Source organism: Tunturiibacter empetritectus (assembly GCF_014201375.1).
GTDB classification, from domain to species: domain Bacteria; phylum Acidobacteriota; class Terriglobia; order Terriglobales; family Acidobacteriaceae; genus Edaphobacter; species Edaphobacter lichenicola_D.
Genome location: NZ_JACHDZ010000003.1, coordinates 399777 through 630462, shown reverse-complemented (window position 1 = coordinate 630462; position 230686 = coordinate 399777). Strand labels below are relative to the sequence as shown.

Here is a 230686-nt window from a genome sequence, read left to right as displayed (position 1 = left end):
TGGCTATTGCAAGAGCACTGCCGGAGCAGTGCATCCATTCCAACGGCTGAAAGCTCGCACAAGACCAGATGGCGGGCCGGGGAGATCAGGCAGCCGTACTGCTTCCATCGCCAACGGCGAGTGGCACGAGCCAGGACCTACCGATCTTTTGTTCCCGAAATGGCCGCGCGATCTGTTCAACGCAATACTTGGCGAAGAAAAGCTTCGCACTGACCGCGACGGTAGGCCGCGAACGGCTTATAGCCTCCGCCACACCTACATTTGCCTGCGTCTGCTCGAAGGAGCCGATATCTATCAGATCGCAAAGAACTGTCGGACAAGCGTCGAGATGATCGAGAAGTACTACGCAGCCCACTTGAAGACACGTCTGGATGCTTCCGCCATCAACATCATGAGACCCCGTTCGAAAAAGGAGCCGATTTCGAAGAAAGGTCCAGGCCGAGTGAAAGCCATCCCCTTAGCTGATGAAGCGTAGATCTTTGCTCCGTGCTTTATGATGGTTCTGTTGTACTCATCATGCGGGCGTGGTGAAATCGGCAGACACAGCGGACTTATGTAATTGAGTGCCCGTCGGGAAACCGGCGGAGTAGAACTGCTCAAAGTCGGGGAAACCTTATCCGGCAATCCCGAGCCAAGCCCGGAGTCACTTCTGGGAAGGTGTAGAGACTAGACGGGCAGCACCTAAACCTCATATGGGGAATGGTGAAGGGATAGTCCAGACCACGAACTCGCTTATCGGGGCGGCGAAAGCCGAAGTGGTATGAAAATCCGCAGACCCTTATCAGGTCGTGGGGGTTCAAGTCCCCCCGCCCGCACCAAACCTTTCACTCGAGAGGGCCAGGATGGAAGCATCCTGGCATGTTTTTGGGCCGGAACCGGCCCGCCTCGGCCCGGTACCGGGCGCACGCTCAAGACCCTCGGTACGGTGTAGTCAGCGCTGTGTATGCCATTCTCTGATTCGTATATCCTAGCTCGGTTATCGTCACATTCTACTTCTCCTCTTGTCAGACCCTGCTTCGGTATGGGAGAAGGGACTTCCTATCTTCAACGGATCTGCAAGAACGGTGGTAGTCGTCGCTCGCTGACAGAGCGATGGACATACAGCCTCCCGACGCTCGCCGAGACAGCACTACATAAAGGCGATATGGTCGCCGCAAAGTCCCTACTGACTGGGGTCATTCGCGCCCATAACTGCCTTGTAAGAATATTCTGCACGTCGGTTTAGTGGCGAAATCGACGCTCTCTGTACAATCCAGAAATGGCGAAAAGTGGTTCGGTAGCTTCACTGAATCTCCAGATCCGCCCACACCTAAACATCATTGTCGGAGACAACGAGTCGGGTAAATCTACACTGCTCGAAGCAATAAACCTCGTTGGCAGCGCGCCCTCTAGTTGCGGCGTGAGGAGACAGAAAAGCTGAAAACATGAGTGATGAACTTCTTTTCAACAAATTCCAAATATACGGCATTGTTCAGGGACAAACGGAGGCGGTTAAAAAACGCGTTCAGTCTCTACCTTCAAACACGCTATTGAATGCTAGCGAGCACGATCTTGTGCAGGCACTTATAGAAGAATTTCGGCTCAATGTCCCCATCACCCGGGACGAGGATATCTATATTGCACATTCAGGTGAAACTCAGATTGACGTGAGCCGCGATCCCATGCGTATGATTCACGATCGGTCGCGAGCTTTTTACGTACCAGGCAACAAAACGGTCATAGCCGTACCGTTCGACGGCGATGCGGAGTTCTTCCGAATTCAGCCCCAAACCTACTCACTAAGCCCCCCGCGGGGCGAGATTGGGAAGAGCGAAATATTGCTCTCCTACTTGCGAACGGATCAAAACGCGGAGGCGATCAAACGGGAGTATCAAGCAACTGTTACCTCGATCAAGGGTTATCTCCGCTCCTTGTCAGAATCAACTGCCCAGTTCAACAGCCAGCTTGAAAATTTGGTGACGGCGCAATTGAAATCGAGGAAAGACAGGCTCCTCGCTGATGCAGGCATGACAGCAGCCATAGGCTTGCCGATGAAAAAGCGTGAAGGGGAGCCATCGACCTATTCTGTTCCAGTTGCCAGACGCGTGCCGAAGATCGAGCAGATCAAAGTGTCGGGCCCTTTCAAACCGGAGCCCGTTCTCTCCACGGAGGATTATCAGGAAATCCTGCGCATCGTGAAACACATGGTGCATGTGATGGAACTCAGTCCGCACGCATTTTTCTCCATGGGAGAGGAGGATCTGCGCTCCCATTTCCTTGTGCAACTCAACGGTGCTTTCCAAGGTCAGGCGACCGGCGAGACATTCAATTTTCAGGGAAAGACCGATATTCTTATTCGCGTCGACGGGAAGAACGTTTTTATTGGCGAGTGCAAGTTTTGGAAAGGCGAGAAAGCTTTCCTCGCAACAATAGACCAACTTCTTTCCTACTTGAGCTGGAGAGACACGAAGACCGCAGTCATCGTGTTCAACAGGAATGCAGATTTCACTGCTGTCCTTGCAAAGATTGCCGAGACCGGTCCCAAGCATCCCAACTTCAAGCGTGACCTTGGTAAAGCAGATGAAAGTACATTCTGTTATGTATTCGTACAACCTAACGATCAAAATCGCGAAGTTACGCTCACTATAATGGCATTCGATATTCCGACCGAGCCTGCGGGATAATTTAATCGTTTAGTGCAGTGCCAGACATTCCATAGGCTCAATGCACCCTAGGCGCCATCTTTTCCGTCGACAACTTCTCATCGGTGTTGGGCGTTGGAATTGATGTTTCCTCTGGTCGTTTAAATGGACTATAGTTTCACACTCCCCTGTTTCGCTTTCGCGGTACCGCCTTGGAAGGTCTGGTTAATGCTCAATCAACAACAACACCCCGGCGCTCGCGCGCCGCAAGCGCTCCTGCCACGGTGGGCAAACGACCAGGACGGATGGCTTCGCGCCATTGCGGGCGATGTTCTTAAAGAACAGGGTCCCGGCGTCCGATCTCGAAATCGACCGTTATATGAAGCTGCTGCAATCGGAGAAGAAACTCTCAAGAGAGCCTTTTGAGGCCGTTCCGAAAATTGAGGAAAAGCAACTGGATAGCAGTCTGGTAGAGACGGTCCGGTTAGACGGCCTGAAGGTTGGGGACGGTGTCAACGCGCTCAAGACCGGCTCGGAGATCCTCTTCGCGTCGGGTGTAACGGTCATCTTCGGAGAGAACGGCTCCGGCAAATCGGGTTTTGTCCGCGTCCTCAAACGCGCCGCCGGCACCGAAGTCTACGGTTCTTTCCCTCAACAGGAAGCTGTTGTCGTTGCCTTTCGCCGGCATACACTGCTGCCGCTCGACGACTGCCTGTATGCGCTGCAGGCCACGATCTCGGAGTTGACCCGATCGTCGCTGCACCGCTGCCTTCGGCGGCACGATATTTCCAGACTTTCCGATGTGGAAGGAGACCGCCCAGGCGCAAGAAGTTCAAATCCTATCCGATCGGCTACTTCCATATCGATGTCGCGGAGGTGCGCACGGAGCAAGGCAAGCTCTATCTTCTGGTCGCCATCGACCGCACTTCCAAGTTCGTTTTCGTGGAGGTGCATGAGAAGGCCACTCAGCGGGTTGCGGCCAACTTCTTGAATACGCTTCTCCAAGCTGTGCCTTACAAGATCCATACCGTGCTCACTGATAACGGAGTGCATTTCACTACGCCCGGCAATCGGTGTTCCGCCGCTGCGGAGATCAAGCTGGCGCTCCAACGGGGAGAACTCTTCCGCGCCCACGCCTTTGAGTTCGCCTGCGCCAAAGCCGACATCGACCACCGCCTCACCAAGCCCAAGCACCCCTGGACCAATGGCCAAGTCGAGCGCATGAACAGAACCCTTAAGGAAGCCACCGTCAAACGCTTCCACTACCAGACCAACGAACACTTCCGGCAGCATCTCACCGACTTCGTCCATGCCTACAACTTCGCCAGAAGACTCAAGACCCTCAAAGGACTCACACCCTACGAATACATCTGCGCCATCTGGACAAAAGAACCGCAACGCTTCAAACTCGATCCAACCCATCTAACCCTGCGACTAAACACCTAGTCAAGGGTAAGCTCGCTTCTGACTTTCATCCGGGAACGAGCAAGATAGAGATCAAATTTAAAGTATTGACTCAAATTCAGATTGCGGTTAGTTTCAGACTGGCACAACGAAGCGACCTAACATTGCATCTGCGATTTAGGCAATCCTGTGAATTAAAGATGGATAAAGTCCATCGGCCAAGGTAGCGAACCTTTCCCGTTTGTGTGTGCAACTTACTCTTCGGAGCTGCTATGCGCCTTGGTGTCCAGAATTTCACAGCCCACTTGGGTCGTTTTCCTATCTTTCAAAATAATTTTCGACCTCTCGCGCAAATCGTTCGCGACTCTAAAACCTCGCCTCGATTGATCTATGAATATCCGGTGTGTCGGAAAGGCGACATTGGGATGGTGAGGATAACTGTCTGTGCCGCACGTCTCCTCGTGGTAGTCCTGCTTCTTGGATCTTCTTTTGGTCACGCTCAGGCTGCACCAGGAGTTTATGCCGATGAGCATAATCCTTCCGGGACTCCTGTTCCACAGAATCTTGACGCCGTGTGGGATGTCGACCATCTCACCGGCACTCTGTCCGTGAAAATTCCATTTCCGACAGGGCCCGCAGGCGGTCGTGGACCACGTATTCCATTCACTCTTCTCTATAATTCCTCGTCGACCGTCACATTGCAGCAGACGGACGTCCACACTACCAATGGAACGATTATCGACTTCGGATGGATTCCTGGTAGCTACAACGCTCCCGCCGGCCCAACTGGTCCATGGTCTACTACAGGCCCCTTCCTGACCTCTAACGCAACTACTATTCCGGATTACACGCCAGTATATGGGAATGGCACCACCGGACCGACCGTACGAGGATGTCAGATATTTGGCCCTTATCTCTACTCCGACGAGAATGGCGCCACGCATGACATGGACATAGCGTATGTCAGTGGAATCGGAGCGAATCCTAATTCGCAATGCACGGAGTACCAGAATTCACCAACGAACGGCTATATAGGAGACGGCTTAAGCATCCGTACTTCTATACCCGGTCTCGGGCCTAACATAGGAATCACTACCAAAGATGGCTATGGACCGCCACTCATTTATCCAAACGGGACCCAATATTGGGGAGAGGCCAAGTTTTGGCAACACGGCCAACTTGAAGACGCTAATGGAAATACTGCTTCACTAACACAGGATAGTGCGGGACGGCCGGCGTTTACGACAACCTTTCCTATCGCACAAGTTGGACCGATTCCTGCAGGAACTTATACATTAACAACGCGCGATGCGAATGGAGCTAATGAAACATATACGATTACCGTAACTACAATTCCGATTGGAGGTTATACTTCTCCCCACCCAACGGACTCGGAGCTCTCAAATCTCGATCCAAGTGGAACGATGGGCAATGTCACCGGCCATGTTCAGCCAATGTCTCCATCAACCACTACTGCCGTAACATCGATATCGCTTCCAGACGGGACGTCGTTATATCGCTTTACGTATCATCCTACCTGGGGGACCATCCAGCAGATCACGTTTCCAACGGGCGGTTACGTTAAATTCAACTGGGGCATCCGGGGCGACTGCGGAGGATACGGAAGCTTCAATTACATCTCCTGTGTTGTGGTTAAAGATTCCTACATATCCTCTGGATCAGGTGAGAACCACTGGAATTATAGCTTCCCCTCATATGTGTTCGGGTCAAACCAACTAACGTCGAAGATCTCGGACCCAGATGGTTATACTAATTATGTAGGCAAGGGATTTACTAACAGCATAATCTTTCCTCAAGGCGCCCCTTCATTTCGGGAGATTTCACGTAATCGATATGATAGTAGTAATCATCTTCTTGAGTCGGTCTATGGAGACACCCCTCCCCTTCCCAGCCAGATCGTCACGACCGTTTACGATGGAAGTACACCGCTGCAACGTCAGGTGCAGATGAGATATGACACCTATTCCAATGTTATTGAGAAGGATGAATCCGACTATTACGCGTGCTCGGGTTCTCCATGCACAGTTGCCTCCTCGCCTCCGAATGGATGGCTCCGGAAGACGTTGACGAATTATCTTTGGAACAACCCTAATTCTACCCAACGATCATATCCATACCTGCAGGCCTTTATCGTTGATAAGCCGTCGCAGATTACTGTGACTGACGGGGCCGGAAATCCATTTTCAATGGTCCAATACAACTATGATGAATTTCCTTTGAGTGGTAGCGCGGGGATTCTGAATCATGACGATGCGAATTACCCAGCAACGATGATCGGACCTCGCGGCAACCTCACATCCGAGAAGCACTGTATTCTCTTCTCTGGTGGTATCTGCAGTTCGTGGCAAGCGCCTAGCATTTACAAATATGACATAGCTGGGATGCGAGTAAGCGCCGCCGATCCAAAGGGCAACACTACAAATTATGAATATTCGAACGCTAATGTCGTAGGATCGCCATCGACTCCTATAGATGCGTATGCCACAAAAGTTACACGGCCGACAACAGGTGGTACATCGCATGTCGACAGTTACACATATAATTACTTTACGGGTAGCGTGGCCTCTCATACGGATGAGAACAGCCAGGTAACCCAGTTCCAATATGACGATCCACTGAACCGGATAAGGAAAGTAATCCCGCCCTCAACAGTCGACGGAACTACGAATCAGTCGGGAAATGGCACTAGCAGCATAAACTATACCGACTCGTCTGCTGGCTGGTCAGTTCAAAAGCAGGTTCTGCAGGATACGAACGGGACCGCTATTACCAACACTGATTCCTATGATGGCCTCGGTCGGCTAAGCACCACGATCTTGACCGATCCAGGTGGAAACATCACTGTAACCAGGGACTACGACCCAATGGGAAGGCTGCTGCATGTTTCGAATCCCTTTCGGACGATCACCGAGTTAACATATGGAATAACCACCTACGGCTATGATCCATTGAGCCGAAAGATATTGCAGACCCAACCGGACAACAGCACTCAATCGTGGCTCTACAATGCCAACTCGGTCATTTTCACGGATGAGTCAGGTAATCAGTGGAAACGTACAAATGATGGCTTGGGTCGGCTAAAACAGGTTTTGGAGCCTTCAGCCACCAGTCCGACCCCAACTCTTGAGACTGACTACAGTTATGACTCTCTGAACAACCTTGTTGGGGTGTATCAGAAAGGCGCCGGCAACGAGTTGCCGCGTGTTCGCAGTTTTACCTATGACTCTCTTTCTCGATTGATATGTGCATCCAATCCCGAAAGCAGTTCTGTGCCCTGTCCGACCGCCGCAACGTCCTCCCTTCCCCAAGGAGTTGTAAGCTACAGTTACGACGCCGACGGCAACGTGATCACGAAGACCGACGCTCGTGGTCTCTCAGTGATTTACGCATATGATGCACTAAACCGCCTCCTTTCGAAGACACCATCACCGCAAAACGGGGCAACATATCTCTACAACTACGACGAAAAAACCGTCGCGTGGAACACTTTCGCCCTGACGAACACGATTGGCCGCCTAAGCTCGTCCTCAGCCATCTATGGGGGAGTCTATTCGCGCTATAGCTATTATTATGATGCGATGGGCCGTCAGGCTGGACGGCACTTTCAGCTTCCCAACGCAACAGGAACGTCAGTAAATACATCAACGGGCAGCAATGGCGCAAACTATGACCTTGCAGGCAATGTCACGTTTATCGATAACGGAGGTGGAATCTATATCACCGTGACCCGCGACGCTGCGGGGCACGCTATGGCGGCAAGTTCCAACAAAGCCACAACCGGTCTCTTGGGAACCGTGTACTCGCATCAAATTTTCGCCAACGCAACGTACAGTCCTTTTGGCACATTGGCCTCTCGCACATTGGGAAATGGCTTGACCGAGAATAGAACCTACGACAAGCGTGGAAGGGTGCTTACAAAAAGCCAATTCAACGCAGACTCTTCGATCGGCTACAACGTCGCTTTGACCTACTACCCGAATGGGAATGTCAACAGTGCGAACGACAGTATCAACGGGAACTGGACTTATACGTACTACCCCCTCAATCAACTCAAGGGCGCCACTTCTGCAGCGGGCCTCATCCTTGGTTGGACCTATGATTCGTTCGGCAACCGAAAGACCCAGACAGCATCAGGCACCGGGTCGGCTCCCCAGTCAAGCTTCACTTACTCGGGCAACAACAACAGGGCCGACGCAAGTGGGGGTTTTAGCTACGACGCGGCCGGGAATGTCACCATAGATAACCTGGGCCAACACTATTACTATTACCCAGACGACAGTATCGGGCGTGTCGATACTCTCGGCGGAACGTCAAGATACAGGTACGACTCAGAAGGTCACCTTGCCTTTGAGAATGGCCCGAATGGAGCACAAGTTTTCCTGTATGACCAAAACGGTCAGATTTTGAGCAATAACAATCTAACTTCAGGTTACGTGGTTCAGAGCGCCACGATCGATGGGGAAAAGATCGGATCATGGCAACCAAATCAATTCTTCTGGGCCGGAACGGACTGGTTAGGGACCAAGCGCTACGAGAGCGCTGGACAGGGAGACATCGGTTCGCAGGCTGTACCAATCAGTCCCACCTCATACACGTCGTTGCCGTTCGGCGACGCTCTTAGCTCCCTTGGTAATGACCCGACACATTTTACCGGCAAAGAACGGGACGCCGAATCAGGCCTCGACTACTTCGGCGCTAGATACTATGGAAGCAGCATGGGGCGGTGGATGTCACCCGACTGGAGTGAAGATCCCGACCCTGTTCCGTACGCGAATCTAGAGAACCCACAGAGTCTCAACCTGTATGGCTACGTAGAAAACAATCCGCTGTCACGCACCGATCCTGACGGTCATTATCGGCTTAATCCGGATTGCGCATGCAATCAGCCTGTAGACTTTCAGTTTTTATGGCATGATTTCATACAACGCTCACTAAGGTTTAATGCCGCGGTGTCCTCGTATTGGAATCAATACTTTGGAAAATCGAAGCCTGTCGCCCCACCAATAGCCACTCCTGCGAACACCGCAAATCCAAATCCCGACGACAAGGACAAGAAGACCCCCACCGGAGAAAAGCCAAAAACGCTTCAAACTGGCTCAAATACTGTCAGAAAAGCAACTGCAGATGCTCTCAACAAGACATTCGACGAGGACCTAACGCCACGAGAGTGGGGCCGCGCACTCGAATCCTTAAAGAGCGACGAGGGACTACCAAATGATTTCCATGGAAAGATCATGTCGAATGGTGATGTCAGCGGTGTAGTCAACGGAATCGAAAAAACGATAGGTAACATAGGAGACCATATCCCATGACTCTGCGTAGTCGCTCAGAGTTAGATTCACGATTCACTCCGTTAGACGCTCTAACTGACGCGTGCGAGAGGACGTGTGCGGTACTGATCATTTATTCGGGTGACATTCATCCATCGGCCGTGACCCAGCAGCTTAGCCAGCTCCCGACTAGAGTAGTCGTGAAGGGAGAAGTGTCATTGCCTAACAGTTTGGGCCGAACGCGCCTCGGAAAGTTGAATGCATGGTTTTTGTCCTCCGAGGAATATGTCTCATCAAGAGATGCCCGACACCACCTTGATTGGCTTCTAGATCGTTTGCGACGAAAGGCCGAAGCGCTGCGCGATCTTCAGGAAAAACCGTGCGTCAAGATGTATGTCAGTTGTCCTTGGTGGTCTCAACATGGTGGAGGTGGTCCATCTCTTTGGCCCGAACAAATGCGCGGGCTGGCTGAACTCAACTTGGAGTGTTCTTTTAGTTTCGCAGATTACAGCAACGAAACCGGTGAATCCGACAAGGGATCAGAAGATAAAGCAAAATGAACGATTATGCCCTGCAAGTTGGCGCCGTTATGTGAGACTGCTCGAATGTCGTGGCGAGTGGGCCAAGCCTCAATTTTCAGACCTGGGGTTTGTAACTAGGATTCGGAGGCCCACATGCCTATGACGGAGTCCGCCGCTTGTGCAACTAACGCACGTTTTTCGCAATACCGTTCTACCGGCAAAGAAAGAGACGCTGAATCAGGGCTGGATTACTTCGGGGCTAGATATAACAGCAGTTCGATGGGGCGTTTCATGTCGCCGGACTGGAGTGATATTCCAGACTCCATTCCTTATGCCGACATGGACAATCCTCAGAGCTTCAATCTCTACAGCTATGTGAGGAACAACCCGCTTTCGAGTGTTGATCCAGACGGGCATGACTGCGTGGTCCAATCACGAATCGACGACAACCACGAAAGTGTCTCGGTCTCCTCTGGAACCTGCGCAGGAGTGAAAACCGGAAGTGGCCAGTCAGCCACTTATGTTCCGGGGACGGTGACCGGCATCGCTGCGAACGGCAGCGGTAGCATCGACATCGGCTACAACTCTTATGACGGGCAGAGTAGTGGCGTGACGAATGCCCGTGGAGCACCGGCGTTCGATCATCCCGGAATCGACGGCCCAGCAAACGCCGCTATCTTCGGTCAGATCGGCAACAACGGCATGGGGGCCATCAAAGTCTTCACCATCGGCTCCGTAGTCGGAGGGGTGACTGCGGGCGTCGGTCTCTCAGTTATGGGTACGGGAGCTGGCCTGACCACACTGGCCGGTGAGGAAGGGCTCGACCTAGCTGGCGATAGAGCAATCGGGCGGATGCTTGGAGACAGTCAGCGGCAACTGATTAGAGACTTCTTCAAGAGCGGAAAGCTCCCGGAGGGTCTGTCTCAGCGCTCGTTGAAGCTCTATGCCGAACTTGCCAAGCGGGCGATAGCTGCTGGCAAGGATGGCTTGGGCGTTCAGGCTCAACGCTTAGCGCAGATCAACAGCGTACTTCACTAGGAGCCGAGATATGCCTTCCCAAATGACTAGGCCCTGTATGCTCGTCGTGCTCGGCAATGAACTGACGCTTGCAAAGGAACTGTGTTGGCCGCTCCAGGAAGTCACGGTCGAAAACACGACGTACCAGGATGCTGGCTTCGGCAACTGGACGGCTTTTTACGACTGGCTGCGCTCTTCGGACTCGACACTCTTAGGGGTGCGGTACTGGTTGCGAGACGACCTTAGCTTCCTAGGGGAAAGCGTTCAGAGTAGGGACTATGCAGAAGTAGAACCGGGTAGACAGATCGAAGTCTACTTCTCTGAAGGGCGGCAGGTAGATCAAAAACTCTCTTGCGACCAGGAGTTCCTATACGACGCTGTGTTCCGATCCTTAGACGGAACCTATGCAATCGGGTTCGGGATGGAAGGACTGACCGACGCTGATATCGAGCATCTGACTCGATCAGGCATCAGGTGGGCGACTGCTCAGGGGATCACGCGAGACGAAGAATAACCCGAGCCGCTTGTCATAGGCCGTCTCTTCGGAGGCGGCCTTGCTGCGTCTGGGGCTTCCATCTGGACTCCGTTCCGCCTCAGAGAAAAAGCACGCTGCTTCGCATCGGCTGTAGGCATGACACGTCACCCCAGAATGGGAGCTGCACAGTACCCTGAGGTTATAGCTGGGGAACTTGCTGAAAATATTCGGGCAATGGAAAAACGTCGAGAAACGCGGTACTCTTGAGGCGAACGCAGGTTGCTGATGGGGAACCATATGAGTTCCAATCCCTTAGCCAGCTTTTGGCCCCGCTGCCCGAAACTGAGCAACGTACACCGTACGTGTGGCCTACTTCCCGCTTCGATCTTTGGCGGTGGTCTATGAAACCGCCACTCCGTACAAAATCAGTTGGCACGAAAGTCAGCGAGGCAGAGTTCGCCATGCTGGAACAGCGGGCTCGCGGGGCGGGAAAGACATTGTCCGAGTGGGTTCGGGACGCGCTGCTCATCGCGCCGGCCGACGGCGGCATGGAGTCTGGTGAGGTCATTCTGGCTGAATTGCTGGCGCTTCGGTCGCTGTTCTTAAACCTGAGCTTCCGCACGGCTAAGGGTGAGCCGATGGTTGAGTCGGAGCTGCGCGGTCTGATCGAACGGGCGGATGCGACGAAGGTAGAGAGAGCACGTGAACGCCTGCAGGCGGTCCGTCCGGTCCTGCGGAAAACCCAACTGGAGGAGGCTGCGGGGGATGGCGGAATGGGGGCGTAAAGAGTACTCGAAAGCATGGCCGAACCGGACGCCGGTGTGGACGTGGGCGGCGATCCTGCTGACGGGCGTGTTCCTTGCCGGCGCGCTGACGATGCAGTACAGGGAGCGATGGACAGCGGCGCAAAAACTTTACCTGACGGATTATCTGAGGAGCGGAACTTTAGGCCGGGGATCGCCGACCGCGACGGGGAAGTACACCTTGCTGGAGGCCGTCGTGGGCAAGGGCCAACGGCTGCTGATCGACGACGAGATCGAGCCAGTGACCGGTCCGGACGGGAGGCACGGGTACCAGCTGACGGATGAGGGCGTGAGCGACGGCATTACGCAGTTGCAATATGTGACCGGGACGTACAACCACCGAGGGCTGCACGCGCTGCTGGGCAGGTTCGTGTTCAAAGATCAAAGGACCCGGGACTTGATAAAGGCGCCGGCTGAATGGACGGCAGGATTCTTCGTCCTAGCACTGTTGGTGGCGGTTCCGAAGGACCGCGCGCGGCGGATGGTTTGGAAGCATGGTCGGCGGTTGCGCGGCCCGGAGCTGGTGAGGACGGCGGAGTTCAATGCGAAGCTGGGTCGTCCCGATGGCATTGCGTTCGTCAATGAAGAGCAAACGTGGTGGGACAGACTCGTGCATAAAAACCTCAGCAGCTGGGTCCGTATTCCGCGTGACCGCGAGGCGATGCACTTCCTCATCGTGGGCGACAGCGGCACCGGCAAGAGTGCGACGATCCGCCAGCTTCTTTCGCAGATCGCCGACCGTGGCGAAGCCGCCATCGTGTACGACCCTGCGATGGAATATCTGCCGCAGTTTTACAACGAAGGGCGCGGCGACGTGGTACTGAATCCGCTCGATGCCCGGTGTCCGTTCTGGACCCCAGGCGATGAGGTCCCGCACGAAGCAGAGGCCCTGACCTTAGCCGTTAGCTTGTTCCCGGATCAGGGGCGGGAGAACCGGTTCTTCGTCGAAGCGCCGCGCAAGATCTTCGCGCACTTGATCAATCTCCGGCCGACGCCGCAAGAGCTCACATACTGGATGAGCAACGCAGATGAGATCGACAAACGGATCGAAGGAACAGAGATGGCGGCCATGATCGACCGCGGGGCGGCGAACCAACGAAGCGGAGTTCTGGGGTCGCTTAATATGGTCGCCGATGCGTTCAAGCTGCTCCCTACAGAGAGTGAAACTGACCGACGATGGAGCACCGTTGAGTGGGCGCAGCAGCGCAAAGGCTGGGTGTTTATCACATCGAAGCCGACGATGCGCGAGCGGATGCGGCCACTGGTGAGCCTGTGGCTCGACCTGCTGGTGCTGCGGATGATGAACGACGACACAGTGCGGCGCAAAACCTGGTTCGTGCTCGACGAGCTGGCCAGCTTACAGCATCTCCCACAACTCAAGACGGCGGTGACGGAGAACCGCAAATCGAATAACCCGATGGTACTCGGCTTCCAGGGCAAAGCTCAGGTCGAGGCACTTTACGGCCATGTTGCCGAGGCGATGTTGAGCCAGCCAGCGACGAAGATCTTCCTGAAGACGAGCGAGCCGCACGCGTCCGAATGGATCTCAAAGGCCATCGGGGAGATCGAGGTAGAACGCTTCCGCGAGTCGCGTGTAAAGGGCGCCTTCCCACGCGGGCGCGAGAGCGAACAGCGTGACATAACGCGTGAGCCCCTGGTTATGGCATCCGAGGTTGGTGGACTCGATCCACTGCACGGCTACTTGAAGCACGGCAATCTGGTCGTGCAGATGCACTTCCCTTACGTCGAGCTGCGGAGTCACGCCGAAAAGTTCATCGAGCGAAAGTTGAAGACGGGAGTTCAGATGAGATCGGCAGCAGAGCAGACGCCAATCGAAGCAGAAGAGCCGGTCATGCAGCCAGCCCCGCAGCGGAAGTTGCCGCAGAGAGTCCAAAAGAGCCAGGAACAACAGCCAGCGAAAGTGAACGAGCAGCATCCGTATTTCGAGTGATGCAATCATGGTGACGCTCTCCAAGCCGATCAGCTCCGGACAGGCGCAGGCCTATCACGAAGCGGAGTTTGCCAACGCCAAAGAGAACTACTACACCGAAGGAGAACGGGTGCGTGGCGAGTGGCAGGGCCGGCTTGCGGAGCGGTGGGGATTGGCTGGTGAGGTGCAGGAGCAACAGTTCACCCGATTGTCTGAAGGCCAGCACCCATCGACCGGAGAGCAGCTTGTACGTCATCAAACCGCGCGTGAGTATGAGAATGAGCGCGGCGAGATGGTGCGCACAATGGAGCATCGTGCCGGATGGGATGCGACATTCAGCGCACCGAAGTCTGTATCGCTCACCGCCTTGGTGGGCGGCGATAGTCGTGTGCGCGAGGCACACCACGAGAGCGTCAGGACGGCGCTCGACGAGATGGAGAAATACGTCCAGGCCCGCATTGGTGGCATCGCTCCGGCTCAGACGACTGGTGCATGGGCTGTGGCGAAGTTTGAGCATGACAGCAGCCGACCCGTTGATGGATATGCCGCACCGCAACTTCATACGCATGCAGTGGTCTTCAACCTGACTGAGACCGCAGATGGAAACACTCGGGCCTTGCAGCCTCAGGAGCTGTACAAGACGCAGCAGTACGCAACGGCAGTCTACCGCTCGGAGCTGGCCGCGCATTTACAGGGGCTGGGCTACCAGATCGAACGCGGCGAACACGGACAGCCGGAGATTAAAGGATATTCGCACGATTACCTGGAAGCGTCGAGTCCGCGGCGGCAGCAGATCGTCGATCACATGGCAGCCCGTGGAACGTCGGGAGCCGGCGCTGCGCAAATCGCGGCCCACCAGACCCGTGATGCCAAGCAGCCGCTCTCCCATGAAGAGGTTCGCGCGCGTCATCAGCAGATGGCCATCGAGTACGGCCAGCAGCCGCAGCGTGTGCTTAGAGAAGCGGCCAAACGAGATGTTGTAGAGCTAGGCCCCGGGTCTTCGCAACGTGCGGCCCATGAGGGCTTCAGCTACGCACGAGAGCGCGGCATGGAGCGCGAGGCTGTTGTAGATGAGCGTTCTCTTATGAGGGACGCGTTGAAACACACGATGGGTGAAGCTCGTCTGCTGGAGATTCGAGTAGAGTTTGAACGCCGTGCCGCGGACGAGAGTCTGGTCGAGGTAGAGCGAAGAATAGGAGCCGCTAGCCGTGCGTACACGACGCACGAGATGCAGGGCTACGAGCGCGAGCTGATCGAGCGGATGAAGCTGGGCAAGGATACGCGCGAGGTGTTGGCTGACGGGAACGTTCGAGAACAGATTTTGGCAGAAAATGGACATCTCAGCGTGAGCCAGCGGCACGCGGTCGAGGCAGTTCTGACGACGCGTGATCAGATGATGGCCTTGGAGGGTGTAGCCGGGGCTGGGAAGACAACCTCCTTAGGCGTTGTCCGAGAAGCTGCTGAGCGTGCAGGCTATGAGATCGAGGGACTCGTTCCGACATCGCGAGCTGCGCAGAAGTTGGCCGAAGTTGGTATCGAGACGCAGACGTTGCAACGTCACCTTGCACGCGGGGAGCGGGACGACGACGGTCGAAAACGGCTCTATGTGGTCGATGAATCGAGCATGGCGAGCACGCAACAGATGCACACGTTTGTGGAGCGATTAAAGGAGAATGATCGCGTGCTTTTCGTCGGTGACACGCGGCAGCATGAGGCTGTCGAAGCTGGCCGACCTTATGCGCAGTTGCGGGAAGCTGGCCTGCGCACGGCATATCTCGATGAGATCATCCGGCAGAAGGATCCCGCGCTAAAAGAAGCCGTTCAGCAACTTGCACGTGGCGAGGTGCGCGCAGCCATTGGCAATCTCGACGAACAGGGCCGCGTGGTGGAGATCAAAGAGCGTGAAGAACGTATCAGTGAAATTGCGCGGGAGTATGTACGCTCCCCGGAGCGCACATTGGTGGTCTCTCCCGACAATGAATCTCGCCGCGAGATTAATCAGCGCATCCATCGCGCTATGCAGGCACAGAACAAAGTCAGCGCGGAAGAGCATCGCGTGCATGTGCTATATGCACGCCAAGACATCACGGGGGCGGATCGGCAGCATGCACAGAATTATGAAAAAGGTGACGTCATCCGGTACTCCAAAGGAAGCAAGCCTCTTGGAATACAGGCTGGAGAATATGCACGCGTAACGGCCACCGATCGAAAGACAAACATAGTGACGGTGAAGCGTCGTGGCGGCGAAGAACTAAGTTATGATCCACGACGTCTGCAAGGAGTGACTGTCTATCGCGACAATGAACGCAGCTTTGCCCGCGGGGACAGAGTGCAGGTGACCGCTCCGTTTTACGACCAAACGCTCGCTAACCGCGAGTTTGGCACGGTGGAACAAATCGACAAGGACGGCAATCTGAAATTGAACATGGATTCAGGACGTGAGGTCGCTTTCAACGCTAGGCAGCATCCGCATCTCGACTACGGTTATGCGGTGACGAGCCACAGCAGCCAAGGGCAGACCGCAGACCGTGTTTTGATTCATGTGGACTCTTCACAAGCACACGGGGAACTGCTGAACAGCCGCATGGCTTACGTGTCCGTCTCGCGTGCGCAGTTCGACGTCAAGATTTATACAAACGATGCAAAGACGCTAGGGCAGGAGCTAAGCCGGAATGTGACGAAAGCCACGGCACTCCAGGAAGCTCCGGAGATTCAAGAGGTAGGACAGCGTATCGGACGGTCGTCTGTAAACCTAGAAATATCGCAGGGTCTCCACATGAGCTGAAATTAGCGTGCCTGAGTTCGGACAAGCTGGTCTTTGCGGTCAACGAAGGTGGTTGAGAGATAAGGCCCTCTCCTTCAATCGGATCGATGCAACTGATGAAATTGGACACGCATTCACCTGCTGATAGCAAAGATCCAGGGCGGTGAATCCATGCAACCATGCAACGGCATGTAGACGTCCTGTTTGCACCGCAGATCTGATACATGTATGGGGCACCAACTGCGAAATCCAGTGTGAACACTTTTGACAATGGTGCGCTGCATTATGGCGTTTTGAGCTTTATTTCAAAGTCTGTCGCGAAAAAGACTTTTCTCGATGAGCCATTTCGGTAACTTCACTGGCAACGAGGGTTGAAGTAGTGAATATGAACCAAGGGACTTTGCCGACTTCCGAGTTCCATCTTTCAGAGCCTCAAACGCGTAGATCGAAAACTCGAAGCCGCAATAGCAATTTTTGCGTTGGTGCTAATTAATCGCGTAGGTCATCCCCGAGAAATCTGCTCATATTGCCGATAACTTCCATACTCATACTTTGGACTTAAACAATAGACTGCCAGACTCTCCTAATTGCGCAGTCACGCCTGATTATAAGCGAATGATCGCGGCAGGGTGATCTTGCGTAAGCTGACAGCCACGAACACAAAAGGTCATTTCGTTTTGGCTTTGTCAGACCCTTTCGGCTGCTGAGTTCCAGTTGGGGTTTGGCTAGCGTTTCCGCTATTTGTTGTGGATGTTGTCGTGTTAGTACTTTGATTGAATGGAAATGTAATGGTGAAACCAAAGCCGGACTTCCACACTTGCTGTGTAGGGGGAGAAGTCAGATTGCCCTGGGGCATGCCTATCACAAATCCCTTCTGGTACTCCGTTCGCAAGCCAAGGTCGTAAACTGGCGACACAAAGAATGCCCGGCGCTTAAAGGAAAATGCAGGACCGGTGATAATGTCAGTAGTTGCTCCTCCGGTTGCAGCAGTTAGCATTGCTCCAACGCTCCAATGCATTTCGAACGTCATTTGCTTCGGAGACCAAAGTGACGCATCTACTTGAAGAGCATAGCCGGGTCTGACTAGCGCGTTTGTCGAGTACCCCAAAGTCTGAACTATGACGGGGTTACCGGTTGAATCCAGAATCGGAATGCCCTGTGAGTTTTTCTCGACTCCGGGAACGAAAGCGGGGGTCCGATCCGAAATGAAAGACAAGCCTAGACCATTGGTAATGGTAATAGCCGGTTCACAAATTATTTTGTCAAGGGTTATTGGCGTCAACTTCTGCGTAAGATCCCAATTATCGATTACAGTCAACTGCATTTGAGTAGAAGTGCCTTGCCCAAAATAGCCACCGCACGGCGGCGCGTAGTATGTGATGAAGTAACTGTCATTTGCGCCGGCGACCTTCTCAAACTGAATCTGCCATTCTTGCACAAAGGTTCGATTTGCTTCGTAATTTGTAACCTCCTTCGACCCAACAGGAATTATAGGCGGATTTAACGTCCCGCCACCCAAGCTGGAGTTCGCGCCCTTGTTCGCGACAGTGGCGGCATCTGCGCTTTTAGCTGGATCGGAAACTGTCCCAGCGTTTGTTCCAGTGCCTAGGGCTGTTTTCGACGGCACCCCCCCCACTTTGGTTTCTGCCCCAATCATGGGGTTAGGGATGCCTGTCGTCGTCCCGTTGCCCTTGGCGGCTTCGGTTGCGCCGATGGTTCCTTGATCTAAATATTTGTCCAACGTAGCGGTCAACGTTCCCGCCAACGAGTTAGCCGCCTGAAACACTGCCGAATTGGTGGTATCCGTGCTATCAGAAGATGCCCATGGAGAGAATTGCGTATACAGGGAAGCGAATTGCTGAAGCAAACCCCTCAGTTGCGTGACCTCCGCTATGGGAAATTGAGGAATGTCTTGTCTTGGGAAGATCGACAGATCGGCCGCGGCCCTCGCCTCGTTAGCGCTGTTGGCAATGGGCTGCAACGAATCTAATGTGCTTTTTATTCTCGTAGTCGCACCATTTAGCATAATTTCTTCGGAAGCCAATTTCCCTTCGAATGCGCTGACTTCCGGTTGTATTTTGTTAAATAGACAATTATTGAAGTCGTTGAAGTGGCTCTGTATCAGCTGACCAGCGGTCGCAGCCGTTGCGGGGGCGGGCTTCGGAGCTTTTTGATTTGTGTTCGGTGAATTCTGAGTTGCAACTGGTGAAGATGGAAATAACTGCGAGGGGAGTGGAGGGACTGCAAGCATAGTGACAACTCCGCCTAGAGACGCTCCATAGCGAAGACGATTTATATAGCCCACGTAAACAGTAGACTTCGTATATATCTCGGCTCCTGAGCTATTTGCGTTCAGCATGACCCACGTACCCTTCGGCGCCTCCGGTCCCATAATGGTGGGAGCCGGAGTAACAGGGTTCGTCGTAATAAAATTATTACTGGGCGATGGAACAGCGCCGCATCCCAAAGGTTGAATGATGGTTGAAAGAACCTGCAAATCAGACGGCGTCGGACCACTCCCATGGGAATTCGCAGCGCCAGCCACCGCATTGCTTGCGGGACTATCTCCTGCCTGAATTGAAGTGGTTTTGTTTGAGTTTGGTGAAAGAAGCGGCGGAGAGATCAGATTTCGGTTTTGCAAGGTCGTCGTCGTGCTTTTCGGAGGATTATTACTAGATCCGTACATGGATAATTGAACGGCCATCGAAATTCCTGCCGAAACGAGAGCTTGCCTCGAAACATCGTCGAATACAAACGCGGTGTGGTGTCTCTTGATTGTTGCGATTATTTGAGCGTCAGTGTCACCAAGTTGCTTTTGGCGTATCACATCAGCATTGTCCATTGTCGCCTGTGCATACGACAGGAATGGAGAAGATATCAATAGACAGAGGCACAGGGCTCTTTCAAAAATACAAGTCACGCGCATAAAGCTTCCTTTTCTCTATCGGAGAAAGCTAAACCTTGCCGAATCGTGATCAAAATTGCCCGAGTTAACTGGCCTAACTGCGCGCCCCGTTCTGTCTTGAGATTCGAAATTTATAACAAGAAGATAGTTGTGTCAATAAAATATCTCACTATTATCAAGAAGTGGGCTATTATTCCTTGACGAATTAGGGCCCGCTATTCCTCGCACTAAACTCCTGAGAAACGAGGATCACTTTAGTGAATCATCGTCCTAAATTCTGCCTATTCCTAATATCTGTGGTTGTTGGTGTCGCGCCTGGAACCCTATCGGATTGCCAGAGTCAGCAACCGAATAAGGGAACAAACCAGAAAGCTCCCGACCCCTATCCTTCACCTAACCCACTTGTGCCTAAAGCCGCAGCGCCGGTTCCAGCACCCGCCGGTGCCTCCAAATCTGATATATCCCGCTTTAGAACTTGGCGCTTGTGGAATAAGCCTTTATCTTCCACCGTCAATCAGGATCATGAAGATGCAGGTGTGATGATGATCCCGGCCTCTCAAAATATCTATTCTGGGATATACGCAAAACATCTTGTTTATGCAGAGAAAACAATCAGCCTTCGCCTTCCCGCAAGTGCGACCTCGCAGCAGGTCCTCTATGCCGCCACGACCCGGCCGCCGAATGGGAGTTGTCTCGAAGTAGGAACCGCGTATATCACTCAACCTAGCGCCGATCCAAATGCGGTGAAAACTACCCCAGCTCTATACGTTTACGACTTCTGTGCTCCAGGAGGCGGTAACTTTGTTAGAGGACCTATTCCTGGTCCTAGTGCGACTGACGGCATCCTTATTGATCAGTCGTTCGTTGGAAAGTACGCGCAAGCAAAGGTCCAGAACTTACCCGCGTACGAAATAGAAATTTTTACAAAAGACTACCCAATCACGGCCAATTCCACTTGGTATGCAACAATTTTCAATCATCAAACGGGCAAATGGGAGACGCTGTTCTCCGATCGAGGCATGGCGGACGATAACCGTGGCTGGAGCATCTTCGAGACATATTATCAAAGTGGACAGTGCTCGGAGGGCTTGCCAATTCTAGGCGCGGATCAAATTTCTCTGCTAAATGCACTGAGTGGCCGCTGGGAACTTCTCAACTCGTCCATGCCACTGTTGACTCTTAGCGTTGATCAGGGTGGAACGCAAAATAATAATTGCTTTGTTGCAGACCCAACAGGACCGGCGAGCTACAAACTGCTTCCTGACTCTCCTGATTACTACATGTGGAGCGTAAACACGTTATCTGCCCCATAGGAGTGACTTTCTGAGGAGATCTCGGAGTCTAGCTGTCGCAAAGCTAGATCAATTCCTCTTCTGCATTTGACGATGGTGACCGGATGAAATTCACTCGATGTACTAGATCACTACAGAAAGTCACGCTATTGGCGATTATTCTCTTGTCCGGTTGCGAAAGTACACAACGATTAAGCAAGACTGGGAGTCCGGAACCCGACAAGACAGAGGACATAAAACCTAAGACGCCTAGTAAGATTTTGCCAACATCTTCCAAGCCAAAACCTACCGAGAAACGAAGTACTCCTTCGATTGACTACAAGGTTACCAAGGGCCCGAACAGATCTCCGGCAAGTAGCGCCAGCGCAGATCTAGTAGCCGAATCGGCAAAGACGGAGATACTCGAGGGTCGCGTGGGCGACATACTTCCAGCGGGCTCAGCCACGCAGTCCAATAGATTTCAACCTGTATATAATGCGACCTTCACCCCGACGGTTCCCACTGAACCCGACCATCTGTTTGACGGACAGAACACGTTACTTCGATTCTTCATTGGACCTCTCAATTCCTCAAACGTCCTTACTGCTACATCGAGACCTGTCGATTCCAGAATTCTGAACGCGGCCGAAGATGTGCCGCTGACCATAACTATGACCTGTAGATTATGTGTGGGGCGGGGAAATACCAGTAGCATCCAGGTCAAACGAATCGTCTATCATGCCGCTACCGGAACTTCAACAGAGGCTCGATTTCATATCATTCCCAAACGTGACCTAGCAAAGCAGGAAGTTGGATCAAATGAGATCTTGATCGAGATACGTAACTCGAAGACGGCAGTTCGGTATGGAAGTCTAGCCATCGTCGCTAATATGAATATTGAACAGGGATCAGAGCGGGCACCATCTCATAATGTTGAGCCTGGTGGCTTCTCGCCATATGTTTCGGACAAGCGAACATTCAGGCCCGATCTGATAATCACTATCCGGCCACAAGCTCAACAGCTCTTTGACGTTGGCTTTGAGGCAATCAACCCCGAACTGGTCCGCCAGCTTCAAGGTCTGGAGTTTTCTAAGAAACTCGAGTCCGGCATAAGACAGCTCCGCTTTTTCCCGACTGGAGATTTCACCGGTCGAGAGTTAACTTCATTTGAGGGAGCGGCAGCCGCAACGCTAAAAGGAATAACAGACCAAGAAAATGTGGATCTTAAAAACGCGCTTACCGCGTCTCCTAATGGTTCAGTCGATCTCGATACGGTCGATTTTATAACGCTTAGCGAGTCCGACGAAGAGAAGATATTAGACAGTTTCTATTTGTTAGGACACTACATCTACTCGCGATTGTTTTACGGAGATCCGGATCTCAAACGGCTTATACATAAGGTTGAGGCGTTTACTGCTTCGGATGGCCACACTCTGCGAATTTTAATTAGAACATCCGGTGTAGCCTTTCCTTGGCAATTACTCAACGACCCTGCCTCAACCGATTCCCGTGGCCAGAACTTGCCCGGAGCGTTCTGGGGTTTCAAGTATGAGATAGCGGTCGACTCTTTGGCTAGACTATCCGTAGGAACAGTTGTTAAAAATTCGCCGCTGTCTCCCGATAGCGTCTCGCTTTTCGGTACATATCAAGGTGAAGACTACCCAGTACAGTTTTCGGCTCAGCAACAGTCGGCGTACTTTACCAATAAGGTGCATCCTAGAAATGCTCTTACGGCTTCTTCAGTTAGCTCCTTTCTAAAGACCTTGAAGGAGAGCGGAGATTCATTGGATTTTATATTGGTCTATACCCACGGATCGAACGGGTACGTCAACGAAGTCGTAAATGGAAATAATGTTCTGCTCACTCTCAACCCGCCGGGGCAGAGGCTCATCTTTTCTCAAAGTGGAATTGATTTCTTGAGGGCTACAGACCTCATGAACCTAGCGATTCACGCTGACGAACAAAAAGGTCCCTTCTTTCAAAGAAACCCCCTTGTCTTACTCAATGCATGTGAAACTGGAATTTTCTCAAGTAATGAGCTCACTCTGCCAGAGTCACTGCTTCTTTTGGGGGCGCGGGGCGTCATTGCGACAGAGGCACCCGTTCCGAACAAATTTGCCCTTCGGTTTGGAGATGATCTAATCGATCAGATGGCACAAGGCAAGGACATGGCTTCGGCGATCCGTGATGTGCGGGAGGCCTACTTTTCAAAGGGCAACCCCTTAGGATTGATTTATTCTTATTACAGTTATGATGGTATAGCGTCGTCAATCGTAGATCCGTAGCTCCTGTTTTTTTATCGACTCACTAGTGTTTCTGGGATCTTTCCTGCCAACGCTTGCACCTCGACGCGCGCGTAATTAGACTGATGAACGATGTTATCCTCAGACGCAGAAGGTAGCTCACACGGGCGCTATCGTCCCGTTGCGGAAGCTACTTTGCGTAATAGGCCGGAATGATCAAATTGAAGCTATCACCGACATTGGCTGAGGCTGTATGAATACAGAATTCTTCCGCGACAGCGAGGACTACGCCACGGATGCAGCTCAAAACAGACGGAACTGCAACAGTAAAAGAATACTTGGTCAGATCGCATAATAAAACTCCTCACGGTTTTACCGAACGAGAGGCTGGTAACTAGCCGCCGCTCTAGAATCAGCTAGCAAATTATTATATAAAGCATTCAAAGATTGCTTATATAGAATGTTAATGCCATAAGTCATAGCAGCTGCGCGGGCCTTAGCAACCTTCGAATTGTGGTCGGGATGCATTTCTTGTTGCACAACGCGTGCAAGCACTTCTCGTCTGAGCCATGCTGGCGGATGTGTGTCCCGGACGAGCACTAGGCATTCAGGAGATTCGGCTAACGCTTGATTGGTACAGCTACGTAAAGCCCGTTTTTCTTTTTCGCTTAGTTCATGTGGCAGTTCGCCCGTTTCTTGAATTATCCTAGCGTCGTCAAGCAGCTCTAGACAATCAAGGAAAAAGAGCGGGCCCATCGAAGCAAACCTATAATACTCGCTAAATTTTTTATCCAGATCCTGACTTTCAGCTCCCGCCATCGCATGAAGGAGAAGCTTATAGCCCAGCGCATCGGCATCCATCTCTTGACGCCACGTACGCAGAAGAACTACGTGCTCAGAATCTCCCGTAGCACCCAGTGGAATGAACTCAGAAGACGAGACATGGCCGAGAATCACGTGTGCATATTCGTGGGCATAGACGAAACGCTCCATGCCGGCGGCAAAAGAAATTACTAACATAAAATCATCTGGAGAGATCTGAGGTTCTCGTACCGGCTTACCTAGCACAAAAGAACTTAGCGTCTCAGTGAACGTTTTCTTTGCCTCTGGGTTATGTGCCATGGAGAGCAGGGCCTGAGTAACTAGCTCAGAATCCGACCGGTCGCCTGTTATTTGGCTAAGATGAGATATAGTCGCTGCAAGTTCCGTCATATGATAAATGAATGGCGAGAGCTCATAGTTTATGGCTACCACTTCCTCGCGCGTATCGGAGAAAACATAAGTGTATGCATTAATATCATTACTCGGTAGCGATCCAAATCTCATTGGATGGGAAAGCGGAAGGTGTAGCGCGCGGCGCGCAAGTTCTATGTCCGATGCATATTGGTAAAGCATGATAAATAACAGTGGATTTTCGTAACACGTTGGAAGAGGAATGTCTTTGGAGGATGTTAAATCGGTTATACCGCCCTCTAGGTAAGACTTAGATACTCCATAATGCGTTCGTGCATCATCTAGTCGTTTTTGGACATTTCTCCAATTTTCCTGCTGAAGCTTCTTATCGAGCAGGAATTGGAATGCAAGGCCACTGTCTGAGCGGTACGCCTCCGCCTGAACTCTTTCAAAGGCTCGGTAGATTGGATCGGTTGCACAAAGATCTGGCAGAACAGAGCTTTGTTGACCATAGGCACAGAAGGGGTTCTCGGGGGGATGGCACAGTCCAATCGCGAGCAACAGAACTTCGAGATGCTTCATGCAAGTGTCCTTGGCTTGATTCTCACACACCTTACTCAGTTTGCTTTCAGGTCGACAGCGCAATTCTTATCCTAATAATCTTCTAGTTAGGGAATTGACTTCACCAGTTCGCCAAGATCTGGTACGCCTAGGCCGGTGACTGGATCCCAGCCCACGCCAGCGCTATAAAATCCATTAGAACCCTTAGTTATGTCTCTAACTCCCAAGCCCGTTTGCAACTTATACAAAGTGAATGGCAGAAAACCCAAAGGCGGTTTACCGTGTGCCCGACGCCATTCGCCAATGAGTGCAGAGAACCCGGCCCACATTGGAGCACTCCAACTGGTTCCCCCGACAGGCCACTCCTTACCTTTGAACCAGACGAATGCGCCTGGATTTGGATCCGCTACGGCGCTAACGTCGGGAACTAGTCGTTTGCCTGGAAAAGTCGCACCCGCGGAAGTTTGCCAAACCGGACGGGGGAATGATGCACTAACGCCTCCTCCGCTATCTATCCACCCCGTCTCACTAAGAACTCTGCCTGTCGAACGATCTAGAGAGAGTGTTGTGCCGCCAACGGCTGCAGTAGAAGGATCAGAGGATTGGTATTCAACCTGCGGCGGATCGGGACTCCTTGCATGTCCAGATGCATCAGGGTTTGACCCAGCATCTCCTGACGATACAAATACAGTGATACCCCGCCCTTGGAATCTAAGGAACTTGATATGTTCGGCCTTAATTTCGTCAGGACTGACCAAGTCCTCTCGTAGACCCAGACTGATCGACACTTGATTAAGTCCATCCATTTTTTGAGCATCGGAGTAAATCGTGTCCAAGGCCCTATCGAGGGCGTCATAATCCAGCGATCCTGACGCATAGACCCTAATTTCGGCTCCAGGTGCGATGCCGCTCGCCCACTCAACATCTAGCGTTTCCTCTCCGTCGGGCGCGGAAAGAGGTGCCGTCGAACCCTGAACATTGATGACTTTTACCCGATCCAGGGTAATAGGCAAGCCACCTTTTTGCCAAAACGTCTGCAAATCGGTCACTTTCGGGAAGGTGTCAATCAGAATTGCGATTCTTTCTCCACGTCCTGATACTCCTAAATTGCCAGCTCCATACGCATTGAGGATCTCATTGACCTTGAAGGTGGGTTGAGTTGCAAACGCTGGCCGGGGCACGGGAGCCTTGTCGTCGCCCCCCATCGCGCCCGATTGTTTTCGCGTAACAATGTGTTTCACCGCCTGAATAACGGGCTGAAGACCGCCAATCGCAATAACGCTATCGCCGACCTCTATCGGAAGTTTAGGCGGAGTAATAGCGGAGGGTTCGGTTCTTCCCTGATAGGTAACGACGACCATTTTCACACCCAAAGTTTTTTCAATGTCCGCAACACTCGCTTTTGCGTAAATATTAGTGAAGTCGGCACTGACCTGGGTTATCTGGAAGCCACGAGGTTTGAGCCAATTAAGCAGTTGGTTATACTGCGCTTTGCTACCAGAATACTTTTCTGTCATCTCCTGAGATGAAATGATTTCACCTCTCGCCACGCGCGCTTCGAGTTCCTCCAAATTTGTTGTTTTAAGGGTGAAGTGTATTTCCAATTTGCGTGACTTCGCATCATTGCTCAGGGCAGCTATGCCCGATTGAGAAGAGGGGAGTCTTACTATGCTATTGTCGAATTGCTTAAAGCCCGCATCTGATTGTCCCGCAAGAGCGACCGGAGAAATGCAGGCCCCGATAAGAATTGCCTTTATCGCGTCGAGATTGAGACGCTTGCTTTTTTTAAACATGATTCCCCTTCTCCTTGGCTCTCTAGAATGCGACTGACAAGAGACTCATTGAAGTTTGACATCGGCTGTCGGAGGGTTTTGGACTGGTGACTCGCAACTGAGGAATTCGATCAATCAAACAAGCCGAAGCTGCATTCGGGCTGATATTAGCTGCTGCTATGCTGGCCGAACACAACGTCTATCACAGAAATACAAACATTGCAAGACCTTATGTGGAGCACTGACAAATATGAAAGGAGCCACATGACCGCATTGCTGCTTTCTGCGCACGCAGAGAGACCGTCATAGGAACTTCTTGGTCTGATTAATTTGCGTAAGATCTGCCTGCTGAACCGCGAACAGATGGGCCAGCCGATGGCTCCTGAGTACAGGCGGCCTGATACGATTGACAGTGTTTGAAATCTTCCAATCATCCCCACACTGTGAGTGCTTCGGTTGCGTATTCTTCAAGGTGTGCCCATAGAGTTGTCGTAAAGGCGTGGCATGAAGCAAAGAATTGCGTACGAAGAGTGACAACATTTATAAGGCGAGGTGTCCTGTGCAAGTGGGTAACCGCAGAAACCACATAGAGATCTTTGATCGCGTCTTCCAGGACTTTGGACATTTCATGATCAAAGGTTGCCCTCTAAAGCAAGACTGTCTGCGATTCGAAGAAAACGCGATTTTGCGGGCGCTTCGGAATTGCTTCGATTGCGCCTGATTCGGAGGACTTGGTGAATCTGCGGATCACGCGAAGCCAGTAGATCTTTCTAGCAGCGTGAAGCAAAATCGCCGATGTAGTCGGCGACAATGCGCTCTTGGTGAATGGATGAATGCGTGACACTTGTGCAGTTCTCATAAGCTCGAAGGTGTAGGTACAGAGCATTGCCGTGGTGAATAATTTCGTTGGGAAGTATCGATTTCGAAAGATCTACTGAGACGTCCTCAACAACCCAGTCGTTCGGAAACGTGAGATTTAGTCCCAATTTACTTGCTGTTTGGCTAAGTAGTCCTGCGCCTGTCCCAAACCGACTAATGCTCGATCCGGAAACTGACAAAAAGGGTGTGTCGGTTGAGAATTGCTGTAGAAAGCGAAACAAACGGGCTGTAGTCAAATCGTGGACAGATGGATGCCGCAGTGAAGCTGCAAGATTGACACCCCACTGCGCGAGAGCCAGATAGGAGCTCATCTGTCCTTGCAAGAATGCCCCTGAATTGGGAGTGGCCAATGTAACGATCCCATTCACTTTTCGCTTCGTTTTTGATTCGAAACAGAACGCCTTCAACGGCTTGGTGTCGTCTCCGTAATCAAAAGACTTAAGCTTAGGAACTTCTGCAGCAAAGGCTTTTGGGTCAGTGAGAATTAAATTAGCAACTCGCGATACGAGGCCACCCATACTGTGACCCACCAGAAGTAGTGGCCTGTCTTTCTTGGTGTTTCCGAACACGGTGTTAGCTAGTTCTGCGCCACTTCGAACAACCGAATGTCTCCACTCATATTGGAATCGATAGGTGGTCGCACGCGGCATCACGTGTCCTATAAGGTTCTCGAGCCTGATCATACTTTCGCCATCGCTCTTAAACCCGTGTGAGATATAGACGAGCGGGTCTTCATTTGTCACTGGCAAACGGGGCGGCCCGAATATGTTGAGGTTTACCTTCATTTCACGTCCTCTGGATCAACCAATCCAACCAAAGTTTGTACATTGTGCCCGAAAAATTGGGCCATGTAGGCGTGGTCGAATCTCAACGTTAGGCTCGGACCTATGCGCACGATGCCAGGGATTGACAATATTTTCCAATATCGACCGATTTCTTTCGATGTCTGTTCATTCATTGGCGACTTCAATGGTGTTTGCTTATAATTGGGTTCGTTTTCCACTATTTGTGCAACGGATGCCAGGTCGAATGCTTGCGTTTGACTAAATGATGAGATCTGGTTGACGGGCCTCCACGAAACGACTGCAACGCCGTTCCTGAAATCCTCATGCCGACAGCCAGTTATCCCCGTTAGGTCCCAAGGACCAGATGCGTGTCCACGGCACGGTGCTCCTGAATCCTCCATGCGATAGGTTCCCTTCCATGTCAGTGAGCAACCGGAGGCGAATCTTCTGAGAATCTCGTTGGCGATAGACGAGTCCTCCTATAAATTTCATCTCAGGTTGGTAGCGCGCATGAAACCTCGTAAGAATCGCGGAACCTTCACGAATTGCTGTTGGAAGGCGATGATAGAGTTCGAGTAGATATTTCGCTGCAGACGACAGCGACCGGGCAGTTACGATGATATCAAGCACGGCTAAGTCGAACCGTAACCAATTGTTCCTTCCGATATTTTCCGTAGCGGAAGATTCTCCGATCTTTTCCATCCTTTGTTCGTCAGGAAAGACAAGCTGTTGATCTTGCTTCGCTTCGTTTTCGTACTGGAAGACAAATCTCGAGAGCCTGAGAGAGTCGAGGATGTTTTGCCAGGAATTTCGATGACGGATCCCGTCGGCCTGAGCGCGGAACTCCACCCGGACAGCAGGATTCTCCAGAAGCGCGAATATATTGCCATCCAACCCCTGAAGGCTAATCTTCGGCCTCCGCTCATGATCAAATCCTTCGTGCCACGCGATCAGAGACTCTGCTGAAATCCGCGCATAGTTATTCATAGATGATGTGATCCGATCAAGAGCTTGGACTTCCCAGCGGTGATATCCGGCAAATGCGACGCTGGACGAGATCGATTGCGCAATGAGATGCCAATCATCCACTCGGTCTAAAACGCAATCAATATCCGAGTAGGGGTCGACGAAGTCGATCAGATGGAGCGACTGTTCCCCTAGTGATTGTCCCTCTGGTGACTGTTGCTCAATACTGAGCGGGCGATCATCGAGAACGAAATTTCGAATTAAACCGCCCCAAATTCCAATACGAATGCCAGCATCATCCGCGCACGCTAACAGGGAACTCACGCCAGAAAGCTTTGTCCATTCCTGAATGAAGGTAGTCTCAGTGAGCGCAAATCCGTCTAGTAGTCTCGGCATAGGTAGTGAAATAGTCTCATAGAATCAGATCGCGGCTTCAACGTGCGATTGGGCTGGCGAACAAGTCCAGTCGTTCGCAACATCCAAATGCTTTGATTCAAACTCCATAAAAGCGCTTCTCGCCAGTTGCTTTCGATTGTCAGCAACTTGAAACTATCTTACCGACCGACAGTTAACTAGCCTTCACAGTTTCCACAAAACGTTAGGACTCTATCTTGACTGCCCAAAACGCAGAACCGTGTAGTCGCCAGGATCAGCTGGTCGGGCAGTTAAGATAGAGCCGTTTGAAGGGAGCCGCTTGCGTTTGCGGCGGATGCGGTCAGGCTATGGGAATTGAATCGATTTTCGCCTGCAACAGGCTGAAGGATAGCGAGTTAGCAAAAAGAGGCGAAAGTCGATTCAGGACGCTTCGGCAGCCCATGATGTCCGGAGTATCGCACGCGTAGCGTCCGCTGGGCAGGCAGTTGAGTGGATGATCTAGCGTTTGTCGCAGAGAAGGAGGATTCTCTGTGACCCATCTACGTCAGATCATGCTGGAAGAGTTGGAGCGTCGCAACTACGCCCCAGGAACCATTCACGCTTATATCCGCACCGTCGAGCACTTCGCTCAGCACTTCCGTTGTTCGCCCGACAAGCTTGGCCCGGATCACATTCGGCAGTATCAGGCAGCGATGTTTCGCACCTGGAAGCTGGCCCCCAACACCGTTACGCAACGGCTGGCAGCGTTGCGCTTTCTTTACATCCAGGTGTTGAAGCGAGGCTGGAGTGCAGCCGAGACGCCCTATCCGAAGAAGGTGCTGCGGCTGCCGCAGATCCTCAGTCAGCAGGAAGTCGCAAGGCTGATCCGCGCCACCTGGGCGCGGAGATCGGCTTCTTCAGCGTGCTTCATACCTGGGACCAGAGGCTGCAACATCATCCTCATGTCCACTGTGTCATCGCCGCTGGAGGTCTGGCCCCGGATCACTCCGGTTGGATCTCCTCACGACGATCTTTCTTCTTTCCAGTCAAGGTGCTCGGACGCGTCTTCCGCGGCAAGTTCATCGCCGGTCTCAAGACCGCGTTCCTTGATCGCAAGCTTGAGTTCCACGGACCTCTCGCATCGCTCGCTGAGCCACGCTGCTTCGCCGCCTGGCTTAGAGTCCTGTTCCGTCATGACTGGGTCGTCTACTCCAAGCGTCCCTTCGGTGGACCCGAGCACACCCTGCGCTACCTCGGCGCATACACACATCGCGTCGGCATCGCCAACAGCAGGCTGATCACTCTCCGATGGTCAGGTCAGCTTCCGCTGGCGTGACTCCGCGCACGGCAACAGGAAGCGAGTCATCAGCCTGCCGGTCGACGAGTTCCTCCGCCGCTTCCTGCTCCATCTGCTCCCACCGGGCTTCGTCCGCATCCGCAACTTCGGCTTCCTCGCCAATCGGCAACGAGCCAGGCTGCTGCCACTCTGCTTCAACCTCCTTGAGAGTTCACCAGACCTGCCAGCGCACGCTGCTCAACAAGCCACCCGGTCAACCGTTCTTCCGAAGTGTCCACACTGCGGCGGAACGATGTACGTGACCGAACGGCTCTCCTCGGCTCAACTGCTGGTTCGTCCTCCACCGCTCCCAGACAGGAAAGCCGCATGAACCTCCAACCTCAGCCTCGAACGGACTTGGTGCCTCACCATCCCTGCCTGTCCTACGCCCCTACCGATCCTCAAGGCCGCTCTTCAAGGGCAACAGACCAGTCTGGTCACGGGCCGACGCTCATCCGTCGCCATCAACTCCCAGGTCAAGAGCTCTCAGAACACCAAAACGTCCGGCCTCATCGCTGCCACAAACAGCTCAAGCCTATCCAACTCCCATAGACCAGCGGCCCCGGACAAAGCGGCTTCCTTCAAGTCGCTGTATCTGGACCGCACCATCCAGAACTGTGCCACGTCAAACAATCTCAACCGTGCGGTCCAGATACAGCACTGAGACTTCTCGGGCGACTCGTCAACTCCGGCAAGTGTTGGGGCAATTCAAGGTGCGGTGTAAGCCGCACAAAATGCACAAACATCGAGCGCCGTCGACATTCCTATGTCCAATCAGGGGAAAAAAGGTGCATTTTGAATACCCAACGTGATTGCGGTCGCGGGCCAAAAAGCGTGGATATAGCATTCACGCTTGTCGCGCCTTCTATACCGAAGCCGCTGATACTCCACCCACCGCTGCAGCCGGAACTCCTAGAACCGATCCGATGTACGCGATTGCTGATCAGGAAGCCCGCGATACGGGGCCTGAGTCGCCGTAGTCTGACGGAGAACTGCTCGATTCTCAAAGCGTATATTCGAGAACTTCGCCAATCGAAATCCGCTACCCACAAATTTACTTGGAGTGAACTTTACACATAGACTTACACATTTAATTGCTCCGTTACCATAAACCACACATAATAATGGTGAAATCGGCAGACACAGCGGACTTAAAATCCGCAGACCCTTATCAGGTCGTGGGGGTTCAAGTCCCCCTCCGGGCACCAGAAACAAAGCACTTGCGCTTCATTTTTGGCAGCATTTGGGCAGGAAAATTATTCATATAGATTCTTCATATCGTCGCACTCGTCCGACGACAGGGATTCTTTGAAATAGTTTGGCGCGTGCCTTTGAACGGCTGAGAGTCGGGTGCTCTCTATCAACAAGTTAAGAGTCAGGGTAATTCCAAAAAATGTAGAGCACGAGCGATTTATCGCACTCGCGAGCTTCGCGGATTATCAGTTGCGAAAAAGAGGAGTGGCTATGGAAAACTTTTTAGAAGCGGCCATAGCAGATCCCATCGCGTTCCCCTAAAGTCAGTCGTACCAAGTATCGATTCGATTATTTCGAAGTAGTTTATTGGCTTACAGGGTGTTGCGAATTTGGGTTTCCCCACTATCGATGCGAACCTGTCTCGTCAAATCTTCCGTACCTAGAAGGAAGATCGTATGGTCCGCAGTTCTTCGAAAGATTCCACCACGTGTGGCAGTACGTCTGGAACAAATCCCACCCTAACAGCGTTGAACGTAGCGTAAATAGAACCCAGGCGTGATTACGATCCGTTCCATCTCGGATTAGAGATCTTTCGTGCATATAGCGAAGAGTGCTTGTAGTGCAGGCCAGATTCGGCCGGTCAACAACATTCCTTCAGTAATGGACGTGATGGAACACATGCCTATCTAAAAACGACCGCGTAGATCGCAGTTCGGTTTGCGAAAGGTCGGCCTGAATTCAGTTTGTCGATCCGCGGTCATGCATCGCGGCATCGCTTTTGATTATCTTGCGAGGCACAGGAGACGAATCATGAAGACACTATGTGGGTTGCTAGTACTATTTCTCGCCATCACAGTGATGGGAGCGGGGCAGGCGATCTCGGTTAACGGTGGATCAATCCAAGGGACAATTACAGATAGCACCGGAGCGATCGTGCCTAATGCTACAGTCGTGGTCGTCGGGAGTGATACCAACTCGTCGAAGAGGTTGACCACAGACTCGGGCGGCTTTTATAGCATTGGACCTCTGAATCCCGGTCCCTATACGGTGACTGTATCGGCGTCTGGGTTTGAAAAGCTTAATGTCAAAACGGTCGTTCGCACCGGTACCGCAACTACGGGAAGTTTCAAACTGACCATAGGCGCCTCCACGGAGACTGTTGAAGTAAACGCCGGAGCGCTGCAGGTGAACACCGAGCAAGCGGGTGTAAGCGATGTTATTACACGTGCGCAGATCGATACTCTTCCTGTCAATGGTCGCAACTTCCTTGATCTGGCTCAGATTGAACCGGGCGTCATTCTGCAGAGTGGCGAATCCTTTGACCCCACAAAGGCGGGTTACTCGGCTATCTCAACCAGCGGTGTTTCTGGTCGCACGACCCGCATTCTGCTTGATGGTCAGGACATTACTGACGAGAATGTGGGAACCACCATTTTCAATGTCTCCCAAGGTGCCATTGGCGATTTTCAGTTGAATCGCTCGACACAGGATGTCTCGGGTGACGTGACTTCTACCGGCCAGGTGCTGGTATCGACCAACTCCGGAACCAACTCGATTCACGGGCAAGCCTTCTACAACTTCCAGGATCACCGCGCGCTGTTTGCGAACACTGCCGGAGGGATTGATACTCCTTTCCAGCGTAATCAGTACGGAGGAAGCGTCGGCGGACCGATCATTAAGGACAAGCTGTTCTTCTTCGGAAATGCGGAGCGCATCAAGCAGGAGTCTCCCGTTTCGATCACCATGGCCCCAATCTTCCTGGCGATTCAGCAGGCGCACCCTACCATTCCTTCTCCTTATCGTGAGACGTATTCGACAGTTCGCCTGGACTACAACGGACCCTTGAGTGTGCACTACTTTGTTCGTGCGAACTATGATGTCAACAAGTCCAGCTCAAACTTTGGCGCGGGCTATGAGATCTACAACAACCGCGACAATACGCCCGGTTTTGCGGGTGGCGCGGACTTCACGACGGGACACTTCACTCACTCTTTCCGCGGCAGCTATGAGAAGTTTCACAATCTTCTGGTCGACGGCACTGCGGGAAACACCAGCGTATATAACGGATTTCAAGGGGCGAACGGACAGAACCTAAACTTCCGTCTTGCGTCGTTAGGACTATACTCCGGTCCGAACGTTGATGCTCCTCAGAATACCTACCAGTCGGATAAACAAATACGCTACGACGGATCCTGGACCAAGGGCTCCCATCTGATCCGGTACGGATATAGCCTGAATCGTATTCTTGGTGGAGGATTTGCCAGTTTCTTTCAGGATTCTCCTCGTGTGAGTCTGTTGGCTGGCAATCTGGTCGCAAATTGCGGGAACGGAACTCCCGGCACCTGCCCCTCCGACCCCGTGAATGGGTACTTCCCTTCCCAGGTCCGATTCGGAAACGGAGAGGGCTTTTCAACAGAGAACCCCGGTTTCAACCTTCCGGGTGGCGGACTCACCGATTGGCGCCAGGGAGCCTACATCTCGGATAACTGGAAGATCCGTCCCAGCTTCACGCTCACAGCGGGTCTTCGCTGGAGCGTCGATACCGGCCGGGCCAACCAGGACTTGGCAACCCCTCCGTGCTCGGACGTCGCCCCAGGGCTGCTGTCACCGTGCTCAGGAAGCGCCCCTCTGTTCGATCAGTTTCAGCCTGGGCTTGGTAAGAAGGTTCACCAGCCGTATGCAAACTTCGGTCCTCAGCTTGGCTTCACTTTCAGCCCCGGCGATCACAAGACAGTGCTTCGTGCAGCATTCGGCATCTTCTACGAAAGTGACGTTTTCAACAATACTCTCAACGCCCGTGGCCCGCTTCTCAAAATGGGTCTCTTCAACGACGCAAACCACACGATTTGCGGGGGAACCAACTCGCTAACGCTTCCGGATGGAACAGTAGTTACGAGCGATGGCGGCGTTTCCATCGCTACGCTTTGCACAGAACCAATCAGTCAGGCAGGTCAGCACTTCCTCAACCTTTCGAATCTCTTCCAGAAGGTAACCGCATCCGTTGGGCCCGCCAGCAATGGTCAATTTGTCGGAAATACGTTGACGGCTACTGCCATCTATGGGGCTCCTTACCGAACGCCGTACTCCGAACAGTGGAACGGCGGCATTCAGCGGGAGATCTTTAAGGGTGGCATCCTCTCAGTCGATTACGTTCATAACTCAACCCTTAAGATCGTTCAACAGATTGACGTGAATCATCTTGGAGCTGCTCGCTATCTCAACACCGCCGCGGCCCGAAATGCCATAGCAACAACCACCAGCGGCTTCGGATGCGCTGGTGGATCCACGAGCGCGGCAATAACGTGTTCCATAGCGGCTGGAGCTTCGATCCTGGACTTCGCGGCGAATGGGGTCGATTCGGGGAGAACCTTTAACAACACCAATCCAGCATCCTACCGTGGACTCACTCCCGATACGGGGGCGGCGTTTCCCGGTGCCAATCCTTTGCTGGGAGAGGGGCTTTTCCTGCTACCGGTCGGGCGATCTGGCTATGATGCGCTGCAGGCGGTCTTCCGCGAGCAGAAGGCCCATCCGGCTCCTGGAATTATGTCCTCCAATCTGCAGATCTCCTACTCGTTTTCCCGTATCGTCTCGACGGCAAACCCCGCCATCAACAACGGCAACACAGGCGTAGGGGACCAGTTCTTCGCTTCGCCTTCGTACGACTGGGACAATCCTACCCAATATATTGGCCGGAATGGATTGGATCACACGCATGCGATCTCGTTCGGCGGATCGGCAACACTGAAGTATGGACCACAGGTCGGTATCATCGGTCACTTTTACTCTGCGGCGGCCACCGATCTAAATCTTGATAATGGAGGAACCGGCGGCGGTTCAACGGCTGGTATCTTCCAGTCCGACGTAACCGGTGACGGCACGATCGGTGATCTTGTACCCGGAACGAATCCCGGATACTTCATGCATCAGTACAAGGGCACGAACCTGAATAATTTGATTAACCAATACAACGCGACGCAGGCCGGTCAGTTGACACCAGCCGGCAAGGCTCTCGTCGCAGCCGGGCTATTCAGTCAGCAGCAGTTGGTTGCTCTCCAAGCGACACAGCAGCCTATCGTCCCAGTGCCGGAGGCTCATGGGCCCGAGAACGCGTTCTACCGTGCCCTCGATGTCAACTTCTCCTATCCTATCCGTCTCTCTCGCATACGGGAGGGTCTGTCCCTGGTCCCCGGCATCGCGTTCTACAACGTTGCTAATTTCTCGAACTTCAAAGACTATCAAAACGGTACTTTGGCAAATACCACCACTGGCAGTTCGAGCGGCCTGCTGAATGGTCCCAATAGTTTTAGCGATCACGATCAGAATCGCGTGCAGCGTGGTTCAGGCACATCAGACATCGGTGGGCCTCGGAGCACGGAGTTCCAGTTGAAGCTCAACTTCTGACGTTTGCGGCTGTACGCAGATGAGAGCGCCTATGGAACGGTGACGTCGAAGGCTCCGGTCTCAATGGTCGCGCTGTGTTTCATTTGGATGAAGATTCGATAACGGCCAGGGGAGGGAAACCCGTAGGGAAACTGGACGGTGCTGGAGATTGGCGCGCTGTCTGAACCCATGTCCATGTTCATCACTGTGTGGTTGTCGCTTGCGCTCCACTCGTTGCTTCCGTTGGCGAGCATGAGCGCAGCCATCGCAGCGGAACCCTCTGGATGAGTGTGCGCAAAGACGGCGCCGTCGGTCTTGACGAAGGCTGCGTGACCCGCCATGCCCATGTAAGGCTCAACGTCAGTTGCAGGCTTTCCGTTGGCGTCAAGCAGATGAAAGCGGAAGGCGTATGCGGTGTTTGCGCTGATGGTTGAGGGGCGATCCCACACTATCATGTATCCATCAGGTAGTTTGTAGGAGTTGCCGAGTTGACCCTGGCTGAGCGGCTGCGGAGATCCCTTTGCGTCGTCGGGGCCGAGCGGTCCGCCCGGCATATCGGCTGGAACGGTGATGGTGGAGACGAGTGTTTCGGGGAAGCCGTTCGCGTGAACGATGTCGCCGTAGAGCTTGTAGGTGCCGGCGGGCATGGCAGGCAGCGCGATACGAAAGTCTCCTGCGGAGGCGAGTACGGGATGCAGGTGGAAGACAGCATCCATCTCCGGCTCTCGAATCGCGTAGAGATGCATCAGGTGTCCGTGGTCGGGAAGAAAGTCTTTGTTGGATCGGAAGCTACGCTCCTTGCCTCCATCGTAAGACTGCAAGTTGAGATCGAGGGTATTGCCTGAGAGTGCCGGTGTCAGCGCCATGGGGTGATAGACATCCAGCGCGTAACTGGCCGCCTCGACGTTCCACCAGGCCGCGCCGCCCCATATCAAGAGAGCCATGACCACGAGGCTGCCTGCAGTTGCAAGAATGGCTCGACGTCTGCGATTTGGAGATGGAATGGCGCCGGGTTCCAGGCGAGCATCCCGGACAGCCGCGGCGACGATACCGGCCATGCTGACAATCAGGAAGAGGCCAAGGATTCCGAGAGTGATTCCGAGGCCATGTTGCATCTTCAACGTCGAGAGGGCGACGGCGGGTACTGGAACCGAGACGATTTGATCTCCGGCGTCTCCTACAACCTCGAAGCGGACTTGCCAGGAGCCGGAGGCCATCATCCAGATGCTGCCGGTAAAGAATGCCGGATCGGCGGTGGAGTTGGTCATAGGGTCGGACGTGGGAGGATGCTTCGACGCTTCGCCGGTGATTGGAAGAGGAGTAATGCGAATGCTTTTGACTGTCGCACCGCTCGAACGTGCTTCGACGGAAGCTACTCCGGGAATCACGATTGGGGTGCGGATCGTGACAAAGAGTTTGTAAGGGCCTGCATCGACCTGTTCATAGACATCCTTACTCCCTACGTGAGCGTGGGCGCGAAGGGGAGCGGCGAAGGCACAGAGCAAGAGGAGCAGATGGACGCGAATCGGATTGGACAAACGCTTCACCGTTGCACGCTCCGCATCCAGCGTCCGAAGCTGAGGCCGATCCAGGTTCCGATGGAACCATAGATTGCGGCGCGTAGCAGTCCACCAAACAGAACGGAGCCGTGATCGGGATGCAGGAAGAGACGCAGGCGATCGAGGCCGTCGGGACGGGAGTTGTAGTCGAAGTAGATAGTGCCGAAGAAGCGATTCTCGGATGCCTTGGAGAGCAGGAAGGTGGCAAACGGCCACTCCACGATGACCAGCACGGAGACGAACAAAAAGCCGGAGACGAGAGCGACCATCCAGGGCTTCCAACTGCGGGTTCGCTGCCAGAGCAGATCGAGTGCAAGCGCGGGAGCGAAGATGAGGACGGGGAACTTCGCCGGGACCATGTGGGTGACGGGATAGAAGACGGGGCCAAGCTTCGGCTGCGCGGGGAAGAGAGGAAGAATGAGAATCTCTGCGATCGCGAAGATCATGTAGACCATCGCGGCGGAGGTGGCGGCCCACTTGTAACGAGACGCCTGCGAGAGCATGGCGAAGACGACCGGAAGGCCGATGGCCATTGCGATGTAAGCAGAGGCCGAGTGTAGCTGGACGTCCCAGGTGTACTCGATCAGAAAGAACATCTGACCGGCTATGAAGAGACCGCCAACGTAGAGGAGGAGGCGCTGCAGGGTCTTGAAGGTTTGTTCGTTGGCCTGCTGTCCTTCGACTGCGCAGCGATTCATTGCGGCGAGGATGAGAAAAAGTATGCCGACTCCGACGCCGCGAATGCCGAAAATCAACAGCGTGTGGGGTGGACTTACGATTTTGACGTCCAGACCATAGGCGGCGTGCCACCAGTTGTCGAAGGGGGCCGAGGTGATCATCGCAATGCCGCCCCAGGCTGCGATGAAGGCCCCGAGCGGGGCGCGGAAGCCGAGGACATTGACCGATGCCGCTCTCTCTCTTGAAGAGCGTCCGAAAGTGTTGATCAGCATGAGGTAGCCGCAGATGATCGCAGCTAGAACTCCGCAGGCGTAGATGGCCATGTGCGCTGGAGTCCAGAAACTGTCGCGACCGATGGAGCGATGCCAGGAGACGTCCCAGGCTCCGCCGATCGAGGAGGAGGTGACAGCGAGCGCGCCGCACCAGATGTACCAGGGAACGCTCGCGGTCTTCGTGGATACCTGCGTTCTGGAGTGACTATCAGCGTACGGAGTTGGGAAGGTGGAGGAAGCCATGGGACCTCGCAGTCGATGCTGCCGATGGCCCTATCTTATATGTTGTCGCGTATCGAGTTGTCTTACTTCTGCAACGGGAGATAGATCTTACTGTGTTCGAGAATGAAGGCGACAGCGGAGTGAACTACGCTTTTGTTTCGCGAGGAGCGCGTGAGACGGTTCTTTTTTTCGTCCGTGGTGTCGGCGTGCGAGGTGCTGGAGCGTTCCGTTTCGCACCTTTGCTCTGGATAGCCTTGGCCACGGCGGTTAGGGCTTCCTGGGAAAACTCGAGATCGTCAACGACCCGGGCGATGACGACAGCGCCGACCAGACTGGCGTAGAGTGCGATGGCTCGTTCGCGGCGAAGACTTGTAGATCGGCCCTGAACAATTTCGGAGAGGTAGTTGATGAAGGGCTTTAGTTCTTCGGTGACGGTATGTCGCGTGACGGATCCCTGACGTGCAATCTCGGAGCCGAGGGCGGCTATGGGACAGCCGCGGCCAGCGTTGTCACGGTGTTTGGTGACGAGGTACTCGTTGACGAGGGTTTCCAGGGGATCGCTGGAGTGGTCCATGGTGCGGATCCAGTTGTCACGCATCCGGACGACGGCGCGTCCGCAGGCCTGGGCGACGAGATCATCTTTTGATTTGAAGTGGCCATAGAACCCGCCATGGGTGAGACCGGCGCTCTTCATTAGATCGGCGACACCGATGCCATCGATGCCGCGCTCTCGAAAGAGCCTGGTTGCAACATCAAGGATTCGTTCGCGGTTCTCTGCTGCTTTTGTACGGCTTACTCTCATCGAAGATCGACCTTGGGTTGATTGAAGTTTCGAGTCTTATTTTATGACGATCGTCATCTTTGTCGCGTTTGGCCACTCCGACTGTGAATCGATTGCCGAAATTTGCTGACCAGCACCGAAGTTTTGCGATAGAGTAGACATATCTTTTCGAAAAACTGATTTGTTTAGCTCCGTGCTTCAGGCGATGCGGCTCCCGCGATGTCTTTGGCGAAGCTTCCATTCCTTTCCGTTCCACCAGGATGTTCGTTCTCTTGCAGCTGCATTAGGATTTGAATTCATTGGAAGAAAGAGGTGGCATGATGGGGATCTCCCGGCGCGATTTTCTGATGCGAGTAGGGCAGGTGGGTGGCTATAGCGCCGCGTTTGCGACGATGCAGTCTCTCGGGCTGATGCCGATGAGAGGTGCGGAGGCTGAGCCAATTCACGCGGCGGCCGGGTCGGGCAAGGGCGTAAAGGTGGTGGTGCTGGGTGGTGGGATCGGCGGTCTGGTATCAGCCTATGAGCTGCAGAAGCTGGGATACGAAGTGACTCTGCTGGAGGCGCGCGAACGACCGGGTGGGCGTAACTGGACGGGCCGGGCCGGCGCTGAGGTTTGCTTCTGCGATGGATCGAAGCAGGCGATTAAGTGGGAAGAGGGGAACTATCAAAACCTTGGCCCTGCGAGGTTGCCGAGCACACATTGGACGATGCTGGGATATTGTCGGGAGCTCGGCGTTCCGATGGAGGTGGAGATCAATACGTCGCGCTCCACCCTACTTCAGAACGACCGGGCGAACGAGGGGAAGCCAGTGCCGCAGAGAAAGGCGATCAACGATACGCGGGGGCATGTGTCGGAGCTGCTGTCGAAGTGTGTTGCACATGGCGCGCTGGACTCGGAGTTGAGCAAGGAAGACCGCGAACGGATGACGGCGTTTCTGAAGGTCTATGGACCGCTCGACGATAACGGTGCATATGTCGGGTCGGAGCGAGCTGGATATAAGACGACGCCTGGCGCCGGAGCCCAGGTGGGGGTGCCGGAGGTGCCGCTGGATATGCGGGTGCTGCTGGATGAGGACTTCTGGTTTGACCTGTTTGTCGAAGAGGACTGGGACTGGCAGGCGACGATGATGCAGCCGGTGGGCGGGATGGACCGGATCCCATATGCGTTTGCGAAGGCGCTGGGGCCCGTGGTGCAGTACAACTCGCCGGTGACGGAGATCCGGAAGACCTCGAATGGTGTTCGCGTGTCGTATACGCAGGGCGGCGCGACGAGGCAGGTGGAGGCTTCCTACTGCATTATTGCGATGCCGTTCTCAATCTTGAAGAAGACTCCGAATGACCTGTCGCCTGCGTTCAAGAAGGTTGTGGACGAGAGCACGATGGGCGGCGCCTACAAGATTGCGTGGGAGAGCAGAAGGTTCTGGGAGCAGGACTACAACATCTACGGCGGCCTGTCGTATCTGATGCAGGGACCTAGCCCTATATGGTATCCGTCGTCGCGGTTGATGCATCAGACGGGTGTGGTGGTCTCGGGTTATACGGATGAGCTGAATACACCGTTCTACGACATGACTCTGGACGAGAAGTTTGCGGCGTCGCGGGCTTCGATCGAGAAGGTTCATCCGGGCCATGGAAAAGAGTTGATGAATCCTGTGTTTTGCGGATGGAGTCGAGTGCCGTGGAATGAGGGCTCGTGGATCAGTAAATATGGTGGCGGCAAGAGTGGATATGACGTGATCATCCAGGCGGATGGGCCGATTTACTTTGCCGGCGATACGGCGAGCCATATTGTGGGATGGCAGGAGGGTGCCGCGCTGAGTGCTCGTCGTGCGGTCGGAATGATCTCCGATAAGGTGAAGTCGGCGAGACTTGCCGGGGCCGTTGGCGCGGTGCTTAGCTAATTTTTTCGGAAGCATAGGGAGTGACTGATGAAGATCAAGCTTGGTGTGATGGCAGCAGCGTTGATGGCTGTTGCGTGTGGAGTGCAGGCACAGGTTGTAGTGAAGCATCTGCAGCCGAATGAGAAGTCGCCTATCGCGAATGGTGTGTGGGCTGGAGACACGCTTTATCTGAGCGGGCAGCTGGCTTCGCCTGTGACGCCTGCCGATGAGGCGAAGGGGACTGCTGCGGTTTATGGCGATACGAAGACGCAGGCGATGAGCGCGTTAAATAAGATTCAGGCGCTGCTGAAAGAGCAAGGGTTGGATATGAAGGACGTCGTGAAGATGACGGTGTTCCTGGCGGGCGATCCGGAGAAGGGTGGCAAGCTGGATTTCCCGGGGCTTCAGGCGGCGTATACGCAGTTCTTCGGCACAAAGGATCAGCCGAATAAGCCGGCGAGGAGTGCTTTTCAAGTGGCGGCGCTGGCTGCTCCGTGGGCACTGATTGAGATAGAAGTGATCGCCGTGAGAGGGAAGTAGAAGCTGGGCCGTAAAGTATGCAATAAGCGACGATGACACACGTCGAACCGCGAGAGGCAGAGCTTTCTATCAGGAAGGCTCTACCTCCAGTTGTTCTGGAACGATTTTTCCAAGGCGATCAGCGTGGCGGGCTAGCAGTGGGCCGATTCAGTCCTTGCGGGATGGTTGGCGCGTTCTTTCGGCGATCTACCTTAGATGTTGCCAGGCGTCGTAGGTGAAGATGCCGATGATACCTGCGGTCATAACCGCTGCCGCAACGCCAAAGACGCGGACAAATGGCGCGATTTTAGTTACCTTGCGAACGATCTCGGTCTGAATGTGTTGTTCGTGAGTTGCGTTGTCACTGAGGAAGAGCTGGTCCTCTTCATAGCGGGTGAGTTGTCCCTTGTAGGCGAGTAGCGCGAGGAAACAGGCCGAAAATACCGCCCAGACGATTAGGAGAACAGGTAAAGCGCTCATAGCGGTTCCTCCGCCCTGTGACAGGGCCGACGTTCTTGTTTTCGGGCGGTCCATGTTCCGAGTCGTGCGACGTTTTTGCGTCCTTCGGAGCAGGCCGTCCGCCGCAATCATACGCTTGGAAGGGTGCGGTTCGACAGGGTTTTTCGGGGGGGAGACTAACTTATAACGGGGCTGGAACGCTAGTGCTGAAAGGCCCAGCGGATGCCCAGAAATGCTATGGTTGCGACCGTGGTGAGGACGGCACACAACATGATAAAGATGAACCACGCTGCACGATTTGCGGTCTTCGCCGAGGGCTGGGTGATGCCCATAGTGTTAATGAAGGCGTTCGAGATGAAAAGGAGAAGCTTCATGTTTAATTAGAGGGAGGTACTGGTGGATAGTAGCAGGATTTCTTAGGCAAACAGCTGAATCGGAACGGGCTGCGGCGCATCCTATGGAATGAGGGCTTGCCGGAGCGGTGGCAGGCGCATACACTTAAAGATGTCTGAATCAGACAAGGAGATTTTCTGATGGCTACTGCATCCGTTACCCCCGAAGTTGTTGTTGGAGCACCACCTGCTTCGACTACGCCTGTGACCCTGACCCCTGCCGCGATCAATAAGGTTCGGGAGATTATGGCGACTCAGACTCCGGTTCCTGCTGGTCTCCGGATCGGCGTGGTTGGTGGCGGATGTTCGGGTTTCCAGTACTCCATGTCATTCGAAAACCAGAGCGGAATGATGGATAAGGTCTATAAGTTCGAGGATCTAAAGGTGTTTGTGGACGCGACCTCGGCTATGTACCTGCAGAATTGCACGGTGGACTACGTGGAGACGCTTGAGGCGGCCGGGTTCAAGTTCGAGAATGCCGCGGTGAAGAGCACCTGCGGTTGCGGATCGAGCTTCAGCGTTTAGTTTTTTTGGATTTGGTTTAGAAAAAAAGCTCCGGCGGTTGCCGGGGCTTTTTTGTGTCTTTTTGGGGCGTTTTTGAGGGTGGCATCAGGAAAAGTGGTGTTTTGGACGTGGTGTTTTAGTGGTGACGATGTGGTGTTTTGTGTGGTGAAGGTGGTGTTTTAGCAGTCGTTATTTGAGAGCAGAACAATACGCCACGGTTTTCAGGTTTATTTTTCAGGAGGCCTTTCAGGGGCCCCCTAGTGGCTTGAGGGGTTGGAGACTGTGGAGAAGGCGCTGGTGGTGCGCTCCGGTTCGTGACGGGCTGGTTATTCGTTGGTCAGGATGGCGGGTAACTCGTCGAGAGTCCTGCGAAAGGCTTTGGCGTCGCCGAGGACGCGGCCAACGACGAGGGACCCTTCGATCTGGACGATGGCCTGCTCGGCTCTCCTGCGGGCCTCGGCGGTGGGCAGGCCGCTCTCTTTTGCGATCTCGGTGAAGGCTTTGATCCAGGCCTGGAGTGCGTCTTTGAGAGCGTTGGTAAGCTCGGGGCTGCCGCCGGCGAGGGAGAGCACTTCGAAGGCGCAGGGCAGGGTGCCGTCGGCGTAACAGTCTCGCAGCTGCTCGATGGCGGCGCGAAGTTTTTTTCGCGGATCTCCAGGCTCTTTGAGAGGCTCGAAGACGTGCAGCCGCAGCCACGCGTGCGTTCCTTCGGCTACCGCCAATGCGATCTGCTCCTTTCCTCCGGGGAAGCGGTGGTAGAGGCTGGCCTTCTCAAGTCCGGTTGCCTCCGAGAGGCGTGCGAGGCTGGTTCCTTCGAAGCCGTAGGTGCGAAATACCTCGGCAGACCGGCTGAGCAGGTCCTCATCGCTGACGGTCGAGTGTGCCATGTTGGATCTCCCTTCGCTTCCGACTTACGGTGCTCCAGTTTCTTTAGAGTATCCCGACCGTTCGTTCGCTTCTTTTTTTGCTGGTAGACGGTTCTAGTAAATTTCTTTGTAACTTTACCGATCGTTCGGTATCAAAAAACAAGTGAGCCAGAAGTTGAGGCTTGCAGCTTATTTCAACCCATGAGGAGAATTTCTATGTCGCGTCTTTCCGCTATCGATCAGAATGTTGCAACGGGTAAAGCCAAGGATCTACTTACCGCCGTCCACGGTGCGCTTGGGATCGTTCCCAATATGACCAAGGTAATGGCCAACTCGCCGGCTGTGCTCGAAGGGTATCTTGGGCTGAGCGGTGCGCTTGGCAAAGGTTTGCTTGACGCCAAGACGCGGGAGCAGCTTGCGCTGGTGTCGGCGCAAGAGAATGAGTGCGACTACTGCCTGTCGGCTCATTCGGCTATCGGCAAGATGGTTGGCCTGACGCCGGAGCAGATTGGGGAAGCTCGCAACGGGCATGGCCGCGATGCCCATGCTACTGCTGCTCTTACGTTTGCGCGTCGCGTTCTTGAGACTCGCGGAGAGATTAGCGATCAGGATCTGGTTGCGGTTCGCGCGGCCGGCTTCAACGATGGCCAGGTGGCGGAGATTATTGCGCACGTTGCCCTGAACGTGTTGACGAACTACTTCAACAAGGCGGCGCAGGTTGAGATCGACTTTCCGAAGGTCTCGTTTGCGAACGCAGGCTGACGATTTATTGCGTTGCGTGGCCCGCGTATCTGGGAGAACCTCTCGAGTGCGCGGGCTGCATGTTTCGGCTGGGCTCTGCGAAAGTTTAGTGGCTTTCGGGAGCCTTTGCGCGGCGCGCCAGGTTGCGCAGGACCGGGAGACCGAGTTCTCCGGCTCCCAGTACGAGAATATTGCGAGACTTAACGGCCGACATTTTCACCCTCCGGCTCAGCGACTCTGCCGAACCGCTGAACACTGAACGCTATAGGAAGCCCAACAAGGATCATGTGAGCGGCCAGCCCGTGAGCCAATTCGTGGTACTGATAAGGTCCCCTCGCATGCATGGCCGAAAGCGGAAGAACAATCATTCTCATAACAACATCTATCGCTACGCCAAAGAACAAGCCGCAGATCAGCCAGTGTTCGAGCAGAAAATGCAACCTGCGACTCACTGCGAAGTAGATAGCCGCCGCGGAAAACACAATCAGGTAATGCAGCAGCGCTCCCAGGATGTAGATCGGCGCGCCGCCGCGGGAAGCATTTTGCATCCCCAACAAGCCTGCAGCGATCACGAGAGGAGACTTAGCTCCGAACACAATCAGGGTTTCCGTTAGATCCAATGTCCCGGCGATTAGACCGGCTGTTGCGATCGCGAGACCAGCGCTACGTATCTCCGAGGTCTTGCGCGAATAAGCAGTCGCCATGCAATAACTCCTTCAAGGAATCCAGGAACAGCCTCGGAAGGCTGTCAAATCTTGAGTGACGGAAGAGACCGTTTTGCCACAGCCCAACGTCGCTTCTCCTCGGCGAGAAACTTGCGCGTGGCGAATCCCTCGATCATAGTGGAAGGCCTGCTGAGGTCGCAAAAGAAGCCAACGGACGTGGCCTGGCGAATACCGGGGCCTCCGAAAAGCCAAACAAGAGCGAGGGGATGTTTAGGTTTTCCCCCGCGCGGCGCATACAGGCTCAATGAACGCATCATCGCCATCGCGCTCAGCCACATCGGATTAGTACCGATATGTCGGTTTGTGGGTAGTCGTTGGCGAGTGCCTTTAGAACTGCGACTGTTTGCCTTAGTGGGCTGCTTCGGATTTTCCGCTGGGTTTGAAGCTCTTGGTGAGCAGGACGAGCGGGGCGGCGATGAGGGTGATGATGCCGATGATGTGGAAGCAGTCCATGAAGGCAAGGAGCTGGGTCTGGGCGTGGAGCTGGTCGTAGACGCGTCCGTAGGCTGCGGTGACCGCGTCTGCTGGGGAGAAGCCGTGGGCTTGCAGGTACGCGGCGGTCTGGTGGATGTTCTCCTGCAAGGTGCTTGAGGAGGCTGCGATGGTTGAGCCGACTCGGTCCTGGTGGAAGTTCTGGCGGCGCTCGGACATGGTGGTGATGAAGGCGATGCCGAAGCTGCCGCCCCAGTTGCGGAAGAAGTTGGTGAGCGATGAGGCTTTGTTGTTTTGCGCCGGGCTCAACTGCGAGTAGGCGATGACTGAGAGCGGCACGAAGAAGAAGCCGTAGCCGAGGCCTTGGAGAGCGCGGGCGAGGGCGTAGTGGCGGTAGTCGGTGTCGAGGTTGAAGTGGCTGTAGTGGAGGAAGGACATGCCGACGATCATGACGGCTCCGAAGAGCAGGATGCGGGGCTTGACGATGCCTCGTTGAACCAGCTGCGCGCCTACGGGGGCGAGGAAGGTGATGACTAAGGCTCCCGGCCCAAGTACCAGACCGGCGTCGATGGCGCGGTAGCCGTAGAGGGACTGGAGGAGCTGCGGGATCATGGTGGTGGAGGCGAAGAGGCCGAAGCCGAAGACGAAGTAGAAGAAGTTGGCGAGGGCGAAGTTGCGGACCTTGAGGAGGCGGAAGTCGATGATGGGATCGGGGACGTGAAGCTCCCAAAAGACTGCGGCGGTGAGGCAGGAGATGCCGATGACGAACATCGTGATGATAAAGCGGGAGCCGAACCAGTCGTCGATCTGGCCGCGGTCGAGGAGGACTTCGAGGGCAGCGGAGCCGAGGCCGACGAGGGCGATGCCGATGCCGTCGACGCGAAGTTTTCCTGGCTTTCCGTTAACCGCTGGGCCGCGGACGGTCTTGCGCTCTTCGGCGTAGGCGGGTGGGTCGTGGACGAAGCGGTTGGTGAGGAAGAGGGAGAGCAGGCCGACGGGGATGTTGATGAAGAAGACCCAGCGCCAGTTGTAGTTGTCGGTGATCCAGCCGCCTAGGACGGGGCCGATGGCCGGGGCAGTGACGATGGCGACGGTGTAGAGGGCGAAGGCGGAGGCGCGTTTGGCGGGGGGGAAGGCGTCTACGAGGATGGCCTGTTCGACCGGGGCGAGGCCGCCGCCGCCGATACCTTGCAGGACGCGCGAGAGGAGCATGATCCCGAGGGTGGGAGCGATGCCGCAGAAGAACGATGTGATGGTGAAGAGGGCGACGCAGGCCATGTAGTAGGTCTTGCGGCCGAAGACGCGGGAGAGCCACGCGGACATCGGCAGGACGACGGCGTTGGCGACGAGGTAGGTGGTGAGGATCCAGGTGACCTCGTCGTAGGAGCGGCCGAGACCGCCGGCGATGTAGGGGAGCGAGACGTTGGCGATGGAGGTGTCGAGGAGCTCCATGAAGGTGGCCAGGGTGACGGTGAGGGCGACGACCCAGGGGTTGATGACGGGGCGGGGGCGCTGGGGCCGGGCTACGGACTTGGCAGGCTGTGGGGGAGCGGCCTGGACTGGCTCGATGAGGGTGGCGGTGGCCATGGACTTCTGGATCTCCTCTCGGTTTTCGCGAAGAGTCTCGAAAAAGAGACTGAACGGTTTCTTTAAGCATCTGATTCATGAGAGGCGCCGTACGATGCGTTTTCTTGCTGCTGTAGGATTTCGGAGCAGGTAGGGCGGCGAGGGGAGAGATATGGGAAAAGGTGAGTTGACGCGGCAGAGGATTATCGAGGAGGCGGCTCCGATCTTCAATCAGAGGGGGTTTGCCGGGTGCTCGATGCAGGATGTGCTGGACGCAACGGGGTTGGAGAAGGGTGGGGTGTACCGGCACTTCGAGAGCAAGGAGGAGCTGGCGGCGGAGGCGTTTCGGTATGCGTGGGCGCGGGTGGCGAAGGCGCGGCGGGAGGGACAGGATGCGATTCCGGGGGCTGTGGAGAAGCTGAAGTATTCGGTGAGGCGGTTTGCGGAGACTCCGGGGGTCTTTCCGGGCGGGTGCCCGCTGATGAACACGGCGATCGATGCGGATGATGGGAATCCGCTGCTGCGGAGCCTGGTGTGTGTGGCGATGAAGGAGTGGAAGGCTCGGCTGGTAAGCATTGTGGAGGATGGGATCGCGGAGGGGGAGATTCGGGGTGAGGTTCGGGCGCGGCGGATCGCGAATACGATTATTGCGACGCTGGAAGGAGCGCTGATGATCAGCCGTCTGGAGGGGAATCGCAGTGCGGTGGAGGATGCGCGGGAGTCGCTCGAGGTGATGCTGGCTGGGATTGCGGCTGCTGGGTAATTGGGCGCTTCGGCGGCAAGAAAATCCAAGATGTTTGGAGGGGGAGGGAGACGGTGTCCTTCTGACACGCGTTTTGGTGGCGGGAGCGTCTAAGATGGACGAGTAACTTTGAGCGGAGACGGGTGCCGTAGGGTCTATGACTGAGTTTGTGATCAAACTGGCGGATGAGCGTGGACGGGTGATGGAGCAGAGTCACGCGGCGGCTACGGCGGAGGAGTTGAAGGCGCGGTTTACGCAGGCGGGGTACTTTGTCTATTCCGTCAAAGCCAAGAGCGTGCTGGGGGCGAGCAAGAAGAAGGTGAAGCTGGAGACTTTCCTGGTCTTCAATCAACAGTTTCTGACCTTGATCAAGGCGGGGCTGCCGATTCTGGGCTCGCTGGAGCTGCTGGGCAAGCGGCAGAAGATTCCGCACTTTCGCGCGCAGCTGGAGGACGTGGCGGCGCGGGTGAAGACGGGAGAGTCGATCTCGCAGGCGTTTGAGGCGCAGGGTGGCTTTCCGATTGTGTATACGACGACTCTGCTGGCGGGAGAGCGGTCGGGCAATCTGGAGGAGGTGCTGCAGCGGTTTCTGGACTTTCAGCGGGTGTCGCTGACGTTTCGGAAGAAGCTGAAGGCGAGTCTGATCTATCCGGCGCTGTTGGTGGTGATGGTGATTGCGCTGTTTATCTTTCTGATCACGTTTGTGGTGCCTCGGTTTGCGCAGCTCTACGACCAGCTGGGGACGAAGCTGCCGGCGTTGACTACGTTTCTGCTCGACCTGGGGCGGGAGGCGCAGGCTTACGGGATTTATGTGGCGCTGGTGGTGGGTGTGGTCGGATTTTTGCTGTATCGCTGGTCGAAGACGGATGCGGGCGCTAGCCTGATCGACAAGATTCGGATCAAGCTGCCGGTGTTTGGCAGTGTGTGGCTAAAGTATCAGGTGGGGTTGTTTTCGAGGACGCTGTCTACGCTGCTGACGGGCGGTTTGCCGCTGGTGCCGTCGCTTGAGACGGCGGCGAAGTCGATCGATTCGAGGCAGATTGCGAGTGCGGTTTACAAATCCGTCGAGACGGTTCGCGAGGGCAAGGGCTTGTCGGTGAGTCTGCAGGCGACGAAGGTGTTTCCGGAGCTGGCGATCGAGATGATCGAGGTGGGCGAGTCGACCGGCGCGCTGCCGCAGATGTTGAACTCGGTGGCGGAGTTTTTTGAAGAGGATGTGCAGACGAATCTGACTGCGGCGATGAGTCTGATCGAGCCGTTGATCCTGATCATGATGGGGCTGGTGGTGACGACGATTCTGATTGCGCTGTATCTGCCGATCTTCAGTTTGAGCGCGGGTGGAACGGGCGGTCAGTAGGGAACGGCGGAATCTTTCTTTGCGTACCTTTTGCGGGCCTGAGCGGAGTGCGGCTCGGCCTTGCGGCAGGGAGGGATTATGGATGCGAAGGCTCCGGCACGGGTGATCGAGATGCGAGGGGGCGCTGGCCGCGGCGTTTCTTCTGGGTATAGTGCGTATGGGTATCCTCGCTGGCTGAAGGTGGGCTTCTGGATCTGCGTTGTGATTGCGGTCGCGGTGGTGTTGCGTCGAGTGGCGGTGCTGGCTCATCCGACGCAGGGCGGGACGTCGCCCACGGCGGCCCTGGATGCGGTGTTCGCGTCGCATGCTGCTTTGACGCTGGCGCATATTCTTCCGGCGATGGTGTTTGTTCTGCTGACCCCGTTTGTGCTGTTGCAACGATCCAGCGCCATGTGGGCGGAGCGGCTGTTCTTTCTGCTGGGAGCCTGGGTGGGGTTTACCGCGTATGCCATGAGCGCTCATCCCGTTGGTGGGTGGGTGGAGCGATCTGCGGTGCTTCTCTTCAATAGTCTCTTTTTGGTTTCACTGGGGCGAGCCTTTGTGGCGGCGCGGCGGGGCGAGGCGCTTGTGAAGATGCGCTGGATGCTGCGATCAGTTGCGATTCTTCTTGGCATCGCAACGACGCGGCCGGTGATGGGTGTGTTCTTTGCGACGAGCCGGTTGACCCATCTTGAGCCGGGGCAGTTCTTCGGCATTGCGTTCTGGATCGGCTTTTCGATCAATACGATTGCTATGGAGCTATGGCTGCGGTCGAGGGGCGATCGGCTTCCTGTTGCGGCCTAGGAACTGATTCGGTTTATCTTCGGGATTCTGTCGGTTCCAGGTGGATTCGGGGGGAGAGGTTACAATTCGTCAAGCTCTGACGGGGTGAAGGAGTTGACTGTGATCTCTCGGCGTTGGGTGTTGCGAGGCGTGGTGGCGGTGGCTCCGCTGATGGTGCTGGCTGGGTGTACCAGCTCCTACTACAAGGCGATGAAGACGTTTGGCAAGGAGAAGCGGGACATTCTGGTGTCGCGCGTGAAGGACTCGAAGAAAGACCAGCAGCAGGCGAAGGAACAGATCAAGACGACGATGGAGTCGTTTCAGGCGCTGACTGGGTTTCAGGGTGGGTCGCTTGAGAGGAACTATAAAAAATTAAACGGAGAGTACGAAAAGGCTGCGGATAGTGCGCAGAAGCTGCATAATCGCATCGACTCGATCGACCAGGTCTCAGGGGATCTCTTCAAGGAGTGGCAGAAGGAGATCGACGGGATGGAGAACAAGAAGCTGAAGGCGCAGTCGGCGGTGATGTTGCGGCAGTCGCGGTTGAGTGAGGCGGGGTATATCAAGTCGATGCGGCAGACTGAAGCGCGGATGACGCCGGTGATTACTGCGTTTCGGGATCAGGTTACTTTCCTGAAGCACAATTTGAATGCTCGTGCGATTGGGTCGTTGAAGGGGACTTCGGCGCAGATGTCGACGGATGTGGATGTGCTGATGGTGAGCCTGGATGCGTCCATTGCGCAGGCGGATGCGTTGATCGCTTCTTTGAATACGGATCAGCCTTAGAAGATATGTCCTGCCGGACGGGCTCCCTGCGCGGGAGGCGGGCGTTCGCACGCCTTCTTAAAGCTTCGCGTGGTCCTCCCGTTGGTCGGCACAATGATTCCTCGCGACCAACGGGAGCGCCAACCGAAGGGGTACACGCGTCACGAAGTGACCGCCTCCCGCGCAGGGAGCCCGTCCGGCAGGACATTATCCGTTAGAGACTCTGCTTGAGCACGCGCTTGGCGGCGAGCGAGAGCATGAGCCGGGAGAAGCCGCTGAAGATCATGCTGATACCGACCAGCGTTCCGATGACCCAGACCGTGCTCGCAGGCCACGACCGCCAGATCATGATCGCAAGAATGAGCGTGATGATGCCGTCGAACAGAAGCCAGCTTGCGCCGTGGCGGGGGCGAAGCTGGAAGGACTGGATGATCTCCACGATTCCTTCGAAGACCAGGTAGACGGCAAGGATCAGCGTTAAGACGATGAGGGCGTCGAGCGGGTGGAGCAGGAGATAGACGCCGGTGAAGAGGTAGATGGCGCCGACGAGCAGCTCCCAGAGCACGCCGCCGGTGGTGTGGGTCTTGTAGGCGAAGACGAAGTGTGTGATTCCACTGACGATCATGGCCCAGGCAAAGATGAGTGTGACCGCGAGGCCTGAGAACGGCGGGACGAGAATAGCGAAGAGGCCGGCCAGGATCAGCAGGATGCTGAGGGCTATGGACCAGTTGATGGCTTTGGGGGCGAGCGCGGCTAAGGTGGGTGGGTAGGTGCTCATTGTTGGGTCCTCCAAAAGACGTAGGTCTGTGAGCCTAAACGGGGTTGCGCGGAGGATACCATAAGAGGTGATTCTGCTGAATAATAGAAGATTGGACGGAAGTTTCGTCTCCTGCGGATTTCGGGTTTCCCTCAAAGGGGATTCGCGCAGAAAAGATCGTTTGAACACACCGTGAATGACGCGAAGGTGTGAGTGACGGTTTGGTTGGAACAGGAGTCTTACGAATATGGCAATGGCACCGTTGGCAATACCGATTAATGAGGCAGGGATGGGCGAGGTGGAGCGCGCGCAGTCGCTGGCGCGGCGCTATCGTGCTGATTTCGTGGACCTGAAGAACTTCAAGATCTCGCATGAGCTGTTCAAGAGCGTGCCGGTGGACATGATGTTCCGGTACAACTTCGTGCCGTTGGAACAGATGGAGGGCAAGCTAGCGATTGCGGTCTCGGATCCTTCGAAGCTGATGGTGCTGGACGAGATCTCCGGTCTGCTGGGTCAGCGCCTGGTGACGCGGGTGGCTACACTGAGCCAGATTACCGAACTGCTGAAGAAGACAGAGCAGAGCCAGCGCGTGCTGGATGAGGCCAGTGAGGGTCTTGCGTTCGATGTGCTGCACGGCGATGAGAACCAGGACTCGAATATCTCGATTGAACGGCTGACGAGCGAAGACGATATCTCGCCGATTATCCGGCTGGTGGACACGACGATCTTTACTGCGCTCGAACGGCGCGCTTCGGACATTCACCTCGAGACGTTCGATGATTCATTGCTGGTGAAGTACCGCATTGACGGCGTGCTGCAGCAGGCGATGGCTCCGATTGCACGAGAGCATCACCAGACGATTCTGTCGCGTATCAAGGTCATGAGCGAGCTGGATATTGCAGAGCGGCGCGTGCCGCAGGACGGACGTTTCCGCGTCCGGTACAAGGGCAGGCTGATCGACTTCCGTGTGTCGATTATGCCGACGGTGCATGGAGAGAATGCTGTGCTCCGTGTGCTCGACAAAGAGTCGATGTCGGAGAAGTTTAAGTCGCTGTCGCTGGATGTCGTGGGATTCGCGGCGAAGGATCTTGAGAGATTTCGGCGGTATATCAAAGAGCCGTACGGCATGGTGCTGGTGACGGGGCCGACGGGCTCGGGTAAGACGACGACTCTTTACGCGGCGTTGAACGAGATTAAATCGGAAGAAGATAAGATCATCACGATTGAAGATCCGGTCGAGTATCAGATTCGCGGCATCACACAGATTCCGGTGAATGAAAAGAAGGGTCTGACGTTTGCGCGAGGGCTGCGGTCGATTCTGCGGCATGATCCGGACAAGATCCTGGTCGGAGAGATTCGCGATGCGGAGACGGCGCAGATTGCCATCAACTCTGCGCTGACGGGGCACCTTGTGTTTACAACGGTGCACGCGAATAACGTGGTCGACGTGCTGGGGCGGTTTTTGAATATGGGCGTCGAGCCTTACAACTTTGTTTCGGCGCTGAACTGCATTCTGGCGCAGCGGCTGGTGCGACAGGTTTGTGAATTTTGCGTGAGAGATGTGCACTATAGCGACGCAGAGTTGTTGGCGAGCGGTCTGGATCTGCACGAGTGGCGCGGGTTCAACTTTCGCGAGGGGCCCGGATGCATTGAGTGCGGCGGGACGGGGTATCGTGGACGGTCGGCGATCCACGAACTGCTGGAGCTGGACGACGAGATTCGTGAGATGCTGCTGGCGAAGAAGCCGGGAAGCGAGATTCGTAAGAAGGCCAAGCAGAAGGGTATGGCTTTTCTGCGGGATTCGGCGTTGGAGAGAGTAAGGGATGGGATTACAACGCTGAAGGAGATCAACAAGGTTACGTTTATCGAGGCGGGGCGGTAGGCGGGCCGCGGAAACACGATTTGACACCGCGCACCATGATGGTGACGTAGTGACAATCGATAGAGCAAGGTAGTCTAGGACGGAATGGAAATTTTACCGAAGACATTGGGCACGCGGCCGCGGCTGGCGGTTGAGGTTCGCGCAGAGGGCGTAGTGGCGGCGCGGGCCGAGGATGCGACAGCTCTGCTGACCTCTGTGGCACGGGTGGACCTGGCGAACGGTGCGGTTGCGCCTGGGTTGAAGGCCGGCAATCTCGTTGACAAGAGCTCGGTGACGGCGGCGGTGAAGAGGACGCTCGATGCGGTCTCGGGCCGTGGATCGTCTGATCGGGCGGAGCGGGGCGCAGGGCGGCTGCGGGATGTGACGCTGGTGGTGCCGGATTCGGCGGTGCGTGTGTTGTTTCTGGACTTCGATCAGCTGCCCACTAAGGTGGCGGAGGCTTTGCCTCTGGTTCGGTTTCGTTTGAAGAAGCTGCTGCCCTTCGACGCGGATGATGCGATGGTGAGCTACCAGGTGATGTCGAGTGAGAAGGGAACGATCAAGCTGCTTGCAGTTGCGATTCCGAAGGCTGTGCTCGAAGAGTATGAGGCGATGGTGCTGGCTGCGGGATATCTGCCGGGAGCAGTGCTGCCGAGTACGCTGGCTGCGCTGGCGGGCCTGGACGAGACGCCGTCGCCGGTGCTGGTGGTTAACGCCGGGCTGGGTTCGGTGACGACGGCGATTGTGCAGGCGGGAGTTCTGCTGCTGCATCGTTCTGTGGATATGGGGGCGAGTGCGGGTGCTCCGGTTGAACTTGTTGAGAGTGCGATGCCGTTGGTGGACCGGGAGAGTTCGGTGCAGGAGTGGGCACGACAGGAGCCCCTGGGGCCGGAGGGATGGGATCGGTTTGATGCGCCCTCTGAGATGCCGCCTTCGATGTTGAATTCCGCTTTGGTGCGGGAGATTGAGGCGCAGGCAGCGGCGCGTGAGGTGGCGCAGGCGGTGAGTGTGGCGGCGGCTTACTTTGAAGACTCGTTGCATACGGCTCCGGATCAGTTGCTGATGGCGGGAACGCTGGATGTGGGGACGCTGATGACAGCCACTGAAGAGAACGGGCTGGAGGGCCTGCGCGTGCGCGAGATGATGGATGCAGGAATGATGGAGGCGGGAGCGGTGACGGCGAGTGTGCCGCGAGGCTGGCTGGCCGGCGTCCGGGGAGCGCTGAAGAACTGATGCGAATCTCTGTCAATCTTGCGAATCGACCGTTTATTGAACTGAGGCCGCTGTTTGCGAAGCTCCGGCTGGCGATGGTGGTGCTGGCGCTGCTGGCGGTGGGGTTGGGGTTTGCACTGCACTCCTTGAATGCCAAGGCCCGCGTGGCGCAGGCGCAGATGGACGCGCTGAAGGCTAAGACGCAGAGGTATCAGCATGAGCGCCAGGCGAACGAAGCGAGGATGCACCAGCCGCAGAATATGGCGGTGTTGGAGCGGTCGCGTTTTCTGAACCAGATGTTTGCCGAGAAGAGCTTCAGCTGGACGGCCGTGATGATGGACCTCGAGAAGGTGCTGCCGGTTGGGGTGCAGGTGACCAGCATCGATCCGGCGATTACGAAGGAAGGCGATGTAAATATCCGGCTGCGGGTGAGCGGGGATCGCGACAAGGCCGTGCAGCTGGTGAGGAATCTGGAGACATCGCAGCGGTTCCTGTCGCCGAGGCTGGCGTCGGAGCAGACGCAGACGCAGGAGGGAAACCGGAATGCTGCGCAGGTAACGGCTCCCGGTGCGGTGCAGTTCGATGTGTTGAGTGGCTATAACCCGCTGCCGGAGAGATCTGGGAAGGACGTCTCTGCGAAAGATAAGAGTGCCTCGGACAGTGATTCGGGTGTGATGAAGAAGAAGAGGGCGACTGCTCCGAAGAGTGCGCTCCCAAGGGCTGGAGTGGTGAAAGCTCCGGCGCAGAAGGTAGCGGCGCGATGACGACAGTAGCTGAGAAGAAACGAACCGCTGTTGCGGCAAAGCAATGGGCAGAGAAGGCGAGCCGGCTGGGCACGCTGAAGAACTTCCACATTGCGGGCGTGGTTGCGCTGGGGGTGGTGAATCTTTATCTGTTGGCGCATATGGCCTTTGCCTGGCGCGCGGCGAACAATCAAAACGCGGCCGCGCTCGCAGATCAGACGGTACAGATGAAGACGGCGGAGATTGCCAGACAGCCGTTGGAAGGTCTGGACGAAAAGCTTGCGCAGGCTACGAAGGATTCCGACAAGTTTTATAAGCAACGACTTCCATTTGCAGTATCCGGCGTAGTGGGAGAGCTGGGTTCTCTGGCTAAGAAGCAGGGAGTCAAGCTAACCCGCGTACAGTACGCCTATGCGCCGGTGATGGATGGCACTGCTGGGGCGCTCACGGAGGCAAGGCTGGACGCGAGTTTGAGCGGAGAGTATCGGCCGCTGGTGGTCTTTATCAACTCGCTGGAGCGGGACAAGATGTTTTTCCTGATCAGCGGCCTCACGTTGACGGGACAGCAGAGCGGGACGGTTGGACTGCGGCTGCGGCTTACGACGTATCTGCGATCGCCCGTGGGGACCGAAGGCTCTGAGAAGAACGTGGCTGGCGGCGCAGACGAGAAGGCGGCGGGCATAGCCTCCGCAGGCCCCGATGCAGGAGGCCGGCGATGATGCGGCTGACGGCGGATCAACAGAAGAAGGGTGCTGCGATTGGTGCGTTCGTGCTGGTTGCGGCTGGGGTCTTGTACTACCAGTTGCGCGATGACAGCCCTGCGCCGGTTGCGCCGCCTGTGGTCGTGACGGCTCCGGCGAGGTCTGCTCCTGCTGCGGGAGCGGTCGTCGCGCTGCCGTCGGGAAACATCGCTGGCGCGGCGGCGAAGAAGCTTGGGACCACCTCGGCGCAGCTTGATCCGACGCTGCGAATGGATGCGATGCTGGTGACTGAGTCGCTGGTGTACTCGGGCAGCGGACGGAATATATTTTCGGCAAACTCGGCGCCGGTAGAGATTCCGAAGCCGATAGCGCCGGTGCGAGCGGTAAAGGCTCCGCCTCCGGGCCCCCCGCCGCCACCTCCAGGGCCTCCACCACCGCCGCCAATCGACCTGAAGTTCTTCGGCACGGCGACCGCGGCCAACGGAACGCGCAGGGCGTTTCTGCTGCACGGGGAGGATGTGTTCCTTGCCTCCGATGGCGACATCGTGCAGCGGAGGTATAAGGTAATCACCATCTCGGCCAACTCGGTAGAGGTTGAGGATATGGCGAATAACAACAAGCAGACGCTGCCACTGCTCGCCCGGTGAAGCTGCTGTCGCTTGAGGTAGAGGCGATGAAGAGACTTTGCTCCCGGCTTTTTCTCGAGGTTCGTATCCCGCGCGATCCTGCGCAGAATCCTCCGTGCGCCGACGACCGGCAGGCGGAGCAGGGTTTCATGCTGGTAGGGCTGATCGTCGCGATCTTCATCATTCTGCTGGTGCTGAGTATTGCCGCGCCGAAGATGGCGCAGGAGCTGCGGCGTGAGAAGGAGGTGGAGGCGGTGCATCGCGGAAACCAGTACGTGCGCGCGATCCAGCTCTACTACCGCAAGAACAACTCCTATCCCGGCACGATGGACGCGTTGGCCAAGGGAACTCCGGTGAAGTATCTGCGGCAGGAGTATATGGACCCCTTCACGGGCAAGTCGGACTGGCGGTTGATCCACGTCGGTGAGGCGAAGACGACGGTGAAGGGATTCTTCGGCCAGCCGCTGACGGGTCTTGCGCCTGGGTTGGGCTCTGCCGCGGGACAGGCTTCGGCTGGAGGTATTGGTGCAGGGGCTGCTGGTTCAAACTCCGCGTTTGGCTCGTCGACTAGCAGTGCGTTCGGTTCGTCGGGGTCGGGCGGGTCGAGCGCCTTCGGTGGCTCCTCCGGAACTACGTTGGGAGGCTCAAGCTCCGCCGGAACGAATCTGGGGAGCACGGCGGGAGCTGGAGCCTCAGGCCCAGGTACGTCGACGCCGACGGGTTCAACAGGATCGACGGACAACTCCGGAACAGCTTCGACTGGGACGGGCGCTAACAGCACCCTGGGATCGGCCGCCGGGATCGCCAGCCAGTCGTCCGGCGGATTCTCCGGAGGCGGTGCGCCGTTTGTCGGCGTGGGGATTCCGAAGGAAGGCACCTCGATCAAGGTGTTGAACGAGCAGACGTCGTACAACACGTGGGAGTTCATCTACGATCCTCGGATTGAGCAGATGAAGGCGGCTGCGGGCCTGCTTGGCGGAGGGAACCAGGGTCTTGGGTCTGCCGGTTCCCTGAACTCGGGAGTTGGAGGCGCAGGGACTGGATCGTCGCCAACCTCGGGGTTCGGATCTTCGCCAAGCTCTGGATTTGGATCTTCACCCAGCTCCGGATTTGGCTCGTCGCCGAGTTCGGGCTTCGGATCATCTCCAACGTCCGGCACACAAGGAAGTGGCACGACGACACCGACTACGCCACAGCAGCCTCAGTAATCTTGTTCGATTCGATGGCGCATCGGAATCATCCTGACGACTAAGGTTTCTTTGTCACGATTGCCTTTTGATCGATGGTGCGCAGCCGACCAATACGTCCATGCGGACCAACCACGAAGGGAAGCGAGAGAGCGTTCCAGTTCTTGTCGGCATCGGCAGGGTCAGTGGACGAAGGTGTAAGCGGACGCCAGTTTTTGCCGTCGTCAGTGGAGATGTCGGTGCCGTTGGGGCCTACAGTGATCCAGAGTTTCTGGGTAGGGTCGTAGGCTACCGAGGAGCGGTAGCCATGGGGTGGAGTGGCTGCGGAAACCCAGTGTAAGCCCGAATCGATGCTGAACGCTGCGGAGCCGGTTGCACTTGACGGTTTTTTATAATCGCCGCCGACACTTACGCAGGTACCCTTTTCAAGGTACAAAAGAGTCCATTGGTCATTAGGGGGAGTGTTGGCGGTCTGGTCGTCTCCTGGCGCGATTGCAATCGAGAATGCGCCCGCGGACTCGCCTGCTGAGAGTGGGATGTTCCCGCCCACGTATTTCCATGAAACCCTGGGGTCGTGTTTTACGAATTCGGACAGGACGCGACTGCGCGCGCCAGACGCGCCACCGGTTACAAATATCTCCCCCCAACCGTTACTCGTGAGGACTAAAGACGAATTACTGGCAGCAAAGAGGCTCTCTCCGTCTTTAGCAGAGGGAAGACCGGCTTCTCCTCCACCACGCCTTGACCAGTGATCTCCGTCGTCTTTCGTTTCAAATTCAGCAAACTTGCCGTTCACAGGATCTCCGATGATCACGCCAATGTGTTCAGGAGGATCATCTTTTCGATTGTGAGGGCCAAGTTTGAGCTGGATTGCATCCCAGAAGCCGTCTTTGTCGGGGTTCGTGAAGACCAGTTTCCATGTCTGACATCCATCGGTGGTTTTGTAGAGGCGGGATTGGTCGCCGGGGCCGCTGGACATGACGATGGCGGTGTTTTCGTCGAAGGCCTGAACGCCGCGGAAGTCGAGCTTCTCCGCGCCGGGCGGTATCGCGCAGGTCTGCCACAGATAGCCGCCGTCTTCGGTGCGCAGCACAGTGCCGTCGGTTCCGCTGGCCCACGCGACTCCTCCACCAACGTTGTGAATGCCGCGCAGGCTGGCGGTGGTGTGAGACTCTTCGATATCCCATTGTGCGTAGGCGAAGCTTGCGGCTTGTGTCGTTGCCAGAGTGAGGGCCAGGAGAAGGTGAGAGGATCGCATCTGCTGATTAGTGTATGACGTAGCCTGAACGAAGCGCGAAGGCGATGTGAGGAGATCGGTTCGTGCTGCGCGCGAAGGCTCACACATCGCGATGAGACTGCGATGTGTGGGGCACCCGCACACACATGCGCCGAAGTGCGGGCTCCGGCTAGAAGGTAGCAAAAAAGTACAGCCAAATTTGCTGCCCGTTGGGACGAGTCGCGGAGGTGTTACACCTTCTGCTGCCAGAGGCCGAGCGCTGCGCCAGTGGGGTCGCTGATGACGCTGAACCAGCCCAGATTCGGCACCTCTTGAACGTCCACGTGGACCTTCGCGCCGAGCCCCGCGGCCTGTTTTGTGGCTGCGTGGATGTCATCGACCGCGACGTAGGGCAGCCAGGACGAGGGCGCTCCGGGGACAGGCTGTGTCATCATGCCGCCGCCCGGACCGGTGCTTTCGGGTTTGAAGGTGGAGTAGGTCATGCCTTCCCCGAATTGAGTATCGGTTATCTCCCAACCAAACATACTCGTGTAGAAGGTTTTGGCTTTTGCGAGGTCGGTGCTGCCTAGCTCCAGGTGACAGAACGGGTGTGCCATTGAGTTGTCCTCTTTTTCAGGATGGGTGATTCGCGGCCCGCGTGCACGCAAGAGATTTTACCCGGAGATGGTTGACAGGCTTGTGACAACGCCCTTCCAGGTCCTGCCGGACGGGCCCACTGCGCGTGGGGCGGGCGTTCGCACGCCTTTTTAAAGCTTCGCGTGGTCCTCCCGTTGGTCAGCACAATCTTCTCTCGCGACCAACGGGAGCGCCAACCGAAGGGGTATACAAGTCACGAAGTGACCGCCCCACGCATAGTGGGATTGTGGCATCTTTGCTACCGAGGCGTGAGGGTCAGGGTGTGGGTGGCGGCGACATCGACTGCGGCGTGGCTGAAGGGCAGCGGGAAGGTGGTGCCGTGGTACCAGGCGGGCCACTGATCCATGAACCAGGCGCTCAGCGGGTTCGAGGACTCGCCGAGGACGAGGTTGAGCGTGCTGTGGTCGAAGTCGGAGAGGTCGGCGGTGAAGCGCTCCGAGGGGCCGAAGCTGCGGCCTACCTGCTTGACGGTGACGTCGTCGCCGCTCTGGGGTTGGAGGCCGGGGCTGGTGGGCAGGCCGATGACGCGCTGAAGGATCGGAGATTGACTGTAGACGGGGTGTTCGATGTCGATGGGACGGAACTGACCGTAACGCCACTTGGAGAGGTCGGCGGGAGCGTGGTTGTCGGCGAGGGCCTTTGAGACGGCGGCAGTGAGCAGGTCGTCCCAGGTGGGATACGCCGGGGGCAGCCATCGGCTGGGAGTGTGCATGATGAGCCACTCCTCCGCGTAGGCCTTGTTGCCCCAGGTATAGAGAGCGGCTCCCGTGCGAGGGCTGCCGGGCTGAAGATCAGACTTCGTCTGGGGCTGCGCACTGAGCTGCGGGTCTAGCAGCAGAGGCCACAGTGCGGCGCGAGTCGCAACGACGATTGCCGGGGCGGCGGCGTCCGCATCGACGTTGCCGTTCCAGTCGCGCAGGAGATCCGCGGCCTGATGAAGACGCTTCGCGGCGGTCTTTTCTGTCGTGAACTCGGACTTGGTGACGTGATCGATGGCGTAGGCGAGACGCTGCGCGATCGCGTGATCGACATCGGAGTACACGTCGGTCTGGAGCGCTAGCATGTCGGCCGCCGTGAGATGGTCTTTGGTCTCCGCGGCGCGCGCCGTAAGCACCTTCCAGATGCGCTCGTTGCGATAAGGAGCGGCCCAGTTCAGCGTGATCGGATAAGGGTAGTCGTCGCTGGTGACACGGGCGTTGGCGGTGGCGAGGATACCGTTGGGTGGGTCCACCACGCGCGGAAGCATCTCGTATGGAATCGTGCCGGCCCAATCCTGCGTAGTGTCGAGCGCGTCGCTGGGAACCGGGCTGATGGGGCTTGGCGTCGCGATGTTGCCGCGAATCGGAATCTTTCCAACGGCATGGTAGCCGATGTGACCCTGGTCGTCCGCATAGACGAGATTCTGCGCGGGGCCGCCAAAGCTGGAGAACGCAGCGACAAGACTGGCTCCGTCGGTTGCGCTGTCGATGGCTTGAAACGACGGCGTGATGTTTGAAGGATCGTAGATCGTCCAGCGAAGGGAGAGGCTGCGCTTCTCGCTGGGAAAGATGCCCGAGATGATCGGTGTATTCACGCCACCGTGCTGAGTGGCGGGCACATCAAGAACAAGATCCTTCGCGCCTTTGACGTGGATGATCTCCTGCTGATGGACGACCGCATGCCAGCTGCTGTCGAGCGCCTGATACTCCATCGTGTCGCCACTGCCGCGCGTGTGCTCGATGTAGATGTCCTGCACCTCTGCGCCGAGATTCGTAAATCCCCACGCAACATGGGCGTTGTGGCCGACGATGATAAACGGCACGCCGGGCAGCGAGACGCCGGAGACGTGAAGATCTCCATTCGGTGCAGGCGCTTCGAGATCCGCCTGATACCAGATCCCCGGAATATTGTGCGTCAGGTGCATGTCATTCGATAGCAGCGGCTTGCCGGTAGCGGTATGCGCGCCCGACACAACCCAGTCGCCCGACCCCGCAAAACAGCCTTCGCAGACGGGGTTCTTGAGAGTCTCTTGCAGTGCGAGCAGATCCTCGGGAGTAGCCGTCGCACTCGCCGTCGGCGCCGGCCTGCGAAGCTTCGTCTGCGATTCATCAAGCGGAATATCCGGAATATCCTGCTGCGGCGCGGTCAGATCAACCACAGGCTGAGCCGGTGGATGGTCGCGCCACGAGCCCACAGGATAGAGGTCCCCAACCAGATGCGAAGGAAGCCGCGCAGTCAGCGCCTCGCGATTCAACTCCTGCGGAAAGCTGTTCGTCAGATCCTGAAACATCACCAGCCCAATCAGAAGGCTGTCGCGCGGAGTCCACGGCGCAGGCGTGTAGCGTAGCAGTCGAAACTCCAGTGGCAGATGAGCGCTCTGGTCTGCAATCGACGCATTCACGCCGGCAGAGTACCGCTCCAGCAGATGCAGTTGATCCGCCGGAAGAGTAGCCAGCGCGCGGTCGGCAGCAGCGCGAATCTGCAGGGTGCGTTGCGCGCGATCATGCGGAATCAGCGGCGCTCCAAGTATCTCGGCAAGATTGCCCGCGGCATGTCGGCGCAGCGCATCCATCTGCCACAACCGGTCCTGCGCTGTCACATACGCCTGCGCCATCACCAGATCGTCCAGCGAACTCGCCCGAAGATGGGGAACGCCGTGGCCATCGCGCTGAACTGACACCGTAGCGGACAACCCAGCGATAGAGATCGCACCATCCAGCTGCGGCAGAGCATCGCGCATCGCCTGGTGAGTCCAATGCCGCGCATAGAAGAAACCAACCACGCCGGAGAGCAGCACCAGCAAAGTAAAGATAACCACGAGTCGATAGAAGATCCGTCTGCGTCGAACCTGCAAGGCGGTTCGGGCTTCTTCCGAGGAGGCTGCGGCGGCGATCGATTCGTACGGGTTCATAGCTTTGATCGAAGTGTAAATGGAAGCGTGGCCCGGCGCTCAACTCGACAGACAACCGCGCATGTCATTTAATCTGGTTTACGTAGCATCAGTGATGCGACATTGGATGTGGTCCGGTTCGCAACGCAGTGCCGGACCGAAACGAGGGTGTCATGGAAGCTGGATCGAGTCTGCATGCAGTCGAGACGGTCATTCTGCTGCTGCTGGTGTTGGTCGCAGGTTTTGCAGCGATGGCGCGGCGACTAAGTGTGCCCTATCCCATCGTGCTCGTGCTGGCGGGGCTCATCATCAGCTTCCTGCCGCGCATGCCCCGCGTTCCGCTCGATCCCGACGTCGTCTTCGTCGTCTTTCTGCCGCCGCTGTTGTACTCCTCCGCCTGGTCGATGTCCTGGCGTGAGTTTCGCCGCAACGGAGTTGTGATCGGCCTGCTGGCGTTCGGTCTGGTCGGCTTCACCGTCTGGGGAGTCGCATTCTTCTCCGACCACTTCATCACCGCGCTCGACTGGAAGGCCGGCTTTCTGCTCGGCGCTGTAGTCGCAACCACAGATGCAATCGCCGCGACTTCGATCGCAAAGTCCATCGGCCTCCCCAGACGCATCGTCGATATCCTCGAGGGAGAGAGTCTGCTCAACGATGCAACCGGTCTGCTCGCTCTCGAAATAGGCATCGGAATCATCCAGGGAGGGCAGACGCCAACTCTCGGCGGCGGTCTCTTCAGGCTGCTGTATCTGGTCATCGGTGGACTTCTGATCGGCCTCCTGATCGGCATCATCGTGGGCTGGCTGGAGAAGTTCATCGACGACGGCCCCGTCGAGCTGGTCGTGAGTCTCGTCGTTCCATACGCAGCGTATCTCGCAGGAGAGCACGCGAAGGCATCAGGTGTTCTGGCAGTAGTGGCCTGCGGAATCTACATGAGCCGCAAGAGCACAGAGTTCTTCTCGCCAGCCGTGCGGTTGCAGGTCGTTGGAGCGTGGGATGCGTTGACGTTCATGCTGAATGGGCTGGTCTTTGTGCTCATCGGCCTGCAACTGCCCTACGTGCTGGCCGGAATTCACGGCAGGTTCAGCAAAGGAACTCTGATCTTCTACGGAGTCGTCTTCAGCGTTGTGCTGATTTTGTTGCGAATCGTCTGGGTCATTCCGGTCTTCAAGATCGCAGCCTATGTCGATCGGCGATGGATGAAACACAAGGAAGAAGAGCTGCAGCCGCGCGAGGTCTTTGTCGTGGGTTGGACGGGGATGCGCGGCGTACTTGCGCTCGCAGCCGCGATCTCAGTTCCCGAGATACTCGGAGATGGCAGGTCCGAGACGAGAAACCTGATCGTGTTCCTGGCCTTCTGCGTGATCCTCGTCACGCTGGTGCTGCAGGGCCTCACGCTACCCGCGCTGATTCGTGTCCTTGGCCTCGCAGGCAACTCGGGAATGGATCCAGAAGAGAAGGAGGCGAGGCGCATCGTTCTACGAGCGGCCGTTCACCATCTCGAGGAAGGGCGCAAGCGCGATGGCCATGATGCGGAGCATTTATACGACGATCTCATTCATCGCTATAGACACAAGCTCGCAGCTGTTGGCGGAGGCGAAGAGGGTGACCTCGAGGCGGTTGACAGGGAGACGATGACGCGACTGCGAAGCATCTTGGAAGATGCCCTCCAAGCCGAGCGACGCACGCTCATCTCTCTGCGGGATAAGGGACGCATTGGAGATGATGTGCTCCGAACGATGGAGCGAGAGCTTGACCTTGCAGAGACGCGATACCAGGGAACGCCGATCGCTTAGTTCAGTTCGCTTGATCAAGTCGTCTGCGACCTGCCAGAAATCCGCGCAAATCACGGGGAGACTGACCACATGACAAATGCAGAAGACAAAAACATCGACGTAGTGCGAACGTATTTGAACGCACTCCAAAGTGGTGAGGCAGGAGACGCTCTCCGTAAATTCTTTGCGGACGATGTTCGGCAGATTGAGATGCCCAATCAACTCAATAAACACGGGCAGGAAAGCAACCTCGAAGATATTCTGCAGCGTAGCCAGCAGGGTCTAAAAGTCCTTCAACGGCAGCAGTATGAGATCGTTTCAGAGATAGTTCAAGGGGACCGCGTAGCTGTCGAAGCTCGCTGGACTGGAGTTCTCGCGATTGGGTTTGGAACGCTGGCAGCTGGCACTGAAATGAAGGCTTCCTTTGCAATCTTCTTTCATCTTCGCGATGGCCGAATTGCTTTGCAGCGTAACTATGATTGCTTCGATCCGTGGTAGCTGATCTGATCACGCGTACTCAAGGTTCGATGGGGCAGTCCAGCAGACGCGTATAACCGGAGTGGGTGCGGGGCAGGGTAAAGAGGATGACCAGGACGATCAGGATAAGGATCGGCAGAATAACGATGCTGCCTTCAGGCCCCGTTGTGCCCCCACTCAGCAGAGGTTTGCCGACAGGATGAGTAGCAAGAAGATGGTGTTGCACCATGATGCCGCTGTCGGCTACCCCATAGAGGAACGATTGCCCCCAGTCCCAGGTAGTGTGGAAGCCGATGGCCCACCAAAGAGAGCCCGTACGCCACAGAACCAGACAGAACATCATAGAGGCAATGCCGGCAGTAACCAGCCCGATGGGAGACTCGCCGGGGTTGCTGCTGTGGACCAGACCGAAGAGCGTCGAAAAGATGACAGCCGAAGTCCAGAAGGCAAGCACGTTGCCGTGAGGGGTTTTGAAGGCCCATCGAAAGAGCCCGGCCAGTCCGCGAGTGAGCGTGTACTGCAGGTAGCCGCGAGTAAAGTACTCCTCCAGCAGACCGACAGCGAAGAACATCGCCAGCCACTGCGCGCCGTAGCGGAGTATGTCGCTGCCAAAGAGGAGGCGATTGTCGAAGACAAGAAAACCAGCCTTCCAGAGGATGAGGATGAACGGCGTCAGGCAGATAATGCCCCACGCGAGTCCCGCGATAAAGTGCGGCAGCTTCCTGGTGCCTCCAAGGCCGTAGACACCAACCGGGCGACGCTCCACCTTCGACATAATCCAGGTGACGATTCCAACTCCCAACAACGGTACGGCCTCGTTCAGAAACATGAAGAAAAAGGGGATGGTATGGTCCGGTGAGGTGTGGTGGGTCGGTGGATGAATCTTGTGAGTGATAAAGTTTGCGAGAAAGAGAAACGCCGCGAAGAGAGCCACGAAGAGAAGGATGCTCCAGCCGGCGCGAAGCCCTTCGGTGCCGAAGAAGACATTGCGCAGAGGGGATGGGCGCTCGATCGGTGATTGCGGGGTTGGAGACAGCGGAGTGTCGGGCGATGAATACTGAGTGTCGGTCTGCAAGGGAATCCTCGTGGGGCTGGATTTGAGGTACGAGAAGATCTCGCGAAAAGTTCCGCCAAGCGAGATGGAGTTCCGCGAAGCGAGATAGATCGCTAAGTGATTCAGGTACGCTATGCTTGACTCTTCACACCTTCAAGAAAGGTGTTGAGCGCGGGAGAGAGCCGATTTGGACTGCAAGATCTTTTATCACGATAAGTGCTTCGATGGCGCCTGTTCGGCTTCGCTGTTCACGCGGTTTCACCGGGAGTGTGTGAAGACGGCGACCTCGTACTCCTATCACGGGCTCGTGCATCGGGCCGGCGCACTGTTCGACGAAGGCGACTTCGGCAGCGGCGAGAATGCGATCGTGGACTTCAAATACTCTGCTTCGCCCAGGGTGACGTGGTGGTTCGATCATCATCAGAGCGCGTTTTTGACTCCCGAAGACCAGAAGAACTTTGAAGCAGGACAGGCCGACGGATCGCAACGTATGCGAAAGTTCTTCAACCCGAACTACATCTCTTGCACCAGCCTCATCGCAGATATAGCCCAGGTCAACTTCGGCTTCGACACAGCCCCCATGCTGGAGCTGATCCAGTGGGCCGACATCGTCGACGGTGCGCGCTACGAGAGCGCCAAGGCCGCGGTAGAGATGGCCGCGCCCGCCATGAAGCTGACGATGGTCATCGAAAGCTCCTCGGACCCTACCCTGGTGCAGAGACTGATTCCGCTCCTGACCGAGATGAGTCTTCAGCAGGTATTGGACAAGGGATTCGTGCAGGAGCAGCTTGGCCCGTTGATGGACCGGCACTGGGCCGCGCTCGAGCTGATCAAACAGCGATCAACGGCGAACCACGGCGTGATCACCTTCGACATCACCGACCAGCCGACGGAGGGCTACAACAAGTTCATCCCGTACTACCTGCATCCCGACGCAACCTACAACGTGGGACTAAGCAAGTCGAGCTTTCGCACTAAGGTATCGGTAGGAACAAACCCGTGGACGAAGCTGATGCCGTCCGAGCTGGTCAATCTCGCTGCCATTTGCGAGCGTTACGGCGGCGGCGGGCACGCTCGTGTAGGCGCGATCAGCTTTCCCCCTGACCGCGAGGACGAAGCGCGAAAGGCAGTCGGTGAGATCCTGGCTGAACTGCGAGCGGCCGCAACCGGCCCAGAAAAAAATAGTTGAAAAAGTTGGCGTATTTTTCGTGCGCCGAGAAGTGACGGTCAACACACCACGTTCATCACGCATTCAACCACGTTCTCACCATAAAAACACCCCTCCAAAAACACCAGCAAAAACAACAAAACCCTGGAGCGAATCACGTTCGCACCAGGGAATATTTTTTTAAAATCTTCTAAGGTTTAAGTTTCGTGAAAAGGTTGAGCTTCGTCAGATCGTTGAAGATGACGAACGCGAAGAACGCCAACAGACAAACGAACGCAACCTGATAGACGCGCTCCTTGATCTGCTGATTCACATCTCGCCGCATGATGGTCTCGATCAACAAAAACAAGATCATCCCGCCGTCCAGGATCGGAATCGGCAGCAGGTTGAAGATCCCCAGATTCAACGAGATATAGCTCATCAAACCAATCAACGGCATCCATCCGGGCATCTGCGCCGCCTGATGAATCTGCTGCCCAATCCCAATCGGACTCTGCAGACTCTTCACCGAAACCTGCCGTGTAAAGAGCCGCTTCAGCACTTCGACTATCAGCAAAGAGCCTTTCTTGTTGAACTCCCACGAAGCGACCATCGCCTTACCCAGCGGCAGCCGCTCTACCTTTACAGGTGGCTGGACCGCCACAAAACCAAGCCGGTAATCCTTCTGCTTAGGCCCACCAGGAGTCTCAGCGAGCTCTGGAGTGACCTGAACTGGCAGAATCTGTGTTGCACCATCAGCCGCAGTGCGTTGAATCAATAGGTCTGCGGGCTTGCCCGCCTGATCCTGAAGGTAGGACAGCAGAGCGGGGACTGAGTGCATCTGGAGTCCGTCGATGCTGAGAATCTTGTCGTGTGGCTTGAGGCCGGCGCGAACTGCAGGCATGTTGGGCTCAAGCGAGTCGACCTGAACCGGCGTCGTCTGCATCTTCGGAATGATGCCCAGGTTGTCGAGTGAGAAGTCGTCGGGAGCGCCCTTGTTTTCAACGAAGAGTTTGGTGTCGACACGCTGGCCGTTGTGGACGAAGGAGAAGGGAACGGTCTGGTTGAGGTTTAGGAGAGAGCGGGTGCCGACTTGGTCCCATGTTGGATTTTCGATGGTGTCGTAGTGGACGATGGTGTCGCCGCTACGGATTCCGACACGGGCTGCGGGGGTGTTTGGGGTGATGTAGTCGGTGTAGGCGGGGCCGTCAATGAACTCCTGCACCTCGTTGTGGAGCATGGAGACGCCGGTCATAAGGCCGAGGGCGAGGATGAAGTTGGCGATGGGGCCTGCGAGCGCGACGAGGATGCGCTGCCAGCGGGGATGGGCGTTGAAGTCACCAGGATCGGTGGGCGCGACGCTGCCGGGAGTGAGTTCATTTCCGGCAAAACCCATCTCGCCGGCCATCTTGACGTAGCCGCCGAGCGGGACTGCGGCGATCTGGTACTCGGTGTCGCCGCGGCGGAAGCCGAAGAGGCGCTTGCCGAAGCCGATGGAGAAGACCTCCACGCGGATGCCGCAGAGCTTGGCGACTGCGAAGTGGCCGAACTCGTGGACCAGAACCATGATGCCGAGGACGATGAGGAGCTGGACGATTGTTGCCATGAAGTTCGGAAGGACCTCGTTACCTGGTTAGCTGCAGACTACCGTTGAGCGCCGGTGAGTTGGCGGGCAATCACTTCGCGGGCCGAGGCGCGCGCGGCAAGATCTGCATCAAGCACATCGAGGATAGACGCCGGAGATTGACCTGAAGTTAGCTGCAGCACAGTCTCTATTGTACGTGGAATGCCGAGGAAGGAGATACGTCCTTCGAGGAATGCGGCTACGGCGATCTCGTCGGCGGCGTTGAGGGCGATGCAGGCATTTCCGCCCGCTTCGGCTGCTTCGTAGGCGAGGCGGAGACAGGGGAAGCGGGTGAGGTCGGGCTGCGAGAAGTCGAGCTGCGAGAGGGTGGTGAGGTCGAAGGTGAGGGACTCTTTTTCAGTTACGGCGACGCGCTCCGGGTAGGCGAGGGCGTAGAGGATGGGGAGGCGCATGTCGGTGACCGAGATCTGGGCGAGGATGCTGCCGTCGACGAACTCGACCAGGGAGTGGACCGTGGATTGAGGGTGGATGGTGGTGCGGACGCGGGCTGCGGGGAGGTTGAAGAGGCGGCAGGCTTCGATGACCTCGAAGCCTTTGTTCATCATGGTGGCCGAGTCGATGGTGATGCGCTGACCCATGACCCAGGTGGGATGCTTGAGAGCTTGCTGTGGGGTGATGTTCTCGAACTCGGTTAGAGGGGTGTTGCGGAAGGGGCCGCCCGATGCGGTGAGCCAGATCTGTTTCACTTCGGCTGCGGTACCGCCGCGCAGGCACTGGTGGACTGCGTTGTGCTCGGAGTCGATAGGGAGGAGGGCTACGTTGTGCTGCTTCGCGGCGGCGAGGATGAGCTCGCCTGCGGCTACGAGGCACTCTTTGTTGGCGAGGCCGATGGTCTTGCCGGCACAGACCGCGGCGTAGGTGGCTTCGAGGCCGGCTACGCCTACGATTGCGGAGACTACGAAGTTGACCTCGGGCAGCGTTGCGACGTGGATGGTGCCTGCGGTGCCGTGGACGACTTCGATGCTGGTGATGCCTGCGGCCTTGAGGCGGGTGAGCAGAGTGGCTGCGAGGGCTTCGGTGGCGAGGGAGATGACCTTCGGGCGCCAGCGGAGGCACTGGGCGAAGGCGGAGTCGATGTTGGTGCCAGCGGCGAGGGAGATGACCTGGTAGCGGTCGGGGAAGGACTCGCAGATGGAGAGGGTGCTGTGGCCGATGGAGCCGGTTGAGCCGAGTATTGCGAGCTTTTTCACGAGGCGTGGGCCTCGGGGGGTGTGGATTGGTTCGGATACTCAAGGAGGCTGGCGGTGTGCAGCACGGCTGGCCCGAAGTGGGGTACCCCCCCCCTCCTATTACCGGCGCGTAAGTCTTTTCTTTGCATGGAGATGTGGGTCGTGTTGTCGCGTAAATATGTCATATACAAAGAGTTACTTGCAGATACGTGCAAACAAAGGAGTTACGTCGCATCTCTTGTGAATGTCCAGGTTAGTTCGGAACTACTTCAAAGACTATTTTCAGAACTACTTCAAGTATAGCCGTTTGAGGGTAACTAATACGCCATGCGAATTCTCTTGATTGGTGCGGGTTTTAAGGGCATTGGGGGTTGACAGGATTTGGGCATGGGAGGAGGGGTCGTGGGTCAGTTTGGCGCGTAAGACTGAAGTTTTACGAAAACTGGACTTTCAAGGAAATAGCTCCAGCGGCTGAGTTTCTATTTCGGCTTCGGCGATGTCATTGTTGGGAAAAGTTCTTGCACCGGAATGCCATTCCGATCTGCCCAACGCATGCTTTCGTTGAGGTCGCCCATGCTTGGGATGGTCAAGCCATGATCCGGGAAGAAAAGACCTGTAGTGTTTGGAGTCCACAGAAGATCGACCAGAGGCAGCATGAGTTTGCGAGCACCTTGTTTATCTTTCTCTTTGAGTGCCGGTGAAGCCCAGTCGAAGCTCGACCAGCAGACGTGATTGCTCCAAGCCTGGTCAATCACTTCAGGATTCTTGAACGAAGGGCGGGAGTACTGCCGCTGGGCCTGATGAAAAGCAAAAAAGAAGTTCTCAACCCTCAGCACTCGAGAAGCATCCGTACGGTCCTCGAGCAGTTCAATCCCGCCTTTCGGTTGCGCTTTCTCATACGCAGACTTGGCACGGTCAAGGAGCAAATAGTCCGGGAGCGGTTCAAATTTGCTTTCTAGCAAGACAAAGCTGACAGCCGGTGTGTCTCCGCGCGAACCACTTAGCCTACCCAAAAGTGAACGCCAGCCAAAAGCCATATTCGCTAAGATACAGCGGCTAGCGGAAAACGGGGTTATAGGTAACTCTGGTTGCCCGGATTTTCAAACTGGCCCACTATCGGAGGGCAGAATCGTTTTGGGGGCTAGAAGCGGCCGAGGCCGAAGTAGTCCTTGAGGAGGAGGATGTACCAGAGGACTGGGGCGGCGAGGAGGAGGGCGTCGATGCGGTCGAGGATTCCGCCGTGGCCGGGGAGCATGGTTCCGGAGTCTTTGACGCCTGCTCCGCGCTTGATGGCGGACTCGAGGAGGTCGCCTAGCTGAGCGGCGATGTTGAGGATTGCGGCTAGCAGGAGCGATTGCCAGAGCGGCTCGGAGATGTGGAGCAGGGTGTTGCCGTGGGCGGTGAGGGCGTCGGCGATGGCGATGACGATGCCTCCGGCGATCATGCTGCCGATGATGGAGGCGATGGAGCCGGCCCTGGTCTTTCCAGGGCTGAGACGGGGCGCGAGCTTGCGTTTGCCGAAGGCTCGGCCGATGTACAGGGCTGCAATGTCGCCGGCCCAGACGCAGACCATGAGGAAGAGCACGAGGGCGGGGCCGTCCTCCTGCTTCCAGAGCAGAGGCACGAGGGTGAGGGGATAGGCGATGTAGATGAGGCCGAAGAGTCCCTGGGCTGTGTCGGGCAGGACCTGGATAAGGGGGGCGCGGAAGCCGTTCCAGGCGAAGAGGACCAGGGTGAGCGCGCTGAGTACGGGGAGCTGGGCTTCTACTGGAAAGTTAGGCAGGGTGACGACGAAGGCGAGGGCGGTTCCGAGGATCATCCACCAGATGGGGATGCGGAGTTTGGCGCCGTGGGCTTCGGCACCGACTGAGGCCAGCTTGAGGTACTCGTAGGCTGCGAGTTCTGCGACGATGGCGCTGAAGAGGGTGATCATCCACAGCTGTCCGAAGAAGATGAGGGCGAAGACGGCGAGGATGAGAACTAAGGCTGTAAGAATGCGTTTCATGAAGTCCTGAACAGGATATATCGGGCTAGATATCGGCTGGGGAAGATTATTTTATTTTATATCTTGACTTATCAAGATATATCTTAGTACTATCCATGGCATGAGAAAACTACACGAGCACTTACACGAGCACTACAGAGGTTGCCATGGCAGAGAAGAAGGCCGTGGTGAGAGACACAGGGACGATCAACGAGGTGGATTTGGCGACTTTGGCGGAGGGCGGCATGGTTTTCGCGGAGGACGGGGAGGCCCGATGCGGTTCTTCGGCGCGGGCGATCTTCGCTACGTGATCCTGCAGCAGATTGCGGAGAAGCCGAGCCATGGCTACGAGATCATCAAGTCGATCCAGGAGCGGCTGGGCGGAATGTATGCGCCGAGTCCGGGCGTGGTGTATCCGATGCTGACGATGCTCGAGGAGATGGGGCACGCGACCGTGGTCTCCGAGGGCGCGCGGAAGCTTTATACGATCACGGAAGAAGGGGCAAAGTCACTCGCCGAGAACAAGGCGATGGTAGATGCGATCTTCGCGAGGATGGACCATGCTCGCAGTGAGCAGGGGAGTGGTCGTTCTCCTCAGATCGAACGCGCTGTCGAGAACTTCCGGATGTCGTTGCGGATGAAGAAGGGGCCGCTGACGACGGAACAGATTCACGCGATTACGGACATCATCGACGCGGCTGCCAAGCAGATTGAGAGGGCGTGACTATCACGGCGCGAGACGCGGGTGTCCTGTCGGACGGCCCTCCTGCGCGGAGGTCGGTCACTTCGTGACGTGTATACCCCTTCGGTTTGGCGCTCCCGTTGGTCGCGAGGGATGATTGTGCCGACCAACGGGAGGACCACGCGAAGCTTTAAAAAGGCGTGCGAACGCCCGCGCTCCGCGCAGGAGGCCCGTCCGGCAGGACTATTGTTAGCTTGCTAGCGGCGGGTGAGGACGGCGTCGGGCTTTGCTTCTGATTTGCTCTCGGCTTTGGCGTCCGATTTGGGGATGAGGTGGTCCTTGATCTCGGCGGCTACTTCTTCGGCGGGCTCGAGGTTGTTGAGGTCTTCGTCGGTGAAGCTTTCGCCGAGGCCACCGAATCGGCGCTCGCGATGCTGGTAGGCGTTGATGGCCTCGAGCAGGTGAAGGCCGTTGAAGTCGGGCCAGAGGCGGTCGGTGACGAAGATCTCGGAGTAGGCGATCTGCCAGAGGAGGAAGTTGGAGATGCGCTGCTCGCCGGAGGTGCGGATGACGAGGTCGGGGTCGGGCATGTGCGCGGTGTAGAGGGCGCGGGCGATGGTGGGCTCGTCGAGGGACTCGAGTGCGCCGGCTCCGAGGAGATCCTCGACGGAACAGCCGCGGGTGTGGGCTTCGGTGGTGAGGTCGGTGAGGATGGTGCGGACGGCGTCGACGATCTCGGAGCGGGCGCCATAGTTGAGGGCCAGGGTGAGGGTAGTGCCGGTGTTCTTGGCCGTGGACTCCGAGGCCCACTGCATGGTGTCCTGGACCTCCTGCGGCAGGTCGTGGGTGCGGCCGATGTAGGCCATGCGAACGTTGTTGTCGTTCATGCGTTTGACGTTTCCGACGAGGTAGCTTTTGAGAAGCTTCATGAGGAAGCTGACTTCGGACTTGGGGCGGCGGAGATTGTTTTCGAGCGAGAAGGCGTAGAGGGTGAGCCAGGGCAGGTTGATGCGCGAGGCGGTCTCTACGACGAACTGAACGGACTCGGCGCCCTTCTGGTGGCCGAGGAAGCGCTTGAGGGCACGTTTTCCGGCCCAGCGGCCGTTGCCGTCCATGATGATGGCGACGTGCTGGGGAATTTTTGCTGGATCCAGCTGCCGGTAGACGCTCTGCTCTTCGGCAGAGAGCTCATGGCTGCGATTGGGGACGCGGCTGGAGTTCGGTAGGGGTGATGATGCGCGCAAAGCGACCTCGCAGATATTGACGCTAGCACACCGCTGGGGGGCGCGCAATGAACGCCCTATACATCTTTCGCGCGAGGGAGGCGGGGAGTTGAGGGGAGAAGGAGAGGAAGGCGTCACGTGAAATGCTGACGCCTCCCTGGAGGTCGTGGAGCGGTGTTGCGGGCCGGTGTTGCAGGGACGCTATTTACGCGGTACGACGGCGTCCTGCGGCCAGTTCGCGAACATGATTCAGGAAGATGGACCGCTGTAGTTCGTCGAGTTGCGAGGTGTAGGTGGCGATCTCGGCGAGGAAGGGATCGGTCATCAGGACCGCGGTCTCGTCGCGATGGCGGGTGTTGGAGTCGCGCAGCAGGGCGGAGATGTCGACCTGGAGTGCGCGAGCGAGGCGATCGAGGGAGGACAGGGTCGGCATGGCCTTGCCATTCTCGATCTTGGAGATGTAGGTGCGTGGTACTCCCATGCGAGCTGCAAGCTGACGCTGCGAGAGATTGCGCACGTGGCGCAGGTCTCGAACGGCGCTGGCTACCTGCAGGCCGCCTTCCTGGGTTGATGGTGGGGGAACCAGCGCCAGTGGTGCGGGAGCTGGTTCGGGCTCTTCGACCTCGAGGCATTTGTGGCAGCGGCGGCACAGCGCATTGGCTGTCCGAAACTGCACCAAACTGCAGTGGTCGCAACGTAGTACCTCACGTTGTTCGACAGGTGCCATCATGGTTGCCATAAGTTGTGTTGTTGCGAAGGGACCCAGAGCAAGGACCCAGCACATGTCCGATAACGGAACATATGATGTGCCTAGATTGACACTGGGACTCGGGTGAGTCAACAAAAAAACCGCTAAAGACTCCACAAATGTCGGAAAAAGCCGGAAAGGAACCAAAGTGGTAACTTGCTGGCTCAGCGGGGAGGAGATAGGCGGGGATCGGGTTAGATTTGGAGAGGAGGAGTTATTGCATGAGCGATGGTTTTGGGCGAGGGCAGGCGCTGGCGTTGTTGGAGGAGTGGACCAAGGGAGAGAGTCTGCGGAAGCATGGGCTGGCGGTTTCGGTTTGCACGGAGGCCTATGGCGTGATGGAGGCTTCGCGGTTGGGACTTTTGGGGGAAGAGGCTGCGGAGTTTGTCGGGAGATATGCGAGTGCTGGGCTGCTGCACGATATGGACTATGAGCGGCATCCTTCGCTGGAGGAGCATCCGTTTGTCGGAGTGAGGCATCTGCGGGAGTTGGGATGGCCGGAGGAGGTGGTGCATGCGATTTTGGCGCACGCGGACTACTCGGGAACGCCACGGGAGTCGCATCTGGATAAGGCGTTGTTTGCCTGCGATGAGCTTGCGGGTTTTTTGACGGCGTGTGCGCTGGTGAAACCTTCGAAGTCGATTCACGAGGTGGAGGTGGCGGGAGTAAAGAAGAAGATGAAGGATAAGGCGTTCGCGCGGGCAGTGAAGCGGGAGGATATTACGGATGGGGCGGAGTTGTTGGGGTTGAGTGTGGACGAGCATGTGGGGAACTGTCTGCGGGCGATGCAGGCGCGGGCGGGGGAGTTGGGGCTGGAAGGGAACGAGTCTCTTAGCTCTTAAAACTCATCAGGCAGGTCGAAATGTTTGGCGAGATAGATGATGAGTGCCGCAAGAATCGCCCCTCCAACCCAACCAACAATGCGAGATCTTGATGTGGGAGCTACTTCGGAAAGGTTGTTTTCGCCTGGCTTTGAAGAGTTATAGAGAATCACGATTTCGTGCCCTCTATCCAGCGGTTCGCTGCGTTCGTATTCGTCGACGAAAAGCTTTCCGTCGACGGTGTAACTGAAACTGACCACGAAAAAACTATTGTCCTGATAGTCATCAGACAAATCGCGGAGACGGGCAGGATGGTAAGTGCTGGATAATACTGTCGCAGTTACTTCCTTCCAGTTGTCCGAAGAGGATCTTTCAGAAGCGGTGAGGTGTTCTGTCATTTAGACACCGAGTTCGCTGCTTGGAATTTTTGCGATTCTGTTCGCAGAGAAGGACTGATTTGTTGCATCGACTGAGCCGGGTAGGTTGACGGGGCGGGTGGCGTCTTCGAGGACTACCGTTTCGAAGCCGAGGACGTGGCCGTCGAGGGCCGAGTAGCGGACGCAGAAGTCGTAGGCGAGGCCGCAGAGGAAGAGGCGGGTGAGGTTGCGCTCGCGGAGGTACCCAGCGAGGCCGGTGGGTGTGGTGTGGTCGTTCTCGAGGAAGGCGGAGTAGCTGTCGATGTGGCGGCGGAAGCCTTTGCGGAGGATGAGTTCGGCGTGGGGGATGGAGAGGGCGGGATGGAAGGCTGCGCCTTCGGTGTGTTGGAGGACGTGTTCGGGCCAGAGGGTCTGGGGACCGTAGGGGGCCTGAATGGTCTCGTAGGGCTGGGCGTTCGCATGAGTTGCGGCGTGGGTGGTGGCGAAGGAAATGTGTTGGGTGGGGTGCCAGTCCTGGGTGAGGATGACGTGGTCGAACTTTTTTGCGAGGGCGTTGATGAGGGGGACTACGGCGTCGCTGTCTGGGATGGGCAATGCGCCGCCGGGCATGAAGTCGTTTTGGACGTCGATGACGAGGAGTGCGTCGGTGGGTTGGAGTTGCATAGTGACTTGATGGTAGAGCACAAGTGAAGAGTACGGTCGTCCTTCGGACGATGCCCACATCTCGAAATCGAGATATGGGGCACCCGGACCTGATTATGGCTTGAGGTTTGTGGTGTCCTGGATGGTGCCGATCTTTATGTCGGAGCTTTTGCAATTTTTGTCCTGACAGAAGCCGGTGATCCAGACTTCGCCGTCGCCGAGCATGACGCCCTGGGAGTTGACGAAGAGAGCGTCGTATTTTTGTTTCAGGATGACCGAGGAGATGTCGGAGGTGATGACGCGGTCGTAGTCCTTGATGAAGGCCTTTGGGGATTTGATGGTGATGGGACGCTTGCCGGGGTTGACCTTGATGGGGTAGTGAACGAGGGCGGCGACGGCGGCGGGGTTGTGCTGGGCGACGGCTTGCTGGAGGTTGAAGAGGAGCTGCTGAACTTTCGCGTGGCTTCCGACGGAGAGGTCGATGGATTTGTCGAGGTCGACGGTGGGAGTTTGAGCGATGCCGTGGACAGGCAGGAGAAGCGCGCCGGAGATCAGGATCAACTGTGCGAGTTTGGTTCGGAGGTTCATTCCGTGTCTCCGTGGGATGTCTGAACTATCTCTGGTTTCAGTTCGAAGATAGGGTACACGGGTTCGGACGAGACGGTGAACGTAATGTGCAGCTAAGATGCTAGGCTGGCACGCTTTTGTGATTGGCCGGTTATCGGAGGATGGAAGTTGGAGAGTTCGTTGGGGTCGAAGCTGGATGTGAAGGCGGCGCGGTTCGGTGCGAATCGTGCGGCGTTGCAGGTGTTGATGGCGGCGTTGCGGGTCTCGGAGGATGAGATTCGGCTGGGTGGCGGGGCGAAGGCTGCGGAGGCGCAGAGGGCCAAGGGGCGGCTGACAGTGCGGGAGCGCCTGGCGCTGCTGCTGGATGAGGGAAGTGAGTTTCTGGAGTTGGGGCTATGGGCGGCGTATGGGATGTATGGCGAGTATGGCGGCGCGCCGGCGGCGGGGGTGGTGACCGGGCTGGGGCGGGTGAGTGGGCGGCTGTGCATGATCGTCGCAAATGACGCGACGGTGAAGGCGGGGGCGTTTTTTCCGATGACGGCGAAGAAGGTGCTGCGGGCGCAGACGATTGCGCTGGAGAATCGGATTCCGACTCTGTATCTGGTGGATTCGGCGGGGGTGTTTCTGCCGCTGCAGGAGGATGTGTTTCCGGATACGGATGATTTCGGCAGAGTGTTTCGCAATAACGCGGTGATGAGCTCGCTGGGGGTGCCGCAGATTACGGCGATTATGGGGATGTGCGTGGCGGGCGGGGCTTATCTGCCGGTGATGACGGATACGGTGTTGATGACGGAGGGATCGGGGTTGTTTCTGGCGGGGCCGTCGCTGGTGCAGGCGGCGATCGGGCAGAAGACCGACGCTGAGGAGCTGGGCGGGGCGGCGATGCACGCGGAGATCTCGGGCACTGTGGATTTCAAAGAGCCGAATGATCATATGTGCCTGGCACGGTTACGTTCTCTGGTGGGGAAGATTGGCTCGCCGGCGAAGGCCCCGTTTAGTGTCGTGGGGTACGACGCAGCGAAGGATGCGCCGAAGTTTGCCGCGGAGGATCTGTATGGGTTGATCGATCCTGATCCGGCGAAGGCTGCGAGCAATGTGTATGACATGCGCGAGGTGATTGCGCGGATCGTGGATCGCTCGGAGTTCGATGAGTACAAGGAGGATTTTGGGCGGACGGTGTTGTGTGGATATGCTCGAATTGGCGGACGGGCTGTGGGGATTGTGGCGAATCAGAAGGTGCACCAGTCGCAGACGGTTGCTGTGGGGCCGCAGGCGGGAGAGAAGCGGACGGAGTTCGGCGGGGTGATCTATACGGAGAGTGCGCAGAAGGCGGCGCGATTCATTATGGATTGCAATCAGAGTCTGGTGCCGTTGATCTTTCTGCATGATGTGAATGGGTTCATGGTGGGGAAGGATGCGGAGTGGAGTGGGATTATTCGTGCCGGGGCGAAGATGGTTTCGGCGGTGAGCACTTCGGTTGTGCCCAAAATAACGGTGATTGTGGGTGGGAGTTTTGGGGCGGGGCATTATGCGATGTGCGGAAAGGCTTATGATCCGCGGTTTTTGTTTGCGTGGCCTACGGCTCGGTATGCGGTGATGAGTGGGGCTTCGGCGGCGAATACTCTGGCGGAGGTGAGGGCGAAGCAGATGGAGCGTGGGGGGAAGGTGCTGTCGGATGCGGAGAAGAAGGCGCTGTATGACGAGATTAAGTCGTCGTATGATGCGCAGGCCGATCCGAGGTACGGGGCGGCGAGGCTTTGGATTGATTCGATTATTGATCCGGTGAAGACGCGGGAGGTGCTGATGACGGCATTGGAGGCGGCTAGTTTGAATCCGGATGTGGCTAGGTTTAATCCGGGGGTTTTGCAGACGTGAGGAAGTTTCAAATTGTCATAGCGCTTATCGTGATTCTTCTCTTCGTCTATCCGTTCGAGTCGCTGCAGGCTCCACTTTGGGAGGTCTCTGTCGTAGATACATCAAACAATTCGATTAGCGGCGCGAAAGTTCGTGAAAGCTATCGGGATTACTCTGCCGAATCTAAAGGTAGTGAGGCTGATTTGATCACTGATCTCACAGGCAAGGTGACCTTTCCCGCTAGGAAAATTCGAGCTAGTGTCTTGAAGCGGTTTGTAATAGTTCTTTCTTCCGCCACGGCTGGTGCACATGCAAGCTTCGGTCCTCACGCTTTTGTTTTTGTTTTCGGAGGAATGGAAGGCTCTTCTATTAAGAATGGTGTGGTGGAGGATTGGACTGGATCGCCACGAATGAATAAATCTGTCATTGTCGTTCAGTGACAGAGAAAGAGGACGACAAGGGAGTGAGTAACTTGGTGAAGATTATTGAGTGTCCGCGGGATGCTTGGCAGGGCTTGCCGAAGAATATGCCAGCGGAGGTAAAGGCGGATTATCTGCGGGTGTTGATTGCGGCGGGGTTCAAGCATATCGATGCGGTGAGCTTTGTTTCGCGGTCGGCGGTGCCGCAGATGGCGGATTCGGAGCTGGTGCTGGAGTATCTTGATCCGCCAGATGATGTCGAGATTATTGGCATTGTGGTGAATGGGAAGGGTGCCGAGCGGGCGGTGAAGACGGGGAGCGTGCAGACGCTGGGGTTTCCTTATTCGGTGTCGCCGACGTTTTTGCAGCGGAATCAGAGTCAGACGCCGGAGGAGGCGCTGGAGGAGTTGGAGAAGGTGGGCACGTTGGCGTACAAGGCGGGAATGGATGTGGTGGCGTACATCTCGATGGCGTTTGGGAATCCTTATGGCGAGGCGTGGGATATTGACGAAGTGGTGGCGGCGTGCGATCTGCTGGCGGATAACGGGGTGACGCAGATCTCGCTGGCGGATACGGTGGGGCTGGCGACGCCGAAACAGGTCAGCGATCTGGTGGCGGATGTTCTGGCAGTGCATGAGGGGATTGAGATTGGGGTGCATCTGCATGCAAGGCCGGACCAGGCGGCAGAGAAGATTCGTGCGGCGTATGAGGCTGGGTGCAGGCGGTTCGATGCGGCGATTGGCGGGCTGGGTGGTTGTCCGTTTGCCCAGGATGCGCTGGTGGGAAATGTCGCGACGGAGGTGCTGCTGGCGGAGTTGAAGGCGTTGGGAGCGGAGTTGGAGCCACTGCGGCCGCTGGATGGGTTACTGGCGGCTAGCGCGGAGATATTGCGGAAGTATGGGGAGAGGGTGCAGTGAACGTAGCGAGTCAGCGAATCAGCTAGTTAGCAGGGCTGGTCGAGTAGAGAGTTAGGGGGTTTTTTGTGAGTTATGTAACTATTTTGGTTACGGACGTGGACGGGGTTCGGATGATTACTTTGAATCGTCCTGAGCGGCGCAATGCGATGACACCGGAGATGCAGCAGGAGTTGATTCAGGCGATGGAAGAGACTGCCGCGAGCGACTGCAGCGTGGTGGTGCTCGCGGGCGCGGGGGAGGCGTTTTGTGCCGGGTTGGATTTGAGCGCGCTGCAGAGGATGAACGATAAGTCCGCTGCGGAACATACTGCGGACGCGGAGCGGATTGCGCGGCTGTTTCGAACCTTGTATGAGCTGCCGAAGCCTACGATTGCGGCGGTACATGGAGCTGCGATTGCCGGGGGGACGGGTCTGGCGACGATGTGCGACTTTACGCTTGCGGTGCCGGGGGCGAAGTTCGGATATACGGAGGTGAAGATCGGATTTGTGCCGGCGGTGGTGTCGGCTTTTCTGGTGTTGCAGATTGGAGAGAAGCCGGCGCGGGATCTGCTGCTGACGGGGCGGATCTTTACCAGCGAAGAGGCGGAGCGGTTGGGGTTGGTGAATGAGGTGGTTGACGCGGAGAAGCTGACGGCGCGGACGCTGGAGCTGGTGGGGATGTTGAGGGCAAATAGTCCGGAGGCGATGTCGGCAACGAAGCGGCTGCTGAGGGCGCAGAATAAGGCGTGGCTGGATGCGGCGGTTGCGGAGGCGTTGGCGGCGAATGCAGAGGCCAGAGGAACGCATGATTTTCGCGAGGGGGTGGCGGCATTTCTGGAGAAGAGGAAGCCGGTTTGGGGCAGGGGCTGATGGTTGCGGGGATTTGTAGCTGTTGCGACCGGATCAGATCGATCTGAATTGTGGTTCAGATTAGGTAGACTGTCTGGATGATTGAAGTTGTCGCAGAGAAGCGTGTGGGGGAGGCCCGGGTACGGGTGCGGTATGCCGAGACCGACCAGATGGGCGTGGTGTATCACTCGAACTACCTGATCTGGTTTGAGGTGGGGCGGGTGGAGTTGATCCGGTGCATGGGGCTGGACTACAAGCGAATGGAGGTGGAGGAGGGCTGCGGGATTGCGGTGGTGGACGTGCATGTGCGATATCGCGCGCCGGCCCGGTATGACGATGAGTTGGTGGTGGAGACGAGGTTGGTGGCGGCTCGTGGCGCGGTGATCAAGTTCGGGTATAAGGTGCTGCGGATTGGGGATGGCGCGTTGCTGTGTGAGGGCGAGACGGTGCATGTGGTGGTGGGCAAGGACATGAAGAAGAGGGGCCTGCCGCCAAAGTATGCGGAACGTTTTGCGGCGTATCTCGGGTCTCGGGCATCCCATGGGTAGATGGTTTGCAGTCAGATCGCTGATGAGGTGAGTTTGGATGAGTACTGACAAGAAGGTTGCGCTGATTACGGGTGGTAATAAGGGGATTGGCCTGGAGACCGCACGGCAGCTTGGGAAGCTTGGGATTACCGTGTTGATCGGCGTTCGCGATGAGGCTAAGGGCGAAGCTGCGGTGGCGGAGTTGAAGAAGGATGGCGTTGAAGCGCGGGCGGTCAAGCTCGATATGGAGAATTCAGCAGACTATGCTGAGGTTGCGAAGTTGCTTGAGAAGGACTATGGACATCTCGATATTCTGGTCAATAATGCGGGAATCTTTCTCGACGGCCGTAAAGGCAATGAGACCACGAAGACATCGAAGGAGATTCTACAGAAGACGTTCAACACGAATTTTTTCGCGGTGGTAGGGCTGACTCAGGCGTTGCTGCCTCTTTTGAAGAAGAGCCTGGGTGGGCGGATTGTGAATCTTTCGAGCATTCTGGGTTCGAATACGCTGCATGCTACGCCGGGGTCGTTTATCTACGATGCGAAGACGTTTGCTTATGATGCTTCGAAGTCGGCGCTCAACTCGTTCACGATTCATCTTGCGCATGAGTTGAAGGATACGAAGATCAAGGTGAACTCGGCGCACCCGGGGTGGGTGAAGACGGATATGGGTGGCGAGGGGGCGCAGCTTGATATCGTGACTGGGGCGAAGACCTCGGTGGAGCTGGCTACGTTGCAGGACAGTGGGCCGAATGGGGAGTTTCTTCACCTTGGTAAGGCGCTGCCCTGGTAAAGACTTTTGTCCTGCCGGACGGGCCTCCTGCGCGGAGGGCGGTCACTTCGTGACTTGTGTACCCCTTCGGTTGGCGCTCCCGTGGGTCGCGAGGGAAGTTGATTCCGACCAACGGGAGGACCGATGCATATCATCCTGCCAAGACAAGGTATACACGTCACGAAGTGACCGCTGCCCGCGCAGGGCGCCCGTCTGGCAGGACATGAGTTTTCAAAGAGCAAGGGTTCGCGGTTTTACGTTCTCGCGGATGAAGGTGATGGTGGTTTCAAGCGGCGTTCCCGGTCCGAAGATGGCCGAGACGCCGTTTTCTTTTAGTTTCGGCTGGTCCTCGTCGGGGATGGTGCCTCCGAGGACGAGGAGGATGTCTTCGGCCTTCTGCTCGCGGAGCAGGGCGGTGATGCGGGGGACGATGACGTTGTGGGCGCCGGAGAGGATGGAGAGGCCGATGCAGTCGACGTCCTCCTGAATGGCGGCGGAGACGATCATCTCGGGGGTCTGGCGGAGGCCGGTGTAGATGACCTCCATGCCGGCGTCGCGGAGGGCTCGGGCGATGATTTTAGCGCCGCGGTCGTGGCCGTCGAGGCCAGGCTTTGCGACGAGAACGCGGATTGGAGGCGTGTTGGGCATTGAGTTAGGCACCGAGGAGCGAGTATATCTGGCGGGTGGCCGGGTAGGTACCCCCCTCCCCCCTCGGGGTATTTTGCAGGGAAGTACTTTGGTTTCTGTTAGTTGCAGAAGGTATGTGTCTGCAAAGTATTCATTCGCAATGGGTTGTGCCTAAAATATCTGAAATCAGCAATTTACCTTCTCTTTCGTGTCAACAAAGAATAGTAGCTCAACCTCCTACTTTTAATTATAGAGAGTTGGGCTGGGTGAATACGCCACGCGAATCGCCTGTGTTGACGCGGGTTTTCGCAGGCATGGGGCTTGACAAGATTTTTGGCAGGTTTGCTCTTAGCGAAGCTGGCTACCGATTCCCCGGCGGGATCGAATTCATTGACCGGGATGGCGTCTGTGGCTGGGCGTTGTAGTGGTGTTTGGGTGGTGATTGATGGTGGCAACGTGGTGTTTTGGTGGCGTGAGTTTGCGGCGAGGGAGTTTTGTACGGTCTCAACCTAACAGGAAGAATCGGCTGGTCCTACGTCTCTTTTTTACTTGTGTGCGTTGGGTGCTTCGAACAGGACGAGGTTGTCACGATAGTCGATGTGCATGACGAGCTGTTCGAGGGTGGGGTAGCCGAGGAAGCCGTGAACTCCGTCGAATCGTGACAGGTTGAGCGAGTCCATCCCGGTGACGGGTAGCCGAAGGCCAGCGAAGTCTGCGGTGAAGCTGCCAGCTTCTTTCAGTTGGCTGACTCCGGAGAGCCCCTGCACGAAGGTTATGGAGTCCTTTGTCCGGGTCACTTGCTTCGCGAAGTCCGTGTCGATCAAGTTGGTGAAGGAACCAGTATCGACAATAAAGAGTGTCGGCTTGCCGCTGTTGATAACGACTGGCATGATGAGCTGGTGGCCGCGGCGGTAGATGCTGGTCCAGTTCCGCATGGATGGCGCTTTGAAGCGGTCGAAGCTGCTGAGGTCATTTGCCGGGTCACCACTGAGCGCGTCCAGTGGCGCTGTAGGAGCGGAGGAGGGTTGCGGCAACGGCTCAAGGCGAATCTCATGCTTTACGTAATCGACTGTGACGAGGTAGCGCGAGAAGATGTCAGTGCCGACGAGACCGTCGATCGTATCGAGGGCCTGGCCGATGTGACCTCCACCCATGACGCTGAAGTTTTCCAGAGCACCGACGTTGCAGTTTTTGAACTCAATGCCTCCGATACGAACGGATGCGGCGGTGAATTGTTCGATGGCGTTGGACCCCTGATCGCCGAAGCCCCAGACGCGGGAGGAGCTCAGCTTTTGCAGACCCATTCCGGAGAATTTGCTGTGCGTGAGGAGAAACCCGCTGGCGCCTGTGTCGATCTGGAGGGTGCGCTTGTGTCCGTTGAAGGCGATTTCGAGGCCGTAGTGGTCGATACCGATGGCGCCGTAGACGGGTGTCATCGGAATTCGCAGAGGGCCGGTTGCAGCAGATAGTTCGCAACGATTTTTGAGGCCGGAGTCTTGCTCTTCGATTCGCCTGGCCAGGGCAGTCTTGCGCTTGTCGTCTAACGCTTTGGCTTCGTGGACAAAATTTGCAAGTTCGGTCGCGGACTGCTCGTTATTCAGGGAGTTGATCCAGGCGAAGCGGATGTTCTCGTTATTGGGGCTGAGTTGGTGGGCAAGTGCGAGGTGTTTTTGGGCGGTGGCGTGATAGCCGGCGAGCGCTTCATAGTCGGCCAGCCCCTCGTAGGCGGCGGGGAGACAGGGGTCGAGCTTGAGCGCTTTGAGCATGAGCGCATAGGACTCGAGCCAGTCTCCTTCAGAGTGGCGGAGTTCGCCGGCGGTGACAATCGCGACAGGATCTGCCGGCTCTGCGAGGGTCCATGCATCGGTTTTTTTTCTGGCTTCGTCGAGTTTGCCCTGACCGATCAGGCTGTCAATCTCAAGCTGCCGGCTGCGGCTGTTTTTGGGGTCGGCCTTGTATTCGGCGGCGGCGAGGTCGCCCGACTTTTTATAGTCTTGACGGTAAAACGCCAACTCGGTTGCGGTTGGGGCAGCATGATCGATTGCGCACGAAGCATTTTTCGCAGAGGGAGCCGGTTGTGCAAAGCTGGTTGAGGCGAGGATGGCTAAGACAAAGAGGGATAACCAAGAGGAAGGCAGGAGCGCAGCGGCCGAGTTGTTCATGTTGAGTTGAATATATTCAAGAAGAGAGATTTCTTCTATTGCTAAGTCCAGATGGGTTCGGGAGGTGGTGTATCGTTTGTGGGATTTCCTTGTGGATCTTCTGGAGATTCGGTCTCTGCGGGGGAATCAGAAGGCGTCTTCGGTGCCGATGGGCATGCCGGGTGGGGCTTCGATGGGCTTGGCGGGGATGAACTTGGCGGGGTCGCGGTTGAAGTCGTTGATGCGGTCGATGAGTGCGGCGCGGTGGATGGCTTCGGCGGTGTCGGTGAGTGGGGCGGCGATGGTCCACTGCTTGAGGAGATCGTTGATGTGAGAGCGGGCGATGGCGCGTGCTTGCGTGGAGGCTTGCGGGTTGACGGCGAGGGAGAGCATGGCTTCGAGGGCGCGGAACTCTACGGCTCGCTCTACTTCGGAAGACATGGTGTGGCCGCCTTCTGGGCGCTCGGCGGTGGTTTTGGAGATGGCTTCGAGGACGCCGCGGAGGGAGGGGGCGTCGGCGAGGCGCATGTGGTACTGGACGAGGCGTGAGGCGCGGGCGGGGTCGAGGAGGACGTTGAGGGTGAGGTCGGCGGCGGACTCGGCGGTGGCGATGGGGTCAAAGGTGAGGCCGGTTTCGGAGGGGAAGGACTCGCGGGTGCGTGGGAGGCCGGGGGGGCGTGGGGGGAGGATCTTCAGGAGTGATTCGGGGAGGGTGAGGGTGTCGGGGGAGAGGGTTTTGAGGACGGCGGTGAGGGCTTTCTTCTGTTCGGCGGAGGGGACGATCTCGGGCGCGGGTTGGTTGTCGCCGCGGAGGTTGTAGCGGTAGTCGAGGCCGCCGATCTCTTTGATTGCGGCTTCGGTTTGGTAACGGTGGAGGAGATAGAGGGGGACGAGGGTGTCTTCGAGTTGGGCCATGGGAGTGCCTGTGGTGATGGCGTTTTCGTTGAAGCGGGCGAGGGCGGCTGTGCGGATACTGAGGATGCGGTCTAGTTCATCGGCGGGGTCGGTACCGTTGTCCCATAGGTGGGCGTGTGGGTGTGTGCCGCCGAGGGGACGGGCGTCTTCGTCGGTGATGTAGATGAGGCCGGTTTTTTCGCTGGCTTCGAGGATGGCGTTGAGGGCGGCGGGGTCTTCTTCTGGGTGCTTGGCTTCGCTGCGCTTGCCGCTGGCGTTGCTCTGTTTGCCGCTGGCGTTGCTCTGTTTGCCGCTGGCGCTATCGAATTCGCGGTAGCCGTAGTCGATGGCGACCTTGTCCCAGATGCCGATGTTGACGCCGTAGCTTTCGGTGAGTGTGGGGATGCCTTCTTTGTTGAGCGTGATGTAGGGGTGGGGATAGTCCATGACGGAGACGGATTCATCAGGGGTGTGGGGGAAGGAGCTTGCGGCGAAGTTGTGGGCTAGGCCGAGGGTGTGGCCGGTCTCGTGCGCGGCTAGCTGGCGGGTGCGGGCTAGGGCCATCGCTAGCATGGGATCGTTTGCCGGCGGGAGGGGTTTGCCGTTGACGTAGGGGCTCAAAAGGGCTTCGGCGATGAGGTAGTCCTGGCGACTGCGGAGGGAGCCGAGGGTTACGTTGCCTTTGAGGATCTCGCCGGTGCGCGGGTCGACGACTGCGGAGCCGTAGCTCCAGCCGCGGGTGTAGCGGTGGACCCACTGGATGATGTTGTAGCGTATGTCCATGGGGTCGGCGTCGGCGGGGAGGAGGTCGACGCGGAAGGTGCCGGTGGCCCAGCCTGCGGCCTGGAAGGCTTGATCCCACCAGCGCGCTCCTTCGAGGAGGGCGGTGCGGATGGGCTCGGGGGCGCCGCGGTCGACGTAGTACTGGATGGGGGTTACGGCTTCGCAGGCGTGGTTGCAGGAGGGATCTTTTTTGAGGAGGCGGTGGCGGATGATGAAGTGCTGGTCGAGCGGGGCGCCTAGCGGGGCGGCGTAGTCGCGATAGGTGGTGGGGAAGTAGCCGGCGCGGGGGTCGAAGCGGCGGGGGGTGAAGCCGGGGCCGGGGAGCTCGATGAAGGATTGGTGCTCGCGGAGGGTGAGGGCGTGGGGGTCGGGGGTTACGTTGGTGACGAACTCTGCTTTGGCTGGGTCTTCGGTGGTGAAAGTGAGGATGGACTCTACTTCGGTATTTTTGGGGAAGGCTTTGGTGGCGTCGAGGGCGATGGTGGAGCGAGTGGGGTCGAGTTTGTAGGTGCCTTGCTTGGTGGTGGTGAGGATTTCGGCTACGCCGTGGGCGTCGCGGAGGTAGAAGTCTGTCGCGTCGATGAGGACTGCGCCGCTGGGGTCTTCTGCTTCGACCTTGAAACCGAAGAGGACGGACTCGGGGAAGGACTGATGGACGGCTAGCTGCTCGGATGGGTCGGCGGAGGTGGAGCGGAAGTGCTGGTTGGGTTCGACGAGGAGGACCTTGGGGCCGGTGCGCTCGAAGTGGAGGATTTCGCCGGAGGAGATCTGGCCGCGGTCGAGGCCGAGGTCGTTGGAGCCGGTGCCGTAGGGGAGGGAGTGGGTGTAGAGGAGGTCGGGGCTGCGGCTGGAGGCGTCGAGGTGGGGGATCTCGAGATAGAGCTTGCCGGTCTTCGCGTCCCAGTCGAGCGGAAGGTAGCCGTCGAGGTGCTTCATGCCGGTGGTTTTGGCGGCGATGGCTTGCGCGGAGATTGTAACCGGAAGAGTGGCATAAATTGTGGAGATGGCGAGGAGGGCCAGGGTCATGCGTTTGGGCATGGTTTTGTTTTACACCAGAGGGAGCAAACAACGGCAACGGCAAAGACAAATGCGGGGGTCTTGACGGATACCGCAGCATGAATCGGTTCTCTGCGACTGAGAGATGTGGCCGCAATCCACTGCGCTGCTCACGATAAAACCGTGAGCAGCTTCGGTCGAAATGACGATTACTTTTTGACGGAGAAAGCTTCTTATTGTTCGGGGGCTCCACTGCGCGATCGAAAATGATGATTACTTTTCTTGAGGACGGAACTATAAACTCACCGCGAGATTTTTTGTTCTGTGGTCAGGATCTGCGGGCGGTTTGCCAGGCCTTGGCGTACTGCCAGCTGGTGTAGGTGGAGTGGTAGAGGTGGAGGAGGAGGCCCTCGCGGCCGTCGAGGAAGCCGAGGCGGAGGAGGTAGTTTCGGAAGAAGGTGAGGATGGGGAGGATGAGGACGTTGTGGAGGAGGGCGAGACGGGAGTCGCTGGTGTGGCCCTTGTCGATGACGAGCTGTGCGCCGAGGGTGCTGTAGCGGTTGAGGCTTTCGATGTAGCTCTCGAGGGTGGGGTAGGCGTGGTGGACGATGTCGTGTTTGAGGGTCTCGGTGACGCCGTCGAGTGCGATGGTCTCGTGGACGGGGCGGTCGGTGAAGCGGGCGGGAGGAGCGAAGTTGGCGGAGTGGCGGCGGAAGAGGCGGAGGTGGGGGTCGGGATAGAAGCCGCCGTGACGGATCCAGCGGCCCAGGAAGAGATTGCGGCGGCGGAGGAGGTAGGCGTCGGCGGAGGGAGAGGCGGCGAGGAGAGCGCTGATCTCGGCTTGGAGCTCGGGGGTGAGGGCTTCGTCGGCGTCGAGGGAGAGGATCCAGGTGCCGGTACATTGCTCGATGGCGAAGTTCTTCTGGGCGGCGAAGCCCTGCCAGGGTTCGAGGAAGAGCTTGGCCTTGAATTCGGCGGCGATCTCTAGGGTGCGGTCGGTGGAGCCGGAGTCAACGACGATGATCTCGTCGGCGAATTGGACGCTGGCGAGGGTACGGGCCAGGTTGGCCTCTTCGTTGAGCGTGATGATCGCTACGGACAGCTTCGGCGTCATGATGGCTATCCCATCCTCCCAAGTACGGGAGCGTTCCTCGTCAGTTGTGTGTATTCCCAGTGGCCGGGATGGCCGCTTAGGAGGGTTCAGTTTATTACGGTATTGCGAGTTGGCAAGCAGGTTCTTTACGGCGTAGTGGTAAACGCTTCAGGGGAGAGTGATGGCGGGGTCTTTGAGGTGCTCGCGGAGGAGGCGCTGGGTGAGGGCCTTGAGGTCTTCTCCGGTTTTGGTGAGGGTGAAGACGCCGGTGGCTTCGGCCCAGTCGAGCTTGTAGCTGGTGGCTTGCGCGGAGATCCAGACCTGGCGGATGGGGGTGTTGGGCGTGATGACGAACTTGCTGGAGCCGTTCTCGAAGATGATGTTCATGACGCCGTTGTTGTCTTCGAACTCGAAGCCTGCGTCGTCGTCCTCGGCGGAGATGAGGGATTGCTTGAGGGACTCGAGGGCACGGTCGGATTCGCGGCGGAAGGTGGCTTCGTCGATCATGAGGTTAGTTTACCCGGTGTACTCTGCTTTACCCCGTGTACTCTTCGTGGGCTGTTTCGGCGATGGCCTGGGCGGGGACGGTGCGGTGGGCGAGAAGATGGCCCGCGGCTACTGCGGCGATGCACAGGATGACGGAGAGGAGAACGTTGGCGAGGGCTCTGCCCCATGCGCCGGAGCGCATCAGGTCGTAGGTCTGGAGACTGAAGGAAGAGAAGGTGGTGAAGCCTCCGCAGATGCCGACCATGACGAAGAGACGGAGGTTCTCGGAGGCGGGATAGCGGCCGCTTTGCAGGGTGAGGGTGCCGAAGTAACCGATGACGAAAGACCCGAGCACATTGATGAGGATGGTGCCGAAGGGGAACCCGATGCTGTAGGTGAGGGTGAGGCGCGTGATGGTGTAACGCAGTAAGCCGCCCAGTGCACTGCCGATTGTGACCCAGAGATAAGACATCGTCTGCCTCGTTGTTCCTCAGATTAAGAAGATCGAATTGGCAGAGGTCATCAGCCGGGTGCTTACGGCGGTTTTGGGAGACCTCATTCCCATGCGTCTATCGTAGCAGCGTTTTATCGGTCTGAGCTTTGCTTGAAGAGAGGCTTCTGAATTTCGACAGTCTTTTGAGATACCTATTGCCATGCCATAGGGGAAGTGCGAATATGTATGGGTTGGCAATAGGAGTGGTCCGGGGAGACTCAGCGAGACTAGGATGGATGCGGGGCAGCGCACACTGGCTCTGGTCTCAGGTTGCTTCTCTGTTGTAGAGGAGGGTTTATGAGAAGACTGCGGGCGTTCTGGATGCGGGTTCTTGGGGCTTTGAGCAATTCAAGCGGAGGCACGGAGCTGGCTGACGAACTGGAGAGCCATCTTCAGATGCATATCGAGGACAATGTCCGCTCCGGAATGTCGGAGGAGGAGGCACGGCGACAGGCTTTGATTCGGCTTGGTGGATTGGAGCAGACGAGGCAGGCCTATCGTGAGAGGCAGGGGCTTCCTGGCATCGAGACTCTGTGGCAGGATATTCGGTTTGGTCTGCGTGTGCTGGGGAAGAGTCGTGGATTTACTGTTGTGGCGGTGCTGACGCTGGCGCTCGGAATCGGAGCGAACACGGCTCTGTTTTCTGTGATCAATGCGGTGCTGCTGAACCCACTTCCTTATCCTCACTCCGAGGAGCTGCTTACGGTCCATGCGGCTAAGCAGAACTTCAATGAAGGCTCCATCTCCTACCTGAACTTTCGTGACTGGCAGCGCGATAACAAGACTTTGAGTGCACTGGCTGTTTCGCGCGGCACAGGGTACATCCTGACGGGTACGGGGGCTTCGGAGGAGGTGCGGGGCGAGCTTGTCTCTTCGGAGTTTTTTCCTCTTCTGGGAGTGAAGCCGGTAATGGGGCGGTTGTTCGCTCAGCATGAAGATGAGATTGGGCAAAGTCCTGTGGCTATGATCAGCGCGGGGTTCTGGCAGCGGAAGCTTGGAGGGCGGCCTGATGTGATTGGGAAGGCGCTCACACTCGATGGACGCGACTATGTCGTTGTCGGGGTGATGCCTGCGAGCTTCAACCTTGCGATTAATAACTTTCGTGCCAGCGATATCTATGTGCCGATCGGTCAGTTTCAAAATCCTGCGTTGAGTGATCGGGCGGCGGGGCTTGGGATACACGGTATCGCGAGGCTGAAGCCGGGGGTGACGCTGGAGCAGGCGCAGGCGGATATGGAGAGAGTCTCGCGAGGCCTTGAGGCGACTTTCCCGGCGGAGGATCAGGGGATTCGCGCCAGGCTGGTGCCGTTCAAGGAGTCGCTGGTGCGCGAAGTGCGCCCGCTGCTCGTGGTCTTGATGGGGGCTGTCGTGTTTGTGCTGCTGATTGCCTGTGTCAATGTTGCGAATCTGTTGCTGGCGAGGTCGAATGTCCGCGCGCAGGAGTTTGCGGTGCGGTCGGCGCTGGGAGCAAGTCGCGGGCGCCTGTTGCGGCAGCTGCTGACGGAGAGTTTGATCCTTTCCGTGCTGGGCGGAGGGTTGGGCCTTGTGCTGGCTGCTGTTGGAACGCAGGCGCTGGTGAAGATGCTGCCGCAAGGGCTGCCGCGTGCCGCGGAGATTCATTTGAGCTGGCTGGTGCTGTGCTTTACGGCGTTGATCTCGCTGGCTTCGGGGACGCTGTTTGGTTTCGCGCCTGCGATGAAGATGTTTAAACAGAATGTGCAGAGCGCGCTGAAGTCCGGTGGCCGCGGGACTGGTGTCGCAAGTCACCGGATGCAGGATTCGCTGGTCATCCTTCAGATGGCTTCGGCTCTGGTGTTGTTGATCGGCGCGGGTTTGATGATTCGCAGCATGGTGAAGCTGTCGAACGTGGATCCGGGTTTTCGTTCGAAGGGTGTGATGACGTTTGGTCTCGAGGCTGCGCCGGAGATGAAGGGTGCGAGTCCCGACGCGATGCGAGCCTATCTGCGCGAGGCGCAACGGAGGACCGCTCTTACGCCGGATGTTGAAGCGGTATCGTTTTCGTGGGCTGCGCTGCCTATGATATCGGATGATGAGCAGTTCTTTTGGCTGGAGGGAGAACCGAAGCCGGCAAGTCAGAACACGATGCGTTCGGCGATACGGTATCTGGTCGGTGCAGACTATCTGCGGGTGATGGGGATTCCTTTGCTGCGGGGCCGATTCCTTTTGGACACCGATGATGAGAAGTCGCAGCGGGTGATTGTGATTGATGATGTGTTTGCGCGGAAGTTCTTCGGGGATGCCGATCCGATCGGTAAACGCATTCATCTTGATCAGTTTGATGATCCGGCGCTGGTGGTGGGGGTTGTGGGGCATGTGAATCAATGGGGACTTGATAGCGACCTGGTCAATCCGCTGCGTGCTGAGACCTATCAATCGATGATGCAGTTGCCGGAGGTTCAGTTGAGTATGGTTGTGCTGGGGATGGATACGGTGGTGCGTTCGAAGTCCGGCGCTACTCCGAGCTTCAAGAGCATCGAAAGATCGGTGACCCAGATGAATCAGGAGCAGGTGGTTTATAACCCGGAGACGATGGACGATGTTATCTCCGACACGCTTGCCACACGGCGGTTCGCGATGATTCTGCTGGCAGTATTTGCGGGCACGGCGCTGGTGCTGGCGAGCATTGGGATGTATGGCGTGATCTCTTATCTTGTGGGGCAGCGGTCGCGTGAGATCGGGATACGCATGGCGCTGGGGGCGGATCGCAGGGATGTGCTTCGGTGGGTGCTGGGGCACGGCAGCAGGCTTGCGCTGATCGGCGCCGGGTGTGGGCTGATCGTTGCGCTGGGGCTGACTCGAACGATCGCGGGCTCGTCGTTGTTGTATGGGGTGCGGCCTTACGACCCGTCGACCTTTCTCGCCGTGATGGTGTTGATGATGGGAGTGGCTTTGGCAGCTTGTTATATTCCGGCGCGACGAGCGACACGGATTGACCCTATGACGGCGTTGCGTACGGATTAAGCGACGGCAGGACGGGAGGGGGACAGTCTCTCCGCGAAGAGTCTAAGCGAAGAGAGGAGGAGAAGCTGGTAGCTCCTCCTCCTCTCTTTGTGTGCTCAAACTCGTCGACTCGATGGACAGATGAGAAGAGAGTCGTCTTTAGAAGGGGATGTCGTCGTCGGTGATGCCCACGTCGGCGTAGTCGGGCTGGCTGGAGGGTGTGCGCTGATCGTAGCTGGCGGTGTTGGACTTGGAGTAGCCGCCGGTGGAGGCGCCTTCGCCCGCGGGTTTACCGCCGAGGAGAGTGAGTTCGTTGCAGAGGATCTCGGTCTTATACTTCTTCTCGCCGCTGGTTTTATCGTCCCAGGAGCGGGTCTGGATCTTGCCTTCGATGAGAATCTGCGAGCCCTTTTTGACGTAGTCGCGGACAACCTCGGCGGTGCGCTGAAAACAGACGATATTGTGCCACTCGGTCTTGTCGGCCCAGTTGCCCTGGGCGTCTTTTTGCCGGTCGGCGGTGGCGAGAGAGAAGCTTGCGACGGTCATGCCGCCGGCGGTGGCGCGGATCTCGGGGTCTTTGCCGACGTTGCCGAGGAGGAAGACTTTGTTGACGCCTTTTGCCATGTGAAGAACTCCGGTGTTTTACAAAATTGAGGTGGCTGCCCAGGGTGGTGTTGTCGGAGCTTCAGGTACGTTCCCTCGTGGAACGCCGCCCGAGGGCACTTTGATCCATAAACTGCATCCGCTTCGTATCGAAGCTGCGGATCTCTGGTGCAACGATCCAACCGCATCTACGTGGGCGGAAGACCATATCTTACACCATGCGAGCGAGGGCTTTCGATGGTCCGAGATGCTCTGTTGCGGAGGCTGTTTTGCGCCGGGAAGAACGATGAGATTGGGGCGTTTTCTTTGCTGGAACTGGGCTGGAGGGAGATCGTGTCTGTTGAATGGGGGGAGAGCGGGATGGACTATGATTGCTATTTCAACTGAGAAGACTGAGTTAATTTCCGGGGGTTTTGTGGCTCAACATTATGCGAACGCTTCCAGAGATGGCTTTTTCGTGCGGTGTCTGTCGGGCTATCGGCGTGGCCTGACGCGGAGTGCGGTTTCGTCGGTTTCGATGGGCTATGCGGTTTGTCTTACCGTGTCTCTGCTTTTGCTGGCTGGGTGCCGCTCCCGGCAGGACGTAGCCAGTCCGACTATTGAATTTACGAAGATTCCTCCGGCTGCACAGGGCGGCCGCGAGCGGGTGGATACGATCTCGGGACGTGTCAGTGGCGCGCGGCCTGGCCAACGAATCGTTATCTATGCGATGAGCGGGCCGTGGTGGGTTCAGCCGTGGCCGGATCAGCCCTTTCTTCCCATCGGGGCGGACTCGACCTGGAGTACGTCGACTCATCTCGGGTTCAAGTATGCCGCGATGCTGGTAGATACGGGATATCAACCACCGCCGACGCTGGATGTGCCACCGTCGGCCGGCGGCTCGGTGGCTGCGGTGGCGATTGTGGATGGCGTGGGCAAGCCTCAGATTGCACCTACGGTGCCGATCAAATTCAGTGGCTATGACTGGGGAGTACGGACGATTGCCTCGGATCGCGGAGGGTTGAATCTTCCCTACGAAGGCGATAACGCGTGGGTCGATCCGGAGGGGGCGCTTCATCTTCGCATCAGGAAGAAGGGGAATAAGTGGTCCTGCGCGGAGGTGGAGATGACGCGAAGCCTGGGATATGGAACGTACCTCTTTACGGTGCGAGACACGTCTCATCTGGAACCGGCCTCGGTACTGAGTTTGAATACCTTCGACGATTTTGGAGGAGAGCAGAACTACCGCGAGGTGGATGTCGAGATGAGTCAGTGGGGCGATGGCTCCAGTAAGGACAATGCGCAGTTTGGCATTCAGCCTTTTTATGTTCCGGGCAATGTGGCTCCGTTCGTGGAGCCTGCGGGAAAGGTGACTCACTCGTTCCACTGGGAGCCGGGGCGCGTGAAGTTTGTGACAGTGCGCGGAGACTCGATTCACAAAGGCGCTCCGGTTGTCGCGGAGCATGTCTTTACCTCGGGGGTGCCGTCGCCTGGCCACGAGAAGATGCAGTTGTTGTTCTACGTGGTTGCGAGCGACAAGTATCCGATGCTGAAGGACAGCGAAGTTGTTCTGGAGAAGTTCGAGTATCTTCCATGATGGCGCTATGAGAGTTTATCGGCTTGTCGGAAAATTGGTGGCCGTGTTTGTTGCGATGTGCTTCGCCCGGACGGTTTATGCTGTCGATCCGAACCGGGCTATCTCGCAGTACATGCGGGAGAGCTGGGGGCTTGAGAGAGGGTTCACCGGGGGGGCGGTGACCTCGATAGCCCAGGGGCCCAATGGCTATCTGTGGATCGGGACGGAGAAGGGCCTAGTTCGCTTCGACGGGCTGAGCTTTCAGGTCTTCGAGCAGCAGACGCCAACGGCGCTTCCGATCGGCCCTGTTCAGGAGCTGATCGCGGACTCGCAATCGAATCTGTGGATTCTTCTGGCGAATACTACGATCCTGCGATATCGCGATGGGAGGTTCGACCCTGGCCACAGTCAGGCAGAGGTTGGAATTACATCGATTGGGCGGCGCCGGGATGGCTCGGCGCTTCTCTCGTCGCTGGCTCTGGGTCCGCTTGGATACCACGCCGGCAAGTTCGAGGTGCTTACCGCACCGCCGACGCCGGGGAGATCCGATCCTGCTCAGGCGGCGGTGATGAACGATGAGCTCTCAAGCCGGTTGAGCTGGGCGACGGGCGTGGCGACTCACCGATTTGCCAAACCGAATACTTCGGTGACGGCGATCGCGGAGACCAGCGACGGCATCATCTGGCTGGGTACGCCCGATAAGGGTCTCTTCTATCTGAAAGACGGGCAGATTCACGACGTAGCCCCAGGGGTGGAGGGAAGGATCAATTGCCTGCTTCCGACGGAGAACGGTGAGCTGTGGATTGGAACCGACAAGGGTGTTCTGCGCTGGACCGGATCCAGAATCACTCGCGAAGGCGTGCCCTCGGAGCTTTCGAAGGTGTCGGCGCTCTCGGCGATTCGTGACAGGGATGGAAACACCTGGATCGGCACGTCTCATGGACTGTTTCGGTCCAACGCCGGCGGCGTCTCTTTCGATGACGACGGTACGGTGGCGTCCGATCTGGCGGTGAACTCTGTTTTTGAGGATAGAGAGGGGGATATATGGCTGGGAACGCCGCGAGGTGTTGAACGGCTTCGCGACAGCACTTTTGTGAGCTATGCGGTTGACCGGGACTTGCGATCGACGAGCGGCGGTCCGGTCTATGTCGATGCGGAAGGACGCACGTGGTTCGCCCCTTTCGACGGCGGATTGCACTGGCTGAAAGGCGGCAAGATCGAGAGCGTGACCGCCGGAGGCATGGATAGAGATGTGGTGTACTCCATTACGGGAGGCCACGATGAGTTATGGGCGGGCAGACAACGAGGCGGACTCACACGGCTGCGTGTTGCCAAGGGCGGCTTCGAGACGAAGACCTACACGCATGCGGACGGGCTGCTTCAGGACAGTGTGTATGCGGTTCATCAGAATCGCGACGGATCGGTATGGGCTGGGACTCTCAGCGGCGGGGTGAGTGAACTGAAGGACGGTAAGTTTACCTCCTACACGATGGCGAATGGGATGCCGTCGAATACTGTGACAGCGATGGTGGAGGGCGCCGACGGAAGCATGTGGTTTGCAACGCCGGTTGGTTTGACTCAGCTGCTACGCGGCCAGTTGCGAACCTATACAGAGACCGATGGGCTGCCTTCGCCCGATATCGATTGCCTGCTTGAGGATTCAAGCCACGTGCTGTGGGTCGGGACGACGTCGGGGCTCGCGTATTTCAACGCCGGTACGATCCATATTCCTCGTAATGTGCCGGAGTCGCTGCACGAGCAGATCTTCGGAGTTGCGGAGGACACCAATGGCTGGCTTTGGGTTGCGACGTCTAATCATGTTTTAAGAGTGAGGCGCGACAGGCTGCTGAGCGGCGCGATCGCGGAGGATGTAAGAGAGTATGGGACGAGTGATGGCCTGAGTGGAGTCGAGGGGGTCAAGAGGCAGCAATCGGTTGTCGAAGATCCGCTGGGACGGATCTGGTTTTCCATGAACCACGGACTTTCGGTCGTCGATCCGATTCGAGCTATACGGGGTGCCGCGCCGGTTCTGGCGAAGATCGATTCGGTTTCTGTCGATGGAGATTTTATTGATATAAAGACGGCTGTTCGGGTTCCATCTGTTAGCCGGCGGATAACGTTCGGCTTTTCCGGTGTGAATCTTTCCCTGCCGGAGCGAATTCGATACAAGTATCGCCTTGATGGATTCGATCGAGGCTGGAGCGAGCCGGTTGGAGTGCGGGAGGCCATCTACACAAACCTCGACCCAGGGTCTTACACGTTCCGCGTCATCGCCGAGAACTGCGATGGAGTCTGGAATATGGATGGGCCATCGTTGAATCTGACGGTGGTTCCGGCTTTCTACCAGACGAACTGGTTTCTGTTGCTGTGTGCGGCGGCGGTTGGGGCCCTGGCGTGGGGTGTCTATCAGTGGCATGTCGGCCAGGTCACGTCGCGGATGGATGTGCAGTTTATCGAGCGGCTGTCGGAGCGAACGCGAATCGCTCGCGAGTTGCACGACACGCTGCTGCAGAGTTTTCAGGGATTGATTCTTCATTTTCAGACGGCCCGGGATCTGATTCCACGAGATCCTTCCAAGGCGGAGAAGAGTCTTGACACCGCTCTGCAGAGCGCGGACCAGGCGATGGTGGAGGGGCGGAACGCAATCTATGACATACGATCTTCAACGCTGGTCGACGATGATCTCGCTCACATGATCACCGCGCTGGGAGAAGAGCTTGGGGCCAAGATCGAAGAGGGGGCGAGGCCTGGGTTCTCTGTCGTCGAGGAAGGGACAGCGAAGCCGCTGGATCCGATCTTCCGGGACGATGTTTACCATATCGTACGAGAGGCGCTGCGAAACTCCTTCAAGCATGGGGAGGCGCAGAAGATCGAAGCGGAGATTACGTATGGGAAGAGGCTGCTGCGCGTGCGGATTCGCGACGATGGGAAGGGGATCGACCGGAAGGTTCTGGAGGTGGGAGAACGCGCGGGACATTGGGGGTTGCCTGGTATGCGAGAGCGCGCCAAACGGATTGGCGCACATCTGGCGGTGTGGAGTGAAGCAGGAGCAGGAACCGAGGTAGAGCTGAACGTCTCCGGCTCGCTCATCTATGAATCAACTTCTCCTCAGCTTCTGTCTCGACTCTTTCGCAGGATTGGAGGCAGAGATAAGGGGCTGTGAGGTTCGTGGCGTGGGTTATTTGCTGATGAGAAAGACAAAGCGCAGGAGGAAGAGGGCGGCGAGGAGATAGAGCATCCAGTCCTGACGGCGGGCGCGGCCTGTGAGGAGCTGGAGGAGTGCGTAGCTGGTGAGGCCGAAGCTGAGGCCGTCGGCGATGGACCAGGTGAGTGGGATGGTCGCGACGGTAAGGAAGGCGGGTATACCGATCTGCGGGTCGTCCCACTCGATCTCGCCCAGGCCGGTCAGCATTAGGCCTCCTACGAGGATGAGCGCGGGTGCGGTGGCGAAGGTAGGGATGGCTCCGACGAGGGGAGCGAGAAAGAGCGCGAGGAAGAAGAGGATGCCGGTGACGATGGCGGTGACGCCGGTGCGGCCTCCTGCGGCGACTCCGGCGGAGGACTCGATGTAGCTGGTGACGGTGCTGGTGCCGGCGAGGGAGCCGACGATGGTGGAGCTGGCATCGGCGAGGAAGATGCGGTTGAGGCGGGGGATGGTGTGGTCGGGGGCGATGAGTCCGGCGCGCTGGGTGACGGCGACGAGGGTGCCGATGTTATCGAAGAGATCGACGAAGAGGAAGACGAAGATGATCTCGAAGGCTCCGATGTGGAGCGCGCCGAGGATGTCGAGGTGGAAGGCTGTGACTTTGATGGCGGAGAGGTCGTAGTGCGCGGGCTCCCAGTGGACTTGATGGCAGAGGATGCCGAGGAAGGTGGTGGTGAGGACGCCGACGAGCATGGAGGCTCGCACGCGGAGGACTTGCAGGATCGCGATGAGCAGGAGACCAAAGATTGCCAGGGCCGTGCCGGGTGCGCGCAGGTTTCCGAGGGTGACCGTGGTGGCGGCGCTAGGCACGATGATGCCGGCATTGCGAAATCCGATGAAGGCGATGTAGAGGCCGATGCCTCCGCCGACGGCTGCGTGCAGTTGATGGGGGATGGCGGCGACGAGGCGCTGGCGGATGCCGCTAAAGGTGAGGGCGAGGAAGATGATGCCGGAGAGGAAGACGGCGCCAAGTGCCGTTTGCCAGGGGACTCCCATGCCGAGGACGACGGTGTAGGTGAAGTAGGCGTTGAGGCCCATGCCGGGCGCGAGGGCAAGAGGGTAGTTGGCGATGCTTCCCATGAGGATGCTGCCGAAGGCTGCGCAGAGGCAGGTGGCGGTGGTGACGGCGGCGAGCGGCATGCCGGTTTTGCTGAGGAGGGATGGGTTCACGAAGATGATGTAAGCCATCGTGATGAAGGTCGTGAGGCCGGCAAGGATCTCTGTTCGCCAGTTGGTCGCGTGTGCTGAGAAGCCGAAGTAGTGCTCCAGGCGAGTGCGGAGGTGCATCAGGTCAGGGCTCCTGTGAGGCGCGGGAAACTAGAATGGGTGGAGTAGTACCAGCATAGCGTGAGAGGGCTTGGATGACTGCAGAGGACGTGAAGAAATTACTTGGGTTGCAACCGCATCCGCGCGAGGGTGGATGGTATGTGAGGACCTACGAGGCTGCGGAGAAGGTGGAGGCCAGTGCGTTTGGCGATGAGAGATACGCGGGGGCGCGGCGGACTGGAACCGCGATCTACTATCTGCTGGAGTCGGAGACGTTCAGCGAGATGCACCGGCTGAAGTCGGATGAGGTGTTTCATTTTTATGCCGGGGATGCGGTGGAGATGCTGCAGTTGGTCGAGAAGGGAAAGGGCCAGACGGTGGTGATTGGGAACGATCTGCTGCGTGGCCAGAGGCCGCAGGTGGTGGTGGAGCGGGGCGTGTGGCAAGGCTCGCGGCTGGTTGAAGGAGGACGCTGGGCGCTGCTCGGATGTACGGTGAGCCCGGGATTTGAGTTTGAGGACTATGACGCCGGTGAACGGGAGGAGCTATGTGAAGCGTGGCCCGAGTTTGTTGAGGAGATTACGGCTTTGACCAGGGTCGCTCCTTGAGGTGGGATGTTCTTCGAAGATCTGAAGATACTTTCTGCGGCGGATGAGACGCTGCTCGATCTGATGTTGTACTGTGATTCGTATTGTTTAGTAAGGACTGGATGAAAGATCTGCTTAGCGGCGTGCTTGACCATATTGCGGCCAATACCAGGCGCAAGGTTCTCGCTATCTACAGCCTTTTGCTGCTGATGAATGTTGCCGCATGGATGTGGGCGTTTCTTGCGTTTCGACACTATCCAGTGTTGCTGGGTACTGCGTTTCTGGCTTACAGCTTCGGCCTTCGTCATGCGGTGGACGCCGATCATATTGCAGCGATCGACAATGTAACGCGCAAGTTGATGCAGGAGGGCAAGCGTCCGGTCGCGGTGGGTTTCATGTTCTCAATGGGGCACTCGACGATTGTGGTGCTGGGGTCTATTGCGATCTCGGCTACAGCACTGTCGCTGCAACATCGACTGGATGCCGTGAGACATATCGGCGGAGTGGTTGGGACGCTCGTCTCGACGCTATTTCTGTTTGGGATTGCAATCGTGAACATGGCGGTTCTGCGGTCGGTGTATCTTGCTTTCCGGCGGGTTCGTCGAGGGGAGCGCTACGTTGAGGAAGACTTCGATCTGCTGCTGGGCAGCCGCGGATTTCTATCTCGCCTCTTTCGACCGATGTTCGCGTTGATCCGGCATAGCTGGCACATGTATCCGCTCGGCATTCTATTTGGCCTCGGATTCGATACCGCGACGGAGATTGGACTGCTTGGCCTCTCGGCCTCCGAGGCCGCAAGGGGATTGTCGCTTTGGTCGGTTCTGGTTTTTCCTGCGTTGTTTGCGGCAGGCATGTCTCTGATCGATACGACGGACAATGTTTTGATGCTGGGCGCGTACGGATGGGCCTTCGTGAAGCCAATTCGCAAGATCTACTACAACATGACGATTACCCTGATCTCGGTCATCGTCGCAGTGATGGTGGGGGGGATCGAAGCGCTGGGGTTGATGGCCGACCAGTTTCACTTTCACGGGACGTTCTGGTCCTGGGTTGGAACGCTCAATGAAAACTTCGGCACGCTGGGCTACGTCATCATTGGACTCTTTGCCTTGAGCTGGATCGTCTCGATCTGGTTTTACAAGTGGCGCAGGTTCGACGAGCTGGAGGTGAGCACGTGATTGTGCTTCGTGATGGCCTGAGGTGTAACTTGTGATGCTTTGAGTGACGCGATGGGACAAAGCACTTGAGGGACAGCATGACGTCTGCGTCCCTCAGTGATGTTCGATGCAATCTGTCTCTGAAATGCTGGGTGTCTATGGGTAGAGCACGACAGGGCTTAGTGTATCCGCGTTGCTGCTGTTGACCGTTGCGCCTTGTCCGTTGATGACGTGGGTGATCTGCCCGCTGCCATTGAGCCAGATTGTGCCGACGTCGTGAATCGCGACTCCGCTTGCGTTGGGAACGGTCATCGCATTGTCTTCGATGATGTTGATTCCCTGATTGAAGAAGGAGTAGATGCCGAGGCCGTAGGCCTGATGCGTGGTCGCTGAGTTGGAGACGACGTACGACGGATAGCCATTGGCGGTTCCGTCGGTCCATGCGCTCTGGCTCGGCGGATCGTAGGGCAGTTCACTCTGGTAGAAGATGGTCTCGCCGCCGTTGCCGTTCCACAGCACCTGCTCCTTCTGGTAGTGCTCCACGAAGAGGCCGGTTGCGGTTACGTTATCGCCGTTGACGATCATGCCGTGATCTGCGGTGTTTACGATCCAGCCGACTCCAGCGCCGTGGTCTGCGCGCCATGCCCAGATGTCGTCGACCAGGACGTCGTTGCTGTTGATTTCGAGGCTCGTGGTGGCGCTTCCAGCGGCGACTCCGCCGATGCGGAAGAAGATATCGCTCAAGGAGGATGGATTCGAGGAGTGATCCCGGAAAAGGTTAATCCCGAACCGGTTGTCCAGACTTCTCAGCCTCGAGCTGCCGAGTCGGACGAGCACGTCGGAGTTGATCGGGCCGGCATCCACGATAAGGCCTGCGATCCGCACTCCGTCTACATCTGTGACGGTAAGCGCAGGTCGGCCGATCTGCGGGACGAGCGTCGCGAAGCCGAGGCCGAGAACGATGGTGTTGGGATAGAGGACGCGGATGGAGTCTTTGAGCTCATAGACGCCCGGAGTGAGGATGAGGCTCTTGCCAAAGAGCAGTGCGAGATTAATCGCCTCCACATTGGTGGAGGGGGTCGCGATGAAGAAGTTGTTGATGGACTTTGATTGACCAGGCGTGCTTCCGCTCGACCAACTGACGCCAGACGAGTTTTTCTGTAGTGCAGGAATAAAAACTTTGTAGTTGCCATTGCTGTCGCTGTAGAGGAATGGTCTCTCGCGGCTGACCGGCGTACTCGGGAGGGTCGTGTAGGTAGGATTCGGATAGCTCTGCGCCGGCGCTCCTGCGACGCCGGAGAAGACCTGGTTCCAGACCCCGTTCGACCAGCTGCCGATGTTGCTGTTGCGGACGTAGAACTGCTGCTGGGACCCGTTGACGATAGAGCCGGTTTCAGAGTCGGCGATGAAACCTCCGCTCGCATACGAGGGGCCTGAGCAGTAGTCCATGAGCGTGGTGTTGCCGGTGATGTGGACGCGGCGCATCGGGGCCGCCTGCGACACGGCCCAGAACTCACCGGAGTAGCAACCGAAGTTAGGCGTGTTGACGTTGATGGCGAGGTTCGACAGCGACCGCCAGAAGTTGTCGAGCGCGATGCAATTGTTCGAGCCGAAGCACTGGTTGTAGACATCAATGGAGCCGTTGATGACGACATCGTCCGGCGAAGCACCCAATCCGGCGACCTCGGTGTAAAAGCCTACCGTGAAGTTGAGGGGAGTAGCGGCGCTACCGTAGACGCCGGGCTTGAACAACAGGGCATAGCGCTGCGTGCCGAACTGATTGCTTATTTGCTGGTTGGAGATGGAGTCGACCGTTGCCTGGATCTGGCTCGTCGACATGCTGGGGTCGAAGATGTAAACGTTGGGGCCGAGATCTGATGTGTTTTGAGCGACAGCTGAACTGGCAAGTGCACCTGCGGCTAAGAGAAGTGTTCCGACGAGGCGCGCGAAGGCTGGCTTCGCAGGGATAGGTTTGCTTGCTCTGTATCTCACGTTGGCAACTCCGGTACGCATGGGGTGGATTGCGCCGGCAAAGATAGTCTGCGTTTTACTTGCTTGTCAATCGAGGAGTGTCGACAGTTTTCGCCCTACAAAAACGTTTGAAGCCGGCATCCTTTACAAAGAATTCTTGAGTTAGAGATTGACTTTCAGAGGATTTGCGTCGCGATCAATTGATTTTTCAGAGATATTTCACACGAGCTTCATCGCGTCCGGGTCCCACTTCACAACTTCACCACGCTCCATGCTGAGATTGCTCAGTAGGGCAGCGCCGGCGGCGCGGAAGCCAAACACCGCATCTTCCACAACCGGTTTCCGCGTGCGAACCGCCGAGAAGAAGTTACTGAAGTGGTCATAGCTGTCGCTGTATCCGGCGGGAGCTACATATTTCTCAAACCCCGCGGTTGGACCGCCAGATGGATGCGTGACCGGATATTTCTGCTGGTAGTCTTCAAGGATGCGTTTTTGCATCGCATCGGTAAAGGTTCCGATGGTGTAGCCCGGCTCTTTCTTGAGTGGCACACGGTTTACGCTGACAGTACTGCCGGCGATCTCCATGGTTCCCTCCGATCCGGTAAAGATCAGCCCTTCACTCTCCTCGCCGCCGTCGACGAAGTTCACACGGAGGCTGAGGTTGAATCCTTCGCGGTAGTCAAAGAGGCCAAGCATGACGTCGGGCACGTCGCGTCCGTCCTTCCAGAAGCGCAGGCCACCGGTTGCCATCGCTCGCGTGGGGCCGTGCGATCCAGTGATGAAGTGAGTGCCGCTGAAGAGGTGCACGAAGAGATCGCCGGCTACGCCACTGCTGTATGCCTTCCATTTGCGCCACTGGAAGAAGTGCTCGGCGTTGAAGGGAATTTTGGGAGCGGTCCCCTGAAAGCGTGGCCAGTCGCAGGTTTCGGTCGATGCGTCGAGAGGTACGGTGTAGTTCCATGCGCCCATGGAGGAGTTGCGGTCCCAGCGCGCAGTGACCATGTTGAGCTGGCCGATGGCGCCCGAAGCTAACAGCTCCTTCGCCTTCGAATAGATGATCGAGCTTACGCGCTGGCTTCCGATCTGGAGGATGCGGTTTGAGGTGCGAGCGGTCTCGATCATCTCGGGTCCATCGGAGTACAGATGGATCATCGGCTTTTCGCAGTAGACATCCTTGCCTGCGTTCATGGCGTCGATGGCTGCCTGCTTGTGCCAATGGTCCGGCGTGGCAATGAGGACGGCGTCGATATCCTTGCGGGCGAGGATCTCCTTGTAGTCACGCGTCGTAAAGAGGTCGTTGCCCCAAAGCTCCTTGCTGTGCTCGAGCCTGCCGTCGTAGCAGTCTGCTACGGCCAATAGCTTCACGCCGGGAACCTGCACTGCGGTCTTTGTGTCGAATTGGCCCTGAATGCCTGCCCCGATCAGCGCGAACTGGATGTGATCGTTGGGCGCGACTGGGACGGCAGGGCTGGTCTGAGCTGTTGTGAGCGCATACATCCTTGATCCCAGCAACGTCTCCGCGGTTGCTGTTCCCGCGGCTTTCAGGAAATTTCTACGATTCAACACGTGCCCCTGTCCTCGTATCATGAAGTTGACCACTACCTGCAACGATATTCTCCGCAAAAGATTTTGTCTCGCAAGTGGGAAGAAGAGCAGGGAAGCCAGATCGCTCCAACTGGTCGGACGCAGTCTGGCTGCAGCAGTATCAGAGGTCCACATCTGTTTTTGCTTTGCTATTACGACTCGGACGTTGATACTGGCCTGTATGTCTGCGACGGCGGCAATCTTGGGGAAAGTCGTGCTTCCGGTGCCGCTCAAAGAAATTGCCGCGCGTCACTGGGATGCGATCGTTGTGGGGGCGGGCCACAACGGATTGGCGTGCGCGACTTACCTGGCGCGGGCAGGTCAGCGCGTACTGGTGCTTGAGAGTCGTGAGCGAGTTGGGGGAGCCTGCACGGTTGAAGAGCCATTTCCCGGTATCCGAATGTCTCCCTGTGCCTATCTTGCCGGGCTGCTGCATCCGCTCGTGATCGAAGAACTCGGCTTGCCCAGCCGCGGCTTTACGTGGACACCCGCTGTCAACGGGCTGTTTGTACCCTTTCTGGATGGCAGCAGTATTCAGCTTTGGGATGATGACACGCGATGTGAAGAAGAAGTTCGTCGCTTCTCGCCGCGCGACGTTGAAGGCTGGCGTGCGATGAATGACGTGGTTCGTCGATTGCGAGATGCGCTTCGACCTGCAAGTGACAATTCCTACGACGGCCGGCGCGATCTGTGGATTGGTGATGCGCCAACACAGGAGCAACTCGAAGATCTGCTCAAAGATGACGTCGAGGCGCACCATCTTCTTTTCAGCTGGTCGATGGCGGAGTTTGTCGAGCGCTATCTTGTCGACGAGCGATTGCAGTCTGCTTATCTGGGGCAAGGTGTGATTGGCACCAACGCGAGTCCTTTCGACGCCGGTACAGCCTCGATTCGCTTCCATCACTCTTCCGGCCGGCTCGGCGGGATGCCGGGTATGTGGGGTTATGTGAAGGGCGGCATGGGCATGGTGTCGTTTTACTTCTGCGATGCTGCCGGCGAGGCTGGAGCAGTTGTGGCCACGGGCGTCAACGTTGCGCAGATTCTTCCCGGCGAGGGCGTGTTGCTAGAGGGTGGAGAGCGCATCACTTCGCGGGTGGTCGTATCCAACGCAGACCCGATCCGCACCTTGCGCATGCTGGATGCCGGTGCGGACCCAGCCTGGGCTGCTAAGGTGCGCGCGGTGCCAATCGAAGGATGCACCGTGAAACTGAACGTATTGCTTCGCGAGCTGCCAGACTTTACCGCTCGGTCCGGAGTCGACGAGCCGCATCACTACGGCCAGATCAATGCTCCGTTGACGAAGGCCGAGTGGAAAGCCGGCTATGCGGCAGCTCGTGCGGGGTCCCTTCCGGAGCAGCTCTGGTGCGAGCTTTACTTTCAGAGTGTGCACGATGCAACCGTAGCTCCGGCGGGCCTGCACACCATGAGCGTCTTCGCGCAGTACGTTCCCTACAAGTTTGCGTCAGGCAGTTGGGAGGAGCGTCGCAGCGAGGCAAAGGCCCTGGCGTTGTGCTCGATCGGCCGCTTCTGCAGCAATCTGCAAGAGGCCGTTGTCGATGTGCAGGTGTTGGGACCGCCTGACATCGAGCAGAAGGTCGGCCTCACCGGCGGACATATCTTCCAGGGCGAGTGCCTTCCTGCCTATATGTGGAGCAAGCGCCTCGCCGCTAGAACTCCGATGAAGGGCGTTTATCTGTGCGGCGCGTGTACCCACCCCGGCGGCAGCGTGATCGGCATCAACGGGCGCAATGCTGCGATGGCGGTGCTTCGCGATCTGGATGACGCCCGATGACGGAGCCCGGCCAGTTGGGAGAGAAGCAACTCCTGAAGCGCGAACTGGGCTTCTTCGATCTGACCCTCTTCTACATTGCGGGCGGACTGAGTTTGCGCTGGGTAGCCACCGCGGCTGCGGCCGGTCCGAGCACGATCCTGGTTTGGATCTTCGCGTGTCTCTTCTTCTTCGTGCCTCTCGCTGCGAGTGTGCTCGAACTCTCGGCGCGCTACCCGGACGAGGGCGGACTCTACGTCTGGACGCAGCGTGCCTTTGGCGACTTTTCGGGCTTTCTCGCTGCCTGGACCTACTGGATGAGTAATCTTCCATACTTCCCCGCGGTCCTCTACTTCGGAGCTGGTAGCTTGCTCTTCGCCTTTCCCCACGGACAGAAGCTAGCCACCACCGGCAGCTACTACCTCTTATTTGCGCTGCTTTGGCTCGCGGTAATTACCGTGCTCAACGTTCTTGGGTTGAAGTTCGGGAAGTGGCTCAACAGCATAGGAGCGTTTGGCAGCTGGATTCCAATCCTCATCCTGCTCATGGTCGCAGGCGTCAGTGTCTTCCGCTTCGGGTCCGCGACGAAGTTCACGGCGGTGAGTATGACTCCTCACGCCGATCTTAAGAATGCGATCTTCTGGTCGACGATCTTCTTCGCCTTCGGTGGTTGCGAGACGGGCTCCTTTATGAGCGAGGAGATCAAGAACGCCCGGCGCACCATTCCACGCGCCCTTATCGTCTCGGGAGTAATTCTCGCCGGCAGTTATATAGCTGGAACAATCGCAATGCTTATCGCGTTGCCGAGCGCGGAAATCAGTGGCGTCGGCGGCTTCGCAAGCGCCATTCAGGTAATGTGTGCACGTCTCGGACTTTCGTGGGTGGTCGTAGTGATCGCGCTTTTCCTTGCGCTCAACAGCATCGGAGGAGCCGCTTCCTTTCTCTCCTCCACCTCCAGGCTGCCCTTTGTGGCGGGCATCGACCGCTACCTGCCGAAGACCTTCGGACGCGTCCATGCAAGGTGGGGAACGCCATGGATCGCGATCATCTTCTATGGCGTGGCGGGAATGCTCTGTGCGTTGCTGAGCCAGGCCGGCAGCACGGTGCAGAGCGCCTATGATCTGCTCGTAAGCATGTCGATCGTCACCTACTTCATCCCATTTGTCTTTCTCTTTCTGGCGATGATCCGGTTGCAGCGCGAACCTTTTCCTCGCGGAGGAATACGGTTTCCGGGCGGAAGGGCAGTTGCAGTTCTACTCGCCTCTGTCGGGCTGATTACGACGTTGCTGACGATTGTTCTGGCGCTCGTTCCGCCTGACGACGAACCGCACAAAGGGTTGGCGATCGCCAAGGTACTCGGTTCAACGCTCCTGCTCGTCGGTGGCGGTGCGGCAGTTTTTCTGAGTGCGAAATGGCGACGGAAGACCTGATGTCCGGAACAGATTGAATGGCGGTGGATGCAGTCCTTAGCGAAATCTTCGGTGCGGTAGCGCCAAAGGTTAGTAATGAGAAGTCGGCTTCCCGGCAGTGATCGAATCGTCGATGAGTGCATTAGCGATTTACCACTCGTTGGGCTCAGATCTAGAATCCTCCCATCTTCGCCACCCGACACGAGTCGACGCTTTCGCTGTGATCTGAGGTTCCAGAGGCAGGTTGAACTGCTAGGTCCTGGGCGAATTCTGGATAAATTCTTCGTTTGAAGGTTGGACTTGCCATACAATTGGCTGCAGAATTCCGCCAAAAATCCACCGTCTGCTGGGTTCAATGACCAAACTTTTGAAGTTCCTTTCCCTGCCTATACTGTTGGTTGTTTTTTCCCTAAGCCTGACTGGATGCTCTGGCGGTTCCAGCGGCAGCACAACTAGTAACAGCGGCGGAAGTGGCACCCAGGCGCCCGCACCCGCCGTTACGGGTGTATCTCCGACAAATGTTCCTGCGGGCTCGGGGCCGTTCACGCTGACGGTGACGGGAAGCAATTTTCAACCGCAGTCGGCGATCAGCTGGAACGGAACAGCACTCACAACCACCTATGTGAATGCGACGACACTCACCACGACAGTGCCCGCAAACCTGGCGGCGTTAGCATCGGCTGCGAACGTCACGGTTACAAATCCGGACGGTCAGACCTCGGGCGGCGGCTCTTCGACGCAGCAGGTCTCGGTGACGAACCCGAAACCGACGCTAATAAGCATAACCCCGAACTCTTTGTATGCAGGCTCTGCCGACACTACGTTTACTCTGACCGGCACAAATTTTAATTCTTCGTCGGTGGTGATATCGGGAACGACATCGCTGGCGACCACGCTGGTCAGCGGAACACAGCTTACGGCTGTGGCCCCGGCCGCGCTTCTGGCATCCATGGGCACTCTGACCTTGTCGGTGTCGAACCCCGCGCCGGGTGGCGGCAGCTCGCAGACCGTCGCAGTATCTCTTTCTGAGCACCCGGCTGAGCTCGACTCGCTCGCCCCCTCCACCGTGCTGGTAAGCAATGCACCCCAGACGGTCACATTGACCGGCAATTACTTCACGCCCACCACAGTCGTCTCTGCCAGCAGCATCCCGCTCACTACGCATTTCATCTCGACTACTTCGATCCAATTCACGGTTACGAGCGCGATCACCTTTTCAACGGGGTCGACGCCGATCACGGTCGCCGATTCGGCGTCGGGGGTCAAGGGCGCAAATACGCTGACGCTGCCGATTGTGAATCCTGCACCTGTGCTCAACAGCCTCTCAGCGACAGCTGTGACGGCAGGAGCGCCAGACTTCCTGCTTGTGCTTAGTGGAAGCAACTTCCTTCAATCGTCAACGATTCTGATCAACGGAACCGCGGTGCAGCCGTTCACCACGGGCCAGCTGAGCGCTGTGGCTACGGTCACGGTACCGGCGAGTGTGCTTTCGACCGTCGGCACGGTCACGATCGCGGTCTCGAATCCAGCCCCCGGTGGAGGCACGTCCCAGACGCAAACGTTGAATGTGATCAGCGCGAGTAATCGTGTGCGTACGGTGAACGTCGCTGCGGCGGATCTGGCCTGGGATAGCGTCCACAATCTCCTTGTCGCGTCGACTCTTTCCAGCTCGGCGAACAATCCGAACAGCATCGTGACGATCGATCCGCTCCAGGGAACCGTGATCGCATCCCAGACGCTTCCGAGTCAGCCGGCCGGCATCGCTGTCACCTCCGACGGCAGCTACATCTACGCTACACTGCCGTCGACGGGCCAGATCGAACGCCTCATCCTTCCATCGCTTACACCGGACATTACATTTGCTTTGGGCAAGGGCGCCAACGGCGTTATGAATACGACGGCGGCTGTGACTGCTGCTCCAGGACAGCCGCATACGGTCGCCGTTTCGCTCCATACAGGCGACACGAATCCCGAGAGCGCTGTCGGAGGTGTTGCGGTCTACGACGATGGTATCTCGCGAGCCACAACCGTTGGTCCGCCGGCGTACCCCAATGTCTATGACTCGCTGGTCTGGGGCAAAGACAGCACAACTCTTTACGGGACAGACTCGGCTTATTCGGGTGGACCGGAGGATGTGTTTTCAGTCACGGCCAGTGGCATCACCCTGGCGCAAGCGTACGGGGGCGCGCTTGGTGATTTCGTGAGGCATCTCGCCTACGATCCTTCGACCGGGAACCTGATCGACGGATATGGGCATGTGTTGAATGCTGCAACCGGCCAGGCTCTGGGCCAGATGCAGGTCCAGAACACCCTCTCATACGAGCAAAATCCCTTTGCGCTGGATACTACGCAGCGCCTCGGCTTCTATCTGAACGCCTACGGCTTTTACCCCAACAATCCCGCTCCGGGTGGAGAGTACATTCAGGCCTTCGGTCTCGATCGATTCAATTACATCAACTCGATGCTGGTCGAAGGTCTCGAGGGCGCTTCGACCATTGTTCGCTGGGGAGCGAGCGGACTTGCGGCAAATGGCGCCTCGCAGGTCTACCTGATCGATGGCTCGTTTGTTACGCCTACGGGTGTTACGTCCGCAGTTGGCGGCTTTGTCGCGCCCTCGCCTACGCTCGCGTTGGTAACGCCGGTCAGCGTTGCGGTGGGGAGTGCGGACACGCAAGTGACGCTGACGGGCCGCGACTTTACGCAATCCTCTCAAGTGACGTGGAACAATCAGAACCTGTTGATTGACTCCATCTCCGACACCCAGATGGTCGTCACTATTCCCGCGGCAGCGCTAAGCCAGCCGGTGGCAAGCTTACTCGCGGTTAGCAATGGTCCGGGAACAGGCAGTTCCAATTCGATAGGCTTCACGGTGGTTCCGAATCTGGGAGCCAAGGCGCAGATGCAGGTGCTCAACGTCTCAGGCAGCGATCTTGCCTGGGACTCCGCACGCAACCTGCTTTACGTTTCGGTTCCCGCTGGCGATCCCGTGTCGCCCAATACGATTGCCGTCATCGACCCGGCCGCTGCTGCTATCCGGCAGACGATTCCCGTTGCCGACCAACCGAGCACCATCGCGCTCTCTGACGATGGAAGCTATCTCTATGCTGGTTTCTTAGGCCAGGCGATCGTTCAGCAGTATTCCTTGCCGTCTTTCTCATTGAGTCTCACGATTCCGATGGGTGCTGGAGCTACAGGCACGCTGGGCGCGCAGAATAGTTGCACGTTTCCTGTAGCGATTAAGGTGGCTCCCGGAAATCCTCAAACGATTGCGGTATCGGAAGGCATAGGGAACGTTGAGCCCAACAGCTGTCTTCTCGCAATTTATGACAACGCTACCGCTCGTCCGAACACGCTCTCGTACTACACAAGCGGCGTCGAGTTCAGCAGTCTTGCATGGGGCGCCGATGCGAATACGCTTTACGGTCAAGTGCAAAATGGGATCTCGCCGCAAGAAATCTACGGCGTTACCGTCTCCCCGTCCGGCGTATCGCCTGCGAACGGCCTCAATTCGGGCGGCTTCGGGCTGCAGGTTCATTACGATCCGGGAACCAAGCTGCTTTACAGCGACTCGGGTGTGATTACAAATCCGGTCGGGCCGGTGCAGGTCGGTAAGTTCGATTCGGGCCAGGGTGTCCTGGTCGCCACGGACTCAGCACTAAATCGAGCCTTCGTCCTCACGTCCTCAAGCACGGTCGGGATCAACAACTCAGGGCAGGGAGCCAACTCGTACACGCTGAACATCTATGACCTCAACACGCAGGCGCTGCTGAAGACGATCGCAATTCCGGACGTGCTCGGCGCTCCGTGGCGCATGGTTCGCTGGGGAACGAACGGGCTCGCCTTCGTGACTACGAACTGGCCGAGTGAAGGCACCACAGTAGGTACCCTGTATATCCTTCAGGGAAGCGACATCTCTGGCGCGCCGTAGCCGGAGTGCTGTCGACGATAAACTAAAGTTGTCGGCTTCCACTAGCTTCGTGTAGAACGCTCAGGCTCGTTCACTTGGCAATGGTGTTCGAAGCAAGCCCTGGCACTTAACCCTCGCCTGTTGCCAACAGGCCAATACACACTTCCAGGTTCTAGCAACTGAATGTGTGCGTTGGCGATTTATCACTCACCGAGAAGCCGAGCTCGCAGTTCCCGAGTCGCCGGTCATTTCGGAATAGGTGACGAGAAGCGTTTTTCAGGACTAATCCAGCTTCAACGCTAGCTAAACCGCGCGTAGATCGTGGAGAAAGATTCTCTCTAAGTGCCTCGCCTTTATAAATGAGAATAGGACCGCTCTTTCCACCTAACACTTCCACCGGTTATCTTTCGTGTAAGAGCGTACCACTGTACAGCAAGCAGTATGCCAACATCGAGGGGATGGAGGCACGCTCCGCGCCAGCTCTGGCGAAATCGGTACGCCGCCATAAAACGCGGCAGCCACGCTCCAGTGATTGCGATTAACACATAGACAGTCTCTGCAACCGAAGATTCCCGCACCAGCAATAGCCATGCTGCCAGCATGAACGGGACTATCTGACCAAGAAATAGAAGCAGGCTGATCGGCAAAATTCTTACTGGCGACGCTAGTCCCTCCGTTGCATTTTTGGCAAGCCCTTGCCACACCTGCAGAGCGTTGCGATACATCCTGCACGTCGCGAGATCAGTTAGATCCGCCAAATCTGTTCGATATCCATACTGTCGGAACAACCTCGGAAGAAGGAGTCCGTCATGCATCGTTGTCTTAATCTCTGCGTGTCCGCCACATGCGAAGTAGTCTTCTCGACGAACGAGAATAAACTGCCCGCAGCCTGCTGCGAACGCCGGATCGGTAGTATTCCTCATTCGTTCGACGGGAAGAAATCCAAGTAGGACAAAGTGAATCAGGGGCAACAGGAGCCGTTCAAGCCACGTCTCCGTCGCCTGCTGTGGGAAACCAGTGACTAGCCCCCGTCGGCCTCGCTGCAAGAAGACTGTCATACGGGCCAGGCACTCCGGCTTTAGTCGTACGTCGGCGTCTACAAAACAGAGCAATTCGTGCCTGGCAGCAAGTGCCAGGGTCCAACACGTGTGCTGCTTGCCGTTCCAACCGCTTGGCAATGCTTGAGTGCGCTCCAGTCTCACCCTTGCATCCTTCTTCGCGATCGCCTCGACGATATCGGCCGTTCGATCGGACGAGCAATCGTCCATCACGATCACTTCGAAGCTCACGCCGGTGCTTGCGAGAACACTTTCCACCACGGCAGCAATTCCATCTTCTTCATCCCTCGCTGGAATTAGAACCGAAAGAGCGGGCAGGTATGAGGGCTCGGCTTGCGGTGGAGGGAGATATCGCCGCCAGTTTACGCAAAACAATACTGCGGGCGCCAAAGAGCAGAGCATCGCCGCTATTGTGAGAGCCTCAAGCATCATCGGTGTGGTCCTCGCAGGAAACCAGATCCGCACTACGTTTCGGCATCACGGTGTGCTCCGGGTCAAAGGGCCGGCCGGTCAAGGACGCCTTTAGTCTTTGCCAACCTCCATAGAAACCGCCCATACCTAGTTTTCCATGCGACAAGGTATGGAAGTTTCGAGCATCGCGCTCTATGGCCATTGTGCGTAAGGTGTTCATCGCTGCCTCCAGCGATTCAACCAACTGCTGTTGCAATATCTCTGCGTCCTGCCCTGAATTCACCTTCATTGGCTCTCCGAAGTGCAGTAAGCATTCCGGCAACCGCTCGTCCCAGAACGGATACTCAATCGCGAGCGGAACTACGGTGCATCGACCGGCGCTTGCAGCTACTCGCGATGCCAAGGCAGACAGACCCGGTTTGAACTCCAGCGGCCTCGCCCTGCCATCTACAAAGCGACCCTGCGGTGTAACCCATACCACACCGCCCGCCGTCAAAATTGCTTTGCTGGTTTTCAAAAACTGCGCCGCTCCGCGTGCTGAGTTCATCTGGACGCCAAAAATGCCCACTCGTTTTAGAATCGCATATCGCTCTAGTGCAGCTGCATCCATCGGAGCGTAGTGCTGGCGCGCGTCCATTAGTCTCTCCGCGAGATAGACGGACACCATCGGATCCCACCACGAACTGTGATTTGCATAGACGATCACCGGTCCTGCAATTGTTTTGGCCAGCGTCGAAAGCCTCTCAGCTCCACTTACCCTTACGGCGTGAAAATGCCGTCGAAAGTAGCTGCGCACGATTCTCCGAAAGAATCGAAGCGTCATCAACGAAATGGGTGGCGCATCCATATAGTTGCTTGCCTCATTACGACTCAACCCCGAGCATCATGATCGAGCGAATCCGCAGCGATCCATCCCGACATCATCACCATAGGCATTCCAGGTCCTGGGTGCGCAGCTCCGCCTGCCAGATACATTCCGGCCAGTTCCTTACTGCGATTGGCCGGTTTGAATGCGCCCTGAAAGACTCCATGACTTGAGATCCCGTAGATAGCTCCTTTCAACACCCGGTAACGCTCATGAATATCCTGTGGCGTCAGCGCCGCTTCGAAGACAATACGCTTCTCGATGTCCTCGAGCCCCGCGGTTCGTTTTAGCTTATTCAAGATCACCTGCCGATACGCAGGAAGCATTTTGGACCAATCATGATGTTCGCGCAGATACGGTGTGTGTACGAGCACATATAGCGCTTCGCCGCCTTCGGGAGCGCTTGTCGGATCGGTCGCGGCCGTTGCGGCCAGATAACACGTGGGGTCGGGAGCAGGCTCACCCAACTCATAGATTGAATGAAACTCCTCATGAGGGTCGCGCGAAAACACAAAGTCATGATGCGCCAGATGTTCGTACCGCTGATTCAGCCCAAGGTAGAGCACTACGCCGGAGCATGCTGGCTCGTAGTGTCGCTTAAGTTCAAACTCCTTCGCAGTCGCTCCGCCGACGAGCTCGCGGTGGGTTCGCACCGCGTCTTCATTTGAGACGACAGCATTGAAATGATGGACTTTGCCCATTGCCGTAACGAGTCCAGTCACCTTGCCACCGGCTCGTCCACCGTGCCGTGGGACATCCGTAATAATTTGCGACACATCGGTCTCCGTGTGAAATACGACACCAAGCTCGCCAGCCAATTTCACAAGAGCCTCTGGCACGGCGCGCGTTCCGCCGAGCGGATACCAGATTCCTTCCTCCATCTGCATGTGTCCGATTGCACAGAGAATCGCGGGCGAAGCATCGGGTGAGCTTCCCACATACTGCACAAAATGGTCAAGCATCTGCGCGACATTCGGATCTGGGATGAACTCTCGGATCGTACCTGCAACTGTCTTACCCAGCCTCATTCGCATCACGTCTCTAAGAACTTTGATGTCGAAAGCTCCACCCAAATCCATCGTGTCTTTCATCGACCCGATCGATCTCCAGAAGAAGAATCGGTCACTGATCGAATGCAGCTGCTTTGATGTCTCAAGAAACTTCAGGTAGCCCGCGCCCATCCTTGGCCAAATTTCCTCGAGTTCTTGCGCCATTGCGGACGCGTCATCGTGCAGATCCATCTTTGTTCCATCTTCGAAGAAGCAGCGCCACTGTGGATCAAGTCTAACCATGGGCACATAGTCTTCTAAGCGCCGTCCAGCTTCATCGAAGATTCTTCTCAGGACCGAAGGTTGAATCAGAATTGTTGGCCCCATGTCGAAGCGGAATCCTGCGGTTCGCAACTGCGCTGCTTTGCCCCCCAGCCACGCGTTCTTTTCGAACACCTCCACTTGGTATCCACGAGCAGCCAGGGTACAAGCAGCCGCCAACCCGGCAAGTCCGCTTCCAATCACTCCAACTTTCGTTTCACCGTCCCGCATGCTATTCCTTTCGCTACCTTACCTGAGCGCCACTGCTGCCCGTACCGCCTTAGCGAAGCCGTGACATCGCTGACTTATCGTTTGCGCGTGCGACGCCTGGATTATGCCATTGAACAACTCCCTATGCTGTTCACCCATTACTTCATAGGTACGAAGACTCTTACCGCGCTGAACGGTAATCACTTTTGCAACGGTCATCTCAAGCAGCCCCTCAGAACCGCGGGTAGTACCGAATCCGCTTTCTCTTCGGCCGCCGAACGGGACACGCGGATCCGCAGTTCCGATGATGACGTCGTTGATCAGCACAGTGCCCACGTTGAGCGCCGCCGCCAAACGCCTCGCTTCTTCTTCACGCCCAAACACCGACGCCGTCAGCGCGAAAGGGCAGGCCTCCTGCGCCGCTAATAATTCTGTCTCGCTCGATACGTCGATTATCGACAGTACAGGAGCGAACAGATCGGCCTGAGCAAGGCGCATCTCGGATTTCACCTCAGTTACTAGAATCGGTCGCTGGTCTGAAGTGAGCGAGCCATGTTCGCGAGCGCCCAAAAGTTCTGCCTCATATAGCATTTCGCGCAGATTCTCTCGCGTGATCTCGTCAAGATGCGTGGGCCTGCATTCATCGAATTCCTTGGACAACATGCTGACCAGCATTTTCTTTCGATCCTCGGATGCATTTACCAGCAATACTCTTCGCGGAGCCATGCAGGTAGCCGAGCCGTTCAGACGGATACCAAACGTCACCGCCTTTACCACTCGATTCAAATCAGCAGAAGGCAGCACAACGACGGCATCGCATCCCGAAGCTTCCACCACACATGGGATTATCTTTTCCGCGCATACTCGTAGGATCTTTCGTGCATTCAGAGCAGAACCCGTGAAGATCACTTTGTCCACGGGAGACCGTAGAACCTCCTCTGCTACCGCGATCGAATCATCCGTCACCTCCAACAAACCGCGTGGGAGGCCCGCAACATAGAGCGCTTCTGCAAAGAGTCGCGCTATGGGGGCTCCGCCGCTCCCGGGCTTCAACACCACCGCATTGCCCGCAGCTAATGCCTGCAAGGTTTGTACTCCGGGCAAGAAAAGCGGATAGTTCGCTGGTCCCAGAATGAGAACAACTCCGTAAGGGACGCGCTGAATCTCACTGCTGATCCCTGTCAGCAAGAAAGGTAGCCCTCGTCGGCTCAATCGTCGCACCCTTAGAATCTTTTCTGCCTGTTGCTCCAGAAAGCGGCACGCAGCCAGCAGTGGAAGTACCTCTGCGACTCTGGTATCGGCGGGCGTCCGCCACAGATGGGATGGTATTGCGTTGGAGAACGCGTCGGCCATCCCCGACATCGCAAACCTGGCACGCTGTAGTACGGTCAGACGCTGTTGTATCGGCAGCGCGGCCCATGTGCGCTGAGTCTCGCGAAGCGAAGAAAGTCTGACGACATCAACTTTCACAACTTCGTCCATACGCAGGGGATTACAGTGAGGCGTCTCTTCCCTAATCGCAGAGATCGGCATCGCTATGATGCCACGCCGACCAACTTATCGTCAGATATTGCGGATACAGAGCTCGCCCACTGAGGCTCGATCTTCAGGTCTTCTAGCAGGAGTCGCGATGTAATTCGAGCCGACTCGAAGATCACAGGCAATCCGCTGCCTGGGTGTGTTCCTCCACCAACGAGGTACATCTGTCCCACATCTTCAAATCGATTATGAGGACGCAGATGAAGCATCTGCTTCAGCGAGTGGGCCATGCTGAAGGTGGCCCCCTTGTAAAGATTGAACTCGCCGCTCCAGCCTGATGGAGTCATAATCTTCTCCGTTACTATCCGTCTCTCGACATCTTTGATGCCAATCTTTGCCAGTTGTTCAAAGGCTAGCTTTCGAAACCGCGGGGTCTCCTTTTCCCAATCCACTGAGTTGCTCCCTTTTGAACCAGTCTCATGTGTAACAGGTAAGAGTACATAGAGGGTGCTCTTCCCCTTTGGGGCCAGCGTAAGGTCGGTAACACTCGCATTTTGAACGTAGAACGACGGGTTTGCTGAGAGCCTGTGTAGCGTTTCAATATCCTTCAGATTTTGCCTGTAGTCCTCCGCCAGGTAGATTGTGTGGTGTGACACATCGTCGTAGCACCCGTCGATTCCCAGATACATCATGAACGTCGAACAGGAGTAGTCCTTCTTTGCCAGAGTTTCGTTCGTCCACTTCCTTCTCAAATGATTCGGAACCATTTGACGCATCGCACCTGCGAAGTCTGCATTCACCACCACCGCATCAGCGGGGAGGGTATAGTGCGCTGTCTCTACGCCGATTGCCTTTCCGTTTTCCACTAGCACTCGCTCTACCGGCTCGTTGAGCAGAATCTTTACTCCCATCTCTCGAGCGATCCTTGCCATTGCCTGGGTGATCGCACCACATCCTCCTGTCGGGTGAAATACTCCGTGCTCGTATTCGAGAAATGAAAGAATAGAAAACAGGCTGGGGCACTGGAATGGGCTCATTCCCAGGTATTTCGACTGAAAGCTGAAGCCGAGCCGAATTCTCTCGTCTTTGAAGTGCCGCTGTAAATCTTGATCCAAAGACCTCCACGGAGCCAGCAAAGGCAGTAGCCTCATCATTTCCGGTTTTGCCAAATCCTTCCAGCTCTCGAAGGGAGATTGTAGAAACGGTATGAAGCTAGCTAGCTTTTTCCGATTCTGCGCCATAAAGTTTTCGAGACGAGCCGCATCTGCAGGTGAGATCATTGCAATTGCCTGCCTCATGCGGTCAGCATTCGGCGTCGCCAGTAACTCACCCCCTGCACCGAACACCAACCTGTACTGAGGATCCAGCCGAGTCATCGGCACTTCGGCATCCAGATCGTATCCTGAAGTTTTAAATATTTCTCTTAGAACCTTTGGATACAAAAAGAATGTTGGACCAACGTCGAACTTGAAACCATCTCGTTCGATCGTTGAGGTTCTACCGCCTACCTGGTTACGCTTTTCGAGAACGCTGACTTGGACTCCCGACCTCGCCAGCAGCATTGCAACTGCTAGTCCTCCAGGTCCTGCCCCGACAATTACGACTTTTGAAGATCTAGCTTCTTTTGAGTACGTGCGCATAGAGTTTGAGCCCACTGTGCTGTTCTCAATAGAAGATGCGCGATCCTAGTCGTCGATGGCACAACGCTCTCGGGAGCTTGCGTGGCGTGAATATTTGCGGTCATAACATCCGTGCTATACAAAACTGAGACGAATCTGCTCGAACCCACGGCTCCAGCGGGGAACGAATAGAAAACTAGTGGCGATCTATCCTGCGGAGACGCAATGGCTCCAGGTCTTCATGGACGGTCGCATCCCTTTCTTCCCAAACCCTAACCAGGCCAGCTTCAGTGTCAGCGACATCATGTCCAAAGGACTGGTGACGCCGAACGACTGTAGTGCTCAGGTGCGTGAGCCTAGGCGCGTTGGGTTGGGCGGTTCTCGGCCAGGTGTACAGTCTTGCGGTGGAACTTCCGCAGTATCAACAGAACGTCACTGACAAGGTTGGAGCCCTTCATCTCAATTCCGCTGGTAGGTTGAGCAGCACGGTTGGAATGTTGACCAGTATTAGCAAGCAGATCGCAAGCGGGGGGGCGGTATCACCGGTACCGATTCTTCCCGTGGCTCCAAAGCAAAGGACAGCTAATCGATCAAACACTCCAATTTCCTCCTCAACGCCAACCGGCCCTCTCACTGTCCGAATCGAAGAGCCGGACGAGTCAGTAATGAGCATGGCAAGCCGAACTGTTGTTCCCCTCATCCACCCTCTGACAACAATCTTCATAGTTGTAATCTTCCTCATTTTTATGCTTTTGGGACGGGAAGATTTAAGAGACAGAGCATTACGACTGGCTGGAAAAGGACGTATGCATGTCACGACGACGGCCATTGAGGATGCAAGTCGCCGCGTCAGTCGTTATCTGCTGATGCAACTTGTAGTGAATCTCCTTTACGGGGTTGCGGTGAGCGGCGCTCTATGGGTGATCGGTGTACCAAAGCCTTTGCTTTGGGGAGTATTGACCTGTGTTCTACGTTTCGTACCTTACATCGGAATTCTAATTGCGGCCGCGGGCCCACTACTCGTTTCGATCGCAGTCTCTGCGCACTGGAGTGAACTAATTTGGACTGTGATCTTATATCTAGTGCTTGAACTGATAGCAGGAAACTTCATAGAGCCTCTGCTATACGGCGCATCTACCGGGATGTCAGCTCTCGCGATATTGATCGCCGCAATTTTTTGGACACTTCTCTGGGGCTTACCTGGGCTATTGCTTTCGACTCCTCTTACCGTTTGTCTTGTTGTTATGGGGCGGCAGGTTCCTCAGCTGCAATTTCTCGATGTGCTGTTCGGTGAGGAGCGAATCCCTCCCCCTTCGGAGCGCTTTTATCAGCGAATACTCTCATCAAATACACACGAAGCAAAGGCACTGCTGGACCATGTTTTGACGACAACGCCAAGAGCTGAAGTTTACGACACAGTCATTATCCCGGCGCTCACTATGATCGAGGAAGCTCGATATGCTGAAGAAATCACAGCGACACGTGCAGAGGAGATGCTTCAGGAAATTGAAGAGCTCGTGGAAAATGTCTATAACCTCTCTCAAACCATCGCCTCCCCATCCCGCGTAACCGAAAAAACCGTGGTGTGTATACCGGCAAGAGATTTAGCGGATGAGGTAGCGTGTCAACTCGCGTTGCAAGTCCTGGAAGATATAGCTTCAGCAACGGTGATGTCAGCCGACTACAACACATCTGACGTTCAACAAACACTGGCTGAACTTGAATCTGATGTTGTCTGCGTCATTGGTGTACCTCCCCGTGCAGTACGGCACCTGAGGATGCGATGCCACCAAATCCGCTTACGCTTCCCCCAAGCTGTGGTTGTAGCTTGCGTGTTAAGCAGCGACGATGTTCTGTCTAATCTTAGAAGCCGCATCCCGACTGAAGACGCGCAACACGTTGTGTCTTCATTGCAATTGCTGAATGAATACCTCTCTTCCTTGTTGTACCCTTCCGAAGCTCAAATTGAAACGGAAGGCCCAGTTGACGCCGTACTGGGTGAGACTGTTCAAGAAATGGAGCGAATAGATTTATTTGACGGACCAGAGGAGGGAGTTTTTAGCCGTCTTGCATCAGATTTGGCCAGAGCGTTCGAAGCCCCAATTGCACTCATAACAGTCATGGACGGCCAACGAAGATTTTGGGAGGCGCAGTGTGGATTGCCCGCGGCCTCACTGACTTCCCCGGAATCGGATCGTGACCTGTCAATCTGCAGTCAGGCATCTTTTTCGGAATCAAGCTTGGTGATTCCTGACGTTGCGGAAGATGAGCGCTTTTCTCATGATTGCTTCCTCAAGGACAACGGCATTCGCTTCTATGCTGGCGCCCCACTGAAAGCCCACGACGACACGATTATCGGTTCTATATGCGTGCTCGACACTCGGCCAAGGCAATTGTCGGAACATCAAAAGAAAACATTAGTGTTCATAGCGAATGCAGTGATGACAGCCATCGAGCTTCATGCGGACTCAATCCCGGACGAATCCGAAGTGGACGAAGCCTAATGCTTTTATTCACCCATGGGTACGCTAAAATAGTGATCTCAATGGCGCTAACAAAAGCTAATTCCAACCAGCTAAGTTTACCTAGCCTTCGTTCAGCGCCGACGAACTTTGGGCGCCAAGAGCTCATTTTGGTCCTTTACTATTCGGATCGACATTTTGAAAGCAAATCGTTGACGCGCTCCAGGTGAGGTGATTCGGCGACATTTCTAGAGCCGAGTATCCTCTCAATCTGCCATACTTGCTGTTGGGTGCCCATGACAGCGAGTCATCGCAATAACGTGAAGATCCTCGGGAGCGGCGATCGAACACTGATGTTCGCACACGGTTACGGCTGCGATCAGAACATGTGGAGGCACGTCGTGCCTTCTTTCACGGATGACTTCAAGGTGGTCCTCTTCGACTATGTCGGCTCGGGACTATCCGACGCAGCCGCCTTCGATAAGACTCGCTATAGTACCCTGCGGGGGTACGCTCAAGACGTCATAGAGATCATCGAAGAACTCAATTTGCACAATGTTCACTTCGTCGGCCATTCTGTCAGCTCGATGATCGGTGCGCTCGCCGCGATTGAACAACCTGAATATTTCGCAAGTCTCACTATGATCGGTCCGTCGCCTTGCTATATAAATTCTGGCGACTACAAAGGTGGCATGGAACGCGGTGACGTCGAAGATTTGCTCGAGTCGCTTGAGAGCAACCATGTCGCTTGGTCCGCCACAATGGCGCCAGTAATTATGGGCAACCCCGAGACGCCAGAACTTGCCGATGAACTACAAGCAAGCTTTTGTAGGATGAACCCTTTCCTTGCGAACCACTTCGCACGGGTGACCTTCTTGTCCGACAATAGGTCCGATCTCGTGAAAGTCAGAACGAACACTTTGATCGTGCAGTGTAGAAAAGATGCGATCGCTGGCACAAGCGTGGGAGAATATGTTCACAAGTGCCTTCCGACGAGCGAATTCGTAATGATCGACGCGACGGGACACTGTCCACACATGAGCGCTCCGAAAGAAGTGGTCAAAGCTCTGCAGAACTTTCTGCACGAGAAACCCTTCCCATTATTGGCCTAGATAGCTCCTTTGCGGTAAATGCATTAGAGTCGCTCCCCAGCGGTTTCGTTGTAATCGCGGAAAATGGGACCTTTCTCCACGCTAATGAGAAGTTCCTCGCAATGGTTGGCCGGGATCGCGGTGAACTAACGGGACTGAACCTCGACGATCTGCTCACCCGTGGGAGCGTTATCTTCTACGAGACGCAATTCCTGCCGAGCCTTCGATTGCGTGGCTCCCTCGATGAGATTGTTTTGACCATCCGGCGGCCTGACGGCAGTCAAGTCCCCGTTTTCGTAAACGCCGCCGTTCATACGGATGAGAGCAGCAAGCTTACACGCTTTCACCTAAGTGTCTTCGGCGCGGGGCAGCGAAGGCTGTACGAGTCTGAACTTCTGAGGGCGAGGCGCGAATTCGAGGAGGTTGCCGAAATCGTGCGCCGATCCGCGGACGGCATCATTCGATTGAGTACACGCGGCCAGGTCGAGAGCTGGAATAACGGCGCGGAGCAGATCTTCGGATATACGGCGGTGGAGGGTAAGGGGCGAATGCTGCAATCGCTTTTTATACCTGATGCAATGGGAGACACAGAAGAGAGACTCCGACGTGGCGAGGAAGTCCACCGCGAAACCCTCGCCCTCCATCGATCGGGCCGCTCTATTGACGTCTCGGTGAGCCTGACGCCGCACATGGAAGCTCCCGGGACGCTCGTCGGCTTTTCAGCCATTATCCGCGATACAACCGACCGCAAGCGGGCGGAAAAAGCTTTACTGCAAAGCGAAAAGCTCGCTTCTGCTGGACGGCTGGCCAGCTCCATCGCACACGAGATCAACAACCCGCTTGAGTCCGTAACGAACCTGCTCTACATTCTGAGTTCTCGCGTCGATGATCCGGAGACACTACAGTACGTTATGACTGCGCAGGAGGAACTCGCACGCGTCTCCCACATCGCAACACACACTCTGCGGTTTCATAAGCAAAGTTCCAATCGAACGGAAGTCGACCTTCAGGCACTCGCTGATTCGGTGCTGTCTCTCTATCGTGGAAGACTGCAAAACTCAGGCATTGTCGCGACAACCGATTGCCAAACGAGCCCTCCCCTCCTATGTTTTGAAGGGGAGCTGAGACAAGTGCTAGTGAATCTTGTGGCCAATGCGTACGACGCCATGCGCCATGGGGGAAAGCTAGTGATCCGCGCCCACAGGAGCCGAAACCGCAAGATTGGGTCGGAAGGAGTTCGGCTGCTTGTCGCAGACAATGGGACCGGGATGGATTCGGATGTGCAGGCACAGCTTTTTGAACCGTTCTTTTCGACAAAAGGCATCGGAGGTACGGGTCTTGGCCTCTGGATCACCAAAGACCTGATAGCAAAAAGTGGTGGAACTATCGCGGTGCGAAGCACGACTCGTCCGGGAAGATCGGGAACAGTAATCAGCCTATTCTTCTCCGATTGAGGAAATTTATAGCGATAAGGTTGCGTTCTTCGCTCCTTCCGCTCTTGGCTGATGGCTAGGATGATATGGCGTCAATCTGTTGTTGCAAATCTGGCTGGCCAAATGACCAAATACGCCATGCGGATGCCAACTTTCTAGAATCCGCTATCCGATTTTGGCCGGCGATACGCATCTTAGGTATAAAGATGGAAAACCCGTTCGAAACGCAGCCCAGTATCTTCGTGGTCGACGACGAAGAAGAAATCGCGAAGATGTTCGCTGTCGTGTTGCAGATGAATTTGTTCAACGCCGTTCCATACTTTGACCCGCTAGCAGCGTTGGAGGCTGCAAAGATTAGTCCGCCTGACTACCTATTGACCGACGTAATGATGCCGGGACTAAACGGAGTCGAACTGGCGATGGCGGTTAGGGCTATCGCACCTGAGTGCAAGATGTTGATTTTTTCTGGGCAGGACTCTTCGGGAACGATGACAAAAATTGCCAACGAACAAGGGTACGATTTCACGCTCGTCCTCAAACCGATTCACCCAACCAAGATGGTTGAATTGATACGCGGGTTATAGAGGCAGAAAAGATAGATTGCACTCCGATTTCCGCCTACCTAAAGCGGCGGCTTCGAGCGTTTCTTACGGCGCGGCGGCTGGCCAAAGCGGTTCTTCGGCTAGACTTCGAAACTGGCTGGTGTTTATGTGCATGCCCGTGCCCTCAAAGCTCCGTCAGTCGACCAAGCGCAGGCTGACGTTGCTCACGCTGGCGAGTAGACACGTCACCCACATATAGAAGTTTGGTTTACAACCAAGACCCGCGGAAAGGCGTCTCACCACTTCGTGCTTGTCCCTGAGTCGATACGCGAGTTTTTTCGCTGCAAGATACTGCGCCCCCTGCTGCGCCAACTACGTGGAGGTGTATCACCCCGCCGTCTAGCGTGGAGTTTGGCACTGGGAATAGTCATCGGGATCAACCCTTCGGTGGGACTCACCACGATTATGGTGATTATGATCGCTTGGGCGTTCGGCTTGAATCAGATCGCATCGCAGGTCGGTGCGCATGCAATGACACCCATCCACTTACTCTTGTTTATCCCGTTCATTCAGTTAGGAGTACATCTTTTTCACACTAGCCGTCTTCCGCTGAGCCGACAGCAGATCGAGCATCTGAGCCATCACCCTTGGAGACTAATTCGTGATATCTGGCAATGGGAGTGGCATGCACTTGTCGTTTGGGGCCTGGTGGGTGCAATCGCGATGCCCTTGATTGCAATTTATCTCCGGCGGGCTCTGGTGCTGCTGATGCGTCGCCACCGAACTCTGTTCCGTTCGCGTTCCGCCCAGGGCTGATCAATCCAGAATCTCTTGCTGAATTTTTGCTGCTGTTTTGGCTGACAGTGGCTTCGTGGCTTTACCACGATCTAGGGTTGGAACAGCTGCCTTTCTAGCGGCTTTCACAGTCGCAGCATGCATCGCGGATGCCACCGTCTGATCAACCAGACCTCCGCTGACGCCACTCTTCATAGCATTGTTGACTGCTTTATCAAGTGTCTCTATAGCTCTCTTTTCGGATTTTTTCTTAGCCATTGCACTCCCTTGGTAAACAGCTCGTGCCGCAATTACATATTGTACGAGGGTTATCGTCTGCACCCGTCGATGGTTGCCAGCGTCCGGCAAGTTTGAAGCGAAAGCACGCTACCGACTTTCGCAGCATCCTTACCTGGCTAATTCGCGCCCTTCTCATTATCTGTCTTATAACCCCATTCACTTTGCTCTGTCCCTTGATCGTTTCATGTGTTGCGACCTCAGACTGTTTGGGCCATATGCGCCGGATATGGAAGATCCAAGGGAACCGCGTGCTACACTTCCGCCCATGCCTCTAATAGTCATTCTCATCATCTTGTTAGTTCTCTTTGGCGGGGGCGGCCACTACATGGGCCCTGGTGATCCACTGACGACGGGTTCTGTGGCAGACTCCACAAAGTGGCCGCCCGGAGATGCTGCAGCAGGACCTAGGCACAGAGAGATGGCTTAATCTGAAAGCGGCGAGATTCCTAGAACCGAAGGCAATCCGAATGCCCATCTAATGGAGGCGGCTTATGGATATTCTGGCTCTTGCCTCTTTGGCTACTCGCATATGATGGGTGGCTATGCGGGCGGGCAGGCGCAGTATGCTCGTGTTCCTTTCGCTAATGTAGGTCCTTTGAAGATCGAAAGTGACCTCCCGGATGAGAAAGTGCTCTTCCTTTCCGATATTTTCCCGACCGGTTACATGGCGGCTGAGAATGCACAGATTCTGCCAGGAGATACGGTTGCGGTATGGGGTTGCGGACCTGTCGGGCAGTTCGCTGTGGCAAGCGCATTTTTGCTTGGCGCTGCGCGAGTGATCGCGATTGATCGTCTTCCGGAACGTCTTGAGATGGCGCGAAGCCTCGGTGCAATTACGGTTGATTATTCTGAGGAGGATGTCAGCGTACTTACCGCACTCAAGGATCTAACCGGAGGGATAGGGCCGGACGCCTGCATTGATGCGGTAGGCCTCTAAGCTCATTCTGCACAGTTGCAAGGAACTTACGACAAAATCAAAGTCGCTTTGATGATGGAGACGGATCGGCCTAGCGTCCTCCGACAGGCGATTCAGGCTGTGCGTAAGGGCGGCACGCTGTCAGTACCTGGGGTTTACGGCGGCGTCCTGGATAAAGTACCGTTTGGGGCGGCCTTTGGTAAAGGCATCACCATGAAGATGGGCCAGACGAACATGCATAACTACATGAAGCCTCTGCTTGAGCGGATCGAGAAGGGACAAATCGATCCAAGTTACATCATCTCTCATCGCATCACGCTTGAGCAGGCCCCCGAGATGTACGAGGTCTGGAGAGACAAGAAAGAAAATGTGACAAAGATCGTGATCGATCCTTGGGCAGAAGCCGCATCTTGAAGGGCCTTGTGGCTAATGCTACTAAACTCACCGCAATCTCTGGAGATCCCGAAATATGAGTTCCGCTAATCCAATTTCCCGCCGTGATCTTGTTGCCAATCTAGGAACGGGCATCGCATCCGCCGCGGTCACAGCTGCTGTACCGAGTGCGCAAGCTCAGACAACGGGTGTTAGCACCGCTGCACCTTTTGTTGACCCGACCTCCAAATATCCGAAACCACCATATCCGGGGCAATCACAACCATGGCCTGGACTCGCAAGTAAGATGAATCCAAGACCGGATCACGGGGAGACGAGCTACAAGGGATCGGGCCGTCTGAAGGGACGCAAAGCTCTTATTACCGGCGGAGACTCAGGCATGGGGAGGGCCGCCGCGATCGCTTATGCGCGAGAGGGCGCTGATGTTGTCATCAGCTATTACCCTTCGGAGGAGCCTGATGCACGCGAAGTTGTTGAACTGATCAGAGCTGAAGGACGTAAGGCCATCCAGATCCCAGGCGACCTTCGCGAGGAGAGTTACTGTAAGGAACTTGTAAGTAAAACGATCGAAGCGTTTGGTGGCTTAGATATCATCGTCTCCAACGCTGGACGTCAACAACAGTGCGAAGACATCCTTCAACTCACCACGGAAGCCTTCGACGCCACCATGAAGACCAACATCTACGCTCCGTTCTGGATCATCAAGGCGGCACTACCCCACATGCAGCCGGGTTCTTGCATCATCGCAACCACGTCTGAGCAGGCCTATGATCCTGCGGGCAACTTGTATGACTATGCTCAGACCAAAGCTGCGACTATGAACTACGTTAAATCGCTGGCGAAGCAATTTGGCCCTAAAGGAATTCGGGTGAACGGAGTCGCGCCGGGCCCGATTTGGACACCGCTTCAGGTTTCAGGCGGAGCAACCCAAGATCATCTAATTCATTTCGGCGAAACTTACCCACTACGCCGAGCAGGACAGCCAGCCGAACTCGCAAGCATTTATGTGCAACTCGCAGCAAACGACGCTAGCTACACGACTGGCAACATTTATGGAGCAGGTGGGGGCGCAGGCCAGCCGTAACGTGGTTCAGATAATTCCACTTCAGATTACTAACTAGTTTGAGCGTCTACAAGATTTGATCCAAGTCCGCCGCACACGATAGCGGTCGAATCGCGAGGTCACAAATACTCTTTGAAGATATCCATTGAGCTGGGCGGTTCGTAAGCAGTCATGATGCTCTCTGGATCGGTAACACAATCCGAAAGACCGTCCCGCTTTTGTTTTGCCTATTGCTTGTGCGGTACCGAATGGCGCCGCCGTGCCCTTGAACTATTTCTCTGACGATCCAAAGGCCTAGACCGTTTCCTTCAGACTTGTTGCTCTTGAACGAGTCGAATAGTGTGTTCTGCATCGATCTCGGAATTCCCGAACCATTGTCAGCAACCGTGATGATCGCGTTCAAGCTGCGGATGGCAACACGAACGTGAAGATTTCCTGAGTGTGGAACAGCGTCCAAAGAATTCAAGAGAAGATTGGTTAGAACCTGAAAGATTTCACCCTTGTTCACACAAGCCCGTGCAACATCGGATGAGCGAGTCTGAACATTAATCCTCTTTTTTGCAATCTGTTCCCGATGAAGTTTAAGGGCGGACGTGGCCAAATCAACCAGATCGACCTCTTTCGATTCCGCGTCCACACGAATGAACGTAAGACTTCTGGTGGTGATCTCCGCTAAACTGCGGAGCTGAAGGTCCGCCTCATCAAGGTATTCGGTGCGTTGTGGTTCGGATTGGCCCGACGATCTGGCCAAGAAGATAAGGTTAGTTAAAGCAGCGAGGCGATTGTTGACCTCATGCATGGTCGCACCGACCAACCTACCCGCCAGTGCAAGCTGGTGATAGCGTCGAAGATTCTCTTCACAGGCTTTGAGCTTTTGACCTTCGTCCTCAAAGGAGCCGCTAGAAACGAAGGGCGAGTCCATGACTATCTGAGGACATTAGGGAACGAAAGGTTGGCCTAAACCAGCTACCACTTAACTCGATACTTCACCTGTTTGTTGCACAATGAATTCGGAAGTCAACTTCGTAGCTTTACAAGAAGATCAGCCGGATGGACGGGCTTGGACAGGAGGTCGAAGTCGTAGCCCTGCTCCCGCGCTTTTTTCAGCAGATCTACAGTCGCGGCTTGTCCCGAGAAGAGCAGCACTTTACACTTTGGCTGCGTTCGACGGAAGTGGATAGCCAATTCAACTCCGGTCATGCCTGGCATCACAACATCGCTGATGAGAAGATCTGGCGTCAGGTCGACAGAAGCAGCAATGGCCTTGTCCGGGTGATCAAATGCGCTCGCCCTAAAACCAGCTTGATTTAAAATGACGGCAAGGGTGTGGGCGATCACCACTTCGTCGTCTACTACGAAAACCACACGATTCGTATCCGGCACTTGGTCTCCTGACTCCCCATGTAGGATACCTCAGTGATTATTGACCTGCTGCTTGTCAGGAAATGATGGGAGGTTTTTACTTTCTATGCAAATGGCGGGGTGGATGGAGACATCCCATAACGATAGGGATGACGTCTCCGTTACAGAACCTATGGAAACTCGACCAGTTGTCGCTCTGAGGGGAACGATATGGATAGAAAACCAATTGAGGTGCAAGTGAGAACCACAAACGATTGGTTCGGGCAGTTCGCAGCTTCCGCCTCCGGCTGGCTGGGCTCGAAGTGGGCGTTCGCTGGAGCCGGCTCTGTCATTGTGCTTTGGGCCGCTATGGGTCCCCTATTTCGCTTTCCGATACTTGGCAATTGGTCATCAATACCGGCACGTCGATTGTCACGTTCCTTATAGTTTTTCTCATCCAGAACACGCAAAATCGCGACTCACGCGCTATTAATTTAAAGCTCAACGAGCTTATCCGCGCAATTGATAAGGCTCGTGACCAGATGATAGACATCGAGAATCTAAGCGACCTAGAGCTAGATGAACTTCAATCCAAGTACGAGAAAATCGAAGCAGAATGCGAATCGCGTCCGCGGAAAGCGAACTCTGGGAAAGTCGGGGATGTCAACGACTAGGACAGTAAAAGCGACGAGATGCATTCTCAGGACTCAATAATTTCGGTTAGCGTTAGTTGGCCCAAAGACTCTAAGTCACGTTCCGCATGGGACTGGCGCATATATAGACCCACTTCCTGATAGCGACTCGCTGTCTCTTCATTCATCGATAACGGATAGGGACCATACGCCCGGGCAAATCGTTGAAGTGTCGCCGTACCCATCCCATCAATTAAATGGCGGACCTTCAAGGCGCGAATCTGTGCAGCCTTCGAATCTGAAGGGGCTGCATCAATCTCATCGGCGGCCTGCTTTAATAGTGCATACATTCCCCAAACAGCGGCTTGCATTGCGCCAAGATGCGCCAGGGTATGAGGGTCGTCACGTTTGCTAACGAGGGCAAAGTCTAATAGACCGGCAACGCCTCCAGCCCAGCACGCCGCTGGCCCACAGGCACCGTGCCAGAAACCCGGTCTCTCAAGGTACCAGGCTGGGCCGCCGATCAGGGAGTCAGGTGACACCCGCAATTCATGGAGTGTTATCGCCCCCGTCTGAGTGTTCCGAAAAGCTTCCGTCTTCCAGACTTCCAGATCGTAGCTGATCTGGCTTGAATTTTTTCTCAGGTCTACTTCGACGAGGCGTGGGTGTGGTAGCCCGACTGTGAGGAGGGCTCGATCTACTATTCCAAGCCCGCTGCAAAACGGCTTTTCGCCACTGATCTGGAAACCATCTGTAGTTCGCTCCAGCCGAACTGCGTGGCCCGGGATCTCAGAACCCCAAACCGCGTATAACATGTTAGGTTCAGCACGGCGTCCCGCCTCCGCGAGGATTGCCGCCGCATCCCAATGAGCTTCTGCAAGCTTCGCCAAGCTGAGATCCTCTCGCGCTGTCTCGGCCAGTAGCTGATGGCGCTCGGATGTACGCCCCCCTCCCGGGAGTGGCAGCTTCTGCTTAACAACGTCTGTCAGTCGGGACTTCAGCTCGTCCGTTGTCATCCCGTAACTCCATTGTGTGCGGCAAGAGCATCTGCGAAGCCGAGTGGTGCACGCCCTATCCTTCTTCCACTGGTTAAGACACATAAGCTAGCATCTGATATGCGTTGGTGTATTCCTATTTTCAGGCGCCGCCACAGATCAAGGTCTTCTGCGCTTGGAAGATCTTGCCAGCCCCCGGCCTGAAGATACACATCCGCTCTCACTCCAAAGTTGGCTCCATGCACGTGGGGATGAGTTCCGTCCGAGTGGATTAAATAAGAAAGACGGAATCTGTCCGGGACGGAGGAGTCGTGATCGATGAAGGAGTCCACATCGATAATGCCCGCAACCGCGGCAACTCCTGTCTTCGCATACTCCATTTGATCCTCGAGCCAGGTGACAGGTACTTCACAGTCAGCATCGGTATTCGCCAGCCAGCAGAGTTTTCTTGGTCCCTCATAGCGCTCTAAAGCGAGCTGCACACCTAGCGCCCGTGCGGTTCCCACGCAGCCCGCTTCAATCTCGATGACTATTCCGCTTTCTTGGACGATTTCCTGTGCGACGCGGAAGGACTCATCAGTTGACTGATCGGTAACGACTATCAGGTCGCTTGTCACGTGCGAGGGCAGCATCAGACGGGCCTTTTGTACGGACCGAAGGCATCTGGGAAGAAGATCTTGTTCATCCCGAGCCGGAATGACGATCGCGATATGCCAAGGAGCTTTCACAAACGCACCAGCCGATCAAGCCTCATACTTTGGTTGCGTTCCGAGTGGTCGACCAAGAGCTTCGGATGAGCAAGCAGAATCTCGTGGACCTCATCGCCTGAGATGCAATGATCCTGAGAATGGCCTAGCCAATGCGCAGCCAAAACGGTAGCGCCTTGAGCAATCGAATCGACTAATGTGGAGGAGATCTGCTGCCAAGCTTGAGGGGTGAAGTAATAGCCTATTTCGCTCAAAACGAGGAGATCGAGATTCTTCGCTGGCACTTCGTCTGGCAGCGCTGCGCAACGTACTTCAACATTATGCAAATGAGCACATCGCCTCTGAGCCTGCATGATTGCAGTCGGCGAAAAGTCGATGGCATCAACAGTGCCGCAATATGCTGCTAGACGTTCTGTGAGCACGCCGATGGAACAACCCGGTTCAAATGCCCAGCGATAAGTTCGATGAGCGATCGCATTGATGATTGCGTCGTAACGTCCCAGTTCGTAAGCACTGTGCGAAAAGTCCCAGGGGTCAGCATTCTCTCGATATTTCTCCTCAAAGAAAGCGGGAGACGATTCGACTTTGGTTTCTATACTCACCGGATGTAGACCTCGTAGTCTCGTTGAGTAGGCATCAGCAGTTCGGGTGAAAGGATAGGCTGGCCGTCAGCGTGATCGAATTGAGATGCATGAGCCTCCAAGGCGTAACGTTTTGTTTGGAGTTCAGCATCGGTAAGTGAGACCTTTTCGACAGACAGTCCTTCAAGCATGTCGGGTACACCCCGATGCCACGTCCAAAAGAGGTAAGAGGTGAGGATGACACCCCTGATTTGGGCCACTCTAGCTGCTGCTCGTCCTGCCGCCTCATGGTCGGGATGAAAGTCGCGTTTCCACGGTGCGACAAGGTGCATTCCGCCTTTTACCATCGGCAAGAGTGAATCAACGAGCCGATCTTCGCAGGCGGATACATCCCGATCCGGCAGGCGCAGGCGGCGAATCATAGATTCCGGTACGCCAAGCCGATAAAGTGCTTCAACCTGTTCCTGCACTCGAATCCCACTCATATTTCGTGTGTCGGCATAAGCGTTTTCTCCATCCGTAATAGCAACCACGACTACCGGAACACCTCGCCCGCAAAGTCTTGCGATAAGACCACCCGATCCGAGAGTTTCGTCATCAGGATGCGGAGCCAGAACGAGCGTCGGGGTGAGTGGGGGCTCCCAATTTGGTAGGTGACGTAATTTTGGGAGCCATTCCGTTTCTGGAGTGAGAGGGACAACTGTCGGCATTTCTATGGACCACTTATGGGATAGATGAGAGACACACGGCGGTACTGAATATGTGATGCCATTCTCTATATGGTCAGTTCGTGTGATTCGAGATTTCTAGATAGATAAGCTATGCAAGCTCTCTAAACGTTCATAATGTCAAACATTCCACGTCTCTCATATTTTGCATCCCATGTTTAGCTGCCATACCAGCGCCCATCTTGCGCGACCGACGACCGTTGAGGACAGACTCCGGTATAGCAGTAAGTTCAACTCATTACATAAAGGGTCAAAACATGTCTAAGACAAAAAAGTCTGCCAAGAACGTGGCGGCAGATCATGAAACAGGTGCCGGTGGAGAATTCCATCAAATTGCGGGCACCACGCATCCTCAACTAACAAACCAGAGAGGTCTCGTTGTCGGAGACGACGAGAATTCGCTGAAGGCCGGAGTGCGGGGGCCTGTTCTCCTTGAAGATCATTTGCTGGTGGAAAAGACCCAGCACTTTGACCATGAGCGTATTCCGGAGCGCATCGTTCATGCTCGAGGATTTGGTGCGAAAGGCTATTTTGAGCTGACTCACTCGCTGGAGGGGATTACGAAGGCGCGAGTGCTCACCAAGGTTGGAATTAAGACTCCGGTGTTCACTCGGTTTTCGACTGTTGCGGGCAACATGGGCTCTTCCGACACGGCTCGCGATGTTCGAGGCTTCGCGGTTAAAATGTACACCGATCAAGGCAATTGGGACATCGTCGGCAATAACATACCCGTCTTTTTCATTCAGGACTCCATCAAATTTACCGATCTTATCCATGCCGCAAAGCAGGAGCCAGATCGTGGATTCCCTCAGGCCCAGACCGCACACGATACTTTTTGGGATTTTGTTTCGCTCGTTCCAGAATCCACTCATATGCTGATGTGGATCATGTCAGATCGGGCTATCCCTCGCTCCTTTAGGATGATGGAGGGCTTTGGGGTCCATACCTTTCGGCTGGTCAATGAAGCAGGGGGCTCTACCTATGTGAAGTTTCACTGGCGTCCAACGCTTGGAATGGCATCGATTGTATGGGACGAAGCCCTGAAAATCTCAGGCGCGGATCCTGACTTCCATCGTCGAGATCTGTGGAACGCGATCAACGAAGGGAACTTTCCAGAGTGGGAGCTTGGGGTTCAACTGTTTGACGAGGAGTTTGCGAACAAGTTCGAGTTCGATGTGCTCGACGCAACTAAACTTATTCCGGAAGAAACCATCCCGCTAAAAATTATCGGACGATTGGTGCTGGACCAGAATGTCGATAACTATTTCGCCGAGACCGAGCAGGTTGCTTTCGCTACAACCGACGTCGTTCCGGGAATTGACTTTACGAACGATCCGCTATTGCAAGGGCGTAATCTCTCCTACATAGATACCCAGCTAAGCCGCCTCGGTGGCCCAAACTACGAGCAAATTCCCGTAAACGCTCCACGCTGCCCGATGGCCAACATGCAGCGAGACGGACACATGACCATGATCCCGCAAAAGGGCCGCGTTTCGTATTCGCCTAGCTCTCTTGAAGCGGACTCCCCGCGGCAGGATCCCAAGAACGGATTTACCTCGTTCCGTGGATCTGAAAACGGCGACAAGCTGCGGATTCGAGCCGAATCTTCTGGAGACCACTTCTCTCAGGCGTTGATGTTCTTCAACTCTCAGACGGAACCGGAACAGAACCACATCATCTCGGCGTTCATCTTCGAGTTGAGCAAAGTGGAAACCAAGGCAGTACGAACAAGAATGCTCGGACAACTTGTAAATGTCAGCCCGGAGATCGCCCAGAGGGTGGCCAATGGGCTCGGAATGCTTGACGCAATCAAAGCCGTCCCGGCAAAAGTTCCAGTCAGAACGGACCTTCCAACGTCTGATGCACTGAGCATCCTCAAGAAGGCGATACCGGGAGTAAAGACCAAGGTTATCGGATGTCTGGTAGAGGACGGGTCCGATGCAAAAACGATATTGGCTCTAAAAAAGGCCGTGACGGCTGCCGGGGCTTACCTGAAGATCGTCGCTCCGAAGATCGGAGGCGCCAACGCCTCCGACGGCACCACCATTGAGGCCGACTTTCAATTAGCCGGTGGCTCTTCTGTACTCTTTGATGCAGTGTACGTGCTGCTTTCAAAGGAGGGCGCGACGAAGCTTTCCAGAGAGGGGGCTGCGGTTGCCTGGGTCCATGATGCTTTCGTTCACCTAAAGGTCATGGGCGCTTCTGCCGCGGCTAAGCCACTCCTTGACGCGGCAGGTGTTATTAAGGATGACGGTATCGTCATCGGAGATGACCACAAAGCGTATTTGAATAGAGCGAGCCAAGGAAGGATTTGGAGCCGAGAACCCGGCGTTTGCTCGGTCTTCTAAAGCACACGCATCAGAGTGAGTTAGTCCGCAGTCGTAATGGACTCATTCGTGACTGCCGCCCTCTACCTAATGCTCGTTTAGTTGTGAGAGGGACTCGCGATATCATCGGGTCTATGTTCGGTGGAACGTTGGCCCACCTCGACGATCCAGACCTCAGTGAGCAAGGAAAAGGGGCCGGTCTCTATGAGACCGGCCCCTTTTCTACTCGTAGTAGCTAGACGCGTGTTCCTACTTTTTCCTCGACTTCGGTCGCATCTTCAATGCGATCATCTGATACGTGATGTCCTTCGGATATATTTCCGAAAGTTCCGCGACCACCTTTAGTATCTTCGTTGCCCGCTTCGTTGGCAGACGCAACGTCCTGGGCCCCAGTTTCTTTGAGCGCAGCTTTAGCGGCGTCGATCTGTTCCGAAGTGTCACAGTGAACCGAAAGAAGTGATCCTCCGTCCTTAACTGCGCCTTCGTAGCGTTTTGCTTCATATTCCGGGATGCCAAGACCAACAAGAGCTCCGACGATGCCACCAACTGCTCCGCCGACCCCAAGGCCCGCAAGCGCACCCATGATCGGACCCGCTGCGATGAGCGGACCAACACCGGGGATAGCTAGGGCGCCTATCCCTGCTAGCAAGCCAAGGGTCCCACCAATGACGCCCCCCGTTGTCACACCAGTCGCAGTGCCTTCGGGAGCTTTTGTGCTCTTTTCGTGAGCAAAGGCGCGCGTGCTGTCATCATCTGGGAGAAGAACAGAGATCGATTCGTTGGTGAATCCCTTGGACAGGAGGTGATCTACAGCAGCCTCTGCGGTAGCGGGGGTTTTGTAAATACCAAAAACTGCAACGTGTTTACTTGACATGTGTAACTCCTTTGAAACTTTTGAAGCGTTGATGATGAGTGGACTTGGGTGCGAAGCCTACTGTTTAACAGTGAGCTGATTCGTGAGCTTATCTGCTGAGATCAGCGCAGATACGTCGGAAGCAACCTGCTGCTTCTCCTCCTCCGATTTGACTGGCCCTTTCAGGGTGACCTGGCCGTCGAGCGTGATGATCTTCACGTTGTGGGCATACATTGAGAGCGTTTTGTCCGCGATGATCGCTTTCCGGATCTTCGCCGTGGTCATGCGATCGGCGGTCGAATTTGATTGGTTGTCAGCGTTCTGGCTCTGGTTTTTATTCTGTTGTGAGTTATCGGGCGCGGTTTGCTGAGCGCTCGCAAGTGAGACCGGTGCAAAAGCACAAAGGAGCGCCATTGCCGCGGTAGCGGGGGAAATTCTACTCAAGTGTTTCATGAGACCTTTCGGCGGACAGAGCGCCTGAGCTGCCGGGTTTACACATCTTGCATCCCGAAGTGCAGTCAGTGGTGTGACGGGAGTAGATGGAAGAGAGTTGTCTTTGATCGGGGTTATTACAAAGAGAACACACAGCGACAAAAAATCCTGCCTTGAGCCAATCTCACACCACTTGATGCACCGCAGCGGAGGTACGATCTTCAGCTTAAATTCAGTGAGACTCTCTCATAGGATGAGACACGATTGGCATCAAATGAAGATGCGGAACGCAGTTTTCTACGGTCCCATACGGAATGGTCTATGGGCCGAGATGCCCGGTATGCTGCAACTTGGATGCGAAAGTGAGTCACTCCTCCCGCAGCAAGATCAGAGGATCGACTCCGAGTGCGCGTTGGGTAGGGATCCATGTAGCTACCAGTCCCAGCAGCAGCATCGTCAGAACGACACTGACCAGGACAAGCGGATCGCGGGAAGGAGTGCCACCCGCCGTCGCTCCCGTGCTGGATGACGAAAAGTCCCTCTGTCTGAGGCACATTCAGCGGGCGCAGAATCAGCGAATTCAATACTCCAAAGACAAGGGCGTTGGCTCCAATGGCGAGTGCCAGCGTGACAAACGCGGCGATGGTGAAGCCGGGAGACTTGCGCAGTTGGCGTAAAGCGAATCGCAGATCCCGCAGCAGGGCGGCCATGTTGTGCTCCGGGTTACGGCGGATATGTATGGAATGACGGGCAATTAGAGAGCCAAAGTGTTCTTTCACTCAACTTGATGGAACGAATTAGCGTTCGTGAATGAACAGCGGGGGCGGCGAAAGCGGGCTCTCGTCCTTCAGACAACGGCAACATGCCCATACACTCATTGAGGCAACAGCCACGCTCGATGAGCGCATTGGAGATTTATCGCTCGTCGAGATTCACACTTACAACTCCAGCATCGATCGATAAGAACCTCCAAGTCCACATTCGCACTGCCAGAACTTGTCTTTCGACACCAAAGGGCGCGCGGAGGTGACCCCGCGCTCCAAGCAGGTTGCATTCGCTCCTGCTTATCAGTCATCTCATATTGTGTATATCGTTGATTTGTCTCGGCGACGTTTCATTAGGCAAGCGGCAACAACTATTTGTACAAAGTGGGAGGATCGCTATGTCCAGTAAAGGCAGAGCAAAGGATCGCATCGTTACGCCAGCCAGCCCGGATATAGCACGGTTCCTAAGTGAATCCATTTTGCGACAGCCGTCCAGCGTCGAGTTGGGATGGAAGAACTTTGCAGTAGAGCGACGCACCATTGTGCCCAGTGAATTTCCGGAACTTGCCATGGGCAGGCACTTCCTCATCCTTTGGGAAGGTCATGTTGCCGAAGGTGAAACTGCCTCTCGAGGTGGCCGCTTTTCTGCATACAAGAAGTATCCAGATACCATAACGACCTGCCAGCCAGGTCTCAGACCAGCCATCCGCAATCGCTCCAGTCATGAAGTGATAGTTGCTGCTTTAGAACCAGAGTTTATGACCGGCATGGAAGAAGAACTTGATGCACGGCCCAGTGAACCTTCGCAAGACCACCACGGAACGGGCGATCCCGATCTCAGAAATCTCCTCCGCCTCCTTCATAACGAATCCAATGCTGGAGGCCGGTACGGAACCCTCTACACGGATTCGTTGACGATTGCCCTTGCCACCCGTCTGATGTTTGCGTCACGTGTAAAGAACTTTGCTCTCAAAACAGCAGCATATCTGCTGCCTAATCGTGTACTCCGACGCATCATCGATCGCATGCGTGTCGACCTCGGCACTGACTTAGACCTGTCAACGCTGGCTGCGGAAAGCGGCTACAGTCGTGCCCATTTTTTGCGTACATTCAAAGCAACTACTGGACAAACACCTCACCGCTATCTCAGCGAGCTTCGATTGCAAAAAGCCCGAGACCTTCTTGTCGCTCAATCCCTTCCATTGATCGACATAGCTGCGGCTTGTGGATTTTCCAGCCATGCTCACCTCAGCACTGCTTTTCACGCGAGGTTCGGTCTGCCGCCAAGTGAATACCGGCGCGGACAAGGCAAAACTCAAAAGTAACAGTGTGTAATTCAGTGATCTTCTGCTGTAAGCATGATTCTTTGCTGAAAGAAACTACTCCATTCATCAGCCATACTCGCCTTAGTAGATCGCGCCTGCGATCACGAAGGTGAGAATATGAGCCATACGAGCACAGCTTCACACAACTCGGAACTTAAAGATCAGTACGACTTCATCGTCTGCGGCGCCGGATCGTCCGGCTCAGTGGTTGCTGGAAGGCTAGCCGCAAATCCAGAGATCAGTGTCCTCCTTCTTGAGGCGGGCGGAAGCGACGAGACCGATCAGGTGCTGGACACCGATCGCTGGCCAATGAATCTAGGTGGTGAGCTCGATTGGAGCTTCGTCACTGAACCAAATCCTAACCTGAACGGGCGTTCGATTGTTTACTCAATGGGGAAGGTCGTAGGCGGCGGATCCAGCATAAATGTTGGCACTTGGTCCAGAGGACACCAGGCGGACTGGGACATGTACGCTACCGAGGCTGGTGATCGAAACTGGGGTTATGACTCTATCCTCAAACTCTATCGGAGTCGAGTGGAAGATTGGACCGGTACTCCTGACCCAGCATTTTACGGTGTAGGCGGAGCGATGCATGTGCAGCCCGTGAATGATCCGGACTCCTTTTCTCTCGCAGTGCTCGATGCTGCAGATTCCTCCGGCCTGAAGCGATTTCAAAACTCCGGTGGTCAGATGATGAAGGAGGATGGAGGGTGCGCTGTCGTGGACAACATTGTCAACGACGGGAAACGGCAGTCCGCCTACCGTTCCTATGTCTATCCTCGGCTGCAACAGTCCAACCTAACCGTGCTGACGGGTGCCCTGGCAACTCGCATTGTCCTGGACGGCAGTCGCGCGACCGGGATCGAGTTTGAGTACAAAGGACAGCTTCGCCAAGCCAAAGCCAGTTTGGAGATTGTGCTCTCTCAGGGCGCCATTCAAACACCGAAGCTGCTCATGCAGTCTGGTATCGGCGATAAGGCCGAGCTTGGTAAGTTTGGGATCACCGTAAAGCAACACCTACCCGGCGTTGGGCGCAAACTGCATGATCACGTCGCGCTTGGCCTTGTATGGGAAGCAACCGACGCACCTCTGCCACAGCAAGCGAGAAGTGCTGCCGTGGCCTTCTGGAAAACAGACCCGTCCTTGGACGCGCCGAATTTCTATACCTATGGAATCGGCATCCCGTTCCTCACACCCGAGAACGCGGCCAAGTATCCACCTCCCGAAGCCGCTTGGACACTTTTTATGGGAATGCGGCCAAGGAGTAGAGGCTCGATTCATCTCACAGGCGCGAAAGCTTCTGACCAGGTGAAAGTCGAAGCCAACTATCTGTCCAACCCAAGAGATCTCGAGGATCTGATTCTTGGGGTGCAACGCGCTCGTGAAATTGGTAATGCTGCTGCCCTTCGTCCTTACACGAAACGCGAGCACGCTCCGGCGAACCTGACCGGCCCAGCACGTGAAGAATATATCCGCAATGGTCTCGTTACTTTTGGCATCAATCGGGCACGGCGAAGATGGGCCGAGATGATATGTCAGTGGTCGACAATAAGCTTAGGGTTCATGGTATCGAAGGTCTTCGTATAGCGGACGCCTCTATTCTGCCGCGCGTGACGACCGGAAACACAATGGCACCTTGTGTCATCGTCGGCGAGCGAGCCGCCAGCATGTTGCAAGAGGAACATAACTTAGACCTTGTGTTGTGTGATTCGGCATCGTCATATTGACGACACGACATGCGGCGCAGCCGCTTCCGCTGGGGTTGAAGATCCGGGGGCAACCCCAGCTGTAATGATCAAAGAAGTGAGATACTGCGCGAAGTTCTTATGGCAACGCAACACGAATTCATTATCTAATTTCTCGAAAAGTTGGTTATGGCGACTATGAATTTGGATTGGCGATAACACGCCAATGCACTTATTGAGTGACGGCCAGACCGTTAGAGGCCTGATCGCAGTCGGCGGAGCAAGCCGCATCTACGTGAGTGCTTATTCACGACAGAGGCGTGATTGGACTTGACTGTCCGCCCGACCAGAGCGTCACTGTCCACACGGCTGATTCTTCAGCCCATATGGAGAGTAATGCGCGGAACACTTTCGGCACGAATTGAGGTCCTACCCACCCTAGATAGAGCCCAATTACTTGCAACTTGGGCAGAGAACTTCAGCTATGATCCGCCCCCAAAACTCCGTAAGGAGTTGATGGTCGCTCTTTTGGCCTACCGGATCCAGGAAAAAGAGTTCGGGGGCTTGTCGCATACGGCGCGGAGACGGTTACGGGAAATTGCCTTGACTTTGAAAGGGGAAGGGCCGTCACAAGAGAAAGCTGACTCCTCACCTCAAAGCGGAGCGAGGCTCCTCCGCTTATGGCACGGTGAAACGCACGAGGTCATCGCCCTCGGGAATGGTTACGAATATCGTGGACAGCGGTACTCGAGCTTGTCCAGGATCGCACGCGAGATTACCGGGACTCGGTGGTCCGGGCCACTTTTCTTCGGAGTTCGCAAACCGTGACTCATGCGACGCGCATCCGTTGCGCCGTCTACACTCGCAAATCCTCTGAAGAAGGGCTGGAGCAGTCCTTCAACTCCCTCGACGCCCAACGAGAGGCGTGCGAAGCCTACATTTTGAGCCAACGCCATGAGGGCTGGCATGTCGTCGCTAACCGTTACGACGACGGCGGGTTCTCTGGTGGCAACATGGAACGTCCGGGGCTCAAGAAACTTCTGGACGATATCGCGGCGAAACGAGTCGATAATGTGGTGGTCTATAAGGTTGACCGGCTCACACGTTCTCTGGCCGACTTCGCTAAGATCGTCGAACAATTCGACAAGCAGGGGATTAGCTTTGTGTCGGTAACCCAGCAGTTCAACACTACAACCTCCATGGGCAGACTGACCTTGAATGTGCTCCTGTCCTTCGCGCAGTTTGAGCGTGAAGTCACGGGGGAACGTATCCGCGACAAAATCGCTGCATCGAAACGCAAGGGTACTTCTCTCGCAACCGCTGGTCGATGGGTCGTCCTGAGGAAATTGCGGCGGTCGCGCTCTTTCGGTGAGTGCATTTTCCCCACTGCACTCACTAAGATACGACAACTACCAAGACCTCGGCTTGTCGTCAGCGCACCGCAGGCGACGACAAGGGCGCTCAGCGGTATTCATCTGTAGCATTATCTCTGCGGTGGTTCGCCTAATTCAATGCGAGGGGATCTTCCGATTCGACGCCACTGAACGTGCTACCGGGAACCGGCGGAGTGGGGAAGACAGCAATACTGCCCTACCAGGTGGGCAGATTCGGGCTCTGAAACCGTGCGGATTTGTGGCCGAGCGAGTTTGCCCTGACGTCCACTGGAAAGAGGTCATCGGTTTCAAATTCATGATGGACTCACTGTCTCATTGCCATCGTCAACGCTTCCATGCAGGATTGATCAAGAGTTAGCGGTGCATCATCCTGCATTAGGGTGAGAACCTCCTCACATTGGAGTTTCTGTCGATAAGGCCGTGAGGATGAAAGAGCATCGTAGATGTCCGCAACGGTCAATATCCGCGCGAGAAGCGGTAACTGTGGACCCTGCAGTCCTCGCGGGTAACCTGAGCCATCGAGTTTTTCGTGATGTGCTGCTGCTACTTCCGCGATTTCTTCAAATCCCGGAATTTTATCGAGAATCTCTTTTGTGTATTGAGGATGTTTATAGATATAGTGCCATTCCCAAGTTGTGAGTTTGCCGGGCTTTTCTAGTATGACATTTGGTACGCCGAGCTTTCCAATGTCGTGGAGTAAAGCTGCGCGCTCCAGCAGTTTGGTATCGCGCGAATCCAGACCCATCACCTTAGCAATAGAGACCGCTATCCTGGCAACACCGGTAGAGTGAGTAAAGGTGAAAGGAGACTTAGCGTCCACCACCTCTGCGAACGCGAGGCAGATATTGTCCACCAAAAATATATTGGGACACTGTCGGTAGCCTTCGGGAGCAAGATTAATCACGTGAGACAAGATCTCTGGCGATTGCAGATCACTCCACAGCTCGCAGTGGTCGTGCAGTACGTCTGAGACTGTGAGCAACCCGTCACCAAACCACCTACTGCAGCGTCTGGCTACGAGATCGATAGCGGTTACGGGGCCGTATCGCTCCGCAGCAATGTCCAGTGTCTGAGCGATTTTGATGATGCGAGCAAGCAACGATATCTCTTCGCCCTGTACCCCCTGAATTGATTCCACGTCGTCCCAGCGTTCATCGGATTGGTAGATCGCTTCGCAGACCTCGAACGGCAAGCCTAAATCTCTAGCGATACGAGCGGCACGCTCACAAGGAAGACTAGCGGCCGTATCAAAAGACTCAGCGGTGCTGCAGCTAGAAAGAATGTTCGAACTTTGCGGAAGCGTCTGAGCCCAGCCACAGCACAAGGAAGAGGTCCGCGTATGCTTGCTGGTCCTTGTATTTTCCGAATTTGAGTCGATATTGTCCGATAGTGTTTTAGCGATCAAAGATGAATTCCGATTCGGAGCCATCTTGTCCAACGTGCGTGAAGAGTTGCCCTTACAGCCAACATCCTTGAACAAAATTGCCGAATAGAGATGAGAGAGCATCTCTTGAGACAAACCAGCCCGTTCTCCTATACGCATGCCTATCATGCAAGAGCGAAGAACATGTCCCATCGGATGTCCTTCGGTCAAGTCCAAGACGAACGAGAGAGCGGGAATCAGTGCTGAAAAAGGCAACGAGTTCGGATTATGTAGTGCGCCCTCATAAGAAGAAGTTGCAACGTTTGAGAGTGAGCTACTCATGAAGGTCTCCGTGGATCGAGTGGTAACAGGTGTGAAGGGGGCGTCCACTGGCTGCGGACGCCCCACTCGTCATCTCGAACGGCCATGCTAGCCGTCAGGGATGCATTTGGAAAGCTGCTCGGCGATTTTGCTGCCAGCAACTCTCAGTTTCAGCCGTGCATATCTGCGCCTCCTTTCCGAAGCTGATAACTTGAATTCGATCGGCATCAACGCCTGCTGCGATTAGAGCGTTCCGCGCGGCGTTGGCGCGTTCTTCCCCGAGCGCTAGGTTGTATTCGGCCGAGCCGCGTTCATCCGCGTACCCCCCAACCAGGACACGAATTGATGGATTGTCTTGCAGATACTTCGCGGCATGTTCGATAGCGGTCTGCGCATCGGCCCGGATGTCGGCGCTGTCGTAGTCGAAGAGAGCGTCCTGAACATTTTCGTGGAAGATAGCTTCTCTTTTAGCCCGTGCAATTGGATCAGCATCGTTAGAGTCATGCCCAAGTGAACCGGCGTGCGAGGTGACACTAAAGTCCGCATCGCAGTCGGCTTTGGTCGAAAAGCTGGAGGCCAAAGAGGCGTGCCCAGTGACATGATAGGTGCCGTCGGCCAAACCCGCGGTGTTGACGGAGACTCGCGGGCCAGACCCTACTATGGCACCTCCGCTGGATGCCCAAGTGTAGTTGACGTTGAGGTATTCCGGTTCGGTTTCTGCGTGACCTGTGATCTGCAGGGGTTGTCCTGCGTCGACGGTGGCAGCATTGGCATCGCAGGTGAAAGTAATTTCCCTGGGTCGGTGATCCACCATGTGAACGGGAGTTGAAGGTGAGTCCTGTTCGCCGAACTTGATGACGATGCCGGCACCAATCATGAGGTGGTTCTGCGTATTGGTGGAACCGTTTGGCAGGGAAGTTCTTAAATAGTTGGCATCGACGGCGCGAATGGCGATGCGATGGGTGAGGTTGATATCGACGCCGCCGCCGGGAGAGAACGCAAAGCTGGTTGCGCTGGTGGTGAACGAGGTTGATGTCGGGAAATAAGAGCCGCTTCCGTGAGCGCCGCCGAAGAGGATCTGGCCATAGGGTACAAAACGATGGCCTGTCAGTGACACCTTGGGCCCGGCCTGGAAGGTGGTGAGGGTGAGATCCTGTCCCAGCAGGCTGATGTCGTTAGCGTGCCCCCCAGTAAACTCGCCCTCGACGCTAAGCCAATGGGAAAAGTAGAAATCGCCGGAGACGTATCCCCCATTCAAGCCGAAGTAATCAGATTGTCCGGGAGGTGCGTTTGCGTTCATATGGTTGAAGCCGAGAGAGACAGAGTAACGGGGAACAAAGAATGCCGGGTCGTCGGGCCTCTGCTGCCCGATGGCAGCAGAGACTCCAACCATAACGAAGACCAAAGCGAGATTGAGAGAACGCAACATTTGAATCTCCTTTCCGGGGCTTTACGCCCCGGTGTTGGGATTTGGTGAACTAGTACAGCAGCGTGATGGAGGGCGAGGTCGTCAGCGGGTTCGTGTCAACCAGAACGAACCTGGTTGGCGTAATCGCGTAGATGACATCCGTGCCGTAGGTGAATCGGCCCGCCGTCGCATCGGTAAGGGTGTAAGACCTCGTGCTGGTTACACCGAGGCTGAGCAGATTGATGTTTCCGACGCCGACATTTTCATCGACGGTGGAAGTGGCACTCCCTGTCCCGTTGGCAACGATGAAACCGGAGGCGTTGACGCTTGCCAAAGAAGCAGCCGCTGTGGTTCCGTACACGAACGTTCCATCGAAGGTGGCCGTCGTGAAGGGAGCTCCAGTCTGCGCTTCAATGTTGCCTAGCCCGGCATAACCAGATTCCAGGAAGTACCCGTGAGCCGGTGAGCTGAGATAGAAAACACGCGGAGCAGGTGCAGGTCCGGTGGGTATGCCTAGCAAGGTGGGTACGGGATATTGCAGCGTCCCGCGTCCATAAGAAGCAACAGCACAGGTGATCGGTCCGGTTGTCGCATCGGAGCTAAGCAGGCCGCCGAGCAACCCAGTGAGGCCGGGCAGCAGCCCCGTGAGGGTATTGACCAGCGCGGTTGTCCCACCAAGATCTACGTTGGTAATTTGGCAGTTTCCGTCAGCCGTTGCCGTTCCTCGGAAGATCGTTGCGGTGGAGAGGTTGAGTACGTTCTCCAGAACCAGTCCAGTTACCAAGCCAGGATTGGTTGCGGAGTTTTCGTACCCGATGAATGGCCCGTTCATTGACGCATTGCTGAAGGTGCTTTGCGTCTGGAGTTGCGTTGAACCAGCAAGGAGGATGAAGCTGGAGTGTTTGTCGGTTGAAATCACAAACGACCGGTTTGCGTTCACCAGGTAGACTGCATAGTCCGAGGGATAGCCGGTCGGAGTATTCTCCGTGGTCATCGTCAGAGCCAGTCTGCCGTTTGCATCAGCAGTTGTGAAGCTGCCGCCTAGAACCTCTGTATGGTAGTTTGTCGCTCCATTATTGGAGTCGCCCGTACCCACGATGCTCGAACCAGAGGTTGTGAATTGGCCGACAGCCGCTGCAGGGCCTGCGATAAGGCCTGCGGTACAGGCGGGCAAGCAGGGTGCGTCGCCGGAGAGTCCGAAGACGTACTTGCCATTAAGGCCAGCTGTAAAGGCCGTTGGTTGTTGGGCCAGCATCGTACCCGAACCACGGGTACCAGCCAGATTAGCGTTGTCATACTCGATCATGTCCGCCTCTGCGGAGATAGTGGACGGAGATACAGGCGCCTTCACCGCGATCGCGTATGTGGAGGTTCCGGCCGTCGTGCCATCTGCATTCAAGTTGGTGATCGTCATCATGCCGCGGTTATCGGTACCGATTGTGTAGGTGCCGAGGAACTCGTTGCTGCTGATCGTGTTTCCGGTCGGATTCGAAGCTTGATGGTTGGCGTCCAACTCACCATTACCGATAACGCCAGTTCCATCTGCAGTGAAACTGCCGACTGTCGCCGTCTGATAGGCCAGAACGCCGAGGAGTACGTCGTCGTAACCTTGGAAGAGATAGGCGTAAGGGCCAGTCAGTTCCGCATCGTTCGGAGTTGTGGGGTAGACCACCAGTAACACAAGCGGCAAGGTTGCAGTTTGCGGAGTGGCCTCGGTGTCAGTGACCTTCACTGTGAAGCTGCTTGCTCCAGGTGCAGTCGGTGTTCCACTGATGGTTCCATCGGTGGCGAGAGTGAGTCCGGGAGGCAGGCTTCCGGCACTGATTTGATAGCTGTACGGAGTGATTCCTCCTGTGGCAGTCAGAGTCTGCGTATAAGGCACACCGAGGATTGCGTTTGGAAGAGATCCTGTCAGGCTTAGCGGTGAGATGGGCGAGACAGTCAGGGTGACCGGCCCGGTGGTTGTTGAAACGGGGTTGCTTGAATCGGTAGCCTTGACTGTAAGGTTTGCTGTGCCTGCAGTCGTTGGCGTTCCAGTGATAAGGCAGTTCGTCGCAGTCAGTCCGACAGGAAGCGTGCCGGCCATGATGGTGCAGGTGTATGGGCCAGTTCCTCCGCTAACGCCGATTGATCCGCTGTAAGGCGTCTGAACCGTCGCATTTGGTGGCGACGTTAGAGTCAAGGTTGCAATGGCCGCAGTAATCGTCAGGGACACCGGTCCTGTGGTGGTATTCGCAGGACTACTTGAGTCAGTAACTCTCACGGTAACGGTCGCTGGTCCCGCAGTGGTTGGGGTTCCGGTTATGACACAGTTAGCAGCTGTGAGTCCGGCAGGGAGTCCTGCAGCGATCACACAGGTGTATGGTCCAGTCCCTCCGGTTACACCGATTGTCGCGTTGTACGGTGTTCCGACCGTCCCGTTCGGTAGCGAAGAGAGAGTTAAGGTTACGCTGGCGGGCAAGACCGTCAGACTGACCGGCCCCGTAACTGTCTCTGTGGTAGTGCTCGAGTCCGTCGCCTTGACCGTGAGGTTTGCGGTGCCAGCAACCGTTGGCGTGCCGCTGACCACGCAGCCCGAGATCGAAAGTCCCGCTGGCAATATTCCCGCTGTGACATTGCAGGAGTAAGGAGCCGTACCGCCAGCCACCCCGATCGTCGCCGTGTAAGGAACGCCAACAGTCGCATCGGATAACGATGACAGCGTCAACGAAAGCGGGGCAGGCAGAACCGTAAGGCTCTCCGGTCCGGTAGTCGTCTCGACAGGACTACTCGAGTCCGTCGCCTTGACCGTGAGGTTTGCGGTGCCAGCAACCGTTGGCGTGCCGCTGACCACGCAGCCCGAGAAGGAAAGTCCCGCTGGCAATATTCCCACTGTGACATTGCAGGAGTAAGGAGCCGTACCGCCAGCCACCCCGATCGTTGCCGTGTAGGGAACGCCAACAGTTGCGTTTGGCAGCGATGAGAACGTCAACGTAAGAGGCGCGGGCGAAATGGTGATGGTGACCGGGCCTGTAGCAGTCTCAACTGGATTGCCTGAGTCCGTTATCTTTACGGTGATCGTGGTTGTTCCAGGGCTCGTTGGCGTGCCGCTAACTGCGCAGCCGTTGAGCGTGAGGCCTGCCGGCAGGGTGCCCGCTGTGATTGCGCAGGTGTAAGGCGGCGTTCCGCCGGTTGCCCCGATGGTACCCGTGTAGGGAACACCCACCGTTCCGCCAGGCAGACTTGTAATGGTCAATGAAAGAGGCGTCTGGGGATTGATGAGGATGCTGAAAGGTGCGCTTGCTTTAGTCCGGGCTGCATCCAGAGCTTGAGCAGTGAAGGCCGATGTTCCCTGCGTTGTTGGCGTTCCAGAGATAACGCCTGTTGTGGAAGCGAGGGCGAGACCGGTAGGAAGCGTGCCGGAGATAATGCTCCACGAGTAAGGTGAGGTTCCACCCGACGCTGCAAGGGTGGTCGTATAGGGTGTTCCTACTGTTCCGGCAGGAGGATTTCCGCCGATAACGGTTAACGGCCCAGATTGCCCGGTACCTGAACCCGTCGAGATCACAATCGTTTCTTGCGCGCTCACTGTGTCTGGGACGTCGCTCGAATCAGTAATCTGAACCATGAAGGCAGAGGTACCTGCGACTGTGGGAGTACCGGATATCACGCCTGTTGCGGTATTAAAGCTGAGACCGGCAGGAAGGGAACCGCCAGCCATGCTCCATGCCAGCGCGCCCGTGCCGCCGGCAGCGGTTAGTGTGGTGGTATAAAGGCTGCCTACGGTCCCAACTGGAGGCGCGCCGGAAATTGTGGGATCAGGATTGACTGTGATGCTTACGATGCTGGAATTTTTTGTGCCTGTAACTCCTGCCGTCAGAGTCAGTTTCATTTGTGAAGTGATGTTGGCAGGGGCCGTATAAACGACCGAAGCTCCAGTCGTGCTTGAGAGCGATCCGCACGCACTCGAGGTGCAGGCAGCGCTCGATAGCCCCCAGGTAACAATCGGGGTCCCGGTGAGCTTTGAGTTGACCATGAAGGACTGACCGGCATCTAGGGTGATTGCGGAAGTCGATAAACTGACGACGCCACCTCCGGGGTAGCCACCTGAGCCACATCCGGTAAATGCCAGGCAAATCGTGAGAAAAAACAGCAGTGCCGCACTCACGCGAATGACATTCTCCACAACGGATCTTCCCGCGCGACCCTCGTTCAGCGTTGCAACGCGATCCACATTCAAAGACGACATAGATTTGCTCAGCATGGAAAACTCCTTTTGATTTCGGTAGTAACGAACGAAACTCGGTGAAGTTTCTTTTGGCGTCTCAAGCATGGGATTGGCGACAGGGGGCGACAATTGAAATCTCAGAGGAGTTACGGCTGGGGAGTTTGAAGACAACAGCAATCGGAGACAGGAAGTCATTTCATCGCGTTCAAACCAGGGCTTACGGGGCAGCTGCAACATAGTTCCTCCAAGGCCGAATCGAGAACACAAAAGTTCCAAAAGTAACCGCAAAATTTTGCAGTCATCTTGTATAGGGAGGTACCGTGACTTTGGATTGGGGATTTTGCGATTAATCCATCGTTTGATATCAAAAGCGGCTATTTCTTTCGCTTTTCGCGGAAAACAAACTTTCTTATTGACCTGCTTTAGGGGAGTGTCGCAACCCACAAACATCGAGTAACTGACAATTCAAACGCTCAAGCAACCAAATAATTGCGAGCGCGGTTACCACGAATTGAAAGGTAACCTATTTAAGGTATTGCTATTTAGCGCCTCTCGGATCAGTATTGGTGCTCAAGTTGCAACGTCTGTTGAGCAGCACGACGGGAGCGGCAGAATGACCCAAGAGTACAAACGACACCAAAGCTTCCCGCTCCGCCTCTCTCCATCTATTCGCGAGCAAGCCAACGATCTTGCGCACCTCGAAGGCATCTCTCTTAATCACTTCATCAGTTTGGCAATTGCAGAGAAAATAAGCAGGATGGAGCAAGCAGTCTTGAACAAGGAGCAGGCGGCACCTAAGAAAACGCTGACTCGAACTGATCTGCGTCCAGAGAAACTGACTTGACGCACTAGTCGTCGATGCTGGTGTTCGACGGAGTCGCTCAGTTGCGGCAGCACACGCATGGATGTGGGCATGAGCCACCAGATGAAGCGTAATCGAACCTACGGCAGCACCCATCCAATTTGGGGATTCTCGAGAGTTTTTTGCCACAGTGTTGGCGGATAACAGACATACTGAGATTGAATGGCGGAGAGTGAGGGATTCGAACCCCCGATAGACTTACGCCTATGTCTGATTTCGAGTCAGGTGCATTCAACCGGGCTCTGCCAACTCTCCGCACTTTTGTCAATCACCCTGGACCTTGTCTTTGGCATGGCCAAAGCAGAGATGCCAGTGTGGTGTTAATTGCAGTCTGAGGAACTGTAACTAACCTCTCGACGGCAGCCTCAATACTAGCCAGGGGCTGCGAAGAGTGCACATCCATCGATAGTGATCTATAACCGGGCATCTCTCAGATGATTCGGAGATCCTGCCCAGCTAGGACAAGTCTACCGGCAAAGGTGGGTCTGGTGCAATGCCGTCTTGCCCCGTCGATCCCACACTGCGTGCTCTGGCGCACAACCTCGGTTCATCTAATATGGTGCGAGCATGGATGGTGCGAGCAAGATGCAAATGAATCTGTATTGGGAAGTAGTAGAAATCTTCGAAGCTATAGTCAGCGGAGGCAGATGTTGAGAAGGGAAGACCTCTCCGGGAAGAGAGTCGTCGTTACCGGGGCAACCGGCTTCCTCGGCGGCTATGTTGTCGACCAGCTTCAGAGAGCCGACGCTACCGTCATTGCCGTCGTCGACCGCAGCCGCACCGCTCGTCGTCCCGAACACCCAGCCAGATCCATCGAAACGCTCTGGTTCGACCGCCCGGAAAAGCTGGCAGAATCAGTTCAATCCGCGAAGCCCGACTACGTAGTCCATCTTCACGCAGCAGTAACGACAGACCGCAGCGCCGCAGCGGTTCGAAGTACGCTCGAGACGAATCTTCTTCCCTCGCTCGATCTCATGACGGCCTGCGCGGAGACGCAGGTGAAGCGGCTTATCCTCCTCGGCTCGGGAGAGGAGTTCGGTCCCGTCACCGGACCCTTCGATGAGAACACCGCATCGGATCCCGCCTCGCCCTACGGCGCCAGCAAGGCGGCGATCACAGCCTATGCCAGGATGTTTCATCGCGCCTTTCAGCTTCCCGTCGTGGTTCTCAGGCCATCCGTCGTCTATGGTCCCTTCCAGGCTCCGCGCATGCTCATCCCGCAGGTGCTGCAATCTCTCTTCGACGGAAAAGAGGTTGCCGTCACCGAAGGCAGGCAGACACGCGACTTTATCCACGTAGAGGATGTAGCAAAGGGCGTTGTCAGCGCTCTTGTAAGAGAGGGCATCGAGGGTCGTTCCTTCAACCTGGCCTCCGGTGAGGTGGTTACGGTGAGAGATTGCCTGGAACGGATCGAGCACATCACAGGGCGCCACGGGCTCATTCGCTACGGCGCCCTTCCGTATAAGACAGGCGAGATCTTTTCCTACGAACCGATTGTCGAGAGAACTTTTTCCGCTCTCAACTGGCGGCCAGCCCTCTCACTAGAAGAGGGCCTCACCAAAACCTGGGAGTCCGTTCGTGATGGTTGACTTTAGCTGAAACCACACTAAAGTAGAGAGCAGGAAGAGAGCCTCTTTGACCCCAGTAAAGCCGCTTATTTCAATCGTAGTGCCTGTCTTCAACGAGGAGGCGAACATCCTTCCTTTCTACGATGCCGTGTGCGCAGAGACAGAAAAACTAGAGGACTTATACCGGTTCGAATTTGTCTTCACCGACAATCACAGCTCCGATCAGACCTTTCCCCTTCTGCGGGATCTCGCCGCGCGAGATAGCCGGGTCCATGCCTATCGGTTCTCGAGAAACTTCGGATTCCAGCGCTCGATCATGACCGGTTACACACGCGCGGGTGGCGACGCAGCGATTCAGCTTGACGTTGACCTTCAGGATCCTCCCGAGTTGATCGCGACTTTCTTGCAGGAGTGGCAGCAGGGAGCGGATGTCGTCTATGGCGTCCGCATCAAACGGCAGGAGTCCTGGCTTCTCAATCTGCAAAGAGTCATCTTCTATCGTCTGATCGATCGACTCAGTGAAGAGAAGATTCCCGTCGACGCGGGCGACTTTCGCCTGATCAGCCGGCGGATCATCGACCTCCTCAAGAGCTTCGAAGACGCTCAACCTTACTTGCGCGGCACCATCGCCACCATGGGCTTCAAGCAGGTTGGAATCCCGTACAGCCGCAATGCCAGGCTCCGCGGAGAGAGTAAATTCCCGTTTTCAAAGCTGGTGTCGCTCGCGCTGGATGGAATCCTGAATCATTCGGTGGTGCCGCTTCGTCTCTCCACCTACTTCGGACTTATCATCTCGGTGATCACGTTGATCTCGATCATCGGCTACACCTCGGCAAAGCTGATCTTCCGCTCGCAATGGCCGGCAGGTTTTGCCACACTGGCCGCTCTCAGCCTGGCATCGATTAGCATCAATGCGATGCTTCTCGGCATCATCGGCGAATATCTTGGCCGTATGTATCAACAACTGAAGAAGCAACCACTCACGATCATTGAAGATGTAGCCGGAGTAGCGGAAGGGGACAACCTGTCCTTGACGTCCACGGTTACAAATAGCTTGTCGGGCAATTAGAGGGAATTAGACGTTACTTGGCGAAACGGAGATACAACATAGATACTTGGTCACGAACGCTAACGCTCGCAGCACGTCCGGGCAAAAGGAAATCAAAGCATGAAAGCAGTCATCCTCGCGGGTGGACTTGGAACACGACTGTCGGAGGAGACCACGCTTCGACCCAAGCCGATGGTGGAGATCGGTGGACTGCCGATGCTCTGGCACATTCTCAAGATCTACTCCCAGCATGGCATCAACGACTTCATCATCTGTTGCGGATACAAGGGCTACGTGATCAAGGAGTTCTTCGCGAACTACTTTCTCCACATGTCCGACGTCACCTTCGACATGCAGTTGAACAAGATGCAGGTCCACAACTCCGTCGCCGAACCCTGGCGCGTCACGCTGGTCGATACAGGCGAGCTGACTGGAACGGGTGGCCGCCTTCGTCGCGTGAAGCAGTACCTCGATCCGGGCGAACCCTTCTGCATGACCTATGGTGACGGCGTCGCAGATGTCGATATCACCGCATCGATTGCATTTCACAAACAGCACCGGAAGGCCGTCACGCTCACCAGCGTTCAGCCCATCGCCCGCTTCGGCGCACTGGGACTCAACAACACGCAGATCTACTCCTTCCAGGAGAAGCCGTCCGACGAGGGAGGCTGGATCAACGGCGGCTTCTTCGTCCTCGAACCGTCAGCAATAGATGCCGTCACCGATGATTCGCAGATGTTCGAGCGGGAGCCCATCGAGACGCTTGTGAACAAAGGGGAGGTTCATGCCTTCTTCCACCGCGGCTTCTGGCAGGCGATGGATACTCTGCGCGAAAAGCAGCATCTGGAAGAGCTTTGGCAGACAGGCAAAGCACCCTGGAAGACCTGGTAGATCGCTCGCGCCGCGATGTGAATCATCATCGAGCGCACTCGGTCTACGGATTTAGAAACAAGAGAGGCGGAGGTTCATGTCGCACGATGCGAAGTTCTGGGCCGGAAGGCGCGTCTTCCTCACCGGGCATACCGGTTTCAAAGGTGGATGGCTCGCTCTGTGGCTCTCTCGTCTGGGTGCAGAGGTTCGAGGCTATTCGCTCGACCCCTGCACGACACCCAGCCTCTTCGACGCCGCCCGCATAGGCAGCAGAGTGGAAGACATCCGCGGTGACATCCGCGACGCGGCCCATCTAGAGAGCTCCATGAAGAGCTTCGCGCCAGAGGTCGTCTTTCATCTCGCCGCCCAGCCCCTGGTGCGTCTCTCCTACGACGATCCCATCACCACCTACGAGACGAACGTAATCGGCACAGCGCGTGTGCTGGACTCGGTTCGCCGTACGCCGTCGGTTCGCGCCGTAGTCTCGGTCACGACCGACAAATGCTACGAGAACAAAGAGTGGGTGTGGGGCTATCGCGAGACTGATCCCCTCGGTGGCTACGATCCCTACTCCAGCTCGAAGGCCTGCGCCGAGATCGTCTCAGCCGCCTTCCGTCAGTCTTACTTCCCGGTCGACAAGATCGCCGACCACCGGGTAGCCATCGCCACCGCACGCGCCGGCAACGTCATCGGCGGAGGCGACTGGTCGCTCGACCGCTTGCTCCCCGACCTCGTCCGAGGTTTTCTCTCCGGCAAGCCCGTGCCCATTCGCCGCCCGCACGCGATACGTCCCTGGCAGCATGTGCTTGAGCCGCTCCACGGCTATCTGAGCCTCGCCGAAAAGCTGCTCTCCGCAGACCCCGCGAAGTACGCAACAGCCTACAACTTCGGCCCGGCAGACGACGACGCGCGCCCCGTAGGTTGGATTGCAGAGCGCATGACCAGGACCTGGGGCGACGGCGCCTCGTGGGTTCTCGACGAAGACCCCAGCGTGCACGAAGCCGGCTATCTCAAACTCGATGCAAGCCGAGCCCGCGCAGACCTGGCCTGGACGCCGCACCTGCATCTTGCCGACGCGCTCGATTGGCTAGTCCGCTGGTACAAGGCGCACGAGACCGGCGCGGACATGCAGGCTTACACCTTCGACCAGATCAATCAGTACGAGACAATCCTTGCAGCCCCGCCGAAATTTTAGCTTCGATGGAAAGCGTATCTCTCAGCAATTTATCCTGAAGGTGATAAAGAAGACGCTTCATTGCGGGGATAAAGAGCCTCATGGAGCAGACAGCACAACCCGCCGCAGCATGGACCTCCGACCTCAAACAATGGCTGCGTGAGTTAGCCACGCACTCCGGCTTCGACACCGCAGGAGTAGCGCCAGTAGCCTCTGCCTCCGTCCCTCCCAACGCAAATTCACTCGACGCGCACCGATTCGAAGCCTGGATCGATGCAGGCCGAGCAGGCGAGATGGACTACCTCAAGCGTCGCGACGAGCACGGCGTCCTGCTCCGAAGCGATGTGCAGGTCGCCATTCCCTGGGCGCGTTCGGTCATCGTCTGCGCGCTGAACTACAACGCCCCCGCCCCACTCTCCATCGACTCATCCCCACCCAACACCGGATGGATCGCCCGCTATGCCTGGAGCGGCCGCACCGATCCCGCAAACCCCGACGAACTCGCCCCCACCGACTATCACGACGAGTTACTAAGCCGCCTCAAAAAAATCGAATCCCAACTCCACGAGCGGTTCGCCTGCCAGACTCGCTGCTACGTCGACACCGGCCCCCTGGTGGAGCGCTCCGCAGCCGCAAAGGCAGGCATCGGCTGGGTCGGCAAGAACACCTGCATCCTCGATCAGAAGCTTGGCTCCTGGCTTCTGATCGGCGTCATCGTCACGTCGATCCCGGTATCGTCCGCGTTCGAACTCGAAGCCTCTGCGGACCGCTGCGGAAGCTGCACCCGCTGCCTCGACGCCTGCCCCACTAACGCGCTGGTCGCACCGCGTGAGATGGACGCCTCACTCTGTATCGCTTATCTCACCATCGAAAAAAAAGGCGTTATCGCCGAAGAGCTACGCGAACCGATGGGCCGCCAGGTCTTCGGCTGCGATATCTGCCAGGACGTCTGCCCCTGGAACCGCCGCTCTCCCACCTCCCAAAGCGATGGTATGCTCGCGCGAAGACAGTTGATCAACCCGTCCCTCACCTGGCTCGCCGAGATGGACTCCGCAGCCTTCAAGCGATGGTTCAAGGGCTCTCCCCTCGAGCGAACCCGCCTCAAGCGCCTGCATCGCAATGTCGCCATCGCCATGGGAAACAGCGGCGACACGCAGTTCCTCCCCCAACTCGAGCAATGGAGCGCGTCCGAAGATTCCGTGCTAGCCGAGTCGTCGCAATGGGCCATAGCACGCATCCACAGCCTCGCGACGTCTCACGACAGCCTCACCACAACCTCAAGACCGCTCCAACCCGCCAGCTCTCTTAAGCCAACACCGGCGACCACCAAAAACGGACACCCTCTGCTAGCATCGGAGTGAATCGCCGGTCGCCGCTCGCCGAATCTTGCATCGAACTCTCCTATGCCGTCAATTCTTCCCGACAAACCCGCCGCTCCCGCGTCTTCGAAGACCGACCAGCCGGATCTGCCGCCGAAGCCGATCGAGGACGTCGCGCCCGTCGTTCGCGAATACGGCCTGTCGGCGCAGATCATCGCCCTGGCCCGCTACATGGCCCGCACAGAGGTCCATACCTACGCCTTCAGCGTAGCCGCCAACGTGATCCTCTCGCTCTTCCCCTTCATCGTGCTGCTGTTAACCCTCTGCCGCAGCGTCTTTCACTCGCGCTCGATGGAGGCCATCGTCGGCGACATGATGAAGAATCTCCTTCCCGTCGGCCAGGACTTCGTCATGCGCAACATGCAGCTGCTGGCCCACCCCCACAAGGGAACGCAGCTCTTTTCGCTGGTCATGTTGCTCATCACCTCCACTGGCGTCTTTCTTCCGCTCGAGGTTGCGCTGAACAGGGTTTGGGGAGTTCGCCAGAATCGAAGCTACCTCCACAATCAGGCCGTATCCCTTGGGCTGGCCTTTGCGGTCGGCTTCCTCGCGATGGCCTCGGTCGCCTCCACGGCGAGCCAGCAGACCATCCTGGCCTGGGTCTTCTTCGGCCATACAGAAAACGTCGTCTTTCACTTTGTCTCTTTCGGTTTCCTCAAGCTCTGCGCAGGGCTTGCGAGCATCCTGATGTTCTTTCTAATCTATTGGGTATTGCCTTACAGAAAAATACCCGCTCGAGCGGTTCTGCCTACGGCCATCGTCATCGGCCTGCTCTGGCAGATGGCGAAGTACCTCTATATCAAGGCTCTCCCCTGGCTTGATTTTCAGTCCGTATACGGTCCATTTTATATTTCAGTAGGGTTGATGATGTGGGCGTTTCTCTCCGGCCTGCTCTTGCTGGCAGGAGCACATTTTTCAGCAACAAGACATACCCTAAAGCTGGCACGGCAGGCGGAACTGGAGGCGGCAAACGATGCAAGACCCGAATAGCCCTACCGGGCCGCGCGTTCTTAGCCTGCTGAGAGAACGGCTGCCGACAGGTCTTGCCGGCGCCGCAGCGTGGCTTGGACTGTGGTTCTGCGTGCTATTCGTCCGTCGCTGGATCCCAGGCGGATTCGGGACGTTTCTGGGAGTGCTGCAGTTCTTTGTCGGTATCGCGCTGGTCTCGGTAGTCATCCCCCTCATCTGGCAGCTGGTGCGAAAGCATCTGCTCTGGAGCCTTCGCAACAAACTGGTGCTCACCTATCTCCTCATCGGTCTCGCACCGGTTGTCCTGTTCCTCACCCTGGTTGCTGTGCTGGCCTATGTCGCCGCAGGACAGTTCGCCATCCACCTCACCGACTCCCGGCTACAGGCCGAGTTAGTCCAGATGAGAAACGAGAGTGGCCACCGCGCCGACCTGACCACTGCGCTCGTCGCCGAACGCCCCAAGGATTCGGCGGAGCAGATTCGCGATCAGATCGAGATCATCGAGCGGGCCGGAGAGGTAGCTCGTCTCGATATGCCCCGCATGAGGCTGCATCGCGAGATACGCGCCTTTATGAACGGCGCTCAACTCGACCTCGGCCCAAAATATCGCGGGAAAGCTCCGTTCGGTCTCCCCCCCTGGGCGACGGAGCTGCAGGGTGGTGGGTTTTCAGGACTGGTTCTTGACGGTCGGGACCTTTACCTTGTCGCCCTTCACCAGAAAAAGTGGGACGACGGACGCATCTTCACCCTGATGTCGAGCCTGCCGGTCGACAGCGCCTTTCTGAAGCTGGCCTCAGAGGGCCTGGGACAGGCAAGCTTGCTGCCCCAGCGTGCCGGAAGAGCGGCCAATGAGATCGGCAAGGAGAATCCCGGCGCCACCAACGCACCTGCTCAACAATCGAATCAGAAGGTGAGATTCGCAGTCGGGACAGACGGCATCAACAGCGGATCGAACTGGATCGTTGGGGGTACGGAGCCGCCGGCCGTCAACTTCGCTGACGCACGCGTAAGCTTCACCTCGACCGAACCGATTACGGAATGGGACACCGGAGAGCGAGACAACATTCTCATTGCCGTCTCGTCGCGGCCGTCTCTGCTCTACAACCAGTTGTTCGGCTCCTCGCTCGGCGGTATTGTCACCAGCGTTCTGCGCATCGCCATCACCCTGCTCTGCGTGGTCTTCGCGCTCATTGAGCTTCTGGCGCTGTGGATGGCAATCGGTCTCAGCCGTTCCATCACCTCCTCGGTGGCCGATCTCTATACCGCAACAGAGCACATCGAGGATGGGGATCTAAACTACCGCATCGGGGTAAAAAGTAACGATCAGCTGGCCGAACTAAGCCGATCCTTCAACACCATGTCAGGATCACTGAAGCGCCTCCTTGAAGAACAGAAGGAGAAAGAGCGCCTGCAGAACGAGATCTCGATCGCGCAGGAGGTGCAGGCCAACCTCTTCCCACTGCACGCGCAGGGACTCGCAACGCTCGATCTGCATGGAGTCTGTCGCCCTGCACGCTCGGTCAGCGGCGACTACTACGACTTCCTCGTCTTCCACGAAGAAGCCCATGCCGGCATGGTGGACCGCCGCGAGACCGGAGTCGGCATCGCCATCGGCGACATCAGCGGCAAGGGAATCTCCGCGGCGCTGCTCATGGCAACTCTCCACTCCGCCGTTCGGGCCTATCGCTTCGCCAGCGAGGAGCTCGTCTACAGCGAGTCCAGTGTGGCCGGGCTCATGGCCAGCAGGGAAGGCCGTGGCGGAGACTGCGACGAGCTATTCCAATCGCCGGGACGCATCCTCTCGCTCCTCAATCGGCACCTCTACCGCAGCACGCAGCCGGAGAAGTACGCAACCCTGTTTCTCGCTCACTACGACGTCGCCACCGCCATGATGACCTACTCCAACGCCGGTCAGCTTCCGCCTCTGGTCCTCGGCCGCGACGGTCACATTCGCCGGCTCGACAAGGGAGGTACTGTGGTGGGGCTCATGGACGGGATGCAATACGAGGAAGATCGCTTTCACATGAAGCCGGGAGACATCATGGTCGCCTACTCCGACGGCGTGACGGAGCCGGAGAACGACTTCGGCGAGTTTGGCGAAGAGCGGATGATGGAGGTCGTTGCACGCTACCGGGATCAGCCGCTGCACGTTATCTCCGGCCAGGTGATGCTGGCGCTCGACGCCTGGATCGGCGCCGAAGAGCAACCCGACGACATCACCCTGGTACTGGCCCGCAAGACCTGAAAGACGCTGTCCTGCCGGACGGGCGCCCTGCGCGGGCAGCGGTCACTTCGTGACATGTATACCGCTTCGCCTGGCGCTCCCGTTGGTCGCGAGGAAGATGATTCCGACCAACGGGAGGATCACGCGAAGCTTTAAAAAGGCGTGCGAACGCCCGCCCTCCTGAAATCTTTTAGAAGCACCCAAAAAATAAAGTTGAGAAACGTGGCGTATTTTTCAGCGACGAAAAACACGATGTCAGAACACCATCTCCACCACGCATTTCACCACGCTCACACCATCAAAAAACCACGATCAAACACGCATTTTTTCCAAAACACTCCTCAAAAACCCACGAAAACGACAGAAATCCAGCCGACCACCACGCCAAACTTTTTTCTCGAAGTTTCTATTTTCCCTGGATCGCTTTAATCGCAATCGAGTTGGGAGAGATTCCAGCGGGAAGAATGGTAAAGAGCGCCGGTCCCTGCTTTCCCGCCGTCCGAATCACCGCAACATCGCCTGAATGCGTATCTGCCGCCAGCAAAATGTGCTCATCCTCCGAAAACGCCAGCGCACCCGGCCCCGAACCCGTGCGAACACTACCAGCCAGCTTGCCATCATCGATGCTGTAAAGCCCAATAGAATCAGCCCCCTGATTCGCCACCCACAGCATGCTGTTGTCACGGCTCACAATCCCGCGAACCGGCCTGTTTCCAATCGCGTAAGTTCCCCCAACCTCATTGGTCCAAGTAGCAATCTCGGAGAAGCTGTCCGAGTCAAAATTCGAAACGAAGATCTCCCCGCCATCCGGCTTCATTGCAAGATGAACAGGGGTCTTCCCGACATCAAGCAAGGCCAGCATATGGTCCGTTGTAAGAGATGGATTTTGTTTTGCAGCCCACGATCCAGGCGCTGCCGCAAGACCAACCGCCATCACCTGATGCCCCGCGGAGCAGGCCACGAATGCCTTCGAGGAGTCGGGCAAAATGACAGTGTCCGCCGCGCCCGGACAGCCGGAAGATGTCGAACGAAGATGTATGGCCGATCCAGACGACGGCTTGGCGGAGTCGTAGGGAATCACATCGAAGAGAGACACGCTGCCGCTGCCATGATTCGTGACTACAAGGGTGCGGCCATCAGGCGAGAGGTGCGCCTGGACGGGTTGCTCGCCGGCACCCGCGACGGAGACTTCGCGTCGATGATCGAGATCAACGATACTGACGCTGTTGGAACCGTAGTTGGCGACGTAGGCCCTGTGTCCAGTGGGGTCGACAGCGATGAAGTACGGTTGGCGGTGGACCGAAATAGCCGCAACGACACGATTCGCCTCGGCGTCGATCACGGAGATGGTACCGGACTGAGCGTTGGCGACGTAGATCTCATTTCGAGCCGGATTGACAGCCAGATTGGTTGGGTTCGCGCCGACCTGGAGCGTGCGATCCTGACGCAGATAGACGAGATCCAGCACCGTGACTGTATTCGATCCCCCGTTGCTGATGTAGGCGTACTCTCGATAGCCGGCTGGAACGTCGGGGAAGCTGCTCCTGCGGCAACCTGAGAGGCTGAGGAGCCCAAACGCTGCGAGCATGGCGAAACGAAAGGAAGAAAGGTGGGACGTGGGCACTGTTCGGAGTCTATCGAGGTGTTCCAAGGGCGGCAAGGGGAAGTGCGATAGGCGAAGAGTTTTTCACTATTCCCCGAAACTTCTGGATGCCATCTGGTGTTTAGGTTGGCGATGCTGATTTATCGAAGGACGATTGACAGCATCACGTGCAATTCCTACTCGGACAACGAAGCTGTGGTCCCCCGCGGCTTCGTTGATTTTTAGCGGCGGCCATCCCGCACATGAACCCAGTTCCAGACGGTCCATGCGAAGTATCCTCCCTGAATAACCCACACAGCCACGTAGGCGAAGAGCAGGTGCCGGTGAGGCATAGTGCTCAGATCGAAGAACGAACGCCAGGTCATTGCGGAATCTCCAAAGAAGCTTCGATGGCCTGCAGGGCGGCTTCCTGTTCGGCTAGTTGACGGCGGCGCTCGAGGGCGAAACGGAAGAGAACGATGCAGATACCCCACAAGGTCCAGCCCGCCAGATTCCAATAGAAGGCGGGAAGCATGGAGGGATCGATACCTGAGTCAGGCCCGCCTCCGAAGACTGGCGCAGGATGTTGGGTGCGCCACCAGCGAATGGACATGTAGACGATGGGAACATCGACTGCGGCAAAGACCGAGAGAACCGCGGCGAGAGTATGGGTCTGGCCGGTAGAGGAGAAGCGGCGCAGCATGAGGTAGCTGACATAGAGCAGCCACAGGAGCAGCATGCTGGTAAGGCGTGGGTCCCAGGTCCACCAGATGCCCCAGGTAGCGCGTCCCCAAAGCATACCGGTGAGCAGGCAGATGCTGGAGTAGACGACGGTTACTTCTGCAGTGGAAAGCGCGAGGGCATCCGCGGTGAGGGCCTTCAGCGGGTCTCGACGTCGCCAGTAGAGATAGAAGAGTGAGGCAACGAAGTTGATGTAGGGAAAGATCAGACTCAACATCGCGATAGGGACGTGGTAGTAGAAGATGCGCCCGACGTTGCCCTGCGCTGCGTCCGTGGGAACTAGGAAGATGGCCTGACGGAAGCCGACGGCGAGCACAGCGACGCTGATTCCAAACCAGAGCCAGGCGACGCTGCGGAGAGTGGGGGTACGCTGCTCCATGGATCTAGTTTATCGCGAATAGGTCGAAGCGGCTCACAATCCATCGTGAACCGCTTCGACGTGTCTGCAGCAAACCCATTGCAGAGACTCAAACGCCTCGATAGAAGACTCTGCCCTCAGAGCTTACCCGCAGAAGATCTTCCAAAACTCGATTCTGCGATACCCTGATATCTCAAACCCACACCGAGGCCCACGACTTGACTCGTCTCCGCACCGTACCCTGCCTGCTCCCTCTCGCCGCCCTCACCCTGGCCCAGTCTCCCACCCCTCAGGTCTTCGGCTACCGCAACTTCGCCCAGCAGGCAAAGTGGGACAAAGTCTTCATGGCCGTACCCGACGCCGCACTCGCCGGCCAGCACCTCAAGACCCTCACCGCCGCCCCCCACTGGGCCAGCTCGCCAGAGGACTACGCCACCGCCGTCTACGTCGCCGACAAGTTCAAAGCCGCCGGCCTAGAAACCCAGATCGTCCCCTACAAAGTCCTCCTCACCAAACCCGTCAAAATCGTCATCGAAGCCTTCGACGCCGACGGCAAAAAGCTCATGTCCGGCCCCACGCCCGAGCATGTCGACCCCAACAAATTCGGCGGCGACCCCTTCCAGGACGACCCCCGCATCCTCCCCGCCTTCAACGGCTCCTCCCCATCAGGCGACGTCACCGCCGAGGTCATCTACGCCAACTACGGCACCCTCGCCGACTTCCAGCAACTCGCCAAACTAGGCATCAGCGTCAAAGGCAAGATCGTCCTCGTCCGCTACGGCGAAAACTTTCGCGGCATCAAGACCTACATCGCCCAGCAATACGGAGCCGTCGGCGTCCTCATCTACTCCGACCCCGCCGACGACGGCTACTTCCGCGGCGACATCTACCCCCGCGGTCCCTACCGCCCCGAGACCGCCGTCCAGCGCGGCTCCATCCAGTTCCTCCCCATCTACCCCGGCGACCCCACCACCCCCGGCGTAGCCTCCACCCCTGAGCTCCCCGACTCCAAACGCATCCCCGTCGACAAGCTCGAGAACAACCAGCCCAGCATCCCCACCAACCCCCTCTCATACCACGACGCCGCCCCTATCCTCAAAGCCCTCGGCGGAGCCGAATCCCCCCGCGACTGGCAGGGCGCACTCCCCTTCACCTATCATCTCGGAGCAACCGGAACTCTCGGAACAAACGGAACCCACACCGCTCCTCCCAAAATCACCGTCCACATGCACCTCGAGCAGGACATCGCACTCCGCACCATCTGGGACGTCATCGGCACCATCGACGGAACCGACCCCGCCCAAAAAGAAGACTGGGTCGTGGCCGGCAACCACCGCGACGCCTGGGTCTACGGCGCAGTCGACCCCAACTCCGGCACCGCCGCCATGCTCGAAACCGTTCACGGCCTCGGCGAGCTCCTCAAACAAGGCTGGAAGCCGCAACGCCGCATCGTCATCTGCAGCTGGGACGCCGAAGAAGAAGGACTCATCGGCTCTACCGAATGGGCCGAGCAGCATGAGACCCACCTCGCCCACGCCGTAGCCTACTTCAACACCGACGTAGGCGTAGCCGGCCCCAACTTCGACGCCGCCGCCGTCCCCTCGCTCAAACAGTTCGTCCGCGAAGTCACCAAAGAGGTCGCCAGCCCCAAGGGGGGCACCGTCTACGAACAGTGGAAGGCCGACCAGGCCACGGCCCCCACCCGCCGCAGCCACAAGCCCGTTGACTCCACCGACAGCGACGTCCACATCGGCACCCTAGGCTCCGGCTCCGACTACACCCCCTTCATCCAGCACCTCGGCGTCCCCTCCACCGACATCGGCTCCGAGGGCCCCTACGGCGTCTATCACTCCGTCTTCGACAACTACAACTGGTTCACCAAATTCGCCGACCCCACCTTCGTCTACGAGCAGCAGCAGGCCCGCGTCTTCGGCCTCGAGATCCTCCACATGGCCGACGCCGACGTCCTCCCCTACGACTACCAGCTCTACGGCAAAGAGATCGTAGGCTACCTCGAGGCTGCGCAGAAACAAGCCACCACCAAAAACCTGACTCTCGACTTCTCCGCCGCCCAGGCCGCAGCCAACCGCTTCGCCGCCGCCGGCACAGCCATCCGCGCCACCCAGTCCGCGCCACCAGCGAACCCCGCCGCGCTCAACCAGTCCCTGCGCGAAGCCGAAGGTGCTCTCCTCAACCCCGAAGGCCTGCCCAAGCGCTTCTGGTACAAACACACCATCTACGCTCCAGGTGAGTTCACCGGCTATGCCGCCGTCGTCATCCCCGGCGTCACTGAGGGCATCGAGGCGCCGGACGCTCCCAGAGCCCAGTCCCAGTTAGCCGCTCTGGCCGCAGCCCTCAACCGCTCCGCCGCCATCCTGGAAGCTGCCAACAAAGAAGCCACCAAATAACCATCAACTCACCACAAACCACCATTCCAAGCACCACAATCAGCCATCACCCCAAAGCTGGCAAACATTACCCTCCGACCAACGGGAGGACCACGCGAAGCGGTACACAAGTCACGAAGTGACCGCCGCCCGCGCAGGACGCCCGTCCGGCAGGACATGAGCATTACAAAAATAAAACCATCCCCCAAAAGGTGCATCTGTCGTTGCCGAGGTGGGATATCCCCATTTGGTCACCTGCCGCATGATTACTCTCAAGACGGTCAAAGCCGCCCAAAGGAGACTCCCCAATGGTCCATGATCTGGTTTTAGCTTTGGTATTTCTCGCAATGATTATTGCTCCTGCACTTCTTGCCATGCGATCCGATAAACAGGAGAAAGATATTCTCTAGACTCACCCCTGTGCTGCCGCCCTACGGTGTAAGTTGTTGCCAGCCCACACCAACCCGCATCCTCCACCGCATCGCGGGCATGGCCTTCAACTTCAGCGCTGACCAATTCGAGCCGTCCTTCGAGTCCAGCTCTGAGCTACCCCGTGCAGCCCCGCAGCCCAGCCCCACTCGCCCCCGACGCAACAGACTCCCAGCCAACGCTCAGAGCCAACCCAAACCAAACTCCTCCCCAAAGAGATAGGCCGCCTCCCAAACCAAGGACGCGGCCTTCTTCTATAAACAATCAATAACCCTTGTCATTCTGAGCAACGCGAAGAATCCCCGCATTTGCATTTGCTGTTGCCCTCGCCGCTCACACTCCCCGCAACCGCCGAAAGCTACCCCCGCAGAGCCATCTGCTCGGTAACAATCTGCGTCAGGTCCTGTTTATGCAGCCCATGCTCCTTCGCATTGAACTCGTCCACCTTGCTCGACCAGTTCATGCTGCAGAACTTCGGTCCGCACATGCTGCAGAACGCCGCTTCCTTGTAGTAATCATCCGGCAGCGTCTCATCGTGCATCCCCCGCGCCGTCTCCGGGTCAAGCGACAACGCAAACTGCTTATCCCAATCGAACGTGTACCGGGCATGCGAGATAGCATCATCCCGATCCCTCGCCCCCGGCCGATGCCGCGCCACATCCGCCGCATGCGCCGCAATCTTGTAAGCTATAATCCCGTCCTTCACATCCTTCTCATTCGGCAGCCCCAAATGCTCCTTCGGAGTCACATAGCAGAGCATCGCCGCACCATGCCACCCAATCATCGCCGCGCCAATCGCCGATGTAATGTGGTCATACCCCGGAGCAATATCAGTCACCAGCGGCCCCAGCACATAGAACGGAGCCCCATCGCACAGCTCAACCTCTTTATCCACCTGCAGCTTGATCTGGTCCATCGGAATATGCCCCGGCCCCTCGATCATCACCTGCACATCGCTCTTCCACGCCTGCCGTGTCAACTCGCCCAGCGTCTTCAACTCCGCAAACTGAGCCTCATCGCTTGCATCCGCCAGACACCCAGGCCGCAGCCCGTCGCCCAGCGAATAGCTCACGTCATACTTCGCCATCACCTTCGTGATCCGGTCAAAATTCTCGTACAAAAAGTTCTGCTTATGATTCGAAGTCATCCACTGCGCGAGAATCGCCCCCCCACGGCTCACAATCCCCGTAATCCGCTTCGCCACCAACGGCACATACTCAATCAGCACACCCGCATGAATCGTAAAGTAATCCACACCTTGCTGCGCCTGCTCCTCAATCACCTCAAGGTACAGATCAATATTCAGATCCTCCACCCTCTTCACCCGGCTCAGCGCCTCATACAGCGGCACCGTCCCGATCGGCACCGGCGAATGCCGCAGAATCTGCTCTCGAATCATCGGAATATCCCCACCCGTCGACAGATCCATCACCGTATCCGCGCCAAAGTGCACCGCCGTATGCAGCTTCCTCAACTCCTCATCCACATTCGACACCAGCGCCGAGTTCCCGATATTCGCATTGATCTTGCACAGCGACTCCACCCCAATCGCCATCGGCTCCAGCTCCACGTGATTGATGTTCGCAGGGATGATCATCGTTCCCTTCGCCACCTCGCTCCGCACCAGCTCCGCCGCAATCTTCTCCCGCTGCGCAACATAAGCCATCTCTTCGGTAATCAGGCCCTTTCGCGCAAAGTGCATCTGGCTCATATTCGTGTCGCCAGTCCGCGCCGCCTCGGCCTTACGCTTCACAATCCACTCCGCTCGCCCCGTCGGCACCTTGTAGTCGTTGCCGTGCGAGTGCGCCCCATTGCCATTGCCGTTTGCCCCGTTCCCGTTTTCGCTCATGTCTCTCCCCTGCCCGTTCTGCCGTGTTACGAGTAAGTAGCCGTGTTATCGAGTAAGTATACGATGCACGCATCTCCGCTGACGCTTCCCGCAATGTTTGCAGCGGTCAGTCTCCGACTAGCCGACAACACACTAGCTATCGTTGAAGCTCAGTTAGGGTGACCGGAGACCCGAGCCAATTTCCGAAGAGCGGTTTTCAAAACACACCATCTCCTTTAGTCAACTGAAGTAACCAACAAGACCGGATCGGAATTGGTGTACGCGCTAAATGCGCCTCAGTGGCCCGACCAAACGAGACCCGGCCTCCTTAGGTAAACTTGCAGAATTCGGCTCCAGGTACCCGGGAAATCAAACGCAGTAACAGCGGAGCACGGAGAAGGAGGCTGAGATGGAGGCTGCGGTTTTGAAGCGTCTACCACCCGAATCGGCCGAAACGCTTCCTCGCCAAGCAAACAGTTTTAGACCCCGAGTGAGCGGAATCGGTTTCCTTATCGTGCTCTACTTGATTGCGTCTACCTTGGCTACGGCACAGAATACGCCCGGCGGAACGCCACCCGTCCCTGACGCACAACAGTGCTCCGCTTTGGCTGAACTGAACCTTGAAAACGCTCCCGGAGGTCCAGCTCTCATTACCTCGGCACGCCTCGTCGAGGTTCCCGCAAGCGGCCTGAAGGAGTGGATACTCAATCCCAGCGGATATGGGAGCAGTGCTTCTCACATTGCGAGCCGGATCCATCTGTACTGCGACATTACCGGCTACGTTGCGCCACAAAACAAGTTCGACTTGAAGCTGCCGCTGCCCGGCGATTGGAACCAAAAGTTCTTCTTTTATGCGTGCGGAGGCTTCTGCGGTAACGTTTTGTCGGACGCCTGCAATCTCGGTCTCGCGCGGGGCTATGCCTCGGTCACAGGAAATGGCGGCCACGACAGCGCTTTGGGGTTTGACGGCGTTTGGGCCGCAAACGCCCCGGAATTACAAGAGGACTTCGGTTGGCGCAGCAATCACGTCGTCACCCTCATTGCGAAATCCATCACCACGCGCTACTACGGCAGGCCTATCAAGTATTCCTACATGAGCGGCAACTCCAAAGGCGGCCAAGCCGTTCTACTGGAAGCGCAAAGGTTTCCGGACGACTTCGACGGATTGATGCCCAGTGCACCCGTCTACGATTACACCGGACGCAACACGATCGCTGCAGCTTGGTTTGCGCAAGCCGTCAGCGACGGTCATGGCGGCTCTGTGCTAAACGCCGAAGCCGCTCAAGCGGTGCACAAATCCGTGCTGGAGCACTGTGGGGCACAGGCTGGCGTCGAAGAAGCGCTCGTCACCGATCCGACCTCCTGCAACTGGCAGCCCGAGATGATTGCGTGCGCCTCCGCGAGCGCCGCCCCTGATTGCCTGAATGCAAAGCAGGTCGCCGCAATCAAGCGCCTGATGTCCCCAGCGACGAATACCAAGGGCGAAGTGCTCTGGGCTTATCCGTATATCCCGGGAACTGAGACGCAGTGGGAGGGTTGGAACTACTTTGGCACTCCAAGTCCCGGCTATCCGCCGCGTTTTGCCAACATGGAACTGCCTGGTGAGTACCTAAGATATTTTGTGGACGAGAAGACAAGAAAAAACGTCGATGCTCTCAACTTCGATTTTGATCACGATCCCGCCACTCTCGCCCGGGCGCGAAGAATCTACGACGCAACCTCTGTCGACCTGCGCGCCTTTAAAGCGCGAGGCGGCAAGATTGTCATGTGGCATGGTTGGGCCGATGGAGCCATTCCAGCGACATCTTCGATAGGCTACTACGAAGGGGTCACCAAACTGATGGGAGGGCGCAAACAGACCGAAGACTTCTTTCGGCTGTTTCTCATCCCTGGGGTGCATCACGGCCGCGGAGGTCCGGGGTTCACCGAGTTCGACACCTTAACCGCATTGGAGACCTGGGTCGAGAAGGGAGAGGCGCCTGAAGAGCTGATCGCGCGACGATCAAGCAATCTCGTGATGGAACGCTCGCGACCTGTCTTTCCATACCCGGTTTTGGCCCGTTATTCCGGGAAAGGCGATCCGAAGCAGGCCGAGAGTTTCGTACCCGTCGATCCTTCCGGACATTAGTTTTTTCTCGATGGATATGGGCCGCAATAGTGGAGGCGACCACTATGCCCGAATCACGGGCTACCGGAGACTGACCCACTCCATAATTTGTGACGCGTTCCGCTCACCGATGCCGCGACTTCCCCACCCCAGCAGGAATAAGCCGAAATCCACAGCCAACCCTCTTCACAACCTCGCATCCTACCCAGCAGAACGAGTAGGACCGTGAGCACCCCGGCTTGAACGTTCGCCGCTCTCACCAAAAAATCACACAGCCCCAAACGGCTCAATCTGAGCCGGCGAGAAATCTCGCGAAAATCCCAAGGAGAACTCCCCATGAAGCTATTTTCCGAAAACATCGAAGACCTCCGCACCCTCTACATCGCCAACCTCAAGAAGGCGCTCGACATGGAGCAGAAGATCACCAAAGCCCTCCCCACCATGATCGAGAAGTCCACCGACCCGCAACTTGCCACCGCCTTCCGCAATCACCTCACCGAAACCCAGGGCCATGTAGCCAAAGTGGAAAGCATCCTCCGAGACGCCACCAACGGCAACGCCGACACCTCAACCTGCAAGGCCATCTCCGCCCTCATCACCGAAGCCGAAGACAACATCAAAGATGCAGCCGACGCCAGCATCCGCGACATCACCCTCATCGCATCCGCCCAGCAGGTAGAGCATCACGAGATCGCTGTCTACGGCACCCTCCGCACCTGGGCCGAACTCCTCGGCGACGACGACTCAGCCGACCTCCTCGACAGCATCCTTGACGAAGAGAAGAACGCCGACGAACTCCTCTCCACCATCTCCGACAGCGTCAACACCACCGCCGCCGAAACCAAAACCGTAACCGCCACCAGCGTCTAAGCGCTTTCTAAAACGAAGCGGAGATCCTAAGCGAAGCGGAGATCCCACAATATCTCTGCTTCGCTCTCTCACTCCCGTCAAATCAAATCCAGCTCCCAAGTCTGTCCCACCAGATCTTTCCCGAAGCTATGGTGCGGCTCCTCCTTCAGCAGCCTGAACCCAGCCTTCTCATAGATTTGATGCGCGCCAGTAAGAATGCTTTGCGTCCACAAAACTACCTTCTTATACCCCGCACCCCGCGCAAAACGAACGCACTCGCTCACCAGCGCATCTCCCAACCCCATACCTCGCGCACTTGGCTCAACAAACAGCAATCGCAGCTTCGCCGTCTCTGCTTCCGTCGGATGCTTCACCAGAAACACATGCCCCACACTTTTGCCATCCACCTCAGCAATCCAGCAGCGCTCTTGCTCAGGGTCGAAGTTCATGAGGAACTCACTCACGATCTGCGCCACCAACGCCTCAAACGTCTCATCCCATCCATACTGCTCGGCATATCCGAGACCCTCTCGATAGACAATCCACCCCATGTCTCCCACTCGATGCGGACGCAAAACATAAGGCACAGAGCCGCTATCCTTCTTCACGATCTCTCCACCTGCCACCATCCTCAACGACTCCTGGATCTTATTTTTTCACACCCGCACACGCCGTATAAGTTGAGGGGTTTAAGGATTCAGCGTGTCATTCTGTGCAAATCCCTTCTCAAGCTCACGCCGTGTTTCAGGAGTATCTTCGAGCACACCGCATCGGTCGAGTTTGATTGACGAATCTTTCGTTAGGATGTCGTGCTTTTCATCGTTCCCAACGGGAAACACGATGAACCGTCTTCCGGGAATCAACCCTTGGCCTTCCTCAGGCGGGATGTTTCCATTCCCGTAGGGATAGGCACGTACGACAGCGCCAGACAGCCAGGGAGCAGGCTCCTTGAGAGAACTGACAACCCGGACCTTTGCCATCCTGGGATCGAACTTCTGGTCATCGGCAGTCGTCGGGAGAACTTCGACGGCTAAAGCATAGCGGACGTCCCGCGAGTGCGCCCAAACAGGAATCTTGCTGCAGGGAGGCGGGATTGGCATCACATAGCTCGATGCGGGCCTTGAAGGTGGTATCGGCACAGTGGGGCTGGATTGGTATTCGTCGTAGAGGTGCCACTCTTTGGATGCAGGCAATAGATCTTCAATGTGTGCACACGCGATCAACTGAGTAAAGCAGGAAAAGTTATACGACGTCAGACGCTCGATCTCGGCTGGTGGAGTGTGGGTGGAATAGTAGACAATCTCAACTTGGCAGTTGATCTCACAGCCACCCGGCCTCCACACTTTGTAGTACAGGTGTTTGGCGAGCTCGTCTTCAGAACCCAGAAAACCAAAACTGAACGGGTCTTCTATCGTCCGATGAAGTCGCTGGCGACTGGCGGCACTGATAGAGAGACTCCAGGGCCAATCGTTATCCCTTCGGATCCTCCTGGTGGGGACGGTGACGCCGATCCCGCTGCCTGTTCTCCAGATGGTACCGTCATGGACGGTGAAGGAAGCATAGACTACTGCGTCGCGGCCACCGAGCCATTCATAGAGATTGAGTCGGTCGTGCGCGGAAAACCATTCCACCCAGACGCGGCGGGGAGCATCGGGGTTTTGATATCTGATGGTGCCCATGCCGATTGCGTATTGGCAACTTGCAGCCGTGCAACTGCCATCGTAGTGGCCCCACGCTCCCCAGCGATTCATCAGGCGCTGCGCATCCGCCCACGTGCTTTGGTAGAGGCGAATCTGATGCATATCTGCGGATAGCCGCTCGGCTCGCCAGCGCGATATTAGCAGCTGAATCTGCACTGCCAGAAAAGTGAGCAGCACCAAAGACAGAACCACCCAACCTGCAAAGCGGACCAGACGCACAGCCCACATTCTAAAGCTCATATCAGGTTAGACACCGAGGACAGTGGAACTGCCTCAGGGTCGTCGACTCAAAACGGTACGTTATACGTTAGTAGTAATCTCGCGAAAATCGAACGAATCATCCTCGGCTGAAAATCTTGTCAACCCCCAAAGTCACTAAAACCCGCGTCCAGCACGGCTTTTGTCGTGGCGTATTACCTGCGCCGATCGTCTAAAATAGAAGTAGGGAATCAAAACGCAGAGCACCAAAACAAAGAAAGTAGATCGTTGTCCGTAACAGCAACAAAACAAGTATTTTAGGCACAAGCCATTTGGATGGAATAGCTTACAGACACACCCCCTCCGTAACCTGTTCATTTCAATAAACTTCCGCCCAAAATACCCCAAGGGGGGGAGGGGGTACCCCCCAACCGGTTGACTACCCAAATCGAACCCGCGAACGTAGACTGAAAGACGAAGAACATGGCAAACTCACCCCATAAGAGTCCGGTCAAATTCATCGTGGCCACACTGATCATTGTGGCCACCATCGCCTATCTCTCCTTTACCGGCGGCCGCGACAACAAGAGCTACTACGTCACCATCGGCGAGCTGCAGGGCATGGGGAACAAAGCCTACGTTCGCCACCTCCGCGTAGCCGGCAACGTAGCCCCCGGCAGCATTCATCGCGTAGGCACCAGCGCCACCTTCGACCTCCTCGAACAAGGCCGCAAACTCTCGGTCGTCTACCAAGGCTCCGAGCCGCCGCCCGATACCTTCAAGGATGACGCCCAGGCACTCGCCGTCGGCACCTACGGCCACGACGGCGTCTTCCACGCCACCCAGCTCCAGGCCAAATGCGCCTCCAAGTACGCCCCGGCACCCGCCTCTGCAACCCCGGCCACCACCGCCGCCGCAGCCCTTCCCGCTACCCGCTAACCGCCGCGCACGAAAAAATATGACGCAGACGGCAGAGACAACCCGCAGCACTCCGACCTCCTCCGCTGCCAACGCGGACTGCATCTCGCTCGACGGCGTCTCCAAGATCTATGGCACCTTCGCCGCCCTCCGCAACGTAACCACCAGCTTCTGCACCGGCTCCTCGACTGTCATTCTCGGCGAAAACGGAGCGGGCAAATCCACCCTCCTCCGCATCATCGCCGGCCTCATCACCCCCACGCGCGGCCGCGTCACCGTCTTCTCCGGCCATCCCCACCTCGAACGCCGCCGCATCGCCTACATGAGCCACTCGCCCATGCTCTACGACGAGCTCACCGCCATCGAGAACCTCAACTACTTCTCCTCGCTCCATCGCGAAGGAGGCTGCGCCTGCGTCGGCAATCCAGAGATGGCCCTCCGCGCCGTCGGCCTCGACCCCAAGCTCAACCGCCCCGTAGGACAATACTCCCAGGGCATGCGCCAACGCACCTCGCTAGCCCGCGTCCTCCAGACCGACCCCGAGATCCTCCTCCTCGACGAGCCCTTCTCCAACCTCGACGCCGCCTCCGCCTGCCACATGGTCGAGCTCCTCGCCGACTTCCGCACCTGGCCCGTCGCTCCGGTCAACGGAGTAGCCGGTGCCCGCACCATCCTCCTCACCACCCACCAGTCCGTCCTGGCCGAACCCCTCGCCGACCGCACCCTCACCATGCGCAACGGCCAGATCATCGACGCCCCGGACTCCCACCCCGAGGCCGCTGGGTGAAGACGCCCGCTCCAGCCAAGACCAACGCCGCCCGCCTCCTCGACACCCTGGGCATCCCCTACGAACTCCGCCCCTACGAGGTCGATCCCGACGACCTCACCGCCATCTCCGTCGCCCGCAAGATAGGTCTCCCCCCCGAGCAGGTCTTCAAAACCCTCCTCGCCCACACCAACACCGGCGCCGGCGGCCCAAAAGGGATAGACCACGTCTTCGCGGTCATCCCCGGCGACGCCGAACTCGACCTCAAAAAACTAGCCCACGCCGCCGGAGCAAAAAAAGCCGAACTAGCCTCCCTCAAAGAGGTCGAGCCGCTCACCGGCTACATCCGCGGCGGAGTCACCGTCATGGGAGCCAAAAAGCCCTTCCCAGCCTTCGCCGACGAGACCATCGAGCTCTTCGACCAGATCTCCATCTCCGCCGGCCAGCGAGGCCTCCAGCTCCTCCTCGCTCCCGCCGACTACCTCCGCGCCGCCAAAGCAACCCTCGCCGACCTCACCAAAGGCCACGCGCCGGCATGAAGTACCTCCAGCACGTCCTCGACCACCTCCGCAAAGACCTCCGCCTCGAGTGGCGCTCCCGCGACTCCATCAACGGGATGCTCTTCTTCTCCCTCCTGGTCGTCGTAGTCTTCGGCCTGGCCTTCGATCCCACCAGCTACCCCACCATGGCCCGCCAGATCTCCGGCGGAATCCTCTGGGTAGCCCTCCTCTTCGCCTCCATCACCGCCCTCAACCAGTCCTGGACCCGGGAGCAGCGCAACAACGTACTAGAAGCCCAGCGAATGGCCCCCTCCCCCGCCTCCGCCCTCTTCCTCGGCAAAGCCCTCGCCAACATGCTCTTCGTCCTGGCCGTCGAGGCGGTCCTGGCCCCCATCTTCATCGTATTTTTCAACCTCCACGCCCTCGGCAACGTCTGGCTCCTCGCTCTCATATTGCCGCTAGGAACCTGGGCGCTAGTCGTCAACGGCACCTTCTTCGCTGCCCTCGGACTTCGCGCCCGCAACCGCGAACTGCTTCTCCCGCTCCTCCTCCTCCCAATCTCCCTCCCCGCCCTCCTGGCAATGGTCCAGGCCACCACCGGCGTGCTCACCGCAGACCTCGACTCCATCCAGATCAACACCTGGATCAAGCAGCTCCTCGGCTACGACATCATCTTCACCACGGTCTGCATTCTGCTCTTCGAAACCGTCCTCAACGCCGAATGACCGTGGTCCTTTTTCGCGAGAAGGCTATACGGGTTGAGTGCAGAACTTGCAGCGAGTGGCGGGGATGGGGATGTCGCCGAGGCACTGGGGGCAGGGCTTGGTGGCTGGCGGCTCGACCACTGCGGGGTGGAACTTTTTCAGGAGGTACTGGATGGGCAGTACGAGGAAGAAGTAAACGACGCTGGCGATAAGGAGGAAGTTGATGATGGCGGTGAGAAAGTCGCCGTACTTGATTACGCCCCCGTTGACGTGAGCAACCAGATACCCAAAGTCCTGCTTGCCGATGATGGCTCCCAGCAAAGGACTGATGATCTTTTCAGTCAGCGAGGTGACGATGGCTGTAAACGCGGCTCCGATGATGACGGCGACAGCAAGATCAATGACGTTGCCACGCAGAATGAAATCGCGGAATCCTTTGAACATAAGGTCATTCTCCTAAGGTTGGATCGTGCCTGGAACCGTTGCTCTCTGCTTGTTCCGGTGCGGCGAGTATAACGCAGGAAATTTTAAAGGCTACAGGGTAGTTGAGGTGTGAAACATGCGGCGGGCCATTGGGAGAAGGCTTGCTATTGGGAGGAGGCTATCCAGCGGGCGTAGGGGTAGAGGAGGAAGAAGAGGATCATGCAGAGGGCCATGAGGTCCATGTAGATGCAGAGGATGACACCCGCATGATAGAAGCTCCAGCGGCGCTGCATGCAACGGACGGTGTCGGCGGTGCCGGCGACGGCGGAGAGGACGGGAAGGATCAGCAAGGGGGTGGCGCGATTGTGGGGGAAGTCGGAGAGAAGCAGCGAGACGGCGAGGCTGAGGAGGACGAGGAGGCTGCCGCGTAGAAGAGAATGGACACGCGGATTGAAGAGGGGATGTTTCACGCGGGGTGTGTCTGTTAAGGATACGGATGTGATGGGTTTCGTGCCAGTTCGGGAGAGGAGAGGCGTGGCGTGCCTACGAAGCGTTCAACTTTGTTTGATGCAGGTAAAGCTGATTACAACGATGGCGGGAGATCGTTGTGCGGAGTTGGTTGTGGTGGGTTACTGGGTGTGTCCAGGTAAGTGAACACACCCAGATGAGATTGCCGGGTTCATCCGCGGGCGATTTCAGTTTTGAGATTCCTAGACCGCGGTGAGTTCGGGTTCGGCCTGCTTCGCCATCGTCTGGATGGAGTTGTTGTAGGGGGCGGTGAGGACGCCGCGCTCGGTGATGATGGCGGTGACGTATTTGGCGGGGGTCACATCGAAGGCTGGGTTCTCGATGGCTACGCCGTGGGGGGTCATCTGCTTGCCGTTGGAGTGGGTGACCTCGCGGGCGTCGCGCTGCTCGATGGGGATGTTGTCGCCGTGTGCTGTGGCGAGGTCGAGGGTGGACCAGGGGGCGGCGACGTAGAAGGGGATGTTGTGCTCTTTGGCGAGGATGGCTACGCCGTAGGTGCCGATCTTGTTGGCGACGTCGCCGTTGGCGGCGATGCGGTCCGCACCTACGATGACGGCCTGGATGCGGCCCTGTCGCATGAGCGAGGCGGCCATGTTGTCGCAGAGGACGGTGGTGGGGATGTTGTCCTTCATGAGCTCCCATGCGGTGAGGCGGGCGCCCTGGAGGAAGGGACGGGTCTCGTCGGCGAAGACGTCGATCTTGTGGCCGCGCTCGATTGCCGCGCGGATGACGCCGAGGGCTGAGCCGTAGCCGCAGGTGGCGAGAGCGCCGGCGTTGCAGTGGGTGAGGACGGTGCCCTCTTTGGGGAGGAGCGATGCGCCGTGCGCGCCCATCTGTTTGCAGGCGGCGATGTCCTCGTCATACATGCGGCGGGCTTTCGCTACGACTGCGGTTTTAATGTCGGGGATGGGGGTGTCTTTGGAGGCTAGTTCGATGTAGAGATTGCGGATCTCGTCGATGCCCCAGAAAAGGTTGACGGCGGTGGGGCGAGTCTCGGCGAGGGTCTTGGCGATGACGGCGACCTCTTCGGTGAGGGCGGGGAGGGTGGTCGCGGAGCTGCGGTCGATGCCGATGGCCATGCCCATGGCGGCAGAGACGCCGATGGCTGGGGCGCCGCGGACGATCATGTCGCGGATGACGGTGGCGACCTGGTTGTAGTCGGTGGCGAGGACATAGGTCTCCTCGAGGGGGAGCTTGGTCTGGTCGAGGAAGTTAACGCCGGTTGGGAGCCATTCGAGGGTAGGGATCATGTTCCTTCTAGTTTATCGCGAATGGCTTGAATGGGGGCGGATGTGGGGGCCGTAGGCGTTTCGGGGGGCGTAGAAGCGCTGGCAGCAGCAGGTGCAGCGAACGGGGCGTAGAGCCAGGTAGTGGAAGAACCAGTCCCAGCCGCGGCGGTGAGAGCGATGCAGGGATTCGGTGTTGCAGTGGGGGCAAAATCTTCCGTCGGAGAACTTCGGCTTTGAGAACATGGAGGCTTTATCGGCGGGGAGGTTGCGAGTGTTAGGTTCTTGAGAGTTGTTTCTCTGCCGTGAGGCTTTTGGTGCGGATTCTCGTCCAAAATGGGAATGATGCGACGGAGTTTTGTTGTGAGGGAGGTCCTCGTGAGAAAAGATGCGCTGACGAATGTTCTTCTGCTTGTGATTGCGATGGCGTTGGTTGCGAACGCTGCGAGGCCGTATGTGTCTCCTCCACCGGTTGCGGCTGAATCGGCGGCGGCTCATGCGCTCTATATCGAGCCGGGAGTGCAGAATCTGCGGTATCCGGATGGGACGGGGCAGGTGTACGGGAAGGTTGTGGTGGATCTGCGGACAGGGAAGATCTGGGGTTTTCCTACGGGGACCGTTGATCCTTATCCTTCTTATCCGCTGGATAGCAAGCCGGCGGTTTCGCGTCCGTTTGCGCTGGGGCGGTATGCGCTTGAGGATTTGGATAAATGATCTGGGCTGTTGGGTTAAGGACGGCAACAGCAGATTCCTTCCTCCATTCGACTACGCTCAGGGTGCGGAATCACAACAAAAAACAGGCAACGGCAAAAGCTAAATACGGGGATCCTTCGACTGCGTTGCTCGCAAAGTGCCGCGAGCAACTTCGCTCAGGATAACGACTTTGAGAGTGATGGATGGCTAACGGGTGGTGATGGTGGTGGGGGTCTCGTTGGCTTTGAGGTAGTTGCCGTAGCCTACGACGATGGTGGAGCTGACGAGGAGGAAGAGGCCTGTGGCTACGAGGGTTCTGGTGCGGCGGCTGGTGCCTCGCCACTCTTTGAGGAAGAGTCCCCAGAGGGTGGCGAAGATGATGATGCTGGCCATGTGGAGGGTCCAGCTGGAGAAGTCGTACTTGCCCATCTTGGTCTGGCCCATCGAGTAAAAGAAAAACTGGAAGTACCAGATGACGCCGGCGAGCGAAGCGAAGATGTAGTTCTGGACGAGAGTTTTTGGGGCGAGGTGGTCGTAGGTGGAGGGGTCGAGGGGGTCGAAGTCGACCAGGGTTTGACCGGAGGCGTGGGTGGCGCGCATGGGGTTGAGGCCGGGTTGGCCTGTGAACTGTTTGATGGAGCCGTTTTTGAGGATGAGAATGGCCGACCAGACGAAGTTGGTGAGGAAGCCTCCCCACAAGACAACTATCAGAACGGGAAGGTTCTGAAAGAGGTCTAGCTTGTTGTGGGCGAGGAGTTCGGTTTTGGCGAGGGCTCCGATGGGGGCGCCGGCTTTGAGGCCGAAGGCGAAGAAGGAGCTCATGATGCCGGCGAAGATGGCTACGGCTAGTCCTTTGCCGAAGTTGTAGTCGGTCTCTCCGGCTTCGGCTTTTTCTTCAGGGGTGACTTCGCGCTCTTTGGAGAGGCCGGCGGCTCCGTTGACGGCTACGGCGACGAGGCAGAGGAGGACGCCGGCGAGGATGATCTGGCCGGAGGTTTCGTGCAGGATGACGTGAATGGAGCCATCGTAGATGGGCGGGATGAGGGTGCCGAAGGCGGTGCAGAGGCCGAGAGCGATGGCGTATCCGAGGGCGATGCCGAGGTAGCGGATGGCGAGGCCGAAGGTGAGGCCGCCTGCTCCCCAGAGGATGCCCCAGAAGATGGCGTAGTGGATGCTGGATGCAGGCGCGGCGTGGAGGATGCCGAAGAGGTTGGGGACGAGGAGGCCAGCGAGGACGACTGGGGCGATGATCCACGCGGCGAAGCCCTGGATGAGCCAGTAGATCTCCCACGACCAGCGCTTGATGCCGCGGAAGGGGATGAAGTTGGTGGCGGAGGCGAAACCGCCGATCCAGTGATAGATGACGCCGATGAAAGGATTGGGTCCCACGTAGCCTCGTTCTGATCGATGATGGTGGTGCCTGGGTTGGAGCGGGTACTATCGTACCTGACGCGAGTTGCGTTAGGGAAATATACTCTCTATTGAATTGTTTTGAGATCGTGCGTCGCTGGAGGTTGGTCTGCGAGTTTCACTGTTCATTACCTGCTATAACGACACGCTGTTTCCTGAGACCGGCAAGGCAGTGGTGCGGGTGCTGGAGCGGCTGGGGCATACGGTGGAGTTTCCTCGAGGGCAAACTTGCTGCGGGCAGATGCACTATAACACCGGCTACCAGGCGGAGGCGATGCCGCTGCTGGAGCGGTTTGTGGCGCAGTTTCGCGGGGCGGAGGCTGTGGTGGTGCCGTCGTCGTCGTGTGTGGCGATGATGCGGGATCACTATCCGAAGATGGCTGTGGCGATCGGACGGGCGGAGTTGATTGCGGAGGTGGATGCTCTGCTGCCGCGGGTGTTTGAGTTCTCGGAGTTTCTGACGAAGCGGCTGGGGCTAGAGGATGTGGGGGCGTATTATCCGCATCGGGTGACGTATCACGCTAGTTGCCATGGGCTGAGGAATCTGCTGCTGGGCGATGGACCGATGCGGCTGTTGAAGGCGGTGCGGGGGATCGATCTGGTGGAGCTGCAGGGGCTGGAGCAGTGCTGCGGATTTGGCGGGACGTTTGCCGTGAAGAATGCGGATGTTTCGAGCGCGATGCTGGCGGAGAAGACGACGGCGGTTTTGAATACGAAGGCGGAGGCTTGCACGGCTTGCGATAACTCCTGCCTGATGCATATTCAGGGGGCGTTGCATCGGCAGAGGACGGGCGTGAAGACGGTGCATCTGGCGGAGATTCTGGCGGGGGAAGACGGGGTGGGGCGATGAGTCGAGGTGGGTTGGATCCGAAGACGGCGCCGACGTTTCCGATGGCGGCGAAGGCGATGTTGGGAGATGCGCAACTGCGGAAGAATGTGCGTCATGCTACGGACGTGATTCAGGGAAAACGTGCTCGCGTGGTGGGCGAGATGCCGGACTGGCAGGAGCTGCGAGAGGCAGGGAAGCAGATTCGCCGGCACACGATGGAGTATCTGGATTTTTATCTTGAGGAGTTTGAGGCGAACTGTACGCGCGCGGGTGGGGTGGTGCACTGGGCTCGGGATGCGGAGGAGGCGCGACGGATTGTTGTCGAGCTGGTGAAGGCTTCGGGGTCGGACGAGGTAATCAAGATCAAGTCGATGACGACGGAGGAGATTCAACTGAACCCTGCGCTGGAAGCTGCGGGGATTCATCCGTATGAGACCGATCTTGCGGAGTTGATTATTCAGCTGGGAGAGGATCGGCCGTCGCATATTGTGGTGCCGGCGCTGCATAAGAACAGGCAGGAGATACGCGAAATCTTTCAGCGTGAGATGAATCTGCCGGAGTTGGGAGATCGGCCACAGGATCTGGCTGATGCGGCGCGGATGTTTTTACGGGAGAAGTTTCTGCGGGTGAAGACGGCGGTGAGTGGGGCGAACTTTTTGATTGCGGAGACAGGTGGGGTTTGCGTTGTGGAGAGTGAGGGCAATGGACGGATGTGCCTGACACTGCCGGAGACGCTGATCACGATTGCAGGGATCGATAAGGTGCTGCCGCGATTTCAGGACCTGGAGGTGATGCTGCAGTTACTGCCGCGGTCGGCTACCGGGGAGCGGATGAATCCGTATAACTCGATCTGGACTGGGGTGGATGCTGCTTCTGCTGACGATGGTCTTCGAGATGGTCCGGGGGTGTTTCATGTGGTGCTGATGGATAATGCGCGGACGGAGATTCTGGCAGATGAAGAGGGGCGGCAGACGCTGAACTGTATTCGCTGCGGGGCTTGCCAGAATGCGTGCCCGGTGTATCGGCAGACGGGGGGACATGCGTATGGGAGCGTGTATGCGGGGCCGATCGGGGCGATTCTGACGCCGCAGCTGCAGGAGATGCATCATGCGCAGTCGCTGCCATATGCGTCCTCGTTGTGCGGGGCTTGCTATGAGGTTTGCCCGGTGAAGATCAATATTCCGGAGGTGCTGATACATCTGCGCAACAAGGTGGTGAAGCAGAATACGGCTGGGGTCGCGGGTCTGTTTGATGTGGAGGCCGGGGCGATGAAGGCGATGGCAATGATCTTTCGGAGCGAGCGGAGATTCAGGGCGACGCAGCGGCTGGGGCGCATGGCTGAGAGGCCGCTGGTGCGGAAGGATGAACGAGGCCAAGGGTGGATCGGGTGGCTGCCGGGGCTGCTGGGCGGGTGGACCCAGGCGAGGGATCTCGAGGAGATGCCGAAGGAGACGTTTCGGGACTGGTGGGAGAGGCGGGGGAGAGATGGAAACTGATATGGTTACAAATTCGCGGGCTGAAGTGTTGCGCAGGGTGAGGGCGGCTACGGGTGGAACGTCCGATGGTGCTGCGGCGTGGATTGGGTGGAATGGGATTGCGCGGGAGTATCGACGGAAGGGGACTCGGGAGCGCAAGAAGGTGCTGGCGCTGCTGGAGGATCGTTTGCGGGACTATGATGGGCGGGTGGTTCGGGTTACGAGTGAGGGCGTAGGGCAGAGTGTGGCGGAGATACTGGCTGAGCGGGGCGTTCGGCGGATGGTGGTGCCGGTCGGCTTGCCGGTTGGGTGGCTGCCGGTTTCGTGGATGCCACCTTCGGCGGGCGGGGTGGAGTTTGTGGTGGATGAAGGATTGTCTTCGCATGAGTTGGATGGTGTCGATGGGGTGATGACGGGGGCGACGCTGGCGATTGCGGAGACGGGGACGTTCGTACTGCAGAGTGTGGCGGGGCAGGGAAGACGGGCGACGACGCTGGTGCCGGATTATCACCTGTGTGTGGTAAAGGCGGAGGATGTGGTGGAGACGGTGCCGGAGGCCATGGAGCGGCTGCAGGAGATGGCTGGCCTTGCGACTACGTTTGTTTCGGGGCCGTCTGCGACGGCGGATATCGAGATGACACGGATCAAGGGGGTGCATGGGCCACGATTTCTGGATGTGATTCTGATTGTTTGAAGCGTGGAAAAAATCTTTTGACAAACGACAGCAAAAAGGAGCAGTCTGCCTATGTTTCAATAGAGAGTATATTTCTATTTCGTAATATCTTAGATCTAAGAGGAAATCGAGTGATGGGAAACAACGGTGCAGGGGTCGCAGAGCAGAAGGCACAGAGAGTTTTCAGCGCGCTGGATGGTTTTCGGATTGAGGTTCCATCATGGGGATTTGCGAATACCGGGACGCGGTTCGGGAAGTTTCTTCAGGGTGGGGCGGCGACGACGATTGAAGAGAAGTTCAGCGATGCGGCGCAGGTGAATGCGTTGACGGGTGCGAGCCCGACGGTGGCGCTGCATGTACTGTGGGACCTGCCGAACGGGAGGGCGGATGTTCCTGCGATTCAGGCGCTCGAGAAGAAGTATTGGATGAAGGCTGGGTCGATCAATCCGAATCTCTTTCAGAACGCGGAGTACAAATATGGATCGATTGCGAACCCGAGCGCGGAGATTCGCGGGATGGCGTTGAAGCATCTGCTGGAGTCGGTGGCGATTGGGCAGGCGTTGGGGTCGAAGGATGTTTCGCTGTGGATTGCGGATGGGTCGAACTATCCGGGGACGCAGAGTATTCGCAAGCGGATTGGATGGATGGAAGAGGTGCTGGGTGCGACCCATGCCGCGCTGGGTGAGGGACAGCGGATGCTGGTGGAGTACAAGCCGTTTGAGCCGGCTTTTTATCACACTGACATTGCGGACTGGGGGATGGCTCTGGAGTTGGTGCGACGGTGCGGGCCGAAGGCGAAGGTGCTGGTGGATACGGGGCATCATGCGCAGGCGACGAATATTGAACAGATCGTGACTTGGCTGCTGCATGTGAAGGAGCTGGGTGGATTTCATTTCAACGACCGGAAGTATGCCGATGACGACCTGACGCTGGGCTCGATTGATCCTTACCAGGTGTTTCGAATCTTTCATGAGATTTTGAGCGCGGAGGTGAGCGATCGCGCGGATGTTGCCTTCATGATCGACCAGAGCCACAACCTGAAGGGCAAGGTGGAGGCGATGGTGCAGACGGTGGCGACGGCGCAGGAGCTGTATGCGAAGGCCGCGCTGATCGACCAGGGGAAGCTGGCGGAGTTGCAGCAGGAGTGCCGGCTGGTGGAGGCTGAGGAGTGCTTCCGGGATAGCTTCTGGCAGGACGTGCGGCCGATCGTGAGGGAGTGGAGGGTTGCGCGCGGACTTCCGGCGGAGCCTCTGAAGGCGCTGGCGGAGAGCGGGTATGTGGAGAAGATTACGCGGGAGCGGGAGAGCAGGAACGCTCGCAGCGTTTCGACCTATGCTTAGAGATGTTTCCTGCTGATCGTCGCGGGGTGAGGCGTTTTGGGGAAGAGAGTTTCTGACGTTTTGAAAGCTGTTGCATGGGAATTCCATTAGCGAAACCGGGGCAGGTGCCGCATAATGGATCGGCTGAGTGGTCGCTCCTCGGCGGGAGACTATGGCTGTACGAAAGACTTCGAAACGACTTTATCTGATTCCAGTGCTGTCGAAGGCGCTGGATATTCTGGAGCTGCTGCAGGCGGAGAACCAGCCGATGACGCTGGAGTCGATCCATCGGCAGACGCGAATCTCGAAGACGACGGTGTACCGGGTATTGAAGACGTTCGTTCACCGGGGATATCTTTCGCAGTCTCCTGATGGGACGTACCGGCAGGTGACGCGGCCGAAGAAGATGCGGTTTGGCTTTGGCGGACAGAGCGCGGATATGCCGTTTTCGGTGGAGGTGACCGAGAGCTTGAAGGATGCTGCGGCTGCGGTGGGGGTCGATCTGCTGATTCTGGATAACCGCTATGACGCGGCGACTGCGTTACGGAATGCGGAGGAGTTCGTTTCGAGCAAGGTGGATCTGGTGATCGAGTTTCAGGTGGAGCAGGAGGTGGCTCCGATGATCGGGGACAAGATTGCGGGGGCGAAGATTCCGCTGATTGCGATCGATATTCCGCATCCTCATGCGACTTACTTCGGGGTGGATAACTATCGGGTCGGGATTGAGGCTGGAGAGACGCTGGGCGCCTACGCGACAGCGAACTGGGACGGTAAGGTGGATTGGGTGATTGGGCTCGATCTGGCCGAGGCGGGACAACTGGTGCAGAGCCGAATTACGGGTGCGTTTGAAGGGGTGAGGTGCGGACATCCGGAGCTGCCGGTGGAGGTGTTTGTGCGGATCGACGGGCGGGGGATGCGGGATCGGAGCAAGAAGCTGATCTCGGATTTTCTGCAGCGACATCCGAAGGACAGGCGCATTTTGATTGCGGCGGCTACCGACTCGAGCGCGTTGGGCGCGGTAGATGCGGTGCGGGAGCAGAAGCGCGAGAAGCACGTGGCGATTGTGGGGCAGGATTGCATTGCGGAGGCGATGCAGGAGATGCGGAGGGACAAGTCGCCGTTGATTGGGTCGGTGTCGCATGAGGCGAGCTCGTACGGGCCGAGTTTGATTCATCTTGGACTGTCGCTACTGAGGGGGCAGACGGTGCCACCTTATAACTATGTGGCTCATAAGATGGTGACCCGGGATTCGCTTAATGCCGTTTCAGTCTGACTGCTATTTTCTCATTGGAAATAGTTGCCGTATTGGTGTTGCGTGTGGAATGATAGTCGGGGCCTGGATTTAGGCCAGACGAAGAGGTTGACACATGACGGCACAGGGCGGCCTGAAGTTTTTGGAAGATCGTTGGGATGAGGCGGTAGCGGCGCAGCTGGATGCACCGGAGCTGCTGAGGTACAGATCGAACCTGCTGGGCTCGGATCTGCGGATCACTAATTTTGGCGGGGGGAATACGAGCTCGAAGCTGGAGCAGGTCGATCCGCTGGATGGAGAGACGAAGCAGATTTTGTGGGTGAAGGGGAGCGGCGGCGATCCGGGGAGCATCAAGCGCGCGGGGTTTGCGACGCTTTACATGGAGAAGCTGTTGGCGCTGGAGAAGGCGTATCGCGGAGTAGATCTCGAAGACGAGATGGTGGAGATGTATCCGCTGTGCACGTTTGGGAATAATCTTGTGGCCGCTTCGATCGATACGCCGCTGCATGGGTTTCTGCCGTTTGCGCATGTGGACCATCTTCATCCGGACTGGGGGATCGCGCTGGCGGCCTCGGCGAATGGGAAGATCAAGATGGAGGAGTTCAATAAAGAATTTGGACATAAGCTGGCGTGGCTGCCGTGGCAGAGGCCAGGGTTTGAGCTGGGCATGATGTTGAAGAAGATCGTGGAGGAGACGCCGGGGTGCGATGGCGTGGTGCTGGGCGGGCATGGGCTGTTTACGTGGGGAGAGACGCAGCGCGAGAGCTACCTGAATACGATTACGATCATCGATCAGCTGGGGCAGTTTATTGAGCGGCACGGTTCGGTTGCGGGGCATAAGCACTTTGGCGGCGGGCAGGTGAAGAGCCGCGAAGACAGGGCTGCGATTGTTCTGCAGGTGATGCCTTATCTGCGTGGGGTGGTGTCGCGGAAGCAGCGATGGATTGGGAGCTTTAGCGATATGCCGCAGGTGATGGAGTTTGTGAACTCGGAGCAGGCAGAGAAGCTGGCGCACCTGGGGACGAGCTGCCCGGACCATTTTATTCGAACGAAGATTCGGCCGATGTTCATCAAGTGGAATCCGGCGGGTGATCCGGCGGAGTTGAAGGAGTTGATTGAGAGTTCGCTTGAGACCTATCGCGCGGAGTATGCGGAGTACTACAAGAAGCACGCGGTGAAGGATTCGCCTGCGGTGCGCGATGCGAGCCCTACTGTGGTGCTGGTGCCGGGTGTGGGGATGTTCAGCTTTGGAAAGAATAAGACGGAGTCGCGGATTACTGGGGAGTTTTATGTCAATGCGATCGGCGTGATGCAGGGTGCGGGTGCTCTGGGGGCTGGCGTGGACTGCATGGAGATTCCTCAGGCTGGGCCGGCGGCTTCGGCGGATCAGTTTACGGTGCATGCGAACTATGTTGCGCTGCCGCCGAATGAGGCTTTTCGGATTGAGTACTGGAAGCTGGAAGAGGCGAAGATTCGCAGACAGCCGCCGGAGAAAGAGTTGAGCCGGAGGGTGGCTCTTGTTGTTGGCGGCGGGAGTGGGATTGGGCGCGAGGTTGCGCTGCTTGCGGCTCAACGCGGGGCGCATGTTGTGGTGGCCGATCGCGATGTGAAGGGTGCGGAGGCGGTTGCTGAGGAGGTGAAGGCGATTGCCGGGAGAGAGGCGGTCAGCTGGACGAGCATTGATATTCGCGATCGGAAGGCGATCAAGGCTGCTCTCGAGGCGACGGTGAAGCAGTTTGGCGGGATCGATATTTTGATCAATACGGCGGCGCTGTTTCCTTCGTCGCCGGATGGTGTGATCAGCGATGCGCAGTGGGCTTTGACGCTGGAGGTGAATGTCACGGCGAACTATCTGCTGACGGATGAGGCGGCGAAGATCTTTGCGGAGCAGGGGATCGATGCGAGCGTGGTACTGACGAGTTCGGCCAATGCTGTTGTGGCGAAGCGTGGCAGCGAGGCGTACGACGTGAGCAAGGCGGCGTTGAGTCACCTGGTGCGGGAGCTGGCAGTTTCGTTGTCGCCGAAGGTGCGGGTGAATGGGATTAGTCCGGCTACGGTGGTGAAGGGGTCGACGATGTTTCCGCGTGATCGCGTGATCGCTTCGTTGAAGAAGTACAAGCTGCCGTTTGAAGAGACGGAGACGGATGATGGATTGCGGAATGAGCTGGCGCAGTTTTATGCGACGCGGACGCTGACGCATCAGCCGATTGATCCGAAGGATTGTGCGGAGGCGATCATGTTTCTTGCGGGGCCTCTGGCTCGATGCACGACGGGGCACTTGATTCCGGTGGATGGTGGTTTGACGGAAGCGTATCTGCGATAGGGTTTGCGATAGGAGAGGCGCGCGATGAGGCGGACGCCAGATGTGGCGCTGGTTCCCGAGGATACGCGGGCTTTGGTGGCAGTGGACCTGGGGGCGGAGAGTTGCCGGGTGTCGCTGCTGCGCTGGGTGGCGGGGCGGCCGGTGATTATGCTGGTGCATCGGTTTGCCAATGCTCCGCGTGAGACGGATGGGAGGCTGCGCTGGGATTTAGGGATGATCGAAGCTGGGCTGGAGCATGGGCTTCGACTCTGCGCGGAGATTGCAGTGGAGGGCGTGCGCTCGATCGCGGTGGATGGCTGGGCTGTGGACTATGTGCGCGTGGATTCGGATGGGAGGGCGCTCGCCGATCCGTTTTGCTATCGCGATGAGAGGACGATTGAGGCGGAGCAGAGGCTGTACGAGGAGATTGCGCCTGAGCGACTGCGGGAGTGCACGGGAGTGCAGTTGCTGCGGATCAATACGCTGTATCAGCTGTATGCGGATCGGTTGGAGGGACTGCCTGCAGGCGAGCAGTGGATGAATCTGCCAGAGTATTTTCTGTCGCGCTGGGGTGGGGCGCGGGTGGCGGAGTTTACGAATGCGACTCACTCGCAGATGATGGATTTGCACGGGCGTCAGTGGTGCGAGGAGATCTTTCAAGCGGCGGAGCTGAATGTTGCGCTGGCGCCGAGGCTGGTTCCTCCGGGCACTGAGGTTGGCAGGTTGAGTGGCCAGCTGGCGAAGCTGGCGGCGTTTCGCAATACGGTGTTGATCGCTCCGGCTTGTCATGACACGGCTTCGGCGATTGCGGGGATTCCTGCGGTGGGGGATGACTGGGCTTATCTCAGCTCGGGGACATGGTCGCTAGTAGGGACTGTGCTGAAGGAGCCGAGGAATGATGCGGCTGTGGCGGCGGAGAACTTCACGAACCTTGGAGCGGTGGGGGGGAGAGTCTGCTTTCACAAGAATGTGAACGGGATGTGGTTGATCCGGCAGTGTCTGCATCAGTGGGCTGCGGAGGGCCGGGAGTGGAGTGTGCCGGAGTTGGTGACAGCGGCGGAGAAGGTGGCGAAGCCGGAGGGGCTGCTGGATGTGGATGACGCTGATCTGCTGCTTGCGGGCGGGATGCCGCAGAGGATTAATGCGCAGCGGGTGCGGATGGGGTTGAAGCCTTTAGAGGAAGGTGCAGAGAATGCACCGGCGTTTGCGAGTCTGATCTTTCATAGCCTGGCGGCTCGGTATGCGGATGTGCTGGAGCGCGTGGCGTTTCATAGTGGCAAAAAGTTGAAGCGGTTGTTTGTGGTGGGTGGTGGGAGCCAGAACGATTTTCTGAATCGGCTGACTGAGGAGGCTACGGGGTTGGAGTTGTTTCGTGGTGCGGCGGAGAGCTCGACGGTGGGGAACTTTGCGGTGCAGCTGACGGTGCTGGAGGGTAGCCGCGATGAGGCGACAGGCGCGGATGCGGAGCGGGTGTCTCGGTGGGCGGGGCGGCTGGCTTTGGCTCTGGAGCAGACGGCTACGAAGGGTTAGCACTCGCGTGGTAGGCTTCCCTTGCATGTCTACCCATACTTTTGACCTGGTTGGTTCTGCCTCCGCTGAGATGGTTCGCGAGGGCTTTTCTGTTGACTTTCCTGACGGAAGCGACACGCAGGTGGCGGCGATTCGTGCGGCTGGGGGAGCGAAGGCCGATGCGGATGTTCGCGATCTGCGGGGGCTGCTGTGGTCCTCGATCGATAATGACACCTCGCGGGATCTGGACCAGATTGAGGTGGCCGAGCGCGTGGACGGTGGGGTTCGCGTGAGAGTGGGGGTGGCCGATGTTGCAGCTTCGGTGCTGAAGGATACGCCGCTGGATCGTCATGCGGCGGAGCAGACGCAGACGGTTTATACGGCGGTGAGGAACTTTTCGATGCTGCCGACCGAGCTTTCGACGGATCTGACCTCGTTGAATGAAGACGAGGATCGGATGGCGGTGGTTGTTGAGTTTGTAGTGGATGGCGAAGGGAAGGTGCAGGACACTTCCATCTACAGGGCGCAGGTTCGGAACAAGGCGCAGCTTGCTTACAGCCATGTGGGGCCGTGGCTTGAAGGAAAGGCGGGGCCGGATGCGAAGGTGGCTGCTTCGGTTGAGTTGCAGGAGCAGCTGCGGCGGCAGGATGAGGCGGCACAGGCGTTGCGGGCTCAGCGGGTGAAGATGGGCGCGCTGGAGTTCAACCGCGTGGAGGCCGATCCGGTGGTGGTGGATGGCAAGGTGGAGTCGATTGGGACGGCGTTTCATAACCGGGCGAGTGATTTGATTGAAGAGTTGATGATTGCTACGAACGAGACGATGGCGCGGATGCTGCGGGAGGCGAAGCGGTCGTCGATTCGGAGGGTGGTGCGGTCGCCGGAGCGGTGGGCGCGGATTGTGGAGCTTGTGGGGCGGCATGGGACGGTGCTGCCGGCTCAGCCTGACTCGGGCGCGCTGAACGCATTTTTGCAGGCGCAGAGGGCGTCGGATGCGGTGCACTATCCGGATCTGTCGCTGGCGATCATCAAGCTGATGGGGCCGGGGGAGTATGTTCTGGCTAAGGGCGATGATGATGCAGAGCAGCCGGGGCACTTCGGGCTGGCGGCGCAGGACTATGCGCACTCGACTGCGCCGAACCGGCGGTTTGTGGACCTGGTGACACAGCGGGTGGTGAAGGCGATGCTGGCCGGCGAGGCTGCTCCTTACACCGATGAAGAGCTTGAGGCGATTGCGACGCACTGCAACGAGAGAGAGTCGGCTGGGCGCAAGGTGGAACGGGCGATGCTGAAGCGAGTGGCGGCGGTGGCGCTGGCTGGGAGCGTGGGGAAGAGCTTCCATGGAGTGATTACCGGCGCGAATGATAAGGGGACGTATGTGCGGGTGTTCGATCCTCCGGTGGAGGGCAAGGTGGTGCGTGGCGAGCAGGGGCTGGATGTTGGGGATATGGTGGATGTGACGCTGCTGCATACCGATCCGCAACATGCGTTTATCGACTTTGGACGGGCGTGAGGCTCTGGGCGTCGGCGGCGGTTGCTAAGCTGCGTTGTTGCTATGTTGCGTTGCGGAGGTACTTTTGTCTTGCGCGTATCAGGTCGTCCAGTTGATTGTCGCTGAGGGTCTGCGTGGAGCCTAGCTGGTGGGCTACGAGGCGGATGTGGGCGAGGTGCTCGACGGTCTCCATCTTGAGGAAGGCATCGGTGAGGGTGGGGCCGTAGGCTACGGCGCCGTGATTGGCCATGAGGATGGCGGTGTGATGAGGGATGAAGGGCCTGAGGCTGGCTGCGACCTCGTCGGTTCCGGTGGTGGCGTACAGGGCCAGCGGGACTGAGCCGAGGGTCATGACGGCCTCCTGGCAGAGCATCTCATCGAGGGCGCGGCCGGCGCAGGCGAAGGCGGTGGCGATAGGGGGATGGGAGTGGACGACGGCTTCGATGTCGGCTCTCATCTGGTAGACGGCGAGGTGCATGCTGAGTTCGCTGGTGACCTTTCTGGAGCCTGCGAGCTGGCGTCCTTCGAGGTCGACGATGACCATGTCGGAGGGACGCATGAGGTACTTGCTCATGCCGGTGGGGGTGACCAGTAGGCGCTCCTGATCGAGCCGGACGGAGAGGTTTCCCGAGGTGCCCGGCATGAAGCCGAGTCGAGAGAGCCATCGGCCAAACTGCACGAGTTCGCGCCTTAGTTCTACTTCGGGCCGGCCGATACATTCTTCGATCATCGTTCCTCTTTCGTTGCCATGAAGTGTAATCCCATTCCGGTTTTCAAAGTGCATGTTTCCTCACAGGATTTCGAATGGAGATGCTTTTATCCGGATGATCGGTTTTGGAGAAAGGGGGCTTTGCAGGTTTCGCCAGACTTCGCCGATTTTGGCGGAGGCCAGGAAGAGGTGGCCGGCGGTGAGTGGACCAAGGACGCGGTGGTGGCCGACTGCTGCCAGTCCCATGGAGGCGATGCAGCCACATTGTTCGCAGTCGGGGTTGCCGCCAAACTGGCAGGGGGTGATTTTTGTTGAGAGGTCCGCGGAGACGGTCATAGTTGTTCGAGCGAAGATACACTCTTCGGGGTTCTTTGGTGGAGAAGAGATTTCTTGGAGAACAACATCCGGCATATCGAGGGCCGGATATTTCTTTCGGAGCTCGCGCAGCTCGGCGGTGATGTTGGCTCGCTGGCGTGGGGTGAGGATCTCTGGATCGGTGGCGCCGCGCTGCGGGGTGAAGAGGCTGAACCAGACCTTCATTACGGCAGGCTGACTGCTCCAGAACTGGAGGAACTGGTCAAGGTATCCGGGGCGGTCTGCGATCTGCGCGGTGATGGTGCAGTGGATGGTGATGTTGGCATCCTGGATGTTTTTGAGGATGCGGTCGTAGGTCGCGGGTGCGCGGCGTTCGTCGTGCTCGGGTTGGAGGCCGTCGATGGAGACGACCACGGTCAGCTTTTTGAAGCGCTTCCACTCGGCAGGAATGATGCGGAATGCGCTGGTGACGATCTGGGTGTGGATGCCGCGAGCTTCGATCTGTGGGAGAAGGAGTTCGAGCTCGCGATAGCGGACGAGGGGATCTCCGCCGACGAGGGAGACGTGCAGGGGCTTTTCTTTGTCGAGGAGTTCGAGTACCCGTTGAACGAGCTGGTCTCCCTTGAAGTCGGAGAGTTCGCGAAGCTGGGTGTCTCCGCCGAGATGAGCGGAGTCGAAGGCATAGCAACCGGGGCAACGCAGAGGGCATTCTTTGGTGATTTCGATAGACAGGGAGGGGGCGCGTCCGACGAGAATTCTGGCCCACGCGTGGAAGACTTCTGATTTCTTCATTGCTTCTCCATGATCGGCTGTATGAGAACAGATCAGTTTGGTAGAGACCGCATGCGACTGGAGGGAGTCGCGACTACGAACGCACGAAGAGAGTTATCAGATTTGTAGGGGGAGATTGATGGAGTGAAGGGAGATGCTACGCGTCAGATTGAACTGCACAGGCGCAACCAGGCCGGAGGGAAACCTGGCGGATGGATCGGCTGGCTGAAAGAGGGAAGACAACACGCGTCGAAGCGTAAGGATCAGGGTAAGGACCGCTCTGCGCTGATGGGAGAGAACGAGCACGAGACAGAGGATTGCGGCGAGAGCTAGAAGTCCGAACTCGCAGTCCTGGCCACCGCGGAGAAACTTGTCGAAGGTCCAGAGATACTCCGTCACGGGCATGACGACTACCAGAAGCGTTGTCAGGAGGATGAGAATCTGACCGAGTAAGACGCAGATCTCTGGCGCACGAGAGGGCGTGTCTTCAACCGAACGCCCCGCTATGGAGATAAGTTTCAATAGCCCTCTCGTTCTATGCACTATGCAGATTTTATCCTCATCTCTTTGGACGGGATAGCAATGGAGGAGAGCTATTCCTCCATTGCGGCGTTTCGTTTTATCTGTTCTGCCTTATGATGCAGAGATTTGCGTCGGCGGGGTTCCCTAAATTGAAATTTCTTTTTGCTTGCTCGGTGGAGAGGTAAAGCGATTCTGTCTTTGTTGGCGATTCAATGTTGCGAGTCTTCGATTCGAATCAGGACCAGGGCATTAGGAGTAAGGCTGAGGCGGAGAGTTCCATTGCGAAGCGCGGTCTGCTCCGGGGCGGGGAGCGCGGTCTCGCGGTTTAGCTGCTCGGCCTGGGCGGGTGTGGGGTTTTTGGGTTTTCCCATGGCTGCCCACTGGGGCAGAACGTTTCCGTGGGTCTGGTCGACTCGTTGTATCGCGACCTTCGCGTTTTGCGGGACGCCGGACAGATGGAGGTTAAGCTCGCGGGAGATACCTTGCTGGCCGGGGTCAACGAGATTCCAGGCTGCGATGGAGAGGTCTCCGTTGGTCGATCGCGTGACGATGATGTTGTTGGAGGTGTTGGCAAGACGCTGGTCGCCGAGTTGGTGCAGGAGACCGTAGGAGTAGTAGCTGGGCTTGTTGATGCCGTCGAAGGCGCGCAGGCCGAAGTCTCCGCGGAAGGGGGTGCTGGTGGGGCCGCCTTCTTCGAAGACGTCGGAGAAGGTCCAGAAGGAGAGCATGTCTACGTTGCCGTCGCACTCGCGGACGGTGTTGGCGAGCGCGGGGCCGACGTAGATGGTGTCGCGGGCCTCCATCATGCCGGGGACGTTCCACTCGGTCCAGAAGAGTGGAAGATGAGGTATGGGGGAGTGATTGATCTCTCCGCGCACCTTGGCTATGGCGCGGCCTACACGGTCGTCCATGGGGATGTCTTCGTTGGTGCCGAACATGTTGTGGACGGTGTCGTCGGCGTAGCCGTGGGTCGAGACGAAGTCGACGGGGATGTGGTTGTCCGCGGTGTGCTGGAGAAACTCTGGAACCCACTGTGCTGCGGCGGTGGCGGGGCCGCCTACGCGCAGACGTAGGCTGACCGACTTGAGGGTGCGGGCGGTGTGATCGTAGAGCTCGAAGTACGATTCCTGGCGCGGGATGCCGTTCCAGAAGTCAATGTTGGGTTCATTCCAGACTTCGAAGTACCACTGGGAGACTTCGTCGATGCCGTAGCGATCGACGAGGTGCTGGGCGAAGTGCTGGATGAGGTCATCCCAACGCTCCATGCTTTTGGGCGGCGAGACGTTCTGTTTGTACCAGAAGGGGTGGAGAGCGTCGGGGTTGAAGGCAAGCTTTTTGGGCATGAAGCTGATCTCCACGACGGGGCGAACGCCGTTCTTCAGGAGGCCGTCGTAGATGGAGTCGACGTAGGCGAAGTTGTAGACGGGGTTGCCGTGCTCGTCTTCGTTGTAGACGCCGACCTCGTCGTGCAGGATGGCGTGAAAGCGGACGTAGCGGAAGTCCGCTACTTTTTTCACGGCGCGGAGGTCTTCGCGATAGGCTTCGCGCAGGGTGAGGATGGCGCGGCCGGAGCCGAACATCTGCTCCCAAAAGTGTGGGAATGGCGTTGTCGTGGCGTGAGCGTCGATGGTGACGACTTCTTCGGCTGGCAGCTGAGACTGAGAGAAGCATGGCCACGCAGTGCACAAAAGAATCAGAGAGAGTGGAAGGAGTCTACTTCGGCGGCGCATCATTTGTGACCTCGTTCTGATAGCGGGGCGGGCTGTTTATTTGACCGTTTCACTTAACGATGAGAAGGACGAGGCCGTGTGGCGGCACGGCGATCTGCAGATGACCGTTGGAGAGCCGGAGTTTTTCTGCGGGCGACATGGCACCGGCGGCTCTCAACTTTTTGATCTGATCCTGCGTGAGGTCGCGCGGCCTGCCCATGGCATCAAATTCTTTCACCGCGTTTCCGTGGTCATCATCCACTCGCAACACTTCGACCTTTGCGCTTGATGGGAGGTTGGCGAAGGTTAGCTGAAAGCTTTTGTCTGGGCCTCTGTTGGCGGGAGGAGGAGTGTAGGCGGCTCCGACGCCGAAGGGTGGGGCGTAGTTCCAGAGAGCGACTTCTACGGCGCCATCGCTCGATTTGGTTGCGAGTGCGTCGTCGTTCTCTAGTTTAATTCTGACGTCTCCAAGGCGATGCAGCATGGCGAAGGCGTTGAAGGACGGCTTGGGGATGCCATTTGCAGCGACGAGGCCAAAGCCGCCGTAGAAGGGCGTTCGGACGACTCCCTGTTCTTCGAAGACGTCGGAGAAGGTCCAGTAGCTCATCGACTCTGTGAGGCCGTCGCACTGGCGAATGTTGTTGGCGAGCCACGATCCGAGGTAGGTAGTGTCGGTGACGTCGGGCTCGTTCGAGTAGCTGGCGTTGTACTCACTGAAGATGAGCGGCATCTTTGGGTAGGGTGAGGCGGCGATCTCGTCGTGCACTTTTTTGACTGCGCGATAGACCATGACGTCGCGGGGAATCTGTTCGTCGGTGTGAAAGACATCTTTTGAGGTGTCGTTCGCGTAGACGTGGGTGGAGGCGTAGTCGACGGGGATGTTGTGGTCTTTGCAGTGCTGGAGGAACTCTGCAACGTATCCTGCCTGGGCTGTCGCTGGGCCGCCTACGCGGATTCGTTGACTGACTTTTTTGAGCGCGAGTGCGGTGTGGTCGTAGAGCTCGAAGTAGGTGGGAATGTTGGGACGGCCGCCCCAGAAGTCGAGGTTGGGCTCGTTCCAGACTTCGAAGTTCCATGTTGCGACTTCGTCGATGCCGTAGCGGTCGATGAGGTGCTGGGCGAAGGCGGCGATCATTGCGTCCCAGAGGGCGTAGTCCTTTGGTGGCGAGACGACGGGCTTGTAGAAGAAGGACTGCGTCTGGTTGGGGTCGGCTGCCATCTTGCGCGGCATGAAGCTTAACTCTATGAAAGGGCGGATGTTGTTGGCGAGGAGGCCGTCGTAGATCTGGTCGATGTAGGAGAAGTTGTAGATGCCGGCGCCTTGAACTTTTTCGGGAGGGAGACCGGGATTTTGGGTCGTCGCATCGGGGTCGTAGAGGCCTACTTCGTCGAGAAAGATTCCGTGGAAACGCACTGATTTGAAGTCGGTTACGGTTTTGACGGTGCGGAGATCGTCGCGATAGCTCTGACGCAGGGAGAGGATGGCGCGACCGGAGCCGAAGGTTTGCTCCCAGAAGTGGGGGAAGGGAGTTGTGGGGGCGTTAACGTCGATGCGGATCTGCTCCGCTTGCTGGGCGGTGAGGGAGAACGAGCTGAAAAAGTAGACACAAAGCGCGGCAAGGGTGAGTGTGCGGGATCGAATCATGAGAGATCTCTCCAGGGTGTGCAGCTTGTGGTGAATTTGTGGTGACAACGTGGTTTTCTGGTGGTGAAACGTGGTGAATTAGCGCCTTGTTGACGTGGTGCGGGGGCAGGAATGACGCGGGTTTTGTTGTTTTCCGCGCAGAAAAAATATCGGGATGACGTTACACCTATAGTTGCACCATAAATGAGGCAGCCACTTTTTGGATTGCGTCGGCCTCTTTTTTGCGCCGGGTGGCCGATTACGCGGCTTAGGACGTTGAAGAAAGAGATGCTCCCGAGGGAGCATCTCTTGTGCTGCAAGAAAGATGAGGCACTAGAAGCTGAAGCGGGCCTGGAGGTTGACGATACGGCCGGAGAGGGCGTTGTTGGCCTGACCGAAGTTGGGAACCAGGATGTTGGTGTTAAGCGAGCCCGGGGTGAGGTTGATGTTGTTGAAGAGGTTGAAGGCGTCTGCTCTGATCTCGATGGCGCCATCTTCTCCAATGATCTTTGCCTTCGGCAGACCGAAGGATTTGGTGAGGGTTGCGTCGACGTCTTTGTAGCCTGGGCCGTTGAAGGAGTTGCGGGCGATACCGGGAAGCTGCGGTAGGCCGGATGCGAAGCCGGAAGAGCCCGCGGTGGGCGCGACGGGTGCGGTGAAGTAGGGTTGGGTGGGCCCGGCGGCGGGGAAGTTGAGGTTAGGCTTGCCGTTCTCAAAGGCATCATTGCTGCTGCTGCTTTTTGCGCCTCCGTTATACGAGGCCGGACGCAGTGTGTTGTATCCGCTGGCGGCGTAGTAGAGGTTGCCACCCGGCACGTTATAGGTTGGGGTGAAGGGGAAGCCGGTGTGCAGGTTGAAGATGCCGCTGACCGACCAGCCATCCACTACTTTCGATAGAAGCGAATTGCCGTGGAAGAACTTTGGCTGCCAGAGGCCATATAGTTTGAACGCTTTGCCGTAGTTGAAGTCGGAACGGCCGTATGCGAGGTAAGGCAGGTAAGGATATTGATTCTGAAAGAACGGACCGGAGCCGGTGTCCATCGTCTTCGCGTAGTTGAACTCCGCGTCGAACATGAACTGGTGAGACATCTGGTGCTTGAAGCCTAGCAGCAGAGAGTTGTTGTTTGAGTTGCCGGTGTTTGCATACTCGTCGATGTTCTGCACAAGGGGATTTTGTGTTTGTCCCTCTGCGAACGCGTTGATGTACAGGAAGGATTGAACGATGAGGTGCTTGGTCGTGCTTCCCTGATAGCCGACGGTGGCGACGAACTGGTGGCCGAGATCTATCTGGGTGTCGAGCGAGAAGTGCTGGGTGTAGATGGTGGGCTGGGTGGGTTGATAGGCGTAGAGGAAGGCTCCGCCAGCCAACGGCAGGTTTACGGAGTTGAAGCCGCCAGTCGCGTTAGGGTTGGGCGGGTAGCCGAAGAGCGATTTGGGATCACTCGCAATGTTGTAGACGATTCGCGGATCGATGGCGGCGGGACTGCCGCTGGCATAGGCCACGCCAAGAATCCCAGGGGGATTATTGCCTGAGTTGGCCGTAATTGAGATCTCGCTCTGGTTGTAGTTGAGTCCATACCCGCCGCGAACGACGGCCTTGCCATGGAACATGTCGGGACTGAAGGCGAAGCCGAACTGGGGTCCGAAGTTGCCCTTTTGCGCTTTGGTGAGATTGCCACCATCCCGGACTGCGAGGTCGGTGAAGGCGCTGGGACCGCTGCCGAGAACGACCACGCCAAGGTTGTTTTCTTTAGAGGAAAACGGGCCGAAGTAGGAGTAACGTAGGCCTGCGCTGAGGGTCAGATTCGGCCGAGCCTTCCAGTCGTCCTGGATGAAGAAGCCGTAGAGATCTTCGCGAGTGTCCTGACGGTTGGTGGAAGGGGTGCCGGTTGCGGGATTGAAGTTGCCTGCTTCACCGTGGGGCGCGTCATTGAGAAAGTCCCAGATGTTGTAGAAGTTATAGAGGGGACGTGCTGCGCCGGTGTTGTTGTTAAGATAGTAGAGCCTAGTCACCTCTCCGCCGAATTTAACTGTGTGATTGCCGGCTATTTTCGTGGCGATGTCTTTGTAGGTGAAGGTGTGTTGGTTGTAGTCGCCGGGGCCACCGGCTCCGAATGTGCCAAGACTGATACTGCCAAGATTGTCGACGATCGATAGCGGCAGACCGAAGGGGGCCTGCGGGTTGGACGTGATCTCGTTATAACGATAGCCGGCGTCGTTGGCGCGAGCTTCGTTGAGGAAGGTCGGCGAGAAGATGTGGTTCCAGATGACGGAATATGCTTCGTTGTTCTGCTTGCGATTGAAAAGATTGTAGGCGCGGACCGAACTGTTGTAGTTGGTCGTGACGAGAGGGACCCAGTAGACGGCAAAGGCCGCGTGGTCTTTCTTGGTGATGTTGGCGTCGAGACGTCCGTTGTACTGGCTGGCAGTCCTCGTAGTGGGGTTGACGGTGTTAAAGAAGGCGATATCGGGTACGTTGGACAGGCCTCCGCCGACGCCGGGGTTGGTGGTGCTCTGCCAGGTCAGATCCTGGGTCCCTAGAGGCTGATTGAGGGGCGAACCGATGTTGAGACCTTGACCGGGAATCGTGACGCAGTTGACGCCCTCGGTCAGGCCGGCATTGGCGCAGGTCTGATTGATGAGCGACGAAGACGAGACTAGAGAGCCTGGGAAGCTGAGGTATGTTTTTGCGATGCTGTTTGCAGGGGCGAGGGCTTGAAACGCTGCAGTTTCGTACCAGCCAGTGCCTGGAGTTTGCGAGTTGTCTCGCTGAGTTTCGTAGGAGAAGAAGGCGAAGAGCTTATCGTGGAGGATAGGGCCGCCAACGCTTCCGCCGATCTGGTTGGCACGTTCGCTGTCTCGCAAAAGGCCTCGATCGGCCGGGGTTCCAGGTTGGAAGGTGCCTGCGCCGTTGTAGCGCTGGTAGGCATTGAGGCCGGGCCTGCTGGCGCGGAAGAAGGCGCTGCCATGGTATTGATTGCTGCCGGTCTTCGAGGTGACCTGAATCTGAGCGCCGCTGAAGCGGCCGTTCTCGGCGTCATAACCGTTCGAAAGGACTTTGACGTTGCCGACGGAGTCTTCGGAGGGAGTGATGACCGAGGTCCCACCCCAGACTGCGCTGACGGTGCTGATGCCGTCGATCTGAATGCCGTTGGTCTCGTACTGACCGCCATTGGCATTGGCCTGGGGACCGTTTTCGGTTTGGAAGATACCGTTCGCTCGGTTGGCGCCGCCGGGGCCCTGGGTTCCGGGAAGCTGGTTGGCATTGCCAGGGTTTGAAGACTGTGCGCCGTCGCCGAAGACGCCGGGCGCGAGTTGCACAAGCTGGAAGACGTCGCGGCCAGTGGAGGGGAGATGCTGGATCTGGTTGCCGTCTACGGTTCCGCTGATCGAGGCGGTCTCTGTGTCGAGTGCGGGAAGGGCATCGCCGGATACGGTGACGCTGGTTGTCGCCTCGCCCAGAGATAGTGTCACATTGACTGCATTGGCCTGCTCCGGGACGATGTGCAGATCCTGGATGACCTGCTGCTTGAAGCCCTTTGCCGTTGCGGTGAGGGTGAAGTGGTCAGGTGCGAGGGCGCTGAAGTTATAAACACCACTGTCGTTGGAGATGGCGGTGACGGGGTGATTGGTGTCGGTATCGGTGAGGGTCAGGGTTGCTCCCGGAATGACGGCACCTTCGGTATCGCTTACGGTTCCCTGGATGGACGCGCGGAATTGAGCGTGAGCGGTGACTGCGTACAGGCTGAAGAGGATGACGAGCAATGTTGGGCCGAGCAGAGAGTGCCGGAGCCTCGTGAGTGGAGTGATGCTGCTGGAACGAAAGTGCTGCATGATGGCCTCCTGATGGGAAACGTTGGGGATCTGCCGCCATAGGGGAGCGTCCTTTTGTGGACAGGGATATGGCTAGGCAAACGTTTGACCGGTATCGACTATGCGCGTCACGGCAAAAGACTGTCAAGGTTGGGAAGTTGATGCTTACCGGTGGATCAACATCTCTGGAAGCAGTACTTGACTAGCGCATTTGTATGCTGCCGGTGACAGAGCAGGAGAAGTTGGAGACCTGCGGCTGGAGCGCAGATTCTTGGATGCGTTTCTGGTGTTCAGGATTTCGCGTGTTCAGGATTTTGCGAAGGAGGAGATCGCTTCCTGTTCTTCGGAGAAGATCTCGAAGAGTGGTAGCAGGTTGCACATCTTCAGGGTCTGCGTTACCTGCTTGGATGGATTGACGAGCTTCAAGGCTCCGCCCGCCTCCTTGGTCGAACTCATGATCATGACCAGAAGGCCGATGCCGCTTGAGTCCATGCGGGTGATTGCGGTGAGATTGAAGACGAACTGGTTTGCTCCGTGAGCGGTGAGGTTGTCGATTTTTTGTCGCAGGTTGTTGACTGGAGTGCCGAGGACGAGAGCGCCACTCAACTCGACCGCTTCGATCTCTCCGTACTTCATGATCTTGATCTCAAGCGTGTTCAAAATGCTGCTCCTTCTTCTCGACAACTGCTGTGTGGATGGGCCCATCCTGAGTCTGCAGCAGCGCAAGCTACACCGTGCCAGCCTGCGGCAGGATAACATCCTCCTGCCCACGGTGACATTGCGGGCAGGAGATTGGCATCGGGGCGGCTTTGAGACGGGGGCTCGCGGAGAACACAGGGTGGGATCAGCCGTGGGTTAGATAGCCCATTCCTGCGAGGACGCCTCGCATGTAGGAGAAGCTGGCGATGACTCCGGGCATGGGATCGTCGGCGTGGACTTCGTACTCGAGGTCGACGAAGCCCTGGTATTTGGTTTTGATGAGGGCCTCGAAGATGCCTCTTACGGGCATGATTCCGTCGCCTACGGCTACCTGGCTTTCTTTGCTGTCGAAGTTGGTGAGGTCCTTCATGTGGACGTCGAAGAGGCGGGGGCCGACTTCGTGGATGGCCTGGACGACGTCGGTGCCGGCACGGACGGTGTGGCCGACGTCGATGCAGCAGCCGATGCGCGGGTCCATATTTTTGACGGCTTTGAGGATGTCGAGGGGGGAGTGCCAGAGCTTGTCTTCGGGGCCGTGGTTGTGGATGGCGATGCGGATGTCGTATTCCTTGACGAATTTTTCTACGCGGGGGAGGGTTTCGGGGGAGGGGTCGCCGGCGACGATGAGGGAGATTCCGGCCCGCTTGCAGTACTCAAACTTGCTGCGGATGTCGGCGTCGTCATCTTTAGGGAAGTAGATGGCTCCGGCGGCGTGGAGCTTGATGCCGGCGGCGGTGTAGTCGGCGAGGGCCTTGGCCTCTTCGGTGGGGTCCACGGGCAGATGGTCTTTGATGTCCTTGACGTTGAGGTTGGTGATGTTGAGCTGCTTCATGAAGCCGATCATCTGGTCGCGGGTGAAGTTGCGGAAGGTGTAGCTGGCGAGGCCGAGTTGGATGGGTGAGGAGGCTCCCGTAGCGTGCGAGGGCTGGAGCGCGAGGGAGGGGAGGGCGTTGGAGGTGATTCCTGCCGCCGCGAGGAGAGCGCCGGATTGGACGAAGCTGCGACGTGAGAGGGGGTTGGTCATGAGGTCGGGACTCGCGCTTTCCTGGGGTTCATTTCGGTTGTGATGGCTCCGCCGGCCGGTGGTTGAATCTTTTATGGATGAGATGGCCGCGGCGGATTTGGAGCGGAGATGCGGACTGGTGATCTGCGGCAGTCCGCATCGTGTGTTGTGAGGGCTAGAGGTGGGGTGCCCAGCCCTTTTCGTAGTCGCGGCCCCAGCCTTTCATGGCTTCGGAGTCGTGGAGTACCTTGCCATCGGTGTTGTCGAGCTGCAGTTCACGGTTGACATCCCAGGCGACGTTGGAGAGTTGAAGCATGGTGACGGCGACGTTTCCGATGGAGACGGGAGCGTTGAGTTTTTCTCCCTTGCGGACTCCGGCGATGAAGTTCGCAAAGTGAGCGTCGGTCATGGAGTCGCGGCCGGTGAGATCGGTAGAGGAGGTTTGATCCTTGTTCGCTTTGAGCTCGCTGGTCTTGTTTCCTTTGAGGTCGTAGATCTCGTATCCGTCGCGGTCGACGAGGACGGTGCCGGTGGTTCCCATGATGGCCGAGCCACGGTCGCGGTCGTAGTACTTCATGCCCTGACAGCTCTTGCCCTCCCAGGTGATCATCTTGTCGGGGTAGTAGAAGCTGGTGACGAGGGTGTCGTAGAACTGCCAGTCGTCCTTGAATTGATAGCGTCCGCCGGATGAGGTTACACGGTCGGGAAAGTCGACACCGAGGGCCCAGCGGCAGACATCGACCTCATGGGTGCCGTTGTTGAGGGTCTCGCCGGTACCGTAGGTTTTGAACCAGTGCCAGTTGTAGGGCTGGATGTTGTCGGTGTAGGCTCGGCGCGGCGCGGGGCCTTGGAAGAGATCCCAGTCGAGCTGCGGGGGAACGGGTGCTTCTTTGCCGGTGCCGATTGACTTGCGCACATTGCTGTACCAGGCTTTGGCGAAGTAGGCGCGACCGATGAGGCCGTTGTGAATCTTGTCGACTACCTCGATGGTGTGGGGGGAGGAGCGCTGCTGCGTGCCCATCTGGACGAGCTTTCCGTACTTCTTCTGGGCTTCAACGAGGAGCGCGCCTTCGGCGGGGTTGTGACTGCAGGGCTTTTCGACGTAGACGTGCTTGCCGGCTTGCAGCCCGGCGATGGCCATGGGGGTGTGCCAGTGGTCGGGCGCGGCGATGGTGATAGCGTCGACGTCCTTCTGCTGAAGGATGTGGCGGAAGTCTTTTTCGGTGGCTGGTGCTTCGCCCATCTCTTTTTGGGTGTCGTCGGCGAACTTCTTCAGCGTGTTGCTGTCCACGTCACAAACATAGGCGATGCGGGCATCTTTCTTGTTCGCCTTGAGGGCGGAGAGATGAGCATAGGCGCGGCTGCGAACGCCGATGACGGCGAAGTTGAGCCGATCGTTGGAGCCCATGATCTGCGCGTAGCTCTTTGCGGTGGAGGCGACAGCGAGGCCTGCTGCGCTGACTGCGAGTGTGTCGAGAAACTCTCGTCGGGTGATCATTGTTTCTCCTCCTTAGGAGATTGAGGCAGGATGCTTGCCGAGTATTTAAAAAAGAACAAGAGCGAACTAAATCAAGTCTTCACTCCGTTCCGAATGACGGCGCTGGAAGGTGAAGCGCTAGAAGGTTCCCGAGTTGATCAGGCACTGCTTCATGCCAGCCCAGCTGATGCGCGTGGAGGCTTCAGGAGTGCCTGCTCCGCGCCAGTGGGTTTCGAGGCTGACGGCGTCGCGATAGCCGGACTCTTTGAGGGCGCGGTATTGAGCGGTCCAATCGATCAAGCCTTTGTCGACGGGGGACCAGACGATCTTTCCGGAGTCGTCTTTGACGGCGTTCTTGCAGTGGCAGTGGTGAATGCGGTTTTTGGGAAGAGCGTCCCAGCCGCCGGGGAAGGCGTCGAGCTCTCCGCGCATGACTGCGTTGCCTGGGTCCCAGTTGAGAACGAAGTGCGGGGATTGAACGGCTTCGAGGGTTTTGGCGGCCTCGCGACCGGTGGCGGTGTTGCAGGCGAACTCGTTTTCGATGACCAAAAGAATGCCGTGCTGGCCGGTGATTTCAGCGGAGGCGCGAAGCTTTTCGTTGATGGCTGCGCGGTAGGGAGCGACGTCGTCGAGGCGCCAGAAGTCGAAGCAGCGAATCTTGTCAGTCTTGAACTGTTTGGCGAGAGAGATGGAGCGAGTGAGGACTTCGTCCTGCTGCTTGTAGGCGGACTCTGCGGCGCCGTGCAGATCTTCTTTGGAGCTGTATTTGGATTTTGGTGCGCCGGGCCAGTCGACTTTGAAGAGCGGGCTGGCGATATCGGTGACCTGAAGGTTGTACTTTGTGAGGATCTTGAGTGCTTCTGCGATCTCGGCGTCGGAGACTGTCTGAAGGTTCTTGCCCCAGATCTCGCGAAGCTCGACGTAGTGGAGGCCGAAGTCGTTGGCGATTACCGAGCAGGCGTGATCGAAGTCCTGCGAGATTTCGTCGGAGATGACGGCGATTTTGAAGGGCGAAGTTGCGGCCCATGCGCGCATCGGCAATGAGAGCGATGCGACTAAGCCAGCCGAACCCCCTACGAACTGTCGCCGGGAAACACTCTTCATGATTGGAACTCCTCTTTCGTCGGTGCCATTTTGGCGTAATGCGGGAACAGGAACTTAAGACGATCCATTAGCCAATTAGTTGCATCGTTCTTGAGCGGTTGATGATGCGAAGCTTTCGGGTAAGTATTGAATCTTGAAGGTAAATCTGGAAGCAGGAGAGAAGTCCCGGTTGAGATGGACCGGGACTTCTCTCCTGGTTAGAAGGAGATTTTGACTGCAGCCTGAAGGACACGTGGGCCGCCGACGCCGTTGACATTGCCGACGCCACTGCCGAGGGTTCCGGTGATGACACCAAACGAACTGGAGCCGTAAGTGGTTCCGGGCAGACCGAAGGCGGGTGTGTTGGTGAGGTTGAAGGCATCGAAGCGAGCCTCGAGAGACGACTCGCGGAAGATAGGAAAGCTTTTGAAGAGCGACAGGTTGTCTGAGAAGTAGCCGGGGCCACGGAACTGATTTCGTTGCGTGTTTCCGACGACGCATGGACCGGGGGATACGCAGCCAGTGAGTCTGCTGACGCTGAAGCTGGTTGGATCGAACCACTGGGCACCGCTAGGGTTGCTGTGATGGTGCAGGACGTGGAAGGGGGCAACCTGATCGACGGTCTGGGTGGTGCCGGGGGTTGCGCTGGTTGTTGTGAGGGTGAATGGCAGGCCCGAGACCGCCGACAGGATGACCGAAGTCTTCCAGCCACCAAGTACGTAGGAGCCGATACCTGAGTTGAAGTACTTGTGATTGCGTCCAGCGGGCAGCTCCCAGGTGAGAGTCTGGGAGAAGTTGAGCCTGCGGTCGAAGTCCGCAAGGGCGTAGTTGCGACGGCGGTCGCCGCTGTAGAAGAGCAGGGCTCCATCTTGTGGGGTGGTCACATAGTTTTGCGCCTTGCCCCAGGTAAAGGCTGAGCTATAAGCTATGCCGTGGGTGAATCGGCGAGTGAATTGTACTTGCAGCGATTGGTAGTTGGAGGAGTAGCCCAGAAAGAATTGAGTTACGGAGGCGGTCTTTCCAAAGGCTATGTTCAACGGATCGAAGGCAGCACTTTCTCCGTAGACGCTGGGGACGTTGATGTTCTGCGAGGAGTCAATTCGCGTGCCGTGGTTGGCAACATAAGCGATCTGGAGGGAGCTGTCATGCGGGAGCGCCTGCTGGATGGCCGCATTCCAGGAGGAGACATAGGCGTTCTTGAAGTTGAGCGGGATGTAAAGGTTGCCAAGGCTGTTAAGGAAGGTGTTGCCGGTTGCTGTGATCTTTCCATTAGCATCGACGGGGACGGGCGGGGTGGGTGGGATTCCGCTTACGAAGTTGACTGCTGCTTGATTCGTGGAGCCCAGTACGGCGGCTCCATAGGTTGGAATGTTGGTGTAGTCGGTGCTGGTCTTGATGGGATAGTTGTAGGCGTAAGAGTTATCTACGAAGGGAACGTAGCTGACGCCGAATCCGGCTCGGAGGACCGTGGAATCGGTGGCGCGAAAGGAAGCACCAAGCCTGGGTGCGAAGTTGGTGTAGTCGGTCTTCATCCCGATATTCGAGGGATTTCCAGCTATGCCGGCGATAGTCAGCTGATTGGTTGCCGGGTTGAAGCTGGAAAATCCTCCTGCTTTGCGCGGCGTGGCGGGTGGGTACAACTCATATCGCAGGCCGACGTCGACAGTTAGTTTCGAGGTAGCCTGCCACTTGTCGGCGACAAAGAAGAAGAGCCAGGTCTGGCGGTAGGCGGGGAAGGTGCTGTTCGTGTCCTGCCCTACCTGATACGGGGTGTCAAAGAGAATGCTGGCGATATCGTTCGCCTGCCCCTTGGAGGGCGCGCCTGGGGTGGAGGTCTGGTTTTCGCTGAAGTAAAAGGTTCCGGCGGCCGCGTTGATGTTTCCCTGAAGGAGGTCGTCGCGGATGCGGCGGATGTCGGCGCCCGCTTTGAGCGCGTGGTTGCCGAGGATCTTGGTCCAGTTGTTGGCAAAGTCGATGTTCGACTCGGCGCGGAGCCAGGGGAGCGATTGGGAGTAACCGATGAGGGGATTGGTGGTGCCGTTCTCTCCGTTGCCGGCGAAGTTGCTTACCTGAAAGGCGACCTGGCCGCTATCGATCGAACTGAGATTGGTGCCGGGGATGCCGAGCTTCTTGGCGTCGTCCTGACCAAAGTCTGACTGTTGCGCTGAGTTGCGAAGGTGGGCTACGCCGACGCGAACTTCAGTGAACAAGGTTGGCGAAAAGACATGATCGTAGTTGACGCCGGTGCTGTAAGCGGTTGCCGTACCGGTCGCTTCGAAGCCGCCGCCTGCCGGGCCGCCGAGGAAGGATCCGAACAGGGGCGCCTGGAAGGTGGTGATTTTTTGATGGCTGAATCGACCGCTCAAATGATCTTTCTGGGAGATCGTCCAGTCTGACTTGATGTCGTAGCTGATGGCATCTTTGCTGAAGGGGGAGTTCTGGGAAAAGTTGTTGGTCTTCGCACCGGCAATATAGGCAGCGGAAGCGAGATTGGTCTTGGGATCTCTCGCGAGGGCGTCGAGGGATTGGAGAACAGTCAAACCAATGTTGCTGTCGTTCACCGGGGTCGACAGGCGGCTCAGAGGAATTAGGTTGCCTGCAAACGGTGTGCGCCCTTTACCGCAGTTAGCGGGGGTTGGGCCGCCGTTGCAATCTGCAGTGTCTCCGGTCTTCGGATCGTAAACCTGGCCAGCGTATTTACTGAGATCGAGGTTACTGCCAACAACGTTGTAGAAGGGAATGTTTGTATTCACCGTAGACGATTCGTGATCGGAGGTGCGGAGGAAGTCGCCGAAGAAAAAGAGTTTGTCTTTGAAGATCGGGCCTCCGATAGAAGCGCCCGTGTAGTTGTAGACGAGGCGTCCATTCGGGCCGCTGGCGAAGTAGTTGCGAGCATTGACGCCGTTGTTTTCCATGTTCTGGAAGACAGAGCCGTGAAACTGATTGGTTCCTGATTTGAGGGTGACGTTGACGACGCCGCCGACGGCACGGCCAAACTCCGCCTCGAAGTTATTTGTGGTGATGTCTACGCTCTGGATCGCGGCGGCGGGGGGAACGAGGATGATGTGGATTCCGGTGCGCTGATCGTCGTCGATACCCTCAATTTGATAGAGGTTGACGTAGGAGGACTGACCGTTCGCATTTACAGAAAGATCGTTGTTGGCGTTGAAGAACTGTGAGTTGTTGAAGACCACGGGCGCCATACCGGGAACGGTATTGAGCAAGGATTGAAAGCTGTTGCCGCTGCTGAGGGGGAGATTGGAGATCTGATGCGCCTCAAGCGTGGTGGAGATATCGGCGCGGTCTGTTTGCAGCAGCGCGGGAGCGGTGGATACGGTGATCGTCTCGGATGCGCTGCCGGTGACGAGAGCGAAATCGACGCGTGTTGAGGTGTTGGTGAGAAGATCGATGCCCTCATGGGTATCTTTCTTGAATCCATTCGCTTCGACCGTGATGTTGTAGGTCCCTGGCGGAAGGTTGGGCAGGGTGAAGTTGCCGCTTTCGTTGGTCACGGTTTCGTGAGCCGTCTGCGTAGCCGTTTCAATGACGATGACCTTCGCTGCGGCAACTGCGGCTCCGGTTGGATCGTTGATCGTGCCGAGCAGCGTGCCGCTGACAGCCTGTCCGTAGAGAGATGGGGACAGACCGAGGATCAATATGGGAAGAAGGAGAAGACTTAGTTTTTTTAGGGCGATCACGTGAAACCTCCGGAAGGTATGCAACTTTTCAGGTCCCGAATTGTTTATTGTTTGAAGAACGAACGAACCCTACCAGCGGCGATAGAAGTCAGTCAAGAAAATAAACGGGAGCTTCCATCTGCAGCCTTTAGGCACAGGAAAACGGGGGGTGCGGCGGGGCTTGTTTGGAAGGGGGCGATCGCCCCTATTGTTTGGGACGGCGAAGAGCCCAGCGCTGGTGGGGAGGGCTGATCAGGAAAGCGATGAAGCAGAGGGCGAGGACGGAGTTGTCGAGAGAGGCGCCGAAGTACAGCCAGAAGGGGGAGTTGGGGCCGGGATAGTTCGAAGTGAGGAGGAAGAGCAGCATCATGGTCAGACCGCCGAGGCTTGCCCATCGGACCAGGACTCCGGTGAGCAAGCTCAGTGCAATCAACAATTCGGAGATGGCGATGACGGCGGCAAAGAGGACGGCGTGCGGGAGGATGATGTTTTTGAGCAGGGGGCGGATGAAGGGGTAGGCGCCCTCGTTGAGGAGCTGACCGAGGTCGTGGGCCAATCCTCCCCAGATGAATTCGGTGTTGACCAGTTTGTACTCGGCAAAGATGAGGAAGAGAAGGCCGATGGAGAGGCGCAGGAAGGCGAGCGCCTTGGATTGTTGGTCAGCTTCGTTCATTTTTTCTTTCGCGGGGCGATGTGAGCGGCGCGGACGTCGGAGGCGGTGAAGACGGAGAGGAAGGGGACGCCGGGGATGGCGGCTTCGATGTTGGCGCGGCCGCCTTGTTCGCGGTCTACCAGGCAGAGGACTCCGGCTACGTGCATGCCGGCCTCGCGAGTGGCCTCGATGGCGGTGATGGTGGAGCCGCCGGTGGTGCAGACGTCGTCGACGATAACGACGTGGGCACCGGGTTTGAGGAAGCCTTCGATGCGGCGGCCGGTGCCGTGAGTCTTTTCGGCTTTGCGGACGAGGAAGCCGTGGAGGAGGGTAGGCGCGGGGCCTTCGTCGCTGCGTTGGCCGGGGTCGAGCTCGAGGGCGTCGGAGAGTTCGGCGATCTCGTTGTAGTCGGCGAGGGCCCACGCGCTGGCGCTGGCGGTGTTGGAGACGAGCGGGTCGGCTCCCATGGTGAGGCCGCCTACTGCCTCGATCTTTTCAGGGTTGGGGAGGTGCTGGTGGATGAGGTCGTAGAGGACGAGGCCGGAGAGGCGTCCGCCTTCGGCGTGGAGGGTGGTTATGCGGCAGTCGATGTAGTAGTCCGACCTCTGGCCGCTGGCGAGGGTGAAGTCGCCCAGCTTGAAGGAGTGGGTGGCGATGAGGTTGAGGAGAGCGGTACGGTTGTCGGTTGGCATGGTCAAGTTCGATTTTAGAGGATACCCCTCCGCGGGTACATTTTGGTGCAAAGTCTTCGATTCAGGTTACTTATAGGTGGACTCCGGTCTGCTTCACGTGTCAAAGTATCTGGAATCAATACTTTGGGAGATTTATGGTTGGCAAAGTCTTCATTGCAGTGGGGTTAGCCTTGTATTCCTCCTTGTGGGTTTAACGTTGAAAGCCCCGGCTCGGCCGAGGCTTTTTCTTGCTGTTTCTATTATAGCCAGTTGAGGGAAACTAATGTGCCACGGAGATGTCCTTCTTTTGCATGGAGTTGGCTTGCTTTGGGGCTTGACTGGTCTTTAGGAGAGATATTGTCGGAGTTTGAGAAAAAAGCACACCACGCCGGAAGAAGCTGGTATTAGAGATGCATGGGTTTCTCCTTTTCGGTTGGCAACGGGTATCGTGAGCCGCAGCTTTCCAGGAAGCTATTGAAGCACTTCGGGGTCTCGGCTCGCGACATTGCGACAGCGGCACGCCAGTTTCCGATTACGTCGCGGATCGATGTTCAGACCGGGCTGGAAGGGTTGCTGAAACGGGAACCGCAGACTCGATTGACTGGACTTGTCTCACCGAATGCGCACGAGGGTCTTACGTTCGCTCAAATGCTCGGCAGCTCTCACTTTCCTGTGGATACGGGGCCACTGCAGTACGACGAGATCGATGTTGGCGACGCGCAACCGGCACGTTGTTTGAAGAATGGATTGTGGATGGGGCGAGAGAAAGGGGTACCCTTTGCGATCATGCTCGCCACGGGTGGGCGATTCGGCTTTCAGGTGGGCGTAAACGTCGAGATTGCTGTTGCCGCAGGCGAACCGGGCTCCGGGTTCTCGCAGGATTTCTTTCGTCAACTCGAGCAGGCGATCAGCGAGGGCCGCAGCTATCGCGGCCGCGTCCTTTCGCTTGAGGCGCATCATCATCCGATGGGAGGCGGCAGTTCGGTGAAGGTGCATCGGTTGGCCAGTGTGAGCCGGGAGGATGTCATTCTTCCGCAGAAGACGCTGGCTACGCTCGATCGTAATGTCGGCGGGTTTATGGCTGCACGCGACGCGCTGAAGTCGATGCATTTTCAGGCGCGGAAGGGACTGCTGTTCTATGGGCCGCCGGGAACGGGCAAGACACACACGATCCACTATCTGGCTTCGCAGTTGCCGAATCATACGACGTTGCTGGTGACGGCCGAGCAGGTGGGATTGATCGGAGAATATTTTCGCCTGGCACGGTTCCTGCAGCCTTCCATGATGGTGATTGAGGATGTTGACCTGATCGCCCGGGATAGAACACAGATGCGAAACGGGGGCGAGGAGGTGTTGCTGAACAAACTGCTGAATGAGATGGATGGACTGCGGGAAGATGCCGAGGTGTTGTTTATCCTGACGACCAATCGTCCCGACCAGATTGAGCCGGCACTGGTCTCGCGTCCGGGGCGTATCGATCAGGCGATTGAGTTTCCGTTACCGGACGAGGAGGGCCGTGCGAAGCTGACAAAGCTGTATGCGCGCGATCTGCAGATGTCGGAGGAGCTGCTGGAGCTGATCGTTCGGCGAACGAAGGGTGTGAGCGGCGCTTTTATCAAAGAGCTAATGAGGCGTTGCGCGCAGTTTCAGATGGAAGGCTCCGGGGGGAGTGTTCTGGCACAGGCTGCGGTGGATGAAGCGCTGGAAGAGATGTTGTTTGCGGGAGGGACTTTGAACCGGCGTTTGCTTGGTGGGGAAGCGGTTGAGCCCTTGGGGGCGGAAGAGGCTTAGTGGGAGAGCTTGTCGAGGTGGCGGTAGCCGCCGGTGGCGATGAAGGCGGTGAGGAAGATGGTGAAGTTGTAGCTGGCGTGGATGAGGGTTGAGGCGAGGACGGAACGCAGGCGGATGCGGACGGCGCTGAGGATGAGCGAAACGCAGAAGAGGAGCAGCAGGACGGGCCAGGTGAAGGCGGTCTGCTGGCCGTGGAGCGCGGCGAAGAGGATGCTGGTGAAGACGGCGGAGAAGACCAGGGCGGGGGTGGAGATCTTGTTGTTGGATTGCCAGAGCTCGCGGGCGGCGGGGGTGCGGGGAAGCGAGAGCCAGTCGTAAGCGATGGCGACGGCCGGGAGGAGGAAGCCGCGGAAGAGGATCTCTTCGAACAGGGGTGCGACGAGGATGCCGAAGAGGGTGACCAGCCAGACGTCGGATGGGGTGCGGAAGAAGTCGTCGATGGGGATGTCTTTGGGGATGGCGATGACCGACGAGATGGCCTGCACAACGAAGGAGAGGGTGAGGCCGAGGGGGATGAGACGGAAGGCGTTGCGTCGGGCTGCGTCGGGGTTCGCGTCGATGCCGCTGGCGAAGGGGCGCTTCCATAAGAAGGGGAAGACGAACCAGGAGAGGGCGAGGGTGGCGAGGTAGGTGATGGCCTCGGAGGCTATGAGGAGCTTGGGCGGGATGGAAGCGGCGGAGAGTTTGCCTCCGATCGCTGGAGCGTGTGTGAGGCCGAGGAGGAGAAGCTGGGTGAGGAAGAGGAAGAGGCCGGCGATGGCGAGGAAGAGGAGGGCGTGGCCGAGGTTGGGAATGCGGTGCGGAGGGTCTTCAGGGGCGTCGTTGGGGGTGTTGTCCATGGGAGGCTGGAGGATGGCCTCGCCTTCGGGGAGGAGGGAGAGTTCGGGAAGTATCGGGCGTTCGGGGAGTATCGGGCGTACGGGGGCGTCGGATTGGCTTCGGCTGTGGGGGCCGGCGGCGACAGGATCTGGAGAGAAAAAATCGGCTGTGCTTTGGGTGATGTCCGAGCCAAGGGATCGGGACGCGGGGGACCCGGAGGCTGGTGTGGCGGGGTTCGGGGTTAGTTCGCTCATGCTTTTTTCGTGCTTGGGACGGGCTTTGAGGCGGGTTCTTTCTTCGGTGCCGATTCTTTTTGATTTGCTGCTTTGCTTATTGTGGACTTCTTTGCAGGTTTTGGCTTGATGCTTTTGGGGGATCTCTCCTCGGGCTTGCTGGCGCTGGCTTTGGCGAGACCGGTCTTCTTCTCGGGCGCGATGAATTTGGCTTTTAGGTGTTTGATCGCGTCAGGGGCGGCGGCGATGTGTGTGGGTTGGGGGCCGGCGTGGCTGGTGCCGTTGCGGCTGGCGAAGTTGGAAGCGTGCGAGGCGTAGTAGCGGGCTAGGAAGCTGCCGGTGTGGGAGGCGGCGACGGTGGCGATCTGCTCGGGCGTGCCGTGGGCGATGATGCGGCCGCCGCCTTCGCCGCCCTCGGGGCCCATGTCGAGGATGTAGTCGGCGTTGCGGATGATGTCGAGATTGTGCTCGATGATGATGACGGTGTTGCCGAGGTCGGTTAACCGGTGGAGGACTTCGAGGAGCTTGCGCACGTCGTCGAAGTGGAGGCCGGTGGTGGGCTCGTCGAGGAGGTAGAGGGTGCGGCCGGTCTGGCGCTTGCTTAGTTCGCGGGCGAGCTTCATGCGCTGGGCTTCGCCGCCGGAGAGCGTGGTGGCGGACTGGCCGAGATGGATGTAGCCGAGTCCTACGTCGACGAGAGTTTGGAGCTTGATGTTTACGGTAGGGATGTCTTTCAGGATCGGGACGGCGTCGGCGATGGGGAGGTCGAGCAGGTCGGCGATGGAGTAGCCGTTGAATTTGACGGAGAGGGTCTCTTGATTGTAACGACGTCCGTTGCATACTTCGCAGAGGACGTAGACGTCGGGGAGGAAGTTCATCTCGATGCGACGCTGGCCTTCGCCCTGGCAGGCTTCGCAGCGTCCACCCTGGACGTTGAAGGAGAAGCGTCCGGGTTTGTAGCCTCGCTCGCGCGACTCGGGGAGCATGGCGAAGAGATCTCTTATCGCCGTGAACACTCCTGTATAGGTAGCAGGATTGCTGCGTGGGGTGCGGCCAATTGGGGATTGGTCTATTTGGATTACTTTGTCTAGCTGGTCGATGCCGATGACCTTGCCGTGCTGGCCGGGTTCTTCGCGGGAGCCGTAGAGTTCCTTTGCTAGCGAGCGGTAGAGGATGTCGTTGACTAGGGTGGATTTTCCGCTGCCGCTCACTCCTGTGATGACGGTCATGACGCCGAGGGGGAAGTGGGCGGTGACGTTCTGCAGGTTGTGGGAGTGGGCGTCTTCGACAGTGATCCAGTTGCCGGTGAGTTCGCGTGGGTTGGTGCGGGCTACGATTTCGATTTTGCCGGCGAGGTACTGGCCGGTGATGGACGCTGGGTTGTCCATTATTTGTTGGGGGGTGCCGTCAGCGATGAGGAGGCCGCCGTTTTTTCCTGCGCCGGGGCCGAGGTCGAGGACGTAGTCGGCTTTGCGGATGGTGTCTTCATCGTGCTCGACGACGAGGACGGTGTTGCCGAGGTCGCGGAGGTCTTCGAGGGCGTTGATGAGGCGCTGGTTGTCGCGCTGGTGGAGGCCGATGGAGGGCTCGTCGAGGACGTAGAGGACGCCGCGGAGACGGGAGCCGATCTGGGTGGCGAGGCGGATGCGCTGGCCTTCACCGCCGGAGAGGGTGGCGGCGCTGCGGTCGAGGGCGAGGTAGCCGAGGCCGACGGCGTTGAGGAACTCCAGGCGCTCGATGATCTCGCGCTGGAGGCGGTCGGCGATGATGCGGTCGCGGCCGGTGAAGTTCATGTTGCGGGCGGCGTCGAGGGCGCGGACCAGGGGAAGGCCGGTGAAGTCGGCTATGGAGGCGCCGTTGACTGTGACGGCGAGGGACTCGGGGCGGAGTCGGCGGCCCTTGCAGACGGGGCAGATGGTCGCGGACATGTACTGCATCATGTACTCGCGGTAGCCCTCGGATTTGGTGTCTTCGAGGTTGGTGCGGAGGTAGTTGAAGATGCCGTGGAAGCCGGTGCGTCCGGCTTCGCTGCGCGGGGGGCCGTAGAGGAAGAGATTTTGTTGTTCGGTGGTGAGGTCTTCGAAGGGGAGCTTGATGTTGATCTTGGTCTTTTCGGCGAAGAGCTTGATGAGGCGGAGGAGGTACGCGGAGCCGCTGCCAGGGCCCATGGCGCCGTCGAGCAGGGGCTTGGACCAGTCGGTGATGGTCTTGGCGGGGTCGAAGTCATAGATGCTGCCGAGGCCGTGGCAGTTGGGGCAGGCGCCGTAGTTGGAATTGAAGGAGAAGCTGCGCGGCTCGAGGCGGGGGACGTTGATGCCGCAGTCGGGGCAGGCCATGGAGGAGGAGTAGAGGGTTTCGTCCATGCCGTGGATGGCGATGAGGACGAGGCCGTTGGCCATCTGGAGGGCTTTGGCTACGCTGGTTTCGAGGCGGCGGGTGTCGTACTTGGGTGCCGCGTTGGCTAGGGCTGCAGTGGTGTTGTCGGGTGGGAGGGGCTTGAGGATGATGCGGTCGACGATGGCTTCGATGGTGTGGTTTTTTCGTTTTTCGAGGCGCATGCCCTCGGTGAGCTCGGTCATCTCGCCGTCGATGCGGGCGCGGAAGCCTTGCTGGTCGAGGGCTTCGAGCTCTTCGCGGAACTCGCCCTTGCGGCCGCGGACGATGGGGGCGTAGACGGTAATGCGTTCGCCGGGGGAGAGGCTGGCGATGCGTTCGACGATCTGCTCGGCGGACTGGCGGGTGATGGGGCGGTGGCAGTTGGGGCAGTGGGGTTGGCCTACGCTGGCGTAGAGGAGGCGGAGGTAGTCGTAGATTTCTGTGATGGTGCCGACGGTGGAGCGAGGGCTGCGGGAGGTGGTTTTCTGCTCGATGGAGATGGCGGGGGAGAGGCCGTCGATGGCGTCGACGTCAGGGCGCTCCATCTGATCTAAGAATTGTCTGGCGTAGGCCGATAAGGTCTCCACGTAACGGCGTTGGCCTTCGGCGTAGATGGTGTCGAAGGCGAGGGAGCTCTTGCCGGAGCCGGAGAGGCCGGTGACGACGGTGAGGGTGTTGCGCGGAATGCTGACGTCGACGTTGCGCAGATTGTGCTGGCGAGCGCCGCGGACGGTGATGTGTGTAATGCCCATGAGATGTCTATGGCGAGGTTCGGCCAAGTCTCTAGAATACGGCATTTTGAGGGAGAGATTTTGTTGGGGCGGGAAGGGCGGTTTGGATCGGGGCAACCCCGGAATGGGAAAGATGTATCCGAAGGTGCAATAACCTTGACTTTCGGGTCATTGTAATCCCACGGAAGTTTGTAACAATAGCGACGATGTAAAAGTCTTGTTGCCGGCGGAAAGGGCCGGCAGCCTGTAAATCGGAGGAGTGGGTGTGAATTCGTCGATTGTGTTGGTGTCTGCGGTGTTGGCTTCGTTGGCGGTGGGCGTTCTAGTGGCTTACGGAGTCTGTATTGCAATGTTTAGCGCGTTCCAGATGCATGCGCGTCAGATCGCTGGGAATGCTGCTCGTCAGGTGACGGCTGCGGTGCAGGTTTTGAAGAGCTAGGCGGCGCTGCAGAAGGGCTGACAGTCGCGGTCTGTTTGAGGTTCAATCACACATTGAAATGCTATTGCGGTGGAGCTGTCTGGCGGAGGCGCTGGAGCTGCTCGAAGATCTGCTGGGGCGTTTTGACGCCATTGGGGGACTCCGGCTGGGACCCGTCGGTTGGAGCTGCTGAAGCTGGTTCGGCCGGGGTGATGGGCGGGACCGTGCTGTTTCGGGCGGAAGGTGGTTCGGCGGAGGGTGGGGGCTGCTCTGGTGCTGGTTGAGCCTCTTCGGTGTCGGACTTGTCATCGAATGCCTGCGCGTTGGGGTTGGGCGGTGTGGGACCACCCTGGCGAGGGGTGAGGATGAGCTGTGCCGGGGTGGCACCCTCGCGTGCTACGAGGAGTATGTTGCTGCCGGTGCCGTCGAGCAACTCGGCCAGTATCTGACTGGGTGCGTCGGGGCCGTATTTGCCGAAGACACGCTCGTCTACGACGCCTCCTATGATCTTGATGCCGGTCTCGTGGGAGATTTGACGGAGGATCTGATTGAGGCTGGAGTTGTCGGCGGTGACGGAGAGGATGCCGTTGGCGAGGGTGACCTGGGCGTGCTTTGGCTGTTCCTGGGCGGGCGTGAGAGGCAGGGCTGGCGTGAGTGGCGCGGCTGGAGTGAGCGGCGCGGGTGCGCTGGTCGGGGCCGTGGGCGGCAGGGTGGACACTGACTGGAGTGAGGGTGTGGCCTGCGGGGCCGGGGTGGCGATCTGGGCCGACAGCAGAGCGGAGAGGGCGAAGCTGGCGGAGGTGAGGAAGCGAATTGGCGCCGTGCTTTGCATGTAGTGGTAGGACGCTCTGTTGTGGGGCAACGTTATCGGCAGCGGATACGGACTGCCCTCCATAGATTATCGCGGAATGAAGGTGGGAGAGTCACTCTTCTGTCAAAACCAGCGGGACCGCTTGTGTTTTCCTGCGGTTTTGGGACGGCGTATGCTCGGGCCATGCGATTGGATCGCCAGTGGGTGCAGGTTCGGGTAAGAGGTCTGCTGCTTCTCGGTTTGTGTGGCCTGGTCTGCGGTTTTGTGTCTGCTACGGCACAGTCCTGCGGTTCTACGGGTTTGGCGGTGCAGGTGCTTGGGTCGGGCGGACCAGAGTCGCAGGCTAAACGAGCGTCGACGAGCTATCTGATCTGGCAGGACGGCAGGGCGAGAGTGATCCTCGATGCAGGGGGTGGGAGTGCGCTTCGATTTGGGGAGAGCGGGGCGCAGATGTCGCAACCGGATGTGTTTCTCTTCAGCCACTTTCATGTCGATCACAGCAGTGACTTTCCTGCGTTGATTTTTTCGTCGTGGTTTGAAGACCGAAGGCGCGCGTTGCCGGTCTTTGGTCCTCCTGGAAACGATTTCATGCCGTCCACAACGGAGTTTGTCCGTGATATGTTCAGCGATCCTCACGGCGCGTTTCGCTACTTGAGTGAACTCGTGGAGCCGGGCACTGGGGGGAGTTACCAGTTGCAACCGCATAACGTTGTGGCGGGAGCGGAGCCGGCGCTTGTGTTTCGGAGCGGCGCCGTGGTGGTGTATGCGGTACGCGTGATTCATGGCCAGGTTCCTGCGTTGGCGTGGAGAGTGGATATCGGTGGCAAGCGCATCGTCTTTAGCGGCGATACAAACGGCGAAGGCGAGGGGCTGACGCGGCTGGCTATGAATGCGGATTTGTTGGTGGCCCATAACGCTGTTCCTGAAGGCGCGACTGGAGTGGAGAGACGACTGCATATGCCACCGTCTGTGATCGGAATGACCGCGGGGAATGCTCATGTGAAGAAGCTGGTGCTCTCTCACCGGATGCTGCGAACGCTGGGGAAAGAGGAGGAGAGCATGACCGAGATACGGCGGCGCTTTGATGGTCCGATCGTGTTTGCGAATGACCTCGATTGTTTTCCTATGTAGCGTGTCTGTCGCTGGTGGCCGTTTTCTGCGGCTATGGCACTGTCTGGATTTGGGAGAGTGGCTGTAGACTGAGGATGACTTTCGCGGGTCTCGAATCGGGCATCTGATTTCTTTGAGTGCTCGAGTTTCTCTGAGTGCTCGATGGACGCGACAGGCTGATAGGGCGTGATGATGAGATGGAAGACTGGATTGCTGGCGGTGGGTCTGTTGGTGGGAGGGGTGGCGTCGGCTGAGGTGTGCACGACGCAGTCGCAGATGACGGGGGCTGAGCGGGAGGCTTTAGCTGCTGCGGCGCGTGGGCTGGCGGCCAAGGTGCAGGCCGGGGATGTGAGTGGTCTGCGTGCGGCTACGGCGGCTGAGTATGCGAAGGACTTTGGCGGCATTGGAGATGTTGTTGGAAGTACTTCTGCGCATGTGAAGGGCGGCACATTGAAGGTGGAGCAGGTGTATCTGCTGGATGGAACGCAGCTGAAGCGGGCGGCGGATGGGTCGGTGCCGGATGCGCAGTTTTTCTGCTCGCTGAATAAGTCGGTAGCTGAGGCGGATTTTGTTATCTCGGGGCTGGCTCCTGGGCGGTATGGATTTGCGATTGTGGATGTCGCGGATGGCAGCGCGCCGTGGCGGCTGTCGTTTTTACTGCGGCAGGATCAGGGGCAGTGGGTGATGGCGGGGTTTTATCCGAAGCCTTTGCTGGCGGCGGGTCATGATGGGCTGTGGTACTGGACGCAGGCGCGGCAGATGACGATGCAGAAGGAACGTTGGAATGCGTGGCTCTACTATCAGCAGGCCGAGAATCTGCTGCGGCCGACGAATTTTATTCAGAGTACGCATCTTGAGAAGTTGAAGGCTGAGCAGACGGCTGTTGCTCCACCTGCGTTGTCGGAGGGCGTGAGTGCTGAGTCGCCACTGGTGGTGAAGGGTGCAGATGGTGCAGAGTACCGGTTTACTGCGCTTGGCGTGGATGACTCTTTGGGGAACGACAAGGTGGATGTGACGGCGCACCTGAAGGTGGACGAGCTTGGCGATGCGGCTGCCGCACGGAAGCGCAACGCGGATGCGATGGCAGCGCTGGTGGCGGCTTATCCGGAGTTGAGGAAGCCGTTTCATGGAGTGTGGATGATTGCGGAGGTCGCTGGACAGAATCCCTTTGCGACGGAGCAGGCGATGAGCCAGATTCATTGAGCGGATGAAGGGCTCGCTGGGGTCCATTTTTTTGATCTTCTCCCGGCGGTTGACTGGGTAGTGATATCTTGAGAATCGTTTTAGCGGCACGGAAAAGAATGCGCCGGACCAAGACTCACCTTCCAGGTAAAACTGTCACTCTATTGATAGGGACGAGAAAGAGAACAATGACAAAAAATAAAAAGACGCTGAGCCAGGCAATTCAAGAGCGCAGGGCGACACCGAGTTTTGATAGTGTGCCGATTCCTGCGGAGGATCTGCGGCAGATTCTCGATGCCGGCCTGCATGCACCGAGCGGATATAACCTTCAGCCCTGGCGGTTTGTGGTGGTGCAGTCGGCGGAGCAGAAGAAGAAGCTGCGTGGGGCGAGTTATAACCAGGGCAAGGTGGAAGAGGCGTCGGCGGTGATTGTGGCCTGCGGCGATACGGATGGGTGGCGCAAGGATCTGGACCTGGTGCTGGAGAAGGGGCGCAAGGGCGGGATGCCGGAGAGCTACGCAGCGCAGGCACAGAGCAGCGTGCCGAACTATATGTCGAGCTTTAGCAGCGGGCAGATGCAGGCATGGCTGAACAAGCAGGTGATGCTGGCGTTTACGCACATGATGCTGATGGCGGAGGTGATGGGATACGACACCGCACCGATGGAAGGGTTCGAACAGGACAAAGTGCATGAGGTGTTGCGGCTGCCGCTGAGCTATTGGGTGGTGGCGTTGCTGGCGATTGGACATGCCAAGGGCCCGGACAAGTTCGATGGCGGACGGTTTGAGATAGGACATACGGTGTTTGGAGAAGAGTTTGGCAAGCCTCTGAAGCTGTAAGTGGAGATGACCTGGCTATGAAGCTTGCACTGCGCGTTCTGGTTGTTGTTTTGCTTTTGGCCGCGGCGGTTGGGCTGGCCTTTTACAGGTATCCGCTTTGGTTTGCGGATCAGCATACTCGATTTCATCTTTGGCGCCAGGGTGTGAAGAGCGACTACATCGAAGCTGGAGGGTATAGGCTTCATTACTTTGAGGCGGGCGCTGCGGATGGGACTCCTCTGGTGCTGGTGCATGGGCTGGGGGCGCGGGGGGAAGATTGGGGGGTGATGATTCCTCCGCTGGCGGCGCAGGGATTTCATGTGTATGTGCCGGATCTGCTGGGGTATGGCAGATCGCCTAAGCCGGATGTGAGTTACTCGATCTCGCTCGAGGAGCAGACGGTGGCTCAGTTCATGCACGCGGTGCATGTTTCGCGGGCTGATGTGGGTGGCTGGTCGATGGGCGGATGGGTGGCGATGAAGCTTGCCCTCGATCATCCGGAGATGGTGGACCGGCTGATTGTGTATGACAGCGCGGGGTTATATTTTCCGGCTACGTTTGGGCCGGAGTTGTTTACTCCGAGCGATCCGGCTGGGGTGAAGAAGTTGATCGCGATTCTTACGCCGAAGCCTCGAGTGATTCCGGACTTTGCGGCGGAGGCGATGGTACGGAAGCTGCAGGGGAATGCGTGGGTGGTGAATCGGAGTACGGCTTCGATGATCGGTGGGCGCGATCTGCTGGACTTTCGTCTGCATGATATCTCGCAGCCGATGTTGATTGTCTGGGGCGCGCAGGATGAGTTGATCCCGCTGGCGTCGGGCGAGGCGATTCATAAGGGGGTGCCGCAGTCGGTGCTGGATGTTGTGGAGGGGTGCGGGCATCTGGCTCCTGCGGAGTGCGCTAAGCCGGTGATTGAGGGGACGGTGGAGTTTTTGCGGTCGCAGCCGCCTATGCGTGGGGGTGGTCGGACGTTTGCTGCGGGGTATTTTTAGAAACTGTCCTGCCGGACGGCCCTCCTGCGCGGAGGGCGGTCACTTCGTGACTTGTGTACCCCTTCGGATGGTCCTCCCGTTGGTCGGTAGAGAAATTGTGCCGACCAGCTGGAGGACCTTAGAGGTTTACCCTGCCTCGATCGGTATTTACGTCACGAAGTGACCGCCCTCCGCGCAGGAGGCCCGTCCGGCAGGACAATGTTTTAGTCAGGTTGCCACTGGTAGGCGGTGGGTTGGGGCAGACCGATGTGGGCGAGGACTCGGTGGACGAAGTTGCGGGCCATCTCCTGGGTGCTCCGCGGGTGGTTGTAGAGGGTGGGGATGGCAGGGAAGATGGTGGCTCCGGCGTCGGAGGCTAGCTGCATGTTGCGGATGTGGATGCGGTTGAAGGGCGTCTCGCGAATGCAGAGGATGAGGGGGCGATTTTCTTTGAGGCAGACGTCGGCGGCGCGGTGGATGAGGTTTTGCGCGAGGCCGTTGGCGATGGAGGCGAGGGTACCCATGGAGCAGGGGAGGACGATCATCGCGTTGGTGGGGTAGCTGCCGCTGGCGATGTTGGCTCCGATGTCGGTTTCGGCGTGCTGCTGGAGCTTGGGGCAGGGGGCGCCGAGGAGCTTTTCGGCGAGGTCGTTGCGGCCGCTGAGGTTGAGCTCTTCGGCGAAGACGCGGAGGGCGCTGTCGGAGGCTACGAAGTTGATTTTGGTGACGCGGTCGTCGGCGGCGAGGGCGCGGAGGATCTCGGCGGCGTAGATGCTGCCACTGGCTCCGGTGACGGCGAGGGTGATGTTGGTTGGGGCTTCGGGGTGGAGGGGCTGGGGCACAGAATGATTATCGCCGATGGGGTGGAAGGCGTAACGGTGATCAAGGGATGAAAGACTGATAAGAGCGAATGGCGGGGTGCTGCATTCAGGGTTGCTGCTTGCGTAAGGCGTAGGCGATGAGGGTTTGGCCGTGGAGGTGGTGGGCGGCGTTGAAGGCCTGGTTGCTGGCTTCTTCTTGCGCGGGGATGGTGGGGTCGAGTTCGCAGGCGGCTATTTCTTGCGTGGTGGCGTGGATGAAGCAGAGCTCGCAGGTGGCGAGGTTGACTTCGCCGTTGTCGCCTTCGCTGCGCATGGGTGGGCCGAAGGTGCGGCAGAGGATGGGGCGGTGCTCGTAGAGGTCGCAGGTGCCGTGGTCGGGGTCGAGGACGGGGCAGGGCTCGTCGTTGGCGAACTCTTCGAAGAGGATGGCGGCTTCGTGGTCCTCGTTGAGGATGCCGGTGGTGAGGTCGCCGGGGAACCAGGGGTCCAGGCGTGTGAGGGATTCGGCTACTCTTGCGTGGATGCGTGCGGCTCGTTGTGGGTCTGTTGTTTCGAGTATGGCGAGGCCTTCGTGGAGGCGGGCTCCGTCTTCGTGCGCGATGGGAAAGACGCCGATGCAGCATTGGGAGCAGCCGGGGTGGCAGACGAGGTGGTGGCCTCCGCGTTGGTAGGCGTCGGCTACGGCTGTGTCTACGATCTGGACTAAATCAAGTTTCATGGTGCGTTGAGGGTTTTCTCCATTACATCTATGGCGTCGCGAACTGAGATGCTGTAGATGCCGCCGCAGTCAGCTTGCCAACGGTCCAGACCTTCAAGCGTGGGGATTGGCTGATTTGATTTAAGCAACCGAGTGACACTGAGAAGCATGGCATCGTGGGTAAACGGCATATGCTCGACGGATGGAACAATCTCACCACGTGGATTGTGCGCTTTGAGACCATCTATTCGAACTTGGACAATGGTTCCTATTTTTTCATTCGAGTCGATTCGCAAGATCGTGAGCGTGGAGGCGGCCTCGTTAGCTCGGCCCTCGTATGCCCAGACTTGACCAGGTTGAAACTTATGATCCTGAATGTTGGTTACGAGGGCGGGACACGGCTTTTTCTGAGATGAGGCAGGCATACATTCTGCTGCTAAGACTGTAATCGTAACTATGGTAGCGAAAGCCTTCGCCTTGCGCAGAATAACGTTGCTCATCACTAAGGCTCCTTTAGGGCTATCGTGGAGCTTATCGTATTGGGCGCTTTTTGAATGAGTAAAGGAGACTCTCCTTCAATGCGTTATGTAACGAAAACGATTCAGGGGATGATGCGGTCGTGGCGGAGGCGGGTGAAGAGGTCGAAGAAGCTTTCGTCGGTGGGCTGGTAGTCGAGGAAGCCGAACTTACGGCTCTTGGTCATGTCGGTGACTACTTCGATGGGGCGGCCGAGGTCGGCGTCGGTGTGCCAGGCGGAGGCGAGGTTGTTGAGGTCGGGCTCGATGAGGTTGTGGGATTTTGCGATGGTGCTCCAGATCTCTTCGGTGCCGGCGAGTTGCTGCTCGAGTGGGGTGGCGTGGCCGGGGAAGGGAGCGGGCGCGATGCCGAACCAGTCGGCGAGGCGAGACCACATCCAGCTCCAGCGGAAGACGTCGCCGTTGACTACGTTGAAGGCGTGATCGCGCGCGGCGGGGGTGGTGGAGGCCCACTCGAGATGGCGGGCGAGGAGTCTTGCGTCGGTCATGTCGGTGAGGCTGTTCCACTGGGTTGCGGAGCCGGGGAAGAGGAAGGGGCGGCCGGTTTCGCGGCAGATGGTGGCGTAGACCGCGAGGGTGACACCCATGTTCATGGCGTTGCCGAGGGCGTAGCCGACGATGGTGTGAGGGCGATGGATGGTCCAGTTGAAGAGATGATGGGTGGCGGAGGCGAAGAGCTCGTCCTCCTGCGCGTAGTAGAAGTTTTCTATGTCGAGGCGGGGCTGCTCTTCGCGGAAGGGCGTGGCGGGGAGCTTGCCTTTGCCGTAGGCCTCGAAGGGACCGAGGTAGTGCTTGAGGCCGGTGACGAGAGCTACGTGTTTGACTGATTTTGCATGGGAGACGGCTCCGAGGATGTTGCGCACCATCGCGGAGTTGATGCGAATGTTTTCGGCTTCGGTGGGTTGGCGGAGCCAGGTGGTGAGGAAGAGGTGCGTCGGCTTGAGGCCGGCGACGGCGGAGCGCAGAGCGGCGGGATCGAGGAGATCGGCGGCTATGAAGTTGACGCCTTCGATGTTGTTCGCGGGGCGTCGGGCGAGGCCGTGAACCTGCCAGCCGTTGGCGAGGAGCTGTTGTGCGAGATTGATGCCGACGATGCCGGTGACTCCGGCGATGAGAGCGGTGCGGGACATGGGAGATCCTTTTCGGTCAGGCGGCTGACTGCGATTGGATGAAGTTTGGGCGTGTGGTGATTCGGAAGAGGGTTGTGCGCTTGTGTGTTCGAGGCACCGACATTCGCGGCCGGTGCCCTCGTTGCTAGACAGCTTTGCGCTGGAAGGTTGTTTTTTTGGTTCCGGCGAAGGAGTCCTTTGCCTTGACGGAAGCGGTCGATGATCCGGCAAGGGATTTGTCTCCGCCCTTTGCCTGAGCTGCGGCTTTTTCGCGCGCGGCCTGGAGCTTCTGTGCCTTCGGGCTTAGCCCGCGGGTCTTGACTTCTGCTGCTTTTGGAATGAAATCACTCATAGAGAGATCGTATAACGGGCTGATGGTTTTCGAACAGGGCTCGGCCTCGGCCTCGGTCACTCCGCATGCGTTTAAAGGATGAGGCATGGTTCTTATGGACTTGCCTGATGGTGTAAATACTGCAAACGCGGATTCCCTTTGGGAATGACAGACAAAAAGCCAAGACGACCCTACACCAAGTGCGGCGTTGCTCTAGCGGAGTTACTTTGCCGGGTGCGGCTTGACGCCGGTCCATGTCCAACTGCGGATCTTCCAGCCGGCCGGCTCTGCGTGGAGGACGAAGGTTGCCTGTCCTTCCTCAGCGAGCGGTTTGCCGTGCTCCTTGTAGAGGTAGACGGTGGGGATGATGACGTAGGCGAGGTCGTCTTCAATTTCGGTGCGGGTGGGGGCTTCGTACTTCACGATGCCGTCGGTGACGCCGGTGGCTGCTGCGTGCTTTTCGTAGTCGGCGGCCCATTCGTGCGCGGCGTTGGGGCCAGTCCATCGGTGGGGAGAGAACTCGTCGATGATGGTGATGTCGCCGTCTTCGTAGGCTGCGAATGCTGAGTGTGTATCGCCGCTGTTGAAGCCGTCGACGAATTGGCGGATGGGGACCATCACGTCTGCTGGTTGGGCGGCGATGGCGCTGCTGGCTAACACGGCGCTTGCGAACAGTGCTAGGACTGCTTTCTTCATGAAGGACTCCGATCGGCGATGCGTGCCTTCGAATCGTATCAACAAAGACGTTGGAAGCGGCTACCAGATTGATTTGAGCTCCCAGAGCTGGCCTTCGCTTTGGATTGGCTTGGCGTCGTCGGGGAAGATCTGGATCTGAAGATTGTTGGAGACGGGGAAGACGAGGTCGGTCATGGCAATGGTGCCGTCCTGGGCGAAGGCTTCGACGGAGGACCGGTCGACGATCAGGGTGAGGTCGTAGGGGCGAGTGGTGACGAGGGGCGCTTTGGTGCGGGTGGGGAAGTCCGGACTGATGGCTGCACCTGAGTGGGTGCGGTCGATGTAGAACTCTTTTTTGTTGGTGTCGAAGGCTACTTCGGTCCAGTGCTGCTGGTCGGAGAAGATCTTGAGGCCGAAGACGGGTTCGACGGGCTGGCCGAAGTGGAGGCGGATCTCGAAGGGAGGCTGGAGGGTGTGGGCGCTGCCGTAGAGGGCAGAGGTGTTGGTGGAGAGGGCGGAGAGCTCGTAGTTTTTTCCTCGGAGGGGAGCGACGATGGGCTCCTGTTTGAGGGCGAGACCGGCGTCGTCGCTGAGGTAGGAGAGACGGCGGGGAAGGCTCATCTGTCCTCGCCAGGGTGTGGTGGGGATCTTTGCGGCGTACTGCCAGTTGCTCATCCAACCGAGGAGGACTGGCTTCTGATCTTTGGGCAGGTTGTTGAAGTTGATGGCGCAGTAGTCGTCTTTGCCGTAGTTGGTCCAGCCGTGGGAGCCGCGCTGGCGGGACTGGTGGAAGGATTTGCCGTCGAAGTCGCCGAGGAAGTACTGCTCGCCGGAGCCGCCCTGCGGGGCGCCTGGGTTGAGGCCTACTTTGAGGGCCCAGATGCTCTTTGCGCTGTTTGAGGAAGGGATGCGGATGAGGTCGGGACACTCCCAGTCGCCGTTGATGTCGCCGGTGGGGCCGAAGTCGCTGAGCTGGGTCCACTGCTTGAGGTCGGTGGAGGAATAGAAGCGAACCTTATGCTCTTTGGGCAGGGAGACGGCCATGACCCAATGGTGCGCGATGGGATCCCAACTGACGCTGGGGTCGCGGAAGTCGGCGAGGTGGAGATCGAGGACAGGGTTGCCAGGATACTGCGCCCAGTTGCGGCCTTTGTCGAGGCTGACGGCTAGGTTTTGAGTTTGACGGATGCCGTCGGGAGTTTTGGTATGTGCGGTGTAGATGGCGACGAGGCAGTCGCCGTGAGTGCAGAGGCCGCTGGTGTTTTGGTGATCGACGACGACGCTGCCGGTGAAGATCATGGTGTTGTCGTGCTCGGGGATGGCGACGGGAAGCTCGTGCCAGTGGAGGAGGTCGGTGCTGACGGCGTGGCCCCAGCTCATGTGTCCCCACTGATCTCCCTCGGGGTTGTACTGGAAGAAGAGGTGGTACTCGCCCTGGTAAAAGACGAGGCCGTTGGGGTCGTTGGTCCAGTGCTCTTCGGGGGAGAAGTGGACTTGCGGGCGGTAGGGCTGGTCGTAGTCGGGGTTCTGGGCGGCGAGGGGCAGGACGAAGGAGGCGAGGGTGGCGGCGGCTCGGATTACTTTGCGGAACGGCCTCTTCTGCATGAGAACTCCCCTAGATCGGATGCAGGTCAGAGGGGGAAGAGTGTTCGCTCTGGCGGAAAATTTCTATTGGTTGAGGACGCGGGCGAAGATGGCGTCTATGTTGGCTAGCTGGCGGCTGTAGTCGACGGCGCGGGCATACTGAACGAGCGCTGCAATATTCATCACAAACATTTATTTCTTTTGGGCAATCACGATGTCTTGCAAATTGATGGTGTCGGTTCCTGGATAAGGCGTGTGTTTAGACCAGCCGCCGTAGAGAAATTGTTCCGGTTGGAGACGAAGATCCTCATACACCCTTCGCAGCCAAGCGTCGTTTACTGCGAGAGCATCCTCAGGCATGTTTGGATTGGTCGTGCGGCAATTCTCAAGCTGATAGGCGAAGTTGACATCGGTCTTAGAATCTTGCATAAGAGCCAAAATTTCGTCGTTCAAGAGATAGTAAGAAGCAACGACCCGTCCACCTGGCTTCAAGACGCGAGAGATTTCGGAGAGATAGTGCGCGATGTCGCGTGGAAACATATGGGTAAAGACAGACCACAAAGCGACTATGTCAAATGATGCGTCAGGGAAAGGAAGGACGAGGCGACTCGAAAGAAGAGCGCCCTTCGGATTGTAAAATTTGTTGTAGATATCCAAGTGAAGGAATACAAACCGTCGATTTTCGGAGGTCACGTTTCGGAGAAGCCAATCGATTCCGCGACGATCGATGTCCAAACCCACATAAAGCGCTTCGGGGTTGAGATAATCAAGCAACGGAATGGTTTTACGGCCAATTCCACATCCTATGTCGAGAATTGAGTCTGCAGGTTTGACACCTACCGCTGTTTTGTAAAACTCCAGTGTCTCATTTCCCATGTTGATGAAGTGTTCGTAACTTCTAGGTCCATCAAACATGAGATGCAAGGGAGGAATGGGACCTTGTCCTGAAGGCTTGGTTTCAAACAATCCTTTGGCTTTGGATGGTACATCCCTGAGAAAGTGAAATAATGGCGCGGGTAAGTTGTTCTTCAGGGCCTGCTTGAAGCTCATCGATGGTCCTTACATAGATAGGGTATGAACCTAGTATACGACAAGTGAATTTACCGTATAGAGGCGGTTCACATTTCGGTGTTTTAGGGAACAGCGAGACGCCACAAGAGTATTGAAGCTACTTGTCTAAAACGCGGGCGAAGATGGCGTCTACGTTGGCTAGCTGGCGGTTGTAGTCGAAGGCGCGGGCGAGCTTTTCGCGGGAGAGGCGACTGGTGATCCCGGGGACTTTGGCGATCTCGTCGCGGAAGATGAGGTCGTTCTTCCAGGAGTTCATGGCGTGGGACTGGACGAGGCGGTAGGCGTCCTCGCGGGACATGCCGGATTCGGCGAGGTCGAGCAGGAGCTGGCCGGAGAAGATGAGGCCGCCGGTGGACTCGAGGTTCTTCAACATGCGGGCGGGGTAGACGAGGAGCTTGGCGATGAGGCTCTCGGTTTTGGCGAGGAGATAGTCGGCGAGGATGGTGGAGTCGGGGAGGATGACGCGCTCGGCGGAGGAGTGGGAGATGTCGCGCTCGTGCCAGAGGGCTACGTTTTCGAATGCCGTCTGCGCATTGGATCTTATGACGCGGGCGAGGCCGGAGATTTGTTCGCTGGTGATGGGGTTGCGCTTGTGCGGCATCGCGCTGGAGCCCTTTTGCTTTTCGGAGAAGAACTCTTCGGCTTCGCGGACTTCGGTGCGCTGGAGGTGGCGGATCTCGGTGGCTATTTTGTCTAACGTGCTCGCCAGAACGGCTAGCGTGGAGATGTAGGCGGCGTGTCGGTCGCGCTGGACGACCTGGGTTGCTATCGCAACCGGTTTGAGACCGAGTTGGTTACAAATTGCTTCTTCGTGCTCGGGCTTGAGGTGGCCGAAGGTGCCGACGGCTCCGGAGAGCTTGCCGACGCGGAGGTCTTCGGCGGCGGCGTCGAAGCGGGTGAGGTTGCGCTGCATCTCGGAGTACCAGAGGAGCAGCTTGAGGCCGAAGGTGGAGGGTTCGGCGTGGATGCCGTGGGTGCGGCCGATGATGGGGGTGTGCTTGAACTCTATCGCGCGTTTTTTGAGGGTGTCCGAGAGGGCCACGATGCCGGCGCGGATGATGGCGGAGGCTTCTTTGAGTTGGAGGGATTGCGCGGTGTCGACTACGTCGGTGCTGGTGAGGCCGTAGTGGAGCCAGCGGGAGGCTTCGGGGTCGGCGATGTGCTCGGCGACGGTGGTGGTGAAGGCGATGACGTCGTGACGGACTTCGGCTTCGATCTCGTTGATGCGGTCGACGGTGAAGGCGCCCTTGTCGCGGATGGTGTCGGCGGCGGACTGGGGGACGAGGCCGAACTTGGAGAGGGCCTGCGAGGCGGCTACTTCTACGGTGAGCCAGCAGCGGTACTTGTTTTCGTCGGACCAGATGCGGCCTAGCTCGGGGCGTGTGTAGCGGGCGATCAAAGGATGCTCCTCATGCTTCTTAGCAAATTACAAACTGTTTACGTGCTCAACTGGTCTGGCGACGTGTGTTGTGGGGAGAGTCTAGTTTAATTCTTGAACAGCTCCCACCACGTCGCCGGTCTCACAAAGTAAGTAAGTCGGCCGCTCGTCGGTTCCACTTTCATTGGACCACAGTTGTTACTCGTGACAATTCCTGTCCGGCGGACCTGTTCGATCGAATAATCGAAAACGGCGACGCCTTGCTCATGGCACGGGACTTCTCCCACAGCCGTCACCTGGAAAGTTTTTGCGCTGCCGATATCGAATTCAACCTCGCCTCGACTGTTCGATCGAAGATCAAGTGGTTCGCCACGTTTACCGTTATCTAGTCCAATGTAAACGCGGGCTTTGGTTACCGGCTTCCCATTGCGGCCGTTTAAAAATTGCACGATTACTGTCTGAGCAGTGGCGACGCCGTTGAACAAACATGCCGATAGAAGCGCTGGTGCGACGCAACATTTCAAAAGATGCCTGTGGTGTCCGAATTGTAGACACGCGTAACTCATCCGCCTAACTTACGCCGAGGAGGTCGGCCATCTCGTCGTGGAGGAAGCCTTCGCCGGGACGGTAGGGTTGGACCCACTTGCCGTCGATGACGAATTGTGGGATGGCGCGCTTGCCTACGTTGGCGATGACAAGGTCGGCGGCGCCGGGGGTGTTCTCGATGTCGATCTCTTTGTAGGGGATGTTGTGCGTGGTGAGGAAGCGCTTGGCTTCGCGGCAGTCGCGGCACCAGGAGGCGGAGTAGACGGTGAGATCCATAGAGTTCTATTTTACCTGTTGCGTGGCAGGCCGTTCGAGCAGCTAAATTACAATCCTGCTATGTCTCAGCTTCGAGAGCTTCTGCTGGCGCATATTGGTTACTCCGCGTGGGCTACGCGCCGGGTGCTGGAGGCCTGCTCGCCGCTGACGGAGGAGCAGCTTGGCCGCAACTGTGGTGCGTCCCATTCGAGTCTTCTGCAGACATTTCGCCATAGTCACGATGGGGAGCGGGTTTGGCTTCGCCGGCTGGTAGAGGTGGACAACGATCGGCTGCCTCGTGGCTCTGCTCCTGAGCACTCGTTGGAGTCTCTGGTTCAGACGTGGCCGGAGCTTTGGGAGGGTTATCGGAGATGGCTCGAAGCGGCTTCAAAGGATGACCTTACGTTTGTAGTCTCCACGGTCTTGCCTGACGACGCTGTCTTCCGTGTGCCTCGCTGGCAGATTGTTCTACATGCGATCAACCATTCGAGCTTCCATCGTGGGCAGATCGTGACTATGCTGAGGGCCTTCGACATTACACCGCCGAATACGGATCTGACGGCTTACTACGCGACGCGCTGATGGTGGTGGCTCGTCGTGGTTGCGGTGAGGCTTTCGTCTATGAAATAGGTCAGGATTTGTTTGTTTCCGGCCCGGGAAGGCCAACGAGTAGCTCGGTGACGGTTTTGAGATTGGTAACGATAGTGTCTCCCATGTGCTCAAGGGAGGCGACGCATTGATCGGCAGCTTCGGAGTTGCCTGCGCCGCAGGCGTCGCGCACGAGGATGGGGATGATGCCGAGATCGGCGGCGTGGCGGCATGTCGGTTCGATGCCAATCTCTAACGCGATGCCGGCAACGAGAATACTGCGGATGCCGCAGTCGCGCAGGGTGAACTGCAAGGGAGTACCTTCAAAGGCTGACATGGCGAGCTTGTCGAAGATCGCTTCGCTTGAGAGTGGTTGGAGTTCGGGAGCTATTTGGAAGGCCTGGGAGTCGCGGAGAAAAGGAGAGGAGACTTCGGCGGGGTCTTGCTTTTTTTGCCATGCCATGGCCATGCGGTATTGGAAGGAGCCCATAAGCTCAAGAGGAAGCGACATGTGGCGGGTGAAGATAGTTCTTATTCCCGCTTGCCGGGTAACTTGCAGGAGACTGCGCACCTTTGCGAGAATCTCTGCTCCGTTCTTGATCTGCGGGACGACACCGACTTGCATGTCGTAGACGAGAAGGGCTGTGCGATGCGGATGAACCAGGTCTTGAAGCGCCGTGAAGATTTCTATCCCGTTATCAGTGATCATCGGTGATCCTCGTTTGAGACGTTGCAATTATTGCTCGTGGTAGTTGCGGATTAGGCCGCCGTCGACGAAGTAGGTCGAGCCGGTGACGTAGGCGGCGTCGTCGGAGGCAAGGAAGAGTGCAAGGCCGGCGACATCTTCCGGTGTGCCCATGCGGCCTAGCGGGATGTTTTTGAGTAGGGCGTCGAGCTTGGGTTTGTCTTCCATGAGCTTGGTGTTGATGGGGGTGGCGATGGCGCCGGGGGCGATGTTGTTGACGGTGATGTTGAGCGGGCCGAGCTCGACGGAGAGGTCGCGCATGAGCATGCGGA

At 57.3% G+C, this 230686-nt stretch carries 186 protein-coding genes, 1 tRNA gene, 4 pseudogenes and 1 riboswitch (2 of these 192 only partly in view); of the genes and pseudogenes, 98 read left to right on the top strand and 93 right to left on the bottom strand.

Annotated features, from left to right (window positions below):
• The 11 genes and pseudogenes from HDF10_RS11745 to mobF all read left to right on the top strand — a co-directional run.
• On the top strand, positions 1-475 hold the 3' end of the coding sequence (locus tag HDF10_RS11745) for a tyrosine-type recombinase/integrase (protein ID WP_221271643.1). 812 nt of this gene lie to the left of the window's left edge; the window shows 475 of its 1287 coding nt (coding positions 813-1287); its start codon lies off the left edge, out of view; it ends in the stop codon at positions 473-475.
• Between the two features lie 783 nt (positions 476-1258).
• Positions 1259-1420: an AAA family ATPase gene (locus HDF10_RS21405; RefSeq protein ID WP_183813516.1), complete on the top strand. Its 162-nt coding sequence runs from the start codon at positions 1259-1261 to the stop codon at positions 1418-1420.
• Between the two features lie 4 nt (positions 1421-1424).
• Positions 1425-2663: a hypothetical protein gene (locus HDF10_RS11735; protein WP_183813514.1), complete on the top strand. Its 1239-nt coding sequence runs from the start codon at positions 1425-1427 to the stop codon at positions 2661-2663.
• A gap of 578 nt (positions 2664-3241) precedes the next feature.
• Positions 3242-4067 (top strand): annotated as a pseudogene (locus HDF10_RS11730) (IS481 family transposase); the annotation flags it as partial.
• 230 nt (positions 4068-4297) lie between these two features.
• On the top strand, positions 4298-9358 hold the full coding sequence (locus HDF10_RS11725; protein ID WP_183813511.1) for an RHS repeat domain-containing protein: 5061 nt from the start codon (positions 4298-4300) through the stop codon (positions 9356-9358).
• Complete coding sequence (locus HDF10_RS11720; protein WP_183813509.1) at positions 9355-9876, top strand: DUF4279 domain-containing protein; 522 nt, start codon at positions 9355-9357, stop codon at positions 9874-9876. The genes HDF10_RS11725 and HDF10_RS11720 overlap by 4 nt, the downstream gene beginning before the upstream one ends.
• Before the next feature lie 114 nt (positions 9877-9990).
• Positions 9991-10875: an RHS repeat-associated core domain-containing protein gene (locus HDF10_RS11715; RefSeq protein ID WP_183813507.1), complete on the top strand. Its 885-nt coding sequence runs from the start codon at positions 9991-9993 to the stop codon at positions 10873-10875.
• Positions 10876-10885: 10 nt separating this feature from the next.
• Complete coding sequence (locus HDF10_RS11710) at positions 10886-11368, top strand: hypothetical protein (RefSeq protein ID WP_183813505.1); 483 nt, start codon at positions 10886-10888, stop codon at positions 11366-11368.
• A 362-nt stretch (positions 11369-11730) separates the two neighbouring features.
• Entirely contained in the window at positions 11731-12114 is a 384-nt protein-coding gene (locus tag HDF10_RS11705) for a hypothetical protein (RefSeq protein WP_183813503.1), read from the top strand.
• Complete coding sequence (locus HDF10_RS11700) at positions 12095-14083, top strand: type IV secretion system DNA-binding domain-containing protein (RefSeq protein WP_183813501.1); 1989 nt, start codon at positions 12095-12097, stop codon at positions 14081-14083. Before HDF10_RS11705 ends, HDF10_RS11700 begins: the two co-directional genes overlap by 20 nt.
• Positions 14084-14090: 7 nt before the next feature.
• Complete coding sequence (gene mobF / locus HDF10_RS11695; protein WP_183813499.1) at positions 14091-16847, top strand: MobF family relaxase; 2757 nt, start codon at positions 14091-14093, stop codon at positions 16845-16847.
• 646 nt (positions 16848-17493) lie between these two features.
• On the opposite strand, the gene HDF10_RS11690 is transcribed toward mobF, so the two are convergent.
• Positions 17494-19752 (bottom strand): hypothetical protein, encoded by a 2259-nt coding sequence (locus HDF10_RS11690; protein WP_183813497.1) that lies wholly within the window; start codon positions 19750-19752, stop codon positions 17494-17496.
• A 236-nt stretch (positions 19753-19988) separates the two neighbouring features.
• Between HDF10_RS11690 and HDF10_RS11685 the strand changes: the two genes are divergently transcribed.
• Together HDF10_RS11685 and HDF10_RS11680 are read left to right on the top strand one after the other, a co-directional pair.
• The gene (locus HDF10_RS11685; protein WP_183813495.1) at positions 19989-21044 is read left to right on the top strand and encodes a hypothetical protein; all 1056 of its coding nucleotides are present in this window, start codon (positions 19989-19991) and stop codon (positions 21042-21044) included.
• 128 nt (positions 21045-21172) lie between these two features.
• A complete protein-coding gene (locus HDF10_RS11680) occupies positions 21173-23287 on the top strand; it encodes a CHAT domain-containing protein (protein ID WP_183813493.1) in 2115 nt (704 codons plus the stop codon).
• 330 nt (positions 23288-23617) lie between these two features.
• Here the strand turns inward: HDF10_RS11680 and HDF10_RS11675 are convergent, their stop codons facing one another.
• The 4 genes from HDF10_RS11675 to HDF10_RS11660 form a co-directional block, all read right to left on the bottom strand.
• Positions 23618-25000: a hypothetical protein gene (locus HDF10_RS11675; RefSeq protein WP_183813491.1), complete on the bottom strand. Its 1383-nt coding sequence runs from the start codon at positions 24998-25000 to the stop codon at positions 23618-23620.
• Between the two features lie 86 nt (positions 25001-25086).
• Positions 25087-26772: a S53 family peptidase gene (locus HDF10_RS11670; protein WP_183813489.1), complete on the bottom strand. Its 1686-nt coding sequence runs from the start codon at positions 26770-26772 to the stop codon at positions 25087-25089.
• A 749-nt stretch (positions 26773-27521) separates the two neighbouring features.
• The gene (locus HDF10_RS11665) at positions 27522-28415 is read right to left on the bottom strand and encodes a lipase family protein (RefSeq protein WP_183813487.1); all 894 of its coding nucleotides are present in this window, start codon (positions 28413-28415) and stop codon (positions 27522-27524) included.
• A 321-nt stretch (positions 28416-28736) separates the two neighbouring features.
• Entirely contained in the window at positions 28737-29777 is a 1041-nt protein-coding gene (locus HDF10_RS11660) for a hypothetical protein (protein WP_183813485.1), read from the bottom strand.
• Between the two features lie 530 nt (positions 29778-30307).
• Here HDF10_RS11660 and HDF10_RS21400 point away from each other — a divergent pair.
• The 3 genes and pseudogenes from HDF10_RS21400 to HDF10_RS11645 form a co-directional block, all read left to right on the top strand.
• Positions 30308-30532: pseudogene (locus HDF10_RS21400) on the top strand (site-specific integrase); the annotation flags it as partial.
• 86 nt (positions 30533-30618) lie between these two features.
• Positions 30619-31402 (top strand): annotated as a pseudogene (locus HDF10_RS21395) (IS91 family transposase); the annotation flags it as partial.
• A gap of 1673 nt (positions 31403-33075) precedes the next feature.
• The gene (locus tag HDF10_RS11645; RefSeq protein WP_183813481.1) at positions 33076-36669 is read left to right on the top strand and encodes a TonB-dependent receptor; all 3594 of its coding nucleotides are present in this window, start codon (positions 33076-33078) and stop codon (positions 36667-36669) included.
• Between the two features lie 29 nt (positions 36670-36698).
• Here HDF10_RS11645 and HDF10_RS11640 read toward each other — a convergent pair whose 3' ends face one another.
• The 3 genes from HDF10_RS11640 to HDF10_RS11630 form a co-directional block, all read right to left on the bottom strand.
• Entirely contained in the window at positions 36699-38195 is a 1497-nt protein-coding gene (locus HDF10_RS11640; protein ID WP_311732742.1) for a hypothetical protein, read from the bottom strand.
• On the bottom strand, positions 38192-39400 hold the full coding sequence (locus tag HDF10_RS11635) for a hypothetical protein (protein WP_260177825.1): 1209 nt from the start codon (positions 39398-39400) through the stop codon (positions 38192-38194). Before HDF10_RS11635 ends, HDF10_RS11640 begins: the two co-directional genes overlap by 4 nt.
• A 124-nt stretch (positions 39401-39524) precedes the next feature.
• A complete protein-coding gene (locus HDF10_RS11630; protein ID WP_183813479.1) occupies positions 39525-40181 on the bottom strand; it encodes a TetR/AcrR family transcriptional regulator in 657 nt (218 codons plus the stop codon).
• A 296-nt stretch (positions 40182-40477) separates the two neighbouring features.
• Between HDF10_RS11630 and HDF10_RS11625 the strand changes: the two genes are divergently transcribed.
• Together HDF10_RS11625 and HDF10_RS11620 are read left to right on the top strand one after the other, a co-directional pair.
• Positions 40478-42061 carry a flavin monoamine oxidase family protein gene (locus HDF10_RS11625; protein ID WP_311732741.1) on the top strand — a complete coding sequence of 528 codons (1584 nt, stop codon included), beginning with the start codon at positions 40478-40480 and terminating at the stop codon, positions 42059-42061.
• Positions 42062-42088: 27 nt separating this feature from the next.
• On the top strand, positions 42089-42580 hold the full coding sequence (locus HDF10_RS11620; RefSeq protein WP_183762808.1) for a RidA family protein: 492 nt from the start codon (positions 42089-42091) through the stop codon (positions 42578-42580).
• A 186-nt stretch (positions 42581-42766) separates the two neighbouring features.
• Here HDF10_RS11620 and HDF10_RS11615 read toward each other — a convergent pair whose 3' ends face one another.
• Positions 42767-43039, bottom strand: a complete 273-nt coding sequence (locus HDF10_RS11615; RefSeq protein WP_183813477.1) for a hypothetical protein — start codon at positions 43037-43039, stop codon at positions 42767-42769.
• A gap of 179 nt (positions 43040-43218) precedes the next feature.
• A complete protein-coding gene (locus tag HDF10_RS11610; RefSeq protein ID WP_183813475.1) occupies positions 43219-43392 on the bottom strand; it encodes a hypothetical protein in 174 nt (57 codons plus the stop codon).
• A 159-nt stretch (positions 43393-43551) separates the two neighbouring features.
• Between HDF10_RS11610 and HDF10_RS11605 the strand changes: the two genes are divergently transcribed.
• Positions 43552-43935: a HesB/IscA family protein gene (locus HDF10_RS11605; protein WP_183762798.1), complete on the top strand. Its 384-nt coding sequence runs from the start codon at positions 43552-43554 to the stop codon at positions 43933-43935.
• Between the two features lie 305 nt (positions 43936-44240).
• On the opposite strand, the gene HDF10_RS11600 is transcribed toward HDF10_RS11605, so the two are convergent.
• Positions 44241-44801, bottom strand: coding sequence for a TetR/AcrR family transcriptional regulator (locus HDF10_RS11600; RefSeq protein ID WP_183813473.1), 561 nt, complete (start codon positions 44799-44801; stop codon positions 44241-44243).
• Between the two features lie 195 nt (positions 44802-44996).
• Between HDF10_RS11600 and HDF10_RS11595 the strand changes: the two genes are divergently transcribed.
• Positions 44997-45542, top strand: coding sequence for a carboxymuconolactone decarboxylase family protein (locus HDF10_RS11595; protein ID WP_183813471.1), 546 nt, complete (start codon positions 44997-44999; stop codon positions 45540-45542).
• 179 nt (positions 45543-45721) lie between these two features.
• Here HDF10_RS11595 and HDF10_RS11590 read toward each other — a convergent pair whose 3' ends face one another.
• Positions 45722-46225, bottom strand: a complete 504-nt coding sequence (locus tag HDF10_RS11590; RefSeq protein WP_183813469.1) for a hypothetical protein — start codon at positions 46223-46225, stop codon at positions 45722-45724.
• Positions 46226-46594: 369 nt separating this feature from the next.
• A complete protein-coding gene (locus HDF10_RS11585; RefSeq protein ID WP_183813467.1) occupies positions 46595-48265 on the bottom strand; it encodes a DHA2 family efflux MFS transporter permease subunit in 1671 nt (556 codons plus the stop codon).
• Positions 48266-48416: 151 nt separating this feature from the next.
• Between HDF10_RS11585 and HDF10_RS11580 the strand changes: the two genes are divergently transcribed.
• The 4 genes from HDF10_RS11580 to HDF10_RS11565 all read left to right on the top strand — a co-directional run bounded on the left by HDF10_RS11580 (position 48417) and on the right by HDF10_RS11565 (position 51891).
• A complete protein-coding gene (locus tag HDF10_RS11580) occupies positions 48417-49007 on the top strand; it encodes a TetR/AcrR family transcriptional regulator (protein ID WP_183813465.1) in 591 nt (196 codons plus the stop codon).
• Between the two features lie 136 nt (positions 49008-49143).
• A complete protein-coding gene (locus tag HDF10_RS11575; protein WP_183813463.1) occupies positions 49144-50343 on the top strand; it encodes a type II secretion system F family protein in 1200 nt (399 codons plus the stop codon).
• Positions 50344-50421: 78 nt separating this feature from the next.
• A complete protein-coding gene (locus tag HDF10_RS11570; protein WP_183813461.1) occupies positions 50422-51126 on the top strand; it encodes a DUF2306 domain-containing protein in 705 nt (234 codons plus the stop codon).
• 99 nt (positions 51127-51225) lie between these two features.
• Positions 51226-51891, top strand: a complete 666-nt coding sequence (locus HDF10_RS11565; RefSeq protein ID WP_183813459.1) for a DUF2959 family protein — start codon at positions 51226-51228, stop codon at positions 51889-51891.
• Positions 51892-52084: 193 nt separating this feature from the next.
• On the opposite strand, the gene HDF10_RS11560 is transcribed toward HDF10_RS11565, so the two are convergent.
• Entirely contained in the window at positions 52085-52648 is a 564-nt protein-coding gene (locus HDF10_RS11560) for an HdeD family acid-resistance protein (RefSeq protein ID WP_183813457.1), read from the bottom strand.
• A 226-nt stretch (positions 52649-52874) separates the two neighbouring features.
• Here HDF10_RS11560 and HDF10_RS11555 point away from each other — a divergent pair, with 226 nt between their 5' ends.
• The 6 genes from HDF10_RS11555 to HDF10_RS11530 all read left to right on the top strand — a co-directional run bounded on the left by HDF10_RS11555 (position 52875) and on the right by HDF10_RS11530 (position 58978).
• Entirely contained in the window at positions 52875-54509 is a 1635-nt protein-coding gene (locus HDF10_RS11555; RefSeq protein ID WP_179584986.1) for a GspE/PulE family protein, read from the top strand.
• Between the two features lie 84 nt (positions 54510-54593).
• Positions 54594-55721: a type IV pilus biogenesis protein PilM gene (locus tag HDF10_RS11550; protein ID WP_183813455.1), complete on the top strand. Its 1128-nt coding sequence runs from the start codon at positions 54594-54596 to the stop codon at positions 55719-55721.
• Complete coding sequence (locus HDF10_RS11545; protein ID WP_183813454.1) at positions 55721-56464, top strand: PilN domain-containing protein; 744 nt, start codon at positions 55721-55723, stop codon at positions 56462-56464. The genes HDF10_RS11550 and HDF10_RS11545 overlap by 1 nt, the downstream gene beginning before the upstream one ends.
• Positions 56461-57162: a hypothetical protein gene (locus HDF10_RS11540; protein WP_183813452.1), complete on the top strand. Its 702-nt coding sequence runs from the start codon at positions 56461-56463 to the stop codon at positions 57160-57162. Before HDF10_RS11545 ends, HDF10_RS11540 begins: the two co-directional genes overlap by 4 nt.
• A complete protein-coding gene (locus HDF10_RS11535) occupies positions 57159-57791 on the top strand; it encodes a hypothetical protein (RefSeq protein WP_183813450.1) in 633 nt (210 codons plus the stop codon). Before HDF10_RS11540 ends, HDF10_RS11535 begins: the two co-directional genes overlap by 4 nt.
• A gap of 26 nt (positions 57792-57817) precedes the next feature.
• Positions 57818-58978: a type II secretion system protein gene (locus HDF10_RS11530; RefSeq protein WP_260177824.1), complete on the top strand. Its 1161-nt coding sequence runs from the start codon at positions 57818-57820 to the stop codon at positions 58976-58978.
• A 40-nt stretch (positions 58979-59018) separates the two neighbouring features.
• On the opposite strand, the gene HDF10_RS11525 is transcribed toward HDF10_RS11530, so the two are convergent.
• The 3 genes from HDF10_RS11525 to HDF10_RS11515 form a co-directional block, all read right to left on the bottom strand.
• The gene (locus HDF10_RS11525) at positions 59019-60302 is read right to left on the bottom strand and encodes a WD40/YVTN/BNR-like repeat-containing protein (protein WP_260177823.1); all 1284 of its coding nucleotides are present in this window, start codon (positions 60300-60302) and stop codon (positions 59019-59021) included.
• Between the two features lie 122 nt (positions 60303-60424).
• Positions 60425-60790 (bottom strand): VOC family protein, encoded by a 366-nt coding sequence (locus tag HDF10_RS11520; protein ID WP_183813448.1) that lies wholly within the window; start codon positions 60788-60790, stop codon positions 60425-60427.
• A gap of 278 nt (positions 60791-61068) precedes the next feature.
• The gene (locus HDF10_RS11515; RefSeq protein WP_183813446.1) at positions 61069-63720 is read right to left on the bottom strand and encodes a penicillin acylase family protein; all 2652 of its coding nucleotides are present in this window, start codon (positions 63718-63720) and stop codon (positions 61069-61071) included.
• 152 nt (positions 63721-63872) lie between these two features.
• Here HDF10_RS11515 and HDF10_RS11510 point away from each other — a divergent pair, with 152 nt between their 5' ends.
• Positions 63873-65495, top strand: coding sequence for a Na+/H+ antiporter (locus tag HDF10_RS11510; protein ID WP_183813444.1), 1623 nt, complete (start codon positions 63873-63875; stop codon positions 65493-65495).
• 69 nt (positions 65496-65564) lie between these two features.
• The gene (locus HDF10_RS11505) at positions 65565-65972 is read left to right on the top strand and encodes a nuclear transport factor 2 family protein (protein ID WP_183813442.1); all 408 of its coding nucleotides are present in this window, start codon (positions 65565-65567) and stop codon (positions 65970-65972) included.
• A 19-nt stretch (positions 65973-65991) separates the two neighbouring features.
• Here HDF10_RS11505 and HDF10_RS11500 read toward each other — a convergent pair whose 3' ends face one another.
• Positions 65992-67026: a CPBP family intramembrane glutamic endopeptidase gene (locus HDF10_RS11500; RefSeq protein WP_221271641.1), complete on the bottom strand. Its 1035-nt coding sequence runs from the start codon at positions 67024-67026 to the stop codon at positions 65992-65994.
• 166 nt (positions 67027-67192) lie between these two features.
• Here HDF10_RS11500 and HDF10_RS11495 point away from each other — a divergent pair, with 166 nt between their 5' ends.
• A complete protein-coding gene (locus HDF10_RS11495) occupies positions 67193-68194 on the top strand; it encodes a DHH family phosphoesterase (protein WP_183813440.1) in 1002 nt (333 codons plus the stop codon).
• Positions 68195-68363: 169 nt separating this feature from the next.
• Here the strand turns inward: HDF10_RS11495 and rseP are convergent, their stop codons facing one another.
• From rseP to HDF10_RS11475, 4 genes are all read right to left on the bottom strand, one after another.
• A complete protein-coding gene (rseP, locus tag HDF10_RS11490) occupies positions 68364-69758 on the bottom strand; it encodes an RIP metalloprotease RseP (RefSeq protein WP_183813438.1) in 1395 nt (464 codons plus the stop codon).
• A 38-nt stretch (positions 69759-69796) separates the two neighbouring features.
• On the bottom strand, positions 69797-70987 hold the full coding sequence (locus HDF10_RS11485; protein ID WP_183813436.1) for a 1-deoxy-D-xylulose-5-phosphate reductoisomerase: 1191 nt from the start codon (positions 70985-70987) through the stop codon (positions 69797-69799).
• A 458-nt stretch (positions 70988-71445) separates the two neighbouring features.
• On the bottom strand, positions 71446-72003 hold the full coding sequence (locus HDF10_RS11480) for a hypothetical protein (protein ID WP_183813434.1): 558 nt from the start codon (positions 72001-72003) through the stop codon (positions 71446-71448).
• Between the two features lie 104 nt (positions 72004-72107).
• Complete coding sequence (locus HDF10_RS11475) at positions 72108-72971, bottom strand: phosphatidate cytidylyltransferase (RefSeq protein ID WP_183813432.1); 864 nt, start codon at positions 72969-72971, stop codon at positions 72108-72110.
• 146 nt (positions 72972-73117) lie between these two features.
• Between HDF10_RS11475 and HDF10_RS20575 the strand changes: the two genes are divergently transcribed.
• Together HDF10_RS20575 and HDF10_RS11470 are read left to right on the top strand one after the other, a co-directional pair.
• Positions 73118-73261: a hypothetical protein gene (locus tag HDF10_RS20575; protein WP_221271640.1), complete on the top strand. Its 144-nt coding sequence runs from the start codon at positions 73118-73120 to the stop codon at positions 73259-73261.
• Positions 73225-73674 carry a PadR family transcriptional regulator gene (locus HDF10_RS11470; RefSeq protein ID WP_221271639.1) on the top strand — a complete coding sequence of 150 codons (450 nt, stop codon included), beginning with the start codon at positions 73225-73227 and terminating at the stop codon, positions 73672-73674. Before HDF10_RS20575 ends, HDF10_RS11470 begins: the two co-directional genes overlap by 37 nt.
• Positions 73675-73889: 215 nt before the next feature.
• Here the strand turns inward: HDF10_RS11470 and uppS are convergent, their stop codons facing one another.
• Together uppS and HDF10_RS11460 are read right to left on the bottom strand one after the other, a co-directional pair.
• The gene (uppS, locus tag HDF10_RS11465) at positions 73890-74876 is read right to left on the bottom strand and encodes an undecaprenyl pyrophosphate synthase (RefSeq protein WP_183813427.1); all 987 of its coding nucleotides are present in this window, start codon (positions 74874-74876) and stop codon (positions 73890-73892) included.
• A 184-nt stretch (positions 74877-75060) separates the two neighbouring features.
• Complete coding sequence (locus tag HDF10_RS11460; protein ID WP_183813425.1) at positions 75061-75594, bottom strand: helix-turn-helix domain-containing protein; 534 nt, start codon at positions 75592-75594, stop codon at positions 75061-75063.
• A 230-nt stretch (positions 75595-75824) separates the two neighbouring features.
• On the opposite strand from HDF10_RS11460, the gene HDF10_RS11455 reads away from it, so the two are divergent.
• On the top strand, positions 75825-76445 hold the full coding sequence (locus HDF10_RS11455; RefSeq protein WP_183813423.1) for an HD domain-containing protein: 621 nt from the start codon (positions 75825-75827) through the stop codon (positions 76443-76445).
• On the opposite strand, the gene HDF10_RS11450 is transcribed toward HDF10_RS11455, so the two are convergent.
• The 3 genes from HDF10_RS11450 to HDF10_RS11440 form a co-directional block, all read right to left on the bottom strand.
• The gene (locus HDF10_RS11450; RefSeq protein ID WP_183813421.1) at positions 76442-76822 is read right to left on the bottom strand and encodes a DUF3592 domain-containing protein; all 381 of its coding nucleotides are present in this window, start codon (positions 76820-76822) and stop codon (positions 76442-76444) included. The two genes, HDF10_RS11455 and HDF10_RS11450, sit on opposite strands and share 4 nt — an antisense overlap.
• Positions 76823-77464, bottom strand: coding sequence for a bifunctional nicotinamidase/pyrazinamidase (gene pncA, locus HDF10_RS11445; protein ID WP_183813419.1), 642 nt, complete (start codon positions 77462-77464; stop codon positions 76823-76825). It lies immediately after the preceding gene.
• A gap of 93 nt (positions 77465-77557) precedes the next feature.
• On the bottom strand, positions 77558-78031 hold the full coding sequence (locus HDF10_RS11440; RefSeq protein ID WP_183813417.1) for a hypothetical protein: 474 nt from the start codon (positions 78029-78031) through the stop codon (positions 77558-77560).
• A gap of 147 nt (positions 78032-78178) precedes the next feature.
• On the opposite strand from HDF10_RS11440, the gene HDF10_RS11435 reads away from it, so the two are divergent.
• From HDF10_RS11435 to HDF10_RS11410, 6 genes are all read left to right on the top strand, one after another.
• Positions 78179-79885: an acyl-CoA carboxylase subunit beta gene (locus tag HDF10_RS11435; protein WP_221271637.1), complete on the top strand. Its 1707-nt coding sequence runs from the start codon at positions 78179-78181 to the stop codon at positions 79883-79885.
• A 29-nt stretch (positions 79886-79914) separates the two neighbouring features.
• Entirely contained in the window at positions 79915-80304 is a 390-nt protein-coding gene (locus HDF10_RS11430; protein ID WP_183813415.1) for a hypothetical protein, read from the top strand.
• Positions 80305-80327: 23 nt separating this feature from the next.
• On the top strand, positions 80328-81200 hold the full coding sequence (locus HDF10_RS11425) for a hydroxymethylglutaryl-CoA lyase (RefSeq protein ID WP_311732740.1): 873 nt from the start codon (positions 80328-80330) through the stop codon (positions 81198-81200).
• A gap of 65 nt (positions 81201-81265) precedes the next feature.
• On the top strand, positions 81266-82048 hold the full coding sequence (locus HDF10_RS11420) for an enoyl-CoA hydratase/isomerase family protein (protein WP_311732739.1): 783 nt from the start codon (positions 81266-81268) through the stop codon (positions 82046-82048).
• Between the two features lie 77 nt (positions 82049-82125).
• Entirely contained in the window at positions 82126-82575 is a 450-nt protein-coding gene (locus tag HDF10_RS11415; RefSeq protein ID WP_183813413.1) for an acyl-CoA thioesterase, read from the top strand.
• Positions 82576-82612: 37 nt separating this feature from the next.
• Positions 82613-83350, top strand: coding sequence for an SDR family oxidoreductase (locus HDF10_RS11410; protein WP_183813411.1), 738 nt, complete (start codon positions 82613-82615; stop codon positions 83348-83350).
• 210 nt (positions 83351-83560) lie between these two features.
• Here HDF10_RS11410 and HDF10_RS11405 read toward each other — a convergent pair whose 3' ends face one another.
• From HDF10_RS11405 to crcB, 6 genes are all read right to left on the bottom strand, one after another.
• Positions 83561-83977 (bottom strand): cobalamin B12-binding domain-containing protein, encoded by a 417-nt coding sequence (locus HDF10_RS11405; protein ID WP_183813409.1) that lies wholly within the window; start codon positions 83975-83977, stop codon positions 83561-83563.
• A 524-nt stretch (positions 83978-84501) separates the two neighbouring features.
• A complete protein-coding gene (locus HDF10_RS11400; protein ID WP_183813407.1) occupies positions 84502-86118 on the bottom strand; it encodes an aspartyl protease family protein in 1617 nt (538 codons plus the stop codon).
• 126 nt (positions 86119-86244) lie between these two features.
• Positions 86245-88812, bottom strand: a complete 2568-nt coding sequence (locus HDF10_RS11395) for a zinc-dependent metalloprotease (RefSeq protein ID WP_183813405.1) — start codon at positions 88810-88812, stop codon at positions 86245-86247.
• A 286-nt stretch (positions 88813-89098) separates the two neighbouring features.
• The gene (locus HDF10_RS11390; RefSeq protein ID WP_183813403.1) at positions 89099-89884 is read right to left on the bottom strand and encodes a glycosyltransferase family 2 protein; all 786 of its coding nucleotides are present in this window, start codon (positions 89882-89884) and stop codon (positions 89099-89101) included.
• A 147-nt stretch (positions 89885-90031) separates the two neighbouring features.
• Complete coding sequence (gene cyaY, locus HDF10_RS11385) at positions 90032-90370, bottom strand: iron donor protein CyaY (RefSeq protein ID WP_183813401.1); 339 nt, start codon at positions 90368-90370, stop codon at positions 90032-90034.
• A gap of 28 nt (positions 90371-90398) precedes the next feature.
• Positions 90399-90821 carry a fluoride efflux transporter CrcB gene (crcB, locus tag HDF10_RS11380; protein WP_183813399.1) on the bottom strand — a complete coding sequence of 141 codons (423 nt, stop codon included), beginning with the start codon at positions 90819-90821 and terminating at the stop codon, positions 90399-90401.
• Positions 90822-90855: 34 nt separating this feature from the next.
• Positions 90856-90921: riboswitch (Fluoride riboswitch) on the bottom strand.
• 218 nt (positions 90922-91139) lie between these two features.
• Here crcB and HDF10_RS11375 point away from each other — a divergent pair.
• Positions 91140-93824: an ABC transporter permease gene (locus tag HDF10_RS11375; protein WP_183813397.1), complete on the top strand. Its 2685-nt coding sequence runs from the start codon at positions 91140-91142 to the stop codon at positions 93822-93824.
• Between the two features lie 138 nt (positions 93825-93962).
• On the opposite strand, the gene HDF10_RS11370 is transcribed toward HDF10_RS11375, so the two are convergent.
• The gene (locus HDF10_RS11370; RefSeq protein ID WP_183813395.1) at positions 93963-94427 is read right to left on the bottom strand and encodes a single-stranded DNA-binding protein; all 465 of its coding nucleotides are present in this window, start codon (positions 94425-94427) and stop codon (positions 93963-93965) included.
• Positions 94428-94863: 436 nt separating this feature from the next.
• Between HDF10_RS11370 and HDF10_RS11365 the strand changes: the two genes are divergently transcribed.
• The gene (locus tag HDF10_RS11365; RefSeq protein ID WP_183813393.1) at positions 94864-95982 is read left to right on the top strand and encodes a LamG domain-containing protein; all 1119 of its coding nucleotides are present in this window, start codon (positions 94864-94866) and stop codon (positions 95980-95982) included.
• A 7-nt stretch (positions 95983-95989) separates the two neighbouring features.
• Positions 95990-99124 carry a sensor histidine kinase gene (locus HDF10_RS11360; protein WP_221271635.1) on the top strand — a complete coding sequence of 1045 codons (3135 nt, stop codon included), beginning with the start codon at positions 95990-95992 and terminating at the stop codon, positions 99122-99124.
• 15 nt (positions 99125-99139) lie between these two features.
• Here the strand turns inward: HDF10_RS11360 and HDF10_RS11355 are convergent, their stop codons facing one another.
• Positions 99140-100453, bottom strand: a complete 1314-nt coding sequence (locus HDF10_RS11355) for an NCS2 family permease (protein WP_183813390.1) — start codon at positions 100451-100453, stop codon at positions 99140-99142.
• 74 nt (positions 100454-100527) lie between these two features.
• Here HDF10_RS11355 and HDF10_RS11350 point away from each other — a divergent pair, with 74 nt between their 5' ends.
• Complete coding sequence (locus tag HDF10_RS11350; protein ID WP_183813387.1) at positions 100528-101040, top strand: cupin domain-containing protein; 513 nt, start codon at positions 100528-100530, stop codon at positions 101038-101040.
• A gap of 101 nt (positions 101041-101141) precedes the next feature.
• Positions 101142-102197 carry a HoxN/HupN/NixA family nickel/cobalt transporter gene (locus HDF10_RS11345; protein ID WP_183813385.1) on the top strand — a complete coding sequence of 352 codons (1056 nt, stop codon included), beginning with the start codon at positions 101142-101144 and terminating at the stop codon, positions 102195-102197.
• A 135-nt stretch (positions 102198-102332) separates the two neighbouring features.
• Here HDF10_RS11345 and HDF10_RS11340 read toward each other — a convergent pair whose 3' ends face one another.
• On the bottom strand, positions 102333-104168 hold the full coding sequence (locus HDF10_RS11340) for a coagulation factor 5/8 type domain-containing protein (protein ID WP_221271634.1): 1836 nt from the start codon (positions 104166-104168) through the stop codon (positions 102333-102335).
• A 198-nt stretch (positions 104169-104366) separates the two neighbouring features.
• Positions 104367-105710, bottom strand: a complete 1344-nt coding sequence (locus tag HDF10_RS11335) for a Gfo/Idh/MocA family protein (protein ID WP_260177822.1) — start codon at positions 105708-105710, stop codon at positions 104367-104369.
• Positions 105711-105912: 202 nt separating this feature from the next.
• On the opposite strand from HDF10_RS11335, the gene HDF10_RS11330 reads away from it, so the two are divergent.
• From HDF10_RS11330 to HDF10_RS11320, 3 genes are all read left to right on the top strand, one after another.
• Positions 105913-107523, top strand: a complete 1611-nt coding sequence (locus tag HDF10_RS11330; protein ID WP_183813381.1) for a phytoene desaturase family protein — start codon at positions 105913-105915, stop codon at positions 107521-107523.
• Complete coding sequence (locus HDF10_RS11325; protein WP_183813379.1) at positions 107520-108929, top strand: APC family permease; 1410 nt, start codon at positions 107520-107522, stop codon at positions 108927-108929. The genes HDF10_RS11330 and HDF10_RS11325 overlap by 4 nt, the downstream gene beginning before the upstream one ends.
• Before the next feature lie 373 nt (positions 108930-109302).
• The gene (locus HDF10_RS11320; RefSeq protein WP_183813377.1) at positions 109303-112836 is read left to right on the top strand and encodes a beta strand repeat-containing protein; all 3534 of its coding nucleotides are present in this window, start codon (positions 109303-109305) and stop codon (positions 112834-112836) included.
• A 332-nt stretch (positions 112837-113168) separates the two neighbouring features.
• On the opposite strand, the gene HDF10_RS11315 is transcribed toward HDF10_RS11320, so the two are convergent.
• From HDF10_RS11315 to crtI, 5 genes are read right to left on the bottom strand one after another with little or no spacing between them, the layout of a single operon-like run.
• Positions 113169-114305: a glycosyltransferase family A protein gene (locus tag HDF10_RS11315; protein ID WP_260177821.1), complete on the bottom strand. Its 1137-nt coding sequence runs from the start codon at positions 114303-114305 to the stop codon at positions 113169-113171.
• Complete coding sequence (locus tag HDF10_RS11310) at positions 114295-115158, bottom strand: lysophospholipid acyltransferase family protein (protein ID WP_183813375.1); 864 nt, start codon at positions 115156-115158, stop codon at positions 114295-114297. Before HDF10_RS11310 ends, HDF10_RS11315 begins: the two co-directional genes overlap by 11 nt.
• Entirely contained in the window at positions 115155-116690 is a 1536-nt protein-coding gene (locus HDF10_RS11305; RefSeq protein WP_183813373.1) for a phytoene desaturase family protein, read from the bottom strand. Before HDF10_RS11305 ends, HDF10_RS11310 begins: the two co-directional genes overlap by 4 nt.
• 18 nt (positions 116691-116708) lie before the next feature.
• On the bottom strand, positions 116709-118151 hold the full coding sequence (locus HDF10_RS11300; RefSeq protein ID WP_183813371.1) for an aldehyde dehydrogenase family protein: 1443 nt from the start codon (positions 118149-118151) through the stop codon (positions 116709-116711).
• A 53-nt stretch (positions 118152-118204) separates the two neighbouring features.
• On the bottom strand, positions 118205-119788 hold the full coding sequence (gene crtI, locus HDF10_RS11295) for a phytoene desaturase family protein (RefSeq protein ID WP_183813369.1): 1584 nt from the start codon (positions 119786-119788) through the stop codon (positions 118205-118207).
• A 644-nt stretch (positions 119789-120432) separates the two neighbouring features.
• Here crtI and HDF10_RS11290 point away from each other — a divergent pair.
• The 5 genes from HDF10_RS11290 to HDF10_RS11275 all read left to right on the top strand — a co-directional run bounded on the left by HDF10_RS11290 (position 120433) and on the right by HDF10_RS11275 (position 126111).
• The gene (locus HDF10_RS11290) at positions 120433-122271 is read left to right on the top strand and encodes an AI-2E family transporter (RefSeq protein WP_183813367.1); all 1839 of its coding nucleotides are present in this window, start codon (positions 120433-120435) and stop codon (positions 122269-122271) included.
• Positions 122272-122525: 254 nt separating this feature from the next.
• Positions 122526-123341 (top strand): alpha/beta fold hydrolase, encoded by an 816-nt coding sequence (locus HDF10_RS20945; protein ID WP_260177820.1) that lies wholly within the window; start codon positions 122526-122528, stop codon positions 123339-123341.
• Positions 123230-124774 carry a PAS domain S-box protein gene (locus HDF10_RS11285; RefSeq protein WP_311732746.1) on the top strand — a complete coding sequence of 515 codons (1545 nt, stop codon included), beginning with the start codon at positions 123230-123232 and terminating at the stop codon, positions 124772-124774. The genes HDF10_RS20945 and HDF10_RS11285 overlap by 112 nt, the downstream gene beginning before the upstream one ends.
• Before the next feature lie 185 nt (positions 124775-124959).
• On the top strand, positions 124960-125337 hold the full coding sequence (locus HDF10_RS11280) for a response regulator (protein WP_183813363.1): 378 nt from the start codon (positions 124960-124962) through the stop codon (positions 125335-125337).
• A 264-nt stretch (positions 125338-125601) separates the two neighbouring features.
• Positions 125602-126111 (top strand): DUF2062 domain-containing protein, encoded by a 510-nt coding sequence (locus tag HDF10_RS11275; RefSeq protein WP_183813361.1) that lies wholly within the window; start codon positions 125602-125604, stop codon positions 126109-126111.
• On the opposite strand, the gene HDF10_RS11270 is transcribed toward HDF10_RS11275, so the two are convergent.
• Complete coding sequence (locus HDF10_RS11270) at positions 126112-126348, bottom strand: hypothetical protein (RefSeq protein WP_183813359.1); 237 nt, start codon at positions 126346-126348, stop codon at positions 126112-126114. It lies immediately after the preceding gene.
• A 550-nt stretch (positions 126349-126898) separates the two neighbouring features.
• On the opposite strand from HDF10_RS11270, the gene HDF10_RS21200 reads away from it, so the two are divergent.
• The 3 genes from HDF10_RS21200 to HDF10_RS11255 are packed head-to-tail and all read left to right on the top strand — an operon-like array spanning position 126899 to position 128762.
• Entirely contained in the window at positions 126899-127306 is a 408-nt protein-coding gene (locus HDF10_RS21200) for a zinc-binding dehydrogenase (RefSeq protein ID WP_311732738.1), read from the top strand.
• A gap of 51 nt (positions 127307-127357) precedes the next feature.
• Positions 127358-127699: an MDR/zinc-dependent alcohol dehydrogenase-like family protein gene (locus HDF10_RS11260; RefSeq protein WP_183813355.1), complete on the top strand. Its 342-nt coding sequence runs from the start codon at positions 127358-127360 to the stop codon at positions 127697-127699.
• Positions 127700-127754: 55 nt separating this feature from the next.
• A complete protein-coding gene (locus HDF10_RS11255; protein WP_183813353.1) occupies positions 127755-128762 on the top strand; it encodes an SDR family oxidoreductase in 1008 nt (335 codons plus the stop codon).
• Between the two features lie 148 nt (positions 128763-128910).
• On the opposite strand, the gene HDF10_RS11250 is transcribed toward HDF10_RS11255, so the two are convergent.
• Both HDF10_RS11250 and HDF10_RS11245 read right to left on the bottom strand, forming a co-directional pair.
• The gene (locus HDF10_RS11250; RefSeq protein WP_183813351.1) at positions 128911-129663 is read right to left on the bottom strand and encodes a sensor histidine kinase; all 753 of its coding nucleotides are present in this window, start codon (positions 129661-129663) and stop codon (positions 128911-128913) included.
• Positions 129664-129758: 95 nt separating this feature from the next.
• Positions 129759-130124 (bottom strand): response regulator, encoded by a 366-nt coding sequence (locus HDF10_RS11245; protein WP_183813349.1) that lies wholly within the window; start codon positions 130122-130124, stop codon positions 129759-129761.
• Between the two features lie 189 nt (positions 130125-130313).
• On the opposite strand from HDF10_RS11245, the pseudogene HDF10_RS20935 reads away from it, so the two are divergent.
• A pseudogene (locus tag HDF10_RS20935) lies at positions 130314-130756 on the top strand (low affinity iron permease family protein).
• Between the two features lie 26 nt (positions 130757-130782).
• Here HDF10_RS20935 and HDF10_RS11235 read toward each other — a convergent pair.
• From HDF10_RS11235 to HDF10_RS11220, 4 genes are all read right to left on the bottom strand, one after another.
• Entirely contained in the window at positions 130783-131604 is an 822-nt protein-coding gene (locus HDF10_RS11235) for an acyl-CoA dehydrogenase family protein (protein ID WP_260177817.1), read from the bottom strand.
• 122 nt (positions 131605-131726) lie between these two features.
• Positions 131727-132437, bottom strand: a complete 711-nt coding sequence (locus HDF10_RS11230; RefSeq protein WP_183813345.1) for a glycosyltransferase family 2 protein — start codon at positions 132435-132437, stop codon at positions 131727-131729.
• Entirely contained in the window at positions 132434-133018 is a 585-nt protein-coding gene (locus HDF10_RS11225; protein ID WP_183813343.1) for an SAM-dependent methyltransferase, read from the bottom strand. The genes HDF10_RS11230 and HDF10_RS11225 overlap by 4 nt, the downstream gene beginning before the upstream one ends.
• A complete protein-coding gene (locus HDF10_RS11220) occupies positions 133015-133707 on the bottom strand; it encodes a PIG-L deacetylase family protein (RefSeq protein WP_183813341.1) in 693 nt (230 codons plus the stop codon). The genes HDF10_RS11225 and HDF10_RS11220 overlap by 4 nt, the downstream gene beginning before the upstream one ends.
• A gap of 275 nt (positions 133708-133982) precedes the next feature.
• On the opposite strand from HDF10_RS11220, the gene HDF10_RS11215 reads away from it, so the two are divergent.
• Positions 133983-136073, top strand: coding sequence for a catalase (locus tag HDF10_RS11215; protein ID WP_183813339.1), 2091 nt, complete (start codon positions 133983-133985; stop codon positions 136071-136073).
• A gap of 214 nt (positions 136074-136287) precedes the next feature.
• Here the strand turns inward: HDF10_RS11215 and HDF10_RS11210 are convergent, their stop codons facing one another.
• Entirely contained in the window at positions 136288-136926 is a 639-nt protein-coding gene (locus tag HDF10_RS11210; protein WP_246373366.1) for a general stress protein, read from the bottom strand.
• 57 nt (positions 136927-136983) lie between these two features.
• Positions 136984-137358, bottom strand: a complete 375-nt coding sequence (locus HDF10_RS11205) for a BON domain-containing protein (RefSeq protein WP_183813337.1) — start codon at positions 137356-137358, stop codon at positions 136984-136986.
• A gap of 476 nt (positions 137359-137834) precedes the next feature.
• Here HDF10_RS11205 and HDF10_RS11200 point away from each other — a divergent pair, with 476 nt between their 5' ends.
• The 6 genes from HDF10_RS11200 to HDF10_RS11180 all read left to right on the top strand — a co-directional run bounded on the left by HDF10_RS11200 (position 137835) and on the right by HDF10_RS11180 (position 142592).
• Positions 137835-138014, top strand: coding sequence for a hypothetical protein (locus HDF10_RS11200; RefSeq protein ID WP_183813335.1), 180 nt, complete (start codon positions 137835-137837; stop codon positions 138012-138014).
• A gap of 485 nt (positions 138015-138499) precedes the next feature.
• Complete coding sequence (locus HDF10_RS11195) at positions 138500-139426, top strand: helix-turn-helix domain-containing protein (protein WP_183813333.1); 927 nt, start codon at positions 138500-138502, stop codon at positions 139424-139426.
• 117 nt (positions 139427-139543) lie between these two features.
• Positions 139544-141013, top strand: coding sequence for a GMC family oxidoreductase (locus tag HDF10_RS11190; protein WP_221271631.1), 1470 nt, complete (start codon positions 139544-139546; stop codon positions 141011-141013).
• A complete protein-coding gene (locus HDF10_RS20570; RefSeq protein ID WP_221271629.1) occupies positions 140944-141153 on the top strand; it encodes a GMC oxidoreductase in 210 nt (69 codons plus the stop codon). Before HDF10_RS11190 ends, HDF10_RS20570 begins: the two co-directional genes overlap by 70 nt.
• A gap of 354 nt (positions 141154-141507) precedes the next feature.
• Positions 141508-141939, top strand: coding sequence for a DUF2924 domain-containing protein (locus HDF10_RS11185; RefSeq protein WP_183813331.1), 432 nt, complete (start codon positions 141508-141510; stop codon positions 141937-141939).
• Positions 141936-142592, top strand: coding sequence for a recombinase family protein (locus HDF10_RS11180; protein WP_311732736.1), 657 nt, complete (start codon positions 141936-141938; stop codon positions 142590-142592). Before HDF10_RS11185 ends, HDF10_RS11180 begins: the two co-directional genes overlap by 4 nt.
• Positions 142593-142809: 217 nt before the next feature.
• Here HDF10_RS11180 and HDF10_RS11175 read toward each other — a convergent pair whose 3' ends face one another.
• The 3 genes from HDF10_RS11175 to HDF10_RS11165 all read right to left on the bottom strand — a co-directional run bounded on the left by HDF10_RS11175 (position 142810) and on the right by HDF10_RS11165 (position 149840).
• Complete coding sequence (locus HDF10_RS11175) at positions 142810-144210, bottom strand: HD-GYP domain-containing protein (RefSeq protein WP_183813328.1); 1401 nt, start codon at positions 144208-144210, stop codon at positions 142810-142812.
• Positions 144211-144304: 94 nt separating this feature from the next.
• Positions 144305-145618, bottom strand: coding sequence for an OmpA family protein (locus HDF10_RS11170; protein ID WP_260177815.1), 1314 nt, complete (start codon positions 145616-145618; stop codon positions 144305-144307).
• 49 nt (positions 145619-145667) lie between these two features.
• The gene (locus HDF10_RS11165) at positions 145668-149840 is read right to left on the bottom strand and encodes a beta strand repeat-containing protein (protein ID WP_260177814.1); all 4173 of its coding nucleotides are present in this window, start codon (positions 149838-149840) and stop codon (positions 145668-145670) included.
• 577 nt (positions 149841-150417) lie between these two features.
• On the opposite strand from HDF10_RS11165, the gene HDF10_RS11160 reads away from it, so the two are divergent.
• Positions 150418-150648, top strand: a complete 231-nt coding sequence (locus HDF10_RS11160; RefSeq protein WP_183813326.1) for a toxin-antitoxin system HicB family antitoxin — start codon at positions 150418-150420, stop codon at positions 150646-150648.
• A gap of 181 nt (positions 150649-150829) precedes the next feature.
• Here the strand turns inward: HDF10_RS11160 and HDF10_RS11155 are convergent.
• Positions 150830-150921: transfer RNA gene (locus HDF10_RS11155), tRNA-Ser, on the bottom strand.
• Between the two features lie 392 nt (positions 150922-151313).
• Between HDF10_RS11155 and HDF10_RS11150 the strand changes: the two genes are divergently transcribed.
• From HDF10_RS11150 to HDF10_RS11120, 7 genes are all read left to right on the top strand, one after another.
• Positions 151314-152255, top strand: a complete 942-nt coding sequence (locus HDF10_RS11150; protein WP_183813324.1) for an NAD-dependent epimerase/dehydratase family protein — start codon at positions 151314-151316, stop codon at positions 152253-152255.
• Positions 152256-152301: 46 nt separating this feature from the next.
• Positions 152302-153303 carry a glycosyltransferase family 2 protein gene (locus HDF10_RS11145; RefSeq protein WP_183813322.1) on the top strand — a complete coding sequence of 334 codons (1002 nt, stop codon included), beginning with the start codon at positions 152302-152304 and terminating at the stop codon, positions 153301-153303.
• 99 nt (positions 153304-153402) lie between these two features.
• Complete coding sequence (gene rfbF / locus HDF10_RS11140; protein WP_183813320.1) at positions 153403-154173, top strand: glucose-1-phosphate cytidylyltransferase; 771 nt, start codon at positions 153403-153405, stop codon at positions 154171-154173.
• Between the two features lie 76 nt (positions 154174-154249).
• Complete coding sequence (gene rfbG, locus HDF10_RS11135; protein WP_183813317.1) at positions 154250-155347, top strand: CDP-glucose 4,6-dehydratase; 1098 nt, start codon at positions 154250-154252, stop codon at positions 155345-155347.
• An 80-nt stretch (positions 155348-155427) separates the two neighbouring features.
• Positions 155428-156687 carry a tRNA epoxyqueuosine(34) reductase QueG gene (gene queG / locus HDF10_RS11130; RefSeq protein WP_183813315.1) on the top strand — a complete coding sequence of 420 codons (1260 nt, stop codon included), beginning with the start codon at positions 155428-155430 and terminating at the stop codon, positions 156685-156687.
• A gap of 42 nt (positions 156688-156729) precedes the next feature.
• Complete coding sequence (locus HDF10_RS11125; RefSeq protein ID WP_183813312.1) at positions 156730-157695, top strand: YihY/virulence factor BrkB family protein; 966 nt, start codon at positions 156730-156732, stop codon at positions 157693-157695.
• A complete protein-coding gene (locus tag HDF10_RS11120) occupies positions 157679-159919 on the top strand; it encodes a PP2C family protein-serine/threonine phosphatase (RefSeq protein ID WP_183813310.1) in 2241 nt (746 codons plus the stop codon). Before HDF10_RS11125 ends, HDF10_RS11120 begins: the two co-directional genes overlap by 17 nt.
• Before the next feature lie 385 nt (positions 159920-160304).
• Here HDF10_RS11120 and HDF10_RS11115 read toward each other — a convergent pair whose 3' ends face one another.
• The 3 genes from HDF10_RS11115 to ccsA all read right to left on the bottom strand — a co-directional run bounded on the left by HDF10_RS11115 (position 160305) and on the right by ccsA (position 162600).
• The gene (locus tag HDF10_RS11115; protein ID WP_311732735.1) at positions 160305-161522 is read right to left on the bottom strand and encodes a beta-propeller fold lactonase family protein; all 1218 of its coding nucleotides are present in this window, start codon (positions 161520-161522) and stop codon (positions 160305-160307) included.
• Positions 161523-161722: 200 nt separating this feature from the next.
• Positions 161723-161866, bottom strand: a complete 144-nt coding sequence (locus HDF10_RS11110; protein WP_183813308.1) for a hypothetical protein — start codon at positions 161864-161866, stop codon at positions 161723-161725.
• The gene (gene ccsA / locus HDF10_RS11105; RefSeq protein ID WP_183813306.1) at positions 161863-162600 is read right to left on the bottom strand and encodes a cytochrome c biogenesis protein CcsA; all 738 of its coding nucleotides are present in this window, start codon (positions 162598-162600) and stop codon (positions 161863-161865) included. Before ccsA ends, HDF10_RS11110 begins: the two co-directional genes overlap by 4 nt.
• Before the next feature lie 197 nt (positions 162601-162797).
• Here ccsA and HDF10_RS11100 point away from each other — a divergent pair, with 197 nt between their 5' ends.
• On the top strand, positions 162798-164987 hold the full coding sequence (locus HDF10_RS11100) for a M28 family metallopeptidase (protein WP_183813304.1): 2190 nt from the start codon (positions 162798-162800) through the stop codon (positions 164985-164987).
• A 766-nt stretch (positions 164988-165753) separates the two neighbouring features.
• Here HDF10_RS11100 and thiC read toward each other — a convergent pair.
• On the bottom strand, positions 165754-167244 hold the full coding sequence (gene thiC / locus HDF10_RS11095; protein ID WP_183813302.1) for a phosphomethylpyrimidine synthase ThiC: 1491 nt from the start codon (positions 167242-167244) through the stop codon (positions 165754-165756).
• Positions 167245-167713: 469 nt separating this feature from the next.
• Between thiC and HDF10_RS11090 the strand changes: the two genes are divergently transcribed.
• Positions 167714-169351 (top strand): tannase/feruloyl esterase family alpha/beta hydrolase, encoded by a 1638-nt coding sequence (locus HDF10_RS11090; protein ID WP_183813300.1) that lies wholly within the window; start codon positions 167714-167716, stop codon positions 169349-169351.
• 315 nt (positions 169352-169666) lie between these two features.
• Positions 169667-170200: a YciE/YciF ferroxidase family protein gene (locus HDF10_RS11085; RefSeq protein WP_183813297.1), complete on the top strand. Its 534-nt coding sequence runs from the start codon at positions 169667-169669 to the stop codon at positions 170198-170200.
• A 77-nt stretch (positions 170201-170277) separates the two neighbouring features.
• Here HDF10_RS11085 and HDF10_RS11080 read toward each other — a convergent pair whose 3' ends face one another.
• A complete protein-coding gene (locus HDF10_RS11080; RefSeq protein ID WP_260177812.1) occupies positions 170278-170808 on the bottom strand; it encodes a GNAT family N-acetyltransferase in 531 nt (176 codons plus the stop codon).
• A 60-nt stretch (positions 170809-170868) separates the two neighbouring features.
• Complete coding sequence (locus HDF10_RS11075) at positions 170869-172107, bottom strand: hypothetical protein (protein ID WP_183813295.1); 1239 nt, start codon at positions 172105-172107, stop codon at positions 170869-170871.
• A 453-nt stretch (positions 172108-172560) separates the two neighbouring features.
• On the opposite strand from HDF10_RS11075, the gene HDF10_RS11070 reads away from it, so the two are divergent.
• From HDF10_RS11070 to HDF10_RS11055, 4 genes are read left to right on the top strand one after another with little or no spacing between them, the layout of a single operon-like run.
• Positions 172561-173016: a cytochrome c maturation protein CcmE gene (locus tag HDF10_RS11070; RefSeq protein WP_183813293.1), complete on the top strand. Its 456-nt coding sequence runs from the start codon at positions 172561-172563 to the stop codon at positions 173014-173016.
• 19 nt (positions 173017-173035) lie between these two features.
• Entirely contained in the window at positions 173036-173782 is a 747-nt protein-coding gene (locus HDF10_RS11065; protein WP_183813291.1) for an ABC transporter ATP-binding protein, read from the top strand.
• Entirely contained in the window at positions 173779-174300 is a 522-nt protein-coding gene (gene ybaK, locus HDF10_RS11060; protein ID WP_183813289.1) for a Cys-tRNA(Pro) deacylase, read from the top strand. The genes HDF10_RS11065 and ybaK overlap by 4 nt, the downstream gene beginning before the upstream one ends.
• On the top strand, positions 174297-174986 hold the full coding sequence (locus tag HDF10_RS11055) for a heme exporter protein CcmB (protein WP_183762575.1): 690 nt from the start codon (positions 174297-174299) through the stop codon (positions 174984-174986). The genes ybaK and HDF10_RS11055 overlap by 4 nt, the downstream gene beginning before the upstream one ends.
• Positions 174987-175010: 24 nt before the next feature.
• Here HDF10_RS11055 and mscL read toward each other — a convergent pair whose 3' ends face one another.
• The 3 genes from mscL to mtnA all read right to left on the bottom strand — a co-directional run bounded on the left by mscL (position 175011) and on the right by mtnA (position 177166).
• Complete coding sequence (gene mscL, locus HDF10_RS11050) at positions 175011-175409, bottom strand: large conductance mechanosensitive channel protein MscL (protein WP_183813287.1); 399 nt, start codon at positions 175407-175409, stop codon at positions 175011-175013.
• Between the two features lie 143 nt (positions 175410-175552).
• Positions 175553-175858: a permease gene (locus HDF10_RS11045; RefSeq protein WP_183813285.1), complete on the bottom strand. Its 306-nt coding sequence runs from the start codon at positions 175856-175858 to the stop codon at positions 175553-175555.
• A gap of 240 nt (positions 175859-176098) precedes the next feature.
• The gene (gene mtnA / locus HDF10_RS11040; RefSeq protein WP_183813283.1) at positions 176099-177166 is read right to left on the bottom strand and encodes an S-methyl-5-thioribose-1-phosphate isomerase; all 1068 of its coding nucleotides are present in this window, start codon (positions 177164-177166) and stop codon (positions 176099-176101) included.
• 354 nt (positions 177167-177520) lie between these two features.
• Here mtnA and HDF10_RS11035 point away from each other — a divergent pair, with 354 nt between their 5' ends.
• Entirely contained in the window at positions 177521-177856 is a 336-nt protein-coding gene (locus HDF10_RS11035; RefSeq protein ID WP_183813281.1) for a hypothetical protein, read from the top strand.
• A gap of 186 nt (positions 177857-178042) precedes the next feature.
• Here HDF10_RS11035 and HDF10_RS11030 read toward each other — a convergent pair whose 3' ends face one another.
• Positions 178043-179224 (bottom strand): L-rhamnose/proton symporter RhaT, encoded by a 1182-nt coding sequence (locus tag HDF10_RS11030; protein WP_183813279.1) that lies wholly within the window; start codon positions 179222-179224, stop codon positions 178043-178045.
• 130 nt (positions 179225-179354) lie between these two features.
• On the opposite strand from HDF10_RS11030, the gene HDF10_RS11025 reads away from it, so the two are divergent.
• The 8 genes from HDF10_RS11025 (at position 179355) to HDF10_RS10990 (ending at position 190114) form a co-directional block, all read left to right on the top strand.
• On the top strand, positions 179355-180095 hold the full coding sequence (locus HDF10_RS11025) for a (Fe-S)-binding protein (protein WP_183813706.1): 741 nt from the start codon (positions 179355-179357) through the stop codon (positions 180093-180095).
• Entirely contained in the window at positions 180092-181570 is a 1479-nt protein-coding gene (locus HDF10_RS11020) for a LutB/LldF family L-lactate oxidation iron-sulfur protein (RefSeq protein ID WP_183813277.1), read from the top strand. Before HDF10_RS11025 ends, HDF10_RS11020 begins: the two co-directional genes overlap by 4 nt.
• A 1-nt stretch (position 181571) precedes the next feature.
• Complete coding sequence (locus HDF10_RS11015) at positions 181572-182243, top strand: LutC/YkgG family protein (RefSeq protein ID WP_260177811.1); 672 nt, start codon at positions 181572-181574, stop codon at positions 182241-182243.
• Positions 182244-182356: 113 nt separating this feature from the next.
• Positions 182357-183562 carry a sugar isomerase gene (locus HDF10_RS11010; RefSeq protein ID WP_183813273.1) on the top strand — a complete coding sequence of 402 codons (1206 nt, stop codon included), beginning with the start codon at positions 182357-182359 and terminating at the stop codon, positions 183560-183562.
• Between the two features lie 151 nt (positions 183563-183713).
• Positions 183714-184814: a substrate-binding domain-containing protein gene (locus tag HDF10_RS11005; RefSeq protein WP_183813271.1), complete on the top strand. Its 1101-nt coding sequence runs from the start codon at positions 183714-183716 to the stop codon at positions 184812-184814.
• A gap of 94 nt (positions 184815-184908) precedes the next feature.
• A complete protein-coding gene (locus tag HDF10_RS11000; protein WP_183813269.1) occupies positions 184909-187116 on the top strand; it encodes a bifunctional rhamnulose-1-phosphate aldolase/short-chain dehydrogenase in 2208 nt (735 codons plus the stop codon).
• Between the two features lie 24 nt (positions 187117-187140).
• On the top strand, positions 187141-188625 hold the full coding sequence (locus tag HDF10_RS10995) for a rhamnulokinase (RefSeq protein WP_183813267.1): 1485 nt from the start codon (positions 187141-187143) through the stop codon (positions 188623-188625).
• 25 nt (positions 188626-188650) lie between these two features.
• Positions 188651-190114 carry an RNB domain-containing ribonuclease gene (locus HDF10_RS10990; protein ID WP_183813265.1) on the top strand — a complete coding sequence of 488 codons (1464 nt, stop codon included), beginning with the start codon at positions 188651-188653 and terminating at the stop codon, positions 190112-190114.
• Between the two features lie 40 nt (positions 190115-190154).
• Here HDF10_RS10990 and HDF10_RS10985 read toward each other — a convergent pair whose 3' ends face one another.
• From HDF10_RS10985 to HDF10_RS10955, 7 genes are all read right to left on the bottom strand, one after another.
• Positions 190155-190823, bottom strand: coding sequence for a class II aldolase/adducin family protein (locus tag HDF10_RS10985; RefSeq protein WP_183813263.1), 669 nt, complete (start codon positions 190821-190823; stop codon positions 190155-190157).
• Between the two features lie 60 nt (positions 190824-190883).
• Positions 190884-191909: a radical SAM protein gene (locus tag HDF10_RS10980; RefSeq protein WP_183813261.1), complete on the bottom strand. Its 1026-nt coding sequence runs from the start codon at positions 191907-191909 to the stop codon at positions 190884-190886.
• A gap of 96 nt (positions 191910-192005) precedes the next feature.
• Complete coding sequence (locus tag HDF10_RS10975) at positions 192006-192410, bottom strand: hypothetical protein (RefSeq protein ID WP_183813259.1); 405 nt, start codon at positions 192408-192410, stop codon at positions 192006-192008.
• A 209-nt stretch (positions 192411-192619) separates the two neighbouring features.
• The gene (locus HDF10_RS10970; RefSeq protein ID WP_260177810.1) at positions 192620-194143 is read right to left on the bottom strand and encodes a GH39 family glycosyl hydrolase; all 1524 of its coding nucleotides are present in this window, start codon (positions 194141-194143) and stop codon (positions 192620-192622) included.
• Between the two features lie 46 nt (positions 194144-194189).
• Complete coding sequence (locus HDF10_RS10965) at positions 194190-195764, bottom strand: GH39 family glycosyl hydrolase (protein WP_183813257.1); 1575 nt, start codon at positions 195762-195764, stop codon at positions 194190-194192.
• A gap of 312 nt (positions 195765-196076) precedes the next feature.
• Positions 196077-199577, bottom strand: a complete 3501-nt coding sequence (locus HDF10_RS10960) for a TonB-dependent receptor (protein WP_183813255.1) — start codon at positions 199575-199577, stop codon at positions 196077-196079.
• A gap of 285 nt (positions 199578-199862) precedes the next feature.
• A complete protein-coding gene (locus HDF10_RS10955; protein WP_183813253.1) occupies positions 199863-200216 on the bottom strand; it encodes an STAS domain-containing protein in 354 nt (117 codons plus the stop codon).
• 1 nt (position 200217) lies between these two features.
• Here HDF10_RS10955 and HDF10_RS10950 point away from each other — a divergent pair, with 1 nt between their 5' ends.
• A complete protein-coding gene (locus HDF10_RS10950; protein ID WP_183813251.1) occupies positions 200218-200415 on the top strand; it encodes a hypothetical protein in 198 nt (65 codons plus the stop codon).
• Here the strand turns inward: HDF10_RS10950 and HDF10_RS10945 are convergent.
• From HDF10_RS10945 to HDF10_RS10920, 6 genes are all read right to left on the bottom strand, one after another.
• Positions 200401-201279, bottom strand: a complete 879-nt coding sequence (locus HDF10_RS10945) for a sugar phosphate isomerase/epimerase family protein (protein ID WP_183813249.1) — start codon at positions 201277-201279, stop codon at positions 200401-200403. The two genes, HDF10_RS10950 and HDF10_RS10945, sit on opposite strands and share 15 nt — an antisense overlap.
• Before the next feature lie 154 nt (positions 201280-201433).
• Positions 201434-202756 carry a Gfo/Idh/MocA family protein gene (locus HDF10_RS10940; RefSeq protein WP_183813247.1) on the bottom strand — a complete coding sequence of 441 codons (1323 nt, stop codon included), beginning with the start codon at positions 202754-202756 and terminating at the stop codon, positions 201434-201436.
• Between the two features lie 117 nt (positions 202757-202873).
• Positions 202874-203839: a sugar phosphate isomerase/epimerase family protein gene (locus tag HDF10_RS10935; RefSeq protein WP_183813245.1), complete on the bottom strand. Its 966-nt coding sequence runs from the start codon at positions 203837-203839 to the stop codon at positions 202874-202876.
• 197 nt (positions 203840-204036) lie between these two features.
• The gene (locus tag HDF10_RS10930; protein ID WP_183813243.1) at positions 204037-207516 is read right to left on the bottom strand and encodes a TonB-dependent receptor; all 3480 of its coding nucleotides are present in this window, start codon (positions 207514-207516) and stop codon (positions 204037-204039) included.
• Between the two features lie 184 nt (positions 207517-207700).
• Complete coding sequence (locus HDF10_RS10925) at positions 207701-208168, bottom strand: DoxX family membrane protein (protein ID WP_183813241.1); 468 nt, start codon at positions 208166-208168, stop codon at positions 207701-207703.
• Positions 208165-208839: an orotate phosphoribosyltransferase gene (locus HDF10_RS10920; protein ID WP_183813239.1), complete on the bottom strand. Its 675-nt coding sequence runs from the start codon at positions 208837-208839 to the stop codon at positions 208165-208167. The genes HDF10_RS10925 and HDF10_RS10920 overlap by 4 nt, the downstream gene beginning before the upstream one ends.
• Positions 208840-209232: 393 nt before the next feature.
• Here HDF10_RS10920 and HDF10_RS10915 point away from each other — a divergent pair, with 393 nt between their 5' ends.
• Positions 209233-210609 carry an AAA family ATPase gene (locus HDF10_RS10915; RefSeq protein ID WP_183813237.1) on the top strand — a complete coding sequence of 459 codons (1377 nt, stop codon included), beginning with the start codon at positions 209233-209235 and terminating at the stop codon, positions 210607-210609.
• Here the strand turns inward: HDF10_RS10915 and HDF10_RS10910 are convergent.
• A complete protein-coding gene (locus HDF10_RS10910; RefSeq protein ID WP_183813235.1) occupies positions 210606-211682 on the bottom strand; it encodes a CPBP family intramembrane glutamic endopeptidase in 1077 nt (358 codons plus the stop codon). The two genes, HDF10_RS10915 and HDF10_RS10910, sit on opposite strands and share 4 nt — an antisense overlap.
• The gene (uvrA, locus tag HDF10_RS10905; RefSeq protein ID WP_260177808.1) at positions 211679-214789 is read right to left on the bottom strand and encodes an excinuclease ABC subunit UvrA; all 3111 of its coding nucleotides are present in this window, start codon (positions 214787-214789) and stop codon (positions 211679-211681) included. Before uvrA ends, HDF10_RS10910 begins: the two co-directional genes overlap by 4 nt.
• A 244-nt stretch (positions 214790-215033) precedes the next feature.
• Between uvrA and HDF10_RS10900 the strand changes: the two genes are divergently transcribed.
• Entirely contained in the window at positions 215034-215207 is a 174-nt protein-coding gene (locus tag HDF10_RS10900) for a hypothetical protein (RefSeq protein ID WP_183763480.1), read from the top strand.
• Positions 215208-215268: 61 nt separating this feature from the next.
• Here HDF10_RS10900 and HDF10_RS10895 read toward each other — a convergent pair whose 3' ends face one another.
• Entirely contained in the window at positions 215269-216018 is a 750-nt protein-coding gene (locus tag HDF10_RS10895; RefSeq protein WP_183813233.1) for a hypothetical protein, read from the bottom strand.
• Positions 216019-216180: 162 nt separating this feature from the next.
• Between HDF10_RS10895 and HDF10_RS10890 the strand changes: the two genes are divergently transcribed.
• From HDF10_RS10890 to HDF10_RS10875, 4 genes are all read left to right on the top strand, one after another.
• Positions 216181-217128, top strand: coding sequence for an MBL fold metallo-hydrolase (locus HDF10_RS10890; RefSeq protein ID WP_183813230.1), 948 nt, complete (start codon positions 216181-216183; stop codon positions 217126-217128).
• A 168-nt stretch (positions 217129-217296) separates the two neighbouring features.
• On the top strand, positions 217297-218310 hold the full coding sequence (locus HDF10_RS10885) for a hypothetical protein (RefSeq protein WP_183813228.1): 1014 nt from the start codon (positions 217297-217299) through the stop codon (positions 218308-218310).
• Positions 218311-218477: 167 nt separating this feature from the next.
• On the top strand, positions 218478-219128 hold the full coding sequence (locus HDF10_RS10880) for a nitroreductase family protein (RefSeq protein WP_183813226.1): 651 nt from the start codon (positions 218478-218480) through the stop codon (positions 219126-219128).
• Positions 219129-219145: 17 nt separating this feature from the next.
• Positions 219146-220099, top strand: coding sequence for an alpha/beta fold hydrolase (locus HDF10_RS10875; RefSeq protein ID WP_183813224.1), 954 nt, complete (start codon positions 219146-219148; stop codon positions 220097-220099).
• A gap of 203 nt (positions 220100-220302) precedes the next feature.
• Here HDF10_RS10875 and HDF10_RS10870 read toward each other — a convergent pair whose 3' ends face one another.
• The 10 genes from HDF10_RS10870 to HDF10_RS10825 all read right to left on the bottom strand — a co-directional run bounded on the left by HDF10_RS10870 (position 220303) and on the right by HDF10_RS10825 (position 229102).
• On the bottom strand, positions 220303-220920 hold the full coding sequence (locus HDF10_RS10870) for a UbiX family flavin prenyltransferase (protein ID WP_183813222.1): 618 nt from the start codon (positions 220918-220920) through the stop codon (positions 220303-220305).
• Positions 220921-221005: 85 nt separating this feature from the next.
• The gene (locus HDF10_RS10865) at positions 221006-221617 is read right to left on the bottom strand and encodes a YkgJ family cysteine cluster protein (RefSeq protein ID WP_183813220.1); all 612 of its coding nucleotides are present in this window, start codon (positions 221615-221617) and stop codon (positions 221006-221008) included.
• Complete coding sequence (locus HDF10_RS10860) at positions 221614-222096, bottom strand: hypothetical protein (protein ID WP_183813218.1); 483 nt, start codon at positions 222094-222096, stop codon at positions 221614-221616. Before HDF10_RS10860 ends, HDF10_RS10865 begins: the two co-directional genes overlap by 4 nt.
• Before the next feature lie 101 nt (positions 222097-222197).
• Complete coding sequence (locus HDF10_RS10855) at positions 222198-223262, bottom strand: SDR family oxidoreductase (protein ID WP_183813216.1); 1065 nt, start codon at positions 223260-223262, stop codon at positions 222198-222200.
• 124 nt (positions 223263-223386) lie between these two features.
• Positions 223387-223653, bottom strand: a complete 267-nt coding sequence (locus HDF10_RS10850) for a hypothetical protein (RefSeq protein ID WP_260177807.1) — start codon at positions 223651-223653, stop codon at positions 223387-223389.
• 141 nt (positions 223654-223794) lie between these two features.
• Entirely contained in the window at positions 223795-224268 is a 474-nt protein-coding gene (locus HDF10_RS10845) for a Cif family virulence factor (RefSeq protein WP_183813213.1), read from the bottom strand.
• Between the two features lie 60 nt (positions 224269-224328).
• The gene (locus HDF10_RS10840; protein ID WP_183813211.1) at positions 224329-225852 is read right to left on the bottom strand and encodes a glycoside hydrolase family 32 protein; all 1524 of its coding nucleotides are present in this window, start codon (positions 225850-225852) and stop codon (positions 224329-224331) included.
• Positions 225853-226023: 171 nt separating this feature from the next.
• Complete coding sequence (locus HDF10_RS10835; RefSeq protein WP_183813208.1) at positions 226024-226881, bottom strand: methyltransferase domain-containing protein; 858 nt, start codon at positions 226879-226881, stop codon at positions 226024-226026.
• 118 nt (positions 226882-226999) lie between these two features.
• Positions 227000-228301 carry an adenylosuccinate lyase gene (purB, locus tag HDF10_RS10830; protein ID WP_183813206.1) on the bottom strand — a complete coding sequence of 434 codons (1302 nt, stop codon included), beginning with the start codon at positions 228299-228301 and terminating at the stop codon, positions 227000-227002.
• 549 nt (positions 228302-228850) lie between these two features.
• Complete coding sequence (locus tag HDF10_RS10825; RefSeq protein ID WP_183813204.1) at positions 228851-229102, bottom strand: glutaredoxin family protein; 252 nt, start codon at positions 229100-229102, stop codon at positions 228851-228853.
• 60 nt (positions 229103-229162) lie between these two features.
• On the opposite strand from HDF10_RS10825, the gene HDF10_RS10820 reads away from it, so the two are divergent.
• Positions 229163-229663, top strand: coding sequence for a DinB family protein (locus tag HDF10_RS10820; RefSeq protein WP_183813202.1), 501 nt, complete (start codon positions 229163-229165; stop codon positions 229661-229663).
• A gap of 49 nt (positions 229664-229712) precedes the next feature.
• Here HDF10_RS10820 and HDF10_RS10815 read toward each other — a convergent pair whose 3' ends face one another.
• Both HDF10_RS10815 and HDF10_RS10810 read right to left on the bottom strand, forming a co-directional pair.
• Positions 229713-230378, bottom strand: a complete 666-nt coding sequence (locus HDF10_RS10815; RefSeq protein ID WP_183813200.1) for a cysteine hydrolase family protein — start codon at positions 230376-230378, stop codon at positions 229713-229715.
• Positions 230379-230405: 27 nt separating this feature from the next.
• Positions 230406-230686, bottom strand: partial view of an SDR family NAD(P)-dependent oxidoreductase gene (locus HDF10_RS10810; protein WP_183813198.1) — the 3' portion only. The gene runs 493 nt beyond the window's last position; only the last 281 of its 774 coding nucleotides appear in the window; its start codon lies off the right edge, out of view; the stop codon is at positions 230406-230408.

Excerpts from the sequence above, each read along its gene's own strand:
- HDF10_RS21405 (WP_183813516.1), top strand. The coding sequence starts at position 1,259 with ATGGCGAAAAGTGGTTCGGTAGCTTCACTGAATCTCCAGATCCGCCCA.
- HDF10_RS11735 (WP_183813514.1), top strand. The coding sequence starts at position 1,425 with ATGAGTGATGAACTTCTTTTCAACAAATTCCAAATATACGGCATTGTT.
- HDF10_RS11725 (WP_183813511.1), top strand. The coding sequence starts at position 4,298 with ATGCGCCTTGGTGTCCAGAATTTCACAGCCCACTTGGGTCGTTTTCCT.
- HDF10_RS11720 (WP_183813509.1), top strand. The coding sequence starts at position 9,355 with ATGACTCTGCGTAGTCGCTCAGAGTTAGATTCACGATTCACTCCGTTA.
- HDF10_RS11715 (WP_183813507.1), top strand. The coding sequence starts at position 9,991 with ATGCCTATGACGGAGTCCGCCGCTTGTGCAACTAACGCACGTTTTTCG.
- HDF10_RS11710 (WP_183813505.1), top strand. The coding sequence starts at position 10,886 with ATGCCTTCCCAAATGACTAGGCCCTGTATGCTCGTCGTGCTCGGCAAT.
- HDF10_RS11705 (WP_183813503.1), top strand. The coding sequence starts at position 11,731 with ATGAAACCGCCACTCCGTACAAAATCAGTTGGCACGAAAGTCAGCGAG.
- HDF10_RS11700 (WP_183813501.1), top strand. The coding sequence starts at position 12,095 with ATGGCGGAATGGGGGCGTAAAGAGTACTCGAAAGCATGGCCGAACCGG.
- mobF (WP_183813499.1), top strand. The coding sequence starts at position 14,091 with ATGGTGACGCTCTCCAAGCCGATCAGCTCCGGACAGGCGCAGGCCTAT.
- HDF10_RS11690 (WP_183813497.1), bottom strand. The coding sequence starts at position 19,752 with ATGCGCGTGACTTGTATTTTTGAAAGAGCCCTGTGCCTCTGTCTATTG.
- HDF10_RS11675 (WP_183813491.1), bottom strand. The coding sequence starts at position 25,000 with ATGAAGCATCTCGAAGTTCTGTTGCTCGCGATTGGACTGTGCCATCCC.
- HDF10_RS11670 (WP_183813489.1), bottom strand. The coding sequence starts at position 26,772 with ATGTTTAAAAAAAGCAAGCGTCTCAATCTCGACGCGATAAAGGCAATT.
- HDF10_RS11665 (WP_183813487.1), bottom strand. The coding sequence starts at position 28,415 with ATGAAGGTAAACCTCAACATATTCGGGCCGCCCCGTTTGCCAGTGACA.
- HDF10_RS11660 (WP_183813485.1), bottom strand. The coding sequence starts at position 29,777 with ATGCCGAGACTACTAGACGGATTTGCGCTCACTGAGACTACCTTCATT.
- HDF10_RS11645 (WP_183813481.1), top strand. The coding sequence starts at position 33,076 with ATGAAGACACTATGTGGGTTGCTAGTACTATTTCTCGCCATCACAGTG.
- HDF10_RS11635 (WP_260177825.1), bottom strand. The coding sequence starts at position 39,400 with ATGGCTTCCTCCACCTTCCCAACTCCGTACGCTGATAGTCACTCCAGA.
- HDF10_RS11630 (WP_183813479.1), bottom strand. The coding sequence starts at position 40,181 with ATGAGAGTAAGCCGTACAAAAGCAGCAGAGAACCGCGAACGAATCCTT.
- HDF10_RS11625 (WP_311732741.1), top strand. The coding sequence starts at position 40,478 with ATGATGGGGATCTCCCGGCGCGATTTTCTGATGCGAGTAGGGCAGGTG.
- HDF10_RS11620 (WP_183762808.1), top strand. The coding sequence starts at position 42,089 with ATGAAGATCAAGCTTGGTGTGATGGCAGCAGCGTTGATGGCTGTTGCG.
- HDF10_RS11615 (WP_183813477.1), bottom strand. The coding sequence starts at position 43,039 with ATGAGCGCTTTACCTGTTCTCCTAATCGTCTGGGCGGTATTTTCGGCC.
- HDF10_RS11610 (WP_183813475.1), bottom strand. The coding sequence starts at position 43,392 with ATGAAGCTTCTCCTTTTCATCTCGAACGCCTTCATTAACACTATGGGC.
- HDF10_RS11605 (WP_183762798.1), top strand. The coding sequence starts at position 43,552 with ATGGCTACTGCATCCGTTACCCCCGAAGTTGTTGTTGGAGCACCACCT.
- HDF10_RS11600 (WP_183813473.1), bottom strand. The coding sequence starts at position 44,801 with ATGGCACACTCGACCGTCAGCGATGAGGACCTGCTCAGCCGGTCTGCC.
- HDF10_RS11595 (WP_183813471.1), top strand. The coding sequence starts at position 44,997 with ATGTCGCGTCTTTCCGCTATCGATCAGAATGTTGCAACGGGTAAAGCC.
- HDF10_RS11590 (WP_183813469.1), bottom strand. The coding sequence starts at position 46,225 with ATGGCGACTGCTTATTCGCGCAAGACCTCGGAGATACGTAGCGCTGGT.
- HDF10_RS11585 (WP_183813467.1), bottom strand. The coding sequence starts at position 48,265 with ATGGCCACCGCCACCCTCATCGAGCCAGTCCAGGCCGCTCCCCCACAG.
- HDF10_RS11580 (WP_183813465.1), top strand. The coding sequence starts at position 48,417 with ATGGGAAAAGGTGAGTTGACGCGGCAGAGGATTATCGAGGAGGCGGCT.
- HDF10_RS11575 (WP_183813463.1), top strand. The coding sequence starts at position 49,144 with ATGACTGAGTTTGTGATCAAACTGGCGGATGAGCGTGGACGGGTGATG.
- HDF10_RS11570 (WP_183813461.1), top strand. The coding sequence starts at position 50,422 with ATGGATGCGAAGGCTCCGGCACGGGTGATCGAGATGCGAGGGGGCGCT.
- HDF10_RS11560 (WP_183813457.1), bottom strand. The coding sequence starts at position 52,648 with ATGAGCACCTACCCACCCACCTTAGCCGCGCTCGCCCCCAAAGCCATC.
- HDF10_RS11555 (WP_179584986.1), top strand. The coding sequence starts at position 52,875 with ATGGCAATGGCACCGTTGGCAATACCGATTAATGAGGCAGGGATGGGC.
- HDF10_RS11550 (WP_183813455.1), top strand. The coding sequence starts at position 54,594 with ATGGAAATTTTACCGAAGACATTGGGCACGCGGCCGCGGCTGGCGGTT.
- HDF10_RS11545 (WP_183813454.1), top strand. The coding sequence starts at position 55,721 with ATGCGAATCTCTGTCAATCTTGCGAATCGACCGTTTATTGAACTGAGG.
- HDF10_RS11540 (WP_183813452.1), top strand. The coding sequence starts at position 56,461 with ATGACGACAGTAGCTGAGAAGAAACGAACCGCTGTTGCGGCAAAGCAA.
- HDF10_RS11535 (WP_183813450.1), top strand. The coding sequence starts at position 57,159 with ATGATGCGGCTGACGGCGGATCAACAGAAGAAGGGTGCTGCGATTGGT.
- HDF10_RS11530 (WP_260177824.1), top strand. The coding sequence starts at position 57,818 with ATGAAGAGACTTTGCTCCCGGCTTTTTCTCGAGGTTCGTATCCCGCGC.
- HDF10_RS11525 (WP_260177823.1), bottom strand. The coding sequence starts at position 60,302 with ATGTGTGAGCCTTCGCGCGCAGCACGAACCGATCTCCTCACATCGCCT.
- HDF10_RS11520 (WP_183813448.1), bottom strand. The coding sequence starts at position 60,790 with ATGGCACACCCGTTCTGTCACCTGGAGCTAGGCAGCACCGACCTCGCA.
- HDF10_RS11515 (WP_183813446.1), bottom strand. The coding sequence starts at position 63,720 with ATGAACCCGTACGAATCGATCGCCGCCGCAGCCTCCTCGGAAGAAGCC.
- HDF10_RS11510 (WP_183813444.1), top strand. The coding sequence starts at position 63,873 with ATGGAAGCTGGATCGAGTCTGCATGCAGTCGAGACGGTCATTCTGCTG.
- HDF10_RS11505 (WP_183813442.1), top strand. The coding sequence starts at position 65,565 with ATGACAAATGCAGAAGACAAAAACATCGACGTAGTGCGAACGTATTTG.
- rseP (WP_183813438.1), bottom strand. The coding sequence starts at position 69,758 with ATGGCAACAATCGTCCAGCTCCTCATCGTCCTCGGCATCATGGTTCTG.
- HDF10_RS11480 (WP_183813434.1), bottom strand. The coding sequence starts at position 72,003 with ATGGCTTTTGGCTGGCGTTCACTTTTGGGTAGGCTAAGTGGTTCGCGC.
- HDF10_RS11475 (WP_183813432.1), bottom strand. The coding sequence starts at position 72,971 with ATGAAACGCATTCTTACAGCCTTAGTTCTCATCCTCGCCGTCTTCGCC.
- HDF10_RS20575 (WP_221271640.1), top strand. The coding sequence starts at position 73,118 with ATGGCAGAGAAGAAGGCCGTGGTGAGAGACACAGGGACGATCAACGAG.
- HDF10_RS11470 (WP_221271639.1), top strand. The coding sequence starts at position 73,225 with ATGCGGTTCTTCGGCGCGGGCGATCTTCGCTACGTGATCCTGCAGCAG.
- HDF10_RS11460 (WP_183813425.1), bottom strand. The coding sequence starts at position 75,594 with ATGGCAACCATGATGGCACCTGTCGAACAACGTGAGGTACTACGTTGC.
- HDF10_RS11455 (WP_183813423.1), top strand. The coding sequence starts at position 75,825 with ATGAGCGATGGTTTTGGGCGAGGGCAGGCGCTGGCGTTGTTGGAGGAG.
- HDF10_RS11450 (WP_183813421.1), bottom strand. The coding sequence starts at position 76,822 with ATGACAGAACACCTCACCGCTTCTGAAAGATCCTCTTCGGACAACTGG.
- pncA (WP_183813419.1), bottom strand. The coding sequence starts at position 77,464 with ATGCAACTCCAACCCACCGACGCACTCCTCGTCATCGACGTCCAAAAC.
- HDF10_RS11440 (WP_183813417.1), bottom strand. The coding sequence starts at position 78,031 with ATGAACCTCCGAACCAAACTCGCACAGTTGATCCTGATCTCCGGCGCG.
- HDF10_RS11415 (WP_183813413.1), top strand. The coding sequence starts at position 82,126 with ATGATTGAAGTTGTCGCAGAGAAGCGTGTGGGGGAGGCCCGGGTACGG.
- HDF10_RS11410 (WP_183813411.1), top strand. The coding sequence starts at position 82,613 with ATGAGTACTGACAAGAAGGTTGCGCTGATTACGGGTGGTAATAAGGGG.
- HDF10_RS11405 (WP_183813409.1), bottom strand. The coding sequence starts at position 83,977 with ATGCCCAACACGCCTCCAATCCGCGTTCTCGTCGCAAAGCCTGGCCTC.
- HDF10_RS11400 (WP_183813407.1), bottom strand. The coding sequence starts at position 86,118 with ATGAACAACTCGGCCGCTGCGCTCCTGCCTTCCTCTTGGTTATCCCTC.
- HDF10_RS11395 (WP_183813405.1), bottom strand. The coding sequence starts at position 88,812 with ATGCCCAAACGCATGACCCTGGCCCTCCTCGCCATCTCCACAATTTAT.
- HDF10_RS11390 (WP_183813403.1), bottom strand. The coding sequence starts at position 89,884 with ATGACGCCGAAGCTGTCCGTAGCGATCATCACGCTCAACGAAGAGGCC.
- cyaY (WP_183813401.1), bottom strand. The coding sequence starts at position 90,370 with ATGATCGACGAAGCCACCTTCCGCCGCGAATCCGACCGTGCCCTCGAG.
- crcB (WP_183813399.1), bottom strand. The coding sequence starts at position 90,821 with ATGTCTTATCTCTGGGTCACAATCGGCAGTGCACTGGGCGGCTTACTG.
- HDF10_RS11375 (WP_183813397.1), top strand. The coding sequence starts at position 91,140 with ATGAGAAGACTGCGGGCGTTCTGGATGCGGGTTCTTGGGGCTTTGAGC.
- HDF10_RS11370 (WP_183813395.1), bottom strand. The coding sequence starts at position 94,427 with ATGGCAAAAGGCGTCAACAAAGTCTTCCTCCTCGGCAACGTCGGCAAA.
- HDF10_RS11360 (WP_221271635.1), top strand. The coding sequence starts at position 95,990 with ATGAGAGTTTATCGGCTTGTCGGAAAATTGGTGGCCGTGTTTGTTGCG.
- HDF10_RS11355 (WP_183813390.1), bottom strand. The coding sequence starts at position 100,453 with ATGCACCTCCGCACTCGCCTGGAGCACTACTTCGGCTTCTCAGCACAC.
- HDF10_RS11350 (WP_183813387.1), top strand. The coding sequence starts at position 100,528 with ATGACTGCAGAGGACGTGAAGAAATTACTTGGGTTGCAACCGCATCCG.
- HDF10_RS11345 (WP_183813385.1), top strand. The coding sequence starts at position 101,142 with ATGAAAGATCTGCTTAGCGGCGTGCTTGACCATATTGCGGCCAATACC.
- HDF10_RS11330 (WP_183813381.1), top strand. The coding sequence starts at position 105,913 with ATGTCTGCGACGGCGGCAATCTTGGGGAAAGTCGTGCTTCCGGTGCCG.
- HDF10_RS11325 (WP_183813379.1), top strand. The coding sequence starts at position 107,520 with ATGACGGAGCCCGGCCAGTTGGGAGAGAAGCAACTCCTGAAGCGCGAA.
- HDF10_RS11315 (WP_260177821.1), bottom strand. The coding sequence starts at position 114,305 with ATGATGCTTGAGGCTCTCACAATAGCGGCGATGCTCTGCTCTTTGGCG.
- HDF10_RS11305 (WP_183813373.1), bottom strand. The coding sequence starts at position 116,690 with ATGCGGGACGGTGAAACGAAAGTTGGAGTGATTGGAAGCGGACTTGCC.
- HDF10_RS11300 (WP_183813371.1), bottom strand. The coding sequence starts at position 118,151 with ATGGACGAAGTTGTGAAAGTTGATGTCGTCAGACTTTCTTCGCTTCGC.
- crtI (WP_183813369.1), bottom strand. The coding sequence starts at position 119,788 with ATGCGCACGTACTCAAAAGAAGCTAGATCTTCAAAAGTCGTAATTGTC.
- HDF10_RS11290 (WP_183813367.1), top strand. The coding sequence starts at position 120,433 with ATGAGCATGGCAAGCCGAACTGTTGTTCCCCTCATCCACCCTCTGACA.
- HDF10_RS20945 (WP_260177820.1), top strand. The coding sequence starts at position 122,526 with ATGACAGCGAGTCATCGCAATAACGTGAAGATCCTCGGGAGCGGCGAT.
- HDF10_RS11280 (WP_183813363.1), top strand. The coding sequence starts at position 124,960 with ATGGAAAACCCGTTCGAAACGCAGCCCAGTATCTTCGTGGTCGACGAC.
- HDF10_RS11270 (WP_183813359.1), bottom strand. The coding sequence starts at position 126,348 with ATGGCTAAGAAAAAATCCGAAAAGAGAGCTATAGAGACACTTGATAAA.
- HDF10_RS21200 (WP_311732738.1), top strand. The coding sequence starts at position 126,899 with ATGATGGGTGGCTATGCGGGCGGGCAGGCGCAGTATGCTCGTGTTCCT.
- HDF10_RS11260 (WP_183813355.1), top strand. The coding sequence starts at position 127,358 with ATGATGGAGACGGATCGGCCTAGCGTCCTCCGACAGGCGATTCAGGCT.
- HDF10_RS11255 (WP_183813353.1), top strand. The coding sequence starts at position 127,755 with ATGAGTTCCGCTAATCCAATTTCCCGCCGTGATCTTGTTGCCAATCTA.
- HDF10_RS11250 (WP_183813351.1), bottom strand. The coding sequence starts at position 129,663 with ATGGACTCGCCCTTCGTTTCTAGCGGCTCCTTTGAGGACGAAGGTCAA.
- HDF10_RS11220 (WP_183813341.1), bottom strand. The coding sequence starts at position 133,707 with ATGCCGACAGTTGTCCCTCTCACTCCAGAAACGGAATGGCTCCCAAAA.
- HDF10_RS11215 (WP_183813339.1), top strand. The coding sequence starts at position 133,983 with ATGTCTAAGACAAAAAAGTCTGCCAAGAACGTGGCGGCAGATCATGAA.
- HDF10_RS11210 (WP_246373366.1), bottom strand. The coding sequence starts at position 136,926 with ATGTCAAGTAAACACGTTGCAGTTTTTGGTATTTACAAAACCCCCGCT.
- HDF10_RS11205 (WP_183813337.1), bottom strand. The coding sequence starts at position 137,358 with ATGAAACACTTGAGTAGAATTTCCCCCGCTACCGCGGCAATGGCGCTC.
- HDF10_RS11195 (WP_183813333.1), top strand. The coding sequence starts at position 138,500 with ATGTCCAGTAAAGGCAGAGCAAAGGATCGCATCGTTACGCCAGCCAGC.
- HDF10_RS11190 (WP_221271631.1), top strand. The coding sequence starts at position 139,544 with ATGAGCCATACGAGCACAGCTTCACACAACTCGGAACTTAAAGATCAG.
- HDF10_RS20570 (WP_221271629.1), top strand. The coding sequence starts at position 140,944 with ATGGGCCGAGATGATATGTCAGTGGTCGACAATAAGCTTAGGGTTCAT.
- HDF10_RS11185 (WP_183813331.1), top strand. The coding sequence starts at position 141,508 with ATGCGCGGAACACTTTCGGCACGAATTGAGGTCCTACCCACCCTAGAT.
- HDF10_RS11175 (WP_183813328.1), bottom strand. The coding sequence starts at position 144,210 with ATGAGTAGCTCACTCTCAAACGTTGCAACTTCTTCTTATGAGGGCGCA.
- HDF10_RS11170 (WP_260177815.1), bottom strand. The coding sequence starts at position 145,618 with ATGTTGCGTTCTCTCAATCTCGCTTTGGTCTTCGTTATGGTTGGAGTC.
- HDF10_RS11165 (WP_260177814.1), bottom strand. The coding sequence starts at position 149,840 with ATGCTGAGCAAATCTATGTCGTCTTTGAATGTGGATCGCGTTGCAACG.
- HDF10_RS11160 (WP_183813326.1), top strand. The coding sequence starts at position 150,418 with ATGACCCAAGAGTACAAACGACACCAAAGCTTCCCGCTCCGCCTCTCT.
- HDF10_RS11150 (WP_183813324.1), top strand. The coding sequence starts at position 151,314 with ATGTTGAGAAGGGAAGACCTCTCCGGGAAGAGAGTCGTCGTTACCGGG.
- rfbF (WP_183813320.1), top strand. The coding sequence starts at position 153,403 with ATGAAAGCAGTCATCCTCGCGGGTGGACTTGGAACACGACTGTCGGAG.
- rfbG (WP_183813317.1), top strand. The coding sequence starts at position 154,250 with ATGTCGCACGATGCGAAGTTCTGGGCCGGAAGGCGCGTCTTCCTCACC.
- queG (WP_183813315.1), top strand. The coding sequence starts at position 155,428 with ATGGAGCAGACAGCACAACCCGCCGCAGCATGGACCTCCGACCTCAAA.
- HDF10_RS11125 (WP_183813312.1), top strand. The coding sequence starts at position 156,730 with ATGCCGTCAATTCTTCCCGACAAACCCGCCGCTCCCGCGTCTTCGAAG.
- HDF10_RS11120 (WP_183813310.1), top strand. The coding sequence starts at position 157,679 with ATGCAAGACCCGAATAGCCCTACCGGGCCGCGCGTTCTTAGCCTGCTG.
- HDF10_RS11110 (WP_183813308.1), bottom strand. The coding sequence starts at position 161,866 with ATGACCTGGCGTTCGTTCTTCGATCTGAGCACTATGCCTCACCGGCAC.
- ccsA (WP_183813306.1), bottom strand. The coding sequence starts at position 162,600 with ATGGAGCAGCGTACCCCCACTCTCCGCAGCGTCGCCTGGCTCTGGTTT.
- thiC (WP_183813302.1), bottom strand. The coding sequence starts at position 167,244 with ATGAGCGAAAACGGGAACGGGGCAAACGGCAATGGCAATGGGGCGCAC.
- HDF10_RS11085 (WP_183813297.1), top strand. The coding sequence starts at position 169,667 with ATGAAGCTATTTTCCGAAAACATCGAAGACCTCCGCACCCTCTACATC.
- HDF10_RS11080 (WP_260177812.1), bottom strand. The coding sequence starts at position 170,808 with ATGGTGGCAGGTGGAGAGATCGTGAAGAAGGATAGCGGCTCTGTGCCT.
- HDF10_RS11075 (WP_183813295.1), bottom strand. The coding sequence starts at position 172,107 with ATGTGGGCTGTGCGTCTGGTCCGCTTTGCAGGTTGGGTGGTTCTGTCT.
- HDF10_RS11070 (WP_183813293.1), top strand. The coding sequence starts at position 172,561 with ATGGCAAACTCACCCCATAAGAGTCCGGTCAAATTCATCGTGGCCACA.
- HDF10_RS11065 (WP_183813291.1), top strand. The coding sequence starts at position 173,036 with ATGACGCAGACGGCAGAGACAACCCGCAGCACTCCGACCTCCTCCGCT.
- HDF10_RS11055 (WP_183762575.1), top strand. The coding sequence starts at position 174,297 with ATGAAGTACCTCCAGCACGTCCTCGACCACCTCCGCAAAGACCTCCGC.
- mscL (WP_183813287.1), bottom strand. The coding sequence starts at position 175,409 with ATGTTCAAAGGATTCCGCGATTTCATTCTGCGTGGCAACGTCATTGAT.
- mtnA (WP_183813283.1), bottom strand. The coding sequence starts at position 177,166 with ATGATCCCTACCCTCGAATGGCTCCCAACCGGCGTTAACTTCCTCGAC.
- HDF10_RS11020 (WP_183813277.1), top strand. The coding sequence starts at position 180,092 with ATGAGTCGAGGTGGGTTGGATCCGAAGACGGCGCCGACGTTTCCGATG.
- HDF10_RS11015 (WP_260177811.1), top strand. The coding sequence starts at position 181,572 with ATGGTTACAAATTCGCGGGCTGAAGTGTTGCGCAGGGTGAGGGCGGCT.
- HDF10_RS11010 (WP_183813273.1), top strand. The coding sequence starts at position 182,357 with ATGGGAAACAACGGTGCAGGGGTCGCAGAGCAGAAGGCACAGAGAGTT.
- HDF10_RS11005 (WP_183813271.1), top strand. The coding sequence starts at position 183,714 with ATGGCTGTACGAAAGACTTCGAAACGACTTTATCTGATTCCAGTGCTG.
- HDF10_RS11000 (WP_183813269.1), top strand. The coding sequence starts at position 184,909 with ATGACGGCACAGGGCGGCCTGAAGTTTTTGGAAGATCGTTGGGATGAG.
- HDF10_RS10995 (WP_183813267.1), top strand. The coding sequence starts at position 187,141 with ATGAGGCGGACGCCAGATGTGGCGCTGGTTCCCGAGGATACGCGGGCT.
- HDF10_RS10990 (WP_183813265.1), top strand. The coding sequence starts at position 188,651 with ATGTCTACCCATACTTTTGACCTGGTTGGTTCTGCCTCCGCTGAGATG.
- HDF10_RS10985 (WP_183813263.1), bottom strand. The coding sequence starts at position 190,823 with ATGATCGAAGAATGTATCGGCCGGCCCGAAGTAGAACTAAGGCGCGAA.
- HDF10_RS10980 (WP_183813261.1), bottom strand. The coding sequence starts at position 191,909 with ATGAAGAAATCAGAAGTCTTCCACGCGTGGGCCAGAATTCTCGTCGGA.
- HDF10_RS10970 (WP_260177810.1), bottom strand. The coding sequence starts at position 194,143 with ATGATGCGCCGCCGAAGTAGACTCCTTCCACTCTCTCTGATTCTTTTG.
- HDF10_RS10965 (WP_183813257.1), bottom strand. The coding sequence starts at position 195,764 with ATGATTCGATCCCGCACACTCACCCTTGCCGCGCTTTGTGTCTACTTT.
- HDF10_RS10960 (WP_183813255.1), bottom strand. The coding sequence starts at position 199,577 with ATGCAGCACTTTCGTTCCAGCAGCATCACTCCACTCACGAGGCTCCGG.
- HDF10_RS10950 (WP_183813251.1), top strand. The coding sequence starts at position 200,218 with ATGCTGCTCCTTCTTCTCGACAACTGCTGTGTGGATGGGCCCATCCTG.
- HDF10_RS10945 (WP_183813249.1), bottom strand. The coding sequence starts at position 201,279 with ATGACCAACCCCCTCTCACGTCGCAGCTTCGTCCAATCCGGCGCTCTC.
- HDF10_RS10940 (WP_183813247.1), bottom strand. The coding sequence starts at position 202,756 with ATGATCACCCGACGAGAGTTTCTCGACACACTCGCAGTCAGCGCAGCA.
- HDF10_RS10935 (WP_183813245.1), bottom strand. The coding sequence starts at position 203,839 with ATGAAGAGTGTTTCCCGGCGACAGTTCGTAGGGGGTTCGGCTGGCTTA.
- HDF10_RS10925 (WP_183813241.1), bottom strand. The coding sequence starts at position 208,168 with ATGAACGAAGCTGACCAACAATCCAAGGCGCTCGCCTTCCTGCGCCTC.
- HDF10_RS10920 (WP_183813239.1), bottom strand. The coding sequence starts at position 208,839 with ATGCCAACCGACAACCGTACCGCTCTCCTCAACCTCATCGCCACCCAC.
- HDF10_RS10915 (WP_183813237.1), top strand. The coding sequence starts at position 209,233 with ATGGGTTTCTCCTTTTCGGTTGGCAACGGGTATCGTGAGCCGCAGCTT.
- HDF10_RS10910 (WP_183813235.1), bottom strand. The coding sequence starts at position 211,682 with ATGAGCGAACTAACCCCGAACCCCGCCACACCAGCCTCCGGGTCCCCC.
- uvrA (WP_260177808.1), bottom strand. The coding sequence starts at position 214,789 with ATGGGCATTACACACATCACCGTCCGCGGCGCTCGCCAGCACAATCTG.
- HDF10_RS10895 (WP_183813233.1), bottom strand. The coding sequence starts at position 216,018 with ATGCAAAGCACGGCGCCAATTCGCTTCCTCACCTCCGCCAGCTTCGCC.
- HDF10_RS10890 (WP_183813230.1), top strand. The coding sequence starts at position 216,181 with ATGCGATTGGATCGCCAGTGGGTGCAGGTTCGGGTAAGAGGTCTGCTG.
- HDF10_RS10885 (WP_183813228.1), top strand. The coding sequence starts at position 217,297 with ATGATGAGATGGAAGACTGGATTGCTGGCGGTGGGTCTGTTGGTGGGA.
- HDF10_RS10880 (WP_183813226.1), top strand. The coding sequence starts at position 218,478 with ATGACAAAAAATAAAAAGACGCTGAGCCAGGCAATTCAAGAGCGCAGG.
- HDF10_RS10875 (WP_183813224.1), top strand. The coding sequence starts at position 219,146 with ATGAAGCTTGCACTGCGCGTTCTGGTTGTTGTTTTGCTTTTGGCCGCG.
- HDF10_RS10865 (WP_183813220.1), bottom strand. The coding sequence starts at position 221,617 with ATGAAACTTGATTTAGTCCAGATCGTAGACACAGCCGTAGCCGACGCC.
- HDF10_RS10860 (WP_183813218.1), bottom strand. The coding sequence starts at position 222,096 with ATGAGCAACGTTATTCTGCGCAAGGCGAAGGCTTTCGCTACCATAGTT.
- HDF10_RS10855 (WP_183813216.1), bottom strand. The coding sequence starts at position 223,262 with ATGTCCCGCACCGCTCTCATCGCCGGAGTCACCGGCATCGTCGGCATC.
- HDF10_RS10845 (WP_183813213.1), bottom strand. The coding sequence starts at position 224,268 with ATGAAGAAAGCAGTCCTAGCACTGTTCGCAAGCGCCGTGTTAGCCAGC.
- HDF10_RS10840 (WP_183813211.1), bottom strand. The coding sequence starts at position 225,852 with ATGCAGAAGAGGCCGTTCCGCAAAGTAATCCGAGCCGCCGCCACCCTC.
- HDF10_RS10835 (WP_183813208.1), bottom strand. The coding sequence starts at position 226,881 with ATGAGCTTCAAGCAGGCCCTGAAGAACAACTTACCCGCGCCATTATTT.
- HDF10_RS10825 (WP_183813204.1), bottom strand. The coding sequence starts at position 229,102 with ATGGATCTCACCGTCTACTCCGCCTCCTGGTGCCGCGACTGCCGCGAA.
- HDF10_RS10820 (WP_183813202.1), top strand. The coding sequence starts at position 229,163 with ATGTCTCAGCTTCGAGAGCTTCTGCTGGCGCATATTGGTTACTCCGCG.
- HDF10_RS10815 (WP_183813200.1), bottom strand. The coding sequence starts at position 230,378 with ATGATCACTGATAACGGGATAGAAATCTTCACGGCGCTTCAAGACCTG.